Raw genomic sequence first — 225,870 nt, 5'->3', positions numbered from 1 at the left:
TCTCGTAGGCGTCCTCGAGGCCGTCCATCATCATGTGGTCGATGATGCGGTCATGCCCGGCGCGATAGCCACCGCGCGCCTTGGCGAGCAGATAGGGCGCGTTGCTCATGCTCTCCATGCCGCCGGAGACGACGATCTCGGCGGACCCGGCGCGAATGATGTCGTGTGCCAGCATGGTCGCCTTCATGCCGGAGCCGCAGACCTTGTTGACGGTGGTGGCGCCGGTCGCATCAGGCAGACCGGCCGCGCGCGCGGCCTGGCGCGCCGGTGCCTGGCCTTGTCCTGCCGGCAGCACGCAGCCCATGAAGACCTCGTCGACCTTCTCCGGCGCAAGCCTGGCGCGCTCCAGCGCCGCACCGATCACGTGCGATCCGAGCTTATGCGCGGGGAGCGGCGAGAGCTCGCCCATGAAGCGGCCGAGCGGGGTGCGGGCGGCGGAGACGATGACGACGGGATCGGCGGCTTCAGCCATGACGAAAACTCCCTGCGAGGGTGTGTAAGATTATGATCATCATATGAGGCGATGCAAAAAATGCAACCGCGGCTGGGATGAGAAAATGTCGTGGGTCGGATGAGATTTGGTCGTTCGATTGGAGGAGGTGGCGCTCTCGGCACACCGTCGTCGCCCGCCTTGTGCGCAATCGCGCACCGGGGCGGGCGATCCAGTATTCCAGAGGCCGCGCGGCTGGAACCGAGAAGCCGCGGCGTACTGGATGCCCCGCCCCCCGTGCGCAATTGCGCACTAGGCGGGGCATGACACCGTCTTTGAGGGAACGCCTTCGTTCCCAGCGCCTACCGCTTCCTGTTCACGAACGCCTGCATCAGCCGCGTCGGCTCGTCCGTCAGGAATGACTCGCCGAATACCTTGACGCTCAAATTCACCGACTCCGTCAGCGGCAGCTCCTCCCATTGCCGCAGCAGCGCCTTCTGCGACCGCAGTGCCTCGGGGCCGCATTCGAGCAGCGCGGTGACGAGATGTTCGACGGCCGCATCGAGTTCGCCCGCCGGGGCGACCTTGTCGACGAGGCCCCAGGCCAGTGCGGTCGGCGCGTTGATGTTTTCCGCCGTCATCACCAGCCAGCGGGCGCGGGCCCAGCCGATCAGGCGCGGCAGCAGGGCGGCGTGGATCACTGAGGGGATGCCGACGCGCACCTCGGGCATGCCGAAATGCGCATCATGCGCGGCGATGCGGAAGTCGCAGGCCGCCGCGACCTCGAGCCCGCCGCCGAGGCACCAGCCGGGCATGCGCGCGATTACGGGGGCGGGGAACTGGCGCACGGCCTCGCAGAGATCGCGCAGGCGGCTGATGAAGGCTTCGGCCGACTTCTGGTCGAGCTTCGCCATCTCCTTGATGTCGGCACCGCCGATCATGCTCTTCTCGCTCTGGCCGCGCAGCACCACGACGCGAACGCTGCGATCGGACGAGAGCTGCTGCAGGCCTTCGCGCACCGCGTCGGTGACGGGCGAGCCCAGAATATTGAGTGAGCCGGCGTTGCAGATCGCGACATGGACGACGCCGCGCGCATCGCGCGTCACGCCGCAGTGATTGTTGAGCATTTCCATCGTGGCATCTCGAAGGTTTCGTGGACAGGCGCGAGGTGCGCCGGTCGGCATCACTTCCGGGCCGAAACGTCCGTGTTGTCAAGCGGGTGGGGACGAAGTTGCCAGCGCGAAGTCCGCGGCATAGTATGATATCGATCATACAAAGAGGCCGCCATGACCGACACCGATCAACTCGACCTGTTTTTGTCCACGCTTCGGCGCGAGCGCGTGGTGGATTGGCAGGTGCCGGCGCCGGTTGCGAAAGTCGCCATGGGCCTGTCAGGCATGGACGCGATGCTCGGCATCCGCGATGGTCGTCTGCCGCCGCCGCCCTTCGCGAAACTGATCGGATTTACCGTCGGCGTGGTCGAGCCGGGCCGGATCGTGATGGAACTGGAGCCGCGCGAGGATCTCGAAAATACCATCGGCCTCCTGCACGGGGCGACCGCGGCGGCGTTGATCGACACCGCCATGGGCTGCGCCATTTCGACACGGCTGGAGGCCGGACAATCGTCGGTGACCCTTGACCTGAAAATGACCTTCCTGCGCCCGCTGTCGGTTCGCTCCGGATTGATCTCGGCGGAAGGTAAAGTGATCAAGCTGGGGCGCCAGACCAGCTACACCGAGGGGTTCGTGCGCGACGGCAAGGGCGCGCTCGCAGTCCATGCAACTGCAACCTTTTCGATGATCGGCGCAACAACTTAACATGATTTTAATCCACCGGCTGGTCCATTTCTGTGCTATGAGATGATCTCCGACATTCAATGAGACACGCATGCGCTATTCCCGGGAACACAAGCAGGAAACCCACGATCGCATCGTGAAGAAGGCCTCCGTGCGGCTGCGCGAGAAGGGCGCCCACGGTATCGGCGTTGCCGACCTCATGAAGGAGGCGGGCCTGACCCATGGCGGTTTCTACGCGCATTTCGACTCGCGCGAGGCGCTGGTGATCGAGGCGTTTGCCTACGCCATGGACCGCTCGATGGAGCACTGGCGCAAGCAATCCGATCAGATCGCGCCCGAGAAGCAGCTCGCCCAGATCGTCGAGACGTATCTTTCGGCGCTCCACCGCGACAATCCCGGCCATGGCTGCTCGATTCCCGCGCTCGGTGCGGAGATCGCCCGCGAAAGCCTGAAGACGCGCAAAGCGTTTGCCGGCAAGCTGGACGAAATGGTCGAGATGATGACCGATTTCATCCCGAGCGTTCCGCGCAAGGCCGCCCGCAAGCAGGCGATCGCGACGCTGGCGACCATGGCCGGCACCATGCTGCTGGCGCGGATCGCGGGCTCCAGTGAGCTGTCGGACGAGGTGCTGAAGGCGGGCAAGGACAGCGCGCTTGAGGGCACGAAGCGCGAGCCGAAGGTGGTGGCGGCGAAGAAGGCGAAGCAGAGCTAGGCCGAGGTGCCGTTGAATGCGTAGGGCCGGTTAGCGAAGCGTAACCCGCCACTGTCCCTATCTGCGGAGACAGAAGTGGTGGGTTACGCCTTCGGCTAAGCTAACCCACCCTACGAAACTCGCCCCGCAAACAACGCCCGCTCGCGCTCCACGATCTCCCCGATGTAATCCGCCACCGCCCGGATCCGCGCGAGGTCCTTGCTGTCGGCGTGCATCAGCATCCAGAACGTCCGCGTGATCGAGATCTCTTCAGGGAGCACTGCGACAAGCCGCGGATAATCGCTTGCCATGAAATGCGGCAGCACCGCGATGCCGAAGCCTGACAGCGTGGCGTTGAGCTGCGCGATCAGATTGGCGCTGCGGAAGCGCGCGGAAATCCGCGGCGACACCTGCGGCAGATAGTCGAGCTCCGGCGTGAACAGCAGCTCCTCGATGTAGCCGACGAAACGGTGCTGCACCAAGTCCTGCCGCGAAGTGATGTTCGGGAATCGGTCGAGATAGGCGGGGGCGGCATAGAGCCCGAGGCGGTAGTCCAGCAGCTTGCGGCCGACGATGCGGCCTTCCTTCGGCATGGTTAGGCTGATCGCGATGTCGGCCTCGCGCTTGGAGAGACTGAACAGCCGCGCGGTGGCTACAAGTTGCAGATCGAGATCGGGATAGCGGTCGGCGAATGGCGCCAGCCGCGGCGCCAGGAAGGCGGTGCCGAAGCCGTCGGGCGCGCCGATCCGCACCGTGCCGGTCAGCCGCGCCACGGAGCCGCCGACCTGCTCCTGGTTGGCGACGATGGTCGATTCCATCGCCTCGGCGCTGTCGGCCACGCGCTGGCCGGCCTCGGTGAGGAGGTATCCGGTCTTGCGCCGGTCAAACAGCTTTGCCGACAGGTGCTTTTCCAGCCGGTCCACGCGGCGGATCACGGTCGCATGATCGACGCCGAGCTGTTTTGCCGCAGCCGACACCGAGCCGCCCCGCACGATGGCCAGCACGAAGCGAAAGTCGTCCCAGTCGATGTGACCTTGATCCAGCATTTTCGCACATCTATGGTGCAATATCTCAGACTTGAATCCTATAAAATGCAGGTCAATAGGATTTGTCAAAGCGTTCAAGCTCGCCCTCAAGGAGATCATTCCATGCGTTCAGTCGGACATTTCATCGGTGGCAAGGAGGTCAAAGGTACCTCGGGCCGCACCGCCGACGTCTTCGAGCCGATGACCGGTGACGTCCAGGCCAAGGTCGCGCTGGCGTCCAAGGCCGAGGTCCGCGCCGCCGTCGAGAACGCGCGCGCCGCGCAGCCCGAGTGGGCCGCGACCAACCCGCAGCGCCGCGCCCGCGTCATGATGAAATTCGTCGAGCTGGTTCAGCGCGATTACGACAAGCTCGCCGAACTGCTCGCGCGTGAGCACGGCAAGACCGTTCCCGATGCGAAGGGGGACATCCAGCGCGGCCTCGAAGTCGCCGAGTTCGCCTGCGGCATCCCGCATCTGATGAAGGGCGAGTACACCGAAGGCGCCGGTCCCGGCATCGACATCTACTCCATGCGCCAGGCGCTCGGCGTCGTCGCCGGCATCACGCCGTTCAATTTCCCGGCGATGATCCCGATGTGGAAGTTCGCGCCCGCGATCGCCTGCGGCAACGCCTTCATTCTCAAGCCGTCCGAGCGCGATCCCGGCGTGCCGATGCTGCTCGCCGAGCTGATGATCGAGGCGGGTCTGCCGGCCGGCATCCTCAACGTCGTTAACGGCGACAAGGAAGCGGTCGACGCCATCCTCGACGATCCCGATATCAAGGCTGTCGGCTTCGTCGGCTCCACGCCGATCGCGCAGTACATCTATGAGCGCGCAGCCCAGACCGGCAAGCGCTGCCAGTGCTTCGGTGGCGCCAAGAACCACGCCATCATCATGCCGGACGCCGACATGGACCAGGCCGTCGACGCGCTGATCGGCGCCGGCTACGGCTCGGCCGGCGAGCGCTGCATGGCGGTCTCGGTTGCGGTTCCCGTCGGCAAGTCCACCGCGGATCGGCTGATGGAAAAGCTGATCCCGCGCGTCGAGAGCCTCAAGATCGGCACCTCGATCGATCCGTCGGCCGATTACGGTCCGCTGGTGACGCGCGAGGCTGTCGAGAAGGTCAAGAGCTACATCGACATCGGCATCAAGGAAGGCGCGAAGCTGGCCGTCGACGGCCGCGGCTTCAAGATGCAGGGCTACGAGAAGGGCTTCTATCTCGGCGGTTCGCTGTTCGACAACGTCACCAAGGACATGCGGATCTACAAGGAAGAGATCTTCGGCCCGGTGCTCTCGGTGGTGCGCGCGCACGACTATAAGGAAGCGCTGGCGCTGCCGTCCGACCATGACTACGGCAACGGCGTTGCCATCTTCACCCGTGACGGCGATGCCGCGCGCGACTTCGCTGCCAAGGTCAACGTCGGCATGGTCGGCATCAACGTGCCGATCCCGGTGCCGATCGCCTATTACACCTTCGGCGGCTGGAAGAAGTCCGGCTTCGGCGATCTCAACCAGCACGGCCCGGACTCGGTCCGCTTCTATACCAAGACCAAGACGGTGACATCGCGCTGGCCGTCCGGCGTCAAGGAAGGTGCGGAGTTCTCGATCCCGCTGATGAAGTAGGGCTGTTGCCCAGCCCGTCATTGCGAGCGTAGCGAAGCAATCCAGAATCTTCCTGCAGAGACAGTCTGGATTGCTTCGTCGCTTCGCTCCTCGCAATGACGAGGAAGGTGAGGAGCCCAGCATGCAGTTCGCTCTGAACGAGGATCAGGTCGCGGTTCGCGACATGGCGTTGGCGTTTGCGGCGGAGAAGATAGCGCCGCACGCGCTGCGCTGGGACGAGGAGAAGCATTTCCCCGTCGACGTGATGCGCGAGGCCGCGGCGCTCGGCATGGGCGGCATCTACATCCGCGAGGATGTCGGCGGCTCCGCCATGACGCGGTTCGACGCGGCGCTGATCTTCGAGGCGCTGGCGACGGGCTGTCCGACCACCTCGGCCTTCATCTCCATCCACAACATGGCGAGCTGGATGATCGATGCCTTCGGCAGCGACACCCAGCGCCACAAATGGCTGCCGAAGCTCTGCTCGATGGAGCTGATCGCGAGCTACTGCCTGACCGAGCCGGGCGCCGGCTCGGACGCGGCGGCGCTCCGCACCCGCGCGGTGCGCGACGGCGATCATTACGTCCTCAACGGCCAGAAGCAGTTCATCTCCGGCGCCGGCGGCACCGATCTGCTGGTCGCGATGGTGCGCACCGGCGGTGATGGCCCCGGCGGCATCTCGACCCTCGTGATCGACGGCAAGGCGCCGGGCGTCTCGTTCGGCGCCAATGAGCGCAAGATGGGCTGGAACGCGCAGCCGACCCGCGCGGTGATGTTCGAGAACGCCCGCGTGCCGGTCGAGAACCGCCTGAGCGAGGAGGGCGTCGGCTTCAAGATCGCGATGGCCGGCCTCGACGGCGGCCGGCTCAACATCACGGCTTGCTCGCTCGGCGGCGCGCAGACCGCGCTCGACAAGGCGCGCGCCTACATGAAGGAGCGCAAGGCCTTTGGAAAACGCCTCGACGAATTCCAGGCGCTGCAGTTCCGCCTTGCCGACATGGCGATCGAGCTCGAGGCTGCGCGCACCTTCCTGTGGCGCGCTGCGGCAGCGCTCGACCGGAAAGACCCCGACGCCACCATGCTCTGCGCGATGGCAAAGCGCTTCGGCACCGATGTCGGTTTCGAAGTCGCCAACCATGCGCTGCAGCTTCATGGCGGCTACGGTTATCTCAGCGAATACGGCATCGAGAAGATCGTGCGCGATCTGCGCGTGCACCAGATCCTCGAAGGCACCAATGAAATCATGCGGCTCATCGTGGCGCGCAAATTGATCGAGGGCGCACGATGAGTTCAGTGGAAGAGGGCGATCTCATCGTTCGCCGCGAAGGCGCAGCGGGCGTGATCCGCCTCAACCGTCCCAAGGCGATCAACGCCATGACGCTGGAGATGTCCATCGGCATCGACGCGGCGCTGGATCGCTTCGAGACCGATCCTGAGGTCGCGGTGATCATTCTGGAAGGTGCTGGCGAGCGCGGCCTCTGTGCGGGCGGCGACATCCGCGGCCTCTGGGAGAGCTCACGCGAAGGCGGCGATCTCGGCGCGCGGTTCTGGCGCCAGGAATACGTCATGAATGCGCGGATCGCGAAATATCCGAAGCCGTATGTCGCATTCATGGATGGCCTCGTCATGGGCGGCGGCGTCGGCTTGTCCGGCCATGCCAGCCATCGTGTCGTGACCGATCGCACCAAGCTGGCGATGCCCGAGGTCGGGCTCGGCTTCTTCCCCGATGTCGGCGGCACCTGGCTGCTGTCGCGCTCGCCCGGCGAGATCGGCACCTATTTTGGCCTGACCGGCCAGACCATGAACGGACCCGACGCGATCCACGCCAGATTCGCCGATGCCGTGGTGCCCGCCGCAAAGTGGCCGGAGCTGCGCGAGGCGCTGACGAAGGTTCGCTCCGGTGTGAGCGCGGCCGATGTCAGCAAGCTCATCAACGGCTTTGCGACCGGTGAGACCGCGGGACCGGTCGCCGCGAAGGAGCCTGTGATCGACGCGCTGTTCGGCTTCGACCGCATGGAAGACATTTTTGCGGCGCTCAAGCGCGACGGTTCGGAGTTCGCGCTGGCGACCTTGAAGACGCTCAACGAAAAATCGCCGCGCGGCATGGTGGTGACGCTGAAGCTGCTGCGGCTCGCGCGCACCGCGTCGAGCCTGGAGGAGTGCCTGGTCCGCGAATATCGCGCCGCGCTGGAGGTGTTCCGCAGCGACGATTTCCGCGAGGGCGTGCGCGCCGCCGTGATCGACAAGGACCGCAATCCGACCTGGTCGCCGCCGCGCATCGAGGACGTGACACCGCAGATGCTGGCGCCTTATCTCGCCGAGATCGGTGCCGACGAGCTGAAGTTCAACTAACAACGCTATAGCGGAGGAAACGAAGATGGCCACGATCGCATTCATTGGTCTGGGCAACATGGGCGGCCCGATGGCGGCCAACCTCGTCAAGGCGGGCCACAAGGTGGTGGCGTTCGACCTCGTCGAAGCCTCCCGCGCGCAAGCCAAGGCCGACGGCGCCGGCATCGCCGACAGCGCCGCGGGCGCGGTGAAGGGCGCCGATGTCGTCGTCACCATGCTCCCCGCGGGCAAGCACGTGCTCGGCGTCTGGAACGAAGTCGTTCCCGCCATGACGAAGGGCACGCTGATCATCGACAGCTCCACCATCGACGTCGAGAGCGCGCGGCAGGCGCATGCGCTGGCCGCCAGGAGCGGCGTGCTCTCGGTCGATGCGCCGGTCTCCGGCGGCACGGGCGGCGCCAAGGGCGCGACGCTCACCTTCATGTGCGGCGGCGAGGAGGGCGCGTTCGCGGCGGCCAAGCCGGTACTGGAGAAGATGGGCAAGAAGATCGTGCATTGCGGCGGCGCCGGCGCAGGGCAGGCGGCCAAGATCTGCAACAACATGATCCTCGGCATTTCCATGATCGCGGTGAGCGAAGCCTTTGCGCTCGGCGAGAAGCTCGGTCTCTCGCACCAGGCGCTGTTCGACGTCGCCTCGACCTCGTCGGGCCAGTGCTGGTCGCTGACGACCTATTGTCCGGTTCCGGGCCCGGTGCCGACCTCGCCGGCGAACAACGACTACAAGCCGGGTTTTGCCTCGGCGCTGATGGTGAAGGATCTGACGCTGGCGCAGGACGCCGCCAAGGCCGCCGGAGCGGCGACGCCGCTCGGCAAGCATGCGCAGGAGATCTATCAGTCTTTCGACGCGGCCGGCCAGGGCGGGGTGGATTTTTCCGGAATTATCAAGCACGTTCGCGGCCTCGCTGGAAAATAGCGGGGCTTCGTAGCCCGGATGGAGCGAAGCGAAATCCGGGATAGTTCCGTTCGGGGCCCTGGCCGGCCCCGGATTGCGCTTCGCTCCATCCGGGCTACGTTCGAAGATCAATTCGACGGGCTCTGATCATGACGACATTTTTGGAAGCGCGCGCGTTTCTGCTGAAGCACCGCACGGACTACGGGGCGGCGGTCAGAGACTTCCGCTGGCCCGATCCGGTTCCCTTCAACTGGGCGCTCGACTGGTTCGACGCCGAGCTGGCGACGAATGCGGACAGCAAGGACCGGCCCGCGCTCTGGATCGTCGATGCCGCGCAGGACAAGCAGACCAAGCTGTCCTTCGCGGCGCTCTCGCAGCGCTCCAACCAGGTCGCCAACTTCTTGCGCGCGCAGGGCCTGAAGCGCGGCGATCATCTGCTGCTGCTGCTCGGCAATGTGGTTCCGCTGTGGGAGACGATGCTGGCGGCGATGAAGCTCGGCGTCGTCGTAATCCCCGCAACCACGCTGCTCACCGCCGACGAGCTGCGCGACCGGCTCGATCGCGGCAAGGCGAAGGCGGTCATTGCCGCGCAGGATCAGGTCGCAAAGTTTGCGAGCCTCGGTGCCGAGAATGTGGTGCGAATCGTGGTCGGCACCGCCTCCGATGGCTGGCTCGCCTATGACGAGGCGGCGAAAGCGCCGGAACGTTTTGCGCCTGACGATGTGACCAACGCCGACGACCCGATGCTGCTCTATTTCACCTCGGGCACCACCGCAAAACCGAAACTCGTCCGGCACAGCCAGCGCAGCTATCCCGTCGGCCATCTCTCGACCATGTACTGGATCGGGCTGAAGCCCGGCGACGTCCATCTCAACATCTCATCGCCCGGCTGGGCCAAGCACGCCTGGAGCTGCTTCTTTGCGCCGTGGAATGCGGGCGCGACCGTGTTCGTGGTCAACCAGCCGCGCTTCGATGCCAAGGGCCTGCTCGCCACCATCGGCCGCTGCGGCGTCACCACGCTGTGCGCGCCGCCGACGGTGTGGCGGCTGTTCATCCAGGAGAATTTGGCCTCGTTCAAGGTGGCCCTGCGCGAAGTCTGCGGCGCCGGCGAGCCGCTCAATCCCGAAGTGATCGACCAGGTGCAGGCCGCCTGGGGCCTCACCATCCGCGACGGCTATGGCCAGACCGAGACGACCGCGCTTGCCGGCAATTCGCCGGGGCAAAAGATCAAGGTCGGCTCGATGGGCCGGCCGCTGCCGGGCTATCGCGTGCAGGTCAGCGATGCCGACGGCCATCCGGCCAAGGAGGGAGAGGTGGCGCTGGTGCTGGGCGCGGATCGTCCCGCCGGCCTGATGCAGGGCTATCAGGGTGACGACGGCAAGCTCTCGGGCGCGGAAGGCGCGCTCTATCGCAGTGGTGACGTCGTCTTCGAGGACGAGGACGGCTATCTCACCTTCGTCGGCCGCTCCGACGACGTGTTCAAATCCTCGGACTACCGCATCAGCCCGTTCGAGCTGGAGAGCGTGCTGCTCGAGCACGAGCTGGTGGCGGAAGCCGCTGTCGTGCCGAGCCCCGATCCCATCCGGCTCGCGATCCCCAAGGCTTTCGTGCTGCTGACCTCGGGTGCAGAGCGGACGCCGGAGACGGCGCTGTCGATCTTCAAGCACCTGCACACGCGCCTTGCGCCGTTCAAGCGCATCCGCCGGCTCGAGATCGTGACCGAGCTGCCGAAGACGATCTCTGGCAAAATCCGCCGGGTGCAGCTACGACGGCTCGAACGCGACGATGATCGCAACGATCCGCTGCGCGGCCGGGAATTCCGCGAGGAGGATTTTCCAGAGCTGCCGAAAACACGGAGTGAGACCTAAGTGAACGAAGTCTGGAAGAAGCCGCCGATTTCCCTCGAAGCCTATCAGGCCATGGTCGGCAAGGAGATCGGCGTATCGTCGTGGCACCTGATCGACCAGCCCCGCATCGACGCCTATGCCGACGTGATCGAGGATCACCAGTTCATCCACGTCGACCCTGAGAGAGCCAGGAAGGAGACGGCGTTCGGCACCACGATCGCGCACGGGTTCCTGACGATGTCGTTGTTATCAGTGATGTCCTACGAGGTGATGCCGGTGGTAGCGGGCGCCACGATGGGTGTGAACTACGGTTTCGACAAGCTGCGCTTCATTTCCCCGGTTCGCTCGGGCAAGCGCGTCCGCGGCAGGTTCGTGCTGGCCGAAGCCAAGCTGCGCAAGCCCGGCGAATTCCAGACTCGCACCAACGTCACGGTGGAGATCGAAGGCGAAGACAAGCCCGCGCTGGTCGCGGAATGGCTCGGGCTGACCTATTTCGCCTGAGGTGTGGCCGTCATGGCCGGGCTTGACCCGGCCATCCATCGCTGCTCAAAAGCTGTCCAAATCGCGATCTCACCCTCTTCCCCTGCGGGAAAGGGTGGCTTCGCGGAGCGAAGCCGGGTGAGGGGTCTCTCTCCGCGAGCTCCGCTGTTGATAGATACCCCTCATCCGGCGCTTGCGCGCCACCTTCTCCCGCACGGGGAGAAGGAAGAAGAAGCAGGAACTGCATCATGGCAATCAGGTTCGACGGACGCGTCGCCATCGTCACCGGCGCGGGCAATGGCCTCGGCAAGGCGCATGCGCTGGGGCTCGCCAGCCGCGGCGCAAAAGTCGTCGTCAACGATTTCGGCGGCGCGCGCGACGGCACCGGCGGCTCGCTCTCGCCGGCGGAAGCCGTGGTCGAGGAGATCCGCAAAGCCGGCGGCACGGCGATGGCCGACGGTGCCGACGTCTCGAACTTCGAGCAGGTCACCGCCATGGTCGAGCGCGCGACCAAGGAGTGGGGCAGCGTCGATCTGATGTGCGCCAATGCCGGCATCCTGCGCGACAAATCGTTCGGCAAGATGGAAGCGGCCGATTTCCAGAAGGTGCTCGACGTGCATCTCGTCGGCACCTTCTATTGCTGCAAGGCGGCCTGGGCCGGCATGCGCGATCGCAATTACGGCCGCATCGTGCTGACGACCTCGTCCTCCGGCCTCTACGGCAATTTCGGCCAGGCCAATTACGGCGCGGCGAAATCCGGCATGGTCGGCCTGATGAACGTGCTCGCCGAGGAAGGCCGCAAGACCAACATCCGCGTCAACATCATCTCGCCGACGGCGGCAACCCGCATGACCGAGGAGCTGCTGCCGCCGCAGGCGCTGCAGTTGATGAAGCCGAACGCGATCACGCCCGCGGTCGAGTACATGCTGAGCGAGGACGCGCCGACCCGCACCATCATGGGTGCCGGTGCAGGATCGTTCGCGGTCATCAAGATCCTGGAGAGCGAAGGCATCAACCTGCCGGAAGCCGAATGGACCCCGGACGCAATCGCCGCGCATTTCGCCGAGATCAGCGACATGTCGAAGGCCAGGGCGTTGCAGGGTGCGTTCGAGCAGACGCAGAAGTACGTCGCGCAGGCTGCGGCACGGGCGGGGATCAAGCTCTGACTGAGGTCGCCGTCATTGGTGCCGGTCCCGCCGGCTTGATGGCGGCGGAGGTGCTGGCGCAGGGCGGCGCCCGCGTCACCGTCTACGACGCCATGCCGTCCGCAGGCCGAAAATTCCTGATGGCCGGCCGGGGCGGGCTCAATCTCACCCACAGCGAGCAGCTGCCGGATTTCCTCACCCGCTACCGCGAGGCGATGCCGCATCTGCGCGCCGCGGTCGAGGCGTTTTCGCCCGACGCGCTGCGCGACTGGAGCGCAGGCCTGGGACAAATCACCTTCGTCGGCAGCAGCGGGCGGGTGTTTCCAAAGACGTTCAAGGCCTCGCCCTTGCTGCGCGCCTGGCTGCGGCGGCTCGATGCATCAGGCGTGCAATTCGCCCTTCGGCATCGCTGGACCGGCTGGGACGCCGAGGGGCGGCTCCAATTTCAAACCCCTGATGGACCGCTTGCCATCGCCGCCGGCGCAGCCGTGCTCGCGCTGGGTGGCGCGAGCTGGCCGCGGCTCGGCTCGGATGGCGCGTGGGTCGATTGTCTCGCCGCGAAGGGCGTTGCTATCTCGACGCTTCGGCCCGCGAACTCGGGCTTCACAGTCGCCTGGTCCGACGTCTTCCGGGATCGTTTCGAGGGCCAGCCGCTCAAGGGCGTGGCGCTGACGGTTGGCGCACACACGATCCGCGGCGAGGCGATGATCACCCGCAGCGGCATCGAGGGCGGCGCGATCTACGCGCTGTCGGCGGAGCTGCGCGAAGCGGTGCTGGGTTTGGGGCAGGCGACGCTGACCATCGCCTTGCGGCCGGATCTCACCACCGAGGCGCTGACCACGCGCCTGTCGGGCACGCGCGGCAAGCAGTCGCTGGCGAATTTCCTGCGCAAGGCCGCGCAATTGTCGCCGGTCGGCATCGGCCTGATGCAGGAGGCGGCCATCGCATCCGGCCGGTCGCTGGCGGCGCTCTCGCCGGCGGAGCTGGCGCATCTGGTGAATGCGATTCCGGTTCAGCTTACGGGAGTAGCCCCGATCGAGCGCGCGATCTCGACCGCGGGGGGGATCGCCTTCGCCGAGCTCGACGAGAACTTCATGCTGCGCAAATGGCCCGGCGTGTTCGCCGCCGGTGAGATGCTGGACTGGGAAGCGCCGACCGGCGGCTATCTGCTGCAGGCCTCGTTTGCGACGGGCGCTGCCGCGGGCAGGGGCGTGCTGGAGTGGTTGAACTTGTAGGATGGGTAGAGCGAAGCGAAACCCATCGTTCAAGCCCGCGCAAGTTTCGATGGGTTTCGCGAAGCGAAACCCATCCTACGTGGCCCTACCGCAGCTTCCCGCGCGCCGCCACCGGCAGCGTGCCGATGATCTCCTCGCCGCGGACCATCACGACCTCGTCCATCATGTTGACGACGACGCAGACGTGGTTCGGCACGATGCGGACGACGTCGCCGACGTTCGGCCGCGTGTTGCTGCGGGAGAGGTCGAGGAAGCCGTGCTCCTCGGCGAATTTCGCGATCTTGGCTTCGGGATGCTCCAGGATCAGGCCGTGGCCGTCGAGGCCGCCGGTATCCGTCGTCAGCGTCTTCGAGCCGGCATCGAGAATGCCGCGCTCGGGCGCGGCGCGGCTGACCACGGTCGAATAGATGTGCAGTGCGCAATCGTCCCAGGTCGCCGAGCCGGCAGCGACCTGCATGCGGTCGTTGTAGATGTAGGTGCCGAAGCGATGTTCGGTGCCGCCCTTGAGCTTGCCGATATTGACGAGGTTGGGTGTGCCGCCGGTCGAGACGATCTTTGCGTCCAGCCCGTGTGCGCGCACGCCGGCCAGCGCCTCGTCGAAGAACTTCTGCGCATCGCCCCAGCCGGTTTCGGTCGGGTAGAGCATGAAGCCGGCAAACTCCAGCCCCTTGGATCCCGCGATCTCCCGCGCCAGCGCGATCGCTTCCGCCGGCGTCTCGACGCCCGCGCGCTTGCGGCCCGTGTCGCATTCGACGACGACCGCGAGCGGGCGGCCCGACGCCGCGGCGGCCTTTGGCAGGCCGGCAACGACGGTCGAATTGTCGGCGGCGACCGTCATCCTGGTCTTGGCATTCAGCGCGCCGAGACGCGCCATCTTTTCCTCGCCCAGAAGATTGTAGCTGATCAGGATGTCGTCGATGCCGGCATTCGCCATGATCTCGGCCTCGCCGATCTTTTGGCAGGTGATGCCCTTGGCGCCGGCCGCGACCTGCATCTTGGCGATGGTCGGGTTCTTGTGCGTCTTGATGTGCGGGCGATTGGCAACGCCGGCATCATCACAGGCCTTCTGGATGCGCGCGATGTTGCGCTCGACCCTGTCCATGTCGATGACGGCGCAGGGCGTGCCGTATTCACGGGCGATTTTGGCGGCGAGGGGAGTGGTCATTGGCTCTCTCTATTTTTGGCCCCGTAGGATGGGTAGAGCGAAGCGAAACCCATCAGGACCAATTCCCGTTACGCGATGGGTTTCGCTTCGCTCTACCCATCCTGCGATCTATGCTTGTTCTATCTCTTCTCTGAGCATTTCAAGTTCGAGCCAGCGCTCTTCGGCGGCGGACAGGTCTTCATGCGCCTTGGCGATGGCGGCTGACGTGTCGTCGAATGTCTTGCGATCCTTCGCATAGAGATTGGGATCGTCGAGCACGCGCTGCAGCTTGGCAATGTCGGCCTGCAGCGTTTCCATCTTTGTCGGCAGCGTTTCCAGCGCGTGCTTCTCGTTGAAGCTCAGCTTGCGCTTGGGCGCGGAGGCGGGCGCGGCAGCGCGCTCCTCTTTCTTCTCCGCAACCGGTTGTGCCTTCGCGGTCTCGCGCTTCAGGTCCGCACCGCGCTGCGCCAGCATGTCGCTGTAGCCGCCGGCATATTCGATCCACTTGCCGTTGCCCTCAGGCGCGATCACGGAGGTGACGACGCGGTCGAGGAAGTCGCGGTCGTGGCTGATCAGGATGACCGTGCCCTCGTAGTCGCCAAGCATCTCCTCGAGCACGTCGAGCGTTTCCAGGTCGAGGTCGTTGGTCGGCTCGTCCAGCACCAGCAGGTTCGAGGGCTTGGCCAGCGCGCGGGCCAGCATCAGCCGGCCACGCTCGCCGCCCGAGAGCACCTCTACGGGCGTGCCGCGCTGCTCCTGGGCGAACAGGAAGTCCTTCATGTAGCCGACGACATGCTTGGGCTTGCCGCCGACCATGATCTGGTCGCCACGGCCGCCGGTCAGTGCCTCGGCCAGCGTCGACTTGGGATCGAGGCTCTCGCGGTGCTGGTCGAGCGTGGCCGTCTCCAGATTGGCCCCTAACCGCACGATCCCGGAATCCGGCTGCGCGCCGCCGGTGAGCAGATTGACCAGCGTGGTCTTGCCGGCGCCGTTCGGGCCGATGATGCCGAGCCGGTCGCCACGCTGGATCCGGGTCGAAAAGTTCTCGACGATCTTGCGCTCGCCATAGGCCTTGGTGATGCCCTTCGCCTCGATCACCAGCTTGCCGGATTGCTCGGCTTCCGCTGCGGCGAGCGAGGCGCTGCCGGCGGTGCCGCGATAGTTGCGGCGCTGGTCGCGCAGGGTGTGCAGATTGGCGAGCCGCTTGACGTTGCGCTTGCGCCGGCCGGAGACGCCGTGGCGCAGCCAGTGCTCCTCGTCCACGATCTTGCGGTCGAGCTTGTGCTGGTCGCGCTCTTCCTCGGCCAGCACCTCGTCGCGCCAACCCTCGAACGAGGCAAAGCCGCGGTCGATCTGCTTGATCTTGCCGCGGTCGAGCCATGCGGCGGCGCGCGAGAGATTGGTGAGGAAGCGGCGGTCATGGCTGATGATCACCAGCGCGCTGCGGCGGCTGTCGAGTTCCTGTTCCAGCCATTCGATGGTGGCGAGATCGAGATGGTTGGTCGGCTCATCCAGCAGCAAAATGTCGGGCGAGGGCGCGAGCACATAGGCCAGCGCCGCGCGGCGGGCCTCGCCGCCGGAGAGGTTATGCGGGTCCTCATCGCCGGTGAGGCCGAGCTGCTCCAGCAGATAACGGGCCTGATGCTGGTCGTCGCCAGGGGCGAGCCCGGACTCGACGTAAGCGAGCGTGGTCTTGTGGTCGCCGAAATCCGGCTCCTGTGGCAGATAGCGGACGGTGGCGCCGGGCTGCACGAAGCGCGTGCCGCCGTCGGGCTCGACCAGCCCGGCCGCGATCTTCAGCAGCGTCGACTTGCCCGAGCCGTTGCGGCCGATCAGGCAGACGCGCTCGGATGGCGCAACGTTGAGCTCGACACCCGACAGCAGCGGCGTGCCGCCGAAGGTGAGCTTGATGTCTTTCAGTTGGATCAGCGGGGGCGCCATGATCAGCCTTGACTCAAATTCTGGCTCGTAGCGGCCTGGTCGGCGCGGCGGCGCTGGATCCGGCGCAGCGTCTGGTCGAGCGCCGAGAGGAAGGCAGAGCGGTCGCGCGGTGCGAACGAACGTGGGCCACCGGTGACTTCACCCGCCGAGCGCAGATCCGTCATCAGATTCCGGACCGCCAGCGTCATCCCGATGGACTCCTCGGTGAACGGTTTTCCGTTCGGCGCGATCACGTCGGCGCCCGCCTTGACGCAGCGGCTCGCCAGCGGAATGTCGGAGGTGATGACGACGTCGCCCGGCTTGGCCCGTTCGGCAATCCAGTCGTCGGCCGCGTCCATGCCGCTGCCTGCGGCAATGCGCTCGATCAGGGGATCTTGGGGCACGCGGATGAAGTTGCCGGCGACGACGCTCACGGGCACGCCGTGCCGGAGCGCCACACGGTAAATCTCGTCCTTCACCGGGCAGGCGTCGGCGTCGATATAGATGCGGGTGGGGGTGTCAGTCATTCGCCGCGTGGTACCCCATTCGGGCCCCAAAGGCGAGGGGATTGACCGGTGTTCCCGGGGGCCTACGATTACCCCCGAAACGACAAGAATACAGGCAAGAAACTTAGGGAAGATGACCCATGCCGAACCGGCTCGAAACCTGGCGCGTCGAGGCCTACAACACCGCCAAACAGTCCGAAAACAAGATGCATGACGACACGGTGGCGCGCCGCTTCGGCTTTTCCGGCGGGCTGGTCCCGGGCGTCGACGTCTTCGCCTACATGATGCACGTGCCGGTGGCGCGCTGGGGCCGCGATTTCCTGTCGCGCGGGCTGGTCGAGGCCCGCTTCATCAAGCCGGTCTATGACGGCGAGACCGCCGATGTCGACGCGACCGAGCACAACGGCCTGCTGACGATCGAGGTCTTCAGCCGCACCGAGCTTTGCGCCACCGGAACGGCCTCGCTGCCGGCGGCAGTTCCGGCGGTGTCGCTGAGCGACTATGTCGAGGTCGCGGCGGTTGCCGAGCGCAAGCCGGTCAGTCCCGCGACGTTCGAAACGGGCAAATGGCTCGGCACAACGCCGCGCCGCTGGGCCGGGCAGGATGCCACCGATTATCTCGCTGACATCAGGGAGACCGATCCGGTTTTCGCGCGCGAGGGGCTCGGCCACCCCGGGCTGATCCAGCGCGTCATGAACCGCGTGCTGGTGGACAATACGATTCTGGGCCCGTGGATCCATGTCGGCAGCCGCATGCAGCTTTTGTCCGCCGCGCGCGCCGGCGACGAGATCACGGCGCAGGCCAAGGTCACCGCGAATTACGAGAAGAAGGGCCACCGTTTCGTCGAGCTCGACGCACTCGTCGTCGCCAACGGCACGACGCCGATTGCGCACTGCCAGCACACCGCGATCTACCAGCCGCGCGAGCAGGCGGCGGCCTGAATGCCAGTCGAGGTCTCCTTGCGTGCCCTCTTTTGCTTCGGAATAGCGCTCCTTTTGTCGCTCCATGCGCTTTGCGGCGTGCATGCCGCCGCACTGATGCCCGATAGCGTGTCGCTCAGCGAGCAGACGACGACGTGGAGCACCGTCAAGTTCGCCGTCGATGCGGAGAATGGCTTTGTCAGCGGATCGCTCGACAAGAGCATGATCGTCGAACACCGTTTCAAATCCTATGTGCTTGAGAATCGATATCTGAAGGTAACGCTCGTGCCCGAATTCGGAGGGCGTATTCTATCCATGGTCTACAAGCCGACTGGCCACGAGCAGCTTTATCGAACGGAAGTCGGAGTGCCTTACGGCATGAAGACCGGAAATTTCTACTACGACTGGCTGATGGTGTACGGCGGAATCTTCCCAACGTTCCCGGATGCCGAGCATGGCAAGACGTGGCTGAAGCCGTGGGCTCTCCGGGTGGTGAAGGAGGGCGCCGACGAAGTCACGGTCGTGATGTCGTTCCAGGATGACTTCGACTATTCCGCGCGGCCCAGCAAGTTCAGGGCCGCGACCGGCATCGCGGCGAGCTACTACGTTACGCTGAAGGCCGATCGTGCCGCACTCGATGCGCGCGTGGTGCTGAAGAATCCGAACGACGAGGCTGTCCAATACGAGTACTGGACGTGCACGACACTCGCTCCGGGGTCGGAGCCTAGAAATCCCAGGGCAACGGGCGGCGCCGAAATCATCGCGCCGATCCGAACTTATACGACGCCGGCCTGGTCGACCCGTCTGGCAGACGGCGACGAGAGCGCCGGTATGGGCACGCGGCGCTTCGAAAACCTGCGCTACTTCAAGAACTGGCCAACGATGGGCATCGCCTATGCCGCACCGGATATGCAGGGCGGGAATTTCTGGGGCGTCATCAATCATGACAACGCAGAAGGCATTATTCGCATTGCGGACAATACCCTCACGCGGGGCTTGAAAATGTGGACGTGGGGGTTTCCGTCGCTCACCGGCGAAACCGACGCCCGCAAGGATCCAAACGAGTGGCGGCCTTATGTCGAATTATGGGCGGGTGTGTCAGACCAGTTCTTCCACCCTGCCGACTTTCCCGCACGCAGTGAGGTGTCGATTCCGGAAACCTACAGCCCGACCGTCGGCATGAGCAACGTGACCCATGCGAACGAGAAAATCCTGATCAATTTCTCGGCCGAGGCGTCTCGCGCCGTTGTCGAGTTCTTCAGCATCGAACCGGCCATCCCGTTGCTTGTCACGTTGAAACAGGGTGACACAGCTCTGTTCAGCGGGGTCGTGAGCGCCGATCCGAACAACGGAAATCGCATTTCGGCAGCAATTGCCGACGGCCGCAGCGGGGAAAAAATACGGCTAACGATCGCGACAACGGAGGGACAAGAGTTGATCGCCGCCGAAACGGCGATCAAGTGACCCCTGTCGAAACGCCAGTCGAAGCCCCGGCGTTGTCGCGGTCGCGGAACTTCCCTAGGCCGCGTTGCCCTTGGCATCCTGGATGGCGCGCCACACGCGCTCCGGGGTTAAGGGCATGTCGATGTGCTTGATGCCGTAGTCCGACAACGCATCGACCACCGCGTTCACCACCGTCGACAGGCTGCCGGCGCAGCCGGCTTCGCCGCAGCCCTTGCTGCCGAGCGGGTTGGTTGTGGCGGGCACGGGGTGATCGCCGACCTCCATGAAAGGCACGTCGCCGGCGCGGGGCAGGGCGTAGTCCATCAGCGAGCCGGTGATCGGCTGGCCGCTTTCGTCGTAGCGGACGTGCTCCATCAGCGCCTGGCCGATGCCCTGGACGACGCCGCCATGGAGCTGGCCCGCGACCAGCATCGGGTTGATCACCGTGCCGAAATCGTTGACTGCGCTGTAGCGCACGATCTGCACCACGCCGGTGTCGGGATCGATCTCCACTTCAGCGACGTGACAGCCGTTCGGGAAGGCCGAGGCGACCGGTTCGCTGGTGTGATCGACATCGAGGCTGTCGGGCACGCCCTCCGGCATCTTGCCGTCATGCAGCTTCTTGGCCAGCTCCATGATGTCGATGCTGCGATCGGTGCCGGCGATGGTAAAGCTGCCGTCGGCGAACTCGATGTCGGCCTCGGACGCCTCCAGCATGTGCGCGGCGGCGCGCTTGCCCTTTTCGATCACGAGCTTCGAGGCTCCGACGATGGCTTGACCGCTCGCAGTGATTGAGCGCGAGCCGCCGGTGCCGTTGCCGGTGTGGACGATATCGCTGTCGCCCTGAACCAGCTTCACGCTCTCGAAGGGCACACCGAGCTGCTGGCACAGCACCTGCGCGAACGGGGTGGCATGGCCCTGGCCATAATCGAGCGTGCCGGTGATGAGCTGCACGGTGCCGTCAGGATCGAACACGATCTTGCCGAGTTCGACGCTCGGCGGCGCCGTGACCTCGAGATAGGAGCCGACCGCAATGCCGCGCAGCTTGCCGATCTTCTTGCTATCCTTCTTGCGCTTGGCAAAGTTCTCGTGGTCGGAGATTTCGAGCGCTTTGTTGAACACGGCCTGGAAGTCGCCGCTGTCATAGGTGACGCCGGAGGAGGCCGCGAACGGGATCTGGTTCGGCTTGATGAAGTTGCGCTTGCGCAAGGTCAGGCGGTTGATGCCCATCTCGTCGGCGGCGCGGTCGATCAGCCGCTCCATGTAGTAGTTCGCCTCGGGCCGGCCCGCGCCGCGATAGGCGCCCATCAGCGTGGTGTTGGTCAGCACCGTCTTGATGTCCACGCCCATCAGCGGCGTGCGGTAGACGCTGGAAAAGTTCTTGCCGGTGTTGAGCGAGAGCGGCCCCGGCGCAACGCCGGTGATGTAGGCGCCGAGATTGCCGTAGCCGGAGAGCTTCGCCGCGAGGAAGTGCCCCTCGGCGTCGAGCGCGAGCTCGGCATGGATCTTCTGCGCGCGGCCATGGCTGTCGGAGAGGAAGCTGGTCGAGCGCTCGTCCAGCCACTTCACCGGTTTCCCCAATTCCTTCGCCGCGTACAGGATGCACATGTATTCGGGATAGTTGACGTTCTTCATGCCGAAGGAGCCGCCGACATTGCCGGTGAGAATGCGCACCTTCTCGTTCGGCACCTTCAGGTTCTTGGCGAGGTTGGCGCGGTTGCCCGCGACGCCCTGCGTCGGCATCTGGATGGTGTAGCGCTCGGTCTTCTTGTCGTAGGAGGCGAGCCCGACGCGCGGCTCCATCGAGACCACGGCAACGCGGGTGTTCTCGATGTCGATCTTCGTGACATGGGCGGCGCCGGCGAAGGCGGAGTTGACCTTGTCCATGTCGCCGTAATGGTAGTCGAGCGCGACGTTGTTGGGGATGTGGTCGTAGAGCTGCGGCGCGCCGGGCTTGGCGGCTTCCTCGGGATCGGTCACGGCGGGCAGGGGCTCGATGTCGAGCTCGACCGCCTCGGCCGCATCGCGCGCCTGGGCCAGCGTCTCGGCGACCACGAAGGCGACGGGATCGCCGACGAAGCGGACCTTGTCGGTCGCGAGCGGCTGGCGGTTGGTCTGGAGCAGGGGCGAGCCGTCGCGGTTCTTCAGCGGCAGACCGCAGGTGAAGGGGCCGTAGCCGGCAGCATCGAGGTCCTTTCCGGTCCACACCCCCAGCACGCCCGGCATCGCCCTGGCGGCATCGGTGCCGATGCCGCGGATCACGCCATGGGCGTGGGTGGAGCGGACGATCACGGCATAGGCCTGGCCGGGCAGGTTGAAATCGTCGGTATAGCGGCCCTTGCCGCGCACCAGCGTGTCGTCTTCCTTACGGCGGACCGGCTGCCCGACGCCGTATTTTTGCAGTGCAATAGCGTTTTCGAGCGTGGAGGATTTGGTGTGTTCTTGCATGGAAATGACCTGAAAAGCCGGCATTTGCGCATTTTCGCGGCAGCGGGGGACCGGACCCCGTTCAGATAACCCGCCCCCGCGTTCACGACAACGCACGAATGGGCATGGTCCCATGTGATGCGATGTTGCGCATACCCGCCGCGCTGCTAATGTTTCAGGCGAAAAATCCATTCCAGACCGGCCCGACCGGCCGCGGAAAGACAATTTGTATGAATGACCACACGCGGCTCCGCGACGGCCATGCGCCGCACGGCGAGCTGGAGGGGTCGATGGCGGCGGTGGCGTTTGCCCCCGAACCGGCCGTCCCCGCGCAAGCGGGAACCGGCGTCTATGCGGCGCTGGACCTCGGCACCAACAATTGCAGGCTGTTGATCGCCTGTCCGACCAGCGATGGCTTTCGCGTGGTCGATTCCTTCTCGCGCATCATCCGGCTGGGCGAGGGCGTCTCGGCGACGGGGAACATCAGCGAGGCCGCGATCGAGCGCGCCATCGCCGCGCTCAGCATCTGCCGCGACAAGATCAATCTGCGCAAGGCGCGGCGGCTGCGGCTGATCGCGACCGAGGCCTGCCGCGCTGCGTCGAACGCCGAAGGTTTCCGCAGCCGCGTCGCCGCCGAGACCGGGATCGAGCTCGAGGTGATCGACCGCGAGACCGAGGCTTCGCTCGCTGTGCTCGGCTGCTCGCCGCTGGTCGACCCCAGGGGCAGGGGCGCGATCCTGTTCGACATCGGCGGCGGCTCGACCGAATTGGTGCGGATCGAGCGCGATCCGGAAAATCCGGAGCCGCGCATCAAGGCCTGGATGTCGATCCCGTACGGTGTGGTCACGCTCGCCGAGCAGTTCGGCGGCCGCGACGTCACGCCGGAGATCTATGCCGCGATGGAGCAGGAGGTCGCCAGTCATGTCGCGCCGTTCGCGCAGGAGCATGGCCGCGACCTCGCGGACATGCATCTGCTCGGCACGTCAGGCACGGTGACGACGCTCGCCGGCATCCATCTCAATCTGGCGCGCTACGACCGCCGCCGCATCGACAGCATCTGGATGAATGATTCCGACATCACCGCGACCATCAACAAGCTGCTCGGCATGAGCTACGAGGACCGCGCCAACAACAACTGCATCAGCATCGAGCGCGCCGACCTCGTGCTGGCCGGCTGCGCCATCCTCGATGCGATCAGGCGCGCCTTCCCGCTGCCGCGCCTGCGCGTCGCCGACCGGGGCCTGCGCGAGGGCATGCTGGTCGAGATGATGCGCGAGGACGGCGCGCTCAGGAGCTGGTGAGATGGCGAAAGACACCACCGGCCGCTTGCACGTCCAGGTCAAGACCGGCGGCAAGCGCAAGCTGTCGTCGAAGCTGTGGCTGGAGCGGCAGCTCAACGATCCCTATGTCGCCAAGGCCAAGGCGGCGGGCTACCGCTCGCGCGCCGCGTTCAAGCTGCTTGAGATCGACGACAAGTTTCGTCTTTTGAAGCCCGGCATGGCCGTGGTCGACCTTGGCGCCGCCCCCGGCGGCTGGAGCCAGATCGCAGCAAAACGCGTCGGCTCCACGGAAGGCAAGGGCAAGGTGGTCGCGATCGATCTCCTGGAGATGCCTGAAATTCCCGGCGTCGATTTCGCGCAGCTCGACTTCATGGATAACAATGCGCCGGACAAGCTGACCGCGATGCTCGGCGGCGGCGCCGATATCGTGATGTCCGACATGGCCGCCAACACCACCGGCCACCGCAAGACCGACCAACTTCGCATCGTCGGCCTCGTCGAGACCGCGGCCGCGTTTGCCTGCGACGTGCTCAAGCCCGGCGGCACGTTCCTGGCAAAAACGTTCCAGAGCGGCGCCGATGCCGATCTGCTCGCCCAGCTCAAGCGCGACTTCGCAACGGTGCGCCATGTGAAGCCGGCGGCGAGCCGGCAGGATTCGTCGGAGCGCTACGTGCTCGCGACAGGGTTTCGGGGTGGGCAGCCGGACACGAACTGACGTGTCACTCTCGCACTAACATAACATTCACATTGATAACATCTTGAGCTGGTAGATCCTTCACTTGCAATTCAAGCGGGTGAGATCAGTCCATGCAGTGCCTATGTCGTCAGCGCTTGCGCGTTTGCAAGCATCGCCTTGTTTTTGTCTCGGCGTCCTTCCTGGCCTTTGCGTCGCTCGGCCTCGGTTCGGCCACGACGTCGCGTGCAGACACGTCGATCGTTGTCAGCACGCAGACGCCCTACAATATCGGTCTCAGCGGCAACGACGATCTCGGTGATCTCAAGAAGATCTACCAGAGCGCCAACAGCCCGTCCGAACAGGCGTTCGACCAGTTCAACCAGATCATCACCGATACCGGGATGAAGCGGACGCGCCTGCTGCTCAGCGATGTCTATTGCGACGTCGATCAGACCGGGGATGTGTTCGGCTACACTATGGATGGCGTCTTCCATCCGGGCGACTGCCAGCCTCTGGGGTGGCATCTTGACTGGGCCCTGAATCGCGGGCTCTCGCCTCACGTGGCTGTCGGGGCCTTCATGCCGCCGCGCCTGGTGCAATACGGCCCTGGCGAGAGTTGGGCTGCGAACGGACCGGCTCCGGCACTTTTCCAGAAATATGCTGACGCTCTCGTGCGCTATATCGCGAAGAAGTCGTTCGACGGCGGGGCGCCATCCGTCATCTTCGAGGTCAGCAACGAGGTTGATATCGCCGATACGGCCCCGGAGAACTGGAGCGACACCAATCCGTCCGCCTATACGCTCAAGCCGTTGGGATCATGGGGCCGTTGGCTGTGGTGGATGGACCCGGCCAAATATGTCCTCAAACAGTGGCCCCCGCTGCAATCCCACACGATGTCCAATGCCGACGACCCGACCTTGTCTTATCCCTATCAGCTCGATGCGCGCCGTCTGCCCAGGCAGCTCTTGCCGGTTCAGAAGGTCTTCTCACAGGCGATCGTGAACATCAGAAACGAACTCGCCGCCAACCCGAACTATAACGGCAAGACGCTGGAAATGGCCGGGCCGGCCCTGGTTGGACTGAGCTTCAACTATTATCCGGCGGAGAATCTTCCGACCTTGGAGGAAGTCTTTCTCGACCAGACCTTCAATCCGCTGGCAGACACCTACCTGTCAAAATTCAACTCGCGGCTCGATCGCTTCTCGTTCCACTATTATGGCTCGACGGACGGTACCGCGGGTTTCGCGTTCTTCGACAACCTGGTCGACACGGTCAAGGCCAAGCTGAACGCGCTGAAGACGAACAATGCCAACATGCCCGACGTGAAGCTGTTCCTGTCGGAATGGGGCCCTACGGCCTATGAGGCGACTGACGTCAACTACTCGCACAAGGGGGCAGCCTGGACGGCGGCTTTCCTGCTCGAAGCGGTGAAGAAGAAGATCTCGATGGGATCGTACCTCATCATCGGCGACGGCCAGGGCGATCCGAACATCGCGCCCTACACGGGACAGGCCAGCCTGCTGCATAAGGTGCCGCACGGCGATAATCCGGCCGACTACTATCCGAAGCCGGTCGCGAACCTCTTCAAGATGTACAACAAGATGTCCGGCCAGCGCGTGCAGGCTGCTCTGACCGGCGGATCCGGCTCCCACCTCAATGCGTTCGCGACATGGGACAGCAGCAGCTCCACCGCCAACATCATGCTGTACAATTACGATGCGACGCGCGTCTTCGGTACCAACACGACGGCCGAGACGCCGGAGGCGTTCTCGCTCGACGTCGACAATCTGCCTTTCGTCAACGGGTCGGTGACGGTGGAGCGCTACCTGATCGATGCGACGCACAGCAATCTGGCGCTCTTCCTGGTTGATGCGAACCATTCGTCCGAGCTGCAGAAGACCACGCTGGCGGGCACCGTCATCAACGGAAAGCTCACTCTGTCCGACACGCTGGGTCTGGGCGTTTCGCTCTACCGGGTGTTGCCGTCGGTCGTCGGGCCCTAAAGCATGATCCGGAAAAGTGCGCAGCGGTTTTCCGAAAGGATCATGCGCAAACAACAACCTAAAGCGCGATGACGATTCATCCTGATCTCATCGCGCTTTAGCCGAGCCGCTGGTCCCGCACGTCCTGCGTATCCTCGGTCGCCGCCTTCACGGCGGCCTTGGCCGCGCCCTTGCCGGCGCCCTTGCGGCTGGCGATCTCCACCGCCTTGCGGCCGGAAATCTCGTGGCCGGCATCGGCGGGCATCTGCCAGAAGAACCAGCTCGAGGCCGCCGAGGTCAGCGCCACCACGACGAAGGCGGGCATGAACACGGCGGCATTGAGCTCGCTGACATGGCTGAGCCACATCGTCGTTTCCACCGAGGCCGCGCCGACGGCAACGCCGGCCGAGACCGCGAGCTGCTGGTTGACGCTGACGAGCGTGGTGGCGCGGCTCATCTGCGGCGTCTCGACCTCGGCATAGGCGACCGTGTTGATCGCGGTGAACTCGAGCGAGCGGAAGAATCCGCCGACCACCAGGATCACCATGATGATCAGCAGTGGCGTCGTCACCGTGAACAGCGCGCAGACGCCGAGGAAAAACGCGCTGACGATCGCGTTCACCGTCATCAGATTGCGGAAGCCGAAGGCGCGGATCAGGCGCGCGGCCAGCGTCTTCATGCCCATGGCGCCGAGCGAGGAGGCGAAGGTGACGAGGCCGGAATGGAACGGCGACAGGCCGAATCCGATCTGCATCAGGAGCGGCAGCAGGAACGGCAGCGCGCCGATGCCGAGACGGAACAGGAAGCCGCCGAGGATCGCCGCGCGCAGCGTCGGAAGCTGCATGAGCGAAAAGTCCAGCACCGGCGATCCCGTGCGCCGCGCGTGCAGGACGTACAGCGTCATCGAAATCGCGCCGCCGACGACCAGCGCCGCAACCGTGCCCCAGGGCAGCAAATTGAGACCGGCGACCGAAAGGCCGAAAGCGATGCCGGCAAGCCCGATGCCCGCGAGCACCATGCCGTAGAGATCGAACGGCTCCTGCGTCTCGCTCTTGATGGGATCGATGTACTTCAAGGCCATGAAGATGCCGAGCAGCCCGATCGGGATGTTGATCAGGAAGATCCAGTGCCACGACGCGTAAGTTGTGATGAAGCCGCCGAGTGGCGGTCCGATCACCGGTCCTATGAGGGCTGGGATCGTCACCCAGGCCATGGCGTTGACCAGCGCGCTCTTGTCGACCGAGCGGAGCAGCACGAGGCGCCCGACCGGCGTCATCATGGCGCCGCCCATGCCCTGCAGGATGCGCGCGAACACGAAATCGGTCACCGAGGTCGAGAGCGCGCAGCCGACCGATCCGACCATGAACACGCCGACCGCGATCGCGAACACCATTCGCGCGCCGAACCGGTCGGCGGTCCAGCCGCTCGCCGGGATGAACACCGCGAGCGACAGCAGGTAGGAGGTGATCGCGAGCTTCAGCGTCAGCGGGCTGGTACCGATGTCGGCCGCGATCGCCGGCAGCGAGGTGGCGATCACCGTCGAGTCCATGTTCTCCATGAAGAGAGCAGTGGCCACGATCAGCGGAATGACGCGTTGCTTGTCGACCATGACGGATTGGTAATGAAAATCAGAAGGAAGGGTGGACTTGCGGCTTATCACCGTCGCCTTGTGCGGACCATTGCGGATCAACGCATAGCACCTAAATCCTGCGTAACAACGGTGTGACCCTCACTTCAAGGTTGCGCCCAATGGCGGGACACGTCGTTCGGCTCTCTTCTCGGGGGCAAGTCACTTGGCGCGCGCCCCGGAATGACTGTTCGGACGGGCTATCCACGCCGAATTTACTTAAAAAGCCTGTGCATGGCTGGCCAGCGGGCCGAATTGCTTTGATTCGTCACGCGGGCATGCTATCGACCCGCGTCAACCCCACTGATGGGCTCCGATTCGACGGCGATGCCGCAAGGTACGCCGAGGGCGGCGCTCATCCATTGCTATTTGCGGCAGGGCCGCAGGAAGGAGTTGGCACATGGCCACGGTGCAACAAGGCATTCGCGAAGCCTTTACGTTCGACGACGTGCTGTTGAAGCCGGGCCTGTCGGATGTGATGCCGGGCGAGGTCGACATCCGGTCCCGCGTCACCCGCGCCATCCCGCTCAATATCCCGATCATGGCCTCCGCCATGGACACCGTCACCGAAGCCCGCATGGCGATCGCCATGGCGCAGGCCGGCGGTCTCGGCGTCATCCATCGCAATTTCGATCCCGAAGGGCAGGCCGCCCAGGTGCGGCAGGTCAAGCGCTACGAGTCGGGCATGGTGGTGAACCCGCTCACCATCAGCCCTGATGCGACGCTCGATGACGCGCTCAAGCTGATGAGCGACCACGGCATCTCCGGCATTCCCGTCGTCACCGGCGCCGGCAAGAATACGCCCGGCAAGCTGGTCGGTATCCTCACCAACCGCGACGTGCGCTTTGCCACCGACCGCCGGCAAAAAGTCTCCGAGCTGATGACGCATGAAGGTCTCGTCACGGTGCGCGAGAATGTCAGCCAGGACGAAGCGCGGCGCATGCTCCACCAGCATCGCATCGAGAAGCTGCTGGTGGTCGACGACCAATATCGCTGCGTCGGCCTCATCACCGTCAAGGACATGGAGAAGGCGGTCGCCCATCCGCTGGCTTGCAAGGACGCCCAGGGCCGCCTGCGCGTCGCCGCGGCCACCACGGTCGGCGACACCGGCTTCGAGCGCACCGAGCGGCTGATCGATGCCGGCGTCGATCTTGTCGTCGTCGACACCGCGCACGGCCATTCCCGCCACGTGCTGCACGCCGTGAACCGCATTAAGCGTCTGTCCAACTCGGTGCAGGTCGTCGCCGGCAACGTTGCCACCACCGATGGCGCGCAGGCGCTGATCGATGCGGGCGCGGACTGCATCAAGGTCGGCATCGGTCCGGGCTCGATCTGCACCACGCGCATCGTCGCCGGCGTTGGCGTTCCCCAGCTCACCGCGATCATGGATGCGGTGGAAGCCGCGAAGAAGTCCGACATCCCCGTCATCGCCGACGGCGGCATCAAGTTCTCCGGCGACCTCGCCAAGGCGCTGGCCGCCGGTGCCGACATCGCCATGGTCGGCTCACTGCTCGCCGGCACCGACGAGACACCGGGCGAAGTCTTCCTGTGGCAGGGCCGTTCCTACAAGGCCTATCGCGGCATGGGCTCGGTCGGCGCAATGGCGCGCGGATCGGCCGACCGCTACTTCCAGCAGGACATCAAGGACACGCTCAAGCTCGTGCCTGAAGGCATCGAGGGCCAGGTGCCCTATAAGGGCCCGGTCGGCAACGTCATGCACCAGCTCGCCGGTGGCCTCCGCGCCGCGATGGGCTATGTCGGAGCCAAGGATATGAAGGACCTGCACGACAAGGCCCAGTTCGTCCGCATCACCGGCGCCGGCCTGCGCGAAAGCCACGTCCACGACGTGACCATCACGCGCGAAGCCCCGAACTATCCGGGCGGGGGTTAGTCTTCGGTCGCGCCTCTAGCAGCGCTCTCGTGCCCCGGACGCGGCGCAGCACCTCTTCGGTGATGCGCTGCAGAGCCGGGGCCCATCTCGCCGAGCGTGCAAGCCGCGTGGGTCCCGGCTCTGCGCAGCAACGTTTCACGTTGCAGCGCGTCCGGGACACGAGAGGCGCGGCGCGTCCGCGACCATCCACACCACCGCTTTTGTATTGACGCGCCTCGCTCGCTCAGCTTCCGTTCACGCCGAAACAAAATTCGGAGGAAGCCATCATGTCCCAAGCCAAGCGCATCGTGCTCGCCGCGCGTCCCGTCGGCGAACCAAAACCGTCTGATTTTCGCCTGGGCCGACGCCCGGCGCGGGCGAGGTGCTGCTGCGCACGATCTGGCTGTCGCTCGATCCCTACATGCGCGGCCGCATGAGCGACGGGCCGTCCTACGCCGCGCCGGTGCCGATCGACGGCGTGATGGAGGGCGAGGCGGTCAGCGAGATCGTGGCCTCCAACAATCCCGATTTCGCGGTCGGCGACATCGTCCGCGCACGAACCGGCTGGCAGACCAACGCGATCTCGAACGGCAAGGGTCTGATCAAGGTCGATCCCAAGCTCGGTCCGATCTCCACCTCGATCGGCGTGCTCGGCATGCCAGGCATGACCGCCTATACGGGCCTGCTCGACATCGGCAAGCCACAGGAAGGCGAGACCGTCGTCGTCGCCGGCGCTTCCGGTGCGGTCGGCTCGGCCGTCGGCCAGATCGCGAAGATCAAGGGCGCACGTGCCATCGGCATCGCCGGCGGCAAGGACAAGTGCGACTACGTCGTGAAGGAGCTCGGCTTCGATGCCTGCATCGATCACCGCGATCCCGATCTCGCCGCGAAGCTGAAGGATGCCTGCCCGAAGGGGATCGACGTCTATTTCGAGAATGTCGGCGGCGCGGTGTTCGAGGCGGTGTTCCCGCTGCTCAATCCATTCGCGCGCGTGCCGGTCTGCGGCCTGATCGCCCATTACAACGACACCGAGGCCAAGCCGCCGAAGTGGGCGGGCGCCATGATGCGCGCGACGCTGACCAAGCGGCTCACCTTCCGCGGCTTCATCGTCTCCGACTTCGCCAGCCGCCACGGCGACTTCCTGCGCGACATGTCCGCTTGGGTCCGCGACGGCAGGGTGAAGTACAAGGAGTTCGTCACCGAGGGTCTGGAAAGCGCGCCCGGCGCCTTCATGGGCCTGCTGAAAGGGGCCAATTTCGGCAAGCAATTGGTTCGGGTAAGCCCCGACAAGGCGTAGCGGCAAGGCCTGGTTGCAAGGTCTGGATGACCCACCGTTGCACGGGCGTCACAGGCCGGACATCGATGGTTAACAAAGTGTCACCGACGGGCCACACCTGCCCGCAAAAGCCGCAGGTGTGACCCTCGGTTCATTGACGGGCCGGCGAAGGCATTGAATCATCGCGCATATTTTAGGTGTCGTGATGTTAGAGATTGGTATTTTCTGCGTAATTCTCCTGGCCGCCGGCTATTGGGCCACCATGTTCGTCATGGGCCGCCATGACGACGTCATCCATGGCAAGTTCGTGCATAGCGAGGAGGAGGGGGATTTCGCTCAAGGCCCGATGCCGGCGCCACGGCCTCCGTTCCCGAAGCGTCCGGTCAAGGTTGCGCCGCCCGCGAGCGTCCAGGCCGTCAGTGCGCCGAGCGCCAGTGTGCAGCCCGCCAGTGTCCAGCCTGCGTTCCCTGAGGCCAAGCCCTTGAACAGCGCGCCCGTGAACAGCGCGGCGCTGCAGTCGCTGCTGGCGGCGATCCAGCAGGATCTCAAGAGCGTCGCGTAAGCGGCAAACTCAGACGCTGCCGCGCTCGATCAGCGACAATTCGACTGCAAGCTGCTGCGCGGCTGCCGGCGCGCCGGAGAGCCGTGTCAGCAGCAATTCGCCCGCGATGCGTCCCACCGCCGCCGCGTCGAACGAGATGGTGGTGAGGCCGGGCGTGATCTGGTCGGCGACGTCGTTGTCGCCGAAGCCGAGCACGGCGAGGTCGCGCGGCACCGACAGGCCGCGGGCGCGGGCCTCGATCAGCGCGCCGGTCGCGAGCAGATCGTTGGCACAGAACACGGCATCGACGTCGCCGCCGCGCGCGAGCAGGGCGGTGAAGGCGGCGCGGCCGTCGACCAGCCCCGTGATCTCGCCGACGCCGATCTCGTGGACGATCTCGAGGCCGAGCTCGGCGGCCGCCTTGCGAAAGCCGTCGCGGCGCAGCGCGCCACGGCCGCTGCTGCGGCCGACGAAGGCGACGCGGCGATGTCCGGCCTCGGCCAGCCTCCGCGCCGCCATCGCACCGGCATCCGCATTGGGCAGGCCGACCAGCATGTCGATGGGATCGCGCGGAAACGCCCAGGTCTCGATCACGGGAATGCCGAGCTCGGCAAGCGCCGCGCGGTTCTCCTCCAGCTCGATCACGCCGGTGAACAGCACCGCTGCGGGGCGGATGCCGCGCAGCGACTGGATCATCGCGACCTCCTTGGCATAGGAGTAGGAGGTCTGGCCGACCAGCACCTCAAAGCCCTCCGGCTCCAGCGTCGCGGCGAAGCTGCGCACCGCGAGGCCAAACTGCTGGCTGAGGATGTTGGAGACGAAGGCGACGACGACGTTGGACCGGCCCGAGCGCAGCGCGCGCGCATGCGGGTTGGAGGCGTAGCCGGTCGCCTCGATCACTTCGAGGATGCGCTCGCGGGTCTCGCGATTGACCTTCTCGGGGTGACGCAGCACCCGCGACACCGTGATCGGCGCAACGCCGGCGCGTTCCGCCACCTCCTCGATGCGCGGCGGCCGTCCCGTCGCGCTCGCGCGTCCGGGCGGCGCCGGAATCCGCACCACATCGTCATAGCCTGGCTTTGCCGGATCGGTCATCGAATCCTGATCGGTGATGCGAGACGAAGGCTAATCGAACTCAGCCCGTCGTCAAAACCTCCTCGCGCTTCAAGGCACGGCCGACCTGGACCAGGCAATCGCCGCTCTGGCTGTCGGTGTGCAGGCGCTGCGAGATCACGATGCCGTCGGCGGGGAAGCGCAGCACCTCTTCGGCGAGTTCCGGGCGCTCGAAGTCGTGGTACCAGCCGGCGATGTCGCCGGCCGTAACGCGCGCGCCGACCATGACCGCAGGCTCGAACCAGCCGCGCCGCGTCGCGAATACCGCCTGCGCGTGGCTTTGCAATGCCAGCAGCTCGGTGGCGCGCTCGACCGGCGCATGTGGCCCCAGCACGGGCGCCTGGACGATGCCGAGCGCGAGCAGCAGCCGATCGACGGCGCGCGCGGTCAGCGCCATGGTCTGCGGCGTGACGGTGCCGCCGCCGCCGAATTCGCCCGACAGGCCGATGGCACCGGCGCGTGCGGCCGCGGCCATCGAGGTCGGCGCAGTCGCACCGTTCTCGGCGACGAAGGCGAAGGGCATCCCGAGCCCCTCCATCAGGCGCAGCGCGTGGCCGAACATTTCTGGCGGGCCCTGCCGCTCGATCAGCGCGCAGGGCAGATGCGCCATCGAGGTGCCGCCGGAATGTAGGTCGAACACGACGTCGTGCCGCGGAAACAGCTCGTGCTCGAGGAAATGCGCGAGGCGGAACGTCGGCGTGCCCGCGGCATCGCCCGGGAAGGCGCGGTTGAGATTGCCTTCGTCGAGCGGCGAGCGGCGGCGGGCCGCCATCACGGCAGGCAGGTTGGCAAAGGGAAGAATGGTGACCTCGCCCTTGATGGCCCTGGCATCGAGCAGGCGATAGAGCCGCGTCAGCGTGATCTCGCCCTCATATTCGTCGCCGTGATTGCCGGCCATCAGCAGCAGCTTGGGGCCTGCGCCGTTCTTGATCCGGAAGATCGGAATCTTGAGCTGGAAGTAGGGGGAGCGATCGATCGAGAAGGGAATGCCGAGATGGCCGGACCATTTCTGGTCCTTCTCGAAGTCGATGTCGTGAAACAGTCCGGTATGCATGGGAGGCCTCGTGGCCGCGTCGTCGCCGACGCCGGCCGCAGGTTGAAAGAAGGGGGCCGTCAGAGCAATGCGACCGCGGTCATCTCGACGCGCAGATCGGGATCGGCGAGGCGGGCTTCGACGCAGGCGCGCGCCGGCGGATTGGCCGGATCGATCCAGGCGTCGTAGACCGAGTTCATGGTGTCGAAATCGGTGATATGCGGAAGGAAGACGTTGACCGCGATCAGCTTGGAGCGGTCGGAGCCGGCCTCCTTCAGCAGGGCGTCGATCTTGGCGAGCACCTGCTGGGTCTGCGACACGATGCCGGCCTTGCGATCATCGGCCACCTGGCCGGCGATGTGCACCATGCCACCAGCGGCGACAGCCTGGCTCATGCGCGAGCCGACGACGTAACGTTTGATCATCTCGGAATTCTCCTCGTGAGGGCCGGCTCCCGCATGATGCGGGAACCGTGCGCGAGCTTACAGCGTCGGAAGCGTCTGCTCTTCCTTGAACCATTTCAGCTGCAGGGCGCCGAGCTTGCCGTTGAGCTTGTTGGTGAAGATGTCGGTGTTGATCCAGTTGAGCAGGTTCTGCTCGCCCTGGCGGACGCCGACATGGGCCGGCGACTGGCGGATCAGGAATTTCAGCTCGACCTCCTTGGTCGGGTTCTGGTCCTGCACCTTCAGCGCGATGGCGCTGTTCTCGGCGAAGGTGTCGGCTTGACCGGCGAGATAGGCGGCGATGGCGGCCGGCGTGTCCTCGAAACGCACCAGCTTCACCTTTGGCGCGTTGTCGGTGAGCCAGACGTCGAGCGTCGATCCCTTGGCGACCGCAACGCTGCGGCCGTCGAGATTGTCCGGCTTCTTGCCGGTGGCGGCAGGCAGCGATTTTGCGCCGTAGACGCCGAGATTCACCACGGCATAGGGCTGCGAGAACATCACCTGCTGGGCACGCTCGGGCGTAGCGCCGAGGCCCGCGATCAGGATGTCGATCTTGTCCGAGAGCAGGCTTGGGATACGCGCTGCGCCCGTCACCGGCACGAGCTCGAGCTTCACGCCCATGTCGGCGGCGATCAGCCTGGCGAGATCGGCATCCAAGCCGGCGATCTCACCCTTGTCGTCCTTGAAGCCCCACGGCGCGGCATCGGTCAAGAGGCCGACGCGCAGCTTGCCGGAGCCGAGCACGTCCTGCAGCTTGTCGGCTTGCGCGAGGCCGGGGGCGGCGATCACGGCGAGCGCGGTGGCTGCGATCGCAAAGAGGGACTTCAGTGGTCTCATGACTCTCTCCTGGTGGCGGATGGCTGGTTGATCATTTCGCGGAAGCGATGAAGCTTGCGAGCTCGGGAGTTTCAGGATTGGCGAACAGTTTTGCCGGCGGTCCCTGTTCCCAGACGCGGCCCTGGTGCATGAAGACGATGCGGTTGGCGACGTTGCGGGCAAAGCCCATCTCGTGAGTGACCAGGATCATGGTCATGCCTTGCTTCGCCATCGCCTCCATCACCTTCAACACTTCGCCGACGAGCTCGGGATCGAGCGCCGACGTCACCTCGTCGAACAGCATGAGGTGCGGGGCCATGGCGAGACAGCGCGCGATGGCGACGCGCTGCTGCTGGCCGCCGGAGAGCTGCTCCGGCCAGGCGTCGATCTTGTCGGCGAGGCCGACGCGGGTGAGCACGTCCTGTGCAAGTGCTCGCGCCCGGGCTTTCTCGATGCGGCCGGTGAGGAGCGGAGCGAGCGTGATGTTGCGCTCGACCTTCAGATGGGGAAACAGGTTGAAGGCCTGGAACACGATGCCGACGCGCTGACGGAATTTCTTGAGGTCGGCCATCCCGGCGTGGACCTTCTGCCCCTCGACGCGGATCTCGCCGGAATCGACGCTCTCCAGCGCATTGATGCAGCGGAGCAGCGTCGACTTGCCCGAGCCCGAGCGGCCGATGATCGTGACGATCTCGCCTTCCTCGACGTCGAGCGAGACTCCCTTGAGCACCTCGACCTTGCCGAATGTCTTGTGCACGTCGCGGATTTCAACGAGAGCCATCGAGGCGGGCCTCCAAGGAGCGGGACCAGAGCGTGAGCGGCAGGCACAGCGCGAAATAGATCGCCGCGACCAGCGCGTAGGTGAGCAGCGGCTGGAACGTCGCCGCGCTCACCACTTGCCCGGCGCGGGCAAGCTCGACGAAGCCGAGGATTGAGGCGAGCGAGGTGCCCTTGATGAGCTGCACCAGGAAGCCGACGGTCGGCGGCAGCGACAGCCGCAGCGCCTGCGGCGCGATGATGTGGCGGAATTGCTGCCAGCCGGACAGGCCGAGACAGGCGCCGGCCTCCCATTGCGCCTGCTTCACGGCCTCCAGCCCGCCGCGCCAGATCTCGCCGAGGAAGGCGGCGGTGTAGAGCGTGTAGGCGACGGTCACGGCGGCGAGGGCCGGCACCTGGATGCCGAGGAAAACAGGCATGCCGAAATAGAAGAAGAACAGGAGGCCAAGCAGCGGCACGCTCTGGATCACCTGGATGCACGCCGCCATCGCCCAGCGCAGGCCAGCAAAGCGGCTGATGCGGCCCATCGCCAGCCCGAGCGCCAGCGGCGCGCCGAATGCGAGTGCGAGCACGACGAGCGCGACGGTCCAGCGCAGCGCCGCGAACAGCGAGACGAAATCGATCAGGGAGAAGGATCGCATCGCTTTCCCCCTCAGCGCCGCCGCGGCCAGCGGAAGGCCGCCAGACCAATGATGGCGAACAGCGCCTTGAACGACATCGCCATCGCGAAATAGACGGCGCAGATCACCGCATAGACCTCGAAGCTGCGATAGGTGCGGCTCTCGATGAAGCCGGCGACGTGAAACAGCTCGTCGGCCGCGACCTGCGATGCGAGCGAGGTGCCGAGCAGCAGCAGCACGAACTGGCTGGTCACGGCCGGATACGCGTTGCGCAGCGCCGGCGGCAGCACGATGTGGCGAAACACCTGCCAGCCCGACAGCCCGAGGCACTGGCCGGCTTCGACCTGGTTGCGGGGGATGGAGTCGAGGCCGGCGCGGATGATCTCGACCGAATAGGCGCCGAAATAGAGCGAGAGCGCGACGGCGGCGGCTTCGAAGGCCGGCAGCTTCAGCCCGAAGTTCGGCAGCACGAAAAACACGATGAAGATCTGGATCAGTGACGGCGTATTGCGGAACAGCTCAATGTAGCCGCGCACCAGCCAGCGCAACGGCTTGATGTGGCCGTTCAGCGCGACCGCGCCGGCAATGCCGATCACGAGCCCGGCCAGCGCCGAGATCACGGTCAGCTCGAGCGTGGTGATGGCCCCGTCGATGAGCTGGTTCTGATAGCGCCAGAGCGGCAGGAAATTCATCGCCGCGCTCAGCCGAACTGGGTGCGGAGGGCGCGCGTCACGACACCGTCGGCATCGAGGCCGAAGATCACGCGCCAGCGGTCGAGGCAGGTGCAGGGATGCGAGACGCCGAACGCAATGACGTCGCCGACCGCGAGCGCGCTGCCGGGTGCGACGGACAGGAACGCATGCTGGTCATTGAGGCGTGTGACCGATAAGGTCTCTGCGAGCGCCCGCTGTTCGGCACCGTCGCGGAAGACGCGCAAGGGGACGGGCAGGCCCTGGTCGAAGGACGCATCGCGCATGCCGAAGCCGGCGATCGCAAGTCCGGCCTCGGGGCGCGACAGCACCTCGGCCCAGAGCGTCAGCGCCGGACGAAAACTTTCCACTGCGGAGTGGCGCAGCCCGTCGATGAGGAGGCCGCCGCGCCGGTCCAGTTCCGCGAATGCGCGCGCATAGACGCCGTGATCGGCAAAGAACAGCGCGCCCGAGCGCAGGATCACGCTGGTATTGCCGTCAGCCTGGGCCACCGGCGCGAGCCTTTGCGCGACGATGTCGAAATAGGCGGAGCCGCCGGCGCTCATGATCAATGGCCGCTGCGGGGCGGCGGCGCGCAGCAGCGCGAAGGTCTCGATAGTGCGCTCCAGCAGCGCCGCGATCGCGCGCATCGTCGCGTCGGCATCGGCGCTTGCGGCTGCGCCCTCATAGGTCGCAACGCCGCCGAGCACGAGCCGGTCGGCGGCAAGCACGGCAGCGATCGTCGCCTCGATCGCAGCGCGATCGCGCGCGCCGGCGCGGCCTGTGCCGAGCTCGACCAGCACCGACAATTCGTTGCGGTCCGCGATCCGCGCGGCTTCGGCGAGCGCTGCGACGGCGGCCGGTGAATCCGCGAAGGCGTGAAGTTCGACGTCGGGATAGGCGCTGAGTAGCGCGCCGAGCCGACGGCCCGCTGCACGCCCGCCGATCTCATTGGCCAGCAGCAGGCGCCGTTCGCCGCTCGCGAGCAGCACGGCGGCCTGCTGGATGTTCGCGACCGTCGTGCCCCACGCGCCGTTTGCCCGCAGCGAGCGGGCGAGCTCCGGCGACATCGGCGTCTTGGCGTGAGGCGCGACGCTGACGCCGGCGCTCGCACACCAGGCGAGGAAGAGGTCGCGGTTAGCCGCGAAGGAGGTTTCATCGAGGGTGAGGGCGGGCAAAGCGAGATCGCCCTGCGAAGGCGACCAGCGCTGGTTGCCAATGTCCTCAAGGGCCAGGCCATCGACCAGGGGAATGCCCCGTGTCGTGCTCGAAAGGCGTTGGCTATCCCGTTGGCTATCCCTTGGGGACAAGAACTGCATCGTCGCTCCCTCAGCGGCCCTCGACCGCCAAACGAACGATATGTCGTAATGACAACGTTGTCATTAGGCCATTTTAGCCATTCCCCGATCGAATTCGATGTAATTAGGTATTTTAGTAGAGGTAATTGCCCGCCAATTGGGCTAGTGCTCGCCGCCCATCTGGGCGAACAGTTCCTCGATGTCGACATCGATCTGGCCGGCCGCCCTGAGGTGGCGGACCTCAAAGCTGTCAGCCTGGAAGCGGTACTCGACGAGGCCCGTTTCCTTGATCGCGATCCGGTCCTGCCGCTGGTCGTTGATCCTGAAGCCGGCCGAGGGCGCCCAGATGTGGCGCGTGTGGCGGAACGTGAAGTCGCGCCGCTGATGCACGTGACCGCTGGCGATGAGGCGGAGATCGACATGCACGAACATCTCGATCAGCCGCGCGCGCGCCGGCTGCGGCACGTAGCGGATCGAGGTCCCATGCAGTTCGGGATCGTCGGGCAGGTTGAGGAACAGCGGCTTGTGCAGGAACAGCGCGACTGGCTTGCCGTTCACGCGCGCGACTTCCGAGGCCAGCCAGTCGAACTGCTCGGCCTCGAAGGCGAGGGCTGAATTCATCACCAACGTGTTGAGGCCGATGAAGCGCCAACCGGCGGCTTCGAATGACCAATGATCCTCGCCGATGATGTCGCAGAATTGCCGGCGGTGGACTTCCTCGACCGGCGGCTTCGGCGCCGGCCCGATCGCGGTCGGATTGTCGCCGATGTCGTGATTGCCGGGAATGTAGCGGCAGTCGACGGGCAGGGCGCTGTGCAGGCCCTTGGCGAATTCCATGTCGTCGCGGCTGGTCGGCCCGTCGAAGGAGACGTCGCCGGTGTTGATGACGAGATCGGGCCTGTTCGCGTCGATGTGCTCGCTGACGCGGTGGAAGTTTGCGATCAGGCCGGGAAAGCGCCGGCCGAGATGCGTGTCGGAAATCTGCGTGAGGCGAAATTCGGACATGGGCGAATTATCATTCGCGCAAACGTCGGAACGATGACACGCGCGCAAAACCTGTGATGAAACAAAGTTTAAAGCACGCGACGGATGTCGCGCGTCAGCAACGCCTATCCACCGTCAAAGCAGATCCGTCCGACCGATTTGCCGTCACGATCTCCTTCCGGCCATACGGGCACCGCAAACGCTCCAGCAGCCTTGCCGGCATCTTCATTGCCGAGCGCGGCGTGTCGCATGTCGTAGGCGGCAAAGCCGAGCAGGGCGACGGCGGCGAGCGCGGCCAGCCCGTGCCTGACGACGTCGCGCCAAGTGAAATAGATCGTCCGGTAGTTCAGGCGGAAGTAAACCGTCATCGCCAGCGCGACGGCGAGCGCGGCTGCGATGCCTGACAGCGCCGACATCAGGATGCCGAGCTGGCCGTCGGCGGATAAGAAGCTGGACAGGGTGTTCATGGCGCTGGTCGCCTTGGCGCTGGCTCGTCTTGCGGCCCGACGGGGCCAAAATCGCTTTAACGATCGCCCGTTGGTCGCAAGATCTGGAACGCCGGTTCAACTCGTTGATTGTCAGCGGCAGCAGTCGCGGCTAATGACGGTCCGCGGCTATCCGCCTTACGGGAAAGTTCCGATGTCCATCCAAATGGTCCTGCTGCCCGTCTTCGTGCAGGTCGGCCTTACCTTCGCGCTTCTGCTCGGCATGGTGCTCGGACGCCGGAAGGCGCTGGTCTCGGGCGAGACCAAGATCCGCGACATTGCGCTGGGCGAACCGAACTGGCCCAAGGGCGCTACCCAAATCGCCAATTGCTACCGCAACCAGTTCGAGCTGCCGGTGCTGTTCTACGCCCTGATCGCGCTGGCGCTGCCCTTGCGCCATGCCGATCTCTTCATCGTGCTGATGTCCTGGGTGTTCGTGGTGACGCGTTTTGCCCATGCCGGCGTGTTCGTCTCCTCGAACGATCTCGGCCGCCGCTCCACGATCTGGCTCGCCAGCGTGCTGGTGCTGCTCGCGATGTGGATCTACTTCGCGCTGAAGATGCTCTTGCTGATCTGACGGTTAGCCGTCGGACCTTACCTGAAAGATTCAAATGACTCCCGCTGCCCGGCTGTCCGCAGCCATCGAACTCATCGACACCATCGAGAAGGACCGCGTGCCTGCGGCCAAGGCGCTGAAGGAGTGGGGCACTGCGCATCGCTTCGCCGGCTCCGGCGACCGCGCCGCGATCGCCGGCCTCGTCTGGGACGTGCTGCGCCGCTATGCCTCGAGCGCCTTCCTGATGGATTCCGACACCGCGCGGGCGCGGCTGATCGGCATGCTCCGCCTCGAGCGCAACATGGATACGGCGACCATGGCCGCCTTGTTCGACGGCAGCCGGTTTGCACCGGCGCCGCTGACGGAGGCCGAGCAGGCGGCGCTGTCCTCGCGTTCCCTGAAGGACGCGCCGGCTGCGATCGCGGGCGACTATCCCGAATGGCTCGATCCGCATCTGGCAAAAATGTTCGGCGAGGACCGCGCCGCCGAGGCCGCCGCGATGGCGAGCCGCGCGCCGCTGGATTTGCGCGTCAACACGCTAAAGTCCAATCGCGACAAGGTGCTGAAGGCGCTTGCTCATCTTCATGCGAAACCGACGCCGTGGTCCGCAACTGGCCTCCGCATCGAGCTTTCGGCCGATGCGCGCAACCCGGGCATCCAGGCGGAGGAGGATTTCATCAAGGGCGGCGTTGAAGTTCAGGATGAAGGATCGCAGCTTGCGGCCCAGTTCACCGCGGCAAAACCCGGCGAGCAGGTGATCGATCTCTGCGCCGGCGCCGGCGGCAAGACGCTGGCGCTCGCCGCCCTGATGCAGGGCAAGGGCCGCCTGATCGCGACCGACCGCGACAAGCGCCAGCTTGCGCCGATCCACGAGCGCCTGTCGCGCGCCGGCGTCCACAATGCCGATGTCCGCACGCCCAAGGGCGAGGCCGATCCGCTCGCCGACATCAGCGGCACCGCCGATCTCGTCGTGATCGATGCCCCCTGCTCGGGAACCGGAACCTGGCGCCGCAACCCCGATGCCAAATGGCGCATGCGCCCCGGCGCGCTCGAGATCCGCCTGCGCGACCAGGCCGAGGTGCTGGACCGTGCGGTTCCCCTGGTGAAATCAGGCGGCCGCATCGCCTACATCACCTGCTCGGTGCTGTCGGAAGAGAACGGCGAGCAGGTGAGGGCGTTCACGGCCCGCCACCCCGAATTCAAGGTCGTGCCGCCCGAGCAGACCGCGAGCGTGCTCTGGGACAAGGCGGACGATTTTGCGCAAGCCGCGCTGCAGTCGGCCGAAGGCTGGCTGATGACGCCGCGGCGCACGGGGACGGACGGCTTCTTCGTCTCGGTATTGCGGAAATCGTAGCTGATCAACGTTGTCATTCCGGGGCGCCCGCAGGGCGAGCCCGGAATCCATGGCGCGGCGGCCTCTGCGGCTCGATGGATTCCGGGTTCTCGCTTCGCGAGCCCCGGAATGACGACGGTAGAGAGACTGCCCAAAAAGCAAAAGCCCCGCGACCGATCCCGGTCGCGGGGCCTTCTAAGTCTAGCGTTCTGCCGGTACGTCCGTGGTCAGAACGCAGGTGCGCTGGCGATTAGCCGACGCGGAGATTGTCAGCCGACGACTTGCCGCTGCGACGGTCAGCAACGATGTCGAACGAGACCTTCTGACCCTCGTTGAGGGAGGAGAGGCCAGCGCGCTCGACGGCGCTGATGTGGACGAACACGTCCTTCTGGCCGTCATCCGGCTGGATGAAACCATAACCCTTTTGGGTGTTGAACCACTTCACGGTGCCCATAGCCATGGGAAATTTCCTTTAGTTAGTTAGAGACGGTACGCACGCGGACCGGTACGCAGCCTTGCGCCCATAGCCCTGATGAGTCGATGTTTTGGAGAAATCATCTGAAGCGTGCGCGCCTGTCTTAGACGAGGCGAAGCGGCCCAGTCGTTCGGCCAAGTATCGATGATCACAATATAGCGAGAATTTGGGGCCACTTCAAGGCACCACCCGCAGTCCGGCACCTCGCGTAACTTTGCTATTTTGCGGTGCATATAAGTGGCCCGATGGCCCTCAATCGACGATGAAAAGCGTCGCTCCGGTGGCTGTCGAGGACCGGTGCGCGGCGTCGCCAAAGTCCGAGACCTGGTAGCTCATTCCCGCCGTCAGCTTGAACTTGCGCCCATCGCGAAGTTCAGAGTCCAGTTCACCCTTTAGCACATAGAGCACGTGGCCGCGGTCGCACCAATGATCGGCGAGATAGCCCGGCGAATACTCGACCATCCGCACCCGGAGATCGCCGATATTGAGCGTGCGCCAGAGGGCCTGCCCGGTCTCGCCAGGATGCGTGGTGGCCTCGACCTTGCTCCAGTCGGTGACGGTGAAGGGGGAGGTGGGGAGTTTCATGGGGGAGGTCCTGTTTCAGAGCCGGCGGTGCTCTGTTAGCGCAGGCGCTCGCTACAGTCTCCGTCATTGCGAGCGTAGCGAAGCAATCCAGAAATGCATCCGCGGAGACAGTCTGGATTGCTTCGCTGCGCTCGCAATGACGATGCGGAGGCGCGCACTGTCCGTACACGACGCGCGCGCTGCTGCACCGTTCAATGCAACAAATGGTTCGCCGATCCCTGCACGATCAGTCCCGCATCATTCACCCGCAGATATTCGCAGATCCTCTTGCCGCGCTCGTTCTCGTAAAACACCACCACACTGTCCGGGCTGACGAACACGTCGATCAGCGTGAAATGCAGCCTCGGCAGCAGCCCGAGCGCCTTGCCCCAATACGCCCGCAGCGCGTCCTTGCCGCGCACGGTCCCGCTGGCGTCGAACCCCATCACGGGAATGCGGTCCGAAGTCATCACGGTGGCCTCGTCGTAGAGCGTTAGCACGCGTTCGAGGTCGCGCGCGTTCCAGGCCTCGACCCAGGTCCGGCCGAGCGCGGCAAGCATTGCGGGCTGATGGTGCTGTGACATGAGCGGTCTCCCTGATCGGCCCCTGTTTGGCGAGCGAGGCAATTAGGTCAATAATACTTACCTATATGGATTTGTCCATGCCCAAAGAAGCATGTGGGCGCGCTTCGTGCGCGGTTGCGGGCCGGTCGCGGGTCGCGTATCTGCTTGCCATGACAGCAGCACAGAACGACCGCTCCGCGTCGACGCCCTCCGTGGCCTCGGCGCACGACAAGATTCTCATCGTCGACTTCGGCAGCCAGGTGACGCAGCTGATTGCGCGTCGCGTGCGCGAGGACGGCGTCTATTGCGAGATCGTCCCGTTCAACAAGGCCGAAGAGGCCTTCAAGGAGATGAAGCCGAAAGCGGTGATCCTCTCCGGCGGGCCGGAGTCGGTGCATGAAGAAGGCTCGCCCCGCGCGCCACAACTGATCTTCGCCTCCGGCGTGCCCGTGATGGGCATCTGCTACGGCCAGATGACCATGGCGGAGCAACTCGGCGGCACCGTCGAGGGCGGCCATCATCGCGAGTTCGGCCGCGCCGATGTCGAGGTCAAGGCCGACAGCAAGCTGTTCGAGGACGTCTGGTCATCAGGCAGCAAGAACCAGGTCTGGATGAGCCATGGCGACCGCATCACCAAGATGCCGCCGGGCTTCTCCGTCGCCGGCACCTCGCCGAACGCGCCGTTCGCGATCATCCAGGACGAGAAGCGCAAGTACTACGGCCTGATGTTCCACCCCGAAGTGGTGCACACGCCAGACGGCGCAAAACTGATCCGCAACTTCGTGCGCAAGATCGCCGGCCTCACCGGCGATTGGACCATGCGCGCCTTCCGCGAGGAGGAGATCCAGAAGATCCGCCAGCAGGTCGGCAAGGGCAAGGTGATCTGCGGCCTCTCCGGCGGCGTCGATTCAGCCGTCGCGGCCGTGCTGATCCACGAGGCCATCGGCGACCAGCTCACCTGCGTGTTCGTCGATCACGGCATGCTGCGTCTTGATGAGGCCAAGACCGTCGTCGACCTGTTCCGCCACCACTACAACATCCCGCTCGTGCACGTGGACGCGTCCAAGCAGTTCCTCGGCGAGCTCGAAGGCGTCACCGACCCGGAAGTGAAGCGCAAGACCATCGGCCGCCTCTTCATCGAGGTGTTCGAGCAGGAAGCCAAGAAGCTCGGCGGCGCCGACTTCCTCGCGCAGGGCACGCTTTACCCCGACGTGATCGAGAGCGTCTCCTTCACCGGCGGCCCCTCGGTGACGATCAAGTCGCACCACAATGTCGGCGGTCTCCCCGAACGCATGAACATGAAGCTCGTCGAGCCCTTGCGCGAGCTGTTCAAGGACGAGGTGCGCAAGCTCGGCTACGAGCTCGGCCTCCCCGAAATCTTCGTCGGCCGCCACCCGTTCCCGGGCCCCGGCCTCGCCATCCGCTGCCCCGGCGACATCACCCGCGACAAGCTCGACATCCTGCGCAAGGCCGACGCCGTCTACATCGACCAGATCCGCAAGCACGGCCTCTACGACGACATCTGGCAGGCCTTTGCGGTGCTGCTCCCGGTCAAGACAGTCGGCGTCATGGGCGACGGCCGCACCTATGACTACGTCGTGGGCCTGCGCGCCGTCACCTCAACCGACGGCATGACCGCGGACTTCTACCAGTTCGACATGAAGTTTCTGGGCGAGACCGCCACGCGCATCATCAACGAGGTGAAGGGCGTGAACCGGGTGGTGTATGATGTGACGAGCAAGCCGCCGGGGACGATCGAGTGGGAGTAGGGATTTCTCTCCAGGTTCAATATTGCTGAGTTAGGTCGTTATGTCCCGGAGAGGCGACGCGGCGTAGATCATGGGATTTGGGGTATTCGTCCATCGATCGGACTCGATCTACGATGACAGCCCGGCTGAACGATATCAGTTTCCCAGCCAGTATCTTCGTCGTGTCCAAGCCTGCATCGGCGATTGGATTGTCTATTACGAACCGAGCAAGGTCGTCGAGACGCGGGGCTACTTTGCGATTGCCCGGGTTCAGCAGGTTATTCCTGACCCCGGTACTCCGAATATGTATCTCGCTCTGATCGAGCCCGGAAGTTATCTCGATTTCGCCAATCCAGTTCCTTTCAACGGATCGACTGGCCTTGTAGAGCGTGGCGTCCTGAATGAGCAGGGGCGAATTTCGGGACGTGCTCAGTCAGCAGTCCGCCCGATCTCATCCGACGACTTCAATCGAATATTCGAGCTTGGCTTCGCGGAAGGCGCGCCGTTGCTGCCCCGGGTTGACGCCGATGTTCGGTTGTCTCAACTCGATGAAAGAGAGCAGGCGCCGTTTATACTTGAGCAGCAACGAGATCGCGTCAGTCTTACGGTGTCTAGAGTTTTGCGCGATCGCGTTTTTCGCCGGATCGTACTGCGCGCCTACGACGAACGCTGTGCCATTACCGGGCTGAAGCTCATCAATGGGATGGGACGCGCAGAAGTTGCGGCGGCGCACATTCGGCCTGTGGAGGCAAATGGACCAGACGTCGTGAGCAATGGGATCGCTCTGTCTGGTACCGCTCATTGGATGTTTGATCGTGGTTTGATCAGCTTGGCCGACGATCTGGAAATACTGATCTCGCGCCAGACAAACGATCTGGACGGAGTTCGATCGGTCATCAACAAGACCGGTCGTGCGCTTGAGCCAAGAAGACCGTCGGACCGGCCTCATCCACATTTCTTGCAGTGGCACCGCGAACACTGTTTCAAGCAATAAGCGTTCGCAGCTAGGGATTGTGGCGACAGTGCACTTAACTATCGCTCGCCAAAGAAGGCTTGCGAGTAGAATGCACTGTCGCCGCAATTCCGGTGAAGACAGTCGGCGTCATGGGCGACGGCCGCACCTACGACTACGTCGTCGGCCTGCGCGCCGTCACCTCAACCGACGGCATGACCGCGGACTTCTACCAGTTCGACATGAAGTTTCTGGGCGAGACCGCCACGCGCATCATTAACGAGGTGAAGGGCGTGAACCGGGTGGTGTACGACGTGACCAGCAAGCCGCCGGGGACGATTGAGTGGGAGTAGGGCCTCGCCGCCTCGCTGCGGTCTGATGTTAGGACCATCTATGCTGGCAGAAGACCCGCGGCGCGATAGTCGTCGATCGTCGAGTCGTAAAGCGAAATATCGGAGCGGCTTCTGGCGATGAGCTGCGCGCCGGCGATGGCGGCGAAAATGGCGCGGGCCCGCTGTTCGCTCTTTCTCGAACTGACCAGGCCCGCAGCCACCAACAGCTTGCTCAGCCACGCCACGTTGACGTCGGCAAATGTCTGGACCTCCTTCTTTACTGCGCCCGGCAGGTCCTCGACTTCCGCGGACATGAAGCTGCAGAGGCACATGCGATTGTCGCTCTCGAGTGCTTTGCGAAACACATCGGGATATCGACGCAGGCAGCGGACAGGATCGGCGGTTTCTGCCAGCATCGCCTCGAGTTGGGCGGCGGTGTCCTCCCAGTAGCGCCGTGCGACGGCCACGCCGAGATCGGCCTTGCTTGGGAAATGGTGGTAGATGCTGGCGGCCTTGATCCCGACTTCGTCCGCGAGATCGCGGAAATTCAGGCCGCTATAGCCGTGCGCCTGCGCGGTCCGCTTTGCTGCCGCCAAGATGGCCTCCCGAGCGCTTGAACTCACTTCGCCGCCTCACTGCTTCGTTATCTACCAAGTGACAGGTAGGGCTTGACCAGCCGAATTGGAAGTCTTCATATCGGGACTACCAAGTGGCAGGTAGATAAAATAGGTGTCGTGATGAAGATTTACGATTGGCCAACAGGTCCATATCCGGCCCGCGTTCGCATCGCCTTGGCCGAAAAGAACCTGCCGTCGCACGTGCAGTTCGTATTGGTCGATCTCTACAAGGGCGAGCACAAGAAGCCCGAATTCCTCGCCAAGAACTACTCCGGCACCCTGCCGGTGCTCGAACTTGACGACGGGACCTTCATTGGCGAGTGCACGGCAATTACCGAGTACCTTGATGCGCTTGATGGCGCGCCGACGCTGACCGGCCGGACCCCGCGCGAAAAGGGCGTGATTCACATGATGAGCAAGCGCGCCGAACTGGAAGTACTCGATGCCATCAGTGTCTATTTCCACCACGCCACGCCGGGTCTTGGGCCTCATGTCGAGATCTATCAGAACCCCGAATGGGGATTCCGCCAGCGCGACAAGGCACTCAGGGGGATGCACTACTTTGACGGCATTCTGAAAGAACAGCCGTTCGTCGCCGGCGAGGCGTTCACGATGGCCGATATCACCCTTATAGGCGGCTTGATCTTCGCGGGACTCGTGAGTGTGTCGGTGCCGGTCGAGTGCGAGGCTCTTTTGGCATGGTATGCAAGGATGCAGGAGCGTCCTAGCGTCAAGAACCGGATAACAATGTCCGAGCCGACCAAGGCATCTTGCAAGGCATCTTGATTGAGATCGTCTCGCGCAAGGGCGGATCGGCAAGCATAGCCCGGATGGAGCGCAGCGACATCCGGGTGCTTCCGATCAGCACGTCGTGTGGTGTCCCGCATATCGCTGTGCTCATGCGGGCAACTCGCTCCACCGGCCAAATCACACGGACGTAGATCGACTACTGCTCCTTCCTGAACAAATCCTGGAAGATGAGCGGACCCCAGACGCGGCCGCGTGCGTGCACCAGCGCGCCACCCTCGTTGAGCTTTCCCAGCTTGACGGGTGCGAACCCGAGCTGTCTGGCCAAGGCCGCCACGGGAGCGGTCGCGTCCTCGTCGTCACCAGACAGAAAGACGACCCGGTGGCCGCCCTCGACGATCGGATCGGCAGCCAGTTTGGCCGCGACCAGGTGATTGAAGCCTTTCACGAGCTTGGCGCCGGTGAAGGCCTTCGCGACGTAGGCGGAGGACGGCAGACCGTCCAGCTCTTCAGGGACTGGAAACGCGTTCATCGTGTCGATGACCGTCTTGCCTTTCCAGCTCGGCAGGGCCTTCGCGACCTCGCGATGCTCCCCGAACGGGACCGCCAGGATGATTGTGTCGGCCTCGAGTGCATCCCGCAGCGACTTGGCGACGACCGTGGGTCCAATCGCCCGAGCCTGCGGCGCCAACGCCTCTGGCGGCCGGCGGCTCGCGACGGTCACGTTGATGTTTTTACGGGCGAAGGCGTGGGCGAGGGCCTGTCCTATCTTTCCGAATCCTACAATCGCATAGCTCATGATTACTTCTCCGATCCGTGTTTGATGTTGACTGTCCGGTTTTTCAGATGGCCGAGAAGCCGCCGTCGACAGACAACTCCACCCCATTCACGAAGCTCGAATCGTCTGAAGCGAGAAACAGCGCGACCGCCGCAATTTCCTCAGGCTGCCCCATCTTTCCCCGTGGGATCAGGGATTCGAACATCCGCTTCGCCTCTTCGGTGAGAACCTGGTCCTGCATCGGTGTGGCGATCGGCCCCGGGCTCAGCACGTTCACCCGGATATTCCTGCCCTTCAGTTCGTTGAGCCAGGTGCGTGCGAATGAGCGCAACGCCGCCTTGCTCGCCGCATACACGCCGTAACCAGGAAAACCTTTCACCGACGCAACAGACCCGGTCATGAAGATCGATCCGCCATCGCTGAACAGCGGCAACGCCTTCTGAACCGCAAACAGCGTGCCGCGCGTATTCAGGTCGAAGGTCGCATCGAAATGCTGCTCGGTAATCTCGCCCAGTGGGACGGCTTCGCCTGTGCCGGCGCTCGCGTACAGGACGTCGATCCTGCCCTTGTCCCGCTTGACCGTGTCCAACAGACGGTCGAGGTCGTCGAGATTGGCCGCGTCGCCGCGCACGCCGGTCACGTTCCGCCCAATCAGCTTGATGGCCTCGTCGAGCGCCTCCTGCCTCCGGCCCGTGATGAAGACATAGGCGCCTTCTTCGACGAACCGCCTGGCGCTCGCCAGCGCCATGCCGCTCGATCCGCCCGTGATGACTGCAACCTTACCGTCTAGCTTTCCCATAACTTCTCCTGGATTCCGTCTTTGGTCGTTCGGGGAGGGCCCCGAGGACCTCGACATAAGTCCGCCGGCGTCAGGCGTTGAGTGCGGAAGCGCGCACATCGGTGGTGCGAAATCGATCCGGCTGGATGGCTGGCGCCGGCCGCGACGATCGGTGCCCGCCGTTCGTAATTGGGGCGCGCTCGTCGACATAGGCTATGATGACTGCCCGTATTGCCGTTCGATGTGTTAGATGCGGGCTTTGGAAGGCGCACCCCGGCGGTGCCGGATTGCACCATGATCGACTGGGATGACGTTCGCTACTTTCTTGCCGTCGCGCGCGGAGGCTCGGTGCGGGCCGCCGCCGAGCGCCTCGGGGTGAACCACTCGACCGTGCTGCGACGCGTCGCCCAGCTCGAGGAACGGCTCGGGGCGCAGATGTTCGAGAAGCTGCCTTCGGGCTACCGCCTGACGGTTGCGGGCGAGGAGGTGCTCGAGCTCGCGGAGCAGATGGAAGCGTCGTCGCACCAGCTGGAGACGCGCGTTTTCGGCCGCGACCAGAGCGTGCGCGGGCTTCTGCGGGTGACGCTGGCGCCGACCCTCGCGACACACCTGCTCATGCCAGATTTCGCCGATTTCGCGCATCTGCATCCGGACATCGAGATGGAAATCCTGTCGTCCGGCGAGCTGGCAAATCTGACCAACCGAGAGGCCGACGTCGCGATCCGCGTCGTCTACGACCGCAAAACCCTGCCGCACAATCTTCATGGCCTGAAGGGACCGGAGCTGTTCGGAGCCGTCTACATATCCCGCGACCGACTGGCCGCGTGGCGCGCGGGCGAGCCTGATCCCATCCGGTGGATCGTCATAAGCATTCATGGGCTCCCGGACTGGGTCCGCGAGGGTGAGGTTCGCGCCACGGGGGGCCTGTTCAGGGTCACCGACGCTGAGGCGCAGATTGTTGCGGTACGCCAGGGGCTCGGGATGACGACACTGCCGTGCTTCGTCGGAGATGCCGACCCCCTGCTGGTGAGGGTGCCGGGCACCGACCTGCACATGTACGGAACGCTCTGGCTTCTCACACAGGGAGAGACACGCAAGACGAAGCGCGTGCGGCTCTTCACGGAGTTCGTATCCCGCAGGCTCGCCGCGTACGCTTCGCTTCTCGCCGGGCTGTCCGTATCGCGCGACTGACGCGCGGCAAGTCGCCGCCGCCGCTTGCGGCAATCCGGTCGGAAGCCGAGCTGCGATCGCTTGACGCGAAATCGCGGTCAATCCCTCGCGCGGCTGACGGTCGTCTTCGGCTACATCGGAGGTGCGACGTTGCCAGTGGATTCGAGAAAACTGGACCATCAATATTCATGGTCGCTGCAAGCGGAGAGTTTCTGCAGCGATCAAATTCGTCTTTGAATTCAAGAGCCATGCGCATCCGACGGTTCAAGCGACGGCAGTTTTCGAGGTGGACACCGCCTGGATATTGTCAGTCCGAAAAGTTCAAGCCCACCCGCGCGCCTGCCTCAGTCGCCCAACGACGCGCCCAACGCGCTCCTTTATGGCGGCCTGAGAGGCAACGAGTGGCGAGGTGTTGATGGACGTAACCGCTTTGTCAAAGCCGCCCGCGTCGTTGGTCGCAAAGGCCTGCGTGATTGCGTCGAGTTCAGTGTAGACGCTGTCCTCCGCGAGAAATTGCAGCGTAGGCTCGGGGGCGCCGAGAGTCGCTTCGACATCATCTCGGATTTCTTCCAATAGGTCCTTGTCGTCGATGTGAATCAGCGGGTGTTGAAGGCGACTCAGAAGGGGATTAGGCGCCATTCCGCTCGCTTTGCGCTGCCGCTCTGACATTTCGCTAGCGACACAGCTACGCAGCCACGCGCGCGTCAGCTCGTCGCGACCGCAGACACTCAAGCCGCCGAGCCGGGAGATGAGGACGTCCGCGTCTTGCTCCAGCACCGCGACGTCCATCATTGGGGGCGTAGTTACCCTTGCCAAAGCGGATCTTCCTGCATTGCTCTTAAGGTCCAAAACGCTGAGCGAAAGAGGTGATGTCACGTTGGCCATCACATAGCCGGGGCGCAGCCCTTCAGCCCTCGGCCATCGGTAGGCCGGGCTGGCCGCGAATATACGCACCAGCCGCTCGACCGTGTAGGGCTGCTTTGGGGTCCCGGCCAAAGGTCCCATCATTGCGTCGATCAGGCCGGCAGCGAGGTCCGCCTCGACAAGGCTGCGCACGGCCGGGTGGTCGCTCACGATAGCCGAAGCACCGAGCTTATTGCTCAAGCTCCGCCTGAGCTTCCACTCCAGCGCAAAGGCCGGCCAGAGACCGTTTCCGGGGTTGCCGAGGCCGCCCTCAAAGCACGTGGTCTCCTGCATAAAGTGTTCAAGCCTGGCGATCGACGCGTCGAGGGCACTGCCCAGAGCGGCCCGGAATGGTTCTGATTCTCGCACTTCGACGTACTGGCGGAGCAGGTCGTCAACCTCAAGGGTTGCGTGTGCGGGCGGCGGCTGCGGAGAGAGTGCTTCCGGCGCAGGATCCCCGCTGCCCACCACCGCATCCGTGGCCATGGCAACGGGTTCTGTAACGTCGACATGGCCGCCAGGTGCTCGGCTGCGCAGCCATATCTCAACGTCCTCAAGGGGAGCCTTCTCTATCAGCTTTGCGACAATTCCCGCACCCGGCACCCAGATTGCGGCGACTTCGGCAGCCCAAACGGAGTATTTCTTGAAATCTTTTGTGTAGGAAGAATTCGCGGCGTCGTTCATTCCTGGATTCCCTCCGACATTCGTCCCCGGTTCTTTGCCCCAGCGACGGTAACGCATTGGCGCCAGGCAAATCCGCGACGTTCCGCCCCCGATTGGCCATTAGCAGCAGCGCCTCGTTCAAACCCATCATCAGAGCGCTCGTATTGGAGCGGCTGATTGGCCGGGGCAGCGATATGTCCAATTCAGGAGAGCATATCTCGCGGCACGCTAAGAGCGAATATCTCAAATTGCTCGCTCCAATCACGATCGCGTTTGTACGGCGGCATCGCCGTCATTGCGCACGAAACTGCGACGGCAGCATCATGCCGCGTGGCTAGCCGGTCTTACTGTTCCTTCAGGCGCGGAAGCTCAGCCTCGTCGTGCTGACGACGAACGTTGGTGACTTTGACATCCTGCTCCAGCTGGTGCCGCGCGGCCGAGCACTGTTCTATTGACGGATAAGAGGCGGCGGACGGTGGTGACGATCCGATCGTCTCCCGAGCAAACGTCGGCCGCTCCCGACGCCGAAGCGCCGGGAGCAGGTCGTCATTTCGCGAGCGCTGCCTTTTCGATGACCTCAGCAACCTCCTTCGCGTGCACGACGAGCGAGGCATGGCTGCCGGCGACTTCCGTCGTCTGAGCCTTCATCCTGGCTGCGAACAATTTCTGGGCCTCGGGCGCGATCACCTTGTCCTTGGTGCTGATGACGTAGAACGTTGGCTTGTCGTGCCACGCTGCGATGTCGACCGGAGCCTCGAACGCAACGTGATTCAACGGAAGCTGCGAGTTGGCGAGGTGCGCGGCGATCTCCGGAGGAAGGTCAGCCGCGACGGCCGATGGAAACACTTTTGGGTCGATGTACAGATTGCCCTTCGCGTCGGGATGAATCGCATTGCCGCCTTCGGTCGGCGGGCCGGCCTTTGCCAGCGACGCCAGGGATTCACCGACCTCGGGCGCGAAGGCGGAGACATAGACCAGCGCCGAGACCTTGGGATCGTTGCCGGCTTGCGTGATCACCACGCCGCCCCATGAATGGCCGACGAGAACCGTTTTGCCGTCCTGCTTCGCGAGCGCCTGCTTGGTGGCATCGACGTCGGCGGCGAGCGAGGTGAGCGGATTTTCCACCAGCGTGACGCGGTAGCCTTTCTTCGTGAGAATATCGGCAACGGGCTGCCAGCTCGTCTGGTCCACGAAGGCGCCGTGCACGAGCACGATGTTGTGGGCTGCCCCCTTGGGCAGTTCGGCGGATTGGGCGGAGCCGACCAATGTCGATCCGGCCAGGAGTACGGTGGCGGCTGAGAGGAGGATATTTCGCATTGATTGTTCCTGTTGGCATGTCGGACGAAATGAAGTCCGGAGGAATGGACAGGCGTTTCCGGCCAGGTCGCGGTTCTTCCATCCGCCGTCGGCGAAATGGTTGCCGCACGTGACGTCGGCCCGCCGTGACATGACCTAGGGCGCGAATTTTCCGGACGATAGGGATCAATCGTCCGGATGTTGTGTCCGATCGTCCACCCGGCTAACTTCGGCGGCATGGATATCCTCGCCCAAGTGCTCGATCGCGTGCGTCTCGGCGGGACGCTGCTCTTCCACTTCGAGCTCGGCCATCCCTGGAATCTGGCGCTGCCGGCGCGCCCCTATGCCCTGTTTCACTATCTCAGCCGCGGCTCGGCGACCCTCGCGCTGGAGCAGGGACAAGAACTCGAGATGACCGAGGGCGATTTTGTCGTCATCACACGCGGCGAGCCCCATGTGTTTTATTCGGATCGCCGGGCCAAGCCGTTGCAGATCGTGGACCTCGATCGATCGTCGTCACGTTTTGGCGTCGTTCGTCACGGCGGCCGTGCGAAGCCGCTCTCGACCATGATCTGCGGCAATTTCACGGTGTCACGGCCGCTGTTTGGCAACGTGCTGGAGCTGCTTCCGCCCGTGCTCCTGCTGAAGCCGAGTGCGGACGGTGGCTGGCTCGAAGCGATCCTGCGCCGCATGGTCAGCGAGTCCGCGCTCGAGCGTCCCGGCCAGCGCGTCGCGCTCTCGCGGCTGACCGAAGTGCTGTTCGTCGAGGTGCTGCGAAGCTGGATCGCGTCTCTCAGTCCCGGACAAGGCGGCTGGCTCGGGGCCATCTCGGACCCGCATATCGGGCCGGCGCTCAAGTTGATCCACGAGAACCCGGAGCGGCCCTGGACCCTGAGCGACCTCGGCCACCGCGTGGGGCTCGGCCGTTCGGTATTTTCGGCCCGCTTCACCAAGCTCGTCGGCCAGTCCATGCATCGCTATCTGATCGAACGCCGGATGGCGGAAGCGGCGTTCCTGCTCGAAACCAGCGACGAGCCCATCGCACGGATTGCGAGCCGGGTCGGTTACGAGACGGCCGCGGCGTTTTCAAAACTCTTCCATCGGCATCATGGCCTGTCGCCCGGCCGCTACCGGACCGCTCAACGTCTTGATGGAAGCCAAGGTCAACGGCACGGTTCGGAAGAGAGAGTCTCCGATTGAACGTGTGTAAGTCGGTGCCCACGCCCGGCGCCCAATTGTCGCACCTCGCTGTGATCCTTTTCACACGCACGCGCACAGCAATCATGAGACAAAATGCGTGTTGTGATTGAGCGTGGTGAATTGCCGCGACATCAGCTTCAAATGAGCTGCACACGTCAGAATGACATGTTGAAATAGCCATCGACCGGCCTTGCGCCGGGCGATGAAAGCTATGGAGACACTATGGCTGACAAACACGGACAGAGCATGGTTGGGACGTGGACCAAAACCACGGCGGCCGCGTGTGCGGACAAATATCCTGCCACCATCACATTCTCGACCGGCACCTACCGCGGCATGCGCGGAGCAGGGCAGGGCATGGTGTGGTGGGATGCGGGAATCTACCGTCTCGAGGACTCAAGCACACTCGTCGTCGGGACGGCGAACGATGAACTCGTGACCTATCACATCGCACTCGAGGCCGACCGGTTTGAGTTTACGGATTCAGAGGGATGTCTTGTGACCTATCGGCGCGTGTAGGATTGCAAGGACACCCTGGCCGACCAGAATAACGCGGCTGTACCCGCGAATGAGCCCGACGCTCACGTCGATCGCCTCGCCCTTTCAACGAGGAGAAGACGACATGTGCAATTGCTCAGAGCATGAATCGACCAGCCTTTCGAAGATGACGGCGGCTTCGGTCGCGCCGGCCATGAGGCCGCAGGTGCCGCTGTCGCGCCAGATCAGTTTCGGCGATGAGGAGTCCGGCGATCAATCGGCCTCGACCGACCTCCAGCCGATTCCGCCGTTCCGGCTGTGCAAGCTCGACTTCCGCGAAGGCTGCTACCAGATCAACTTCAGGCCGACGGCGAGCCTGGTGTCGTTCGAAGGCACGCTGCGCGTCGATCGCACGGCGCCGGATGGCGGCGCGGACCATCTGATCGTCAGCGGCGATCTCTATTCGCGCCTTCCGGTGATCAAGCCGCCGATTCCGCCGGTGCCGCCTGTGGGCAACAAGGACGCGGATGAAGCCGCAGCGGATTCAAGCCTGACGAGTCTCGCCGCCTCGCTCAGCGCGGTCGACGAGCCGGCTATCCCGTTCCCGATCCGCAGGCCGAGGATCCCCATCTTCCCCCGGGCGCGCTATCACTCCTATCTCAGGGTGACCAGCGTGTCCGCGCCGGTCGCGGTGCCGTTCCCGAAGAAGTGCGAGCTGACGATCGTCGCCGAGCAGTTCAACTACATGCAGCCGCCGGCCGGCCAGTTCAAGGGCACGTTCCCGGCAACGCCCTCGCGGACGGTGACGATGAAGCTGTCGAAGGTGCCGGCGCCGTTCCCGTTCTCTTTGACCGGCGGGCCGTTCTACCAGGGCCGGCTGTTCGAGGGCGGCGTCGACAAGGGCAGCATCACGCTCGCCTGGGTGTCAAAATTCTTCCGCAGGGCCACGCTGGAGATCGACACGCTGGTCGGTGCCGTCAGGCCCGCACCGGTGCCCGATGGCGCCGGCGGCACGGAGTTTTTCGACACCGTCTTCGCCAGGACCGGCTGGCAGCTCACGGTGGTGCAGGACCAGACCAACGTTCCGGTACCGTCGGGCGTGGTGCCGACCAATTGCTGGAGCTCGGCGGATCTGCACGCGCTGATGACCGCCGTGCGCAACCCGGCGACGAACCTCGACACCGAATGGCACGTGCATATGATCGTGGTGCCCGCAAAGCTCGGCTGCTCGCGCGGCATCATGTACGATACGATCGGCGTTCCCCGCGAAGGCTGCGCCAGCTTCTCCGATGACGGCTATCCCGTCTCGGACTCCTCCAACTTCGGGCTCGCCGCCAACAAGAAGCAGCGCGACGTGCCGCGTGCGTTCCTGCGCAGCGCGACCCACGAGCTGACGCATACGCTCAACCAGATCCACCAGGAGCAGGAGACGGCGGCCGACAATTCGATCATGACCACGACGCCGAGCGTCGCGGACGTGCTCGGCGGTCCCGCCACCGGCGAGCCCGGCGTGTTCCCGGACCAGATCAAGCTCGCGCACAACACCAATGTGCGTCATCACCTCAACCACATGCCCGATCCCGTCATTCGTCCGGGCGGATGGCCGTTCGCAAGCTGGTTCCCGACCGGCGCGCCGCAGGCCGCCGATCGCCACGACTTCGAGCCTTCCGAGCTCGGGCTGACGGTGACGGCCGCAACCGACCGCGTCGCGCTCGGCCAGCCGCTGGACCTGACCTGGACGATGACCAACAACAGCGGCGTGTCGCTACGCGCGCCGAACGACGTCAGCATCGAGGCGCTGTTCGCCTCGATCACCGTCACCGACGGCGAGGGGCACGAGCGTCCTGTCAGGCCGTTCGTGATCCTGTGCGAGCATGCCAAGCTCGCCGAGATCGCGCCCGGCCAGAGCGTCACAGCCTCGGCAAAGGTGTTCTGGAGCACCGCGGGCTTTGCCTTCGAGAAGCCGGGCCGCTACCGCGTCGACGTCGCGGTGTCCTGGTCGGCGCAGGGCGTGATGGTCGGCGTGCAGTCGGGCATCGACGTCTTCGTCGACTATCCGACCAGCTCTTCCGACAACCATTCGGCCAACCTCGTGCTGCACCCCGAGGTCGGCAAATGGGTGGCGCTCGGCGGCGAGGCCTATCACCTCGGCGAAGCCTGCCGGCGCCTGCAGGCGCTGAGCCAGACCGCATCGCCCGCCGCGATGGCCGACACCGGCGACGGTGCGCCCGCGCCGCGCGTGATCGACGGCTTTGCCGACCTCATGCCCGACCGCGCCAAGCTCGCAAGGCTCCGTCCCGAGCTGACCGCCGACACCGGAGGCCGCGCCCGCGGCGCACCGTCGCGCGCCGTAGCACCAGGACGCAAGCGCGCAGCGAAAGCGAAGAAGCGCACGGGACGGAAGGGGTGAAGATGGCGCCGACGTCTAGCCCGCGGTGATCGCCGCGCAGCAGCCCAGCATATCGGCAAGATGTGCGTCGCGCGGGCCCATGCTACGACACGAGCTCCACCCTCTGGAGCTCGTGTCAATGTCCGCTACTGCCGCCAATCCACCCGCAACCTCCACCGAAACCGATCCCGAAGCCCTCGGCTGGATGCGTGGCTTTCCGCCGGCACCGGAGCGCACCATCACCTTCCAGAACGGCTCGTTCCGGAGCTTCCCCGAGCTGCGCTGGGCCTGGAGCAATATCCGCCAGCTGGTGCCGACGGTGAATGTCTGGCGCGGGGCGGGGCCGGCGTCGGTGCTGCCGCGGGTGGACCATGACATCGGCGCGGTCGCCTCGACCACGATGGACGGCCGGCCCATGACCTTCGAGAAGATGCTGGAGGAGACGTATAGCGATGGCGTCGCGGTGCTGCATCGGGGCAGGCTGATCTATGAGCGCTACTTCGGCGCGTTGAAGCCGCACAAGCCGCACATCGCGATGTCGGTGACGAAATCGTTCACCGGCACGCTCGCCGGCATGCTGGTCGCCGAGGGCAAGATCGATCCGCAGGCGCCTGTTACCGACTATGTGCCGGAGCTGAAGAGCAGCGCGTTCGGCGATGCGCGCGTGCGCGAGGCGATGGATATGACCACGGGCCTCGTCTACACCGAAGTCTACACCGACAAGAACTCGGACGTATGGGGGCTGCGCCGCGCGAACGGCATGGCGCCGATCCCGCAAGACTATGAGGGCACCACCAACATTTTCGATTTTCTCGTCGCCCAGAAGAAGCAGGGCGAGCACGGCAAGGCCTTTGCCTACAAGACCGTCAATTCCGACGTGCTGGCCTTCATCATCAGGCGCGCCAGCGGCATGACGCTGTCCGATCTTCTCTCCGAGCGCATCTGGGCGCCGATGGGGGCGGAGGAGGATGCGCATTATCATGTCGATCGCATCGGCACCGAGAGCGGGGGCGGCGGTCTCTCCACCACATTGCGCGATCTCGCCCGTTTCGGCGAGATGATCCGCAATCACGGCCGCTTCAACGGCCGCCAGATCGTGCCGTCGTCGGTGGTCGAGGACATCGCGCGCGGCGGCGACCCGGAAAAATTCAAGCCGGCCGGCTACACCACGCTGCCAGGCGCTTCCTATCGCAATCAATGGTGGGTCACGCACAATGCCCACGGCGCCTACATGGCGCGCGGCGTTCACGGCCAGGGCATCTACATCGATCCCAAGGCCGAGATGGTGGTCGCCCGCTACGCATCGCACCCGGTGGCGGGGAACGCGGCCAACGATCCCGTCACGCTGCCGGCGTACATGGCGCTGGCAAAGGCGCTGATGGCGGGCGGGTGAGGCGATTGTAGGATGGGTAGAGCGCAGCGAAACCCATCATCGCTCCTCCGCAACGAGGTCGATGGGTTTCGCTGCGCTCTACCCATCCTGCGTACGTGCGCCAAACCGCAAGATCGGTCGAGCGCATGATCGCCATCATCGCCTAACTCAAGCCGCCACGGAGGAGGGTCGATGACGGCGGCACTGCAAAACTATCAGGACCGGATGCGGCGGGTGCTGGATCATATCGACCGGCATCTTGAGGCGGATCTGGACCTGGACAGCTTAAGCGCTGTCGCGGCGTTCTCGAAATTCCATTTCCACCGGCAGTTCATGGCGACCTTCGGGCTGTCCGTGCATCGCTATGTCCAGTTGGCGCGTATGAAGCGCGCGTCGCATCAACTGGCCTACAATGACGCCCTTGATGTCACCGACATCGCGATGGATGCCGGTTACGATGCACCTGACGCCTTTGCCCGCGCCTTTCGGCAACGGTTCGGGCAATCACCGTCGTCGTTCCGGAAATCGCCGGACTGGGAACCGTGGCTTGCGGCCTTCGGGCCTCTCGACAATGCGAGGAGCAAGCTCATGCAGAACAACTTTACCGCTGACGACGTGACGATCCGCGATGTGACCCCCACGCGGGTGGCGATCATGGAGCATCGGGGCAGCCCCGAGACCCTCGGTGACACGATCCGGCGGTTTATCGCATGGCGTAAGGCCGCCGGCCTGCACCCCAGGACAAGTCCGACCTTCAACGTCTGGCACTCCGAGGGGCGTCCGGCGCAGCAGGACGAATATCACATCGACCTTTGCGTCGGCACCGACCAACCGATCGAGGCGAATGGCGAAGCGATCAAGGCCGGCGAGATTCCCGGTGGACGCTGCGCGGTGCTGCGCGTCGTCGGCTTCACCGACAATCTGGAGCCCGCCGCGCTGTATCTCTATCGCGACTGGCTTCCGGCCAGCGGCGAGGAAGCACGCGATTTCCCGATCTATTGCCAGCGGCTGAGCCTGTTCCCGGAGGTGCCGGAGCATGAGGCCGTCGCGGACGTTTTCCTGCCGTTGAAATAGCGCGCTGCCGCAGGGCGGATTACGCCTCGCGAATCCGCCCTACGAACCGCGCATCCCGGTGAAGAATTCCACCAGGCCGAACGGTGCGCGCTCGCCGAGGCAGAGCTCCAGGATCTCATGCGCGCCGACCGCGGCTGTCTGGCTGCGGGGGAACAGTGCGGCTTCGTAAGCCGCCAGCGCCGCTTCGATGTCGTCGGGGTGCGCGGCGATGGCCTCGCCGAGCTCCGCGCCATCGAGCATCGCGAGGTTCGCGCCGTCACCGGCCGGCCGCATCAGATGCGCGGCGTCGCCCAGCAGCGTCACGCCACGCACGCGGTCCCAGCGATGGTCGTTCGGGAGCGTGTGGAGCATGCGCAGCACCGGCGGCGTATCTGCGTCGGTGATCAGCGCGGTGAGGGCCGGCGCCCAGCCGTCGAACTCGGCTGCGATGCGTGCCGTTGCGGCGGCGGCATCCGTGAAGTCGATCGCGGCGAACCAATCGGCCGGGCGGTTCAGCGCGATGTAGGCGTGAAGCGCGCTGTCCGGCTCGCGGTGCGCGAAGATGCCCTTGCCCGGCACATGCGCGAACAGCGCGCCGCCGCCGACCGCCTCGGCCGCAGCCATGTGCCGCGAGTCCGCCTCGTGCAGATAAGTCTCGAAGAATGACGTTCCGGCGTATTCCGGCGTCGCGTTCGACAGCAGCGGCCGCACCTTCGACCACGCGCCGTCGGCGCCCACGAGGAGATTTGTGCGCGCGTGGGAGCCGTCGGCGAATGTCAGCTCATGCTGTCCATCGCCGCGCGCAACGACGCTGGTGAGTTTCTTGCCCCATCTGATCGTCCCCGCGGGAAGGGAGTCCAGCAGGATGCCCCGCAGGGCGCCGCGGCGCACCTCGGGCCGTCCGCCCGTGCCGTCGTCGGGCTCGTCCAGCAGCACCTTGCCGTGCTGGTCCAGCACGCGCGAGGCCTGGCCGCCTTCGTGGATGAGGTCGCGGAATTCCTCGAACAGACCTGCCGTCTTCAGGGCGAGCTGTCCGCTGTCGTCGTGGATGTCGAGCATCCCGCCTTGCGTCCGCGCCATCGCCGAAGCCTCGGCCTCGAAGACTTCTAAGGGAATGCCGTGCAGGTGGAGCACGCGGGCGAGGGTGAGGCCGCCGAGGCCTGCGCCGACAATCGTGACCGGGGGCGTCATCGGGATCCTTTAGCGAAATCTATGGAACATCGTTCCATAGTATTGGAACGTCGTTCCAATCATGTCAAGATGGGCTATGGCGAAGAAGACTCACCGCATTGAACGGCGCACCGATGCGCTCTCCCGGGAGCGGATCATCGCTGCTGCGATCGGGATCCTCGACGCCGGCGGCGAGGGCGCTCTGACCGTCCGCGCGCTCGCCGCATATCTGGCGACCGGCAGCGGGGCGATCTACTGGCACGTCGCCGACAAGGGCGAGCTGCTGGCTGCCGCAACCGACGACGTCATCGCGCGCGTCATGTCCGAGCTGGAAGGTGGCGCCGGGCCGCGCGAGGCGATCCGCGCGGTGGCCCTCGGGGTGTTCGACGCGATCGATGTCCATCCCTGGGTCGGCGCGCAGCTCTTTCGTGAGCCATGGCGGCCCGCGATGCTGGAGATCATCGAGAGCGTCGGCGGCCGGCTGCAGGCGCTCGGCGTGCCCCGGGCCGCGCAGTTCGATTCCGCATCAGCGCTCGTGCACTACATTCTCGGCGTCGCCGGACAGAACGCCGCCAACGCCCGCGTTCATGCCCCTGATACGGATCGGTCCGCCTTCCTCGCCTCCGTCGCCGCGCAATGGGAAGCGCTCGACCCCGCGAAATATCCATTCGTGCGGCAGATGGCGACAGAGCTGCGCGACCACGACGATCGCGCGCAGTTTCTCGCCGGCATCGATTTGATTTTGGCGGGGATCGCAACGGTTAAGTAGGCGCGGGTGGCTACGGGCGCGACATCTTCTCGAATTTCTTCACCAACCGGTCGCGCTTCAGCCGCGATAGCCGCTGGATCCAGAACATCCCGTCGAGCTGGTCGATCTCGTGCTGGTGGCAGACAGCGCGCAAGCCGTCGGACTCCTCGGTCTGCATGTTGCCGTCGAGGTCCTGATAGCTGATCCGCACCCGCGCGTGGCGCTGCACTTCGTCATTGACCCCGGGCATCGAGACGCTGCCTTCCTTGTGCAGGATCATCTCGGGCGAGGCCCACTCGATCTCCGGATTGACGTAGGTCTGCGGACCCGCCTTGGCGTCGAGCTCGAGCACCACGACGCGCAGGGGCACGCCGATATGCGGCGCGGTGATGCCGATGCCGGGCGCAGCACGCATCGTTTCGAGCAAATCTGCCGCGAGCTCGCGCAAGCCGTCGTCGAAGGCGGTGACGAGGCGGGCCGGCATGGCGAGGCGGCGGTCGGGGTAGCGGACGATCGGGCGAATGGTCATGCAGGGCGCCTTGGTTTGTATATTGCGCATGATCTTTTCGGAAAACCGCTGCGCACTTTGCGCTAACGCGGCCCTCCGGGTCCGGATCATGCGGTACCACTCACGGATGGTTGAAGCACCCCATTCTTGACGCCCTACCTACTAGAAGGTAATTCGAACTCCATGACCAACGTTTCCTCGACCGCCGACGACATCCTGGCCTGCGCGCGCAGCCTGATCATCGCGGGCGGCTATAACGGCTTCAGCTATGCCGACATCGCCGACGTCGTCGGTATCCGCAAGCCGAGCATCCACCACCATTTCGCCAGCAAGGTCGATCTGGTTCGCACGCTCGTGTCGCGCTATCGCGAGGAAGCGGAGGCGGGGCTGGCCGCGCTGGAGCGCAATGTCCCCGATCCGCGCGACCAGCTCAAAAGCTATGTCGGCTATTGGGAGGCATGCATCGCGGACGCGACGGCGCCCTTCTGCGTCTGCGCGCTGCTGGCCAGCGAGCTGCCGATCCTGCCGGAGGAGGTGGCGCTCGAGGTCCGCGCGCACTTTCGCGCGCTCGCGTCCTGGCTGACCTCGGTGATGGAGCGCGGCAAACGGAAGGGGCGGCTTCATCTCTCGAACTCAGCCAAGGTCGAGGCTGAAGGGTTCATGGCAACGATTCACGGCGCGATGCTGTCGGCGCGCGCCTATGGCGATCCAAAAATGTTCGGCGTGATCACCGAGCCGCTGCTGGAGCGGCTGTCGACCAGGCACTGAAGACATCGACGAGGCGATCATAGCCCCCGCAGGCGAGCTGGGGGAGGGCGTCTTGCTGCGTACGAAGGCTACCAACTAGTAGGTAAAGGAGAAGCTGCCATGACGCATCATCAACTCGATCTCGTCCAAGCCGATCGCGAGCGATGGCTGAAGCAATACTATTTCCTGCGAGCGGCGTTCTCGATCGCCTGGGTCGTTGCCGCGGTTGCGGCCGGTCGGTCGTCTGTCGCGGTCGCCGGCGTCCTGCTCGTGCTCTATCCGGCATGGGACGCCGCGGCCAATCTCGTGGATGGCTTGCGCAGCGGTGGGCTCGATCAGAACCGCACGCAGGTGTTGAACGTCGTGGTCAGCCTTGCGACCGCGATAGCTGTCCTTCTCGCGCTACAGGTGAGCATGAATTGGGTGCTCGGTGTGTTCGGCGCCTGGGCGATTCTATCAGGACTGCTTCAGCTCGGGACCGCGGTGCGGCGCTGGAAAAGCTACGGCGCGCAATGGGCGATGGTGCTCAGCGGCGGCCAGTCGGCCCTGGCCGGCGGCTTCTTCATCTTTCAGGCGACGACGCCGATGTCGCCGTCGATCGCGACTGTCACGGGCTATGCCGCGGTCGGCGCGATCTATTTCCTGGTCTCGGCGATCTGGCTCACCGTCAGCGAATGGCGTCAGCGCGCCAGAAACGCTCCGCTCGGATGATGCGATGGCGCTGGCGGGATGATGACATCATCCCGCTGTCTTGCCCGACGAGTCAAATTGCGGTCTGCCAATTGCCCCGCATCGTCGCGTAGCCTAACGTTGCCGCCAACAACAAGAGTCGAAGGCGGAGGAAACTCATGCGCGCAATCGCACTGGCACTGGCGGCAACCATCACCGCGGCAACGCCCGCCGCGGCCGACTATCTGGTCAAGGAGGTCGGCAGCTTCCATGTCGGCGGCCGCACCGAAACCCTGAGCGGGTTGCCGTCGAAGGAGATCGTGTTCTCGCCCGGCGCCCCGCCGATCAAGGTCGATCCGAACGGCGAGTTCGAGGTCGAGCAGATGTATGTCCAGTTCGTCAAGCTCGCGCAGCCGAAGTCGAAGCTGCCGCTGTTGCTCTGGCACGGCGGCGGCCTGTCGGGCGTGACGTGGGAGACCAAGCCCGACGGCAAGCCGGGCTGGCAGCAGTTCTTCCTCAATGCCGGCTACGACGTCTACGTCTCCGATGCGGTCGAGCGCGGCCGCGCCTCTTGGGCGCGCTACCCTGAAATCTTCAAGAGCGAGCCGTTCTTCCGGCCCAAGAAGGAAGCGTGGGAGCTGTTCCGGATCGGGCCGAGCTACGAGGTCGGCGGCAAGCGCGAGGCGTTCGAGGGCGAGCAATTCCCGATCGAGGCATTCGACCAGTTCGCCAGGCAGGGCATTCCGCGCTGGGCGACCAACGATGCAGCCACGCAAAAAGCCTATGACGCGCTGGTGCAGAAGGTGTGTCCCTGCATCATCATCGTCCACAGCCAGGGCGGCAATTTCGGCTTCACGGCGGCGCTGAATGCGCCCGACAAGGTGAAGGCGCTGATCACCGTCGAGCCCTCAGGTGCGCCGGACCCGGCGAAGGCCGATGCCGGCAAGCTCAAGGGCGTGCCGCACCTGATCGTGTGGGGCGATTTTCTCGACAAGGTGCCGGTGTGGTCGAAGCTCGTGGTCAATCCGACCAAATGGGGGCAGGCGATCGCGGCGGCCGGCGGCAAGGTCGATACGTTCGAGCTGCCCAAGATGGGGATCAAGGGCAACACCCACATGCTGATGATGGACCGTAACTCGGACGACGTCGCAAGGCTCGTCAATGACTGGATCGACAAGCAGGACCTCGCCAACTAGGGCGTGGACTGATGACGCGCGGCCAGCCATAGCCGGATAGATGCGAGTTGGACGAAGGCAAGGTGGTTTCCTGTAAGCCTGCCGTAGCACGTCGCCACACGACGACATAATCGGCGAGTTCGTAGCGCATGATTCGATCCCCCAGTTTGGAAGTTTGAATCACAGGGGTCTGGCCGAACGCAATGCGTCGAAAATAGCCCGTTGCGGACCTCCGCCGCTCGGCTAAAGATAGCGGACCCCAATGTCTAACTCGTTCAGCAATGGCGATAGCGATTAACATTCGAGCCGATGACTCCTCTGCGCGAGAGGTCGAACGATTGTGGGACCAAGTTGCGGCATTCGAGGATGAGCCGTCGATGCGGGCTCTCGGCTACCGACCGCATTTTACGTTCGCGATCTACGATTCGCCCGAGATCGAGGGAAAGACTGCATGGGAGGCCATGCTGCGCGCAGTGACCAGCGATGCGCCGTTGCGAGTCGAGTTCAAGCGTATTCGCTGGTTCGTCGGTCCGCCGCTTGTCTTATGGGCAGAGCCCACGACTGACGAGGTGCTCGCGAGGTGGCACGCCTCAATCAGCGAGATCATCGACCCCGCTCACTGTCGACCTCACTATCGGCCCGGAGCTTGGACGCCCCATTGCACCCTTGGCACCCGTATCGTTGATGCGAAGAAGGATGACGCTATGGCTTTTGCGCGGTCGTTCGATCGGAATGTCACTGTATTATTCGACGTAGTTGATTGCGTCGCCTTCCCGCCGGTGCGGGTCATTGCAGAGCAGAGATTGCCGCCGATCCCGCAACAGCGTTAGGCGGTTTCTGTCCCTTCTCGACATGTAGCACCGCGGGCGCTCGGGCACCATCGGGAGCGGACGCGGCATCGTTACGCCGTCAAATTCATGGGTACACACCCTAATCCGGATAGGGCGTGCCGTCCTTGTGCACGAAACGGCCGTCGGAATTCGCGCTCATCATGTCGATGTCCGAGCATGTCGTGAGGTCGTCGGGCGAGCGCGAGCCGATTTCGAGATAGACGGCCACGGCATCCGACCGGTTGATCATGTGATGACCGTTGCCGCTGCCCTTCGGGAAGGCCGCGCAGTCGCCCGCGCGCAGCACGGTCTCGCCGCCGTCCTCAAGCAGCACCACTTCGCCCTCGAGCACATAGACGAATTCGTCCTCATGCGAATGCCAGTGCCGCTGGCTCGACCAGCCCTCCGGCGGCAGCCACATCAGGTTGACGCCGAAATCGGAGAGACCCCCGGCATTGCCGAGCCGCCTGCGGATGCGCTCGGCGCAGGGAGCCGCGAAGGGCGCGGGATAGCCGGAGCCCTTGCGGGCCGGCACCGTGGCGATGTCGATCTTGGGCATGGGAATATTCCACTCGTTAGCAGTCAACGCGAGGGGACATCCTGTTGGCTGGGAGCGGCGACGTCTGGACGACCGACCGCTATTTCCCTGGAACCGACGTGGCGACTTGGTCCGTGCCCAATCTCATGCGGGTCCTTGCAGAAATCTGGGCATTGGCAGTGCGCTGGGATCGGCGGCGTATGCGAAGACTACAATGCTCCAGTCGAAGCGACTATAGTGCATGCCGAAAAGCTGGATCGCGGAATCATTACAAGTGCTCTCGGACGTTCTCAAGCGGAAAGAAATCTATAGTTACTTCAGCCGCTCGGCAATGGAGAAGGCGCACGCCTATCAGGCGCAGGGCCGCGTCTCGGCGGTGGGCGTCAGCGATGACCTGACCCGCGTCACTTCCCAGGTGCGAGGCAACGAGTCCAGGACCTATCGCATCGACATCCAGTTGGAGTTCGACCGCGGCAGGCTCATCGACCTTGAAGGCGATTGCAGTTGTCCGATGGCCTTCAACTGCAAGCATGTGGCGGCGACCCTGCTCGAGGCACTGAGCGACAAGGAGCCTACGGAGTTGGCGTCCGCGCCATTCCCGATTCCTTCCAAGGCGCAAGCGCCGCCGACTCCGCCGGTTCTGGGTTTCGAGGTCAACACCTGGATCGACACTGTCGGCCGCGCGGCACGGAGCAGCGACTATGCCGCGGACGAGAGCCAGCGATTGCTGTATTGCCTGCATCCGTCGGACGACCCGATGCCTTATCTCGCGGTGTCCCTGCGATCGGTCCGGCTCCGCAAGGGTGGAGATTTTGCCGACAGCTACAGCAGTCCCAGCCTGTACGAATTCAAGCCGGACCGGGCGCCGAAATACTTCCGTGATGTCGATGTCGACATTGTAACGGAGGTGAACGGCCGCATCCGCAACTACCACGCCCAAGGGCCGTATCCGGAAGAGCTGTTGCAGCGGATTGTCGCGACGGGCCGCGCATTCTGGGTTGACCACAAGCGGGCGCCGCTGAGCTGGGGCGAGGCGCGCGCGGGCCGGATCGAGTGGCGTCCGGCATCCGCGCGCGGCGTGGCACCACACCTCGTCGTGCCCGGCGCAGTGCCACTCAATGCCGAACCGCCGGTCTATGTCGATGACGCCAGCGGTGTGATCGGGTCCGTACAACTCGGCCTGCCGCCCCGTCTGGCCTGCCAGTTCCTGGCCGCACCCTCCATTCCCCGCGCGCAACTCGAAGAGGTGTCGCGCCGCCTGAGCCAGAGGTTGCCCGAACTTCACCACGGCCTGCTGCCGGTGCCGCCGGCGGCCACGGTGCTCATCGACGAGGATCCGCGTCCCGTGCTGCGGCTGAAGCTCGGACATGTCGGTGCGAGCTATTATTACTATCGCCATAAGAACGAACAGGCAGGTCCCGCCGGCGTGGCCAGCCTCGGCTTTCGCTACGGCGGGTTCGACATCGATCCGAGCCAGCGAGCGAGCCGACTGGAGCTGTTCCAAGGCGGGCAGGTCTATGCGATCGCACGCCGCCAGGCGAAGGAGAGGCAGGCACGCAAGCGCCTCGCCGACGTGGGGCTCACCGAAGCGCGGTCGGCGCTTCCGATGCTCGACTACCGCCATGCCACGGATCTCACGCTGAAAGATCAGCACAGCTGGTTCGATTTTCTCGCGCTGCACGCCGGGCATCTGCGGTCGGAAGGCTTCGAGATCCTGATCGACGACGATTTTCCGTTCCGGCTGGCGGAGTCGTCAGGCGATTTCGATGCCGTGCTAGAGTCCAGCGGGATCGACTGGTTCGAACTGTCCCTCGGCATCGAGATCGAAGGCGAGCGGCGCGATCTCGCACCGCTCCTTGCCGCGCTGGTTTCGGCGCCCGGCTTCAGCCCCGAACTGGTGATGGCGCTCGCAGACAAGGGCGAGCGTTTCCTTCTGCCTCTGGCGGATGGACGGCACATCGCGCTGGCTGCCGACCGCTTCCTGCCGCTCGTTCTGGCGCTGCATGGCTTGCACATGAGCGGTGTTTTCGAAGATGCCTCCGGGCGGATCAGGCTGTCGCGCGCGGACATCGTTCCGCTGCTCGGTGTCGAGAACGAGCGCTTCGCCTTTCGGGGAGCCGACAGTCTTCGCCGCCTCGCAGGCCTGCTCCAGGCGCGAGGGTTGACCGCGCCGGAACTGCCGCCGACCTTTCGCGCCACGCTTCGGCCCTATCAGGCGCAGGGTGTGGCATGGCTTGATCTGCTCCGCGAGAGCGGGTTGGGCGGGATCCTCGCCGACGACATGGGTCTGGGCAAGACCGTCCAGATCCTGGCCATGATCGCGCTGGAGAAAGCGCGAGGTCACCTCGCCAATCCCGTGTTGGTCGTCGCGCCGACCAGCCTGATGACGAATTGGTGCGCCGAAGCGCAGAAGTTCGCTCCAAGCCTCAAGGTCCTCGTGCTGCACGGGGCGGATCGCAAGCACAAATTTCCCGCCGTCGCAGAGCACGATCTGGTTCTGACGACTTATCCACTGATTGCGCGGGACCGCGAAATTCTGCTGACGCGGGAGTGGCATATGGCCGTGCTGGATGAGGCGCAGACGGTCAAGAATCCCGATGCCGCCACCACACGATGGCTGCGCGAGACGAAGGCGCAGCATCGCTTCTGTCTCACGGGCACGCCGATGGAAAATCATCTCGGCGAACTCTGGTCGATCATGAGCTTTGCCAATCCGGGCTATCTAGGCGACAAGGCGGCCTTTTCGCGCCAGTGGCGTACACCAATCGAAAAGCGCGCCGACAAGGCGCGGACCGCGGCATTGGCGCAGCGCGTCAAGCCCTTCTTGTTGCGACGTACCAAGACGGAGGTGGCGACCGAACTGCCTGCCAAGAGCGAAATGGTGGAGAGCATCGCGCTGGAAGGGCCGCAGCGTGATCTCTACGATTCGATACGGCTCGCGATGTCGCGCAAGGTTCGCGAGGCCATTGCAAAGCGTGGCCTTGCCAAGAGCCACATCGTGGTGCTCGAAGCCCTGCTCCGGATGCGGCAGGCCTGTTGCGATCCGGCGTTGCTGAAACTGAACGACGGCGTTGAACGGCCATCGGCCAAGCTCGATCGCTTGATCGACATGGTGGGGGAGCTGCTGAGCGAGGGACGCAAGATCATCATCTTCTCGCAATTCACGTCCATGCTCGATCTTATCCGCAAGCGCCTCGACACGGGAGCCCTGCGCTACAGCGTTCTCACCGGTCAAACCGGCGACCGAAAGACGGCGATTGAGGCCTTTCAGAGCGGTGAGGCCGAAATCTTCCTGGTCAGCCTGAAAGCAGGCGGCGTAGGCCTCAATTTGACCGCCGCCGATACCGTCATCATCTTCGATCCCTGGTGGAATCCCGCGGTCGAGGAACAGGCGATCGATCGGGCCTATCGGATTGGGCAGGACAAGGCCGTCTTCGTTTACAGGCTGGTGGCCACCGGGACCATCGAGGAAAAGATGGACGAGCTCAAATCCAGAAAGCGAGCGCTCGCCGATGGCCTGTTCGCGCGTGACGGTGGCATCGCATCGGCCCTCACGGAGAGCGATGTGAATGCGCTATTCGACGCCTAGCCGCTCGTAAGGGCGGCATGCGCTTCAGATGCGATCGAGTTTCAGCCGATGATGAGATATTGCCGGTGTTTTGCCCGACGAGTCAAATTGCGGCTCGGCAGCGCGAGTCATGCGGCCTCGTAAGTCATTGATCCCGCAGCAGCCGGCTACTGTGCATGGGGTTGTTTTTCGACATTTTTGCTGTGCGAGCCCAAAATTCGCGAGGCGGGAGGGCCTCTCGCAAAAAATCACGCTACTCTGTCGGCCCGCACAGTTCCCATTCGTCTTCCACCCAGACAGACCTGACGGGAGACCAAGATGAACGCTTCCTCCTATCGCTGGGTGATCGTCGCCGCGGGCGGCTTGCTCGGCTGCGTCGCGATCGGCGGCATGTTCTCGCTGCCGGTGTTCCTGCAGCCGATCACGAGGGACACCGGCTGGTCGGTGACCGGCATCTCCAGCGCGATGACGATCGGCTTTCTGGCGATGGCCTTCACCAGCATGGCCTGGGGCACCGCGTCCGACCGGTTCGGGCCGCGGCCGGTGGTGCTGGCGGGATCGACGGTGCTGGCGCTGAGCCTGTTCGCGGCGAGCCATGCCACCTCGCTGATCGTGTTCCAGTTCGTGTTCGGCCTGCTGGTCGGCGCCTCCTGCGCCGCGATCTTCGCGCCGATGATGGCGACCGTCACCGGCTGGTTCGACACGCACCGGAGCCTTGCGGTGTCGCTGGTGTCGGCCGGCATGGGCATGGCGCCGATGACGATGTCGCCGCTGGCGGCCTGGCTCGTTTCCGGCCACGACTGGCGCACCTCGATGCAGATCATCGCGCTGGTGGTCGGCGCCATCATGATCCCGGTCTCGCTGCTGGTGCGCCGTCCGCCCGCGCTGGCGCAGGCCGTGGCCGCGCCCGCGCCCGCGCCGTCGGGCGAGAGCGCCGGGCAATCCGAGATGTCGATGGGCGAGGCGCTGCGCTCGCCGCAATTCCTGATCCTGCTGGCGACGAACTTCTTCTGCTGCGCCACCCATTCCGGCCCGATCATCCACACCGTCAGCTACGCCGTGAGCTGCGGCATTCCGCTGGTCGCGGCGGTGACGATCTACAGCATCGAGGGCTTTGCCGGCCTCGGCGGCCGCATCGCCTTCGGCCTGATGGGCGACCGCTTCGGCGCCAAGCGCGTGCTGGTCTCGGGGCTGCTGCTGCAGGCGTTCGGCGCGCTCGCCTACGTCTTCGCGCATCAGCTTGCGACCTTCTACGCGGTCGGCGCCGTGTTCGGCTTCATCTATGCCGGCACCATGCCGCTCTATGCCGTGCTGATCCGGGAGAACTTTCCGCTTCGGATGATGGGCACGGTGATCGGCGGCACGGCCATGGCCGGCAGTCTCGGCATGGCAACCGGCCCGCTCGCCGGCGGCCTGATCTACGATGCCTTCTCCAGCTACGCCTGGCTCTACATCGCCTCCTGGGCGATGGGCCTCGGTGCGTTCCTGATGGCGATGACGTTCCGCCCGTTCGCGAAGCCGCAAGCGGAAGTAGCGGCGCCCGCTACAGCATGATCCCGTAGCCCGGGTGAGCGAAGCGACACCCGGGACAGCGCTCGTGGAGTCCCGCATGTCGCGGAGCCTGTCATCGGGCGGCGCGTCGCGCCGACCCGTTGGCTCATCCGGGTTACGGCACCTTTAGCTGCGCCTCGATTGCGGCCTTGTCGATGATCGACCACACCTGCCAGATCTTTCGCTCGCGAAATCTGTAGAATACGTTCTCGCAGAACGACACGCGCTTCCCATCGATGGCCAGCCCAAGGAACATCCCGACCGGTGAACAATCGAACTTCAGCCTGGCCGCAATGCTGGGAGGATCGGAGATCAGCAGTTCGACATTGAACTGCAGATCCGGAATCTCGCGAAAGTCCTGCTCCAGCATCCCGCGATAACCTGACAGCCCGAGCGGCCGCGCGTTGTGGGTGACGTCATCATGCACGAACTGCCCGAGCGCCGGCCAATCCTGCCGGTTCAGGCAGGCGATATAGTCGCAGTAGATGCCGGCAAGATCGTCTCTGGTCACGGCATGCTCCTTCGGTCGTGCGCCCGACGCGGACGAGGTGAGGATCAAAGCTGCTTCTCGAAGAACAGGTCCGGGTAGGGATCGTCATTGAAGCGCGGGATCTCGCGCCAGCCGGTGGTGCGGTAGAGCTGGCCGGCCTCGGGCAGCGCGCTGTTGGTGTCGAGCCGCAGCAGCGTGATGCCGAGCTCGCGCGCTGCGGCCTCGGCCGCATCCATCAGGCGGCGGCCGAGGCGCAGCCCGCGCGCGGCGGGCGCGACCCAGAGCCGCTTGATCTCGGCATAACCATGATCGGTGCCCTTCAGGCCGACGCAGCCGATCGGCAGCGTGTCCGACATCGCGACGATGAAGGTGCCGCGCGGGCGGCGCATGTCCTTGGCATCCGGATCGCGCGACAGCGAGACATCAAAACCCTGCTTGAAGCGGCGGCCGAGCTCGGCATAGTACTCGCCGAGGCAATAGCGGGCCTCTTCGCTTTGCGGGTCCATCTCGGTGAGCGCAACGCGCTCGCGCGTCAATGCCGAGGCGATCAGGTCCATTGCCGCGAGCAGCGCCTCGCGCTGCGAGTGCTGGGCGAGGAAGCTTTCGGCCTGCGTGTTCGACAGCGCCTCATACGCCGCGAACTCGCGGCGGCCGCTACGCGTCAGCTTTGCCACGCGGCGGCGCGCATCGTCCGCATGCGCGGTCGTTTCGACGACCCCTTCGTCCTCGAGGCTGCGCAGCAGACGGCTCATCAGGCCGGAATCGAGCCCGAGATAGTCGCGGATTTCGGCGACGTCCGAACGCCCATGCCCGATCGCATTGAGCACGCGCGCCGCGCCAAGCGGCCGGCCGCGCCCGAGGAACGAGGTATCGAGCGCGCCGACGGCGGAGGTGACGGCACGGTTGAAGCGGCGGACGCGGGCGACGGGATTCAGCATAATATCTGACTTTAGTCAGATATTATGTTCTGGTCAACGGCAGCGGCGTTGCGCCGGTCTAGTAAACCGCGCGCGGAATCATCCACGACGCAAAGGTCGTCCAGTTCCCGTCGTCGCTGCGGCGCTGATAGGCCACGAAGTCGGCGCCGTCGTTGTGCACGAATTCATAGCGGTGAGTTTTGGCCGACACGGCCGTGCTGGATTTGCTCATGGAAAACTCCATCTCGAATGGGCTTTCCATTGAGGTAGTTGCGGTGCAGCATGACACCAGTGGGAGGATGACGATCATCCCATCACGTTGTGGAGAGGGCGTTCGTCGTCCGCAGGCTCGCGTTCACTCCAGCCCAGGCTCCTTGCGCAGGCGGGCGACTAGCGCATGAGCAAATCGGCTTTCGATGGTTGCTTTGACTGCGTACTAGGGCGTTTACTCATAAACGCGACGACGTCAGCCTTTGGGGTCTCAGCAGAAATTTTCTGCTCAATCAGAGTATTTCCGATTTTGACCCCAAAGGCGACATGGCTTGTTTTGAAGCAGTCATAAGCGTCAACCGTGCTCACGCTTGACCCATGTCAAACCAGATGACGTTCTGGCCCGGATGCTGGATCGTCCTGGAATGGACGGCTTCTCATCCTCAAGGCTAGGCAAGGGAACGACCAATGAAAATCTGGCAAACAGTACAGCGTAGCCTGCTGGCAGGCGTCGCCGTTGTGACGGTTATGAACATGCCAGCATCCGCACAGGAGCAAAAGCGACCCAACGTCGTCATGCTGATGACTGACGACACCGGCTGGAACGATTTCGGCGCTTATAGCGGGGGCGGCCGGGCGCTTGGCCATCCAACACCGAACATCGACCGGATCGCCAAGGAGGGCGCGACATTCACGAACTGGTATGGCCAGGCAAGCTGCACAGCGGGCCGCGCCTCGTTCATCACCGGGCGTATTCCTATCCGTTCAGCGCTATCAATCGTGGTCGCTCCGGGTGACGAAAACGCTCTAAAGAAGGAGACACCGACAATCGCCGAGTATTTCCGGAAGAGCGGCTACGCGACGTACTTCTCAGGCAAATGGCATCTCGGCGACAAGCCCGAGTCCTATCCAATTGAGCATGGTTTCGATGAGATGAAGGCGTTCGCGGCATATTATCCGGGTGTCTACACCTATGCCGACACCTCGAAATGGTTTCATCCCTGGTTCCCTTCGTACAATCCAGAAATCGCGAAGGCGTATTTTGAAGTCGTGAATATGTACGAGTGGGAGGGAGTTGCAGGACAACCGGCGAAGAGAAACGAGTACATCACTTACGACCGCCTCGCCGACTTCGACGTGCGGCAGGCCGACTACGCAATCGACTACATCAAGAAACACGCCAAGGACACCAAGCCGTTCTTCATGGATGTCAACTTCATGAAGATGCACAACCCTACCAATGCCGCAGCAAAGTTCGCCGGAAAGTCTCGGCTCGGCGATTACTCGGACTCCTTGCTCGAACTCGACGACGACATCGGGCGCGTCATGGACGCAATCCGCGCAGAAGCACCGAACACAATCGTTATTGTGACGGCGGACAACGGTGCTTGGCAGGATGCGTACCCCGATGCGGGCACCACGCCGTTTCGGGGCGAGAAGGGTACGGCATTTGAAGCCGGTTGGCGCGTCCCCGGACTGATGTGGTGGCCGGACCACATCCCGGCTGGCGCGAAGTACGACGAAATGATGTCGCACATCGACTGCTGGGCGACGCTTTCCAAGATGGTCGGCCTGACTCCACCGCCACACGGCGCATGGACCGACAACAATGGCAAGCCCATCTACTTCGATAGCATCGACAACAGTGAGTACATTCTCGGTCGCGCAAACCACTCGGCACGAAGGTCGTGGGTTTATATCGACGGCGAAAACTTCATGGGAGCACGCGCGGATGTCGCCGGTGATCCAACTAACCCCGATCTCAGCATCGCGTGGAAGTACCTATGGACGGCCAAGGATACCTGGCTCGGTCCGGAGCAGAACCTGGGCTCGATCGGCGCGGTGTACAATCTGACAATGGACCCGTTCGAGAAATACGACATGGTGTTCAACGGCGCGATGTCAGCACGAATGACAACACAATCGCCGGGCAAGTATGCCGGACAGGACAATGGCTGGGTACTGGCATTGATCACTCCGGTTGTGTTGGAGTTCAATAAGTCAATCGTTGACTTTCCAAGTATCAAGCGGCTTCCCGGCGGAGCCTCGAACGATTGGAGGCCAGATCTGCAACACCCGGATAATCCGGTTCCCTTGCTCGACATGAAACACCTGCCGAACATCAAGGGCGGTGGCGGGTAGTATTGCTTCTGCTAAGCCAAGGGTTGGCGGCGGCGAGGTGGCTTCATGGAGCAGTTCGCCGCCGCGCCTTTGGTGACTGCGTTTCGATGTCGGCTCGTGGCCGATATTGTTGCAAAAGTCGTTTTTCGCCGATGACCAAAATTCTGCGGGCCGTGGGCGCGACTTTCGCGTACAAGATGCGAGGGACCTCATGGCCTCACGCAAAATTCACAGGCGACTTCGGTAACGCGATTGAGGTCATACGAATCAGCGATCGCTCGCTGCTTAGTGTTTTCGCGAAAAATCTTGAGCCCTGCAACTTTCGACTTTTGCAACACAATCGGCCCTTCTCGGACCTCGTGCCATGTCCGCTACTACGCCGCTGTTTGGGGGATAAGCGGACATCGCGGATTTATGAGTACACGCCCTAATTGTGGAGCGACGACAGGAATTGGCGGAGCTCGGGAGTTTTGGGATTGGCGAAGAGCTCCTCGGGCGGTCCCATCTCATGGACCTTGCCCTGATGCATGAAGACGAGGCGATCGGCGATCTTGCGTGCAAAGCCGATCTCGTGGGTCACCATCATCAGCGTCATGCCATCCCTCGCGAGGCGTTCGACGACACGCAGGACCTCGCCAACCAGTTCTGGATCGAGCGCACTGGTGATCTCGTCGCACAACAGCACGGCCGGTTCCATGGCGAGCGCGCGCGCGATGGCGACGCGCTGTTGCTGGCCGCCCGAGAGGCGGTCGGGCATCGCGTCGAATTTCTCCTCCAGGCCGACGCGCGCGAGCAGGGCGCGCGCCTGCTCTTCGCCCTGTCGCGCTGCGCGCTTCTTGACGAGCCTTGGGGCGAGCATGATGTTGCGCCCGACGCTCAAATGGGGAAACAGGTTGAAGCTCTGAAAAATCATTCCCACCTGTTGACGCAGCTCGCGCATCGCGGCCGCGCGGTCATGATCGATCTGCTTGTCCCTGATCAGGATCGCGCCGCTGTCGAAACGCTCCAGCCCGTTGATGCAGCGCAGGAGGGTCGATTTGCCCGAGCCGCTCCTGCCGATGATGGCGATGACCTCGCCGGGCTCCACGTTCAGGTCGACGCCTTTGAGAACCTGCGTTTCCCCAAAGGACTTGTAGAGCGCGGCGATCTCAACGATGGGCGGCATGGAGGGTCCTCTCGAGCGCGCGGGCGGTAAGGCTGATCGGATAGCACAGGGCAAAATAGATCAGTGCGACCACGGCATAGACCGTGAAAGGCCGGAAGGTTGCGTTGGTGATCATGCCGCCGGCCTTGGTCAGTTCGACGAAGCCGATGACAGAGGCGAGCGCCGTGCCTTTGATGACCTGGACCAGGAACCCAACGGTTGGGGGAATCGCGATGTTCAGCGCCTGAGGCAGGATGACGTGACGCAACTGCTCCCCAAAAGTGAGAGCCAGGCTCCGGGCCGCCTCCCATTGGCCGCGCGGAACGGAGGCGACGCAGCCGAACCAGATCTCACTCAGAAAGGCACTCGTATAGGCGGTCAGCGCCAGCGTCGCGGCCGTCCACGCCGAGGTCTGGATGCCAAAAAGCGCCAGGCCGAAATAGGCGAGGAAGAGCTGGATCAGAAGCGGCGTGCCCTGGAACAGCTGAATGTAGAGGCCGACGAGACGGTGGGCACCTTGGGAAGGCGTCAGGCGGGCAATCAAGAGGGCGAAACCGACGCAGCCCCCGCCGATGAAGGCGATCAGCGACAGGCCCACGGTCCAGCGCGCGGCGAGCAACAGGTTACGCAGAATATCCCATAGCGTGAATTCAACCATACCCTCAGTCTCCGAACAGGAAGCGCGGGCCGAGCCAATTGAGCAATCGCCGCACGACGATCGACAAAGCGAGATAGATCAGGGCGGCGACGATGAAGGCCTCGAAGGCCCGGAAGTTGCGGCTCTGGATCAGATTGGCGGCGAAGCTGAGCTCCTCGGTGGAGATCTGCCCGCAGACCGATGAGCCGAGCATGACGATGATGATCTGGCTGACGAGTGCGGGCCAGATCTTGCGCAGTGCCGGCGGCAGCACGACGTGAAAGAAGGTCTGCACCGGTGACAGCGCCAGGCTCTGCGCGGCCTCGACCTGGCCGCGCGGTGTCGCCTCGATGCCGGCACGGATGATCTCGGTGGCATAGGCGCCGAGATTCACGACCATCGCGAGGATGGACGCGGTTTCCGGCGACAACCGGAAGCCCGCCGCCGGCAGGCCGAAGAAGATGAAGAAGAGCTGCACGATGAAGGGCGTGTTGCGGAACAGTTCGACATAAGCGCCCGTCACGGCCTTCAACCAGACCGGTCCGTGAATGCGTGCCCAGGCGCATCCAATGCCCAGCGCAAGTCCGCCGGTCGCGGAAGCCGTGGTCAATCCGAGCGTCCATGCGACGCCCTTGGCGAGCATGCGCCAGTCAACAAGAATGGTCCCGAAATCGAGATTGACCACGGCCCGGCTTACTCCGGCAAGTCGCCGGTGGATCTGCCGAGCCATTTCCGCGAGAGCGCCTCGAGGGTGCCGTCAGCCTTGGCCGCGAGAATGATTTCGTTGAGCTTGGCGCGCAACGCGTCCTCGCCCTTGCCGACGCCGATGAAGTTCGGACTGTCCTTGAGCAGGAATTTGTATTCGGCGCCGAGTTGCGGATTCTTGGTGATCATCGCCGCGGCGACCTGCGCGCTGGTCGCGACAGTCTGGGTCTGGCCGGCGACGAAGGCGGAAATCGTAGCGTTGTTGTCTTCGAACCGGCGGATCTCGGCGGTCGAAGGCGCGACCTTCGTCAGTTCGGAATCGTCCACCGAGCCGCGCGTCACGGCGATCGATTTCCCGGCCAGCGCTTCGGGGGCCTTCAGCTCCATCGCCTTGGGAGCGAACACGCCGATGAAGAACGGCGAGTAGGCGGCCGTGAAGTCGATGACCTTCTCGCGATCGGGATTTTTGCCGAGCGTCGAGATGACGAGATCGGCTTTCCTGGTCTGGAGATAGGGGATGCGGTTGGAGGTGGTGACCGGGATCAGCTCCACCGTTGCGCCGAGTTTCCCGGCGATCAGTCGCGCCATGTCGATATCGAGTCCCTGCGGCTGCATGTCGGAACCGACGAAGCCATAGGGCGGGAAATCCGTCGGAACGGCAATCCGGACCGCCTTGCTGCGGACGATACCGTCGAGCGCCGTCTGTCCCGAAGCCTCCACGGCGGCGATGACCGAGAGAATGGCGGCGAGGCCGATCGAAAAAACACGCCTTGAAACCCACATCACGATTTCTCCTTGCTGACTGGACGCGACTTGGCGGCGCGCCGAATGGACTGTGCGCCCTTGTTCGGTCTTGTATGCAAGACTTGTTCCACAGGATCGATCGGCGACAGGGCGTGGCGCAACGTCGCCAGCGGATCGCTGCCGGAGGTGAGGCGAAGCTTCTGCTTCCAGGTGCGGAGATGAACGCTCATGCGCCGTTCCGCGAGCGACATGTCGTGCGCTTCCAGGGCCGCAACGATCCCGACATGCTCGTCGTACGATCGCCTGGCTTCGCTTTCGGTCTGATGGTGCGTGGCGATCAGTGCCGTGCGAGCGGTGAGGTCGCGCAGAGTCTGGGCAAGAAGCTCGTTGCCGAGGCAGCGGGCAAGGCAGACATGGAAGTCGCCGAGGACGAAGCTTCTCAGCCCGACGTCGGAACCCCTGATCGCCCGCGATTGTCGCCGCAAATGATCCCGCAGAAGGCGAAGCTCCGCCGTCGCCAGCGGGCCGGCGCCACGCAACAGCCCGGTCTCGATCACGAGGCGCGCCGCGAACGCCTCGGCTGCCTGCTTTTCCGTGGGCTCCAGCAGGTACCAGCCGCGACGGGCGCTTACCGAAACGATGCCTCGTGTTTCGAGCCGCACCAGTGCTTCACGTACGATGGTGCGGCTGCAGCCGAACAGCTCGGCCAGTTGCTGCTCGCCGAGGCGGCTTCCAGGATCCAGCTTCTTTGCCAGGATGGCGTCGAGCAGGCGATCGCTGATGTGCTGGGCTGATGTCATCGCTCGTCTCGATGAGGGCATGTTCGGGCGTTGATGCGTCATACTTGTATACAAGATTTGTCCGATATGCTATCGCCCCGAATGCCTTCCCGAATGCCTTGGAGAACGATAGCCACGCATGACCCATTTCTGGCATCTCGATGTCGCGCAACTGATCCAGGGCTACGCGGAGCGCGCGTTCACGCCGGTCGACGTCATCGCGGATTGCCTGGATCGCGCACGGGCCTGCGATCGATCGCTCAACGCCTTCCTGCACGTCGATGAGGCCGGGGCATTGCGGGCCGCCGAAGCCAGTCGGAGGCGCTGGGCGGAGGCAAGGCCGCTCGGCGCCCTCGATGGGATCCCGGTTTCGGTGAAGGACAATCTGCATGTCGCGGGCATGCCGACCACATGGGGCAGCGAACTGATGCGCGGCTTCGTCGCGACCGAGGACGAGGAGCCGGTGGCCAGGATACGGACGGCGGGCGCGGTGCTTTTCGCAAAGACCAGCCTGCCGGAGTTCGCGATGCAGGGCTATACTGCGAATACGCTGAAGGGCACCACGTTCAACCCCCTCGCTTTGTCGCTGACATCAGGCGGTTCCTCGGGCGGTGCGGCAGCCGCTGTCGCCGCCTTCTGCGGACCGCTGGCGCTGGCAACCGACGGCGGCGGTTCGATACGGCGGCCGGCCTCGCATTGCGGCTTGGTCGGGTTCAAGCCGTCGGCCGGGCTCGTGAAGCGGCTCGGCGGTCTGCCGGAAATATTCTTGGGCCACGAGGTGGCCGGGGGAATCGGGCGAAACGTTGCGGATGTCGCCAGCTTCACCGAGACCCTGGCCGGGCGGCCGCTTTTCGCTGCTCCGAAAAAGGTCAAGATCCTGTATGTGCCGAGCTTCTCGGGGGCGCCCGTCGATCCCGGCATCGTCGATGCCGTCGAGAGGGCGGCGAAGCGTTTCGAAGCGATGGGACATGTCGTCGAGATCCGGGTCTCGTTCGACCTCGCCGAAGAGATCAACGGCCTGTGGCCGCAGCTTTCCGCGATCGGCCTGGCCTGGCTGTTCGAAGATGGCGCACGCTGGCCTGAACTCAGCCTTCGCCGCGGGACGCAACCGGACCAGTCCAGGTGCGGCGATGCGGCTCGCGCCGCGCTGCAAGAGGGACGCTCGGCCCGAGCGATCGGCCTGTTCAATCTCGTCAGTGCCATTGAGCGGCTCAAACGGCAGTTGAATGCGCTGTTCTCGTCCTGCGACGCGATCCTCACGCCCGCCACCGCTTCCTTGCCGTGGCCTGCCGACCGACCTTACCCGGAAGCGATCGCAGGGCAGGCGGTCGGGCCGCGCGGGCACGCCGTCTTCACCGCCATTGCCAACGCCGCCGGCTTGCCCGCGCTGGCGCTACCATGTGGATGGGTGTCGAAGCTGCCGACCGGCTTGCAGTTGCTCGGGCCCGAGGGGGCCGATGCCGCCGTGCTGGCGTTGGGGCGGGAATTCGAGCAGAACTTTCCTCTCGGAGCGCCTGTCGCCGAGACCGGAATACATGAAGGGAGCGCATCGTGAGCAACGCGAGTGAAGCGGCGGACCTGCTGGTCGCAGCCCGAAGCAGCGGCCGGCCAGTCGCGTGGCGCGATGTTCTGCCTTCGGATCGTGCCGGTGCCTACGCGATCCAGGATGCAACGCTTGCCCGGATCGGTCCGCTCGGTGGCTGGAAGGTCGGGGCGTCGAACCCGACGGCCGAGCCCATCTGCGCGCCGCTGCCTGCGTCGTGCCTGCTTGCCTCCGGCGCGCGACTGGGGCCGGGATTGCGGTTGCGCGGTGTGGAAGCGGAAGTCGCGCTTCGGGTCGGGCGCGCGCTCACGGCCGAAGATGCCACATTGCCCGATCACGAATTGGCACGAGCCTTCGATGCCGCGTATCCCGTCATCGAGGTGGTCGAGACGCGCCTTGAGGATTGGACGAACAGCGCTGCCTTGGCCCAGCTTGCGGATTTGCAGAGCCATGGCGCGTTGGTGATCGGACCAGCCTCGACGGTCAGCGTTGCTTCCATCGATCTGAGGGGATTAGAGGCGCACGTCTCCGTCGGCGATGACGTCAGCCGGCAAACCATGGGAGGCAATCCGGCGGGCGACATCTGGCGTCTGCTGCGCTGGCTCATTGCCCATTGTGCGGACCGAGGCGCGCCTCTCTCGCCTGGTCACTTCGTCACGACCGGTTCGTGCACCGGTATGGTCTTTGCGCAAGAGGGCACGGGCGCTCGTGTGCGCCTGGCGGGTTTCGGCGAGGTTGCCGTCGATTTCTGACCAACGAGAACGAAGCTCGATGTTGCCGCGCGCGAGCCGTACGTTTCGCGCGGATGGTCATGCCGGTGGGGCAAGCCCCAGCTCTCTGCGGGTGTTGCGCGTGAGCTTTGCCACGATCAGGGCGTGGGCCTGCGCGAGATAGCCGGTCAGCTCCGCATCCGGCAGCGCGTTGTTGCTCACAAGCTGCACCCATTTGGCGCGCGCCAGATAGGGGGCCGGCCGCGCGACACCATTCTCGATCAGCATCGCATAGGCCATGTCCGAGACCTTGAACATGTAGCCGCCGGAGCTTGCCGTATAGCCGCCGCCGAGCGCGAACATCTTGCCGCCGACCTTGAACACGGAGGTGCCTTCCCACTGCACCACTTTGGTGGCGGCGGGCAGGCGCAGGCAGCGTGCTTCGAATGTCTTGGGTGTCATGCGATTGCGACCGGTACGCGGGACGCGCCGTTATGGCAGCATAAGCGCTCCAACGAGGGATGAATGGCCATGTCGCGCGTTTCGATCAAGACCAGGGACGATCTGCCGGACGCACTGAAGCCGCTGTGGGACAAGATGACGACCTACGGTGCGTTCGAGAACCAGGCCGGTGTCATGGCGCACCGCCTGCCGATCTTCAAGCACATGTGGTCGCTGCTGGTCGATCTCGCCGAAGAGGGCAATCTGTCGAAGCGCCATCTCGAGCTGGCGCTGGTCACGGTCTCCCTGCTCAACAAGTGCGACTATTGCGTCTCCCACCACGCGCCGAAGCTGGCGGTGCAGGGCGTGTCGGAGGCGGGCGCGGCGCGCCTCGTCGATTACAAGGATCATCCCGAGCTCGACGAGGTGGACAAGCTCGTCGTCGAATATTCCTTCGCCGTCACCAACAACTGGAACAAGACCCGCGACGAGATCTTTGCCCGCCTCCGCGCACATTTCTCGGAAGCGCAGGTGGTCGAGCTGACCTGGCGCATCGCGCTGTGCGGTGCCTTCAACCGCTTCAACGACATTCTCCAGCTCGAGGTCGAGCAGGGCGTTCCCCACAGCGAAGCCGCCGAGTGAGCTGGCGCCGGGGCGGGCGTCCCGGGGCCCCGCACCGGTGCCGTAGCCCGATCACGGGTTTGTGGGTTGAAGTCTGATTATCGCAAACTATATCGTAAGATATGTTTTACAAAAGGACGTACGATATGCACCACGGACGAGACCACAAAGACTTCCATTTCGGGCACTTTGCCCATTTCGCGATGGGCCGGCACGGCGGCGGGCGGCGCTTTGGCCGCGGCGGACATGGCTTCTTCGGGCGCGGCCCGGGCGGCGATTTCCCCGGCGCGCGGCGACTGTCCTCGCAGGACCTTCAGCTCGTGATCCTGGCGCTGCTCGCCGAAAACCCGGCGCATGGCTATGAGCTGATCAAGATCATCGAGGAGCGCTCGGACGGGTTCTACACGCCGAGCCCCGGCGTGATTTATCCGGCGCTGACCTATCTCGAAGAGGTCGGCCACGCACGCGTCGAGCAGGACGGCGGCCGCAAGCTCTACAGCATCACGCCGCAGGGCGAGGCGCATCTGGCCGAGAACCGCGCCACGGCAGACGCGATCCTGCAGGCGCTGTCGCGGATCGGCCGCCGCATGGACGAGGTACGCGAGGCCTTTGCCGGCGTCAGCGATCTCGATGCGGATGCTTCCGATGAACTGCACCGCGCTCGCCACAACCTCAAGCGCGCGCTGCGCGCCAAACACGGCAGCGACTCCGCCGAGGCGCGCCGCATCGCCGCGATCCTGGATCGTGCCGCCGCGGAAATTCTCGGCAAGTAACTAGCAAGGAACTGGAAAGCGAGACCGCCCATGAACGATCGGCCCCACAGCCCGATTCAGGATCCGCGGGTCAACGCCGTCATCGCGCGCCTGCAAGGCGCGCGGCAGCGGCCGGCCGGCGGAGGCCCGCGCGGCGGCTTCAGCAGCCGCGATCCCCACGCCTATGCCGAGCAGGGTTTTTCGATCCATCCCGAGCAGGGTGAATTGATCTACCTGCTCTGCCGCGGCCTGCGTGCCTCGCGCGTTGCGGAGTTCGCCACCTCGGTCGGCATGTCCACGCTCTATTTCGCGGCGGCCGTGCGCGACAATGGCGGCGGCACCGTGATCGGCTCCGAGATCGTGCCGGCCAAGGTCGAGACCGCCAGACGCAATCTCGCCGAGGCTGGCCTTGCCGATTACGCCGAGATCCGCGAGGGCGATGCGCGAAAGACGTTGCGCGATCTCGGCGGTCCCGTCGACTTCGTCCTGATCGACGGCTGGCCGGGCGAGGGCGGTCCTTTGCTCGCGCGCGAGGTGATCGAGATCGTCGCGCCGCAATTGCGCGTCGGCGGCTACGTCATGAACGACAACGCCGAGCCCGACCATCTCGATTTCATCCGCGATCCCAACAACGGCTTCGTCTCGATGACGCTGCCGCTCAAGGGCGGAACGGAGCTCAGCTTGAAGGTGAGGTGATGGCATCGTGCGAGGCGCCGCGGCCGTGTCGTTCGAGAATGCACGGTCGCTTCGGCCGGATCATCGCGAAAAGCTTGCCATCATTTGTCGGCTGTGGTGAACGATCACCCATGGATCGATTTGACGCCATGCGCCTGTTCGTTCGCCTCGTCGAACGGAAGAGCTTTACGGCTGCGGCGGCCGATCTCGGCATTCCCCGCTCGACGGCGAGCGAGGTGTTGCGCGGGCTCGAGGCGCATCTCGGCGCGCGCCTGCTCGAACGGACCACGCGGCATGTCACGCCGACGCTCGACGGTGAGGATTATTATCGTCGCTGCGTCGCCATTCTGGCGGAGGTCGAGGAAGCCGAAACCGCGATGCGCGATGCGCGGCCGCGCGGTCTGCTCCGCATCGACGCGCATCCGTTGCTGACCCGCACCTTCATCCTGCCGCACCTGCCGGCCTTTCTGGCGCGCTACCCGCAGCTCGAATTGCAGATCGGGCAGGGCGACCGCCTGGTCGATCTCGTGCGCGAGGGCATAGACTGCGTGATCCGGACGGGCGAGCTCGACGACAGCGGAATGATCCTGCGCCGGCTCGGCACGATCGCGGAGATCACGGTGGCGAGCCCGGCCTATATCGCGAGCCACGGCATGCCTGCGACGCCGGATGCGCTCGACGGCCACCAGATGGTGGCCTTCGTCTCCTCGCGCACCGGTGACGTGCTGCCGCTGGAATTTTCCGTCGCGGGCGAGCTGCGGCACGTCGTGCTGCCGAGCCGGGTGCGCGTCAACAATTCCGACACCATGGCCGATCTTGCGCGGCTCGGCTTCGGCCTCGCGCAGGCGCCCCGCTATCGTTTCGCAGGCGACCTCGCCAGCGGCGCGCTGGTCGAGGTGCTCGCCGGCCATCCGCCGTCGCCGACGCCGCTCTCGGCGCTCTACCCGCAAAACCGCCAGCTCGCGCTGCGCCTGCGCGTCTTCCTCGACTGGATATCCGGCATCTTCGCCGAGGCGAAGCTGTAGGAGGTGGTTCTCGTAGCCCGGGTGAGCGAAGCGATACCCGGGGCAGCTCGTGCCGCGACTCCCGGATGTCGCTTCGCTCATCCGGGCTACAACGCCTTGCGTTGCCCGACGGGCAAAACACCCCATCCATTGGTCGATCCCGATCGCCGAAAATATTCCACTTTACCGAAATTCGGAAACAGCGTATCCATCGCCGCAACCCGGCCCAAGGAAGAGGGGCGCATCGCGATCGTCACGAACGTGGGCCGGGCGGCGGTGGACGCGAGCCACATCGGCGCGAAGAGCTTCGCAGGGCGGGCAACCGTGAGCGAAACATCGCGCACACGACCGGTGTGATCGGCGTACGGCGAAATCGTGTGGTCCTGGCGCCCGGGGTCTGTGCGCCAAGGCTCGTGGTGATGCGGGTGGCTCAACCGGGCCCTCGGATCAGTCATCTGCGAGACGACGGGGGCAATAGTGCATCGCTCCCCGGGGAGAGCGCGACATAAGCCGTCAAACCACTGCGCAGGGAAGGCCGGATGTTTGGCTTCACCTGTATGCCGCTGTGCAGCCTCTTGTAGTGCAGATATCGCACAGTGGACCGCGGGTGCCAGCCGGCACCCGGTCTTCCCTGCGCCCTCTTTCATCTGAGGGTGAGGCGACGGGCAAAGCTCGGGCGGACAAGCCGCGAGGATGCGAAGGTGTGTCTGCGAGGCCGTAGGATGGGTAGAGCACTTGCGAAACCCATCATGTTTCAGCGCGGAGCAAGCGTTGATGGGTTTCGCTTCGCTCTACCCATCCTACGAGTGCATCCAGGAACGCACGGCGCATTATGGACCGCGCCTCTTTGTGAGTTGTGCTCGTGCCACGAGCCGCTACCATGCTCCCGCTCCCGAGGCGCGGGAGCCAGCAGCAAGCGGAGGCGACATGAGCGAGCAGGAACGCAAAGTGAAGGGATCCGACCTGTTCGTCGCGGCGCTGGAGAACGAAGGCGTCGACCGCATTTTCGGCGTGCCCGGCGAAGAGAACCTCGATCTCGTCGAATCGCTGCGGACCTCCAAAATCGAGCTGGTCCTCACCCGCCACGAGCAGGCCGCCGCCTTCATGGCCGCGACGCACGGACGTCTGACCGGCAAGCCCGGCGTGTGCCTCTCAACACTCGGTCCCGGCGCGCTCAACCTGTCGACCGGCGCGGCCTATGCACATCTCGGCGGAATGCCGATGATCCTGATCACCGGCCAGAAGCCGATCATGAGCAGCCGGCAGGCGCGCTTCCAGATCGTGGACGTGGTCGCGACCATGAAGCCGCTGACAAAACTGTCGCGGCAGATCGTCAGCGCCTCGTCGATCCCGACCGTGGTGCGCGACGCCTTCCGCGTGGCGATGGAGGAGCGGCCGGGGCCGGTGCATCTCGAATTGCCCGAGGACATCGCGGGGGATGAAGTGCCCGCTACGCCCGTGATCCCGCTCCATCCGATCGAAATCCCCGTCGCGCATCGCGCCGCGCTCGATCGCGCCGCCGAGATGATATTGTCAGCCAAGCGTCCGCTGGTGATGATGGGCGCTGCGACCAGCCGGCCGCGCTCGACCCACGGCATCGCCAGCTTCGTGCGGCGGACCGGCATTCCCTTCTTCACCACGCAAATGGGCAAGGGCACCGTGCCCGGCGGTACCAATCTCTATATGGGCACGGCCGCGCTGTCCGAGCGCGACTATGTCCATGATGCCATCGACGCCGCCGACCTGATCGTGGCGATCGGCCACGACCCGATCGAGAAGCCGCCCTTCATCATGGGGCCGTCGGGCCCGAAGGTCATTCACGTCAGCTACACCTCGGCGAGCGTCGAGCTGGTGTATTTTCCCGATGCCGAGGTGGTCGGCGACGTCGGCCCGAGCCTGGAGCTTCTGGCCGACCGGCTCGAAGGCAAGCTGCCGCAGGCGGCCGCGCTGTTGCCGTTGCGCGAGGAGATCCTCAAGCACATCGCCGACCGTGCCACCGAGACGCGCTGGCCGCCGACGCCGCAGCGGATCGTGCACGACATCCGCCAGGTCATCCCCGAGAACGGCATCGTCGCGCTCGACAACGGCATGTACAAGATCTGGTTCGCACGCAACTACCGCACCCGCGTCGCCAACACGTTGCTGCTCGACAACGCGCTGGCGACCATGGGCGCCGGCCTGCCGTCGGCGATGATGGCCGCCATGCTCTATCCCGACCGCCGCGTGCTCGCGGTCGCCGGTGACGGCGGCTTCATGATGAACAGCCAGGAGATGGAGACCGCCGTCCGCCTCAAGCTCAACCTCGTCGTGCTGGTGCTGGAGGACAACGCCTACGGCATGATCCGCTGGAAGCAGGCGGTCGATCATTTCGCCGATTACGGCATGACGTTCGGCAATCCCGACTTTGCAATGTACGCCAAGGCTTATGGTGCCAAGGGCCATCGCATCGCGAGCATCGAGAGCTTTGGTCCGACGTTGGACGCGGCCTTCAAGGACGGCGGCGTGCATCTGGTCTCGATCCCGATCGATTATTCGGAGAACGTGCGGGTGCTGGTCGACGAGCTGCGCGCGCATGAGAAGGCGAAGGCGTGATGACTGCGAGCTCGTGCCCCGGACGCAGCGCAGCGCCCCTTGGCGGTGCGCTGCAGAGCCGGGGCCCACGCACCGGCGAACTCCGTGGCTTCCTGGGTCCCGGCTCTGCGCAGCAACGCAAGAGCGTTGCAGCGCGTCCGGGACACGAGAACAACAACTTGTGTCGTGCTCTCCGATCATCGACACTCCCGATCATCCAACGCAACCACAGGAATAAAACATGACTCGCGTTCGTTGTGTCACCGAGATGGGCATGGGCGTCGACGTTCACGGCAGGGACGCCACCAAGGCGGCGAAGCGCGCGGTGTCGGATGCCATCAGGCATTCGAGCCTCGGGTTCTTCCGGATGATCGGCAAGACCGCCAACGACATGTTCGTCGACGTCACCATCGGCGTGCCTAATCCCGAGGCCGTCGACAAGGAAGCCGTTGCGAAGGAGCTTCCCTACGGCACCGTGACCGTCACCGCGGTCAAAGGTGGGCTGGAGATTCCTTCGGCCACGGAAGTGGCCAATGACCCCATCCTCATCGCCAACGCCGCCGTCATCGTCAGCTTCGACAAGGATTAGGCCGGTGTCCGACAGCGATTTTGCGCTGCTGGATCGCCCGATCTGGAGTGCGTTGACGACCAGCCACAAACATCTGGCCGAAGGTGGTGCGCGAGCGTTGCGCTATCCCGTGGACATGACGCCGTTTGCCGACATGATCGACATGTCCGAGGCAAGCTTTGCAGTCCTTGGTGATCTCTTGTCGGGCTCGCAGGTTGCCGCACTGTTCACGCCGGAGCCGGTCGACGTTCCCGCCGGCTACAAGGTCGTGCTCGCCGACACCGGCGAGCAGATGATCGGCTCGCCCACCGACAGCCCGTTGCGCGACGCCGAAATAGTGAGGCTCGGTGACGCCGACGTTCCCGCGATGATTGCGCTGACGGCGCTGACCAAGCCCGGGCCGTTCGCGACGCGGACGCACAAGCTCGGCACGTTCCTCGGCATCCGCATCAATGGCGAGCTGGTCGCCATGACCGGCGAGCGGATGAAGCCGGGCAAGTTTACGGAGATGACCGCGGTCTGCGTGCATCCCGATCACCGCGGCCGCGGCTACGCGCAGGCGCTGCTGGCGGCCGTCGCGCGCCAGATCGAGGCGCGCGGCGAGATTCCGTTCCTGCACGTGTTTTCCAGCAACGCGTCCGCCATCGCGCTCTATCAGCGGCAGGGCATGCGCATCCGCCGCCGCCTGCATGTCACCGCGCTGATGAAGCAGGAGTGACGGCGTCAGGTCTTGTAGTCGACCAGCAACGCGCTCGCCGAGGAGGCGTTGCTGTTGCCGCTGGAGCCGTAGGAGGTCGACTGGCTGGTCGCGCTCTGCAGCATCGCGATCAACTCCTTCATCAGGTCCTCGGCGCTGGCCGAGGACGAGCTGGACGAAGAGGTGGAGTCGGTACTGCCAGTGCTCGACGAGTCGGTGCTGTCGTCCGCCGGCGGAGGCGGGCCACCGGCGCCGCTGGTCCCCGAGAAAGTGTTGGCGAACACGTTCTTCAATTCGCTGGCCTGGTCGCTGGTCAGCTTGCCGCTCGACACCTCGCTCTGGATGAGGTCGTCGATCTTGGACTGCATCTCGTCGGGCGAGGGCGGTGACGAGGAGCTGGAGCTGGACGCGCCGGTCTTGAGTGCGGAATCGATGTCGTCGAGCGCGGAGGAGAGCGCCGATTCGTCGCTCGAGCTGATGGTGCCCGCCGAGACTTCCTTGGTGAGCTCGCTCTTAAGGCGGTCGAGCGGGGAATAGGAACTGGTGGAGGTTGCAGAGATCGAGGTCATTGCCGGTCACCCGTGATGAGGTCAGGAATACGCTGAACATGGATGCGAGGCTAAAGGTCGCGCGCTTAACGAGGTCTTGCCGCAAGGATTGCTGCGGTTTTCGCCGTGTTGCTCGCGCGCTCGTGAACACGGGGCGAAACAAAAATATCGATGTGGCCCGTGCCGATCCGGATCCGGAGAGGCGGGCTTCCCCGCGGCCGATTTCTCGCTATATCCATTGCAACCAATTCAGGGAGGCAGGACTTCATGGACGCCAGGGCAACCGATTTTTCCGCCGTGCGGACGGCGATGCAGCGCTACGTCGACCAGGAGATCATTCCCGGCGCGTCCTGGGCGGTGCTGCGTGGCCACGACGTGATCGACAAGCAATGCGTCGGCTTTGCCGATCGCGAGGCGAAAATGGCGCTCCGGCCCGACCACATCTTTCGCGCGTTTTCCAATACCAAGATCTTCGTCACCTGCGCGATCATGCTGCTGATGGAAGAGGGGCGCATCGGGCTCGATGACCCCGTCGAGACATTCCTGCCGCAGCTCGGCAATCGCAAGGTCCTGAAGCAGGGCGCGGCAAGCCTTGCCGATGTCGAGCCGGCGAACGGCCCGATCACGATCCGTCAGCTCCTCACCCACACCTCCGGCCTCAGCTACGGCATCTTCGATCCGGGCACGGTGCTGTTCAAGGGCTACAACGCGGCAGGCGTGCTCAATCCGCTGACGCCGCTGACCGACATGATCGACAAGCTCGCCGATCTCCCGCTGTCCTATCAGCCCGGCACGGCGTGGGAATATTCGGTCGCGACCGACGTGCTCGGCCGCGTCGTGGAGGTGGTCTCGGGCAAATCCCTCGATGCCTTCTTCAAGGCGCGCATCTTCGATCCGCTCGGCATGACCGATACCGACTTCTCCGTGCCGGAGGCGCAGCAGGGCAGGCTGGTCGCGCTCTACAACGGTGCCGACCTGCTCGACCCCATGAAGCCCGGCCTCACGCGTGCCGACAATCTGCCTTATCCGCAAGCCTACCGGCGGCCGTTCCCGCGGCTCTCGGGTGGCGGCGGCCTGGTGTCGACCCTGCCTGATATGCTCGCGCTCGTACGGGCCTTGGTGCCGGGGTCGAATGCGCTGCTGAAGCCGGAAACGCTGCGGCAGATGATGACGAACCAGCTCCCGGCGGGGCGCACCATCCGTTTCGCCAATCTCGGCCCGATCCCCGGCAAAGGCTTTGGCCTCGGCGGCGCCGTGACCTTCGCGCCGATGCCGTCCGATCCTGCGAATTCCACCGGCGAATTCCAGTGGGGCGGGCTGGCCGGCACCCATTGGTGGATCTGCCCCGAGGCCAACACCGCCGGCGTGTTGATGGCCCAGCGCTATATGGGCTTCTGGAATCCGTACTTCTTCGAGTTCAAGCGCCTGGCCTACCAGGCCGTCGGAGGCTGACAGCAAAAAAATTGCGCGCGGGCGCGAATCCTTTTCGGCCATCGCGCCCTCTCTGTGGTCGAGGCGATCAGCCTCGGCTTATCTCGGAGGATGCGATGGCATTTTACAGGAAGAACATCGGCGGCCTGCACCAGGCGGTGCGGATCGCCTTGGGCGCGGCAGCGGCGGTTGCTGCATTCGTCTATCTCACCGGTAGCGCCGCCTGGCTGGTGGCGCTCGGTGGCGCCGGCTTCGCGCTGACCGGGCTCGTCGGCTACTGCCCGATGTGCGCGATGGCCGGGATCGGACGCGGGGGCTTGTCGTGAGTGCGGCTGCGATTTCACCCAACCTGTTCGAAGCGGCGCGGCTCGGCGATCCCCAGGCGATCGCCTCGCTGCTCGCCACCGCGCAACCGGACATTCGCCGTTATGCCCGCGCGACCTGCCGCAGCTCGGCGGATGCCGAGGATGCGGCGCAGGAGGCGCTGTGGATCCTGTTCCGCCATGTCGGGACGATCCGCTCGCTGCTGGCCTTATCCGCCTGGCTGTTCAGCGTGGTCCGCCGCGAATGCCTGCGGCTCGCGCGCAAGGCGGGCCTCGCGCCGGCCGTTGACGAGAGCGAAGTGGAGACTGCGTTGCTCGCGCGGCCCGAAGCCGAGCTCCGGCTCGACGTCGCTGCCGCCTTCGAGGCGTTGCCGCCGCATTACCGCGATGTCGCGCTGATGCGCGACGTCAAGGAAATGACCATTGAGGAAATCGCCGATGCACTCGGGGCGTCGCGGCAGACCGTCAAGGCCCGCCTGCACCGCGCCCGCGCCCTGATGCGCGAATATCTGACGAGATGAGACATGGCAGATTATCAAAACGCTGACGATCTGAAATCGATTCCGGCCTTCGTCGCGCTGGCGCCGGTCGAGGCCAACGCGTTCCTGGCCAGGAGGCGGGCTAGATGGTGCAGGCGGGAGGCAAAACCTCCCGTCCGCTGTTTGTGTCAATCCTTCCACGGATCGAACTCGCCTTCGCCGGCCATGGCGACGGCAAACGGCCGCAGCGTGTGCAGCACCCGGACGGTGCCGGCATGCTGCGCCAGCACGTCCGGCAGGCGGCGATAGGCCATCGGGCTCTCGTCGAGGTCGGCACCGATCAGGGTGACGCCACGCTCGTTGAGCCAGCGGTCCATCTCCGCGCGCGAAAAGCGCCGCTTCGCTTCCTTTCGTCCGAACATGCGGCCGGCGCCGTGCACGGTCGAGTAGAGCGAAGCCTTCGCTTCCGGACTGTCGACGCCTTCGAGGATGACGGCGTCGTCGCCCATCGAGCCACCGACGAATCCCTTCTGGCCGGGAAACGCCGGTGTCGCGCCCTTGCGAACCACCCACAAATCCTTGCCGCCGTGGGTCTCACGCCAGGCATAGTTGTGGTGGTTGTGCACGCTCTCGGTCACGCTGCCGCCGATGATCTGGCGGACGCGTTCGACGACCCACTCGCGGCCCGCATAGGCATAACGCCCGGCGAGCTGCATCGCCGCGATGTAGCGGCGGCCGAGCTCGGAGTCCTCGTCGACCACGGCGGGCGGGACGTTCATGCCGTCCTTGCCGCCGGCGGCCTTGAGGTAGCGCGTCGCGGAGGTGTGCCCGAGACCGCGGCTTCCGAAATGGACGCCGATCCAGACAAAGCCTTCCTCGTCACGCATGAGGTCGACATAATGGTTGCCCGACCCGACCGTGCCGAGCTGGCTCACCGCCTTCTGGCGGTAGGCCTCCATGTCGCTCTCGCGCCAGGCATCGCCGTCGTCGAACAGCTCGTGCTCCGCCCGCTCGGCGTTGGCGCGGCCGACGCCGAACGAGATCACCTTGGCGACGTCGCGGATGATCGTGGGTGCGATCGCCGCGATGTCGTCGAAGCGGGTGTCGAGCCGTGCGGCCATGTTGCCGCAGCCGATGTCGAAGCCGACGCCGGAGATGCTGATCTGCTTCTCATAGGCGATGACCCCGCCGACCGGCTGGGCGTAACCGAGATGGCCGTCGGCGCAGATCACGCCGGAGACGACGTTGCCGACCGCCATGCAGTTGCGCATCTGCGCGATGGTCGCATCCTCATGTGGGCCGAAAATCTTCAGCGGCGCATTCTGGAAGCGGGCCTCCTGCGGGCGCAGGTTCGCAATCTCGCTCGCGGCCGCATTGGCCTCGCGGGCAAGATGCTCCTTGCGCGCAGCGTCCCGGTACGAGCACCAGGCCGGCTGACCGCGTCCTTCGCCGACGCGCGAGTCGGGATCGACGCCGGCGGCGAGGCAGAGCTCGCGGGCGCGTTCCATGTAGGGATCGGATCGTCGCATGGTCTTGTGTCCTGCTTTGCATTCCCGCGCACCATAGCCGGGGCGGGCGGATCATTTCAGAGAATGTATTTCCCCCCGGGCGCGGTGTTCCGCGTCCGGGGGCGGTCGTCGTTGCGTGTCAGTTCAATGCCGTCTCCGACGCCGCGAGCCACGCGACCACGGCCTCGGAGAAGCCGTTGACGCGGGTCCAGGCGCCGTGGCCGACACCGTGCTGATACGAGGCCACGTTCACCATCGTGCCGCGCGCCTTGGGCTCGGGCACCTGGTCGTGGCTCTGCTCGTCGGTGAAGACGATGAGGCGATCGCCCTTGCGGTCGATCTCCGCCACGGCCTTGCCGAGATAGGTCGCATGGTGCGGCTGCGAGTTGATGATCGCGTCCCGGAGTGCGAAACCGCGGCGGGACGGGACCTTCACGACCTCATTGCTGAAGGTGAAGATCTCGACCTCGTCGCAGATCTCGCGTGCCAGGATGGCAAGACCACACGCAGCTTCCGCGCGCGTCATTTCCGACTGCGCGGAGAGGGCCGTGAACATCGAGCCCGACACGTCGATCAGAAGCCGCGTGCGGCCGGGCAGCCGCACATGGTCCTTGACCGACTTGAGCATCGCAGCTTCGAGCTCGGGCTCGAAGTCCGGGGCATAACGCGCCGCCGTGATGAAGCGATAGGGAAGGATACGATCCGTCCGCATCGCCTCGATCGCGCCTGCGATGGTCTCGCGCGGGACCTCTGCGTTCTGCATCAGCCGCAGGTTCCGCAGCAGCGCCAGGCCGCCGAGCTTGCGCTCGGCGATCAGCCGCTCGAAGGTCTCGCGCTTGCTCTTGCCGGCCGAGAGCGAAACCTCCCAGGTGTCGGGAGAGGCGAGCTCGCCGTCGACGAGCTGCTTCCACACCTTGGCCTGGTCCGCGTCCTTCGGCTTGGCGTGCACCAGGAACAGCACGTCCCGTATGCGCACCGCACCGTCGCGGTCATACTTGGCGAGCTGGTAGGCGTCGAACTTGGTCAGCGCGCGGGCAAGGCCCTTCTTGACCTGCGCCGAGACCGGCTGACGCTTGCGCTGCTGCTGAGGGCCGAGCGCATCCGCCCAGTAGATCGCGAGCAGCTCCGTCATCTCGTCGGGACGCTGGATCACCTGGGCGAGCGTGTCGGCAACGAGGGCACGGTGCTTCTCGCTGCGCGCCATCTCGCGGATGACGAGCAGCGGCGCGTGCCGCAGCTTCATCACCTCGCGCGCCTCGATCGCAAGCTGGGCCACGCGGGCAGGGTCGACCTTCGGCACGAGGGCCTTGATGCGGTCGGCGATCGAGACGCCGTCCTCGTAGAACTGGTTCTCCCACAGGAGGCAGTTCATCACCGCGCGCTTCAGCTCCATCTCGGGAGTGAAGCGCGTTGCACGAGCGCCCTCACGCGTGAAGGCGCGAACGATCTTGTTGAGCCTGACCATGACGGCCTCCTCTGTGGTGATGGTGGAATGAAAACGGGGGCCGGGGAACAAGCGAGGCTGTACTGCCCCTCTCGGAGCTTCGCAGAGCGGGCTCAATCAATCTTCACAGAGAGTCGAGACACCGCCGTTACGATCATGAAGTAACAGCGCTCTTCACCACCGGCGGTGGGGACGGAAGGACACGATCCGGGAACAGGCGATGCTGAGACCCCAGCCTGCAGCTTACCCTGCAGGCCAGGTAGCGCTCTGCCACTGAGCTACCGGTGCAAAGTACACCGGGCGGGATTCGAACCCGCGACCGCTCGATTATCAGTCGAAGTAACAGCTATCTTCACCACGGACCGTGATGGGTTGGCGGGGAACAAGCGATGCTGTTGCTGCCCTTGCGGGCGATCCGCCTTTCGGCGCGCAGGGTTCGAACCTGCTCGGCACGGCTGTGCCTTCACCACGAAGTAACAGGCATCTTCACCACCGCCGGGCAGATGCTCTCGCATCGACCATGGAAGTGTACGCTGGGGAACAGGCGATCTCGGCTCTCAGTGACGACAACACAGTCGCTGTCCTTGCGGATGGCTCCTGCGCCGGGCCGCGTGCATGCCCTTTCCGAGGCCGCATCCCGGTGCGTGTGTCAAAGGCGGGATTCGAACCCGCTTTACCGTGGAGGAAGTATCCGAGATCTTCACCACCAGCGTCGGTTGAGCCGCGATGATCGCGGCAAACCGAATTCAAGAAAATTCTATCGCGGCGTTGTCGACACGCCGCACTTTGCGAACCATTCGGGTTCGCTCTGCCATCGGTGTCCGGCTCGTCGCCTCGTTCCCTCCGGCAGGCCCCGCGCACTTGGGCACGCGCCTCTCCAGCGCGAGCCCCGGGATCCGGGTCTCCCGTTCCGGCCATTGCCGGGATGTTCGAATGGGCCGCGCGGCGGGCAACAAAAAACCCTCCGGAGCGGTAGGCTCGGGAGGGTCCGTGAGAAGCGGACTGTCGATCTTGCGGTCAGGCAAGATCGCTCCCATGAGCCGGGCATGCGCAATCGAATAGCTTGGAGCTATTCGGCATGCGGACAATTCTTTCGTAGCGGTGTGACATTGCTCGGTTCATGGTGTCTGTCGCGAACGGAAGTGTTCGTGAGGGCGCGGGAAATACGCCTGCAACTTGCGGGTGTCAAGCGGCCTGCGTGTGAAATTCTTAAATGACGGACGCGTGACGTGCCCAACTATCTCGGCCTCGATGGATTTCGTTTCGGCTGGGTCGCCGCGTGGATCGACGCGCGCGGCGATCACGGTTTTGATTATTCGCCGGGCCTGACGCGCCTGCTCGCGATGCCGCATGCGCGCGCGATGATCGACATGCCGATCGGATTGAAGCCGGCCGGCTATCGCGTCTGCGACCTGCGCGCGCGCGAATTGGTCGGGCCCGCCGTGTTTCTCGGTGCGCGCCGAGACCTCTGGGCATTCCCGGATATGGCGGCAGCCAATCGCCACTACTGGGAACACGAAGGCAAGGGCAGGGGCGTCTCAGCGCAGCTCTGGAATATCAGGGACAAGATCAAGGAGGTCGACGAGATCATGACGCCGGCGCGACAGGCGACGATCGGCGAAGCGCATCCGGAATTGATCTTCTGGAATCTTGCCGGCCGCGTGCGGCTCGACAGCAAGGCGTCAGCACAAGGCCGCGAACAACGTATCGCGTTGCTGGAGACGCGCGGTTTCACACGCCTGCGCAAATGGCTGACGCTGCGTCACGGCACCGGCATCGGCCGCGACGATCTCATTGATGCCTGCGCCTGTGCGGTCGCGGCGCGCGACAGTTCGCAGCGTGTCGGCGGCGAGGAGATCGATCCGCGCGGATTGCGAATGGAGATCAATTATTGAGCCTTGCGTCATCGTGCACCTCGCCTAGATTAGACGCGCGTCAACCTCAGATCGAAGGTCCCAATGTCCGATCTCTCCGCTTTTCCGATCACCAAGCGCTGGCCTGCGAAGCATCCAGAATTGCTCCAGCTTTATTCGCTTCCGACGCCGAACGGCGTGAAGGTCTCGATCATGCTTGAGGAGATCGGGCTGCCATACGAAGTCCATCTCGTCGATTTCGGCAAGGACGACCAGAAGACGCCGGAATTCCTCTCGCTCAATCCGAACGGCAAGATCCCCGCGATCCTCGATCCCAATGGTCCCGGCGGCAGGCCGCTTGGGCTGTTCGAGTCCGGCGCGATCCTGCAATATCTCGCGGAGAAGACCGGCAAGCTCTTGCCGGAGGACGCGGCGCGCCGTTACCAGACCATCCAGTGGGTGCATTTCCAGATGGGCGGCATCGGGCCGATGTTCGGCCAGGTTGGTTTCTTCCACAAATTCGCCGGCAAGGATTTCGAGGACAAGCGGCCCCGCGATCGTTACGTCCGCGAGGCCAAGCGTCTGCTCGGCGTGATGGAGACGCATCTGGCCGGCCGGCAATGGTTCATGGATGACGATTACACCATCGCCGACATCTCGATGCTCGGCTGGGTGCGCAATCTCATCGGCTTCTATGGCGCCGGCGATCTCGTTGAGTTCAAGCAGTTCAAGTCGGTCGGTGCCTGGCTCGAACGTGGCCTTGCGCGCCCCGCCGTGGAACGCGGACTGAACATTCCGAAGCGGCCGTAAGATCTACGTCAGCGCCTTATGAGTCATATAGAGCGCCATCAGCGCAACGAGGGAGATCATGGCCCGGCGCAGCGTCGATTTGCTGACGCCGTTGGCCAGGCGCGCGCCGAAATCGGTGCCGATCCAGAGGCCGGCAACGATGCCGATGATGGCCGGCCAGCCGACCATGAGGCCCTTGCTCCAGTAGATCCAGGCCGCCGGGATGTTGGTCGGGATGACCGAGAAGATCAGGCTGACGAGCTGGGCCTGATGCTGTGGCACGCGCAGGCCTGCGGCGAGGCCGACGGTGATCGCAAGGCCTCCGCCGATGCCCATGAAGCCGGAGGAGAAACCGGCCAGCATGCCGATGAGGAGGAGGGGCAGCCGGGGCAGGTCGTCCCGGCCTTCGGCCTCGTGGCTTGCCTCGTTGCGGTCGCGCCGCAGGATGAGGAGGGCGATCAGCGCGACGAGGTAGACGACATAGGTCCATTGCAGAACCGCGTCAGAGACCGCGGCCGCGGCATAGCCGCCGCCGATGCCACCGACGAGAAATCCGATGCAGATCCAGATGATCCACGACAGCGGGCTGCGATTGCCGTTTTGCCAATAGCGGCGCACGCCGGCCAGACCCGTCGGCGGAATCTGCGTGATCAGCGAGGTGCCCTGGGCGATATGCTGCTCGGCCCCGAGCAACAGCACGGAGAAGATCACGAGGCCGCCGCCCGGGCTCGTGCCCGTGAAGCCCGATGCCAGCCCTCCGATCAGGCCGACGCCGGCACCGGCGAGGAGTTCAAGAATGAAGGACATCGGTCATGTCCTGGTCCGTCGCTTAACGTCGGGCTTGGTCGTGCGAAAGCCATCGACCACGCCGTCGACGGCTGCCATGCAGGCGCCGACGTCGAAATCCTCGCCCCAGCATCTTTGCAGCACAAAGCCCTGGAAGATCGCGATCAGCACGCGCGCGATCGCATCCGCGCCGATATCGCGCTTGATCAGGCCGTCATGCTGGCCGCGCTCCACCAGCGCCACGATCAGCGCGCGTGGCATGTCGATGCCTTCGACGACGCTGGTGCGGACACGGCGGTTGCGCAGCGCCTCGGCCCAGCCATGGATGCCGACGCGGCGGCGCGCTTCGCCGGCGGGATCGGTGAGCCATTGCGCGTAGACGCGGATCAGCGCGTGAAGACCTTCGATCGGATCGCCCGATCCTTGCGCGACCGAATTGAGCACGGCCTCACGGCGGTGGCGGTCGTCGGCGAGGGCTTCGATCAGATCATCCTTGCTCTGGAAGTAGAGATAGACCGCGCCGTGGCTCAGGCCGGACCGCTTGACGATGTCGGCCATGCCTGTCTGGTGAAAGCCGTCCTCGGCGAAACAGGCGAGGGCGGCTTCGAGGATCTGCTGCCGCCGGCCTTCACGCTGCTTGTCGCTGATCTTGGGCATTTGGGCGGTCCATAAATAACTGACAGGTCGATCGCTTTAGCTGGTCGCTGGGTACAGCTTGGGACAAGTCGGCCAATATAAAAAACGATCAGTCAGTCATTTTTATTGCGAAAGAGGATTTTGGTCAAGTCCGGGCCGTCCGGAGCCGGCAAGAGCGGCTGATTATTGCGTTGTGAATGCGCCGACGCAGCGACCTCGATGGCGTGTCGCTAGAACAGCCGCCCGCCGTTGGGCACGGGCTTGCTCGGCTGCATCAGCACGACCTTGCCGTCCGCGTCGGGGAAGCCGAGCGTCAGCACCTCCGAGACAACAGGGCCGATCTGGCGCGGCGGGAAATTCACGACCGCCGCGACCTGTTGTCCCACCAGCGTTTCGAGCGGATGGTTTTCGGTGATTTGCGCCGAGCTTTTGCGCACGCCGATGGCCGGGCCGAAGTCGATCCACAGCCGCCAGGCCGGCTTGCGCGCCTCCGGGAACGGCTTTGCATCGACGATGGTCCCGACGCGGATGTCGACCGCGAGGAAGGCGTTGAAGTCGATGGTCGGCGAGGCGGCCGCGGCGGGGTCGTGAGTGACGTGCATAATGTGTCCGTTCGGAGAGCTGGCCTGGTTCGCAATATTGTCGCGCGAAGCGGAGTTTCGTACAACGCCGCAGCCGAAGCATCACGCATGCGCGAGGAACTGCTCTTGCCCAACACCATCTACGGCATCAAGAACTGCGACACCATGAAGAAGGCGCGGACCTGGCTCGACAGCCATGGCGTGGCCTACGCGTTTCACGATTACAAGGCTGTGGGCGTCGACAAGGACAAGCTCAAGCAGTGGAGCGACAAGGTCGGTTGGGAGACGCTGCTCAATCGCGCCGGTACGACCTTCAAGAAGCTGCCCGATGCCGACAAGGAAGGCCTCACCGAGAAAAAGGCGCTGGCCCTGATGCTAGCGCAACCATCGATGATCAAGCGGCCGGTGCTGGAAACCGGCGGCAAGCTGCTGGTCGGCTTCAAGCCGGATATCTATGCCAAGGAAGTCAAAGCCAAGTAGAAGGCCAGAATTGGCGTCCGACCGGGCTGAGCGTCAGTTCAGCTCGATGACCTCGGTCGTGCCCCCAGGCTGATCGGCGAACTCGCCCACATCAGCGGCCGCGATGCGGCCGGGAGCGCGGTGAAAGAGATCGCGTTCGATCACCGCGCGCAATTTCGGGCGCGGTAGCGCGTCATTTCCGCGCATCAGATTCCTGATCTCGAAGCCGCCGTCCTCGCAGAAGGTCTTGAGCGAGGCGATGACGTGACAGACCTTGCCGTCGGTCTGGAACGGCAGCAACAGGCGCTCGTAGGCGACGACGCGCCCGTAGATGTCGTCGACATCGGCCACGCTGTAGACCGGCAGCCCGCGCGCGACGCATTCATGATAGATGGGCATCACGAAAGGCACGAGCCGCGGCCCGATATATTCATCCAGCGGAACGCCCTTGCCGGTATGTCCATAGGCGCGCGAGATGCGTGTGCCTTCGCTCTGGATGATGAGGCGTGGCGACTCGGTCGAAAGATCCACCGTATAATAGATGAGATCGGACAGCTCTTCCTCGAGCCGTGCCGGCTGATACTCCCAGATCGCTGGCGCCATCTGCTGGCGCGCATAGAGTCGCAGCCACGTGTTCAGGAGATCACGCTGCCTGATCGACTTGACGACGGAGGGGGCGGCGCTTGCGAAATCCAAAACAATATTCCCGGTAGCTCGAAACCAGCGCATCATGCAGCTTGCGGGAAAATTTTCTATGAAGGCTGGCGTGCGGGACGAAAGACCGTTAACGACGGCTTGATGACCGGTGCTTTCGCGAACCGGGAGGCCGGGCAGGCACGACATCGAAACGCCTCCGACTAAGGGAGCATTTGTATCCCAGCCAAAGGCCTGATCTGCTCAGCTTTCCGCCTTGCCTAACCCCCGTCACCTCCGGCATATTCCGCGCCCGGAGGCGGAGTTCCCGGGCGGCCGCAAGGCCTCGGGAAAGTCGAAGCAACAAGGATAGCCACGCGCGTTTGCGCGGGCAGGGGGAAAACTGTTTGGCCGATGAGTTCATTCTCGAAACGGAAGGCTTGACCAAGGAGTTCGCGGGATTCTTCGCTGTCCGCGACGTTGCGCTCAAGGTCCGCCGTGGAAGCATTCATGCGTTGATCGGCCCGAACGGCGCCGGCAAGACGACGTGCTTCAATCTTCTGACCAAGTTCCTGAAACCGTCCGCCGGAAAAATCCTGTACAAGGGACAGGACATCACCGCGATGGCGCCGGCCGACGTGGCCCGCATGGGCCTTGTTCGCTCCTTCCAGATCTCGGCGGTATTTCCGCATCTCACGGCGCTGGAAAACGTCCGTGTCGCGCTTCAGCGCCAGCACGGCAGCTCGTTCGACTTTTGGCGCTCCAAATCGGTGCTCAACCGCTTCAACGATCGCGCGCGCGAGCTGTTGAACGATGTCGGCCTCAGCGAGTTTGCCAATACGCCCGCGGTCGAGATGCCCTACGGGCGCAAGCGTGCACTCGAGATCGCGACGACGCTGGCGCTCGACCCCGAAATGATGCTGCTGGACGAGCCGATGGCCGGCATGGGCCACGAGGACATCGACAAGATCGCGGCGCTGATCAAGCGGATCTCCGCGAAATACACTATCCTGATGGTCGAGCATAACCTCAGCGTCGTGGCCAATCTCTCCGACATCATCACCGTGCTGACGCGCGGGCAGGTGCTGGCGCAGGGCCATTACAGCGAACTCACCAAGGACGAGCGCGTCAAGGAAGCGTATCTGGGAGCCGGTCATGCCTGACACTGCGATCGCCGAGGCTCCGGCAAAGTCTGCGACCGGCGGAAACATCCTTCAGGTCCGCAACCTCGAAGCATGGTACGGCGAGTCCCACATCCTGCACGGGATCAATTTCGACGTGAATGCGGGCGAGGTCGTCACGCTGCTCGGGCGCAACGGCGCCGGCAAGACCACCACGCTGAAATCGATCATGGGCATCATCGGCAAGCGCGCCGGCTCGATCAAATTCAACAATCAGGAAATCATCCGTGCGACCTCCGACAAGATCGCGCGCATGGGCATCGCGTTCTGCCCGGAAGAGCGGGGGATATTCTCCAGTCTCGACGTGCGGGAGAATTTGCTGCTGCCGCCGGTGGTCCGCGAAGGTGGATTGCCGCTCGAGCAGATCTTCGACCTGTTTCCGAATCTGAAGGAGCGGCTCAACAGCCAGGGCACCAAGCTCTCCGGCGGCGAGCAGCAGATGCTCGCGATCGCGCGCATCCTGCGCACCGGCGCGAGCTTCCTGATGCTGGACGAGCCGACCGAGGGCCTGGCACCTGTCATCATCCAGCAGATCGGCCACACCATCGCGCGGCTCAAGAAGGAGGGATTCACGATCCTCCTGGTCGAGCAGAACTTCCGCTTCGCATCCACCGTCGCCGACCGCTACTACGTGGTCGAACACGGCAAGATCATTGACGGATTTTCCAACGCGGAGCTTGCCGCCAACATGGACAAGCTCCACACCTATCTCGGCGTCTAGAACGGCCAAAGGTCAAAAGACGAAGAGAAATTCACGAGGGAAGTCACATGAAGAAGTCGATTGCATCGTTTCTGCTCGGCACGGCGTTGGCCGTCACCACGGCTGGCGTAGCCTTCGCACAGGACAAGACGGTCAAGATCGGCGCGCTGTCCGATCAGTCCGGCCTCTATGCCGATCTCGGCGGCCCCGGCTCGACGCTCGCCGCGCAGATGGCGGTCGAGGATTCCGGCCTCGCGGCCAAGGGCTGGAAGATCGACATCATCTCCGGCGACCATCAGAACAAGCCCGACATCGGCACCGCGATCGCGCGGCAGTGGTTCGACGTCGACAAGGTCGACGTCATCGTCGACGTGCCGAACTCCGGCGTTGCGCTCGCCGTCAACAACGTCATCAAGGAAAAGAACGGCGTCTATATCAACTCGGGTGCTGCAACCTCCGACCTGACCAACGCGCAGTGCTCGCCCAACACCGTGCACTGGACTTACGACACCTACATGCTGGCCCACACCACGGGGCAGGCGCTGGTGAAAGCCGGCGGCGACAGCTGGTTCTTCCTGACCGCGGACTATGCCTTCGGTGCGGCGCTCGAGCGCGACACCACGGCCGTGGTCACCGCCAATGGCGGCAAGGTGGTCGGCGGCGTCAAGCATCCGCTCAACACGCCGGACTTCTCCTCGTTCCTGCTCCAGGCGCAGGCCTCCAAGGCCAAGATCATCGGCCTTGCCAATGCTGGCGGCGACACCACCAACTCGATCAAGCAGGCGGCCGAGTTCGGCATCGTCAAGGGCGGCCAGAAGCTCGCCGCGCTCCTGCTGTTCCTCACCGACGTCAAGGCGATCGGCCTGGAGACCGCGCAGGGCCTCAACTTCACCGAGACGTTCTACTGGGACATGAACGACCAGACCCGGGCCTTCTCCAAGAGGTTCTCGGAGAAGATCAAGAACGGCGCGATGCCGACCATGGTGCAGGCGGGCGTCTATGCCGGCGTGCGTCACTATCTCAAGGCGCTCGAAGCGATGGGCGGCAATCCTCATGATGGCGTCAAGGTCGTCGAGAAGATGAAGTCGATGCCGACTGAGGACGATCTGTTCGGCAAGGGCGAGATCCAGCCCAACGGCCGCACCATCCACAATGCCTATCTGTTCGAGGTGAAGAAGCCCTCCGAGTCGAAGGGACCGTGGGACTTCTACAAGCTCGTCGGCACGGTGTCGGGCGACCAGGCCTTCACGCCGCTCTCCGAGAGCAAGTGCCCACTGCTCAAGAAGTAAGAACAACAGCCCGCCGGCTTCGAGCCGGCGGGCAGCTATCCAGGGAACGCCGAAGGGACCGGGTGCGGGATCGATGCAGGCTCTATACGCTCAGCTACTGGTGGGACTGATCAACGGCTCGTTCTACGCGCTGCTCAGTCTCGGGCTTGCCGTGATCTTCGGCATGCTCAACATCATCAATTTCGCCCATGGCGCGCTCTACATGATGGGCGCCTTCGTCGCATATTTCCTGCTGAACCTCGGCGGCATCAATTACTGGTGGGCGTTGCTGCTGGCGCCGATCATCGTCGGCATCTTCGGCATGATCCTGGAACGGACCATGCTGAAATTCCTGACCGGGCTCGACCATCTCTACGGCCTGCTGCTGACCTTCGGCATCGCGCTGATCGTGCAGGGCGTGTTCCAGAACTATTTCGGCTCCTCCGGTCTGCCTTACGCCATTCCTGATCAGCTCAAGGGTGGCATGAATCTCGGCTTCATGTTCTTACCCGTCTATCGCGGCTGGGTGGTCATCTTCTCGCTGGTCGTGTGTCTTGCGACCTGGTTCCTGATCGAGAAGACGCGGCTTGGCGCCTACCTGCGCGCCGCCACCGAGAACCCGACGCTGGTGCGCGCCTTCGGCATCAACGTGCCGCGCATGATCACGCTGACCTACGGTCTCGGCGTCGGCCTTGCCGCGCTCGCCGGCGTGCTGTCGGCGCCGATCAACCAGGTGCGGCCGCTGATGGGCGCCGACCTCATCATCGTCGTGTTCGCCGTGGTGGTGATCGGCGGAATGGGATCGATCATGGGCTCCATCATCACGGGCTTTGCGCTCGGTGTGATCGAGGGTCTGACCAAATATTTCTACCCGGAGGCCTCCAACACCGTCGTGTTCGTGCTGATGGTGCTGGTGCTCTTGGTGAAGCCAACGGGATTGACGGGAAGGGCGGCCTGATATGACAGCCTTGACGGACGACACGCTGCCGGTAACCCCGCGCGCGATGCGCGACGAGATGATCGTGTTTGTTGTGATGGCGCTGCTGCTGGCGTCGGTGCCATTCACGGGGGTCTATCCGTTCTTCGTAATGCAGGCGCTGTGCTTTGCGCTGCTCGCCTGCGCCTTCAACCTCCTGATCGGCTATGGCGGCTTGCTGTCCTTCGGACACGCGATGTTCCTCGGCACCGCCGGCTATTGCAGCGCGCATGCGCTGAAAGTGTGGGCGCTGCCGCCGGAGCTCGGCATCCTCGTCGGTATCGTCGCCGCTTTCGGGCTCTCGATCATCACCGGCTACATCTCGATCCGCCGCCAGGGCATCTATTTCTCGATGATCACGCTGGCGCTGTCGCAGCTGTTGTACTTCATCTACCTCCAGGCGCCGTTCACTCATGGCGAGGACGGCATCCAGGGCATTCCGCAGGGACGCATGTTCGGCCTCTTCGATCTGTCCAAGCCGACCGTGCTCTATTACGTCGTGCTGGTTGGCTTCCTCGCCGGCTTCTTGCTGATCTACCGCATCATCAACTCGCCGTTCGGCGAGGTCTTGAAGGCGATCCGCGAGAACGAGCCGCGCGCGATCTCGCTCGGCTACCGGACCGACCAGTACAAGTTCCTGGCGTTCGTTCTGTCGGGAACACTGGCCGGCTTCGCCGGCGCGCTGAAAGTGTTCGTGGCGCAGAACGCCTCGCTCACCGACGTGCACTGGTCGATGTCGGGCGAAGTCGTGCTGATGACGCTGGTCGGCGGTCTCGGTACCATCTTCGGGCCGGTAGTCGGCGCCTTCGTGATCATCGCCATGCAGCAATATCTGGCCAGCTTCGGCCAGTGGGTGACGGTGATCCAGGGCTCGATCTTCGTGATCTGCGTGCTGACCTTCCGGCGCGGCGTGATCGGCGAAATCGCCCATTACTTCCGGAGGTCTCTCTAAATCATTGATATTGCGCTAATTTCATTGGCGCGATAATCCGGTGGATGATCCGGCTCCGCGGGCGTGAGATGTCACGCGCGCGGGGCGGAAATTTTCTATGACAGTTTTGTGACGGCCCTCGGGCCGGGCCATTTCCAACCGGTAGCCTATCCCCATGATGCGATGGTTTCGCGCTTTCCTTCCCAAGGAAGAACGGTTCTTCGACCTGTTCGACCGCCATGCCAAGACCGTGATCCAGGGCGCCATCGCGCTCCAGGGCGTGCTGAACGGAGGCGAGGAGACGCCGGTCTATTGCCAGCGCGTCAGCCAGTTCGAGAACGACGCCGATAACGTCACCCGCGAGGTGCTGACGGCGGTACGCCGTACCTTCATCACGCCGTTCGACCGCGGCGACATCAAGAACCTCATCACCTCGATGGACGACGCCATCGACCAGATGCAGCAGACCGCCAAGGCCGTGATGCTGTTCGAGGTCCGCACCTTCGAGCCGCCGATGCGTGAGATTGGCGCGCTTCTGATCGAATGCGCCAATCTGGTCGGCCGCGCGCTGCCGCTGCTACAGTCGATCGGTCCGAACGTCGCCATGCTGACCGCGATCACGGAAGAGCTGACCAAGCTCGAAGGCCGCGTCGACGACCTCCACGACATCGGGCTGAAGGAACTGTTCCTCAAGCATCGTGACGGCAATGCGATGGATTTCATCGTCGGCGTCGAGATCTACGACCACCTCGAAAAGGTCGCCGATCGCTTCGACGACGTCGCGAACGAGATCAACAGCATCGTCATCGAGCAGGTTTAGCGCATGATCCGGAAAAGTTCGCAGCGGTTTTCCGCTCAGATCATGCGCAAGATCTAAGGCAGGCCGCCGTGGATGCTGCTCTCGGTGTTCCCGTCCTGGTCGGCTTGATCGCCGTCGCGCTGCTGTTCGACTTCCTGAATGGCCTGCACGACGCCGCCAACTCGATCGCAACCATCGTCTCGACCCGCGTGCTGCGGCCGCAATTCGCGGTGTTCTGGGCCGCGTTCTTCAATTTCATCGCCTTCATGGTGTTCGGGCTGCATGTCGCCCAGACCATCGGCACCGGTATCATCGATCCTGCGGTGGTGGATGCGCAGGTGATCTTCGCGGCCCTCATTGGGGCAATCGTCTGGAACCTCGTGACCTGGGGGCTCGGAATCCCGTCCTCGTCCTCGCACGCGCTGATCGGCGGCCTCGTCGGCGGCGGCATGGCGAAAGCGGGGATCTCGGCGGCGGTGTGGAGCGGTCTGTCCAAGGCGGTGCTGGCGATCGTGCTGTCGCCGCTGGTCGGCTTTCTCCTGGCGATGATGCTGGTGGCGATCGTGTCCTGGCTCTCGGTGCGCTCGACGCCCTTCGCGGTCGACCGCGCCTTCCGCATCCTGCAATTCGCCTCCGCATCGCTCTATTCGCTCGGCCATGGCGGCAATGACGCGCAGAAGACCATGGGCATCATCGCCGTGCTGCTCTATTCGCAGGGCCATCTCGGGAGCGAGTTTTCCGTGCCGTTCTGGGTGGTGCTGTCCTGCCAGGCGGCGATGGCGATGGGCACGCTGATGGGCGGCTGGCGCATCGTCCGGACCATGGGCCTGCGCATCACGAAGCTGACGCCGATGCAGGGCTTTTGCGCCGAGACCGGCGGCGCGGCGACCCTGTTCATGGCGACCTTCCTCGGCGTTCCCGTCTCGACCACCCACACCATCACCGGTGCGATCGTCGGCGTCGGCGCGGCCCGCCGGGTCTCGGCGGTGCGCTGGAACGTCGCAAGCTCGATCGTCTACGCCTGGGTGATCACGATCCCGGCCTCGGCCATCGTCGCCGCGCTGACCTGGTGGGCGGTCGAGCTCTTCCTCAGGTAACGAATTTCAGCCCGGCGATGCCGGCGACGATCAGTCCGATGCTGGCGAGGCGGAAGGCTGTCGCCGGTTCGCCGAACAGGATGATGCCGAGCGTCGCGGTCCCGACCGCGCCGATGCCGGTCCAGACCGCATAGGCGGTTCCGACGGGGAGCGATTTGAGGGCAAGTCCGAGCAGGATGACGCTGCCGGCCATGGCCGCGAGCGTGATGATCGAGGGAACAAGCCTGGTAAAGCCCTCGGTGTATTTCAGCCCGATCGCCCACGTGATCTCGAGAAGACCGGCGACGAACAGGATGCTCCAGGCCATGACGACCCTCCATTCAAGGCAGGGTCGTCCCCGCTAGGCAGATAGGCTGATGAGCTGGAAGGCCGTCCTCCCCCAAGGCCAGTATGGCCAAGGCCGATATGGGGCTGGCCGAAGAGCTCCGCAATCACCAAATGAGGCTTGATCCGGCCCATTTTCCCTGCCAAACGCTCCCGCCATGTCCGACATTGCCGCACCCACAGCCGAATCGCCGGCCCGTTCCCCGCTTGCCGCAGAAGTGGCACGGCGGCGTACCTTTGCGATCATCTCGCACCCGGACGCCGGCAAGACCACGCTGACCGAAAAGCTGCTGCTGTTCGGCGGCGCCATCAATCTCGCCGGCCAGGTCAAGGCCAAGGGCGAGCGGCGCAACACGCGCTCGGACTGGATGAAGATCGAGCGCGAGCGCGGCATCTCGGTCGTGACCTCGGTCATGACCTTCGAGTTCGAGGGCCTCGTCTTCAACCTCTTGGACACGCCGGGCCACGAGGACTTTTCGGAAGACACCTATCGCACGCTCACAGCGGTCGATTCCGCCGTCATGGTGATCGACGCCGCCAAAGGCATCGAGGCGCGCACCCGCAAGCTGTTCGAAGTGTGCCGCCTGCGCGACATCCCGATCATCACCTTCATCAACAAGATGGACCGCGAGAGCCGCGACGTGTTCGAGCTGCTCGACGAGATCGAGAAGACGCTGGCGCTCGACACCACGCCGATGACGTGGCCGGTCGGCCGTGGCCGCGATTTCCTCGGCACCTATGACGTCGTCAATGGCGGCGTGCGCCTGCTCGAAGGCGGCGGCGCCAAGACCGGCGCCGCGCAGCAGATCGCGATCGAGGAGCTCGCCAAGCTCAACGCCAATCTCGACGTGTCCGCGGTGAAGGACGAGCTCGAGCTCGTCACCGAGGCCTCAAAGCCGTTCGAGCTTGAGGCGTTCCGCGAGGGCCATCTGACGCCGGTCTATTTCGGCAGCGCGCTGCGCAATTTCGGCGTCGGCGACCTGCTGGAAGGTCTCGGCAAGTTCGCGCCCGAGCCGCGCGCGCAGGACAGCGACCAGCGCAAGGTCGAGGCCACCGATCCGCGCATGAGCGCCTTCGTGTTCAAGATCCAGGCGAACATGGATCCGAACCATCGCGACCGCATCGCCTTTGCGCGCCTCTGCTCCGGCAAGCTCAGCCGCGGCATGAAGGCCAAGCTCGTGCGCACCGGCAAGAGCATGCCGCTGTCGAGCCCGCAATTCTTCTTCGCGCAGGACCGGTCGGTGGCGGACGAAGCCTTTGCCGGCGACGTCGTCGGCATTCCCAATCACGGCACGCTGCGCATCGGCGACACCCTGACCGAGGGTGAGGATTTCACCTTCGTCGGCGTGCCGAGCTTTGCGCCGGAAATCGTCCGCCGCGTCCGTCTCACCGACGCGATGAAGGCCAAGAAGCTCAAGGAAGCGCTTCAGCAGATGTCCGAAGAGGGCGTCGTCCAGGTGTTTCGTCCGCGCGACGGCGCGCCGGCGCTGGTCGGTGTCGTCGGTGCGCTGCAGCTCGACGTGCTGAAGGCGCGGCTGGAAGCTGAATATTCGCTGCCGGTCGAGTTCGAGGTCAGCGAGTTCCAGCTCGCGCGCTGGGTCTCCTCGGAGGATCGCAAGAAGCTCGACACCTTCATCGCCGCCAACACGTCGAGCATCGCCGACGATGTCGACGGTGATCCCGTGTACCTCGCCCGGAACGAGTTCTATCTCGGCTACACCAGGGAACGCGCCGGGGGCATCGAGTTCACCAACGTCAAGGATGTCAAGAAGAAGGGGTAGGGGGGCGGTTTATTCTGCGCTCTGCAGAGCTGCCACACCCTCCGCTGTCATGCCCCGGCTTGACCGGGGCATCCAGTACGCCGCGGCTCCTCGGCTCGATTACAACTGTCTCTGGAATACTGGGTCGCCCGGTCAAGCCGGGCGACGACACTGGAGTTGAACGCGAGCATGTGAACGCGAAGTGGGCTTGACCTTGTCGGGAGCAATGCCACGTTCCACCGTGTGATCTTGCGAGCTCGCATCATGTGGCGCGGCATTCTCGTTTTCATACTGCTGGCGATATCGGCCGTTGCCGCCGACGCGCAGCGCCGGCAGATCAACCCGATCCCGTTTTCGCACGAGCCGTGCAGCGTGCTGGACAATCGTCCTTGCACGCCGTCCTATTGCAGCCCGCTGGAGCCCGGGCCCTGCATTCCCGAGATCTTTTATCCCTACGGGCAAAATCTGCAGCTCACGATCGAGAGCGTCCCGTCCGCGGCCGATCGCGCCAAATACCGGAAGCCGGATCACGACCTCGACACGATCGGCGACCTCTTTGCCGAGTTGCGCACTTGCTGGTCGCCGCCATCCGACGATGCGCGCGCGGGCATGCAGATGTCGGTGCGCTTCAGCTTCAACAAGGCGGGCGGCTTGATTGGTCCGCCGCGCCTGACCTATGCGACCTCCGGCGTTCCCGCCGACATACGAACCAGCTACCTCAACGCGATCAATTCATCGCTGAAGGCCTGCCTGCCGCTGAAATTCACCAGCGGCCTCGGCGGCGCGTTGGCCGGGCGGCCGATCGCGATCCGCTACGTCGACAATCGCGAGCTTGCGAAATAGCACAGCTCCATCCCCTCACCATGAGGGGCAAGAGTTGCGACCGGCGGTCAATCGATGATACCTCAGAGGCGGGGGCTGCTTGAGGGGGAGGATGTCGTGGGTCTGCTGGTCATGATCCTGGGGCTGGTGCTGTTTTTCGCGGCCCATATTTTCACGACGAAACGCGAGGCGCGCGCGCAGGCGATCGCGAAACTGGGCGAGGGGACCTACAAGATCCTCTATTCGGTGGTCTCGCTCGCGGGGCTCGCGCTGATCATCTGGGGCTTTGCCCATTACCGCAGCTCCGGCTGGATCGATGTCTGGTATCCGCCGAAGGCGCTGAAGCACATCACGCTCGCGCTGATGCTGCCCGCGGTCATCCTGGTGGTCGCCTCCTACATGCGCGGCCGCATCTATGCGACGCTGAAGCATCCGATGCTGGCCGGCATCAAGCTGTGGGCGGCGGCGCATCTGCTCGCCAACGGCGATCTCGGCTCTATCATCCTGTTCGGCTCGTTCCTGGGCTGGGCGGTGTATGACCGGATCACGCTGAAGCACCGCACCGATGGCGGCGGCCCGCCGATTCCGGTGGGCGGCGTCACCAATGATCTGATCGCGGTTGCGGTCGGTATCGTCGCCTATCTGGCGCTGGCCTTTGCGTTCCATCCTGTCGTGATCGGCGTTCCCGTGATGGGGGGCTAGCCGATCGGCACAAGACAGGAGCCGCGCGATCATGCGCGGAAGATAAGCGGAAGATAACAAGAGCAACAAGCCGAGGCGTTCCGATGGACTGGTCGCAATCTCAGATCCCGCCGATGCAGCTCGAGGCGCGCTTTGGCGATCGGGTGGTACCGGCTTTCAGCGGTCGGCCGGCGAGCCTGTGGGCGATGATTGCGGACGCGTGCGCCCGCAATCCCGATGGTGAAGCGTTGGTTTGCGGCGATGTCAGGCTGAGCTGGCAGCAGACGGTGGAGCAGGCCGCGCGGATCGCGGCCGGCTTTCGCAAGCTCGGCCTGCAGCGCGGCGATCGCGTTGCGATCCTGCTCGGCAATCGCATCGCGTTTCCGCTGCTGCTGTTCGCCGCCGCGCATGAGGGCCTCGTGACGGTGCTGCTCAGCACGCGCCAGCAGAAGCCGGAGATCGCCTATGTGCTCACCGATTGCGGCGCCAGGATCCTGATCCACGAAGCCGGGCTCGCCGAGCGGCTGCCCGATGCGCAGGACATGCCCGATCTGATCCATCGCATCGCCATCGACGACGATCCGTCGCTGTCACGGTTCGCGGTGCTCGCAGACAACGCACCGGCTCCGGCGCCGGTCGAGGTGAGCGAGGAGGACACCGCGATGATCCTCTACACCTCGGGCACGACGGGCAAGCCGAAAGGCGCGATGCTGGCTCATTGCAACATCGTGCATTCCTCGATGGTGTTCGTGTCCTGCCTCAAACTAACGCAAGCAGACCGCTCGATCGCGGCAGTGCCGCTCGGCCATGTCACCGGCGTCGTCGCCAACATCACGACCATGATCCGCTGTGGCGGTGCGCTGATCATCATGCCCGAGTTCAAGGCGGCCGATTATCTCAAGCTCGCCGCGCGCGAGCGCGTCACCTACACCGTGATGGTGCCGGCGATGTACAATCTCTGCCTGCTCCAGCCGGACTTCGACAGCTATGATCTGTCGAGCTGGCGCATCGGCGGCTTTGGCGGCGCGCCGATGCCGGTCGCCACCATCGAGAAGCTCAAGGCAACGATCCCCGGCCTGAAGCTGGCGAACTGCTACGGCGCGACCGAGACGACGTCGCCCTCGACGATCATGCCGGGCGAGCTGACGGCGAGCCATATCGACAGCGTCGGCCTGCCGTGTCCCGGCGCGCGCATCATCGCGATGGGACCGGATGGGCGCGAGCTGCCGCCCGGCGAGATCGGCGAGCTCTGGATCCAGAGCGCATCCGTCATCAAGGGCTACTGGAACAACCCGAAGGCCACGGCGGAGAGTTTTACTGGCGGATTCTGGCACTCCGGCGATCTGGGCTCGGTCGATGCGGAAGGGTTTGTCCGTGTGTTCGACCGAAGCAAGGACATGATCAACCGCGGCGGGCTGAAGATTTACTCTGCCGAGGTCGAATCCGTGCTGGCCGGCCATCCCGCGGTGGTTGAGAGCGCGATCATCGCCAAGGCGTGCCCGGTGCTGGGCGAGCGTGTTCATGCCGTGGTGGTGACGCGTGCACCCGTTACCGACGCCGCGCTGCGGGCCTGGTGCGCCGAGCGCCTGTCGGACTACAAGGTTCCCGAAACTGTGGCGATCACCACCGAGCCGCTGCCGCGCAATGCCAACGGCAAGGTGCTCAAGCGGCAGCTGCGGGAGCTACTGGGGGCCTGAGCCGGGCAGGCGGCTTGCGGGCCGCCCGGGTGGTTAACGCCTTGATTGGGCTCGCTTTGCCTTGCCACCGCCATATCGTTAGGGTACCTCGCCGCCATGTGGGGGCCGGATTCCTGACGCGAACGCCTTGGCGCGCGCACCCGGACGGGCATGGGATTATCATAAGTGTCTGAATTATTTGACGAAGTCGACGAGGAAGTACGTCGCGATCAGCTCAAGAAGCTGTGGGACAAGTATTCGATCTACTTCATCGCCTTGATGGTGCTGATCGTGGCCGCCGTCGGCGGCTGGCGCGGCTACCAGTACTTTGAGGCCCAGAAGGCCGCCGAGGCCGGTGCGGCCTTCGAGAAGGCCGCCGAGCTGTCCGACCAGGGCAAGCATGCGGAGGCCGAAACGGCCTTCACCGAGCTCGCCGCCAAGGCGCCGTCGGGCTATCGCACCCTGGCGCGGCTGCGCGCTGCGGCCGAGGCCGCCAGCCGCGATCCCAAGGCCGCCGCCAAGATGTATGACGAGATTGCCGCCGATCGCGGCGTGGGTGGCGAGTGGCAGGATCTGGCGAAGATTCGCGCGGCCGGCCTGCTGGTCGACAGCGCCAGCTACGCCGACATGCAGCAGCGGCTCGAGTCGTCCGCTGCGCCCAAATCGACGTTCCGCCACACCGCGCGCGAGATGCTCGCGCTGTCGGCCTGGCGCAACAACGACACCACCGCGGCCCGCAAATGGCTCGACGCGATCGCCGAGGACGGCGAAACGCCGTCCGGCCTGCGCTCGCGCGCCGAGGCGCTCCAGGCCCTGCTGCCGCCCGTCGCCAAAAGCTGACGACGGACCTCTGACGTTAGACGAGACACCAAGATGCGCCGCACGCCACGTTTGATCGCAGCCGCCGTCCTGATCGCCTTCACGGGCCTCCTGGGCGGCTGCTCCAGCGGCGGATTCGATCCGAGCGATATGCTCGACTTCCTCGACACCAAGAAGAAGCTGCCCGGCGACCGCAAGCCTGTCTTCCCGGAGGGCGTGCCCGGCCTCGAGCAGGGCGTCCCGAAGGAAATGTACAAGGGCGCGCAGCAACAGCAGGTGGATCCGAACGCGCCTGCCGTCGCCTCGCTGCCGCCGGAGCCGCAGCCGCCCGAGCCTGCAAAGCCGGCGAAGGGTGCCAAGGCCAAGAAGACGAAGCAGCCGGCCGCGACCGCAGCCGCTCCGGCTGAGGCGCCCGCGGGCGAAGTCGATGGCGAGGCCCAGCCGGAGGCCGCGCCGGCGCAAGCCGCTCCGCCGCCCAAGCAGAAGATCGTCCGCAAGCGCACCACCGCGCCGCCGCCGGACCAGCCGGTCCAGCAGGCGCAACCGACCCAGACCACGCAGCAGCAAACGCAGGGCGGCTTCCCGGCGCCCCTGCCGAGCGGCAGCTTCTCGCGCTAGAGCATGATCCGGAAAAGTGCGAAGCGGTTTTCCGGAAAGATCATGCTCAAACAACGACCTAAAGCGCGATGACGATTCATCCGAATCTCATCGCGCTTTAAATTTTCCAACGCATTGACAGGCGCGGCCTTCGCAGCGCACGAATGACCGATGTCCTTCACGATTGCCATCATCGGCCGGCCCAATGTCGGCAAATCGACGCTGTTCAACCGCCTGGTTGGGCAGAAGCTCGCGCTCGTCGATGACTTGCCGGGCGTCACCCGCGACCGCCGCGAGGGCGATGCAAGGCTTGGAGACCTTGAGTTCACCATCATCGATACCGCCGGCCTTGACGAGGGCGCCAAGGGCTCGCTGACCGCGCGGATGCAGGAGCAGACCGAGGCCGCGATCGCGCAGGCCGATGCGCTGTTCTTCGTCATCGACGCCCGTATCGGCCTCACGCCAAACGATCGCGCCTTCGCGGACTTCGCTCGCAAGGCCGACAAGCCGGTGCTGCTGGTTGCCAACAAGAGCGAGGGCAAACACGGCGATATCGGCGCGATGGAGTCCTTTGCGCTCGGTCTCGGCGATCCCATCCAGATCTCGGCCGAGCACGGCGAGGGCATGGGCGAGCTCTACGATGCGCTCGCCAAGCTGATGCCGGAACCCGTCGAGGAAGACGAGGATGAGGACGACGCGCCGCTGACCGAGGAAGAGGCCGCGACGCGCCCGATCCGGGTCGCCATCGTCGGCCGTCCCAATGCCGGCAAGTCGACGCTGATCAACCATCTGCTCGGCGAGGAGCGTCTGCTCACGAGCCCGGAAGCCGGCACCACGCGCGATTCCATCGCGGTCGAGATCAACTGGAAGGGCCGCGATTTCCGCGTGTTCGACACCGCGGGTCTTCGCCGTCGCTCGCGCATCGAGGAGAAGCTGGAAAAGCTCTCGGTCGCCGACGCTTTGCGCGCGGTGCGTTTTGCCGAGGTCGTCGTGCTGATGATGGACACGCAGAACCGCTTTGAGGAGCAGGACCTGCGCATCGCCGATCTGATCGAGCGCGAGGGCCGGGCGATCGTGCTCGCCGCCAACAAATGGGACCTGATGGAGACCAAGGGCGGCGGCGCCATCTCGAACTTGCGCCGCGATGCCGACCATTGGCTGCCGCAGGTCAAGGGCGTGCCGATTGTCGCCGTGTCGGGCCTGATGGGCGAGGGCATCGACCGCCTGATGCAGGCGATCCAGGACGCCTATGCGGTCTGGAACAGGCGCGTGCCGACGTCAGCGCTCAATCGCTGGTTCGAGCAGGCGGTCCAGGCCAATCCGCCACCGGCCGTGTCGGGTCGCCGCCTGAAGCTGAACTACATCACCCAGAACAAGGCGCGTCCGCCGAGCTTCGTGCTGTTCTGCTCGCGCGCCGACGCTGTGCCGCAGTCGTACTTGCGCTATCTGACCAATTCCATGCGCGAGACGTTCGACCTGCCGGGGACGCCGGTGCGCATCACGCTTCGTGAAAAGGCCAACCCCTTCGCCCACAAGCGCAAGCGGCCGTCGTGAGCAACCACGCCGGCGAGGCGTCGGCGCCAAGCGCAGCGCCGGTCCGGCGCGGTGCGGTCGCCTTCATCTTCGTCACCATCCTGCTCGACATGCTCGCGCTCGGCGTGATCATGCCGATCCTGCCAAAACTCATCGAGAGTTTTGTCGACAACGACACCGCCCATGCGGCCCGCATCTTCGGCCTGTTCGGCACCGCTTGGGCGCTGATGCAGTTCGTGTTCTCGCCGGTGCTCGGCGCGCTGTCGGATCGTTTCGGCCGACGCCCGGTGGTGCTGCTGTCGAATTTCGGGCTCGCGGCCGACTATGTGCTGATGGCGCTTGCGCCGTCGCTGCTCTGGCTGTTCATCGGCCGCGTCATCTCAGGCATCACCTCGGCCAGCATCTCGACCGCCTTCGCCTATATCGCCGACATCACGCCGCCGGAGCGCCGCGCGGCGATCTTCGGCAGGATCGGGGCTGCCTTCGGCGCGGGCTTTGTCCTCGGCCCGGCGCTCGGTGGCCTGCTCGGCGATATCGATCCGCGCCTGCCGTTCTGGGCGTCGGCGGCCCTCAGCTTTGCCAATGCGCTCTACGGGCTGTTCGTCCTGCCGGAATCGCTGGCGCCGGAAAAGCGCGCGCCGTTCCGCTGGATCAGCGCCAATCCGATCGGTGCGCTGCATTTGCTGCGGTCCAATGCGGCGCTTGCCGCCTTGTCCGTCGTCAACTTCATCGCGCAAGTCGCCCACGTCGTGCTGCCCTCGACGTTCGTGCTCTATGCGACCTATCGCTACGGCTGGGATTCGAAGACGGTGGGGCTGACGCTCGCGATGGTTGGCATCTGCGCCATGGTGGTGCAGGGGCTCGCCATCGGCCCGATCGTGCGCCTGCTCGGCGAGGGCAACGCGCTGCTGATGGGCCTGTGCTGTGGCGCGATCGGATTCGTGATCTTCGGTGCTGCGCCGACCGGGCCGCTGTTCTGGATCGGCATTCCCGTGATGTCGCTGTGGGGCATCTCGGGCGCGGCCATGCAATCGTTGATGACGCGGCTGGTTGCGCCCGATCAGCAGGGCCAGTTGCAGGGCGCGACCGCGAGCGTGCAGAGCGTTTCGCAGCTCGTCGGCCCGTTTCTGTTCACGCTGACATTTTCCTATTTCATCGGCGCCGGCGCGCCGCTGCATCTGCCCGGCGCGCCGTTCCTGCTCGCGGCGGTGTTAATGGTGGTGTGCGTGGCGATCGCGATGCGGGCGCTGGCGACCACGAAGACGATCCCGTAGGGCGGATTAGCGAAGCGTAATCCGCCATCTTGCTCCGGGTGAGAGAAGAGGCGGGTTACGCCTTGCGGCTAACCCGCCCTACGAAGTGGACTACGCGCTCTCGGTCACTTCTTCACCAACGGGCACTCGCTGTCCTTGAGCGGCTTGGCGGCATCTTCCGCCGAGATGGTCGCGACCAGCTTGTAATAGTCCCACGGCCCCTTCGACTCCTCCGGCTTCTTCACCTCGAACAGATAGGCCGGAACGATCCGGCGGCCGTCGATGCGGAGCGGGCCCTTGCCGAACAGGGGATCGTCAGTTTCGATCTCCTTCATCTTGGCGACGACCTTGGCGCCGTCATGCGGATTGCCGCCGAGGGCATCGAGCGTCTTGAGGTAATGCAGCACGGCGGCGTAGTTGCCGGCCTGGGTCATCGACGGCATCGCCTTGTTGGTCACCTTCTCCTGGAAGCGCTTCGAGAAGGCGCGGGTGCCTTCGTTGAGGTCCCAGTAGAAGGATTCGGTGAAGGTCAGGCCGTGCGCGGTCTTGAGCCCGAGCGAGTGGACGTCGTTGATGAACAGCAATAGCGCGGCGAGCTTCTGGCCGCCCTCGACGATGCCGAATTCGGCCGCCTGCTTGATCGAGTTGGTGGTGTCGCCGCCGGCATTGGCAAGACCGACGATCTTCGCCTTCGAGTTCTGCGCCTGCAGCAGGAAGGAGGAGAAGTCCGACGTGTTAAGCGGATGCTTGACGCCGCCGAGCACCTTGCCGCCGCTGGCGGTGACGACCGCGCTGGTGTCGCGTTCGAGCGCGGCGCCGAAGGCGTAGTCGGCGGTCAGGAAGAACCAGGTGTCGCCGCCGGCCTTGGTCAGCGCCTTGCCGGTGCCGGTGGCGAGCATGTAGGTGTCGTAGGTGTAGGAGATGGTGTTGGCGTTGCAGGCCTTGCCGGTGAGATCAGCGCTGGCGCCGCCATTGTTGAGCAGGACGACGTTCTTTTCCTTGGCGACGTTGCTGACCGCCAGCGCGACGCCCGAGTTCGGTGTGTCGGCGATCACGTCGACCTTCTGGGTATCGATCCACTGCCGCGCGATGTTGACGCCGACGTCGGGCTTGTTCTGGTGATCGCCGCTGATGACATCGATCTTCCAGCCCTTGGCAAGCAGGCCGGAATCCTCCACGGCCATCTTCACCGCGACGACGGCATTTGGGCCGCCGATGTCGGCATAGAGGCTGGACATGTCGTTGAGCACGCCGATCGTGACGGTTTTGTCCTGGGCGAAGGCGGATGTGGCAAAACCGAAAGCGGCACAGGCAAGAAGGGCCGCGGAGCGGCGCGCGAACGTCGTCGTCATAAAAGGTTTCCTCCATTGTCAAATATGCGGACGGCTCTCTTGCGAAGCCTTGGTCCGGCTGATGGCTCTACCGTGTCCGGTGGTTTGCGGCAATGCGCCTAAAGCCGGATGACGCTGCGTCGTAGCGTCATCCGTCGGTTAACTTTTGGGCAAGATGCGTCAAGACGCTATTTCAGCGCGTCCGAGGTCAGCCTGAACTTCTGGATGCGCTTTCCGGTATCGACCTCGGCGGTATAGACGTTACCCTTGGCGTCGATGGCCATGGCATGGACCCAATGGAATTGGCCGGCGTTGCGGCCGTTGCGACCGAAGCTGCCGACCACGCTGCCGTCGTCACGCTTGATGATCCGGATCTCGTTGTTCTCGCCGTCGGCGCTGAGCAGCCAGGTCTGCTTCGGATCGGGCCAGATCGCGATGTCCCAGACCGCGCCGTTGCCGAGCGTGTTCTTCTCGAAGAAGAACTCCTTCACGAAAGTGCCGTCCTTCCTGAAGACCTGGATCCGGTTGTTGATGCGGTCGCAGACGTAGACCAGCCCGTCGCTGGCGAGCTTCACGCAGTGCACGGGATTGCCGAATTGCTGCGACACCGGCGCCTTGGGATCATAGGCCGCCTGCTTGGCATCATCAGGCTTGTTGCCGTAGGCGCCCCAGTGCCGCTTGTAGGCGAGCGTCGTCGCGTCGAACACGATGACGCGGCGGTTGCCGTAGCCGTCTGCGACGTAGATCTCGTTCGCCTCCTTGTCGAGCGCGGTCTCCGCGGGCTTGCCGAGCTGCGTCGTGTCGTTGCTGCCGAGGCTCGGCGCTATTTTTCCGATCTGGGCGACGAACTTGCCGTCGAGCGAGAATTTCAGGATGGCATTGTCGTTGTCGGCATTGCCGCCGATCCAGACGAAGCCGCGCTCGTCGACCTCGATGCCGTGCTCGCGGCCGACCCATTCATAGCCTTCGCCCGGACCGCCCCAGGACCGCAGCAGATTGCCGTCGCTGTCGAATTCGAGCACGGGCGGTGCTGAGACGCAGCACTTCGAGCGCGGCGGATTGAGGCTCGCGCCTTTCTCGTCGTCGGTGAGCGAGCGCGGGCGATGGATCACCCAGATGTGGCCCTGCCAGTCGACGGTGATGCCGCCGACCTGGCCGAGGATCCAGTTGTTCGGCAGCGGCTTTGGCCAGGAGGGATCCACGGCGAAGGTGGGGACATCGCCTGCGGTCGCCTTGCCCGGAAGCACGAACGCGATGGCTGCAATCAGGATGGAGAAGGCGTGAGCGACACGTACGAGCGCACGGTTGAAGCCTGCGCGATCATGCCATGATGTCATGGCGACCTCCCTTTTTGGCTTGCGGCTTGCTGCCGCTTGAGCGCCGGCAGTCAATCGCGGGGAGGTGCCCAAGTCAATCAGGCAAGACAATTACGCAGGCGCGCGGAAGCTCATCAGGCTGCGGGTCTTGTAATCGTAGAACTTGCCGGTGTCGGTCCAGCCGGGCGCGCACATCGGCACGATGAACTCGGCGACCTGCTCGGGCGTGTCGAGCGTGGCGGGATCCTCGCCCGGCATCAGCGTGGCGCGCATGCGGGTGCGGATCGGGCCGGGGTTGAACAGGTTGACGCGGAGCGGCGTGTTCGCGGTCTCCTGCGCCCAGGCGCGCGCCAGCGTCTCCAGCGCGGCCTTGGAGGCGGCGTAGGGGCTGACATAGGCGGTCGCCTTGTTGGCGGCGCCCGAGGTGATGAATACGGCGCGGCCGGCATCGGATTGCCTGAGCAGCGGCTCCATGCAGCGGATCAGCTGGAAGTTCGCGGAGACGTTGACGGCCATCACGTCGTTGAAGGCCTTCAGCTCGATATGGCCGATCGGCGAGGCGGGGCCGAGCACGCCGGCATTGCCGACGAGGATGTCGAGCTTGCCGTAGCGCTCGTGCAGGCCGGCCCCTAACCGTGCGATGCCGTCGGAATCGGTGAGGTTGAGCGGTACCAGCGTGGCGCTGCCGCCCAGTTTCCGGATCTCATCGTCGAGCTCCTCGAGCCCGCCCTGCGTGCGCGCGGTGGCGACGATATGCGCGCCGGCCTTCGCCAGCGCGAGTGCCGTGGCAAAACCGATGCCGCGCGAGGCGCCGGTGACGAGAGCGATGCGGTTGGCGAGGGCTTTTGTCATGCCGGGGTTTTACAGGCGTGGATGGCCGGGACAAGCCCTCATCACACCGTCATTCCGGGGCGATGCGAAGCATCGAACTATGGTGCGCGATTGCGCACCTGAGAATCTCGAGATCCCGGGCTCGGACCTGCGGACCGCCCCGGGATGACGGCTCCGCCGTCAGCTCGCCTCCGCCAGCAGCGACAGCTGCCGCGGCTGCTGCTCGGTCTGGGTCTGGTCGGTGAGGTGGGTCGGATAGGCCCCGGTGAAGCAGTGGTCCGAGAATTTCGGATTGGCGGGGTCGCGGCCGGGCTCGCCCATGGCGCGGTACATGCCGTCGATCGACAGGAAGGCGAGCGAATCGGCGCCGATGATCTCGCGCATCTCCTCCAGCGAATGCGTCGCGGCCAGGAGGCCGCCGCGGTCGGGCAGGTCGATGCCGTAATAATCAGGATAGAGGATCGGCGGCGAGGCGAGGCGGAAGTGCACTTCCTTCGCGCCGGCATCGCGCATCATGCGCACGATCTTCTTCGAGGTGGTGCCGCGCACCAGCGAGTCGTCGATCAGGATGATGCGCTTGCCTTCGATCGCGGCGCGGTTGGCCGAATGCTTCATGCGCACGCCGGACTCGCGGATCGCCTGCGTCGGCTGGATGAAGGTGCGGCCCACATAGTGATTGCGGATGATGCCGAGCTCGAACGGCACGCCGGAATGCTGGCTGTAGCCGACTGCCGCGGGCACGCCGGAATCCGGCACCGGCACGACGACGTCGATCGGCACATGGCTTTCGCGCGCCAGCTGCGCGCCGAAGGCCTTGCGCACTTCGTAGACCGAGCGGCCGTGAACGATGGAATCCGGACGGGAGAAGTAGATGTACTCGAAGATGCAGGGACGCGGCGCCATCGGCGGGAACGGCTTGTGAATGTCCTGGCCGTTCTCGTCGAACACGATGACTTCGCCGGGCTCGATGTCGCGCACGAAGCGCGCGCCGATGATGTCGAGCGCACAGGTCTCGGAGGTCAGGATCGGGCAGCCGTCGAGCTCGCCGAGCACCAGCGGACGGATGCCGCGCGGGTCGCGCGCGCCGACCAGCTTCTTGTTGGTGAGCGAGACCAGCGCATAGGCGCCCTCGATTTCGCGCAGCGCATCGATATAGCGCTCGATGAAGCGGGCGCGCCTGGAGCGTGCGACCAGGTGCAGGATCACCTCGGTGTCGGTGGTCGACTGCATCATCGCGCCGTGCTTCACGAGCTCGCGGCGCAGCGTCAGGCCGTTGGTGAGATTGCCGTTGTGGGCGACCGCGAGGCCGCCGGCATTGAGCTCGGCGAACAGCGGCTGCACATTGCGCAGGATGGTCGCGCCAGTGGTGGAATAGCGGACATGGCCGACCGCCATGTTGCCGGGCAGGCGATCGATTACCTCGCGGCGGGAGAAAGTGTCGCCGACGAGGCCGAGGCGACGCTCTGAATGGAAACGGCTGCCGTCGTAGGAGACGATGCCGGCGGCTTCCTGGCCGCGGTGCTGAAGGGCGTGGAGGCCGAGCGCCGTGATGGCGGCAGCGTCCGGGTGTCCGTAGATGCCGAACACACCGCACTCCTCGCGCAGCGTATCCCCCTCCAGGTCGTCCTGAACCTCTAGCGCAGCCGGGCTCAAACCGGCCTTGGGATCGAGATCAAGTTGGGCGTCCTGGTCAGGGTGTCGCATCTCGTCCGCGCCTCTCTCTAGGGCTCTATCAACGCGCCGCAGGTTTCTCGATCAGCTTCTTCATGCCGTCACGAGCAGATTTACTGTATCCGTCGCCACTGCCCGAAGGCTGCTGCTCGGAATCAGCTTGATCATCATCTGGTTTGTTTTTCTTGAATCTCTTCAAGATGGTGTTCTCGGGGTCGTCAGGCAAGAGGGACATCAGCCAATCCCCGGTTCCCTGGAGCACCACGCGGGATTTCGCCCCCGTGACCCAGTCCGGGCGCTGCTTGTCCGGCACCAGCCAGGTGAAGAACAGGAACGCGACCACGACGATCAAAAGCCCGCGAGCGAGGCCAAACAGGAAGCCCAGGGTCCGGTCCAGCGCGCCGATGCGCGAATCCAGGATCATGTCGGAGATCCGGACCGTGATCACGGAGACCACGACCAGGGTACCGACGAACACGCCGGCGACCACGACCACGCTCGCGACGGTGTCGTTGTTGAAATAGGTCTTGGCGGTCGGCAGCAGCTTCGAGAAGGAGTAGAGCGTCACGATCGCCGCGGCGCCCCAGGCCGCGATCGAGAGGATTTCGCGCATGAAGCCGCGGACCATGGCAAGCAGGCCCGAGATCAGCATCACACCGAGCAGGATCAGGTCGAGGAGTGTTACTGGCATCGGCTGGTCAGGTCCGCTCGTACTCTCAAAGGTGCTCAGCGAATCGGTGTTTGGCCGTTGCCCTAAAAGAGGGGCAGACGGCGTTCCCGGCAAGGCCGCAACCACGCAATCCCATGCTGCTTTTGTGACGGCTGTATAGCGGTAGGGGCCGGAAACGTCACCTCCAGCTAACCCTCTCCACGGCGGAATCTTGCCGGTGTGGCATTTTTCTCCGCCGGCGGGCTCTGATCGCCGCGGCGGGAGCCCTTGGCGGCGATTTCGGCCACCAATGTCGTGAGGCTGTTCACCGCGTTCAGGGACAGTCCGGCGTCACCGCCGGAATCGCCCCGGGCCGATTCGGGCAGCACGGCGCGCTTGAAGCCGAGCTTGACCGCTTCCTTGAGCCGGGCCGGGGTCTGCGCCACCGGACGGATCACGCCGGAGAGCGAAATCTCGCCGAAATAGACCGCATCGGTGGGTAACTGCGCATTAACCAGGGACGAGACCAGCGCGGCCGCGGCGGCCATGTCGGCGGCGGGTTCGTGGATGCGCAGGCCACCGGCGACGTTCAGATAGACGTCGTGTCCGGACAGCTTGACGCCGCAATGGGCCTCCAGCACCGCCAGCACCATGGAGAGCCGGCTCTGGTCCCAGCCGACCACGGCGCGGCGCGGGGTGCCGAGCGAAGTCGGGGCCACCAGCGCCTGCAATTCGACCAGAACGGGCCGCGTGCCCTCGATGCCCGCAAAGACTGCGGTGCCGGGCGTGCCGAGATCGCGCTCGGACAGGAACAGTTCGGAGGGATTGGTGACCTCGCGCAGGCCAAGCCCGGTCATCTCGAACACGCCGATCTCGTCGGTCGGGCCGAAACGGTTCTTCACGGCGCGCAGGATGCGGAATTGCTGCGAGCCTTCGCCCTCGAACGACAGCACCGCATCGACCATGTGCTCGACCACGCGCGGTCCGGCGATCTGGCCGTCCTTGGTGACGTGGCCGACCAGAATGATGGCCGAGCCGGTCTTCTTGGCGAAGCGGATCAGCGCCTGCGCCGAGGCGCGGACCTGGGTGACCGTGCCGGGGGCCGATTCCACCGTGTCGGTCCACATGGTCTGGATCGAGTCGATCACGATCAGCCGCGGCACCGCGCCTTCCGACAGCGTCGAGACGATGTCCTCGACCGAGGTCTCGGCCGCAAGCTGCACCGGCGCATCCGACAGCCCCAGCCGCTCGGCGCGCAGCCGCACCTGGGCGACCGCCTCTTCGCCGGAGATGTAGACGATGCGATGGCCGGCGCGCGCCATCATGCTGGTGGCCTGGGTCAGCAGCGTCGACTTGCCGATGCCGGGATCGCCGCCGACCAGCAGCACCGAGCCGCGGACGAAGCCGCCGCCGGTGACGCGGTCGAGCTCGGTCATCCCGGACGACAGGCGCGGCGCGTCCGGGCTCTTTCCGGCGAGGCTCTCCAGCGCGAACGTCCGCCCCTTGCGCTTGGAGCGGATCGAGACCGGCACGCTGCCGCTGGTGTCTTCCTCGGCCAGCGTATTCCACTCGCCGCAGGACTCGCACTTGCCCTGCCAGCGGTTATAGGCCGCGCCGCAGTTCTGGCAGACGAAGGAAAGCGTGTTCTTGGCCATGGGATGATCGAGTCGGAGGGCTTGAGGTCTGCTGATAGCACGGAACGGCGGTCCGTGAGGCCGGCTATGTGCGCGCCCAATATCGCAATTCAACGCAAGCCGTACACCCTTTGTTAGCTTTAGGCCGCCGCGCCGCGCCGGACTTTGCCAAATGTTAGCGGACATGGGTCCAGGGTCGGAACCAATACGGGATGGCGAAAAAAAGAATGACGATGTTTCTGCGCATATTGCTCGCAATTGGCGTGGCCTGCGGCGTTGTGGCGCCGGCCGGCCTCGTTGTCGCGGCCGACGCCAAACCCCTCCATATCGTTTTCGTCAACCCCGGCAAGACCGGAGAGGTCTATTGGGACATGGTCGCGCAGACCATGCAGGCCGCGGGCCGCAAGCTCGACGCGCATGTCGAGGTGCTGACCAGCGAGCGCAATTACCGCACCATGCAGGAGCTCGGGTTCGGCGTCGTGGCGCGCCCCGACAAGCCCGATTTTCTCATCCTGTCGAACGAGGAATCCGCCGCCGTTCCGGTCCTGGAGGCGGCCGAGGTTGCCGGCGTCAAGACGCTGCTGCTGTCGAACACGCTGATCGGCGAGGATGCGGTGCGTCTCGGGCCGGCACGCCAGAAGCTCAAGACCTGGCTCGGTGACATCACGACCGATCTCCAGACCGCCGGTGCGCGGATGGCCAACGCGCTGATCAGCGCGGCGCGCGCCGAGAAATGGCAGAGCCCGGACGGCAAGATCCACATTCTCGGCATCGGCGGCGACGAGATCACGCCGGCCTCGATCGCCCGCAACGCCGGTCTTCGGCTCGCCGCGGACGGCGCGCCTGACGTGGTCGTGGACCGGATGCTGTTCGCGAACTGGACGCAGTCGGAGGCCGAGCAGGTCACGGCGAATTATCTGGGCTGGGCCCAGCGCAAGGGAATCCGTCCCGCGGGCGTCTGGGCCGGCAACGATCCGATGGCGCTCGGGGCCATCAAGGCGATCTCGACGGCAGGACTCGTTCCCGGCGAGGACATCCAGGTGGTCGGCCTCAACTGGTCGGAGGATGCGCTGCGCGCGATCAGGGCGGGGCGGCTGCTGCTCACCGATGGCGGCCACTTCCTGCTTGGCGGCTGGTCGATCGTGCTGCTTCGCGACTATGCCGATGGTTGCGATTTCGCGGCGGCTTCGCCCCATGTCGAGGTCAAGACCGCTGCGATCACCCGTGCAAACCTGGCTTCCGTCGGCGACCTCATCAAGAGCCGCTCTTTCGATCGGATCGACTTCACGCGATTCAGGGCGAAGGCGGGACGCTGCGGCCAATACGATTTCTCCATGAATGCGCTCATCTCGTCATTGGCGCCGCTCGAAGGTGCCGCCGACTGATGCGAAACGCTGACGACATGACCGATCCGAAACGCAGCGCGCAGCCGGCGCCGTCGCGTTCGGTGGTCCGCGCGATGATCTGGGCCACCGTGCCGGTGCTGCTGCTGGTGCAACTACTCGCCTCCGCCGGTGTCGAGGTCTCGAGCTTCTGGTCGCAGATCAGGCAGCTCGATGCTCGCATCGCCCGCACGGCCGAGAGCCGCGCCGAGCTGATCGCCGAGCCGCTCTGGAAGATGCGCTACGACCAGGTCACGAACGTGCTCAACGAAATCATGCACGACGAGACCATCGCCGCCGCGGCCGTCTATGACGACACCGGCGTTCCGATCGCGCGCGTCGTGGCGCGTCCGGCTGATCAGTCGGTCTCGGAAGTCTCGCGTCCGATCAGCTACACCAACGGCAACATCGCCGTGCAGGCCGGACGCATCGTGATCGCCTATTCCTATGCGACCGTCTATGCCGATACCGGCAGCCGGCTGATGCTCCTGCTGGTCGTCGGTCTGCTCGCAACGTTCGCCACGCTGATCGCGATGCGGATCTCGGCGAACATCTTCATCGGCAAGCCGCTCGCCGCGATCATGTCGGCGATCCAGCGCAGCAAGCAGGACGGGCGGGCCTATCCGGCCGACATCAAGTCGTTGAACGAGTTCGGCCAGCTCGCGCGGGCCTTCAACGCCATGCAGCACACGACGTCGGGCGCGCTCGACCGGCTTGGCCATATGGCCGCGCACGACCCGCTCACGGGCCTGCCCAATCGCCGCTCGCTGTCCGAGCATCTGGTGACCCTGAGCAACGATGCCGGCTCGCCGGACTCGCTGATCGCGTTCTGCTTCATCGACCTCGACGACTTCAAGGGCATCAACGACACCTTCGGCCATGATGCCGGCGACAAGTTCCTGGTCCACATCTCCGAACGTCTTCGCGACGCGGTCGAGCCGCAGGATTGGGTCGCGCGGCTCGGCGGCGACGAGTTCGTCGTGATCCGCCCCGAGGTCAGCAACCAGGCGACCGCGCAGGCGTTCGCGCGCCACTTGCTGGACGCGATATCCGAGCCGATCCGGCTGCACGACAAGCAGGTCGTGCCGCGCGCCAGCATCGGTCTTGCCGTGCGTCGGGCCGCCGATCCCGAGCTGTCGCACCTCCCGGCGCTCGCCGACATCGCGCTCTACCATGCCAAGAGCAAGGCGCCCGGCACCGTCGCGGTGCTGGACGAAGCGCTGCAGCGCGACTATCGCCGCCGCAGGGATCTGGAGCTCGCCATTCCCACAGGCTTTGCCGAGGGACAGTTCGAGGTCTGGTATCAGAGCCAGGTCGATCTGGAGAGCCAGGCTGTCGTCGGTCTCGAAGCACTGATCCGCTGGCGCCATCCCGAGCATGGCATCATTGGTCCCGGCGAATTCCTGCCGCTGATCGAGCGCAGCGGTAACAACGCGCGGCTGACGCGCTACGTGCTGACCGACGCCTGCCGCGCGCTGCAGCGCCTGGCGGCTGCCGGCCGGCCGGAGATCCGGGTCGCGATCAATCTGCCGCCGTCCGAGCTCGCCGACCATTCGCTCGCCGCCGAGCTGCGCACGACCTGCAGGAATTTCAATGTTGCGGCATCATCGCTGGAGCTCGAGATCACCGAGGGTTCGCTGATCAATAATATCGCCAGCGCATCCGAGACGCTGCACCGCCTGCGGCGCCTCGGTGCCACCATCGCGCTCGACGATTTCGGCACGGGCTACAGCTCGCTCGCGCATCTCAGGCGTTTCCCGCTGGACAAGGTCAAGATCGACAAGGCCTTCATCAGCGAGATTCCCGGCAGCGCGGAAGACAAGGCGATCGTCGGCGTCATTGCCTCGCTCGCCGGCACGCTGGGGCTGACCCTGGTCGCCGAAGGCATCGAGCGGGCCGAGCAGGCCGCGGCCATGCGCGAGATGGGCGTGCGGTTCGGGCAGGGCTATCTCTACCAGCGGCCGCAACCCCTCGAGGCCGTGCTGCAAGGGCTCGAAGGGCAGCCCCGTGAAGCTCGCGTCCGCATCGACAGCCCGCCGATTGCGCCTGAATTCGCGGCCTGAGCGCGGCTAAAGCATGATCCGGAAAAGTGCGCAGCGGTTTTCCGAAAAGATCATGCTCAAACAACGACCTAAAGCGCGATGACGATTCATCCTGATCTCATCGCGCTTTAGGGCTGCGTCGCGTTCCAGAGCATCGAGAGCCCGGCTGCGATCATGATCGCGTCCATCACCAGGCGGAACATGTCCGGCTTCAGATGCAGCACGAAGCGTTTGGCGATGAAAGCACCTGCCATCAGCGAGGATCCTGCGATCAGGCCCTTGATGAACACCTCCTGCGTCAGGGCGCCGAACCGTTCGAACGTCACGGACTTCGCGAAATAGAGGCCGAGCGAGGCGGCGGCCTCGGTCGCGAGGAAGGCACCCCTGGACAGGCCGTAGAACAGGAACAGCGGCACGCTGAGCGGGCCGGTCGAAACCACGATGCCGGTGAGATAGCCGATGACGGCGCCGCCGATTGCGAGGTGCCAGAGCTTGGCCTTGAGGTCGTGCCGGGCCAGCCAGTGCCGGGTCGGCACCATCGCGATCAGGAAGATACCGATGGCGAGATCCACGGCATGCGCGGGCAGCGCCAGCAGGGTGCGCGCGCCGAGCGCCGCCGCCGGAATGCCCGTGACCGAATAGGCAGCGCAGGCGCGCCAGTCGACTTCGCGCCACCAGGCCAGGATCCGCGAAAAATTCGCCATCACGGAAGCAACCGCCATGATCGGCACCGCTTCCTTCGGCCCATAGGCGTAGACCAGCACCGGCATCAGCATGATCGACGAGCCCGTGCCGACGATGCCTGAAATGGTGCCGGCGATCAGGCCGACGATGAGGACGAAGAGGAAGGCCATGGGCAGGGCTCCGGGAATCGGAGCACTGTAACCGCGGACGAGGCTAGGCGAGAGACGGAATCTTCGCCCGCATCGGCATGCCCGCCTGCGCACCCGGCTCGAGGCACTTCCGGGCCGCCGCTTCGCATCCGACCTGCAGTGCGGTTTGCAGCGGAACCTTTTCGTGGATCATCGCTGCGAAGGCGCCGACAAAGGTGTCGCCGGCCCCGGTCGTGTCGACCGGTGTGATGCGCGGGGCGGGCGCGCGCCGGCAGGTCCCGTCGGCTGCGACAGCCAGAGCGCCTTGCGCGCCGGCAGTCACGATGCAGGTGAGGTCGCCAATCCTGGCGAGTTCCGTGGCCGCGGCCGTGTAATCGGGCGGCGCGAGGCCGACCGCTGCGGCCGCATCCAGCGCCTCGTGTTCGTTGACGATGAGATGATCGGTCACGGCGAGAAGCTCCGTCACCATTTCACGCGTCATCTTTTCTGGAACCGGTGCGAGGTTCCATATGACGGTGCCTGAAGCGGAGGCTGTCCGGCGCGCAGCCTCGACTGCCTGCGCGAACGGCACCTCCATCTGGAGCACCAGCGCGGTGTCGGGACCAAACAGCGCCGCGGGAAGGTCACTTGCGCTCGTGGAATTGTTGGCGCCGCTCGCCACCGTGATGGCGTTCTCGCCGGCTTGATCGACCGTGATGAAGGCGCAGCCGGTCGGCTCGCTTGCCCTGATGACGAGGTCGACGTCGACCCCGTTCGCGCGAAGGTTCTCGATCGCGCGGTCGCCAAATCCGTCCGAGCCGACACGACCGGCCATGCGCACGTGCCCGGGTCCCGCCATCCGCGCTGCGGCGACGGCCTGGTTGGCGCCCTTGCCGCCGAAATGCGTCTGGTAGGACGGTGCGAGCACGGTCCTGCCAGGACCAGGAATGACAGGCACTTGCGCGACCAGATCGATGTTGAGCGAGCCGAACACCAGGATCATGGCAGGCCGTCAGCCCTGCTCGTCCATGATGCGCAGCTTCTCCACGCGGCGGCGGAAATCCTCGTCGGTGGAAAATTCGGCGGAAAGATAGGACGATACCAGATCGACGGCGAGCCAGGCGCCGACGATCTGTGCGCCGATGCACATCACGTTGACGTCGTCATGCTCGACGCTCTGATGGGCGGAATGGACGTCGTGGCAGACCGCGGCGCGGATGCCCTTCATCTTGTTGGCGGCGATCGAGGCGCCGACGCCGGTGCCGCACACCATGATGCCGCGGGCGGCTTCACCCGACGTCACCTTCTGCGCCACGGCGCGTGCGATATCGGGGAAATCCACCGGCTTGTCGTCATAGGAGCCGACGTCGACGACGTCGTGGCCGAGGCTGCGGATATGGTCGATGACGGTCTGCTTGAGCGGCCAGCCGGCGTGGTCGGATCCGATGACGAGACGCATTTGATGTCCTTCTAGATTTTGCATGAGGCGTGACAGCCGCCGGCAAGCGGCTGTCACGATCGTTCTGGGGTTAGCTGCGCATGTCGGCCGGCAACTCGACCCCGTGGAATTTCTTGTAGATCGCGTTGAGCTTGCCGTTCTTGACGTTCTCGCCGATCCAGGCGTTGAGCTTGTCCATCAGGCGCTGCTCACCCTTCTTCAGGCCGATGGCGAGATCGAAGGTCGCCAGCGGTATCCGGGATTCGAAGACGCGCGAGGGGTTCTTCACGCCGATCTGGTTGATGATCGTTGCGGACGAGGCGACGCAGTCGACCTGGCCGGAGACGGCGGCCGTCACCATGGTGGCGTCGTCGTCATAGCGCGCGATCTTCAGATCCTTGTCCTTCATGTTGGACAGGGTGGTGTCTTGCGTGGTGCCGCGCGAGACGCCGATCGACTTGTCCTTCAGGTCCGGCCAGTCCTTGACGGTCGAGGACTTGAGGCAGCCGACGTCGGATTGCAGCGTCGCATAGCGCTTGGTGAAATCGATCACCTTGGCGCGCTCGGGCGTTACCGACAGGGTCGAGATGATGATGTCGGCCTTGCCGGTCAGCACGTTTGGGATGCGGGTTGCCCCGGTGGTCTGGACGAATTCGAGCTCGAGCCCCCAATCCTTGGCGAGCAGTTGTGCCACCTCGACGTCGGAGCCCGTCGGCTTCATGTTGGAATCCATCATGCCCGAAGGCGGGATGGCGAGGTCGGTCGAGATGCGGATCTTCTTGGCCTGGGTGATGTCATCGAGCAGGTCGGCCGATGCTGGCGTTGCTGCCATCATGACCAGGCCGCACAGTGCGGCGGCGGTGCCCAGCAGTGTCTTGTTGATCATCCCTAGTTCTCCTCTCCCTGTTATGATTTTAGGTTTCCCGTGCCCACGAATTGCGTGAGTTCGGGGGTCGTCGGCGACGTCAGGATCGAGGCGGGTCCGGTCTCGTGAACCTTGCCGCGATGCATGAACACGATCCGGTCGGCGATACCTTTGGCAAAACCCATCTCGTGGGTGACCATCACCATGGTCATACCGTCAGCCGCCAATTGCTCGATCACCTTCAGCACTTCAGCCGTTAGCTCGGGATCGAGCGCCGAGGTGACCTCGTCGAACAGCATGACCTTCGGCTGCATCGCGAGCGAACGTGCGATCGCAGCGCGCTGCTGCTGGCCGCCGGAAAGCTGCTCGGGATAGGCGTGCAGCTTCTCCTCGAGCCCGACCTGCGCCAGCACTTTTCGTGCGAGGTCCTTGGCTTGCGACGCCGGCATGCCTTTCACGGCGCAGGGTGCGAGCGTGATGTTCTGCTCGATCGTGAGATGCGGAAACAGATTGTAGCTCTGGAACACGATGCCGACGTCTTGGCGCAGCGCGCGCAGGTCGACATCGGGACGATCGACGCGATGCCCGCAGACCACGATCTCGCCGCCGTCGACCTTCTCGAAGCGGTCGATGCAGCGCAGTGCCGTGCTCTTGCCGGAGCCGGAGCGGCCGATCAGGGCCAGCACCTCGCCGCGCTGGACGGCAAAGGAGACGCCGTCGAGCACCCGGAGCGGGCCGAAGCTCTTCTGCACGTCGCGGAGCGACACGATCGGTTCGGAGGCGGAGGAGGTTTGGTGCATGTCAAGCTGGCGCGAGGTTGGACCTGCCACGCCCCATCCGCTTCTCCAGCCTCTGGCTGAACAGGGAGAGGGGATAGCACATGGCGAAATAGGTGACGGCGATGATGGCGTAGATGGCGAACGGCTCGAACAGCGAGTTGTTGACGATCTGGCCCGAGCGCATCAGCTCGACGAAACCGACGACGGAGGCGAGCGAGGTGTTCTTGATGATCTGCACCATGAAGCCGACGGTCGGCGGCGTCGCGATGCGGATCGCCTGCGGCAGGATCACCTTTAGCATGCGCTGGGTTCGGCTCAGCGCGAGGCCTTCGGCGGCTTCCCATTGCGGCTTCGGCACCGACTGGATGCAGCCGCGCCAGATCTCGCCGAGATAGGCGGCAACATAGAGCGTCAGCGAAGCGCCGGCGGCAGCCAGCGGCGAGACCTTGAGGCCGATGGCGGCCAGGCCAAAATAACCGAGGAACAGGATCACGAGCAGCGGCGTGCCCTGGATCAGCTGGACATAGATGGCGCTGGCGATCCGCACCGATTTAAGCGGCGAAATCCGCGCCAGCGCGATCACGAAGCCGACGATGCCGCCGCCGATCAGCGCGATCGCGGACAGGCCAATGGTCCACAGCGCGCCCTGGCCGAGGAACATCAGATGGTTGATGTTGAGATGTCCGCCCATGGTCATCTCACAACGGCGTGCCGAGCCGGCGGCGGCGCGGGAACAGCACCAGGCCGAGGCCCCAGAAGCCCGCACGCATCACCAGCGACAGGAAGACGTAGATCACGGCGACGATGATGTAGGTCTCGAACGCGCGATAGGTGTCCGACTGGATGTAGTTCGCGACCGCCGTGAGCTCTTCCGCCGAGATCTGCGAGCATACCGAAGAGGCCAGCATCAGCAGCACGAACTGGCTGGTCAGCGCCGGATAGACCTTCTCGATCGCCGGCAGCAGGATGATGTGCCAGTAAACCTGCAGGCGCGACAGCGCCAGCCCCTCGGCCGCCTCGATCTGGCCACGCGGGATCGCCTCGAAGCCGGCGCGCATGATCTCGGCGGTGTAGGCGCCGACATTGATCGTCAGCGCGGCCACGGCCACGGTGAACGCGGAGAATTTCAGGCCAAGGCTGGCGAGACCGAAATAGACCAGGAAGATCTGCACCAGCAGCGGTGTGTTGCGGATCGCCTCGACATAGATCTTGCAGGCGCCGGCGATCAGCGCGCTTCGCGAGCCGCGGCCGACTGCTGCGAGCGTGCCGATCAGAGCGCCGAGCACGGTCGCGAAGAACGCCAACTCGAGCGTCAGCGCAGCGCCGGCCAGGAAGCTTGGCCAACGCTCCAGCACTGCGGGAAAGTCGAGTTGGAGGCTCATCGTATCAGGTTCAGCCCGTGGTCTGGTTGGTCATTCGGTCATAGACGCGGAACAGCGCCTGGTTGCCGTTGCTGCCCTCGCCATGCGCGCGCGCATCCACGTATTGGCTGGTGACGAGCGCGGTGCCGGGCAGGGGCACGCTCAGCGCCTGCGCGTGCTCCTGCACCAGGCGGAGGTCCTTGAGCTGCAGGTCGATGCGGAATCCGGCGGAGACGTCGCCTGCGATCATCGCGGGGCCGAGCTTGTCGAGCATCCAGGAGGCGGCGGAGCCACCGAGCAGGACCCGGCGCAGCAAATTGAGATCGATGCCCGAGGCGCGTCCGAGTGCGAGAGCTTCGCAGATGGCCTGGATATTGATGCCGCAGATCAGCTGGTTGCAGAGCTTGACGGTCTGGCCGGCGCCGGACGCGCCGACATGTGTGATGGTCGTGCCCATCGCGCGGAAGAACGGCTCGGCCTTGGCAAACGCGTCCGCATCTCCGCCGGCCATGATCGAGAGTGCGGCGTTCTTGGCGCCCACGGGGCCGCCCGAGACCGGCGCATCGATGAAGCCGACGCCCACCTTCTGCAGGTCGGCATGGATGCGGCGCACGGCGACCGGCGAGATCGTGCTCATGTCGACGATGAGCTTGCCTGATGGCGGCGATTTCAGCAGGCCTTGCTCCCCGTAGATGGTTGCTTCGACATGGGGCGTGTCGGGCAGCATGGTGATGACGATGTCGGCGCCTTGCGCGGCATCGGCCGGGCTCTTGGCGACAACCGCGCCGTCCTTCACGCCGTCGGCCAATGCGGCCTCGTTGAGATCGAAGATGCGAACCGCGTGGCCGGCCACCAGCAGGTTGCGCACCATCTCCCGGCCCATGGTGCCGATGCCGATGAATCCGACGCTGCCCTTGTCATTCCGTCCCATGTTGTCAGTCCGTTTCTTGGTTGATTGTTGGCTTCCCGGTCGACTGGTCTGCGATCAGCCTGAGGCGGTCTTGTCGATGTCGCCGACAATGGCGCGCCTGCGGTATTCGTCGCCGATGGCAAAATGCTTGCGCAACGTCGCGTCAGCGCGCTCGGGATCGCGCGCGATCACCGCTTCGAAGATGCGGCGGTGGTCGTCGATCAGATAGGTCTTCATCGAGGGGAAGGCCTGCACCAGCTCGCGGCGGCTGCGGTGCGAATGCGTCAGTAGACCCGCCAGCGAGCCGTGCAAGACGGTCAGCGTCTCCGAATGCGCGGCGACGACGATGGCGCGGTGGAATTCGAAGTCGGCCATGCCGCCGGCATCGGCCTCGTCGATCGTCTCCCCGATCTTGGCGAGAGCGCGCTGCAGGCGCTCGAAATCGGCGATGTTGGCGCGCTCGCAGGCGAGCCGGATGGCCTGGCATTCGATTGCGACGCGCGCCTGCATCACGTCGTCGAGCATGTCCGCCTGCTGGGCAAGCGCGAAGGTGAAGAAGTCGTTCAGCACTGAAACGTCCGGTCGGGTCACCACGGTGCCGATGCGGTCGCGGATCTCGACGATACCGAGCACGGTGAGGGCGCGTAGCGCCTCGCGGACGATCGGCCGGCTGACGCCAAGCAGGGTCGCCAGCTCACGCTCGGAAATCAGGCGATCGCCAGGCTTGAGCGAGCCCGCGAGCAGGCGCTCGCGCAGGAAGGCGAACACCTTCTCGAACCCTTTTTCGCCTTCGGCGGCCCGCTTGAGCTCCATCCCGGCCTCTTTTGGTCTGATCGTGGTCAGACCAGTATGATAACCAGAGGAGGCGCGTCAAGGGGCTTGGTTAATCGCCGGTGATAACCCCGCCCCCAATCCGACGGGTTCCCCGGCCGGATCCTTAGAATTTGACGCGTATTGATCGGAGCGCTCGCTGAAAGAACGTTCGCTCAAAGAATTTGAGGCCCGCAATGCCCGATCATCACTCCTTCTCCGCCCTCGACCGCCATGCGGTGCTCGGCGGCTCCGACAACGGTTTTCCCTGGTATGCGGGCGCGATGCTCGCGGTTGAAGCCGGCGAGGTCGTGCGGCTGCGCTGCGAGAAGCTCAGCCATGGCGACGCGGCTGCGGGGCAGGAGGCCATCCTGATGGTGAGCGAGAAGATCGCCGCGGCCTTCGAGGCAACTTTCAGCCTGCTCGGCGGCGCCACGCCGGCGGCGATCGTCCAGCGCTATCGCGAGCATGTCGCCGCGAACGCCAGGCGGCTGTCGGCGAACGAGGCTCCCTGACGGGGCGCGCGCTGCTGACAGCATGTTGGCAGCAGGGGCCGGCTACGACCATCTCCTGACAAATCGGGGAGCGGGTCATGCCGATCGAGGCAAGCTGTCATTGCGGTGAGACGGTGTTCGAGGTGACGGAGGCGCCCTCGAACGTGACGCGCTGCACCTGCTCGCTGTGCGCCAAGCGCGGTGCGCTGTGGGCCTATTACACGCCTGCGCAATTTCGGCTGCTGTCACCGGCGGACAACGTCGCGACCTATCTCTGGGGCAGCCGGACCGTCAAACACCATTTCTGTGCAAGCTGTGGCTGCGGCACCTATTCGGAGTCGCCGGACTGGTCGAGCGGCAAGCCGGATTTCGACAATCCCAAGGTTGCCGTGAACGCGCGTCTGTTCGACGATTTCGATCTCGATGCCGTGCCGGTGAACATGATCGACGGCAAGAATCTCTGGTGAGCATCTGTGGTGAGCATGCGAACTCACGCATGCCTGCCCCACCTTCGTGCTCTTGAGGCCATTTTGAAAAGCTGATTTGGTTCCGGCCCGATAAGAACGGGAGGAAGTCATGATGCGTCTTTTTGCGCGAGTGATGCTTGCAATGTGTCTGGCCGTTGTATTCGGCAATGCACAGGCGCAGACCAAGCCGAAGGTCACGACACCGGGACCTGACTTCCCCAAGGCCGCGCTCTTCGTCGGCAACAGCTTCTTCTACTACAACAACGGCATGCCCGGGCATCTCTCCTTCATGGAGCGGGCAGCCGATGCCGAGAACAAGGCGGCGTACCGCAACACCATGGCCACGATCGGCGGCTCCGGCCTCGACTGGCACGACATGGACAATCTGCTGCGGCCGGGCGGCATCGGCGCCTATTCCTTCGACGAGCAGAACGTCGTCGTCTTCAACAAGCCCGGCAGGCAGTTCGACGCCGTGGTGATGATGGATTGCAGCCAATGCCCGATCCATCCGCAATTGAAGGATGCGTTCACGACCTCCGCCAAGAAGGACAGCGACATCGTCCGCGCCCACGGCATGCGGCCGGTGCTGTTCATGTCCTGGGCCTATGCCGACAAGCCGGAGATGACGGAGCAATTGGCCGAGGCCTATACGGTCGCGGGCAACGCCAACGATGCGCTGGTCATTCCCGCAGGCCTCGCGTTCGCGCGCGTGCGCAAGCTGCAGCCCGAGCTCAATCTGTATGCGCCGGACAAGCGGCATCCGAGCCCGGCCGGCACATATCTGGCGACCTGTGTGACACTCGCCGCGCTGACGGGACGCTCGCCGGTCGGCAATTCCTACACGATGGGGCTGGATGCGGAGACGACGCAACTGCTGCAAAAGGCGGCGTGGGACACGGTGCAGGAGTATTACGGGCGCTAACCCACGGCACGTATTCGTGGGGTGGGCAAAGGCGCATTTGCGCCGTGCCCACCATCTGTCTCCGTAAGCGAATTTGGTGGGCACGCTTCCGCCTTCGCTCTTCGAGCTACGGCGGACAAGTCGCTTTGCCCACCCTGCGGCATCTCGTTCATTTCAGCACCACCCACGCCGGCGCGTGATCGCTCGCGCCGTCCTCGCCGCGAACCTTCCTGTCGACACCGGCCTTCGCCAGCCGCGAGACCAGGGCAGGGCTCAGCAGCAGATGATCGAGCCGCAGGCCCGCATCGCGCGGCCAGCGGTTTCGCTTGTAATCCCAGAACGTGTAGATGCGCTTCTCCGGATGCAGTTCGCGGATCGCATCGCACCAGCCTTGCTCGACGAGCGAGCCAAACGCCGCGCGGCTCTTCGGCTGGATCAGCGCGTCCTTGTCCCATGAGCGCGTCGGATAGATGTCGATTTCCGTTGGCGCGACGTTGTAGTCGCCGGCGAGCACCACGGGCAGGTCCTGCTTGATGAAGATCTTCGCGTGACGCTTGAGCCGCGCGAACCAGTCGAGCTTGTAGTCGAATTTCGGCCCCGGCTGCGGATTGCCGTTGGGCAGATAGATGCTGGTGATGATGATTCCGCGCACGGCGGCCTCGATGTAGCGGGCTTCGAGATCGCCGGGCTTTCCCGGCAGGCGGTCGCGGGTGAGAATGGGTTCGGCATTGCGGGCGAGGATGGCGACGCCGTTCCAGGTCTTTTGTCCGCGCCACACCGCGCCATAGCCGGCTTTTTCGATCGCTGCTGCCGGAAATTCGCCATCACTTGCCTTCAACTCCTGAAGCGCGACGACATCGGGCTTCGCCGTCCGCATCCATGCCAACAGATTGGGCAGGCGGCGGTTGATGTTGTTGATGTTGAATGTCGCAATCTTCATGTAGAGCTACCGGCTTCTGCCTTCCGTACCGGAGATACAATGTCCAAAATGAGCTTTGCCGCCATCGTCGTCGCCGTCGCGTTCTCCGGTGTCGCTTCGGCACAATCGTCCGATCCGCGCGGTGCGTGCAAGGCGGACTACGACAAATTCTGCGCCGGCATTGCGCCAGGCGGCGGCAAGATCATCGCCTGCCTCGACGCCAAGCGCGATCAGCTCAGCGCGACCTGCAAGGCGGCGCTGGACAGCCGGAAGAAGAAGTAAGTTTGGTGTGCCGGACGCGGCGCAGCGCCGTGGCGCGTCGAAGACGCGCGTGAACGCGCTCACGGCGCGTCCGACACATGAGAGTGCTGGCTAGGACGGCAGCGGCGGCGGGCCCGCGGGCTGCTCGATCGGCGGCGGGGAGGGCGGCTGCTCGGCCGTCGGCGCGGGCTCCGGCTTGACCAGCGGCTCCACCACATTGCCGCCCTTGTAGACGCGGGCATAGCGGTGGCCGAGGCTGGTCAGCACCTCGTAGCCGATCGTGCCGAAATGATGCGCGAGCTCGTCGACGGTGATGCCTTCGCCGAGCAGCGTCACCATGTGGCCGCGTCGCGCCGCGTTCGGCGGCAGGTCGGTGATGTCGATTGCGATCAAATCCATCGAGATGCGGCCCGCGACCGGGCAGCGCTTGCCGGCGACGATCACCTCGGCGCCGCGGGTGCCGTCATTGGAGCTGGCGGCGCGGAAATAGCCGTCGGCATAGCCGACCGCGATGATCGCCAGTTTCGTCGGCCGCCGCGCGCTCCAGGTGCCGCCATAGCCGACGGTGTCGCCGCGCTCGACATTGCGGATCTGCACGATGCGGGCCTTGAGGTCGACCACCGGCTGCATCGGATTGTCGGCCTCCGGCGTCGGGTTGACGCCGTACAGCGCCGCGCCCGGCCGCACCAGCTCGAACTGGAAGGGCGCGCCGAGGAAGATGCCCGAGGAATTGGCGAGCGCCGCCGGCACGCCGGAGAATTCACTGGCGATGCCGCGGAAGGCCGCGAGCTGCCTGGCGTTGATCTGGCTGTTGAGCTGCTCGGCCGAGACCAGATGGCTCATCACCAGCGTGATGCCGTGATCGCCGGCGTTGATGCGGGGGATGATGGCCTGCGCCTCCGACAGCGTCAGCCCGAGCCGGTTCATGCCGGTGTCGATATGGATCGCGGCACCGCCGTTCCAACCGGTGCGGCGGCAGAACACGTCCCACTCGGCGAGCTCGTTGAGATCGCCGATCACGGGCCGGCAATCGATCTTGGCGTAGTGCTCGCCGCTGTTCTGGAAATAGCCGCCGAGCACGTAGATCGTGGTCTCCGGCACGGCCTCGCGCACCTTGCGCGCTTCCTCGATGGTGGCGACGAAGAAGGTCTTGCAGCCGGCCTTGCTCAGGGCACGCGCGACCTGTGCGGCGCCGCAGCCATAGGCGTCGGCCTTGATCACCGCCGAGCATTCGGCCGGTACCGCCGTCTTCTCGAGCTTGCGCCAGTTGGCGATGATCGCGTCGAGATCGACGGTGAGCACGCCGCCATAGGCAGCGAGCGCGGCAGCCTGATTGGCCTCCGCTGAGAGAAGGCCGGATTGCTGGATCATTTTCGGGTCGGACGCCATTGTCATGGCGCCGTTTTACGCAAGAGGCCCGCGCGGTTCAAGGAACTCAGTAGTCACCGCCGCTGCGAACCGGCAGCTGACTGTCGGGCGCGAGGTCGCCGAACCGCGTGACCGAGGCTTCGAACGCCAAATCGACGGTGCCGGTCGGGCCGTGGCGCTGCTTGCCGATGATGACCTCGGCCTTCCCGTGCGCAAGACTCATGTCAAGCTGCCACTTCTCGTGTTCAGGCGTGCCCGGGCGAGGCTCCTTCATTGCGAGGTAATATTCCTCGCGGTAAACGAACAGCACGACGTCGGCGTCCTGCTCGATCGATCCGGATTCACGCAGGTCGGAGAGCTGCGGCCGTTTGTCGTCGCGGGATTCGACCTGGCGTGAGAGCTGGGACAGCGCGATCACGGGAACGTTGAGCTCCTTGGCGAGCGCCTTCAGGCTGGTCGTGATTTCGGTGATTTCCTGCACGCGGCTGTCACTGGCGCGCTTGCCCGAGCCCGAGAGCAACTGGATGTAGTCGATCACGAGCAGATCGAGGCCCTTCTGGCGCTTCAGCCGGCGCGCGCGCGCCATCAGTTGCGCGATCGACAGGCCGCCGGTCGCGTCGACATAGAACGGCAGCGATTGCAGCTCGATCGAGACTTCCCGGATCTTCTCGAAATCGGCCTCCGAGATGCCGCCGCGGCGGATGTGGGAGGAGGGAACGCCGGTGCGCTCGGCCACGATACGCGTGGCGAGCTGATCGGCGGACATTTCGCAGGAGAAGAAGCCGATCACGCCGCCATTGGCGGCCTTCGTGGTGCCGTCCGCCTGGAGTTCCGGAACGTAGGCCTTGGCGACGTTGTAGGCGATGTTGGTCGCCAGCGACGTCTTGCCCATGCCCGGGCGTCCGGCCACGATGATGAGATCGGAGTGCTGCAGGCCACCCATCTTGGTGTCGAGGTCGCGCATGCCCGTCGAGATGCCGGACAGCTTGCCGTCGCGCTGGAACGCCTTGGCGGCGAGATCGACCGCGACCGCCAGTGCCTGCGAGAATTTCTGGAAGCCGCCGTCATAGCGGCCGGACTCGGCGAGCTCGTAGAGGCGGCGCTCGGCGTCCTCGATCTGCGCCCGCGGCGCGAAATCCACCGGCGCGTCATAGGCGACATTGACCATGTCCTCGCCGATGCCGATCAGGTCGCGGCGCAGCGCGAGGTCGTAGATGGTGCGGCCATAGTCCTGGGCGTTGATGATGGTGGTCGCTTCGGCCGCGAGCCGCGCCAGATATTGGCCGATGGTCATGCCGCCGACGTCGGTATCGGCGGGCAGGAACGTCTTCAGCGTCACGGGTGTGGCGATCTTGCCCATCCGGATCAGGCTGCCGGCGGTCTCGTAGATGGTCTGGTGCAGCGGCTCGAAATAATGCTTCGGCTCCAGGAAGTCGGAGACACGGTAGAAGGCGTCGTTGTTGACCAGGATCGCGCCCAGAAGGCTCTGTTCCGCCTCGATATTATGCGGCGCGCTCCGATAGGCGGGCGTTCCGGGCTCGGGCGCGAGTTTGAGGACGTTCGAATCAGTCAGGGCCATGGTCGAGCGATAGCAATTTTCTTGGGCAGATGCGGGGCCGGGATAAAGCGCCGACGCAGGCCAAAGCGGAAGCAAAAGCTCGCCGCTATCAACCGATCTTAAAAGTGGTGGATGATTAGCAGCCGCAGCATGCCCCGTGCTTGACGGATTTTGCGGAACCACGCCCCCGCCGGGCGGCGGTCGCAGCCGCGTCCCGGAAAAATCCGGATGAGGTGAACCTGAGGGGGGCGGGCGCAGACCTATTCAAACGCGCGCGGAACGAGGCTCGTTGGGAGCTTTCGGCTCGGTCAGACCAGCAGGAGGTAGACCAGCGCAACCAGGGCCGCTCCGACGCCGGTGGCGATCAGGGCGTAGTCGGTTCGAAGGTCGTCCTGCACGTCGAATGAGGATTGGGTCTCTTTGCTCATGGCGACGGTCTAAGCCAGGGCCGTCGAGAGGAATGTGAAACAGATCACATCTCCCCGGATTCTTTCGGGGTAACTCCGGAACAAGCAGGCGGGGTATGGTATTGTCTCCCGCGACCTGCCGACAGGAACGAGGCAAGCGATGCGGCCAGAACGGCAGCACCAGATCAGGCGAAGCGAGGCAGCCAGCAGGGCTTGGCTGACCGGCCTGATCGCAGCCATGCAGCACGCCGAGCAGCCTGAAATCCGCCGCCAGCCGGTCGCGCCCGAGGTTATCGCGGAAGTGCGGGCGCAACTGACGTTAACGGCCTCTTACCCATCGTCCCCGATTTCGACCCTGCGTCATTAGACCTCATTCACCAGCCAGTTTCAGCCTGGGTTTCGCGCCGCCTTCGAGCGCCCGCAGCCGGGCTTCCTCGCGCGCGATGTAGTCGCGGGTGATCGGCACCACGCCTTGGCGCTTGGTGAGCTGGATCTGGAAATTCATCATCGCCTGCTTGCGGAACGTCATCTCGCAGGCGGCGAGATAAAATTCCCACATCAGTGCGAAGCGCTCGTCGTAGAGCTGCACCGCTTCCTCGCGCCGCGCCATGAACCGTTCGCGCCAGGCCTTCAGCGTTTCGGCATAGTGCTGGCGCAGGATCTCGATGTCGCAGACCAGAAGGCCGGCGCGCTCGATCGCCGGCAGCACCTCGGACAGCGCGGGGATGTAGCCGCCGGGGAAGATGTATTTGGCGATCCAGGGATTGGTCGAATCCGGGCCTTGCGAACGTCCGATCGAGTGCAAAACCATGACACCGTCATCGCTCAGCAATTCGGCGCAGCGCTGGAAGTAGGCATCGTAAAACCGCGCGCCGACATGCTCGAACATGCCGACCGAGACGATGCGGTCGAACGGGCCTTCGATGTCGCGATAGTCCTCGAGCAGGAATCTGGCGGATCCGGTCAGGCCTTTGTCGATCGCGCGCGCATTGGCGACCTGCAACTGCTCGGTCGACAACGTGATGCCGGTGACATCGGCGCCGGCGATCTCGGCAAGATATAGCCCGAGCCCGCCCCAGCCGGAGCCGATGTCGAGCACGCGCTGGCCGCGCTTGACGCGCAGCTTTGCGGCGATGTGCCGCTTCTTGGCGAGCTGTGCATCGTCGAGCGTCGCGTCCTGCGTCTCGAAATAGGCGCAGCTGTATTGCTTGTCGGCGTCGAGGAAGAGCGAGTAGAGCCGCGCATCGAGATCGTAATGGTGCGCGACGTTGGCGCGGGAGCGCGAGCGCGGATTGAATTGCATCAGGCGCCGCGTCAGATAGCGCAGGTGCCACCAGGGTTTTGCCCACTGCGGCAATAGGTCGGGTTGATCGAGCAGGATCGCGAGGGCATCAGCAATGCTGCCGCGCTCGACGACGAACTCGCCATCCATATAGGCCTCGCCGAGCCCGAGCTCGGGATTGACGAGGATTTTCCGCTCGGCGTCCGCTGTGACGAAGCGCACCGCGACCGGCTCGCCTGAGCCGTCGCCGACGGTGAACTTCGATCCGTTGGCGCTGGTCACCGTCATCGACCCGCGGCGGATAAATTGAGACAAGAATCTGCGCAACAAGCGGTCCATCGACACCTTCCTCTCGAGCGAACCCGAAGGGATGCGACTAACCCGGCCTTCACATCCGACGCTCAGGTCCTGCTCTGGTTCCTATGCGTTTGCATGTAAATCTGGGGAAGGACTTGGATTCCGCTATTGCGCTGTGATCACAGCCGATATTCCAAAAGCGCTTAATCACATCCTTGCGCGTGGTGGCTGCTTCCATTCGCGGCTCAATCCGCTAAAAGGTGACCCGCTGCTGCGCCTTTTGCCGGCTGCATCCGCGTAAAATTCAATGGAGATGATGGGAATGTCGAGCCGAGCGCTCAGCCTCGCGACGGTATTGCTTCTGATTGGCTTCGGCGCGACCGATACCGTTCTTGCGCAGGCGACGAACCTCGAGGCCGGCAAAAGCCCGTCCCAGCTCTTCGCGCAGACCTGCAATGCATGCCACAAGAGTCCGCGCGGCCTGTTGAAGTCCGTGGCGCCTGGTTCGCTGCCGGGCTTCCTGCGCCAACACTACACCACGAGCTCGGATATGGCGGGCATCCTTGCCTCCTATCTCGTCTCCAACGGCGCGACCGACACGCGCTATCAGGCCAAGGACGGCAAGAAGGACGGCGCCAAGGAAGCCGCCACCGCTCCCGGCCAGACGCCGGATCAGGGCCGCCGTCAGCGTCAGGACGTTGCCAAGCCGGAAGGCGAGGCTGTTGCTCCCGCCGCCGAAGGCGCGCGTCAGAAGCGCGCCGCGCGGCCGGCCGAGGAGGGCGCCAAGGAAGGCGTGAAGGAAGGCGTGAAGCCCGAGGGCCAGCCCGCGCCCGAGGGACGCAAGGGTAAGCGTCGCGCCAAGCCCGGTACCGAGGAGGCACCGAAGGTCGATGCCGCCGCGCCGGCCACTGAAGAGAAGAAGAGCGAGCCGAAAGCCGAGGCCAAGCCCGAGAGCGCCAAGGCCGAGCCCGAAGCCAAACCCGAAGCCAAACCCGAGACCAAACCTGCTCCCGAAAAACCCGCTGAGGCTAAGTCGGACAGCAGCGCCAAGGTCGAGCCGCGCGGCAGCGAAGCTCCCGCGCTGCGGCCCGATCCGGTGCCGCAAGTGACGCCGGCTCCGCCGGCCGCCGCTGCGAAGCCCACCGAACCAGCCGCGCCCAAGCCGGTGGAAGAGGCGGCTCCCAAGCCTGCCGCCCCCGCCGCCAGCTCAGAACCGGCACCTGCGGCCAAGCCTCAGGAAGCGGCGCCGCCCGCAACCGCTGCAGCCCCGGCACCGGCGGAATCCTCGGGCCCGCCCGCGCCGCCGATCTCGCGGTAACAGCCCCCATTTTCCGATCGAGCTGCGGAGGCCGCGCGCATCGCGGCCTCCGCGTCGTCTTGACCGCGCCTAGAGTAGTACTCTAGAGTATTACTCTAGGAGGCGCGATGACCGCGAGCGTGCGTGACGATCTGTTGGCGGCGGGGCTTGCCGTGTTCGACCGCGTCGGCTTCGAAGCTGCGACGGTGGCGGCGATCCGCACCAGGGCGCGCGCGTCGAATGGCAGCTTCTTTCACGTCTTCGGATCGAAGAAGGAGCTGGCCGGGGCGCTGTTCCTGGAGGTGCTCAGGCACTATCACGGCGCAATGCTGGCCGCGCTCGATCCGGCCCCGGATGCCGAGCAGGGGATCGATCGCCTGATCCGGGCGCATCTCGGCTGGGTCGTCACCAGCCGGCGCGAGGCGCGTTATCTCTTCGAGATCTCGCGCAGCGAATGGGGCGAGGATGTTCGCGACGCCCAGCGTGCGCAGAATGCGCGTCTTGCCGAAGGCCTCGAACGCTGGCGCGCGCCGCTCGTCGCCAGTGGCGAGCTGTTGCCGATGACGCCGGTGATGTTCGTCAGCCAGATGATCGGCCCGGCACAGATTTTCTGCCGTGCCTTCCTGTCGGGGCGCGACCGCGCCGACCCGCGCGGTGAGGCCGACACGCTTGTCGCCTGCGCCATCCGCGCGCTGCGGCCACCCGATCGCATCAGGACATAACAAGGAGAGGTCGCATGGGTCACGACGCAGATCCCGAATTCGCCCCCATCGCCGAGCGCATCCACACCAATGTCGGCCGGCAAGGCTTCATGAATCTGGTCGGGGCCGAGCTGTCCGAATTGGCGCGCGGCACCTGCACGATCGCGGTGGAGCGCCGGCCGGAGCTGCTGCAGCAGCACGGCTTCTTTCATGGCGGCGTCACCGCCTTCCTGGTCGACAATGCCACGACGATCGCGGCCGCGACCTCGCGCGGCCAACCCGCGCTGACGGCGGAGTACAAGCTGAACCTGTTGTCGCCCGCTGTTGGAGACAAGCTGATCTGCCGCGCGAGGGTGATCAAGCCGGGCCGCCAGGTCTCGGTGGTTGCCGCCGACGTCTTCTGCGTCAGCGACGGCGTCGAGAAACACACCGCAACGGCGCTCGCCTCGATCGCGATGCTGAGCGAGGACGTCGCCGCCAAAACGAAAAGCCCGGCCGCCTGAGGCGACCGGGCTTTTGATTGCCTTGGTCATTCCGGGATGGCGCGCAAGCGCCAGACCCGGAATCTCGAGCAGATTTGCTTACTGCTCTTCCGCAGCCGGGGCCGGCTCGGCGTCGTCGTGCTGGGCTTCCGGATCGAAGAACTCGCCGGCGGCGGCGATCGCCTCGGCGGCCGCATCGCGGTCCTCGTTGCGGGTCGAGATGTCCTCGCCGCGGTTGATGCGCTCGGCCTCGTCCTGGCTGCGCGCAACCGTGACGGTGATCTCGACCTCGACCTCGGGGTGGACGGCGACGGTGATGCTGTGCTTGCCGATGGTCTTGATCGGCGCGTCGAGCTGGATCTGCGGGCGAGCCAGTGCGACGCCGTCGGCTTCGAACGCGACGACGATGTCACGGACGTTGACCGAGCCGAACAGCTGGCCGGCTTCCGACGCCTGACGGATCACGATGATGTTCTTGCCCTCGATCTTCTCGGCGACCTTGGACGCCTCGGCCTTGGAGGCGAGGTTGCGGGCCTCGAGATCGGCCTTCATGCCGTCGTACTTGGCGCGGTTGTCGGCGGTGGCGCGCAGCGCCTTGCCGCGCTTGAGCAGGAAATTGCGGGCATAGCCGTCGCGAACCTTCACGACTTCGCCCATCTGGCCGAGCTTGTTGACGCGTTCCAGCAAAATGACTTCCATATTCGTTCTCCTTTTGAAGTGTCGAGTGAGTTGGATTTTCGGACTTGAACTTAAGGGGTCGGCAGCGGCGGCGGCTGCCGCGTGCGCATGAAGCGCTCGCGGAAACCGAACACGGCATCCGCCATGCCGAGGATCACCATCGCGATGACGGGCCAGCCGAAAATGACGACGACGATGTAGGTCGAGCCGAGCCAGAAGGTGCGGCTCTTCAGCGCCAGTGTCAGCGTGTGCAGCACGGCGAAGCCGGTGAACGCGTAGCCCATCATCAGCGCCGCCGCGCTGATCTGCGCGACGATCGCGAGCAGTCCGCCGGTGAAGCAGAAGGCGAGCGCGACGCAGAGCCCGACCAGCGTCATCGGCGGCAGTTCCGCGGTCATCATGTCCGGCCAGGGACGGCGCAGCCGGCCCGATGTCGCCGTCACCTTGGCGCTGAGCCACAGATTGAGGGTGAGCGTCATCATGGCGACGAGGGTCGCGGCAGCCGGTGCGATGCGCACCATCGCATCAACGAACTGGCCGGCTTCGCCGGAGGTTTGCGGATCGGCGGAGCGGAGCAGGCGCATCAGGCCACGGCGCAGCGTGCCGATGATGGTGTCGGCGTCGGTGCCGAGCGTGAGCAGGGCAGCGATGGTGGTCAGCGCGGCGAAGCCCGCGATCCACAGCAGCAGGCGGCCGACCGGATACCATTCGAGCTCGGGCTCGGCCGCCGGATCGATCTTGCCATCCGCGGTGACGGGGCCCACGCGCCGGCTGAGCAGGACGAGATGGCCGAGCCACCAGGCCGGCAGCGCGACGGTGACGGCAAAGGCAATGCAGTAGGGCAGGCCGAACAGGGCACCGAGGCCGATCGCGGCGGCGATGCCGCCGACGCTTGCGCAGAGCGGTCCCCAGCCGATCGCGGCGACCATCAGCGGCAGCGGTGCGAGATAAAACAGGACGAGCGAGATCAGCGCGCCCGAGACGATCGAGGCGAACATCAGGGCCGACGCAGCGCCGGCGATCAGGGCTATCAGTCCAAATGCCATCATCAGCTGTCCCGCTCCCTTCGAGCGGTTAGAGGCGTCTCGCCCCAACCATCGGCGACCGGACGACCCGGAAGCCTTATGAAACCAGGTAGAGCGACCGGCGGCGATGACGCCGCCGGCCGAATTCGTCTTAGCGAATGACGTAGGGCAGGAGGCCCAGGAACCGCGCGCGCTTGATGGCGCGGGCGAGCTCACGCTGCTTCTTCGCGGACACCGCGGTGATGCGGCTCGGCACGATCTTGCCGCGCTCGGAGACGTAACGCATCAGCAGCTTGGAGTCCTTGTAGTCGATCTTCGGAGCATTGGCGCCCGTGAACGGGCAGCTCTTGCGACGACGGAAAAACGGACGGCGTGCACCAGCTTCAGCCATTGATCTTACTCCCCATCCGTCGTCGTGGTTTCAGCTTCTTCGCGCGGACGTCGCGGGCCGCGATCTCCGCGGAAGCCACCACCGTCACGATCGCCGCCACGGAAACCGCCTTCGCGGTCGCCACGGAAGCCGCCTTCACGCTCGCCGCGGAAGCCGCCGCCACGATCGTCACGCTCGCGATCGCGATCGGCCTTGCGCATCATCGCGGACGGGCCTTCCTCGAGCTCTTCGACGCGGACGCTGAGATAGCGGATCACGTCCTCGCTGATGCGCTCCTGGCGCTCGATCTCGGCGATCGCCGCGGACGGCGCGTCGATGTTGAGCAGCACGAAGTGCGCCTTGCGGTTCTTGTTCATGCGGTAGGTGAGGGAGCGAACGCCCCAGTTCTCGGTCTTGGTGACCTTGCCGCCGAGACCTTCGACGATACCGGTCATCTGCGCAGTCAGCTCTTCGACCTGCTGCGGGCTCGCGTCCTGACGCGCGAGAAAAACATGCTCATAAAGAGCCATGGTGGTCCTTTCCTCATGTTGGCGCATCGCCCGGCGTCAAGCCCTTAAGAGGCCTTCGGAAAGGACTCTGGGATTAAGCTCAGAAGGCGGAAACACGGGACGACGGGCCGACTGGCCCTGCCACATCAAAATCACGAATGATTTGCTGAGACCGTCCGTTCAGCTCCCGGCCGGGGTCTGCGGATGCGCGCCTTATACGGATTTTGACCGGCTTTGCAAGGTTTGGGGCCGCCCTTTCGGCCCGGATGGTTCCGGTGCGAGGCGGCGGGGGCCGGTCTTCTCATACCACATCCGGCTTGATCTATTTGTTTGTATGTCATACAAATAAATCAACGGAGACGATCCCGATGCCGGAAAAGTCGGTCCCTGAGCCGTTTGAGGCGGCTGGCGATCCCAAAGGCGATCCCAAGCACGCGGCCCGTGCCACGCGCTCGGCGGGCCGCAAAATGCGCTCGCTGCTGCTGGATGCGGCGAGCCCGCTGTTCCGGGAGCGGGGGCTGTCGGGCACGGCGATCACCGACATCGCGGCCGCCGCGGACGCGTTCCCGAGCCAGATCACCTATTACTTCCGCACCAAGGAGGCGCTGTTCGTCGAATGCGCCTGCCGCGATCTCCTGTATCTCGCGCGGGCGACGGAGCAGGCAGCGATGAAGGCCCGTACGCCGCGCGAATATACCCACGCGCTGGCCGAGACGGTGACGGCGAGTGATTCGATCGCCTTCTTCGCCGAGGCGCTGACGCTGACCCGGCGCCGCCAGGATCTCGCGCCGCTGGTCGAGCGCACCATCGAGCGCCTGCACAGCGAAGGCGCGCGGGCCTATGCCGGCCAGGTCGCCCGCCATGGCTGGCGGTCCCTGCGCGCGCCCGACGAAAGCTCGCGGCGGTTCTGGGCCGTCGCGATCGGCGTCATCCTCGAAGGCTACGCTATGGGCCGCTCGCCAGAGGCGCTCTGCGCCGAGATGCTGCGCGTGCTCGGCGAGCAGGCGAAATCCACCGGCGAGGCGGCGCGTCTGCGTCTCGTCGACGAGAGCGACACGTCCAGCAATTCGAACGAGGAGGGCTAGGCCATGACCGCACTTCGCATGCGTGCCCGCGATTTCCTGACCGACGATCAGCTCGCCGAGGTGCGCCAGCGCGTGACCTGGAAGGGCGTCGCGATGATCGCCCACGCCTGGGCGCTGATCGTTGGCGCGATCGCGCTCGTCGCGTGGTGGCCCAATCCGCTGACATACATCTTCGCGGTCGCCATCATCGGCTCGCGCCAGCTTGGCCTTGCGATCCTGATGCATGACGGTGCACATGGTTGTCTCTCCGCCGACGAGAAGACCAATCTGGCGCTCAGCCAGTGGCTCTGCGCCTATCCTCTGTTTGCCGAAACGCGCAGCTATCGCCGCTATCATCTGCAGCATCACGCGCGCACCCAGCAGGAGGACGATCCTGACCTCGTGCTGTCGGCGCCGTTTCCGATCACCAAGCTGAGCTACCGCCGCAAGTTCATCCGCGACATCACCGGACAGACCGGCTACCAGCAGCGCAAGGCGCAATTGCTCAACGCGCTTGGGCCGAAGGACTGGCCGTGGCGGCAACGCGCCGCGCATTTCTGGGACAAGCTCGGTCCGCAATGCCTCGTCAACACCGCGATGTTCGCTGGCCTCGCGGCGGCCGGTGTGTGGTGGGCTTATCCCTTGCTATGGCTGGTGCCGCTCTTGACCTGGATGATGGTCATCACCCGCATCCGCAACATCGCCGAGCATGCCGTCGTCCCCGACAGCAGCGATCCCTTGCGCAACACGCGCACGACGCACGCCAATGTCCTCGAGCGTCTGTTCATCGCGCCGTACTTCGTCAACTATCACCTCGAGCATCATCTGCTGTTCTACGTGCCCTGCTACAATCTGCCGAAGGTGCATCGCCTGCTCAGCGAGAGCCGGCATGCCGGCCGGATGGAAGTGCAGCCGGGTTACGCAGCGGTGCTGCGGCTCGCGACCGCGAAGCCCGATCGGGATGATCGGCCTGGCCAGTTGGTCAACAGTGCGCGCCGCGCGCAGGCAGGGGCGGCGGTCGACGCCAACCAGACCAACGGTGGATTCTAGGGGGCCGCATCCCCAGTTGAATGCCCGCGGAAGTTCCTATCTTGGCTTGACATTCCGGCCCCGGACAGTGTCTACGGCCCCTTTCGGAGCATGGTCGGGAACCAAGGCTCGGGCCGGACGTAATCGGCTGCCGGGTTCTCGAAGCGTAAGGCTCGAGCGATCCAGGGGAGCGCCGATGACGGCAGCATTCACATTTCCGGGGCAGGGTTCCCAGGCGGTTGGCATGGGCAAGGCCTTGGCCGACGCCTTTCCGGTGGCGCGCGCCGTGTTCGACGAGGTCGATGCCGCGCTTGGCGAGAAGCTGACAGCGACGATCTGGGATGGCCCGGCCGAAACCCTCCAGCTCACCGAGAACGCCCAGCCGGCCCTGATGGCCGTGTCTGTAGCCACTCTGCGGGTGCTCGAGGCTGAAGCCGGTTTTTCCGTCGGGCGGGATGCCGCGTTCGTGGCCGGCCACTCGCTCGGTGAATATTCAGCGCTGGCTGCTGCCGGCAGCCTGACGGTATCAGATACCGCGCGGCTGCTTCGCATCCGCGGTCTCGCAATGCAAAAAGCCGTGCCGGTCGGCGCCGGCGCGATGGCCGCGCTGCTCGGCCTCGATTACGACGCGGCAATGGAGGTCGCCAAGGAGGCGGCTCAAGGCCAGGTCTGCCAGGCCGCCAATGACAACGGTGGCGGCCAGGTCGTCGTCTCCGGCGACAAGGCCGCGGTCGATCGCGCCGTCGAGATTGCCAAGACCAAGGGCGCCAAGCGTGCGATGCTGCTGCCGGTCTCCGCACCTTTCCACTGCAAGCTGATGCAGCCCGCCGCCGACGCCATGGCCGAGGCGCTGGCGAAGGTCACGATCAAGGCGCCGGCGGCGCCGCTGGTGTCGAACGTGCTGGCAAGCGCCATCACCGATCCCGACGAGATCCGCCGCCGTCTGGTCGAGCAGGTCACCGGCACGGTGCGCTGGCGCGAGTCGGTTGCCTATATGGCAGGGCAGGGCGTCACGCGCTTCTTCGAGATCGGCGCAGGCAAGGTGCTGTCCGGCCTCGTCAAGCGCATTGCGGACGGTGCCGTCGGCGTTTCGGTCGGCGGTCCCAACGACATTGCCGCCGCCAAGGATGCGTTGGCCGCTGCGAAGCAGGCCTAGAGGAGTTTTTCAATGTTCGATCTGACTGGCAAAAAGGCGCTCGTCACCGGCGCGACCGGTGGTATCGGCGGCGCCATCGCGCAGGCGCTGCATGCGCAGGGCGCCACCGTCTCGATCTCGGGAACGCGCAAGGAAGTGCTGGATGAGCTTGCCGGCAAGCTCGGCGAGCGCACCCATGTGCTGCCCTGCAATCTCTCCAAGGCCGACGAGGTCGAGGCGCTGGTGCCCGCCGCGGAAGCGGCGATGGGCCAGGTCGACATTCTCGTCGCCAATGCCGGCATCACCCGCGACAATCTCTTCGTGCAGCTTCGCGACGAGGATTGGGAGGAGGTCATCAACATCAATCTGACCTCGACCTTCCGCCTCGCGCGCGCTGCCACCAAATTGATGATGCGCAAGCGCTTCGGCCGCATCATCGCCATCACCTCGGTGGTCGGCGTCACCGGCAATCCCGGGCAGGGCAATTACACCGCGTCGAAGGCGGGCCTGATCGGCATGATCAAGACGCTCGGCGCCGAATACGCCAAGCGCGGCGTCACTGCGAACTGCATCGCGCCCGGCTTCATCAAGACGCCAATGACCGATGCGCTGAACGACAAGCAGCGCGAGACCATCCTGACCAAGGTTCCGGCTGCGCGCCTCGGAACGCCGGAGGACATTGCGGCCGCGGCCGTCTACCTGAGTTCGAACGAAGCGGCCTACGTCACCGGCCAGACCATCCACGTCAACGGCGGCATGGCCATGATCTGAAGCCCTCGTTTCGCACTGCCCACAAGCGCAGTGCGGGATGCGGCAAACGGCCGTTTCCGGAGCGAAATGAGGCGTGTAGTCAAGGCAGTTGAAGTATGATAACCGGACGCTCAACGGATGGGCAAAGAACGCCATTGCAGGTTTTTGAAACCCTGTATATTGGCGATGCGGAGCCTTGGCCGTCGTTCGCCGGGTCCTGCATCGGTTAGGGTGGGACCAAATCAAAGTTCGTAAGCGAAGGCAGTCAACGACCACGACGGCTCGTATCGTCCCGGGGGGTCGGGTCTACAGGGAACAACACGAGGTTATGCAATGAGTGACATTGGCGAGCGGGTTAAGAAGATCGTGGTCGAACACCTTGGTGTTGAACCCGAGAAGGTTGTCGACGCAGCGAGCTTCATCGATGACCTCGGCGCCGACAGTCTGGACACCGTCGAACTGGTGATGGCGTTCGAAGAAGAATTCGGTTGCGAGATTCCGGACGACGCCGCGGAGACGATTCTCACCGTCGGCGACGCCACGAAGTTTCTCGAGAAGAACGCGAAGAGCTAAGGCTCTTCTATTTTCGCGGGGACAACATTGAAACCGGACGGGCCGCTTCGCAGCGGTCAGCCGGTTTCTTGTTATTGGCCGTGAATCTTTCGATGCGGAGTTTTCGGATATGAGGCGGGTTGTCGTCACTGGTCTCGGCATGGTGTCGCCACTCGGCTGCGGCGTCGAGCCGACCTGGAAACGCATCCTCAACGGCGAGAGCGGTGCGCGCAAGATCGAGAGCTTCGACGTCTCCGATCTGCAGACCAAATACGCCTGTACTGTCGTGCGCGGCGACGGCAGCAACGACACCTTCAATCCCGACAAGTGGATGGAGCCGAAGGACCAGCGCAAGGTCGACGACTTCATCATCTTCGGCATGGCCGCAGCCGGCCAGGCGCTCGACGATGCCAACTGGCATCCCGAGACCGAAGAGGACAAATGCGCGACCGGCACCATGATCGGTTCCGGCATCGGCGGCCTCACCGGCATTGCCGACACCGCGATCCTCCTCAAGGAGCGCGGACCGCGCCGGGTGTCGCCGTTCTTCATTCCCGGCCGCCTGATCAATCTCGCCTCCGGCTACGTCTCGATCGCGCACGGGCTGAAGGGACCGAACCACTCGGTGGTGACGGCCTGCTCGACCGGCGCACATGCGGTCGGCGACGCGGCCCGCCTGATCGCGCTCGGCGATGCCGACGTCATGGTGGCCGGCGGCGCCGAGTCGCCGATCAGCCGCATCGGCATTGCCGGCTTCAACGCCGCGCGTGCGCTCTCGACCGGCTTCAATGACACGCCCGAGAAGGCCTCGCGTCCCTACGACAAGGACCGCGACGGCTTCGTGATGGGCGAGGGCGCCGGCGTCCTCGTCCTCGAGGAGCTCGAGCACGCCCAGCGCCGCGGCGCCAGGATCTACGCCGAGGTGGTCGGCTACGGTCTGTCGGGTGACGCCTATCACATTACGTCGCCGTCGCCCGATGGCGATGGCGGTTTCCGCAGCATGTCGGCTGCGCTCAAGCGCGCCGGCCTGACGGCATCTGATCTCGACTACATCAACGCGCACGGCACCTCGACGCCGCTCGGCGACGAGATCGAGCTCGGTGCGGTCGAGCGTCTGCTCGGCAACGCCGCCTCCAAGGTCGCGATGTCCTCGACCAAATCGTCGACCGGGCATCTGCTCGGTGCGGCCGGTGCGATCGAGGCGATCTTCGCCATTCTCGCGATTCGCGATAATGTCGTGCCGCCGACGATCAACCTCGACAGTCCGTCGGTCGAGACCGCGATCGATCTCGTGCCTCACACCGCGAAGAAGCGCGAGGTCAATATCGCTTTGTCGAATTCTTTCGGTTTTGGCGGTACCAATGCGTCGGTGATCGTCCGGCGCCTGGTCCATTAGTTTGTGGTTGCGACGAATCCACCGTTTTGCCGTATTCGGCGATAGTCATGGACGTGGGCGGATGCATTTGGCCGGACGAGCGATCGTGCGGCCGCGATTGAACCGGCAGGATTCAGGTTGCTTCGATGAGTGAAAGGCCGCCCATTTCGCCCCGGAGCCCGCGGGCAGCGCTCGAGCCCGAGCAGGTCCCGCCGCCGCCGAAGCGATCGGACCGTGCGCGCAATCCGTTCGTGATCGTCGGCAATGCCATCATCACGCTGCTGCTGATCGCCATGCTCGGCGCCGGCGGCGTCTATTACTACGGCCGGCAGGTGCTCGAGGCGCCGGGGCCGCTGAAGGACGACAAGGTCGTCAACATCCCGCAGCGTGCCGGCAAGCGCGACATCGCCGAGACGCTGAACAAGGAGGGCGTCACCGACGTCAATCCGTGGGTGTTCATCGCCAGCGTGGCGGCGCTGAAGGCGAGCTCGGACCTGAAGCCGGGTGAATATTCATTCCAGAAGAACGCCTCGCTGCGCGACGTCATCGGCACCATCGTCGAGGGCAAGGTGGTGCAGCATTCGGTCACGATCCCGGAGGGCCTGACCTCCGAGCAGATCGTGGCGCGCCTGTCCGACAACGACATCTTCACCGGCAGCGTGCGCGAGCTGCCGCGCGAGGGCACGCTGCTGCCCGAGACCTACAAGTTCCCGCGCGGGACCCCGCGCGATCAGGTGATCCAGCGCATGCAGCAGGCGCACAAGCGCGTGCTCGCCGAGATCTGGGAGCGCCGCAGCCAGGACGTCCCGGTCAAGACGCCCGAGCAGCTGGTGACGCTCGCCTCGATCGTGGAGAAGGAGACCGGCAAGCCTGACGAGCGCAGCCGCGTTGCCGCCGTCTTCACCAACCGCCTGAGGCAGAAGATCAAGCTGCAGTCCGACCCGACCATCATCTACGGTCTCGTCGGCGGCAAGGGCACGCTCGGCCGTCCGATCAAGCGCAGCGAGATCACGCAGCCTTCGCCCTACAACACCTATGTGATCGAGGGCTTGCCGCCGGGCCCGATCTCCAATCCCGGCCGCGCCTCGCTGGAAGCCGCCGCCAACCCCGCCCGTACCCGCGACCTCTATTTCGTCGCCGACGGGACCGGCGGGCATGCCTTCACCGAGACCTACGACGCGCACCAGAAGAACGTCGCCAAGCTGCGCGCGATGGAGAAGCAGATCCAGAACGACACGGTCGAGCCGGCCGACGACGCGCAGGCGCCCGCTGCTGCCCCGCCCGCCGCCGCCGATACGGCGCCGACCGCGACCACGCCGGTGCGGCCGAACCAGCAGAAGAAGCCGCCGGCCGCGCGCCCGGCCAATCCTGCGCCGGCCCGGCAGGGCGCGGTCCAGCCGACGCCGCAGGTGATCCAGCGCTAGGCCAGGGCCCGGCGTCAGCCCCCGCGCAGACCTGCTACGGGACTTTGCGGATTCCACTTTCCTGCAAAATAGTCTTAAGATTCGCGTGGCCTGATGGCCTCGCGAATCCCATGTTTCCGGAGAATTTGACCTGATGGCGCTGTCGTCCATGACCGGCTTTGCCCGAAGCCACGGCGTTAGCGGGCCGTATACGTTCGAATGGGAATTGAAGTCGGTTAACGCCAAGGGCTTTGACCTCAGGGTGCGGCTGCCACAGGGGTTCGACGAGCTCGAGGCCCACGCCAAGAAGCGCGCCGGCGAGCTGCTCTCGCGCGGCACCGTCTACGCCAATCTCAACGTCAAGCGCGCCAATGCGGCCGCGTCCGTCCGCGTCAATGAGGACGTGCTCAACGCCGTGCTCAAGGCCGCCGCCGTGATCGCCGGCAAGGTCGACGCGGTTGCGCCGAGCGTCGACGGCCTGCTCGCCATCAAGGGCGTCGTCGAGGTCGCCGAGCCCGAGGGCGACGAGGAGGAGGACAAGGCCGCGCGCGCTGCTGCAGCCGAAGCCTTCGACAAGGCGCTCGACGAACTCGTCGCGATGCGCAAGCGCGAAGGGACCTCGCTCGGCCAGATCCTGACCCAGCGGGTCGACGAGGTCGAGCAACTCGCGAAGAAGGCCGAAGCCGCGCCCGGCCGTAAGCCGGAGGCGATCAAGGCCAGGCTCGCCGAGCAGATCGCCGCGCTGCTCGACACCTCCGACCGTTTCGATTCCGACCGCCTGATGCAGGAAGCGATCCTGATCGCCACCAAGGCCGACATCCGCGAGGAGCTCGACCGCATCGCCTCGCATATCGCGCAGGCGCGCGAGCTGATCGGCAAGGGCGGCCCGATCGGCCGCAAGCTCGACTTCCTGGCGCAGGAGTTTCACCGCGAGGTCAACACCTGCTGCTCGAAGTCGAACGACATCGAGCTGACCAATACCGGGCTCGCCATGAAAAACGTGGTCGAGCAATTCCGCGAGCAGGTCCAGAATCTGGAGTGATCGATGACGACAAGCGGTCACGGAACTGACGGTGTCGAGCGGCGCGGATTGATGTTCGTGCTGTCCTCGCCCTCGGGCGCGGGCAAGACGACGCTGTCGCGCATGCTGATCGACCGCATGCCGGGCCTGCGCATGTCGGTCTCCGCCACCACGCGCGCGATGCGGCCGGGCGAGGTCGACGGGCGCGACTATCTGTTCGTCGACAAGCCGCGGTTCGACGCGATGGTGAAGGGCGACGAGCTGCTGGAATGGGCGACCGTGTTCGACAACAGCTACGGTACGCCGCGTGCGCCGGTCGAGGCCGCGCTGTCGGCGGGGCAGGACGTCTTGTTCGACATCGACTGGCAGGGCACGCAGCAGCTACGGGAGAAGGCGCGCGCCGATGTCGTCAGCGTCTTCATCCTGCCTCCGTCGGCGGCCGATCTCGAGAAGCGGCTGCATTCGCGCGCGCAGGATTCCGACGAGGTGATCCGCAAGCGCATGAGCCGCGCCAGCCACGAGATGAGCCACTGGGCCGAGTACGACTACATCGTCATCAACCACAATGTCGATGACGCCTTCGCCGAGGTGCAGTCGATTCTGAAGGCCGAACGCCTCAAGCGCGAGCGGCGGACTGGCCTCGTCGGCTTCGTGCGAGGTCTACAAGGACAGCTCCAGGGCTAGAGTCGACGCCCGGCTTGGCCAGCCGGGGCCCTTGCTGCGCCATCTGTTCCAGCATCGCGGTGATGACGTCGATGTCGACGCCGTCGTCGGCTTGCACGGTCTCATCGCGATCGACCGGCTTTGCGTCGACGGGCTCTTCCTGATGCGTGTCGTTGGCCCCGAGCCGAGGCGCCGACGTGTCGATCTCGAACTCTCCCTTGAATATATCGGCATCGTCGAGATCTGCGATCTCGTTGCGAGGGGCGCGGGATTGCGCCGCGATGCGGCTGATCTCGTCGCTGAAGGCGGCGATCTGCGGGGCTTGCGGACGCAGGACTTGCTGACGTGCCGCGTCGAAATCCACCGGGCGCGGCCGCTGCGTCTCCGCCGGCGTTGCGTTGAGCCACGGCGCGCGGCTGTCATCGTGATCGTGCGACCCGATATCATCCCAGTTCACGCGGCGGTGGTCGCCTGCAGCCTGGGCGCGGCGGCGGCCGCCGGCGAAGCGGTAGATGAGGCTGGCGAGGACACCGGCGAGCGCAAGCGCGCCGCTGATCACGAGCAGCAGCGTCGGCAGCGAGCCGGTCGGCTTGTCGGCGGGAACTTCAGCCGTGGCGAGCGCCACGGGAGCTGCGGGCTTGGCCGGCTTCGCGCTCGGCTGCGCGGTTGCTGCGGCAGGAGCAGGCGCGGGAGCCGCAGCGGTCGCGGAGGCATCGGGCCAGCGCGTGGCGACAGCGGGCTGCTGCGTGTCGCTGTTGGTGGGCTGCTGCGCGGCCGGCGACGTCGCCGCTGCGGCCGGCGCAGGCGCGGTCACGTTCGCTGCCGTGCCGGTCTTCGGCGCGATGTATTCGGCGTGCGCATTCTGCACCGACGGCGGCGCGGCTGAATCCGTATTTTGCGTGTCGGCTGTCGCCTGCGCGCTCTGTGTTGCCTTGGCGCCTTCGGCACGCAGGTACCAGCATTGCCGCTTGGTCGCGCGATCGAGGCGATAGAACCAGTGCTGGCCCTGCGGCGCAGCGCCCTTCGGCGAGGCGAGACAGTCGCTCGCGGCATTGGCCGTTGTCGATGCGGCTCCCGTTGTCGATGCAGCCGGTGCGTTCTGCGACACGGCGGCCAGCGGCGCGCCGGCAATGATGCTGCCGACAAGCGCGGATACGAATTTTGCGGTGCGGTTGCCCATCCTGGTCTCCCGATTACGCATGACGCAACTCTTTACCGTTCCTTTGTCATCAAAGACTTGGGTGGCAATGAGCCGCAAATCCGGAGAGGATGTGGCTTGAATCAGGCCTGCGCGGCGTTGGTTCCGCCGCGAATTCAGGCGCTTTCCGACCGCTATTGCTTGGCCGAGGTCCAGGTTCCGCCGCAGCCGTCCGAGCGGCGCCAGGTCCCGGAACCGCTGCGGCCGGAGATCCGGCCCGCGCTAGTGAAGGTCACGCCCTGGCCTTGTCCGTGCGTAGAGACCGAGCCGCTCGGGCTGACGGTTCCGCTGACGCCTTCGCCGATGACCCGGCCCGAGCTGACCACGACGGCGCCGCTGGTCGAGCCGCCGCAGCCGACGCTGGTGACGATCCAGGCGCCGTCGAAGCCACCGACGCCGCCACCTCCGCCACCACTTCGCCGCGACGATGAACGCTCCTCGGCTGCCGGCTTGCTCCGGCGCACGGAGGGGGCGGGATCGGCGGAACGGTCGGACGACCGATCCTGGCGCCAACCTACCAGCTGGGCGCGCGCGAAAAGCGGTGCGACATTCTGTACCCGTGCGTATCGATGGGCGAGGCGCCATGGACACGGGGTCATGGCTTCGCGTTCCCGCGGCAGGTTCTGCCCGAGCCTTGCTGCCGTTCGCCGCCCGATGGAAGCCAAAGGGCGCAGGGAAGGCCGGGCGCCGGCCGGCACCCGAGATCCGTGCGCTACAGAAATGCACACGGGGTGGACCACAGGTGATGCCGGTCGCCCGGCCTTCCCTGCGCGGATGGTTTTAACGGTGTCCTTCGTGCTCTCCCCGGGGAGCGATGCACTATTGCCCCCGTCGCCTTGCAGATATCGATGCGCGCGCCGGTTGGCCGCCACATCACCGCAAGCCTTGACGCACAGACCCCGGGCGTCAGGACCACACGACTTCTCCGTCCGCGGACGGTTTTGCCTGATCGTCGAGAGCTTGCGTGTGCTCACTCCCGACGACCGGCGAACCCGCTGTGACCGCGCCGTGTCGTACCGCGTCGCGTGAGGACTCACGGTTGCCCGCCCTGTCGTCACGCCAGTCGCGCCGGCGCTGCCGCGTCCACCGCAACCCGGCCCGCATCTCGTGACGGTCGCGAACGCCCCTTTGGCAGGGCCGGGATGAATGGTGTATGCCATAAATCCGAAATTCGGGAAAGTGGAATATTTTAGTGAAAAGGGGTTGACGGATGTTTTCGGTGTTTTGCCCGACGGGACGCGCGGCGGTGGCCACGCGCGGTGGGATGGCCCAGGCAGACCCTTAGCCACACCGTCATTGCGAGCGCAGCGAAGCAATCCAGAGTCTTTCCGCAGCGGCAGCCTGGATTGCTTCGTTGCGCTCGCAATGACGAGGAGGAGCCGGCATCGTTGCATCGTCGATGAGCCTGCTGGAACGAAATCCGCGGGATAATGACTACGGAGAACGGCGTGAGCCGGGTGATGGGTTTCGCAAGGGCTTTACCCATCCGACGGACTGAACGCCTACTTCCACAGGCGCGCGAGCATCAGCGCCAGACATCCCAGCGCGCCACTGATGAGGAACACCATCGCATACGACTGCGCGAGCATGCCGGTCTGGATGAAGACCTGGCAGGCGATGGCGAAGCAGATGGCGGCCAGCAACAGACAGGCGCAGCCGATCGCGATCGAGAGATAGCGGACCGCGGTCGCGATCGGCTTTGTGGGTGATGCGGGATCGGTCATGCAGGGTTACAACGGCGCGACCGCCGACGCGTTCCTGCGCCGCGCGAATGCATCAGTTGCGCGCGCAGCAATCGACCAAAGCGCGCCAGATGCGCTGGACTTCAATTGTCCGTTCGAGTTCGAGGACGTGGTTCTCGATCGCACGGGACGGCGTTGCAAGTCGGGGTTCGCGCGGCGCGATCCAGCGCTCGGTTATCGGATCGTACCACTTGCCGGGATGGACCACGCTCGTGTCTCCTCTTTCGATCCCCCTTTGTCTTGGCATCGGGCAAACGCGCATGAGGCGCGCGACGTTCCAACGTCAGGCCAAAGCGATCGGGCGAATTCGAATGCCACGCCGGATTTTCAGCGATCCACGTCACGTCGCTCCGCGTATCCCGTCGCTAGGTGTTATGAACCGGTGAGATAGCGGCTTGCTCGCAACGTCGGCTTGGATGGATTGGGCGACGGCTCGCGGCTGTATTGAGCGACGACGACCGTTGGCGCGCGGCGTGTGCTGGTCCAGGCCCTCAGCGAAACCGCCGCGTCACCATCGCCAGCACGAACACCGGCTCGCTGCCGTCGTAGACGCCGAGCGTCCAGTTGTCGCCGGGGCGGAGCGCGTGCTCGACGTCGCGGGAGAGCCGGACGGCTTCGCGCCAGGCGGCCTCGTCGCTCGCAAGCGTCTCGCCTGTTGTGTCGGTGTAGGGCTGCTGGCCCTCGAAATGGAAGAAGTACCGCGGCATGTCGGGCAATGCGGCGTGCCGAAGAATGTTCCTCGGCGCGAGCGACGCTAGACATCCGCCGATGCCGTCCTGCCCAGCACCTCGCCAAAATGCTTCTTCACTGACTCGTTGCAGGCGCAGGCCCTGGCCTGGAGCGCGGACGCATCGAGGATCAGGATGGCGCCGCGGCGAGTTGCGAGGATGCGCCTTGCCTTGAACATCTGGATGACGCGGCTGGCATAGCTGCGGGAAACACCGAGCATGCCGGCGAGCTGCTCGTGGGTGAGGGGGATCTCGGCGTCGCCGATATGCTCATGCACGGCGAGGATCCATTTGGCGGCGCGCTGCTCGATCGAATGGGCGGCGTTGCAGGCCGCGGTCTGGAGCAATTGCGCGACCTGGCAGTCGGCATAGCGCGACAGGATTTCCGGAAGCGTCACCGACCGCTGCTGCGCCTGCTCGAGCGCGCGCAGCGGCAGCCGGAGAAACGTGCCGCCGAGCTTCACGACGATGCGCGAATAGGCGAGCGTGGGGCTGCGGCGTGCGGCGACGCCGACCGCACCCTCACGGCCGACCAGCAGGCTTTCGACCTCGCGGTCGTCCTCGACCGGCACGGCGAACGACACCAGCGCCGAGCCGCAGGGAAAATGCACCGCCGTCACCGCGTCGCCGGCGTGATGCAGGATGTGGCTCGCCGCAAGGTCGACGGGCTGGAGGTGAGGCGCGAGCAGCTCGACATCGAGGGGGCTGAGCTGACGAAGCAGATCGTTCTGGGGCCGGCCGGTCACTTGTGGTTTCTCTGGCCGGGAATCGGCACCGGCCAGAACCCTACGTTTCCGCGGCGGAACCGACGGTTCCAAAGTGCACACAAGGGATTTTCAGGCGTTGAAAAATCGGCGGCGGATTTACGGAGTTTCGGAAGCGTGGGCGAGCCGCGTCGCAACTTCGCGGGCTCTGTTCAGGAGTGAACATAAGGGGCGGGCGGATCGGCGTAGCGTGCTCCTCGCGGAAGCGGCGTACCCCGTGCGCGTCTGCCTGACGACCGCCGGCCCATACCTTGCTCGAACCGCCGCCGGGCCGGCGGGTCCGAGGGCATCGGCTATCATCCGAAGCGAGCATGCTGCGACGGCTGGCATCTGCCTGCGTGCGCGCGCCAGGCGTCGATCGCCTTGTTGGCGAGCATCAACTGGCGGCGCTCGCCGCGCCTGAGCTGCGCTTCGATGGCGTCGAGCAGAAAGTTCGCGGTCTCGTCCGGCGGGCCGAGCTCGCCGCTGCCCTCCAGAAAACTCCAGGCGATGAAGAATGCGCTCTCGACGGTGCAGCGAATGGACATGCGCTGCCAACGCGGCACTGGTGCCGGCGTTCCGCGTGCCGGCGCGTGCATGCTACGAAGTGCGCACCGCTCTATTTGAGCGAGGTCTGCGGAACCGGGCCTTGCGGCAATGCCGGGTTGATTGCGCCGGAGAAAGTGCGGCGGCGAGAGACGCATCTCGCCGCCGGGCCTTGTCAGATTTGTTGCGCGTCAGTTCTTCAGCACGATGCGGCCGACGACCTTGCCGGCGCGCAGCTCGTCGATCCATTTCTGGACGTCGCCCATCGGCTCTTCGCGCATCGGCGTCGGCTTGATCTTGCCGGCGCGGGCGAGCGCCATCAGCTCCTGGCCTTCCGCGAGCGTGCCGACCATGAAGCCCTCGACGGTGAGGCGCTTGTAGACCCATTGCACCATCGGCAGCGTGAACTGGCCGCCCATCAGGCCCGAGACCACGACCTTGCCGCCGCGCGCGGCGACCGCGACCGCAAAGGCCATCGACTTCTCGTTGCCGGCGAAATCGACGACCTCGTCGAAGCCGCCTTCGGTTTCCTTCAGGATGCGCTTGATCACGTCGGGCTCGGACGGATCGTAGGCGTTGGCGGCACCGTTCTTCAGCGCGGTCTCGCGCGCGGCGGGAGAGAGGTCGGCGACCGTGATCGGCTGCTTGAACATCGCTTGTGCGAACGACAGGCCCATCATGCCGACGCCGCCGAGACCGATCAGCAGCAGATTGCGCTGGCGCGGACGGTCGACCAGGCGCTTGAGCGCGCCATAGGCGGTGACGCCCGAGCACATCAGCGTCGCGGCCTGGTTGACGGGCAGGGGATCGTAGTCGAGCAGATATTTCGCGTCGGGCACCAGCACGTGGGTGGCGAAGCCGCCGTCGATGGAGACGCCGAGGAAGCGCTGCTTGGCGCAGAGGTTCTCATCGCCATTGGCGCAGTCGCGGCACTGGCCGCAGCCGATCCACGGGAAGACGGCCTTCTTGGCGCCGACGAGGCTCGCCGGCACGTCCGCGCCGACTTCGTCGACGACACCGGCGATCTCGTGACCGAGCGTGAAGGGCAGCGTCATGCCGCGCGTGGTGTCGAGCTTCTTGCCGCCGCCGAGATCGGCGTAGCCGTCCTGGATGTGCAGGTCGGAATGGCAGAGGCCGCAGCGCTCGATGCGCACCAGCACCTCGCGTCCCTGCGGCTTCGGTGTGTCGACGATGGTCTCGCACAGAGGCGCATCGAACTTGACCAGGGACTGCCGACGCATCAACGCCATATTCCTTCCTCCGAAATTAGCTCGTTGTTTGAGCATGATCTGTTTCGGAAAACCGCTTCACACTTTTCCGGATCATGCTCCTTCGCTGCGTATATCCGCCAATTCACGCGCCATGGCAACAAAGCCGGAGATGGGAATGGTCTCGGCGCGCCGCGTCGCATCGACGCCGGCTGCGCTCGCGAGCCGCGCGGGATCAACACCGAGTGATTTCAGGCTCTGGCGCAGCATTTTGCGGCGCTGGCCGAAGGCTGCGGCGGCGACCTGTTCGAGCATTTTCCGGTCGCACGGCAACGGCTCCGCGCGCGGCGTGAGGCGCACGACGGAGGAAGTGACCTTCGGCGGCGGCACGAAAGCGGACGGCGAAATGTCGAACAGGATCTTGGTCTCGCAGCGCCAGTTGGCGAGCACGCCGAGCCGGCCATAGGCTTCCTCGTCCTCGCGCGCGACGATGCGCTCGCCGACCTCGCGCTGAAACATCAGGACCATCATGTCGTACCAGGGCGGCCAGGGCTCGGTGGTGAGCCAGTTGATCAGCAGCTGGGTCGCGATGTTGTAGGGCAAATTGGCGACGATCTTGGCGCGTTCGCCTGCGAGGAGCGGACGCGGATCGAAGGTCATGGCATCGCCATGCACGATCTCGAGCCTATCAGGGTAGCGCGCGGAAATATCCTGCAAGGCCGGGATCGCGCGCTCGTCATGCTCGATGGCGATGACGCGCCTGGCGCCGAGCGCGAGCAAGGCGCGGGTCAGTCCGCCCGGGCCCGGGCCGATCTCGACGATGGTGGAGTCTTCCAGCGGTGCCGCCGCACGCGCGATGCGCGCGGTGAGATTGAGGTCGAGCAGGAAATTCTGGCCGAGCGATTTGCGGGCCGACAGCGCGTGCTGGCGAATGACCTCGCGCAGCGGCGGGAGGTCGTCGATCGCGCTCATCAGCTTGTCGCAGCCGCCATGCGGCCCGCGAGTTTCAGCGCAGCGATCAGGCTCGACGGATTCGCCTTGCCGGTGCCGGCGATGTCGAAGGCGGTGCCGTGATCGGGCGAGGTCCGGATGAAGGGCAGGCCGAGCGTGACGTTGACGGCGTCGTCGAACGCGACCGTCTTGATCGGGATCAGCGCCTGGTCGTGATACATGCAGACCGCGCAGTCGTAAGTGTTGCGCGCGGCCTCGTGGAACATGGTGTCGGCGGGCAGCGGGCCCCTGGCCTCGATGCCGTCGTTGCGCAGAACTTTGAGCGCCGGCGCGATCACCGTCTGCTCCTCGTGGCCGAGCGAGCCGTCTTCGCCGGCATGCGGGTTGAGGCCGGAGATCGCGATGCGCGGGCTGGCGATGCCGAAGCGGGACTTCAGCTCGCTCGCGACGATGCGCACCGTCGAGACGATCAATTCGCTGCTGAGCTCGGCCAGCGCATCGCGCAAGGAGACGTGGATGGTCACGGGCACCACGGCAAGCCGCGGCGACCACAGCATCATCACCGGCTGCGGCACGCGGCCGTCGGTGCTCGCGAGCTCGGCGAGGAATTCGGTGTGGCCGGGATGGCGGAAGCCGGCGCGGTAGAGCACGCTCTTGGCGATCGGATTGGTGACGACGGCGCCGGCGCGGCCCGCGCGCACGTCACTGACCGCATGGCGGATCGAGGCGAGCGCGGCCGGCGCGCTGGTGTCATCGGGCTTGCCGGGCCCGGCCGCCGCGCGCTCGCCCGTTGCAACCACGGGCAGGGCGTCGGTGAAGGCGGCTGCGGCTTCGCCCGGGCTCACGGAGGCGATGCGGATATCGGCGCCGAGCGCCTTGGCACGGCGGGCGACGAAGGCCTCGTCAGCGAGCAGATAGAAGGTGGGCAGGTTCAGCTCACGGCGCCGGAGCCAGGCTGCGATCGTGATGTCGGGGCCGATGCCGGCGGGCTCTCCCAGGGTCAGGGCGAGGGGCTTTAGCGCGTCGTTGGCCATCAGCGGTTGCGATATTCGATCATCGCCGCCTTGCGGAGCTCGTCGAGATAGGCCTTCTGGGTCTTCTCGTACTTCTCCTGATACATCTTCTCGCGGACCTCGCGCTTCTTCGGCGTGTCGATCATGGTCGGCTTGCGCGAGCACAGCACCACCATCTCGATGCCCGCCTTGGTCACCTCAGGCGCGGTCAGATGGCCGATCGGCGTGTCGTCCAGGACCTTGCGCAGCCCCTCGGGCAGGTCCGCGGTGGTCTTGGTGACGGTGTCGCGGATGGTGGCGTTCGGCGTCGAACGGAACAGCGAATTGGCTTCCTCGCAGCTTCCGACGCGCGCGCGATACTGCTCGGCTTCCTTGTGCCGCGTTTCCAGGAAAGCCTGGGGCGATCCGCGCGGCACGATCAGCACGATCGGCTGCATCTTGTACTCGGTGCCCTCGATCTGGAGCTTGTCGCCGGTCTGGGCCTGCACGGCCTGCGCGACGTCGCGCTCGCCGACCATCAGCTTTTCCTTGTAGCGGCCGCGGACGAGGCTGGTCCACACCATCTCGGACTTCATGCGGGCCTTCAGCGTCTCGGGACGGACGCCCTTGGACTCGAGCGACTTGGTGAGCTGATCCGGCGTGATGCGCATGCGCTGCGCCATGCCCTCGTAGGACTGGTTGATGTCGGAGACGCCGGGGTCGACCCCGTACTTCTTGCCCTCCTTCATCTTCACCCTGTCGTCGATCAGCTCGTTGATGACCTCCTGCCGGCCGGGGGTCTTCTGCGTCGTCAGCGCGTCGAGCTTGGAGCGCTGGTCGATGTCGAAATCGGTGATCGGGTCGCCGTTGACCATGACGACGATGTTCTGCGCGCGCGCGGGCGTACCGGCCAGAACCAGCACGGAGGCCAGTGCGAGAAGGAGGAGGCGGAACACAGGCAATGGGGTCGTCATGGTTGTCGCTCGCATGTCGGCCGAAATGATCCTGCGATCGGGAACAGGCGGCCGGCAGTTCAAACGGGTGTCACTGGATGCCGGATGAGCTGGCCCCGGTCGAGGTCGCCAGCGTGCGCAGGCCGATCTGGAACATGAACGCGTGGCTCAGCACGGGCGGCGTCGAGCCCGCGGAGTAGCTATACGAAGTTACATAGTTCGCCGCCAGCACGAAGCAATCGTCGACATAGCCGGCGCCGACCACATACTGGTTGATCTTGTTGGCCTCGAGGTCCCAGCGCGCCGAGCCTGTCACCACCCAGTTGGCGGCGACCTTCAGCGAGCCTGACGTCAGGATGCCCTCGCGGCGGGTCAGATAGCCGAGCTCCGGCTGCGCCGCGTAATTGCCGTACATCATGCTGACCGACCAGCGATTGAAGTTGGCGCGGCCTTCCGCCTCGAAGCGCTGGATGTTCCAGGTCTGCTCGTCCATGCGGGAGCGGACGCTGAACGTATAGGTGCTGTTGGGCGAGTAGGCGGCGCTCGCCACGTAATCGGAGCGCGGCTTGTCGAGGCCGGAATTGATGCCGGTATTGATGGTGTCCTGGACCGTGTAGGAGTTCAGGCCGAACAGCTGGTAGGACTGGCCGAACAGCACCTTGACCGCGCCGCCCCGGTCGAACTGGGTGGTGGCCTGTACGCCGACATTGGCGCGGCCGCCGCCCTCGACGCGGTCGTAGCCGGAGAACTTGTCGACGCTGAACAGGTTCGAGGCGTCGAACACCATGCTCTGGGCGTCCTCGTTCGGGAACCTGCCGGCATAGGTCTCGTTCGGCCGGATGATGATCTGCGCGATCGGCTCGACGGTGGTCGAGCCCCAGGGCTGAACGTTGATGAAGGGGTAGCGGTACTCCAGGCCCACGGTCGGCATCAGGCGCAGCGCCTGGGTATCGCCGACGGGCAGGTAGTTCGAGACGCCCGGCTGGTTTGAGATCGAGGCGTTGACCGCGTCGGCGCGCAGGATCGCGAACGGCGTCCAGATCTCGCCGAACGGGTCGGTGAAGGACTTGCGCCACTGCGCTTCCGCGGTCAGGCGGGTGTAGGTGCCGGGGACGCCGCGCAAGAGGCACTGCGACGGCGTGCGGGCGAGCGGATCGGCCGACGTCGTCGTGCACAGACCGGCGGTGTTGGCCTGCGTCGTGATCGGATCGAACACGGCCGCGTCACGCGACAGGTTGGTGAAATTGACCTTGTAGCTGAACTCGCCGCCGAACACCGGATAGTTCAGCACGTTCGAGTAGTCGATCACGGGGTAGACGATCGGCACCTGGCTCTGGTTGCCCGAGTAGCTCAGCCAGTACATCGTGCGCGCGTCGAAGAAGCTGCGATTGCCGACGCCGGTCAGATAGAGCTGCGACAGCGCGTCGGTCGGCAGGTACAGGAACGCGCCGAGCGGATCGCGGTACTGCGACAACCGGTAGTCCGAGAAGAAATAGTAGTCGGACATCAGGACGCCGTCCCAACCCCAGACCCACTTGTCGTTCAGCGCGAACTGGCCCTTGGTGTCGACGGCGCCGCGGAACTGGCGATCGCCGGGCTGACCGGCGAGCGCGCCGGGGTCGAGCTGGTCGATGCCGTAGACACGGATCTGGTAGGCGCCGTCCATCAGGCGCTGGCGGTATTCGGCCTGGAACAGCACGCCCTGCTTGGACGTGATGCGCGGATTGAAGGTCATGTCCATGTCGGGCGCGATCGCCCAATAGAACGGGACTTCGACGCCGTAGCCGAACGGCGTGTTCGAGGTGAAGCCCGGCATCAGGAAGCCGGTCTTGCGCTTCACGGTCGGATCGGGTGTCGAGAAATAGGGCATGTAGGCGAGCGGCACGCCGAAGAATTCGAGCTGCGCCGTCTCGAAATACAGCATCTTCTCCTGCTGGTCGTGGATGATGCGGGCACCCTTGACCTGCCAGAGCGGCGGCTTCTTCGGATCGTCCTTACACGGCGCGCAGGCCGTGTAGACGCCGTTCTCGAACACCGTGTAGTTGCCGCTGGAGCGGTCGGCGCGGCTCGCGGCCATGCGGGTCTGGTCGGCGGTGTCCACGCGCAGCGAATCGACGAAGCCGTCGCGGTAGTCGTCGGACAGATCCAGGATCTCGGCATAGGTGATCTTGCCGTCGGCATCCGTCATGCGGATGTTGCCTTCGGCATGCAGCCGCTTGGTCTTCTGGTCGTAGATGACCCTGTCGGCCTCGACGCTGGTGCCGTTGTAGAACAGCTGGACGTTACCGACCGCGGAGACGCGCGAATTGTTGTAGTCGTAATCGACCTCGGTCGCCTGAACCAGCATCTGGTTGTCGTTGGCGACCTTCGGCGGCTTGGGGCGCGGCGGCAGCGGATTGTAGGTGTAGCCCTGGGCGGAGGCGGGAGCCACGACGATAACATCCATCAGCCCGCTGAGCGATGCCACGGCGGCGGCGGCCAGCAGGAGCCTGCGAATGGACAAGCCGATCCCGTTCGCGCGCACCACGGTACGCCGCGTCAAACGAGACACGAGCCCTCGATGGACGGCAGTCACTAACCGTCCTCCTGGTACAACAAGGCCAAAAAGCCGGTGAGGCCGCCCACCACCACGGGCAACCACGCCGCAGCGATCGGATGCATCAACTCAGCCTTGCTCAAGTCTTCAGTCACTTTCGACAAAACGTAGAGCAGAAAGCCCGCGCCCACGCCACTCAAAACCATCTTCTGCACGCCGCCCATCCGGAAGAAACGCAACGACACCGAGGCCGCGAGCATCACCATTGCGGCCAGCAAAAACGGCTGTGCCAACAGCTTGTGATACTGGAGTCGATAGCCTGCTGTCGCGAAGCCCGAGCTCTCGGACGAGCGGATGTAGCTCGGTAGTTGCCAAAAGGACACAGTCTCGGGTGTGGAAAAGCTGTTGCGGACCTGCGCCTCGGTCAGCGTCGTCGGAATCTCGAGCGTCGCCTGGTCGACCGGCGGCGAGTCCAGCGTGAAGCGGCGGACGGTCTTGAACAGCCAATGGCCGGCCTCGAGCGTCGCCTCGCGCGCCTCGATGCGCTCCTTGAAGTGCTGCTGTGTGTCAAAGCGGAACAGCGTCAGCCCGGTGAGACGAACGCCCTGCTGCTCGCTGCGCGCGGCATTGATGATGGTCTGGCCGTCGCTGGTGACCTGGTTGAGCCAGAAGCCGGAGGCATCCTGGATGCCGCCGCCGGGCGCCGAGCCGAACAGCTCGGCTTCCATGCGCTTGGAGAGCTCGCGCAGGTTCGCCGACATCGGATTGTAGGCGACGGTGGCGATCACCCCGATCAGCAGCGCGCTGCCGAGCGCCGGAGAGATGAACTGCCAGGCCGAGACGCCGGCGGCGCGCGCGACCACGAGCTCCAGCCGGCGGGAGAGGGCGAGATAGCAGGTCATGGCGCCGATCAGCATGCAGAACGGCGTCAGCTTCTCCAGAAGCTGCGGCACCCGGAACAGCGAGGTCTCGGCCACCATGATCGCGGAAGCGGATGCAAGGCCGGAGGTCTTGCGCACCATCTCGATGTAGTCGACCAGCACCAGCAGCAGGAAGATGCTGGCGAACACGCCAAGCGCCGCGACCACGAAGCGGCCGGCGAAATAACGCCCGAGCGTGTTGGTGAGCATGCTCATGCGGTGGCCGGCCGTCCGAACAGCCGCGCGATGCGCGCATTCGACCTGTTGATGGCTTCCATCAGCCCGGGCGGCGGCTCGACCACGACGCCGCCGATGATCATCCACAGCCCGATGGCGATGGCCCCGAAGACCATCACGTACTGGACCAGGACCGGGCCCGTCGATTTCACCGCCATCACCGAGCAGGCAAAGCCCGCCATGCGCAGGCCGAACACCGCGAGAATCGAGGAGCCGATCGAGAAATTGCGGCTCTGGCGGGTGGTGCGCGGCGCGCCGAGGAAGGCGAAGGTCAGCACGGCAAAGGCGAACGGATAGATCGGCGCCAGCAGGCTGTCATGCAGCGCCGAGCGGAACTGTCCGGGAATCTGCTTGTAGACGGGGTCGTCCTCGGACGGCGACAACAGCTCCCAGAGATAGCGCTCGCGGATGCCGAGGGTGACGTCACGGCCCTGGTTGCCGAACTTCGACATGTCGAAGCCGTAGCGGCCGAACGCCACCAGCGCGGGATCGCGCTTGCCGGCCTCGAAGCGCTGGAGGTTGCCGTCCTTCAGCACCAGGAACGAGCCGTTCTCGTTCTTCACGACCTCGCCTTGCTCGGCGACGATCGAGACGCGCTCATTGGGATCGCGGCGGTCGTCGATGAAGATGCCTTCCAGAATGCCGCCGGGCTTGCGCTCGCGGATCCGGATCGTGAGGTTCTTGTCGAGCTGGGCGAAGCGGCCGGGCTGGAGGATGTTGGTGAGCACGTCGGCGGTGATCTCGGCGTCCCACTGCTTGATCCGGCGCATGCCGTCAGGGGCGAGATAGGCCGCGACGAACGCGACCAGCAGCGCCACGACACAGGTGGCGTAGAAGAACGGATAGAACAGCCGGAACGGCGAGAAGCCGGCGGCATTCATCACGATGATCTCGGAATCGGTCGCGAGCTTGTTCAGCGTGTGCGAGATCGCGATCATCAGCGCGATCGGCGAGATGATCAGCACGAGAGCGGGCACAACGAGGCTGGTGATGCCGAGGAAGGTCAGGATGGTCTGACCCTGGCTCGTCATCAGGTCGATGCCGCGCAACGCCTGCGTAATCCAGATCACGCCGGTGAGGCTGACCAGGACCAGCGCAAACGACGCCAGCGTCGTGCGGAAAATATACCTATCGATCGACCCCATGCGCTACCGCACGAATCCCCACCAACACCCCAATGCAGGCCGAAAGCCCGGCCGTCCGACCAATCCCCGCTCAGGGGACCCCCAAGGTCGTCCAACCGCTGTTCTAGCGGCTTACTCTCTCACTACCATCCCTTTGATCCGTCAACAAAATGGCTGCCCCGTGGCACCGTCAATATATGGTTAATATTTCCCTCGTTGTGGCATGGCGGCCACGGGCGGTGCTTGGCATCTGCCGGGCCGCTGGCCCATAGTAGGGGAAGTCTAGTGAATCGCCGTTCAGCTCCGGTCTGTGCCGGAACCGCCGAGCGGCAAAAAGCCACGTGTTTTTGAGGAGTTACCCATGTCCGATGCCATCAAGGTCGGCTTCGTCCCGCTGTCTGCTGCCGCCCGTGGCATTATGGTCGTGTTCTGCGACGACAATCTGAAGGTCGGTCCGGCGACGGCCAAGGCGCTGGGCGGTGCCACGGATCTGGTGAAGCGGGCGGCCTCCGCGGCCGGCTTCAAGGGTAAAAGCGGTGCGGCGCTCGACATCCTGGCGCCGGAAGGCGTGAAGGCCACCCGCCTGGTCGTGATCGGGGCCGGCAAGGCGACGGGCCTGAAGGCGAATGATTTCCTCAAATTCGGCGGCGTGGCGGCCAGCAAGCTCTCCGCCGGCGGTGCCGCCATGACCATCATGGCGGAACTGCCCGGTGGCGCCATGACCAGCGAGCAGGCGGTCGCGATCGCCTCGGGCCTGCGGCTGCGTGCCTACAAGTTCGACCGCTACAAGACCAAGAAGAAGGAGGGCGAGGAGGGCGCCTTGCGGGCCGACATCTTGCTGGCGGTCGGCGATGCCGGCGCTGCCAAGAAGGCGTTTGCCTCGGCCGGTCACGTCGTCGACGGCGTCATCATCGCGCGCGATCTCGTCAACGAGCCGCCGAACGTGCTGTTCCCCGAGGAATTCGCCCGCCGCGCCGGTCAGCTCCGCAAGCTCGGCGTCAAGATCGAAGTGCTCGACGTCAAGGCGATGGACAAGCTCGGCATGGGCGCGCTGCTCGGCGTTGGCCAGGGTTCGGCGCGGCCGAGCCGCACCGTGATCATGCGCTGGGACGGCGGCAAGAAGGGCGATGCACCGGTCGCCTTCGTCGGCAAGGGCGTCTGCTTCGACACCGGCGGCATCTCGATCAAGCCGGCCGGCAGCATGGAGGACATGAAGGGCGACATGGGCGGGGCGGCCTGCGTCGTCGGCCTGATGCATGCGCTCGCGGCACGCAAAGCCAAGGCCAACGTGGTCGGCGCGATCGGCCTCGTCGAGAACATGCCCGACGGCAATGCGCAGCGTCCGGGTGACATCGTCACCTCGATGTCGGGCCAGACCATCGAGATCATCAACACCGACGCAGAAGGCCGCCTCGTCCTCGCCGACGTGCTCTGGTACGTCGCCAAGAAGACCAAGCCGAAATTCATGGTGGATCTGGCGACGCTGACCGGCGCGATCATGGTCGCGCTCGGCACCGAGCATGCCGGCATGTTCTCCAACAATGACGAGCTCGCCGAGCGCCTGCTCGCGGCCGGCATCGAGAGCGGCGAGAAGGTCTGGCGCATGCCGCTCGGCCCCGAATACGACAAGCTGATCGATTCCCAGTTCGCCGACATGAAGAACACCGGCGGACGTCACGGCGGCTCGATCACCGCGGCGCAGTTCCTGCAGCGCTTCGTCGACGGCACGCCCTGGGCGCATCTCGACATCGCCGGCACCGCCATGGGCGCGCCGAAGACCGACATCAACCAGAGCTGGGGCAGCGGCTATGGCGTCCGCCTGCTGGATCGCCTGGTGGCCGATCACTACGAGCGCAAATGACCCGAGATGACTGAAGTCCTCTTCTATCATCTGCAAAACATGACGGTGGAGAACGTGTTGCCGCCGCTTCTCGAGAAATCGCTCGAGCGCGGCTGGCGCGTCGTGGTGCAGTCGACCTCGGAGGAGCGCGCCGATGCGCTCGACGCGCACCTATGGACCTATCGCGACGATTCCTTCCTGCCGCACGCGATATGGCGAGTGAACGACGCCGCCGATCAGCCGATCGTGCTGGCGATCGAGGAGGGCAATCCCAATGCCGCCAATGTCCGCTTTCTGGTCGACAATGCCGCTCTCCCCCAGGACGCCCAAGGCTATGAGCGCATGGTGCTGCTGTTCAACGGTGACGACCCGGACGCCCTTGCGCTCGCCCGCAGCGCCTGGACGGATTGCAAGGCGCGGGGATTTGATGTCACCTATTGGCAGGCCGACGAGCGGGGTCGCTGGCAGCGTCGAAATTAGCGGTCGGTCGTAATTAACGATAATCTTCGCTTTTCGGGCGATGCTGGCTTTGGCCACCTTCGTGCCGCAAAGTGATGTTGGGACAAACGCTTAGAGCTCGTCCTTCATGCGGGGAATTTAGTTTATCGTGCGACATCAAAAGCTTCCCAGCTCGCTCGTAATTGTGTTGGCTGCCGTAGCACCGCTGGTCGCGGGCTGTTCAGGCGGGACCGATCTGCTGGCGTCCGCAAAGGACGCCGAATGGTTCCAACGGCCCGGGCGCCTCTTCATCAAGAACATCTCGATCGAATCGCCGCCGCTGACGCCCGACCAGCCGGTTGCCGCCGCTGATCTGGTCAGCGCCGACGGCGCCTGTCCCGGCATGGCGCCGCCGCCCGGACCGGCCGACGCCAATGCGTCGACGACGGCGCCCGCGCCGACGGGCGGCACGGTCGCGCTCGGCCACACTGAATGCGACGTGGTGCGGGGCATCGGCGCGCCCTCGAACGTCAGTCTCTCCGGTGATGCAGCCGGCCGCCGCGTCGCCGTGGTGACCTGGAACACCGGTCCGCGCGCAGGCATCTACACCTTCACCAATGGCCGCCTGTCCTCGATCGAAGGCACCCCGGAAGCGCCTGTCGCGCCGAAGGCGGCCAAGCCAAAGCCGAAGAAGAAGTCGGCGTAAACGCTGTCGACCGTCCGCTCTGAAGCTGGTTGCGGCTGTCAATGTGATCTGCGGCGCATGCTGGTGCGTTCGTCAGGCGGCTTTGCGCCCCTTGATTGCGGTGGCCCAGGCGTGAAACGTAATCTCTCCCGTCGCGCTTGCCGGCAACCTGTCCTGCAGCCGGCGCTTCAGCTCCGCGCTTTCCGCATCTGACAGCTTCCCCACGATTCCGCTCGGGCTGCTCACGACCATCGACAGCCAATAGTCGTCGAAGTTCGCGAAGGTCCGCTCGACGACAAGCTCACGGGTTTCGACATCGCGGATTCCCAGCTCCGCCCAAAGCGCCTTCAACGCCGCAAAACGCGAGATCTCCGCACTCGGCGGGCGAGCCGCCGGTATGCCCATGGTGTCCAGCTCCTCCCACAAAGGTTGCGTCGGCGGGCCGCCTCGCATGACATCCCAGGTGTAGGACGCGACCATGCCGCCGGGCTTGGTGACGCGGACCATTTCCGAGGCGCCTTTGCGCGGGTCGGGAATGAAGAACAGTACCAGTGCCATCATTGCGACGTCGAAACGGTTGGCGTCGTAGGGAAGGGCCATCGCATCGCCAATCGAAAACTCGACCTGCCTTGCCGAAATCTTTTGGCGCGCAGTCGCGATCTGCGCGTCGGAGGGATCGATCGCGCAAACGGATGAAGGGCCGGACTTCGCAAGCAGAAGCTCGGTGAACGCGCCATTGCCCGCGCCGACATCCACCCAGCTCAGTCCGGCGCGGGGCGCGAGCCAGTCGAGGAAGAGCGTGCCGGCCGATCGGCTCCAGGGAGCCATGAAGCGTTCGTAAGCGACTCCGTCGGTGAATTTAATAGGCTCCGGTGACGACATCTGAAATTTCCCTCAAATATTCTTTGCTGGATATCCATTGGGGTTGAAAAGGCGGGCCGCCACGCAACGAGATCGTCCGCGATGCCCGGACGCCATTCCGCCACCGAGCTTAGTACCAAATGCGCCGAGACCGCAGGGGCAATTTTGCTTCGCGCGCATTTGAAAATCACGCCGCTGTTACGCGTGATCGAGCGATTCGTGATGAGAGCGTGTTCGAGTCCGCTGTCGAAATCGGGCCCGGAGGAAATCTGGAGGAAATCTCCAGAATAATCACGCGTGTCTCAAGCAGCGCTTCAAGAATGTCATGTGCGCGGCTGCTACGCATCGAGGGGAGGGGCTAGATCGATCGAAGGAATATTTGGATGTCCATTACCTCTGTCTTTTCCCCGGTTACGGGGCAGCTCACCATTTTCGGCGACACCGCCAATAACGGCGTCGTGATCAGCCGCGACAAGTCAGGCCGCATCCTGGTCAATAACGGGCACGTGAAGACGGTCGGTGGCGAGCCCACCGTCGACAACACCAGCGGGATCGACATCTTCGGTCAGGGCGGCAACGACACCATCACCGTCAACGAATGCCACGGCCCGATGCCTGCCGTGCACATCTTCGGTGGCGACGGCAATGACAAGATCACCGGCGGCTCGGGCAACGACCTGCTGTTCGGCCAGGCCGGCGACGATACGATCAAGGGCAGCGGCGGCAACGATTTGCTGTTCGGCGGCGCGGGGAACGACACACTGGACGGCGGCAGCGGCGACAACCAGTTGTTCGGCGAGGCCGGCGACGATCTCATGATCTGGAATCCCGGTGGCGGCACCAATCTGTTCGAGGGCGGTGACGGCAACGATACGGCGCAGGTCAACGGCAGCAATGACCCCGAGATGTTCACGATCACCGCGAACGGCACGCGCGTGCGGCTCGACGGCACCGGCGCCGCGCCATTTTCGCTCGACATCGGCACGACGGAGAATCTCGTGGTGCACGCCGGCGGCGGCGACGATGTCATCACCGCGGGCAACGGGCTCGCCAGCCTGATCTCGCTGACGCTCGATGGCGGCGCCGGCAACGACAGAATCACCGGCGGCGACGGCAACGACCTCATCATCGGCGGTAGCGGCGACGACATCGTCAATGGCGGTCGCGGCAACGACACCGCCCTGCTCGGATCCGGCGACGACACCTTCATCTGGAATCCCGGCGACGGCAGCGACATTGTCGAAGGCGGATCGGGCAACGACAAGCTGCTGTTCAACGGCGCCAACATCAACGAGAAGATCGACATCTCCGCCAATGGCGGCCGGGTTCGTTTCACCCGCGACGTTGCCAACATCACGATGGACCTCAACAGCATCGAGCAGATCGAGTTCGATGCGCGCGGCGGCGCCGACGATATCACCGTCGGCGATCTCTCCGGGACCGGCGTCAAGCAGGTGCTGGTCGATCTTGCAGCCGTTCCCGGCAACCCGCAAGGCGACGGCGCGGCCGATACGGTGACCGTCAACGGCACCAATGGCGGCCAGCACATCGAGGTCACGGCCGTGGGGTCGACCGTGACGGTGACCGGCCTGCCTGAGGTCGTGACCATTGCCAACGCAGAGGCGGCCAATGACCGGCTGGTGATCCAGGCGCTCGGCGGCAACGACGTCATCGATGCATCCGCGCTTGCTGCGGTGATCGGATTGACCCTCGACGGCGGCGCGGGCAACGACACCATCACCGGCAGCCAGGGTGCTGACACCCTGATCGGCGGTGACGGCAACGACAAGGTCACCGGCGGCCGCGGCAATGACGTGGCTCTGCTCGGCGCGGGCGACGATCTTTTCACGTGGAATCCCGGCGACGGCAGCGACGTCGTCGAAGGTGGCACGGGAACGGATACGCTGGTGTTCAACGGCGCCAACGTGGCGGAGAACATGTCGATCTCGGCGAACGGAGGCCGTGCGCTTCTCACTCGCGACGTCGGCGCTATCACAATGGACCTCAACGGCGTCGAGCGTGTACAGATCGCCGCCGCCGGCGGTGCAGACAACATCACGGTCGGTGACCTCACCGGAACCGACGTCGCGCAGGTGGCCATCGACCTCAGCGCCAGCCCCGGCGGCCAGAGCGGCGACGGCGCGGTGGATCGCGTGACCGTGAACGGCACCGCTGGTGACGACAACATTTCGGTCGGCACCAGCGGTGGTTCGGTCGTGGTCAATGGTCTGGCGGCGCAGGTCGCGATTGCGCATGCCGACGCCGGTGACGTGCTCAGCGTCAACGGCGGAGGCGGCAACGACGTCATCGATGCATCCGCGATCAAGGCGGGGCAGCTGCTCAGCCTCAATCTCAATGGCGGCGATGGCAACGACACCATCACCGGCAGCGCCGGCAACGACATCGTCAATGGCGGCCGCGGCAACGATGTCGCCAATCTCGGCGCCGGCGACGACACCTTCATCTGGAATCCCGGCGACGGCAGCGACATCGTCGAAGGCGGCAAGGGCACCGACACGCTGGCTTTCAACGGCGCCAATATCAGCGAGAACATCAACATCTTGGCCAATGGCGGCCGGGTGCTGTTCACCCGCGACGTTGCCGCCATCGCGATGGACCTGAATAGCGTCGAGCACATCAACTTCAACGCCCTCGGCGGGGCCGACAACATCACGGTCGGCGACCTCTCCGGCACCGGCGTGAACCAGATCGATCTCGACCTCGGCGCCAATGACGGCGCGGCTGATACGGTGACGATCAACGGAAGCAGCGGCAGCGACGTCATCACCGTGACCGAGCACGACGGCATCATCACGGTGTCGGGGCTCGGCCAGGACATCAACATCACCGATGCCGGCGCGGGCGACAGGCTCGTCATCAACGGTCTCGATGGCGACGACGTCATCACGGCCTCTAACCTGCATGGCGGCATCCAGCTCGTCGCCAATGGCGGCAATGGCGACGACGTCCTGATCGGCAGCCCCGGCAACGACACGCTGACGGGCGGTGCCGGTGACGACGTGCTGCTCGGCGGCGGCGGCCAGGACGTCCTCGACGGCGGCAGCGGCAACAACGTCGTCATCCAGGGCGGCGCTTTTGCCGCGGCGATGCTGCTCAACCAGGCCATGGCCGCGAACCTTGTTCCGGCGGGTGACGGCCACGGCGAGATGCCGCTGCCCGATCCGCACACGGCGCAGACCCAGACGCTCGCTCCGCCGCAGCACGCCTGAACCTGCGGCTTCCGGCCGGGAGAACGCCCATGACGACGAATGTGGTCCCGGCCGACACGGGGCTCGATGCGCTGCTCACCCTGCTGCATCTGCAGGGTGTTGCAGCCGACCGCGACCAGCTCAGGCACCGGCTGGGGGTGGCAAGTTTCGGCGCAGCGGACATCGTCCGCTGCGCCAGGTCGCTCGGGCTGAAGGCTCGAACCTATCGCACGCAGTGGAGCCGCCTGCCGGGCAGCCCGCTGCCAGCGATCGCGATGCTGCGCGACGGCAGTTTCATGGTCATCGCAAAGGCGTCCGCCGAGAAAGTGCTGGTGCAGTCGCCGCAGGCGCAGCGGCCGGTCTTGATGGAACGCGACGAGCTGTGCGCGATCTGGGACGGCGGGTTGATCCTGATGACCCGGCGTGTCGGGCTGTCGGACCTCGGACGCCAGTTCGACATCACCTGGTTCATCGGCGCGATCGGCAAATACCGGCGGCTGTTCGGCGAAGTCGTGGCCGCCTCATTCTTCCTCCAGCTCTTCGCGCTGGTCTCGCCGTTGTTCTTCCAGGTCGTGATCGACAAGGTGCTGGTGCACCGCTCGCTGTCGACGCTCGACGTCCTCGTCATCGGCCTCGTCGTCGTCTCGCTGTTCGATACCGTGCTCGGCATCCTGCGCAACTACCTGTTCGCGCACACCACCAACCGCATCGACGTCGAGCTGGGCGCGCGCCTGTTCCATCATCTGCTGGCATTGCCGATGGCCTGGTTTCAGGCAAGGCGGGTCGGCGATTCCGTGGCGCGGGTCCGCGAGCTCGAGAACATCCGCAATTTCATCACTTCATCGTCGCTGACGCTGCTGATCGACCTGTTCTTCACCTCGGTGTTCCTGGCGGTGATGTTCGCCTATTCGCCGCTGATGACCTGCATCGTGCTGGGCTCGTTCCCGTTCTACATCGTGATCTCGGCGGTGGCGACGCCGCTGTTCCGCCGCCGGCTGGAGGACAAGTTCCGCCGCGGCGCCGAGAACCAGGCGTTTCTGGTCGAGAGCGTCAGCGGCATCGAGACGCTGAAGGCGATGGCGGTCGAGCCGCAGATGCAGCGGCGCTGGGAGGAGCAGCTCGCCGGCTACGTCTCGGCGAGCTTCGGCGTCACCAGCCTCGGCAACACCGCAAGCCAGCTCGTGCAGTTCGTCAGCAAGGTCGTCACCGCCGCCATCCTCTATGTCGGCGCGCGCCTCGTGATCGGCGATGCATTGACCGTCGGCGAACTCGTGGCCTTCAACATCTTCGCCGGGCGCGTCTCGGCGCCGGTGCTGCGGCTGGCCCAGGTCTGGCAGGATTTCCATCAGGCACGGCTCTCGATCGCGCGGCTCGGCGACATCCTCAACAGCGCGGCTGAGCCGGCTTACTCCGCGGGTCGTGCCGGGCTGCCGCCGCTCCGCGGCAACATCCGCTTCGAGCACGTCGCCTTTCGCTATAGGCTCGACGGGCCGGAAATCCTGCACGACGTCTCGTTCGATATTCCCTCGGGACAGACCGTCGGCATCGTCGGCTCCTCGGGCTCGGGCAAGAGCACCTTCGCAAAGCTGGTGCAGCGGCTCTACGTGCCGCAGGGCGGCCGCGTGCTGATCGACGGCATGGACCTCGTCATGACCGACCCGGCCTGGCTGCGCCGGCAGATTGGCGTGGTGCTGCAGGAGAACATGCTGTTCAACCGGTCGGTGCGCGACAACATCGCGCTCGCCGATCCGACCCTGCCGATGGACCGTATCATGGACGCCGCGAAACTTGCAGGCGCGCACGACTTCATTCTGGAGCTCCCCGAAGGCTACGACACCGTCGTCGGCGAGCGCGGCTCGACGCTCTCGGGCGGCCAGCGCCAGCGCATTGCGATTGCCCGCGCGCTGGTAACCAATCCCCGTATCCTGATCTTCGACGAGGCCACCAGCGCGCTCGATTATGAGAGCGAGCGGATCATCCACGACAACATGAAGGAGATCGCGCGGGGCCGCACCGTCCTGATCATCGCGCATCGTCTCTCCACCGTCCGCGGCGCCGACCGCATCTTCACGCTGGAGCGGGGACGTCTGGTCGAGGACGGCACGCATGATGCGCTGATCAAGACCGGCGGGCGCTACGCGGCGCTGCATCGTCTGCAGGGAGGGATCTATGAGGTCGGCTAGCACTGCAGCGGCCGCCCGGCCGGCACCCACCGTCGTTCCCTTCAAGACGCCGATGCCGCGGCGCGCGGAAGAGATCGCCTTCCTGCCGGCGGCGCTGGAGATCACCGAAGCGCCGCCGTCGCCGATCGGCCGCGCCATTGCGATCGCCCTGATGCTGCTGGTCTGCGCCGCGCTCGCATGGGCGGCCTTGGGAACGATCGACATCGTGGCGTCCGCGACCGGCAAGGTGGTGTCGAGCGGACGCAGCAAGGTGGTGCAGCCGTTCGAGACCGGCGTGGTGCGCGCCATCCATGTGCAGGACGGGCAGGCTGTGAAATCCGGCGACGTGCTGATCGAGCTCGATCCGACCGTGAACGCCGCCGAGCGCGACCGGCTGCATGACGATCTCATGGCCGAGCGGCTGAACATCGCGCGTTTGCGCGCCGCACTGATGGCGGGCGAAGATGGCGCCACCGACCTCGTTCCGCCCGCGGACGCCGATCCCTTGCTGGTCGCCACCCAACGGCAGCTTCTGACGAGCCAGGTCGGCGAGCATCGCGCCAAGCTCGCCGCGCTGATGCGCCAGGAGGCGCAGAAGGAGGCGGAGCATCAGACCATCGCGGCGACGATCCACAAGCTGGATGCGTTGCTCCCCGTGACCCAGCAACGCGTCGACATCCGCAAGACGCTGATGGAGAAGGAGATCGGCTCGAAGCTGACCTATTACGAGACCCTCCAGCTCCAGATCGAGCAGCAGGAGGAGCTTGGCGTCCAGCGCAGCCGCCTCAAGGAGGCCGAGTCCGCCGTCGCCGCGATCCGCGAGACGCGTATTCAGGCCGTGGCCGAATATCGCAAGAGCCTGTCCGACGATCTCGCCAAGAGCGAGCAGAAGGCCAACGGCGTCGCACGCGATCTGATCAAGGCGCAGCAGCGGACGAAGCTGCAGCAACTGACCTCGCCGGTCGATGGCGTCGTGCAGCAGCTCGCGGTCCACACCGTCGGCGGCGTCGTCACGCCGGCGCAGTCGCTGCTCGTGATCGTGCCGTCGGATACGCGGCTCGAGGTCGAGGCGATGATCTCCAACCGCGACATCGGCTTCGTCGAGGCCGGGCAGGGCGCCGCGATCAAGATCGACACTTTCAATTTCACCCGCTACGGCCTGCTGGAGGGCCGTGTGCTGAGCGTCGCGCAGGACGCCATCATTCGCGACCGTCCGCCGGAGCGGGGCGATCGCGCACTTGGGCAGCAACGCGACAGCAGCGAGCCGAACGGGCAGGAACTGAGCTACAGCGCCCGCATTTCTCTTGATCGGACGCAAATGCAGGTCGACGACCGCCTCGTCAGCCTGTCTCCGGGCATGGCTGTGACGGTGGAGATCCGCACCGGCTCGCGCACGATCCTGAGCTATTTGCTATCGCCGTTGCAGCGGTACCGGCACGAGATCATGCGGGAACGCTAGGGGCTGCAATCTAGCCCGCGGCTTCGTCGAACTGCGCGCTGGCTTCGAGCCACTGCTCTTCCGCTCGCGCCAGCGCATCCGCGGCGTTGGCACGCGCCTTCGACAGTTGCGCGGCCTGCTTGGGATCGCGCGTGAAAATGTCGGGCAAAGCGAGCGCCGTGTCGATCTTGGCGATGATGTCGGTGACGCGGGCGATTTCGCTTTCGGCTTCCGCGATTCGCTTCTTCAGCGAGCCGCGATTGTCCGACTTCGGGCGCTGCGGCTTTTCGCTCGGCGCGTTGCGTTCGCGCGCGGCGGGTTCCGCATTGCGCGCCGACAGAATGAGGCGACGGTACTCGTCGAGATCGCCGTCGTAGTTGGTGACGGTGCGGTCGGCGACGATCCACAGCCGGTCGGCGCAGGCTTCGATTAGATAGCGATCGTGCGACACCATGATGACCGCGCCGGGGAATTCGTTGATCGCTTCGGCAAGCGCGGCGCGGCTGTCGATGTCGAGATGGTTGGTCGGCTCGTCCAGGATGATCATGTTGGGGCCGAAGAAGGTCGCAAGGCCCAGCAGCAGCCGCGCCTTCTCGCCGCCCGAGAGTTTTCCGACCTTGGTGTCGGCCGCCTTGCCGGAGAAACCGATCGCGCCGGCGCGGCCGCGCACTTTCGCTTCGGGCGCATCGCCCATCAGCTTGCGGACGTGGTCGTAGGCGGAGGCGTCCTCGTTCAGCTCGTCGAGCTGGTGCTGCGCGAAATAGGCGATCGACAGCTTGTCCGCGCGCGTCACCTTGCCGGAGAACGGCGCGAGCCGTCCGGCGAGCAGCTTGACCAGTGTCGACTTGCCGTTGCCGTTGGCTCCGAGGAGGGCGATGCGGTCGTCATTGTCGATGCGAAGCGTCACGCGGCCGAGCACCGGCGTTGCCGGGTCGTAGCCGACGGAGGCGTTGTCCACGGCGATGATCGGCGGCGACAGGATCTTTTCCGGCGCGGGGAAGGTGATCTCGCGCACGTCTTCCGTGACCAGCGCCGTGATCGGCTTCAACCGCTCCAGCATCTTGACGCGCGACTGCGCCTGGCGGGCTTTCGAGGCCTTGGCCTTGAAGCGATCGACGAAGGATTGCAGGCGCGCGCGCTCGGCCTCCTGGCGCTTGACGGCCTTGGCATCGAGCAGCTCGCGCGCGGCGCGCTGCTCCTCGAACGAGGAATAGGTGCCCTTGTAGAGCGTGAGCTTGCCGCGCTCCAGATGCAGGATCTGGTCGACCGAGCTTTCGAGAAGGTCGCGGTCATGGCTGATCACGATCACCGTGCGCGGATAATGCGCGAGGTGATCCTCCAGCCACAGCGTGCCTTCGAGGTCGAGATAGTTGGTGGGCTCGTCGAGCAGCAGGAGGTCCGGGGCTGCGAACAGCGTCGCGGCGAGCGCGACGCGCATGCGCCAGCCGCCGGAGAATTCGGCGCAGGGACGGAGCTGATCGGCGGCGGAGAAGCCGAGGCCGGAGAGGATCGCAGCTGCCCGGCTCGGCGCCGAATGCGCGTCGATGTCCACGAGCCGGGTCTGGATCTCGGCGATCCGGTGCGGATCGGTCGCGCTCTCGGCTTCGTGAAGCAGCGCGTCGCGCTCGAGGTCGGCCTTGAGCACGACGGAGATCAGGCTTTCCGGCCCGTTCGGGGCTTCCTGCGCCAGGCTGCCCACGCGCCAGCGCGGCGGCAGGGTCACCGAGCCGTGCTCAGCCGCGAGCTCACCCCGGATCACCTTGAACAGGGTCGATTTGCCGGTGCCGTTGCGGCCGACCATGCCGACGCGCGAGCCCGGCGTGATCTGCACGGAACTCTGGTCAATCAGAAGGCGTCCGGCGAGGCGGATGGAGAGGTCGGTGATAGCAAGCATGCGGCCTTGTCACCGCAGGCGGGATCAAACGCAACCCGATTCTTCGTCAGTGCGATTCGCGCTCGCGCTGCTTCAGCTCGTTGAGCAGCTGCTCCAGATGCGTCGGGAGGCGGGGCTCGGGGCGCAGGCTCTGCTGGAGCCGTTCGCCCACGGCATCGCAAATCGAGCGGCAGGTGCGCCGGTCGATCGGCTCGCTGTCATTGGCAAAAAGGCCAGCCATTGCAGGGTTCCGTGTTCTCAAAGGAAAGACACGGTACCAAGTCCCTGGCCCCCGAAATGGTTTCGCCGGTTGTTGGGGATGCCGGGGATTCTAGTAAAAATTGTATGAATTCGTCGTATCGGCGGAAATACAAAGCCCCGGCGCAGGGGGGAACGCCGGGGCTTCGCATGGAAGGTACCCTGGGGGAAAGGTACCTTTGGAAAGGTGCTGTCGGGCTCAGTAGCAGCGGTTGATCAGCCGCCAGCGGGGTCCCCAGGGGGTCGGGACCAGCCTGCGCACATAGCAGCCGCCATAACCATAAGAGACGGGGGCGGCGTAGAAGCGCGGTCCGCCCCAGCCGTAGCCGCCGTGGTGCCAGCCGCCACCGCCGCCGTGCCAGCCCCAGCCGCCATGCCAGTGAGCGGAGGCGGAGGTCGGTGCCAGCGCGGCACCCAGCGCGACCGCGGCAACGGCGGCAAGCGAAAGTTTCCTCAACATGGTGATCTCCTCAAAACTGCCGGCGCGGGGCTATCGCGTCGATGGAAAGGCCGCCGAAACGGTCCGCCTCGCCAGGAGGCTTTGGTTTCGATAGGCCCAACCTTACGCCAGCGAGGCTGAACCAAAGCCTGAATGGAGGCTTCAGATTGGGTTCATCTGGGTGAAATCTCGGTAATCCATGACTAGGTACGGCATGGCGGCCTGCGGCGAAGCGCCCGTGGGCGGCGGTGCCGGTCGCTTTGGCGGTCGCTTGCCGTCCGGCGGCAGCGCCGATATAAGCCCCGCAACTCGCGAAACCACCGCTTCTTCTCAAGGACAAGATTATGGCCATCGAACGCACTTTCTCGATCATCAAGCCCGATGCGACCGCGCGTAACCTGACCGGTGCGGTCAACGCCGTGATCGAAAAGGCGGGCCTGCGCATCGTCGCGCAGAAGCGCATCCGCATGACCAAGGAACAGGCCGAGACCTTCTATGCCGTCCACAAGGCCCGCCCGTTCTTCGGCGAGCTGGTCGAGTTCATGACCTCGGGCCCGGTCGTGGTCCAGGTGCTGGAAGCCGAGGGCGCGATCGCCAAGTACCGCGACGCCATGGGCGCGACCGATCCGTCCAAGGCGGCCGACGGCACCATCCGCAAGCTCTACGCAAAGTCGATCGGCGAGAACTCTGCGCACGGTTCGGACGCCCCGGAGACCGCCGCGATCGAGATCGCGCAGTTCTTCTCGGGCAACGAGATCGTCGGCTGATCCGTCAGCCGGTCAGTTGATATCGACGGGGGATAAGGACTCACTGTGAACTGGCTCTTGCAGATCTTCGATCCCGCTACGATCGGGGCATTCTTCACCCAGTTCCGCAACGAGATGGCCGAACCGACCTTCTGGATCGCGGTCGGCAAGATCATCTGGATCAACATCCTCCTCTCCGGCGACAATGCGCTGGTGATCGCGCTCGCCTGCCGCGGCCTCAAGCCGCGGCATCGGCTGTGGGGCATGATCTTCGGTGCCGGCGCGGCCGTGCTGCTGCGGATCATCTTCACCGGCATCGTCGCGAGCCTGATGGAGCTGCCGTATCTCAAGCTCGTCGGTGGTCTCGCGCTGATCGTGATTGCGGCCAAGCTTCTCGTGCCGGAACAGGAAGACGAGGAGGGCGTCGAGTCCGCCTCGCATCTGTGGCAGGCGGTGCAGATCGTCGTCGTCGCCGACATCGTCATGAGCCTCGACAATGTCATCGCGGTCGCGGCTGCCGCCAATGGCAGCGTGCCGCTGCTGATCCTCGGCCTCGCCATCAGCGTTCCGCTGATCGTCGCCGGCGCAGCGCTGATCATGGCGCTGCTCGCAAAGCTTCCGGTCCTGGTGTGGGCCGGTGCTGCGCTGCTCGGCTGGATCGCAGGCGAAGTGATCGCGACCGATCCCGGCATTGCGCCGAAGCTGCACACGCTGTTCGACGGCCCGTTCGGCGCCTCGCTGGACGGCGTGCTCGCCGGCTTGCGCATCCCGCCGCAGTTCGGTCATGGCGGTGGTGGCGGTGAATATCTCTGCGCGGCGCTCGGGGTCGTCGTCGTGCTGGTCGTCGGCTCCATCTGGCGCCGGCGCAGCCTCAGCCAGGCCGCGCTCGAATCCTCCGAGCGCCACGCCAAGGCGTCGGCGGAGTAAACAGCCGTTCTTCTTAGGTAGTTTTCTATCGCCGGACGATCGAGCCGGCGCGGCCGACGAGGCGGGCGAGCTGCTTGAAGCGGCTGCCGACGCGGTCGGCGACGAGATCGCCGAGCCTGTGCTCGAACACCAGCATCAGCTTGCGCCCCTGGCTGCGGAAATGCGTCGCCGGCAACACGCCCGGACGCGCCGCCGAGATCAGATGTGCGACACGGAACGCCGCGCCGAGCAGGCGGGCGCGCTCGAGCTGGGCCGGCGTCAGCAGTTCCTGCATGGTCGCCGGCGGCTGGTTTTCCTCGGAGAGGCCGGCATAGCGGTAGAACACGGAGAGGCCGACGAAGGCGCGCTCGGTGTGGGTGATCGCGCCGAAATTGGCGTTGACGACGAGGCTCAGCGTCTGCTCGCCGCGATGGTCGGGATGCACGCGCCAGCCGATGTCGGAGAGCAGGCACGCGGTGTGGCGCAGGCGGCGGTCTTCCTCGGTCTCGCGCAGCTTCACCACGCGCACCAGGCGATCGGTCCAGGCGATCAGCTCGCGGGCGTGCTTGGCCGAGCGTGACAGCAGCTCGTTGAGCTCCTCGGCGGCGCAGATCAGGCCGTCCTTGTTGCGCTCGGACTCCGACAGCTTCTCGTGCAGCAGGCCCTCGCGCACGCCGAAGGTCGAGAACACGATGGTCTTCGGCTTGGCGACGCGAATGATGTGCTCGAGCACAAGCGCCGCGTAGGTAAGGAGTGGGCGCCTCGCATCGGCGACGATCTCGATGTCGGCGAGCATGTCGGCGGCCGCCAGACGCCGCAGGCGGCGGGAGAAGTCGAGCGCTTCGGCCGCCGAGATCGAATAGCCGTGCATCACCTGCAGCGGATAGCCGCTCTGGATGATGTGGATGCGCGCAAGCGCACGCCACGTGCCGCCGACGGCATAGAAGGTGCGGCCGCGGCCCGCGGTGAGGAGTTCAACCCCGTCGATCTCCTCGCGCACGATGCGGTCGGCGCGCTTGAGCGATTTGTGCGCGAGATCCTGCAGCGCGAGTCCGCCGAGCGGTAGCGTCACGCCGCTGCGCACGGCGTTCCGGCGCACGTCGATCAGTTCGAGCGAGCCGCCGCCGAGATCGCCGACGATGCCGTCGGGATGATGGATGCCGGAGATCACGCCGAGCGCCGACAGCCGCGCCTCGCGCGGGCCCGACAGGATCTCGATCTTCACGGCACAGATGCGCTCGGCTTTCGCAATGAAGTCGGGGCCGTTGGAGGCATCGCGGCAGGCCGCAGTCGCAATCGCGAACACGCGGCCGACCTGCATCACGCGGCACAGCGCGCGAAAGCGCTTCAGCGACGTCAGCGCCTTGTCGACCGCGTCGGGCGCGAGCAGGCCCGTGCTCTGCACCTCGCGCCCGAGGCCGCACAGCGTCTTCTCGTTGAAGATCGGAATGAGGCTCCGCGTCAGCCCTTCGTAGACGACGAGACGGACCGAGTTGGAACCGATGTCGATGACCGCGACGCTCGCGCCACGCTTGCGCGGCCGCTTCACGTCCACGATCCCGGATCAGGAAGGATGACGTTCATTACGGCGCGTGAGACGGCGCGGCGAGGATTCCTTGAGCGACTTTCCACGGCCAGACAGACTCGGATTTGTCATGAAGTAGTTGTGCACGTTGAAAGGCTCCTCGCCCTTCGCGGCTTTCATACGCGTTGAGGACCCGTCCGGCAACAATTGCCAGCTCTGCTCATTGTCCTTGAGATTCGCGACCATGATCTGTTCGAGAACCTGCTGATGCACAGTGGGATTTTGCAGCGGACACAGCACCTCGACGCGGCGGTCGAGGTTGCGTGGCATCATGTCGGCCGAGGAGATATACACAGCCGCTTTCGCGCTCGGCAGGCCCTGGCCCATGCCGAAGCAGTAGATTCGGCCATGTTCCAGGAAACGTCCGATGATCGATTTGACGCGGATATTTTCCGACAGTCCGGGAATACCCGGACGGAGGCAGCAGATACCGCGCACCACGAGCTCAACCTGCACGCCGGCCTGCGAGGCCTCGTAGAGCGCGTCAATGATGTCGGGGTCGACCAGCGCATTCATCTTCATCCAGACCGCGCCGGGACGGCCGTGCCGTGCATGCGCGGTCTCGCCCTGGATGTGCTCGATGATGCGCTTGCGCAAGGTCAGCGGCGACACCGCCATCTTTTCCAGATCGCTCGGCGCGGCATAGCCGGTGATGAAGTTGAACACGCGCGCGGCGTCGCGGCCTATGGTCGGATCCGAGGTGAAGTAGGAGAGGTCGGTGTAGATGCGCGCGGTGACGGGATGATAGTTTCCGGTGCCGGTGTGGACGTAAGTCGTGAGGCTGCCGCCTTCACGACGCACCACCATCGAGAGTTTTGCGTGCGTCTTCAGCTCGAGGAAGCCGTAGACGACCTGCACGCCGGCGCGCTCGAGGTCGCGTGCCCAGCGGATGTTGGCTTCTTCGTCAAAGCGCGCCTTCAGCTCGATCAGCGCGGTGACGGACTTGCCGGCTTCGGCGGCCTCCGCAAGCGTGCGTACGATCGGCGAGTTGTTGGAGGTGCGGTAGAGCGTCTGCTTGATCGCGACGACGTCAGGGTCGCGCGCGGCCTGCTGCAGGAACTGCACGACGACGTCGAAGGATTCGTAAGGATGATGGACGACGAGATCCTTCTGCCGGATCGCAGCAAAAATGTCGCCGCCATGCTCGCGCACGCGCTCGGGATGACGCGGCACGTAAGGGGTGAATTCGAGATCGGGACGGTCGAGGCGGGTGAGCTGCGAGAGCTCGTTCATGGCGAGCACGCCGTCCACGAGGAAGACCTCGTCGTCGGCCGCTGACAGCGCATGCTGCACGAAGCTGCGCAGCTCCTCGGGCATCTTGGCGTCGATCTCGAGCCGGATCACCGACCCGCGGCGACGGCGCTTCAGCGCGGTCTCGAACAGGCGGACGAGGTCTTCGGCCTCTTCCTCGATTTCCAGCTCGGAGTCGCGGATGATGCGGAAGGCGCCCTGGCCCTGGAGGTTGTAGCCGGGGAAGAGACGGTTGATGAACAGGCCGGTGGCCTGCTCCAGCGAGATCAGGCGGACCTTGCCTTCGGCCGGCAGGCGGATGAAGCGGTCGATCTTGCCGGGCATGCGGATCAGCGCGTTCATCTGCTTGCCGTCGGCCTCGCGCGTGAGCTGGAGCGCGATGGTGAAGCCGAGGCTCGGGATGAACGGGAAGGGGTGCGCCGGGTCGATCGCCAGTGGCGTCAGCAGCGGAAACACGTTGTTGAGGAAGTAGTCCTCGATCCAGGTCCGTTCCGCCTTGGTGACGTCCTTGCCGTCCACCAGCACGATGCCGACGCCGGCGAGGCTGCCGCGCAGATCGGCCCAGATCGCCTGCTGGTCGCTGGCGAGCTGCGAGACGGTGCGGTTGATCAGCGCGAGCTGCTCGGACGGCGTCAGGCCATCGGGCGCGCGCTCGGCAATGCCCTCGCGCACCTGGGCCTTGATGCCGGCGACGCGGACCATGAAGAACTCGTCGAGGTTATTCGCCGAAATCGACAGGAATCGCACCCGCTCCAGCAGGGGGTGGCTGGGATTGACCGCTTCCTCGAGGACGCGGCGGTTGAAATGCAGCCAGGAGAGCTCGCGATTGATGAATCGCTCGGGGCTGGACGCGATCGCCGGCAGGCTCTCGGCTTCCGGAGCTTTATCTTTAGTTTCAACGGCTTGCGCGGAATCCATAAGAAGTCGGTCCATCCAGTTCGCCCCAATTTGCGACTTATGCGCAAAACCGGCGGGAGCATGTGTTAGTCCGATGACGTTTCGATGACATTGATGTTCCGCCGCCGCGCCGCGTCAAGCGGGCTTGAGGGGGCATCGGAGCGGGTCAGGCGTCCCGCAGCAGCTCGGCGGCCAGGGCGCGGGTGACGGGGCGGCCGAGCCTGAGGGCCTCGCCGTCGAGCAGCTCCACGGCCTGCCGGGCCGCCGCCGAGGATCGCTCCAGACGGGTGGCGAGGTAGCTGACCACGTTCTCGTCCACGGAGAGCTGGCGATCGGAGCAGAATTTGACGATCAGGCCGCGGAAGAGCTGGTCGTCGGGCGGCAGCAGCGCCACCGTCGGGAGGGCGCGCAGGCGCGAGCGCAGGTCGCGCAGGTTGATCTCGAGCGAGGCCGGGACTTCGCGGCCCGTGAACAGCACGTAGGCGCCGTCCTCCCGGGCGAGGTTCATGAGGTGGAACAGGGCGCGCTCGTCAAAATCCCCGGCCTTGAGATCCTCGACCACCAGCGCGCCGGTGGCGAGGGCGCCCGGAACGCCGGCGGGGTTGAGCGCATTGGCCGTGGTCGAGCGGGCTCCGGCCTCCTCGGCCCAGATCGCGGCGAGATGGCTCTTGCCGCTGCCCTCGGGGCCGGCCAGCCACATGATCCGGTTCGGCCATTCCGGCCAGCCGTCGATCAGGGCGAGGCCGGCGGCATTGGCGGGGCCTTCGAGGAAATTGTCCCGGCTGAGGCTTTCCGCATGCGGAAGCGAGAACGCCAATTGTCGGGGTTGAACGCGGCCTGCCACGCTAGCTCTGCTCCATGCCGGCGCGCGCCGGCTTCGTTGAAAGAGATTCGATCTCATCGAGCGGGACTTGGCCTTTTGCAGGGCCGCATCACCTCTCATTTGGCCTCGATCGTGCTCATGTGCCGTAGCCACTCGACGAGGTAGAGCGACACCGAGGAGAGCGTGAAGACCGTGACAAAGCCGATCAGGACAGTGTCATAGGGCGCCGGCTTGAAGCCGAAGGCAAGGGAGGCCAGTACCAGGGCGGCATAAGCGACCTGGGCGGCTGTGTTTAGCTTGGATACTTTCGACGGCTTCATCTCGACGGGCTTGTCGAACAGCCAGGATACGATCACGGCTGTCACGATCATGATGTCGCGCGATACCACGAGGATCACGATCCAGCGCGGGATGTCGCCCCAGATGCCGAGCGCGAGGTAGATCGACACCAGCAGCGCCTTGTCGGCGAGCGGGTCGAGCAGGGCGCCGAGCTCGCTGGTCATGTTGAAGCGTTTGGCCAGGAAGCCGTCCACGGCATCGCTGATGCCGGCGATCAGGAAGACGGCGAACGCCACCTCCATTTGGCTCGACACGATGGCCCAGACGATGATCGGGACCAGCATGATGCGGCCCAGGGTTATGATATTCGGAATACTCACGCGGCGCTTCCCGGCACCCGGCCTGACCTCGAATCCGGCCCCCTGGGAGGCTGAACCGGTTGATATCTCTACATAGTATAGGGCGGGGCGCCACGCTTGCCATTGCGCGTCCCCGGAATTCGACGTAACCAGCCGCAAACCCACTGGAAATCGGGCATGACCGACCGCAAAAACGGCCTCACTTACGCCGATTCAGGCGTCGATATCGACGCGGGCAACCGCCTCGTCGACCTGATCAAGCCGATGGTGCGCGCCACCGCGCGCCCCGGCGCCGACGCCGAGATCGGCGGCTTCGGCGGCCTGTTCGACCTCAAGGCGGCCGGCTTCAAGGACCCGGTCCTTGTCGCCGCCACCGACGGCGTCGGAACCAAGGTCAAGATCGCGATCGAGACCGGCCTCCACGGCGGGATCGGCATCGACCTCGTCGCCATGAGCGTCAACGACCTCGTCGTGCAGGGCGCCGAGCCGCTGTTCTTCCTGGACTATTTCGCCTGCGGCAAGCTCGATCCGGAGGCCACGGCCTCGATCGTCGCCGGTGTCGCCGAGGGCTGCCGCGAATCCGGCTGCGCCCTGATCGGCGGCGAGACCGCCGAAATGCCCGGCCTCTACAAGGACGGCGATTATGACCTCGGCGGCTTTGCCGTCGGCGCTGCGGAACGCGGCACGCTGCTGCCGCGCAAGGATATCGCGGCGGGCGACGCCGTGATCGGCCTTGCCTCGTCGGGCGTGCACTCCAACGGCTTCTCGCTGGTGCGCAAGATCGTCGAGCAGTCCGGCCTCGGCTTCGAGGCGCCGGCGCCGTTCGCCCCGGTCATGACGCTCGGCGGCGCGCTGCTGACGCCGACGCGGCTCTACGTCAAATCCTGCCTGCGCGCGATCCGCGAGACCGGCGCGGTGAAGGGCCTCGCCCACATCACCGGCGGCGGCTTCACCGACAACATTCCGCGCGTGCTGCCGAGCCATCTCGGTGTCGGCATCGACCTTGCGCGCCTGCCGGTGCTGCCGGTGTTCAAATGGCTGGCCGCACAGGCCGGCATCGCCGAGCTCGAAATGCTGCGCACCTTCAACTGCGGCATCGGCATGATCGCGATCGTCGAGCCCGACAAGGTCGACGAGGTCGTGCGGGTCTTCACCGATGCCGGCGAGACCGTGGCGCAGCTCGGCACCGTGATTCCGGCCGAGGGCGAACACCGCGTCGTCTATAACGGTCACCTCGATCTGGCGCTGTGATGAAGCGCCGCGTCGCCATCCTGATCTCCGGCCGCGGCTCCAACATGGCCGCGCTGATCAAGGCCGCCGCTGCCGCGGATTTCCCGGCCGAGATCGCGCTCGTCATCTCGAACAAGGCCGACGCGCTCGGGCTCGAACGCGCCAAAGCGAGCGGCGTGAACACGCTGGTGATCGAGAGCAAGCCGTTCGGCAAGGACCGCGCCGGTTTCGAGAAAGTGCTGCAGGCAGCCCTCGACCAGCACGGCATCGAGCTGATCTGTCTCGGCGGCTTCATGCGCCTGTTCACGGCCGAGTTCACCAGGGCCTGGTACGGGCGGATGCTCAACATCCATCCCTCGCTGCTGCCGTCGTTCCCCGGCCTCGATCCCCATGGCCAGGCTTTGCGCGCCGGCGTCAAACTGTCTGGCGCGACGGTGCACTTCGTCATCCCCGAGACCGATGCCGGCCCGATCGTGATGCAGGGCGCCGTGCCCGTCGGCGACCACGATACGGTGGATAGCCTGTCCGAGCGCATCCTCGAGGTCGAGCACCGCATCTATCCCGCGGCGTTGAGCCTGCTTGCGACCGGCAAGGTCAAGATCGAGGGCGATGTCTGCAGAACGGCGGGAAGCTCCGCGTCGGAAAATTTTCTGATTGCGCCGGTCGTGAGCTGAGCGCGGCTCTCGTTTCGCCGTCCCAAACAAAATCCCCCGGCAGAGCCGGGGGCAACGTCATGATCTCTCGCGTTTGGTTTTGAGAGAAATCAGGAGACCTTGAGGTTTTCCGCGGACGATTTGCCGCGGTTCTCCACGAGATCGTATTCAACCACCTGGTTCTCATTCAGGGTCGAGAGGCCAGCGCGCTCGACGGCCGAGATATGGACGAAGACGTCCTTATCGCTGCCGTTCGGCTTGATGAACCCGTAACCCTTGGTGGGGTTGAACCATTTGACGGTGCCCTTTTGTGGCATCGCTAGTCTCCTCCGCTAGATACTAAAAAGACGCGGCCGCTATTTCGCGTGCCACGCCACAAACGGGCTTCCGGAAGTCTGTTCGAGTCCCAACGACGCGAAACGCACAGCAGCACGGCCAATTCCGATTGTGGCCAATATTGCAACATGAAAACCGGCCGTTAGCAAGCAGAGCGCGGATTTCAAGACCGGACCGGGCGCGACGGTCCTCAATTTCCGACCTGTGGCCGCGGAACCACAATCGAGCGCAATGCCCTGAGGATGGCGCACCAAACGGTTGACCCTCCGTGGCAGTTCGGCACAAATCGCACAGCGTGCGCCGCAGCTCGTGTTGCATTTTTGCGCGCAGTCACTTTGCTTCGGGATTAGTCATCATGCGCTGCGCCTCGCAGCTCTCCGGGACACGGCAGACGATCGGGCTGGACCGCGTCCGCCGGATCGTGACTTCTGTCATGATGGCATGCGCTCTCGCCGTGCTGATGTCGGCGACACCAGTCCTGGCGCAGACGCCAACGCCAACGCCGACCCCAACGCCAACCGCAACGCCGACCCCGACCCCGACGCCCACGCCATCACCGAGCCCGTCTCCGACCCCGACCTCATCCTCGATCAATTACGACCGGTCGATCGGCAGCACCTCGCTCAATCTCGGCTCGAATTTTCTGGAGCGGCTGGGCGATCAGGCGTCTGGCGGCGTCAATCGCGCGTTCCGCACCAATCCCGGCGGGGGCGGGGCGTCCGCGGCTACGGAAGATCCGCGCTACCGCACCTGGTTCGAGGGCTACGGCATTTCGGTGCGGACCGATCCGCAAGGCGACTTCGTCGGCGACAAGCGCAAGACGTTTGGCGGCGTGGCCGGCTTCGGCGCGCGGGTCGCGCCGGGCGTCAATCTCGGCTTTTCGGTCGACCAGAGCCACACCGACGTCGACGTGCCGCTGGCGCTGCAGTCGGCGACGATGGACCTGACGCAGATCGGCTTCAGCGGCTCGGTCGACAAGGGACCGTGGACCTGGGCCTTCGCGGTGGTGCACGGTTTCGGAAAAGTCCATTCCAGCCGGGATACCGGCTTCGGCCTTGCCACCGCGGGCTATCGCGCCTCCGTCGACGGCGCGCTGACCGAGATCAGCTATTATTGGACCAAGGACCAGATACGCGTCGTGCCCAAGGGCGCGCTCGAATATGTGCGCGCCACCAGCGCGGCGTTCCAGGAATCCGGCGGGCTCGATCCGCTCAATGTCGGCTCGACCGTGCTCTCGCGTGCGCGGGTGATGATCGGGGCCGAGATCGGCCGCTATTTCATCTTCGACCAGAAGATCCTGGACCTGTCGGCCTACGGCAAGTTCGTCGACAATTTCCACCAGGACCTGGGATCGGTGCAGGTCAGCCTCGGGACGCAGAGCATCGTCGTGCCCGGGATCGGCGAGAGCCGTTACGGCATGGATACCGGCGCCTCGGCGTCGCTCAGCCTGACCAACACCGCGCGGCTCTACATCAACTACGACGGCAAGTTCCGCAACGAGCTGACCTCGCACCAGGGCACGGTCGGCTTCGAATACCGATGGTGAGCTGGGCTCGCCTTTGCCTCAAGTCGGCGTCGCCGCGACGTAACCCGTCAATCCAAATCCCTCGCGTGCGGACGTCATCATCGGCACCAGCGCGTTCGGATGGATGAACTCGTCGCGGAAGCAGGGATAGGTCTTGGGATCGAAGATCTTCTTCAGCCAGTCGACCACGATCTTGTGGCGCTCGGAGCCGCGAAACTCGCCGTGATAGGTGAGCCAGAGATCGGCATGGTGGCTGACGCCGAGATCGACTGCAACGAGCGGCGCGCCGAGCGCGATCGACACGGTCGGCAGGAAGCCGATGCCGGCGCCGCGCTCCACCGCATAGAGCACGCCGACCGAGGAGTTGGTCTTGATCCCGACGATGCCCTCGAGCGATTTCAGCCCGAGCACGCGCGCATAGGCGCCGTCGTCGACCTGCGGCGCGCTCTGCTTGATGATGCGGTGGTTCTGCAGATCCGCGAGCGATTTCGGCAGGCCGTAGAGATTCTCGTACTCCTTGGAGACGAAGGGATAGATGTGCAGGCGGCCGAGCTTGGCGACGATCAAATCAGGATTGGTCGGCGGCTCGAGCTGGATTGCGATATCAGACTCCAGACGCGCGACGTCGGACTGCTCCATCGCACAGCGCAGGTCGACGGTGATCTTGCGATAGGTCTTCTGGAAGTCGATCAGCCGCGGCAGGATCCAGAAATTGCCGGGGCCTTCCGTCACCGCGACGCGCACGGTGCCCGACGTGTCGTTCGACGCGCGCGAGGCGCGGCGGAAGACGTTGAAGGCATGACGCTCCATATGCGCAACGTCGGCGATCATTGCGGTGCCTTCATCGCTGAGCGTGAGTCCGCTCTGGTCGCGCAGGAACAGCTTGCAGCCGATGCTCTCTTCGAGCCGGTCGATCCTGCGCATCAACGTGGTGGAGGTGAGCCCGAGCTCTTCGGCCGCGTTGCGGAAACTTTTATATTTTGCGCACGCTAAAAACAGCTTCAAATCGTCCCAGGACGCGCCCAGGGCTTCCTCACGGTGCTGCATCATCGCAGCACCCCGGTGCAATAACTGCTGCATACTCCTGATCCCCAACCGCTAAGCTCATCCTCATAGCGGGGTACGAAAGCCGCGAACGATAGAGGGGCGAGTGGAGTATGGAAAGGGGCTCGTTTGCCGCAAGGCATGATTTCGACGCGTTGCCGCTCAGCCCGGACGTCGATGTCCGCTGCGCGCAATTTTCCGAAATTGCGGCTCTTTCCGAAATGGCGCGGCGGCTGGTGCCGGGCGTGCAGATCGGAGCGGTCGATCTGGCGCGATATTATGCACTCGATCCCGAGAGCATCCTGACCTTCAGCCGGAAGGGCCATCTCGTCGGCGGTATGGCGTTCTTGTTTCTCAACGAGCACGGCCACGACGCGTTGCTGCTCGACGAGATCTGCCTGACGGCCCCGGAGGTGCGCTATCTCGCCTTGGCCGACGAGGACGTCTCCGCAATCTACATATGGGCGATCGCGGCGACGGGGCGCGGGATCGCCGGTCTCGGCAAGGCCTCGGCGCATTTACGTCAGGTAAGGTTTCGTGACGCGGATTGCTATGCGCAGCCGTCAACCGTGGCCGGACGCGAGATCATGAAAGCGACGGGCTTTGCGCCTATCGCGAGCTTCCAGCCCGACCTCTGGTGTTACGAGCGGCCCTGGCATCGGCAGCCGCTGCGAATGCCGGGCGCGATCATCCAAGCAAGGAGTTTTGCAGATGCACGGCACTAGGATTCCTCTCGCCAAGCCCGACTCCCGCGCCATCACCGTCCGCCTCGCGCGCGATCCCAGCGATCTCATGCTGGTGACCGCCATCCGCTCGGCCGTGTATCTCGCCGAGCAGGATTGTCCGTTCGAGGAGGAGTTCGACGGCAACGACATGGTCGCCGCCCATTTCATCGGCTATATCGGCAACGAGCCTGCGGGCTGCCTGCGGGTGCGCTTCTTCGGCGATTTCGCCAAGGTGGAGCGGCTTGCGGTGCGGCACCAGTACCGGCGCTCGCGCGTCTCGTTCAAGCTGGTGCAGGCCAGCGTCGATTATGTGAAGCGCAAGGGCTTTCGCAAGATCTACGGCCAGGCGCAGGACCGGCTGGTGGATTTCTGGGCCCATTTCGGCGCCAAGCCGCTCAGTCATAATCGCAAGATCACCTTCTCGGATTTCTCCTACACGGAGATGCTGCTGGAGATCGAGCCGGGGCCGGACGCCATCACGCTGGACAGCGATCCCTATGTGATCATCCGCCCCGAGGGCGATTGGGACCGGCCCGGCGTGCTCGACGCATCCGCGGGGCGGGCGGTGACCTCGCCGCTGCGGGACCTCGCACTCGCCGATCGCTGAAACTGGTGCAGCTCTGCGCAAGACAATGCTGGCTTCCATCCACGACGACGATCCGCCGATCCTGATCTGCGCGGATCTTCAGGTCGAGTACCTCACTCCCGGGCGCCGCCACGTCATCCGCGACGGCGAGGCCGCCACTGCGCGGTCCCTGGAGCTGCTCACGCTGTGGCGCACCAATCTCTGGCCGGTGATGCATCTGAAGCGCATTGCCCAGGCGGCCTGGTTCAATCCGGCATCCAGGCTGACCGATTGGATCGCGGAGGCGAAGCCGCGGCCGGGCGAAATGACCTTCGAGCACCCGCTGCCGTCGGCCTACAGTTCCGCACGCTTCGTGGACTACATGTCCAATATCCGCAATGTGCGCTGCGTGCTGATCGGCTTTTCCCTCGATGAAACCATTCTGGCCACTGCCGTGGACGGGTTTCATCGCAGCCACCGCTACCAGGTGGTTGCCGATGCCGTGGCCTGCCGGCAGCCGGGCACGGGCGATGCTGCCGCCTACAAGCATGCGGTAGTGAATGTCGCCGGGAATTTTGCTACAATCCTGTCCAGCGCCGAACTGATCAGAACCAGCGGCGCCGTTGCGGTATAGGCGGCCGCGATCGGCGGATGGGGTGGGACATTGTCACGGGGAGACGAGCTCAAGGAGCTGGTGAGCGATTTGTCGCGTGCCGCCGAGACGGCGCGCCGCATCGGCTTGCCCACGACGGTCTACCTGCTCTCGATGGCGCTCGTCGAGGTCCGGGAAGAAGCCGCACGCGTCGCCGACGATGGCGATGACGACGGCGCGGCCTGAGCGCCGCCGGGTTTCCAAGCCATTTCCAGGCTATTTGTGTGCGGCTTTGTGCAACGCTGCTGAGCGCTTGCTGCCGACGAATTGGCGTTGCAAGTTCTGCCTCGTCGCAATAGCCAAGGAGTGACGTTGGCCGCGCCGGCGACGTCACGACTTCAAGGATCCCAAGCAAATGTCCATCCTGCCCAATTCGCAAGAAGCCCGCGATGTGGCCTACCAGCTCCATCCCTATACCAACGCGCGTGCCCATCAGCAGGCAGGTCCGCTGGTGATCGAGCGCGGCGAGGGCCCTTACGTGTTCGACGCGGCGGGCAAGCGCTATTTCGAGGCGATGGCCGGGCTGTGGAGCGTCGGCCTCGGCTTCAACGAGAAGCGGCTGGTCGAGGCCGCGCACAAGCAGATGCTGGCGCTGCCGTTCTACCATACGTTCTCCGCCAAATCGCACGGGCCCTCGATCGATCTCGCCGAGAAGCTGGTCTCGCTGGCGCCGGTGCCGATGAGCAAGGTGTTCTTCACCAATTCCGGCTCGGAAGCGAACGACACCGTCTTGAAGCTGATCGCCTACCGCTCCAATGCGCTCGGCCAGCCGCAGCGCAAGAAGATCATCAGCCGCATGCGCGCCTATCACGGCGTCACCATTGCCTCGGCGAGCCTGACGGGCCTGCCGAACAATCACCGCTCGTTCGACCTGCCGCTGCCGAACATCCTGCACACGGGCTCGCCGCATTTCTACAAGGACGGCGCCCCCGGCGAGACCGAGGAAGCCTTCGCAACGCGCCGGGCCGAGGAGCTCGACGCGCTGATCCAGAAGGAAGGGCCGGACACGATCGCCGCCTTCTTCGGCGAGCCGGTGATGGGGGCGGGCGGCGTCATCGTGCCGCCGGCGACCTATTGGGACAAGATCCAGGCGGTGTTGAAGAAGTACGACATCCTGCTGGTCGCCGACGAGGTGATCTGCGGCTTCGGCCGCACCGGCAACATGTTCGGCTGCGAGACCTATGGCATCAAGCCCGACGCGCTCGTGGTCTCCAAGCAGATCACCTCGAGCTATTTCCCGTTCTCGGCGATCCTGATGAACGACCGCATGTTCGAGCCGATCGCGGACGAGAGCAACAAGATCGGCGTGCTCGGCCACGGCTTCACCGCGGGCGGCCATCCGGTCGGCTCGGCGATCGCGCTGGAAAACCTCAAGATCATCGAGGAGCGCGGCCTGGTCGCGCACGCCGCCGAGCTCGGCGCCTACATGCAGGGCAAGCTGCGCGAGCTCACCAGCCACCCGCTGGTCGGCGAGGTCCGCGGCGTCGGCATGATCGCAGCGATCGAGCTCGTGCTCGACAAGGGGCGCAAGACGGCCGCCAGCACGCCCGGCGCCGTCGGCGGCATCGCCAGCCGCATGCTGCAGGAGCGCGGCGTGATCTCCCGCAACATGCTGGACGCCATCGCCATCTGCCCGCCGCTGATCGTCACCAAGGCGCAGATTGACGACCTGGTGGCGGCGATCACGGGCGTGCTGAACGACATGAAGGCGGAAGTCGCGAAGCTGACGCCGGCGTAAGGTTCTCTCCGCTCGTCATTGCGAGGAGCGCAGCGACGAAGCAATCCAGTCTGTCTCCGCGGAGTCGGGCTGGATTGCTTCCGCCTTCGCCAAAGGCTTCGGCGGACAAGTCGCTACGCTCGCAATGACGATGTGGAAGCAGCGAGGGCTAACGCCTACGCCCGCTGAACCCCGACCACGCGGCCCTTCTCGATCGCGAGCGCCAGCTCGCCGCGCTTCAGCTTCAACGCGGCATCGCCGAACAGCTCGCGGCGCCAGCCGCGCAGGGCGGGGACGTCGGCTTCGTCGTCGGCGGCGATCTCTTCGAGATCGTCGACGGTCGCGATCACCTTGCTGGCGACGGCGTGGCGCTCCGCGGTCATGCGCAGCAGCACCTTCAAAAGCTCCACGATGGCCGCGCCGTTGTTGTTGTTGCGCGGCTTCTCCAGCTTCGGCAGCGTGGAGAAGTCCCGTGCCAGGCCGCGCTCGACCGCGGCGACGATGTCCGCGCCCCATTTGGACTTCTCAAACCCCTTCGGCACCGAGCGCAGATGGGCGAGCTTCTCCAGCGTGTTCGGGGCGTGGGTGGCGATGTCGCTGATGGCTTCGTCGCGCAGCACGCGGCCGCGCGGCACGTCGCGGCTCTGCGCTTCCTGCTCGCGCCAGGCGGCGACCTCCATCAGGACGGCGAGGTCCTTCGGCTTGCGCACGCGCGTCTTCAGCCGCTCCCAGGCCCGCTCGGGGTGGAAGTCGTAGGTGCGGGGCGAGGTCAGGATTTCCATCTCGATCGAGACCCATTCGCTGCGGCGGCGCTTCCTGAGGTCGGCATCGAGCGCGGCGAACACGTCGCGCAGATGCGTGACGTCGGACACCGCGTAATGCATCTGCTCCTTGGTCAGTGGCCGGCGCGACCAGTCGGTGAAGCGGTGGGTCTTGTCCGGACGGTGGCCGGTGACTTTCTCGACCAGTGCGTCATAGGCGATGCTGTCGCCGTAGCCGAGCACCATCGCCGCGACCTGGGTGTCGAACACCGGGTGCGGGATGATGTTGGCCTGGTGCCAGATGATTTCGATGTCCTGGCGGGCGGCGTGAAACACCTTCAGCACGCCCTCGTTGCCCATCAGCTCGAAGAACGGCTTGAGGTCGATGCCCTCGGCCAGGGCGTCGATAACGATCGCTTCCTCGGGGCTGGCCATCTGCACCACGCACAGCAGCGGGTAATAGGTGGTTTCGCGCAGGAACTCGGTATCGACGGTAATAACGGGGTGCTTGGCCAGCCGGCTGCAGGCAGCCGCGAGGTCAGCGGTGGTAGTAATCAAATCCATGAACGGCCCATGACGAGACCATCAGCCGTTCTGCCGAAAGCGCTGTGATGTCAAGGGGCTCTAAGCAAATTCGAGGCCTGCATAGGGCCGAAATCGCCCCTTTCCGCGAAATTCCCTATTCGTAACGGATCCGGTGCGAGGATTTGCGGGCGCAGGGCAGCGCGACCACGATCAGGCACATGCCAACCAGCGCCAATCCCAGGAACTCGAAAACCAGCAAATCCACGGCGGAAATCTCCAGAAACATCGTTAGATTTGTCGGGGGTGCGTTGACGGTCTGTTAATTCCAATGGTTACCGGCGGCGGGGCGGGCCGGATGGTGGACGGGGAGTTAATGGGGCCGCCGGCCCACCGTCACGTCATTAACTTCGGCAGGGCTGCGGCCAAGGCGTCCACGGCGGCGCGAACCTTTGGTGGCGAGCGGGGCCACCATCGCTCAGCAAAGTTGAGACGGACTTGGTGGGCACGGCGCTGTGCGCCTTTGCCCACCCTGGCTAGGAGATCGCGTTCATAGCTCGCAGGGGGATTAGCCGAAGGCGTAATCCACCCTGCGAAGCCACGTAGCCCCTTACGGCAGCTTCAGCGACGTCTCGGCATTGTACGGCTTCAGCGTCTCGTCGGCGGCCTTCTGGGCGGCGACGAGGGCTTCCTTCGGCTGCTTCTTGCCGTTGAGAACCAGCATCACCTCGTCCTCGAGCGTCTTGCGCACCGGCACGGTCTTGTAGGTCGCAAACCACGGCTTGGCGACGTCGAGCTGCTCGACGGCGGTCTTGGCGTCCGGGTTCTTGTTGAGGAAGTCGACCATGTCTGATGTCTTGTAGGCGGCCATGTTGGGCGCGAAATAGCCCGTCGCACGGCTCCACCAGGCACTCTTCTCGGGCGAGGTCATCCACTTGATCAGCGTCCAGGCGGCCTTCTGCTTGTCGGCTTCGAGGCCGGCCGGAATGATCAGCGAGGCGCCGCCGATCGGCACGGCGTTGCGGACGTTGCGCGGGATGAAGGCGACCTTGTAGTTGAACTTGGCGTTGTCGCGCACATAGGTCAGCGAGCCCGTGGACAGCATCATCATCGCGGCATTGCCGGAGATGAAGGAGGTGCTGACGGCAGGACCGGGCGTGGCGCCGGGGGCGTGGACCTTGTGCTTATAGACGAGGTCGTTCCACCAGGTCAGCGCGCCGAGCATCGAGGGCGTGTCGTAATAGACTTCGCCGCCGAACTCCTCGTTGTAGTAGCGCCCGCCATTGGTCATGGTGAGCGTTTCCATCATCCAGCCGCAATAGTCGTAGGCGCAGGGGATCGCGATGCCCCATTGGGTCACCTTGTCGCCTTCGCGCTTGGTGAGCTTCTTGGCCCAGTCGGTCAGCTCGGCCCAGGTCTGCGGTGGCTTGGTTGGGTCAAGCCCGGCTTCCTTGGCCTTGTCGGCGTTGATGTAGAGCAGCGGCGTCGAATTGTGGAACGGCACGCCGTAGACCGAGCGGTTGATCACCGCATTGCCCTGCAGCGCCGGGAAGAACTGGCCCAGGAACTGGTCCTTGGTGGTGCCGTCGGCGGCGATCAGGGGATCGAGATTGGTGAGCTCGTTCTCGATCTGCATGTCGAGCAGGAAGTTCGCCGACATGATCACGGCGGACGGCGGCTTGCCGGCCTTGATCGAGGCGCGGGTCTTGATCAGCGTGTCGTCATAGGAGCCGGTGTAGACGGCGGTCGCCTTGATGTTCGGGTGACCTTCGTTGAACTCCTTGATCAAGGTGCCCATGTCGCGGGCGAGCTTGCCGTCGACGGGGACGGGAAAGAACAGGTCGATCTCGGTCGGGCCTTCGGCCATCGCCGGGACGGCGAGGGCGCCTGCCATAGAGCCTGCCATGGCAAGGCCGAGCATGAGCCTGCGGGTAAACAGCATCGGAAAATCTCCTATTTGATGCCTGAGGTGACGAAAGAGCTGATGAAGCGCTTCTGGAAGATCAGGAAGGTGATGAGCAGCGGCGCGATCACCATCAGCGTGCCGGCGGCGATGGTGCCCCAGGCCTGCGTGCCTTCCGCGGTCGCGGTGAAGACGGACAGGCCCACCGTGAGCGGCCGCTTGTCCGGCGAATTGATCACCATCAGCGGCCACAGGAAGTCGTTCCAATGGCTGGTCACGGAGATGATGGCGAAGGCGGAAAAGCTCGGCATCGACAGCGGCACGTAGATGTGGCGGATGCGCTGGAACAGGCCGGCGCCGTCGATCAGGGCTGCATCTTCCAGCTCGGTCGGGATGGCCTCGAAGGCCTGGCGCATCAGGAAGGTGCCGAAGGCCGAGGCGAAGAACGGCATCATCACGCCGGTGAGCGTGTCGTAGAGGCCGAGCTGCGCGACGAGCTTCAGGTTCGGCACGATCAGCAGTACCGGCACCAGCATCAGCTGCATCAGGAACAGGTAGAAGATCAGCGACTTGCCGGCGAAATCGAGCCGCGCAAAGGCAAAGCCCGCCAGCGTGATCGTGACGAACTGCACCAGCAGGATGCCGGTGCAGATCAGCGTGGTGTTGAGGGCGTAGCGCGGGAAATCGCCGATCTCCCAGGCATCCCTGACATTGTCGAGCGTCGGCTTCAGGCTCGGCATCAGCTCGGCCATGGCGTTGATGCCGTCAGAGGCAGGCCGCAGCGTCGCCACGCCCATCCACAGGAACGGGATCAGCCAGACGATCGCGAGCAGTACCGTCAGCAAAAAGCCGAGTTTCGGCGTGATCTCGCGGCGTGTTGCGAGCGGAGCGTCCTTGAGCAGCCAGTCGATCGGATTCATGGCCCGCCCTCGCGGTTCGCCATGGTGCGGAAGGACAGCGCGGTGAGGCCCATCAGGGCTGCGAGCGTCAGCAGCGTTGCGGCCGAGGCCTTGCCGATGTCGTAATGCTCGACCGCCTGCTGGTAGATGTAGAACAGCACCAGATTGGTCGAGTTGGACGGCCCGCCCTTGGTCATGACGAAGACGTGGTCGACCTGCGTCACCGCGTTCAGCGTGGCGATCACGATGACGAACAGGAAAGTCGGCTTGAGCTCCGGCAGGATGATGTGGCGCAGCCGCTGCCACGGCCCGGCGCCGTCGAGATGGGCCGCCTCCATCACGTCCTCGGGCACCGCCTGCAGGCCGGCGAGGAAGAACAGCATGTAATAGCCGGCGTTCTTCCAGATCGTGATGACCATGATCGCGTAGAGCGCGATGTCGGGGTCGCCGAGCCAGTTCGGCAGCACCGGCAGCAGCCGGCCGAGGTAATAATCGAGCAGGCCGACATTGGGCAGGAAGATGAACAGGAACAGCGCTGACGCCGCGACCATCGGGATCAGCACCGGCAGGAACAAGGCGGCGCGCAGCGCGCTGTTGACGGCATGGGTGCGCGACGAAGCCAGCGCGAACAGCAGCGCCAGCGTGATGCTGGGGATCGCGGTGCCGACGGCGTAAAGGAGATTGTTGACGACCGCACCGGTAAAGGCGGGGTCGGCCAGCACCGCGCTGATGTTCTCAAAGCCGACGTAGCGGACCGGCGCCTTCGGCGTGGCGCGTTGATAGAGCGCATCGATGAACACGCGGCCCATCGCGCCGTAAGTAAACAGCGCGAGGAAGACGAGCGAGGGCAGCAGCAGCAGATAGGCGGGCAGCGAGGATTTGAAGCGGCTGACGAACCGCATCACGACGTGCAGACGCGGTGCCGCCGAAGTCGCGACCGGGAGAGCCGCGGGTTCAGCGAGGCTCATGTCACCGCGCCGGGAAGTTGAGCGCATAGTCGCGGCCGTCCACTCCCGCAGGTGGTTCGAAGGGAAACCGCAGACTGGTGTCGAGGAAGTCGTGGCTGTGCACGACCAGGTTGTCCTGGTCGATCAGCACCACGCCGTAGGCCGGCGGCTCGTGGCTTGCGAGGTGCGGCGCGTCGGCGTCGAGCTCGAACCAGACCTGGTGATTGGTGCCGCGCAGGGTGGAGAACGGGATCTTGCCGTAGCTGCCGAAGATCGGGCGGTGCACATGGCCGAAGAAGAGGTGGCGGATGCGCGAACGATGGGGCGCGATCACCTCGGCGAATTCGGCGCTCTGCTTCAGCGCGATCTCGTCCATGGCGTGGACGCCGACCGGGAAGGGCGGGTGGTGCATGAACACGACGAATGGCTGGTCGGCGGGCGCGGCCGCCAGCGTGCTCGCGAGCCAGCCGAGGCGCTTGGCGCACATCTCGCCGGCGTGGCTGGTCTCGTCCAGCGTGTCCAGGAAGACGAACAGGCCGTGCTCGGTGGTGCGGGTGCCCTGCACGAAGCCGTTGGGATCGCGCGGCGCGGCCTTCAGGCCGTCGAGGCAGGCCACGCGCTTGTCGTGATTGCCGACCATGGCGATGTACGGGATTTTCAGCGCGGCCATCGCCTCGGCGAAATTGGCGTAGGATTCAGGCTCGCCCCAATGGGTGAGATCGCCGGTCACGACCGCGAAGGCGGCATCGGATTGGTGCTTGTTGATGTCGGCGACCGCCGCGTCCAGCCGCGCGCGGGGATCGAGGCCATAGAGCTTCAGCCCGGGGTTCGCGAGATGCGTGTCGGTGAGGTGGACGAATTTGAAGGGCATGGCGCGCTTTGTCGGGACTGTTGGAGGATGGACGCCTCCGGCAAGACGATCCTGACAGGCGGTTAGAGCCCGTGTGTTTCAGTTTGATGACAGTGGTTCCGGCGGGCGCGCGGCGTCCACAGCGCACGCGCACATCGCGTGATCAGCCAAAAGCGTAATCCGCCGTTGGGCCAATTATAGGTAGCGGCGTGCCTGCGCCGCGCTCACGTCCCGCAAAACGTCTGCAGCACCCGCTGGTCCGGTAGCGGCGGATCGGCGTAGGCGGAATAGTCCGGCTGGTCCTCGAATGGCCTCGCCAGCACCTTCACCAATTCCTCGAACGGCGCGTAGTCGTCGTCATTCACCGCGGCCTGGATCACGGCCTCGACGCGGTGGTTGCGCGGGATGAAGATCGGATTGACGGCGTGCATGGCGGCTTGCCGCTCGGCCGCGCTCTGCGGCTCCAGCGCGGTGCGCGCGCGCCAGCGTCCGGCCCATTCGTCGAAGGCGGTCGGCTCCATGAACTGCGCGCGCACGTCAGTGCCGTCATCGCCCGCGGCATCGCCGAGCTTGCGGAAGGTCAGGGTGAAGTCGGCCTGGTTCTTGGCCATGGCATCGAGCAGATCCTGGATCAGCGCCTCGTCGCCGTCGCGCTCCGTGAACAGGCCGACCTTCCTGCGCAGGCCTGCCTGATAGGCATTGCTGAAGGTCTCGCCGAAGGCGCCGAGGATGTCCTGGGCTTCTGCGATCGCCTTCTCCTGGTCGCCTCCGAACAGCGGCAGCAGGCATTCGGCCAGCCGCGTCAGATTCCACAGTGCGATGCGCGGCTGGTTGGCATAGGCGTAGCGGCCCATCTCGTCGATCGAGGAGAACACCTGCGCGGGATTGTAGGCGTCCATGAAGGCGCACGGACCGTAGTCGATGGTCTCGCCGGAGATAGAGGAGTTGTCGGTGTTCATCACGCCGTGGATGAACCCGACCAGCAGCCAGCGCGCGATGAGCTCGGCCTGGCGCGCGACGACGGCGGCGAGCAGGGCGTGATAGGGCCGCTCGGCGTGCAGCAGGTCCGGATAGTGCCTGACGATCACGTGGTCGGCGAGCCGGCGAATGGCGTCGGTGTCGCGGCGGACGGCGAAGAACTGGAAGGTGCCGACGCGGATATGGCTCGCGGCGACGCGCGTCAGCACGGCACCGGGCAGCGCGGTCTCGCGGATGACGTGCTCGCCGGTGACGACGGCGGCGAGCGAGCGGGTGGTCGGAATGCCGAGCGCATACATCGCCTCGCTGACGATGTATTCGCGCAGCACCGGTCCCAGCGCCGCGCGGCCATCGCCCCGGCGGGAGAACGGGGTGGGGCCCGAGCCCTTGAGCTGGATGTCGCGGCGGATGCCGTCCCTGTCGATGACCTCGCCGAGCAGGATGGCGCGGCCGTCGCCGAGCTGGGGCACGAATTGCCCGAACTGGTGGCCGGCATAGGCCATGGCAATGGGATCGGCACCGGCGGGGACCGTCTTGCCGGCCAGGATCTCGGCTCCCTCGGGGGTCTCCAGCAGGTCAGGATCGAGCCCGAGCTGGACCGCCAGCGGCCGGTTCAGCTTGATCAGCCGGGGGGCGGCGACAGGGGTCGGCGCGACGCGGGCAAAGAAGCTGTCCGGCAGGGCCGAATACGAGTTCTGGAACGGGAAATGGACGGTCATGGAGGTAAAGATAGGCGGGGAATGCCTGATGGCAAAGGCTTGGGGCCCGATCGGCCGAAAATGGGCGCTTCCAGCCCAAAACAGGCCGTTGCCGTGGTTGCCGCCTCGGGTTGCCGCTTTGGGCCTCGTCGGGTAAACCCTGCCGCAACTTCGGACCGGCCCTCTTGGGGTCGTCCGATTCGCTTCCTCCGACATTGATTTTGGGACGACCATGCATCGCTACCGGTCACATACATGCGGCGCGCTCCGCGACAGCAACATCGGCGAGACGATCCGCCTCTCGGGCTGGGTCCATCGCGTCCGCGACCATGGCGGCGTGCTGTTCATCGACCTGCGCGACCATTACGGCCTGACCCAGTGCGTGGTCGATCCGGACTCGCCGGCGTTCTCGCTGGCCGAGAAGCTGCGCTCGGAATTCGTGGTCAAGATGGACGGCAAGGTCCGCCGCCGCCCCGAAGGCACCGACAATGACGACCTGCCGACCGGCAAGGTCGAGGTTTACGTCAGCGAGATCGAGGTGCTGGGCCCGGCCGGCGACCTGCCGCTGCCCGTGTTCGGCGACCAGGAATATCCCGAAGACATCCGCCTGAAGTACCGCTTCCTCGACCTGCGCCGCGAGAAGCTGCACCAGAACATCATGACCCGCGTCGAGATCATCAAGTCGATGCGCCGGCGGATGGAGGGGCAGGGCTTCTTCGAGTTCAACACCCCGATCCTGACCGCATCCTCGCCGGAAGGCGCGCGCGACTTCCTGGTGCCGTCGCGCATCCATCCCGGCAAGTTCTACGCGCTGCCGCAGGCGCCGCAGCAGTACAAGCAGCTGCTGATGATGTCGGGCTTCGACCGCTACTTCCAGATCGCGCCGTGTTTCCGCGACGAGGACCCGCGCGCCGACCGTCTGCCGGGCGAGTTCTATCAGCTCGACGTCGAGATGAGCTTCGTCACGCAGGAAGACGTGTTCGCGGCGATGGAGCCCGTCATCACCGGCGTGTTCGAGGAGTTCGCCAAGGGCAAGCCGGTGAGCAAGAACTGGCGCCGGATTCCGTTCGCCGAGGCGCTGCGCAAGTACGGCAGCGACAAGCCTGACCTGCGCAATCCGATCGAGATGCAGGACGTCTCCGAGCACTTCCGTGGCTCCGGCTTCAAGGTGTTTGCGCGCATGCTCGAAGATCCCAAGAACCAGGTCTGGGCGATCCCGGCACCGGGCGGCGGCAGCCGCGCGTTCTGCGACCGCATGAACTCGTGGGCGCAGGGCGAGGGCCAGCCCGGCCTCGGCTACATCATGTGGCGCGAAGGCGGCGAGGGCGCAGGTCCGCTTGCGAACAACATCGGGCCCGAGCGCACCGCTGCGATCCGCGCGCAGATCGGCACCAAGGAAGGCGATGCCGCCTTCTTCGTCGCCGGCGATCCCGACAAGTTCTGGAAGTTTTCAGGGTTGGCCCGCAACAAGGTCGGCGAGGAACTGAACCTCACCGACAAGGAGCGGTTCGAGCTCGCCTGGATCGTCGATTTCCCGATGTACGAGTACAACGAGGACGACAAGAAGGTCGACTTCTCGCACAACCCGTTCTCGATGCCGCAGGGCGGTCTCGATGCGTTGCAGGGCCAGGACCCGCTGACCATCAAGGCGTTCCAGTACGACATCACCTGCAATGGCTACGAGATCGCCTCGGGCGGCATCCGCAACCACGTGCCGGAAGCGATGGTGAAGGCGTTCGAGATCGCAGGTTACGGCGAGCAGGAAGTGGTCGACCGCTTCGGCGGCATGTACCGCGCCTTCCAGTACGGCGCGCCGCCGCATGGCGGTATGGCCGCGGGCGTCGACCGCATCGTGATGCTGCTCTGCGGCACCACGAATTTGCGCGAGATCTCGCTGTTCCCGATGAACCAGCAGGCCATGGACTTGCTGATGGGCGCGCCGTCGGAAGCGACGACAAAACAGCTCCGCGAGCTGCATGTGCGGGTGAACCTGCCGCAGAAGTGAGACGGGCCGGTTTTTTTCGGTCTCGTGTCCCGGACTCGCTGCGGCACGCAGTGACGCTGCGCAGAGCCGGGACCCAGAAGACCGCGGCTCGCCGAGACGTGGGCCCCGGCTCAGCAGCGCATCACTGCGTGCTGCGCTGCGTCCGGGGCACGAGACAGCTCTCTCCTACAACCCCGTCGATGCCTCGATCCTGAACTGCGCCAGCGCGACGATTGGTTCGCTGTTCAGGGCGTCCACGAGCTGAAGCACCGGCACCTTGCCGAGCGGCGTCAGCTTGATGTTCAGCGTTTGCCCCGATGTGGCGACGAAGTCGGCCAACGCGCCCGCGGCCGCCTTGGCATCGAGGTTGGAGGCGCCGACCTTCTCGCCCTGCGCCCTGATCAACTCGACGATGGCGCTGCGCGCGGCGTCGCTCCTGACATTCTGCATACGGGCAAACTGGGCCACGACGAGATCGACCACGCCGCTGTCGCGCAAGGAGAGCTCGATCGCGCCGGCCTCGACCTGCGCCGCTTGGCCCATCGCCTGCACCGGGTCGGTCGTGAACAGGCCGCGCGGCACGTTGGCAAGCGCGAAGCGGGCCTGCGCCCTGGCGAGATTGCCGAGATCGATGGTCGCTGGCGCAAGCGCGAACGCGCCGGACGATTCCGTCCAGGCCGCGCCGAGGTCGAGATCGATCGCGAGCTTGTCGACGCCGGCCATGATCAGCGGCCGCTGCGCCGGATTGGCGGGATCGGTGGGCGTGACCATCTTCACGACCAGATTGGCCTTGCTCGGGATCGATCCGACCAGTTGGCCCCAGTTCAGGCTGATCGTGTCGATGGTGACGAGCTGCCGCGTGGTCTTGTAGGGCGACACCACGCCCTTGATCTCGGCGCCTTCGAGCACCCGGAACAGGCCCAGCACCTGATCCGGCGAGGGCGTCTGTCCGGGATTGCTGAGGCCCGCCGCCCAGCGCATCAGGTTCGCTGCGCTGAACGATTTCAGCGCGAAGCGCTCCATCTTGAACTGTCCCTGCGGAGCCGGCGTATCGACGCCCTCGATTGCGAACTCGCCCTCGCGGTATCGGATCGCATTGACCTTGCCGGTCCCCTGTGGCGTGCCGATCGCAATTTTGCTGACCTCGGCCCTGCCGATGCGAAGGCCCTCATAAACCCCGGCGAGCTTCTCCAGCATCTCGCGCGACTGTGCCGGCGTCGGAATAGCCGATTGATCCTGCGGCAGCGCCGCAAATAGCTCGGCCAGCCGGAATTTCGACGGCTGCACGTCGATGTTCTCCATCACGAAGCCGTCGATATCGAAACGCATCCCCTGGGCCGATTTGAGCGCGTAGGGGCCGGCCGAGACTTGCCGGTAGACGCGATGATAGGTCTCGTCGCTGCTGGTCTTCGGATCGAGCGCGGCGATGATCGCGGTCGCATCGAAATCATTGACGATGACGTTCGCCAGCTCGCCGGTCAGCTTGTCCGGCTTGCCCGGCTGCTTCACGTCGATCGAGATGGCGGCACGATCCGCCTTCATCGCATCGATCTTGCCGCGCTTCAGGTTCTGGATCGCCAATCCGGAATAGGTGATCTCGCCGCTGCCGCCGGGACCGCCGCCGGAATCGAAGCTCATCGTCAGCGTGGGCGCCGTGAGCGAGGACGCCGCGACGCTTGCGTATTGACCGAGCACGTAGCGATAGAGATCGATCAGGGAGCCGTTCGCCGGCGCCGTCCCGGTGTGAAGCGGGCCGGCATAGTCGCGCATCGTCAGTTGCGGGATCTTGTAGGACGCCTTCACCTTGGCCTGACCGACCTGCTCCAGCGCGACGTCGATGCCGGTGATGTCGATGCTGTCGGCCGAAAACCTGCCGTCGTCGATCTGGCGAATGCCGGTGCCCTTGATGCCGGCAATCCTGACCTGCGCTTGCGGCTGGCTGCCGGGCGTGACCGCGATGTCGTCGATCGTCAGCGTCCGGGTCATCAGGTCGAACGCGACCTTGCCGTGGCTCGCCTTGCCGCCACCGGCGCGCATCTGCTCGAACGCCGCCTCGATCTCGGCGGTGGCGCGGTGCTTGGCGTAGAGGTTGAAGCCGAACCATCCGCCCGCGGCGAGCATGGCTGCCACGATCAGGCCGATCAGGATGCGCTTCATTCCCAGCTCCAGTTGCCCGTTTTGCACTGCGCAAGCTGCCATATTCGGGAAACGTCGCGCGGTCTAGGGAAAGCTAACGCTATCAGATATTTGACCAGCCGCCCTGTTGATGGGGCCGCAATCGGATGTTGCCACCGGGGCGCCCGCCGTGCTTCATCCCGTTTCCACGACCCGGAAATACCATCCGCTTGGATGGCCGCTCCGGATGATGCATTTTGAGGCCGGTAACGCGAGGCAAGAGACCGCATGTCGTCCTATTCAGATGATCTCCACCAGGCGGCGCTGGCCTATCACCGACTGCCGCGTCCCGGAAAGCTCGAGATCCAGGCGAGCAAGCCGCTTGCCAACCAGCGCGACCTCGCGCTTGCCTATTCTCCGGGCGTCGCCGCCGCCTGTACCGAGATCGCCAAGAACCCGGCGGAAGCCGCGACCCTGACGACCCGCGCCAATCTGGTCGCCGTGGTCTCCAACGGCACCGCGGTGCTGGGCCTCGGCAATATCGGCCCGTTGGCGTCCAAGCCGGTGATGGAGGGCAAGGCCGTCCTGTTCAAGAAATTCGCCGGCATCGACGTGTTCGACATCGAGATCGCCGCCGACACCATCGACCGCGTGGTCGAGACGGTCGCGGCACTCGAGCCGACCTTCGGCGGCATCAATCTGGAAGACATCCGCGGACCGGAGTGCTTCGAGATCGAGGCGCGCTTGAAAGAGCGCATGAAGATCCCGGTCTTCCATGACGACCAGCACGGCACCGCCATCATCGTCGCCGCCGCCATCACCAATGGCCTCAGGCTGAACGGCAAGAAGCTGTCGGACGTCAAGATCGTGGCGTCGGGGGCAGGGGCCGCGGCGATCGCGACGCTCAATCTCCTGGTGTCGATGGGCGCGCAGCGCAAGAACATCTGGGTCTGCGACATCGACGGCCTCGTGCATGAGGGCCGCAACACTTCGATGGACCGCTGGAAGGCGGTCTATGCGCAGAAGACCGACAAGCGCACGCTCGGCGACGTCATCGGCGGTGCCGACATCTTCATCGGCCTGTCGGCCCCCGGCGTGCTCAAGCCGGAGATGGCCAAGGCGATGGGCGAGAAGCCCCTCATCATGGCGCTTGCCAACCCGACCCCGGAGATCATGCCGGAGGAGGCGCGCAAGGTGCGCCCCGACGCCATGATCTGCACCGGCCGCTCGGACTATCCGAACCAGGTCAACAACGTCCTCTGCTTCCCGTTCATCTTCCGCGGCGCGCTCGATGTCGGCGCCAGCGCCATCAACGAGGAGATGAAGCACGCCGCCGTCGAGGCCATCGCGCAGCTTGCGCGCGAGGCGCCGTCCGATGCGGTCGCGCAGGGCTTTGATACCGGCGAGACGCAAGGCTTCGGTCCGGGCTCGCTGATCCCGAGCCCGTTCGACCCGCGCCTGATCCTGCGCATCGCGCCGGCCGTGGCGAAGGCCGCGATAGAGTCGGGCGTCGCGACGCGCCCCATCACCAATTTCGACGAATACACCGCGCTGCTCGAGCGCTTCGCCTTCCGCTCCGGCCTCGTCATGAAGCCGATGTTCGCCAAGGCCAAGACCCAGCCGGTCCGCGTGATCTACGCCGAAGGCGAGGACGAGCGCGTGCTCCGCGCCACGCAGGTGGTGCTGGAAGAAAAGCTGGCGACGCCGATCCTGGTCGGCCGTCCCTCGGTGGTCGAGGCGCGCATCAAGCGCTTCGGCCTGTCGATCAAGGCGGGCAAGGATTTCGATCTCGTCAATCCCGAGGACGATCCGCGCTACCGCTCCTATGTGCAGTCCTATGTCGAGGTCGCCGGCCGCAGCGGCGTGACGCCGGACGCGGCGCGCACGGTGGTGCGCACCAACAACACGGTCATCGCGGCGCTCGCGGTGACGCGCGGGGAGGCGGATGCGATGCTGTGCGGCGTCGAGGGCCGCTACATGAGCCATCTGCGCCATGTCCGCGAGATCGTCGGCTTCTCGCCCGGCATCAGCGACTACGCCGCGCTGGCGCTGCTGATCACCAGCAAGGGCGCGTTCTTCATCGCCGACACGCAGGTTCGGCCCAATCCGAGCGCGGAAGAGCTCGCCGAGATCGCCTCGCTCGCGGCGGTTCACGTCCAGCGCTTCAACATCAAGCCGAAGATCGCCTTCGTCTCGCATTCCGATTTCGGCAGCTACGACACCGAATCCTCGCGCAAGATGCGGCGGGCGACCCAGCTCCTGAAGGAGAAGCATCCGGAGATCGAGGCCGACGGCGAGATGCAGGGCGACACCGCGCTCTCCGCCGCTGCGCGAAAAATGGTGCTGCCGCACTCCAAGCTGGAGGGCGAGGCCAACATCATGATCATGCCGACGCTGGACACCGCCAACGTCGCCTACCAGATGATCAAGTCGCTGGCGGACGCGTTGCCGGTCGGCCCGATCCTGATCGGCCCGGCGCGTCCGGCCCACATCCTCACTCCCTCGGTGACCGCGCGCGGCATCCTGAACATGACAGCGGTCGCCGTGGTCGAAGCGCAGGAGCGCGCGGCGCGACAGCAGCCGACGTTGTTCACGTAAGTGCGAGTTGGCGCGTCGTCGGTGGTGCAAATCCTTCTCCCCTTGCGGGAGAAGGTGGCATAGGCGGCCTTCGGCCGCCGTTCTAAAAAACGCCGAAGCAAAGCTTCGGCTATGGCGCCGGATGAGGGGTATCTCTCCGCGAGTCGAGACCGCGAGAATTATCCGTGCCGATAGAAACCCCTCACCCGTCTCGCCGCGATTCACCCTGTCCCACAAGGGGTGAGGGGAAGCAGCCGACGCCACCAGTTTTGAATTACTTTCAGTTTCCCATTTCCCCGTTTGTAAACCGGCGCACGACTCTCCATAATCGCGCAATCCTTTCGTCCAAGTTCCGATTTCAAAAAGCCTGAGCCAAGAGGCCGATCATGCCAGCGTTCGTGACTTTCGGGCGAATCCTGTTCGCCGTGCTGTTCATCTACACGGGCGCCACCAAGCTCTTTGCCATCCAGGCGACCGCGGATTACATCGCCACCAAGGTCGTGGTGCCTGATGTGATTGCGCCCTATGCCAAGCAGGTCGAGACGGCCACTGCCATGACCACGCCGCAACTGCTGGCGATCGCGGTCGGGGCGCTCGAGGTCATCGCAGGGGTGATGATCGCGCTGAATTTCGGCGCGCGCTTCTTCGCCATGCTGCTGATCGTCTACGTCGCGGTCGCGACCGTGCTGTTCTACGATTTCTGGAACATGGCAGCGCCCGACAACGCCAAGATGCTGGTCGACGCGCTGAAGAATCTCTCGATCATCGGCGCGCTCTGCATGATCATCGGCTACGGCCGCACCACGCGCCCGGCCGAGTCGGCCTATGGGGACGTCTAGCCCATAGCCCGCAGGTTAGCTTGGCGCCGCGTTAGCCCGCATTCACATGCGCGGAACGTCCAGCCTCGCGCAAGGTCGCTGCCGCAGGATGAGCCGGAGCGAGGTGTGCGGACAATTCGAGGGTTGCTCAGCATTCAAATGCACGAAGGGCCATCTGACGCGCGCCTTGCCTGATCGCATCGGTGAGGGGGCCCATCGGAATGTATGCTGCAGCGTCGTCGGGGTCTGTATCGTTCGAGGCCGGGCTCGTGCATCATCGCGCCGGCCGCTTGCAGCAAGCAGAAGTGATCTATCGGCAGATCCTGGCCTCCGAGCCGGATCGTGCGGACTGTATTCAACTCCTGGGGATTGCCTTGCTTCAGGCAGGGCAGCCCGACAAGGCGCTCGATTTCATCGTCCGTGCCATCGAGCTCCAGCCTTCCAACAGCGTCCATCACAGCAACATGGCCGGCGCTCTGCGCGCGCTCGGACGACGGGACGAGGCCATCGCGAGCTACCGGCAAGCGCTGAAGCTCAAGCCCGACAGTCTGGATGTGCACAATCAGCTCGGGGTCCTGCTGGGCGAATGCGACGACCTCACGGGCGCCGAGGCCCATTATCGGCTCGTGCTGCGACATCCCGCTGGCCTTGATCTCAATCTTGCTCGCGCTCACGTCGATGCCCGTTTCAATCTCGCCAATCTGCTGGCGCGGCGGAAGCAGTTCGACGACGCCATCGTCGAGTTTCGGCACGTGCTGCGGCAGCGGCCGGATTTCGCGGCGGCCCATTGCAACCTTGGAGTGGTGCTGTTCGATCGATCCGCCTTCGAGGAGTGCGAGCGTTGCTATCGTGAGGCCCTGCGCCTCGACCCGACATTTGCCGAGGCCCACACCAATCTCGGCGGCCTTTTCATCAAGTTGGGCCGTCTCGACGAGGCGGAGGTCCATCTTCGCGAAGCCTGCAAGCTCAAGTCAGATTCGCCCGGGACCTTGAACAATCTCGGTGACCTGCTGCGACTCCAGGGGCGGCGGGAAGAGGCGGAAGCCTACTGCAGGGAAGCGTTGCGTCTGGAGCCGGACTATTTTCCCGCGCAACTGACTCTCGGCAATGCCCTTCGCGAGGCCGGTCGTTTCCACGAGGCAGAGCCGTGCTATCGGGTCGTTCTCTCTCACAATCCAGCCTTGCCTGAGGCGCTCAACAATCTCGGTGCCTTGCTGTTCGATCTTGGGCGGCCTGATGAATCGATTCAGAGCTTGCGAACGGCGGTGTCGCAAAGGCCGGATTATGCCGACGCGCATTTCAACCTGGCGGCCTCACTGTTGCTGGCCGGCCAGTTCGACGAAGGCTGGCGGGAATATGAGTGGCGGTGGAAGCAGGCAAAGAAAACGCTGCAGCTGCGCGGCTTCAGCCAACCGCTCTGGAATGGAGAAGATATCGGTGATCGGGTCCTGCTGCTGAATGCGGAGCAGGGCCAGGGCGACACGCTCCAGTTCGTTCGCTTCGTGCCGGCCATTGCGGCGGGGCGGCGGGTCGTTCTCGAGGTTCAGCGGCCGCTATTGCCGCTGCTGGCTGGGCTGCCGGGAATCGAGAGCATCGTCGTCCGCGGCGATCCGCTGCCGCCGTTCGATCTGCATTGTCCGCTGCTGAGCCTGCCGCGGGTCCTTGGCACCACGCTCGAAACCATCCCGCGAGAGATACCCTATCTCCGGGCCGATCCGCAGCGTGCGGCGGCCTGGCGCGAGCGGGTCGGGCAACTCGAGGGCCTGCGGGTGGGGCTCGTCTGGGCAGGCAATCAGGCGATGAGCGGCGACAATCGCCGCTCTGTTCCGCTCGAACGTTTTTCAGAGCTGGCGGACCTGCCGGGCGTGAGTTTCGTCTCGTTGCAGAAGGGACCGGGGACCAGCCAGTCGCCGCCGCCCGGGCTGTCCTGGCACGACTGGACGGACGATCTCCACGACTTCGGCGAGACCGCAGCGCTGATCGAGGCGCTGGACCTGGTCATCGGTGTCGATACCGCCGTGGTGCATCTTGCAGGCGCGCTTGGCCGCCCCGTCTGGCTGCTCAATCGCTTCGATCGGTGCTGGCGGTGGTTGCTGAACCGCGACGACAGCCCATGGTATCCGACGCTGCGGCAATTCCGGCAACCGCAGCCCGGCGATTGGCGCAGCGTGCTCCAGAGCGTGCGCGCTGAACTGCAGAAATCCGGTTTGGCCCCGTCCAGCACCCAGTGATCGTTATGCGTGGCGCGTGAATGTGTTGCACGCAGGTGTCAAAACACCGGTACTGTGCATGGGGTTGTTTTTCGAATTTTAGCTGACGCTCCTGGCCGGCCGCCACGGCGTGACGGTCACCTCATGCGCGGCATCGAGCAGATACGGATCGCCCGGCTTCATCCCGTGTGACGCCAGCACCTCATGCGGCGTCCGCTCCGGCACGCCCACGAAACAGCCTTCGCCGCCGGGCAGCCGCACATGCGGGGCTTCCGACAGCCAGAACGTGTCGTAGCGGTCCATGAACATGTCGAACACGACTGGGCCGCCGATGATCGCAACCGTGCCGGACGAGACATCGGCGAAGGCGCAGGCTTCCTCGAAGCTCGCGTGCTCGGGATTCCATAGCGTCGCGTTCGGCATTTCCGGATCGACGGTGAGCGCCTTGATCTTGCGGGTCAGGATCAGCCGCTTGCGCTTCGGCGAGTTCGGCTGCTGCTCGTGCGAGTGCCCGCCGTGCACGATGATCGCGGCGCGATCGAGCGCCTGCTCGAAAAATCGCTTGTCGCCTTCGAACACCAGGGTGGAGGGCATGATGTGCGACGGATCGGCAAGCATGCCGTCCGCCGAGATGATGACGTAACCTTCGAACCGGAAAGACAATTGCGGTCTATTCCGAGACCGTCGTCACGACGCTGTTGACCGGGCGCTGGCTCACCGTCGGCAGCTTGGCGTCCTTGAGCAGCTCCTGGTCGTATTCCGGCAGCGTCGAGGCCGGGAATTTGGCGCGCATCGCCACCACCTTGTAGCCGCCGGCCTTGAGGCGCTTGAGCAGCTCGGGCAGGGCTTCGGCGGTGTGCTTCTGGAAGTCGTGCATCAGGATGATGCCCTTGCCCCTGCTGTCGAGCTTCTTCATCACGGTCTCGATCACCTTCTCGGGCTTGGAGGCCTTGAAGTCGAAGGAGTCGATGTCGCAGGAGAAGATCGCCGTGTTGCGGTTGCCGAGATAGGTGACCATCTCCGGCGGGTGCTGCAGCGCCGGGAAGCGGAAGAACGGCGAGGGCGAGATGCCGCCGAGCGCCCATTTCACGGCGGACAGGCCCTTCTCGATCTCTTCCTTGCGCTGCGCTTCGTTCAGCTTCTTGTTGTTGAGATTGGCGTGCGACCAGGTGTGGGTGCCCACCGTGTGGCCGGCCGCATAGACCTGCTTGAGGATCTCGGGCTCATAGGTCGCGTGCTTGCCGATCGAGAAGAAGATGCCGGTGGTGCATTCGTCGGCGAGCGCCTTCAGCACCGCGGGCGTGTTCTTCGGCCAGGGGCCGTCGTCGAAGGTCAGCACGACCTCCTTGTCGCGCAGGAAGTCGAGCTCCTTGAAATGCTCGAACCCGAAGCCGGGACCGCCTGTGGTGTCGATCTCGACGGTGCGGGCGACGCCGAGCGCACCGGGCGTGTTGCAGGCCGCGCGCGCGGGCTGCGGCGCCTGTTGCGGCGGGGGCGGATTGACGAAGCCGGCCGGCGCCGGGGCTGCGGCCGCCGGTGCGGGAGCCGCCGCTGCAGCGGGCGCTGCCGCCGGTGCAGCCTGGGTCGCGGCAGCGGGCTTCGCGGCCGGGGTCTGCGACCACGCCGCGCCTGCCATCGCAACAGACATCGCGCTTGCCAAAATCAGTCCTGCCGCCACACGCATGGTGTTGTCCTCGAGATTGATCCCGTTGTTCCACCGTCGCTTTTCGCTCCGGCAAAACCTTCCCGCCCCAGATGGTCCTAGCCTAGATGGTGGGCCCTCGTCATTGCAACGGCTGTTTGGCACCCCGCCACAATTGTGCCCAACCGGATGGAGCGCGACGGCGTCTCAGCTATCGGCCAGCGTCCTGGCGATGGCCGTCTTGACCCGCGTATCGGCCGGCTCGACTGCCGACGGAAAGACCTCGGCAATGTAGCCGTCGCGGCCGATCAGGTATTTGTGGAAGTTCCAGCGCGGAACCTCCCTGGGCCGTGCCTCGGCCGCCCATTTGTAGAACGGGTGCGCCTTGGCACCGACCACGACGGCCTTGGCCGCGATCGGGAAGGTAACCCCATATTGATGGTGCGCAGTCTCGGTGATCTCGCTGGCACCGCCGGGCTCCTGACCGCCGAAATCGTTGGAGGGCACGCCGATCACGGTCAGCCCGCGCGCGCGAAACTCGGTCCAGATTTCCTGCAGGCCGGCATATTGCGGCGTGTAGCCGCAAAGCGAGGCGGTGTTGACCACCAGCAGCGGCTTGCCGGTGAACGCGGCAAGGCGGATGTCGTCGCCTGACAATGCAGGAAATGAGAAGGCGTAGGCCGGAATCCGGCTCATGCCGCCATCGGCGAACGCGCGGGTCGTCGGCACGATGGCGCCGGCGAGCGTCGCAACGAGCATGGTCCTGCGGTTCATCATGACGGCGTCCCCCGAAATGATCCGCGCGGAGCTTAACGCTGCCGGCGCGAGTCGGGCGCTCAACACCGCGTTATCGGGAACTGTGCGGCCTAGTACAGGCGGACGATGAAGTCGGTGCCTTCGCCGGTCTCGCCCTGGTTGATGCCCTGGTCGGAGACGATGATCGATCCGCCTGACGTCAGCATCTCGTTGATCTTCGCCATGGTGTCTGCAGGGACGGAGATACGGTCGAGTGCTTCGGCCGGACTATCCGGCGTCACCACCGGCTTCGCGGCAACGGGGATCACGGCGGTGCCACCCTTGCGGCGCGTCATGCGGCTGTCATCCTCGCGCGCGGCGGAGCGAGCGGTGACGGGCAGGGACACCACCGACCAACGCAGTGCGTTGGAATCGGCCTTGTCGACTTCGGCGGTGAACACATGGGTGCCGAGCGGCCGGTCGCTCGGGGCGATCGTGACCGGCGCTTCGAACAGCGGCGCAAAATTCTGCCGCACGTAGATCTTGGAATCCTTGCGGCTGATGAAGACCGCGATCTGGCCGGCCCGCTTCGGCGCTTCCGGCTTTGCCGCCGGCGCGGGATCGGCGACGCGGGTCTCGTCCTTCTTGGCATCGGCTGCGGGCACCGTGGCTGTCAGGGTCGCGTCGGGCTTCTTCGCAGTGTCGGCTGCCTCGACCTTGGTAGGCTCCGCCTTGGCGGGTTCAGGCGCAGTCTTCGCAGCCTGGGCCTGGTCAGCGGCGTTGTCGCCGGTGGTTGCGGCTGCCTTCGGCACTTCCGCGGCATCGGCCGGCTTCGCTTCCGTGCTCGCAGGTTTTGCTAAGTCGTCCGACCGTGGCTTGGATGTATCAGACGCCTCGGCGGTCTTCGTCTCGGGCTTGTCGGCCGGCTTGGCGGCGTCGTCATGGGCGGGTGCATTGCCCGTGGTCATGTCCGACATCACGGCATGGCCGACCGAGGAGCGCAGCTCGAGCACGCTGTCGGCGCTGGCGGTCCTGGTCTCCTGCGGTTTGGTCTCCTGCGGTTTGGCCTCGGTGACCTTGGCTTGTTCAGCGCCCTTGTCGGCCTTGTCGCCGACATTGGTTTGCGGCTCGAGGCTCGCAGCAGGCTGCGGCGGCACGCGCACCGAGGCGAGCATCTGGTGCTGGAAGCTGTGCGGCGTCATCTCGCCGGGCGTGACGATGACGCGTGCGCCCATCTTGGTCCAGTTCCACATCTTCACCGCGAACGCCATCGGCATGCGGATACAACCGTGCGACGCCGGATAGCCCGGCAGCACGCCGGCATGCATGGCGACGCCGGACCAGGTGATCCGCTGCATGTACGGCATCGGCGCGCCGCTATAGATGTTGGAGTGGTGGAATTTGTGCTTCTGGATGACGCTGAACACACCCATCGGCGTCGAATGGCCCTTCATGCCGGTCGACACCGGAGACTCCGCGAACACGCCGTTGGTGTCGTAGATCGTCACCTTCTGCCGGTCGATCGAGACAACGATGACGAGCGGACCTTGCGGCTTGGTGCCGGCTTCCTTCTCGACGACGGCTTCTTTTTTCTTGCTGGAGGCGCCGTGCTTTTGCGGCTTCTGGCGCGGCATCTCGGGATGCCGTTCCTGCCGGCCATAGGAGCCGTCCGAATAATCCGTCCAATAGTAAAATGCTGCGTCTGCCTGGCTTGCAGTGCCAATCGCACCGGCCGCCGTCAAAATGGCGATCTGCCAGAGCCGCGCCGGCTTGGTAGAAAAACCGGACCCGTTCACGCTATTCATCCTCGAATCCATAATTCCAAATCAGACATTAGTCTCGCAGAGGGGATACGCGTTCACCAGCAGAGCAGTTCTGCCATCATCTACTTTTGTCCACGACGTAGCAAAAAAGCCTCACGGAGCGGTAAACGGCGGCCGCGCCAGGCCTCCCGTCATCTTCCTGAGCGGCCGCCTCATGCCTACATTGCCGGGACTTGTTACCGGAGAACTTCATGTCATCTCGTTTCCCCGGTCTTTCTGGCATCCGCTTGAAAGGCCTCGCTTTATTCCTCCTTTCTATGGCCGTGCCACTGGCTTCCGCATCCGCCGCCGATGAGCCCGATCTGATCTTCCGCCGCTCTACCGTGTTCAAATGGATGAGCCCGAACGACAAGCTCGCGACCTATGGTCTCGACGACCCCGAAGTCGAGGGCGTCGCCTGTCATTTCACGGTGCCTGAGAAGGGCGGCTTCAAGGGCTGGCTCGGCCTTGCCGAGGAGGTCTCGGACATCTCGCTGGCCTGCCGCCAGGTCGGCCCGATCAAGTTCAAGGGCAAGATGGAGCAGGGCGACGACATGTTCCGTCAGCGTCGCTCACTGTTCTTCAAGAAGATGCAGATCGTGCGCGGCTGCGACGCCAAGCGCAACGTGCTGGTCTACATGGTCTACTCGGACAAGCTGATCGAGGGCTCGCCGAAGAACTCGACCTCGACCGTGCCGATCATGCCGTGGGGACCGGCGGACGCGAACGTGCAGAAGTGCGGTGAATTCTTCACACAGTGATGCACGCGCGTTCACAGTAACGCTTGTGTTCACTCAGTGACGCGCTTGCGTTCACTCAGTGATGAGCGTGCGGCTGGCTTGCGGCTTGACGAGGTGCGAGCCGGTCAGCCGCACGAATGCTTGCGGCGCGGCCTCATAGCCGCGGCCCGACTGCAGCGACATCGCGCCGACTGACGCGAAGCGATTGGAGTGTTGGTCGGCGCGGCCCGTGTCCGCGTCGCGCGCCTTTGCGCGATCTTGCGCCGTCATGATGGCCATCCCTCGACTGAACGCGCCCGGTGGTTCCGGGCTTTGCGGTTTCGATGGCTTGGGTCGCAGCCGAAGCGCCCCCGGTTCGATCCGACCCAGCCTTCGTTCGGGCTTCTCTTAAGCAGAAAAGCGTAAAATGCATGTGAAGCGCATAAGTCGCGGGCGTGACGGCGCGCTGCGCGGGCATGCCTTCAAGCGCGAAATGAGCCTGCAACGCCGCTTTGAAACGCTGTGCGACCCATCTGAAATGATTGGGATTTTTCGCTGAATGTTTCGTCGCATGGGGCGCGACGAAACAATTCTCACAAAGACGAAACCATTTTCCGCTTTTGGCGCATCACGCGCGAAACGACGCATGGTTATCAGGCTCACAACGAGGACGGCGGAACCGCCGGTGACCGAATGGGACACAAGATCATGCGCGCGCTCAGCTTCATCCTTGCCTTCGGTTTCGTGCTTGCCGGTTCCTCGTTCGCCGGCACGCCCGACGGTAACCTTCCCGGGATCGGCACCTTCCAGTATAGTGGAACGCCAGTGACTACCCCTGCGCCGCAGCACCCGATTGTCGTCGCTACCCGCTTCTGATCGCCAACAACAATAATCAGCCGATAAAGGCCATCATGATTGTTCGTTTCGGCGTCGCCGCGTTTGTATCGTTTCTGGCGATTAGTGCCGCCCAGGCACAGGTGCGCACGCCCTCGCGGCTGCCGGATCCCCGCAGCGAGTTCGTGCGTCAATGTGCGCCGCACATGCTCGGGCGCTGGGAACATCCCGAAGCGGTTTGCAGCTGTCTGCATGACCACGCCGCCGCCGCCGTCGAGGATCGCGATCTGCGCGAGGCGCTGCTGCGCGGCATCAGCGAGACCGGCGTGCCGACCATCGAGACCGATTGGGTGCCGGCATCAAAGCAGAGCGAGATCGGCCCGACCTTTACCAAGATCGCCAAGCCGACCTTGCAGTGCATGTTCGATCCGGCGAAGTCCTGAGCCTTCACTTCGTCTTCGGACCGTAGCGCGGCACGCAGGCGCTGGTCCTTGCCACACCCTTATCGGTCATCTTTGCGCCGCGCACCTCCTTGACCTGTCCGGCGGGGCAGGTTCCGTCATCGACCTGCACGCGCTGACCGAGCTTGAGATCGGTGATGTCCTGCTCGCGTCCGACGGTGGCGGCATATGCCGTCGTCGCGAGCGCGGCGGAGATCAGGAGCGAGAGGCAGATTGCACGGCGGAGAAGCATGGTCAGAGGTCCCGGCATCGATGCCGCAATGTAGGGACCGTCCACCGATTCTGATAGTGAGCCTTCGTCAGGCGCGCCGGGCCGGTTTGCTCCTCGCGCGCAAGCCGGCACGCGCTTCCCGCGCGAGCCTTTCCGCCGATGCCACGAGCTTGGGAACCGCGTGTCCCGAAAATCCCAGCACGAAGCCGGGCAGGGGACGTGCCCGCGAATAGGTGTCGGCGAGCAGCCAGCCTTCCGCGCCGGCGGCTTGCTTCGCGTGCGCTGCGACCGACAGATCGACCGACGGATCGAACCGGGCGACAAGATGCAGCCCCTGCGAGGGCACCGGCACGGATAGCGCGCCGTCGGAGGCCGCCTCCAGCGTTTCGGCCAGCGCATCGCGGGCCTCGCGATAGAGCTTTCGTACCCGTTTCAGGTTCGCGGCAAACGCGCCGGAATTGAGCATGTCGGCCACCGCGCCTTCCATCAGCGTGCCGGGAAAGCGGTCGAGCGCGGCGCGGGCAGCGGTCACGTCGGAGATCAGGCGCTCTGGCAGGGCGCAATAGCCGATGCGCAGGCCGGGAAACAGCGTCTTGGCGAACGTGCCCATGTAGATCACGCGCTGGAGGTGATCGATACCGGCGAGCGACATCAGCGGCGCGCCGTCATAGCGGAACTCGCTGTCGTAATCGTCCTCCAGCACGAAGGCGCCAGCCTGCTTCGCCCAGTCCAGCAGTTCGAGCCGTCGCGGCATCGACATCTGCACGCCCAGGGGAAACTGGTGCGAGGGCGTGACATAGGCCGCGCGTGCGTTGGGACCGGCAGTTCGTCCCTTGGCGACGCGCATGCCGTGCTCGTCGACGGGAACGGGCACGGCGCGATAGCCGCAATGCGCGATGGTTTTTCTCGCGGCGGGGTAACCCGGGTCCTCGCACCAGACCTGGTCATTGGGCTTGAGGATCGCGCTCAGCACGATGCGCAGCGCATGCAGCGTGCCCGACGTCAGCATGATCTGGTCGGGATCGCAGCGCAGCCCGCGCGCCGACAGCAGGTGATCCGCGATCGCCGCGCGCAGCTCGCGGCTGCCGCGGGGATCGCCATAATGCAGATGCTCCGACCCGAAGGCGCGCATGCGCCGGCCGACGAAGGCGCGAAAGCGCTGCACCGCGCGCTCGTCGATATGGGTGCAGCCGAGCGCGAACGCGCCCTGCCGGGGCGCTTCGACCACGACCTTCGGCTTCTTCGCTTCCGTCGTGCGCGCCGGGATGCGTGCGGCGACGAAAGTGCCGGAGCCGACGGTTGCGTCGGCAAAGCCGTCGGCGATCAGCCGCTCATAGGCGGTGACGACGGCGTTGCGCCGGAAACCCGTCTGCTTCGCCAGCGTCCGCGACGGCGGCAGCGGCTCGCCGGGCTTGACGAGGCCGGAGACGATCATCTCGCACAGCGCCTGGTACAGCCGGTGCGCGGCGGACGCGCCCGCCGTGATGTGCGCCCCGGTGAGGTCGAGCGGCAGCTCGGCCTTTGCCGCTGAAGGGGGCTTGGCGGGAGAATTGGTCGGAATTTTTTGCATGGAATTGGCACTATCGCAGACCAAATCGGCCGCTACAACTCTCCTGGAATTGTTCCAATCCCGACAGGAGCGGCCGTGAGCCAGACCGAGAGCCCAAATTCCTATCCGACGTCAGCGCGCAACCAGGTGAAGCGCCGTCACGACCGCGGCTTCTACGATCACGAGACGGTTCATCGCATCCTGGACTCCTCGATGCTCTGCCATGTCTCCTATGTCATCGACGGCCAGCCCTATTGCACGCCGACTTTCTTCTGGCGCGAGGGCACAAAACTCTATTGGCACGGCTCGAGCGCCAGCCGCATGCTGCGCAACCAGACCAAGGGCGAGCGCGTCTGCCTGACGGTCGCCCATCTCGACAGCCTCGTGCTGGCGCGCTGCGGCTTCAACCACTCCGCCGACTACCGCGCGGTGATGGCGTTCGGCACCGCCTATCTCGTCACCGATCCCGAGGAGAAGGAGCGGGCGGTGATCGCCATGGTGGATCGCTTCTTTCCGGACCGCACCGCGAGCCTGCGGGCCAGCAACACCCAGGAGATCAAGGCGACCTCCTTCATCGCGATGGAGATCGAGGAGGCCTCGGCCAAAGTCCGCGCCAAGGGTGTCGCGGATGACGACGAGGACTACGAATTGCCGATCTATGCCGAGCGCATCCCGGTGCGCACGGTGCTGGGTGCGCCCGAGCCGTGTCCGCGCCTGCTCGACGGCGTCACGCGCCCTGCGACGCTGGATGGCTATTCAGAAGGCCGACTGCTCGAAGATGCATTGCGGGATGCTTATTTTGTGGAGTACCCGAACGGCTGAAATCGGCTAGCTTGCGCGCTCTTCGATTTGTTTGAACGCCCGGAGCAGCCTGATGAATGCCGAAACGCAGCAGAGGATTCTTGACGCCGTCGACGCCGGTTTCGAAGCCCAGCTTGCGACCACAAGAGACTTCGTCGCGATCCCCTCGACCCGCGGGGCGGAGGGACCGTGCCAGGACATGATCGGCGATCTCCTGCGCGCGCGCGGCTATGAGGTCGATGACTGGCACATCAACGTCGACGATCTCAAGGATCTGCGCGGCTTCGGCCCGATCGAGCACGATTTCTCCAAGGCACGCACGGTGGTCGGCACCTATCGTCCGACGACCGAGGCCGGCAAGTCGCTGATCCTCCAGGGCCATTGCGACGTGGTGCCGGCGGGGCCGCTGGAATTGTGGGACACACCGCCGTTCTCGCCCGTCATCAAGGACGGCAAGATGTTCGGCCGCGGTGCCTGCGACATGAAGTCGGGCACCATCGGCGCGCTTTATGCGCTCGATGCGATCAAGGCCGCGGGCTTGAAGCCGACGGCGCGCATCCACTTCCAGTCGGTGATCGAGGAAGAGAGCACCGGCGTCGGCGCGCTCTCGACGCTGCAGCGCGGCTATCGCGCCGATGCCTGCTTCATTCCGGAGCCCACCGCCGGCAAGATGGTGCGCTCGCAGGTCGGCGTGATCTGGTTCCGCCTGCGCGTGAAGGGGCATCCGACCCACGTCGCCTTTGCCGGCTCCGGCTCCAATGCGATCATGGCGGCCTATCATCTCGTCCACGCCCTGCAGAAGCTCGAGATCGAATGGAACGAGCGGGCCAAGGCCGACCGCCATTTCAAGACGCTGAACCATCCCATCAACTTCAATCCTGGCATCATCAAGGGCGGTGACTGGGCCTCCAGCGTGCCGGCCTGGTGCGACGTCGATTGCCGCATCGCCATCCTGCCGGGCTGGTCGGTCGCCGATCACCAGAAGGAGATTTTGGCCTGCGTCGCCGCCGCTTCGCGCAACCACCGCTTCCTCGCCAACAATCCGCCGGAGGTCGAATGGTCCGGCTTCCTCTCGGAAGGCTATGAGCTGACCGACTCCGCCGCGCCGGAAGCCGCATTCGGCAAGGCCTTCAGCAAGGTCTATGGCCGTGCGGTCGAGGACCTCGTCTTCACCGCGCTCACCGACACCCGCTTCTATGGCCTCAATTACGGCATCCCAAGCCTCTGCTTCGGCGCCAGCGGCGGCGAGATGCACGGCTTCAACGAATTCGTCGATCTGGAGTCGCTGAAGAAGACGACCAAGGCGACGGCGCTGTTCATCGCGGAATGGTGCGGGGTGGAGAAGGCATAGGTCTTTCCGTCGGTCACTACGAGCGAGATCTCGTAGATTCCATGGGGCGGTGAGCGTGGCCTTTCCGGTAGGTTTGGGTTTCCACACTCGAACCCACGGAGGGTCAGATGCAAGCATCGACTGTAGGCACGCTCACCAGCGACCATAATGGCACAATTTTCCTTGCGATCGAACTCAGTCAGAAGACGTGGCTGGTGACGCTGCACAGCCCGGATCGTGATCGGATCTCGCGCCACAAGCTC

At 64.9% G+C, this 225,870-nt stretch carries 217 protein-coding genes and 5 pseudogenes (1 of these 222 only partly in view); 113 read left to right on the top strand and 109 right to left on the bottom strand.

What is annotated here, in order from left to right; all coding sequences use genetic code 11:
• Positions 1–472, bottom strand: partial view of an acetyl-CoA C-acyltransferase gene (locus tag VGR99_RS23875; RefSeq protein WP_326901883.1) — the start only. Its footprint begins 725 nt before the window's first position; only the first 472 of its 1,197 coding nucleotides appear in the window; the start codon lies at positions 470–472; its stop codon lies beyond the left edge, outside the window.
• Positions 473–792: 320 nt separating this feature from the next.
• Positions 793–1,563 (bottom strand): enoyl-CoA hydratase, encoded by a 771-nt coding sequence (locus VGR99_RS23870; protein ID WP_326901882.1) that lies wholly within the window; start codon positions 1,561–1,563, stop codon positions 793–795.
• A 153-nt stretch (positions 1,564–1,716) separates the two neighbouring features.
• Between VGR99_RS23870 and VGR99_RS23865 the strand changes: the two genes are divergently transcribed.
• Entirely contained in the window at positions 1,717–2,247 is a 531-nt protein-coding gene (locus VGR99_RS23865; RefSeq protein WP_326901880.1) for a PaaI family thioesterase, read from the top strand.
• Positions 2,248–2,317: 70 nt separating this feature from the next.
• Positions 2,318–2,938: a TetR/AcrR family transcriptional regulator gene (locus VGR99_RS23860; RefSeq protein ID WP_326901879.1), complete on the top strand. Its 621-nt coding sequence runs from the start codon at positions 2,318–2,320 to the stop codon at positions 2,936–2,938.
• A gap of 110 nt (positions 2,939–3,048) precedes the next feature.
• Here the strand turns inward: VGR99_RS23860 and VGR99_RS23855 are convergent, their stop codons facing one another.
• On the bottom strand, positions 3,049–3,963 hold the full coding sequence (locus VGR99_RS23855) for a LysR family transcriptional regulator (RefSeq protein WP_326901877.1): 915 nt from the start codon (positions 3,961–3,963) through the stop codon (positions 3,049–3,051).
• 102 nt (positions 3,964–4,065) lie between these two features.
• On the opposite strand from VGR99_RS23855, the gene VGR99_RS23850 reads away from it, so the two are divergent.
• The 8 genes from VGR99_RS23850 (at position 4,066) to VGR99_RS23815 (ending at position 13,492) form a co-directional block, all read left to right on the top strand.
• On the top strand, positions 4,066–5,562 hold the full coding sequence (locus VGR99_RS23850) for a CoA-acylating methylmalonate-semialdehyde dehydrogenase (RefSeq protein WP_326901875.1): 1,497 nt from the start codon (positions 4,066–4,068) through the stop codon (positions 5,560–5,562).
• 121 nt (positions 5,563–5,683) lie between these two features.
• Positions 5,684–6,829 (top strand): isobutyryl-CoA dehydrogenase, encoded by a 1,146-nt coding sequence (locus VGR99_RS23845; RefSeq protein ID WP_326901873.1) that lies wholly within the window; start codon positions 5,684–5,686, stop codon positions 6,827–6,829.
• Positions 6,826–7,893 carry an enoyl-CoA hydratase/isomerase family protein gene (locus tag VGR99_RS23840; RefSeq protein ID WP_326901871.1) on the top strand — a complete coding sequence of 356 codons (1,068 nt, stop codon included), beginning with the start codon at positions 6,826–6,828 and terminating at the stop codon, positions 7,891–7,893. The genes VGR99_RS23845 and VGR99_RS23840 overlap by 4 nt, the downstream gene beginning before the upstream one ends.
• Before the next feature lie 7 nt (positions 7,894–7,900).
• On the top strand, positions 7,901–8,806 hold the full coding sequence (mmsB, locus tag VGR99_RS23835; protein WP_326902429.1) for a 3-hydroxyisobutyrate dehydrogenase: 906 nt from the start codon (positions 7,901–7,903) through the stop codon (positions 8,804–8,806).
• Positions 8,807–8,934: 128 nt separating this feature from the next.
• Positions 8,935–10,653 (top strand): AMP-binding protein, encoded by a 1,719-nt coding sequence (locus VGR99_RS23830; protein WP_326901870.1) that lies wholly within the window; start codon positions 8,935–8,937, stop codon positions 10,651–10,653.
• On the top strand, positions 10,654–11,133 hold the full coding sequence (locus tag VGR99_RS23825) for a MaoC family dehydratase (RefSeq protein ID WP_326901869.1): 480 nt from the start codon (positions 10,654–10,656) through the stop codon (positions 11,131–11,133).
• Positions 11,134–11,360: 227 nt separating this feature from the next.
• The gene (locus tag VGR99_RS23820; protein ID WP_326901868.1) at positions 11,361–12,278 is read left to right on the top strand and encodes an SDR family NAD(P)-dependent oxidoreductase; all 918 of its coding nucleotides are present in this window, start codon (positions 11,361–11,363) and stop codon (positions 12,276–12,278) included.
• On the top strand, positions 12,275–13,492 hold the full coding sequence (locus VGR99_RS23815) for a TIGR03862 family flavoprotein (protein WP_326902428.1): 1,218 nt from the start codon (positions 12,275–12,277) through the stop codon (positions 13,490–13,492). Before VGR99_RS23820 ends, VGR99_RS23815 begins: the two co-directional genes overlap by 4 nt.
• A gap of 85 nt (positions 13,493–13,577) precedes the next feature.
• Here the strand turns inward: VGR99_RS23815 and VGR99_RS23810 are convergent, their stop codons facing one another.
• The 3 genes from VGR99_RS23810 to VGR99_RS23800 form a co-directional block, all read right to left on the bottom strand.
• Positions 13,578–14,657, bottom strand: coding sequence for a D-TA family PLP-dependent enzyme (locus tag VGR99_RS23810; RefSeq protein WP_326901867.1), 1,080 nt, complete (start codon positions 14,655–14,657; stop codon positions 13,578–13,580).
• 108 nt (positions 14,658–14,765) lie between these two features.
• Positions 14,766–16,577 (bottom strand): ABC-F family ATP-binding cassette domain-containing protein, encoded by a 1,812-nt coding sequence (locus VGR99_RS23805; protein WP_326901866.1) that lies wholly within the window; start codon positions 16,575–16,577, stop codon positions 14,766–14,768.
• 2 nt (positions 16,578–16,579) lie between these two features.
• Complete coding sequence (locus VGR99_RS23800; protein WP_326901865.1) at positions 16,580–17,083, bottom strand: YaiI/YqxD family protein; 504 nt, start codon at positions 17,081–17,083, stop codon at positions 16,580–16,582.
• 119 nt (positions 17,084–17,202) lie between these two features.
• On the opposite strand from VGR99_RS23800, the gene VGR99_RS23795 reads away from it, so the two are divergent.
• Positions 17,203–18,003, top strand: a complete 801-nt coding sequence (locus tag VGR99_RS23795; protein WP_326901864.1) for a hypothetical protein — start codon at positions 17,203–17,205, stop codon at positions 18,001–18,003.
• The gene (locus VGR99_RS23790; RefSeq protein ID WP_326901863.1) at positions 18,004–19,446 is read left to right on the top strand and encodes a DUF5107 domain-containing protein; all 1,443 of its coding nucleotides are present in this window, start codon (positions 18,004–18,006) and stop codon (positions 19,444–19,446) included. It abuts the gene before it with no gap.
• Between the two features lie 54 nt (positions 19,447–19,500).
• Here the strand turns inward: VGR99_RS23790 and VGR99_RS23785 are convergent, their stop codons facing one another.
• Positions 19,501–21,873: a xanthine dehydrogenase family protein molybdopterin-binding subunit gene (locus VGR99_RS23785; RefSeq protein ID WP_326901861.1), complete on the bottom strand. Its 2,373-nt coding sequence runs from the start codon at positions 21,871–21,873 to the stop codon at positions 19,501–19,503.
• Positions 21,874–22,082: 209 nt separating this feature from the next.
• On the opposite strand from VGR99_RS23785, the gene VGR99_RS23780 reads away from it, so the two are divergent.
• From VGR99_RS23780 to VGR99_RS23770, 3 genes are all read left to right on the top strand, one after another.
• A complete protein-coding gene (locus tag VGR99_RS23780; RefSeq protein WP_326901860.1) occupies positions 22,083–23,153 on the top strand; it encodes a Ppx/GppA phosphatase family protein in 1,071 nt (356 codons plus the stop codon).
• Position 23,154: 1 nt separating this feature from the next.
• Positions 23,155–23,847, top strand: coding sequence for an RlmE family RNA methyltransferase (locus tag VGR99_RS23775; RefSeq protein ID WP_326901859.1), 693 nt, complete (start codon positions 23,155–23,157; stop codon positions 23,845–23,847).
• 116 nt (positions 23,848–23,963) lie between these two features.
• Positions 23,964–25,811, top strand: coding sequence for a hypothetical protein (locus VGR99_RS23770; protein WP_326901858.1), 1,848 nt, complete (start codon positions 23,964–23,966; stop codon positions 25,809–25,811).
• Positions 25,812–25,908: 97 nt separating this feature from the next.
• Here the strand turns inward: VGR99_RS23770 and VGR99_RS23765 are convergent, their stop codons facing one another.
• The gene (locus tag VGR99_RS23765; protein WP_326901856.1) at positions 25,909–27,399 is read right to left on the bottom strand and encodes an MFS transporter; all 1,491 of its coding nucleotides are present in this window, start codon (positions 27,397–27,399) and stop codon (positions 25,909–25,911) included.
• A gap of 418 nt (positions 27,400–27,817) precedes the next feature.
• On the opposite strand from VGR99_RS23765, the gene guaB reads away from it, so the two are divergent.
• The 3 genes and pseudogenes from guaB (at position 27,818) to VGR99_RS23750 (ending at position 31,125) form a co-directional block, all read left to right on the top strand.
• The gene (guaB, locus tag VGR99_RS23760) at positions 27,818–29,308 is read left to right on the top strand and encodes an IMP dehydrogenase (RefSeq protein WP_326901855.1); all 1,491 of its coding nucleotides are present in this window, start codon (positions 27,818–27,820) and stop codon (positions 29,306–29,308) included.
• Between the two features lie 266 nt (positions 29,309–29,574).
• Positions 29,575–30,584 (top strand): annotated as a pseudogene (locus VGR99_RS23755) (NADP-dependent oxidoreductase).
• A gap of 184 nt (positions 30,585–30,768) precedes the next feature.
• Positions 30,769–31,125, top strand: a complete 357-nt coding sequence (locus tag VGR99_RS23750) for a hypothetical protein (RefSeq protein ID WP_326901854.1) — start codon at positions 30,769–30,771, stop codon at positions 31,123–31,125.
• 9 nt (positions 31,126–31,134) lie between these two features.
• Here VGR99_RS23750 and VGR99_RS23745 read toward each other — a convergent pair whose 3' ends face one another.
• The 10 genes and pseudogenes from VGR99_RS23745 to VGR99_RS23700 all read right to left on the bottom strand — a co-directional run.
• Positions 31,135–32,199, bottom strand: coding sequence for a LacI family DNA-binding transcriptional regulator (locus VGR99_RS23745; RefSeq protein WP_326901853.1), 1,065 nt, complete (start codon positions 32,197–32,199; stop codon positions 31,135–31,137).
• 40 nt (positions 32,200–32,239) lie between these two features.
• Positions 32,240–33,271: a succinylglutamate desuccinylase/aspartoacylase family protein gene (locus VGR99_RS23740; RefSeq protein WP_326901852.1), complete on the bottom strand. Its 1,032-nt coding sequence runs from the start codon at positions 33,269–33,271 to the stop codon at positions 32,240–32,242.
• Between the two features lie 59 nt (positions 33,272–33,330).
• A complete protein-coding gene (locus VGR99_RS23735; protein WP_018645782.1) occupies positions 33,331–33,675 on the bottom strand; it encodes a RidA family protein in 345 nt (114 codons plus the stop codon).
• A 57-nt stretch (positions 33,676–33,732) separates the two neighbouring features.
• On the bottom strand, positions 33,733–34,530 hold the full coding sequence (locus VGR99_RS23730) for a transporter substrate-binding domain-containing protein (protein ID WP_326901849.1): 798 nt from the start codon (positions 34,528–34,530) through the stop codon (positions 33,733–33,735).
• Positions 34,531–34,561: 31 nt separating this feature from the next.
• Positions 34,562–35,290 carry an amino acid ABC transporter ATP-binding protein gene (locus tag VGR99_RS23725; RefSeq protein ID WP_326901848.1) on the bottom strand — a complete coding sequence of 243 codons (729 nt, stop codon included), beginning with the start codon at positions 35,288–35,290 and terminating at the stop codon, positions 34,562–34,564.
• Positions 35,277–35,927, bottom strand: a complete 651-nt coding sequence (locus VGR99_RS23720) for an amino acid ABC transporter permease (protein ID WP_326901847.1) — start codon at positions 35,925–35,927, stop codon at positions 35,277–35,279. Before VGR99_RS23720 ends, VGR99_RS23725 begins: the two co-directional genes overlap by 14 nt.
• A gap of 11 nt (positions 35,928–35,938) precedes the next feature.
• The gene (locus tag VGR99_RS23715) at positions 35,939–36,598 is read right to left on the bottom strand and encodes an amino acid ABC transporter permease (protein WP_326901844.1); all 660 of its coding nucleotides are present in this window, start codon (positions 36,596–36,598) and stop codon (positions 35,939–35,941) included.
• An 8-nt stretch (positions 36,599–36,606) separates the two neighbouring features.
• Positions 36,607–37,914: an alanine racemase gene (locus VGR99_RS23710; protein WP_414645160.1), complete on the bottom strand. Its 1,308-nt coding sequence runs from the start codon at positions 37,912–37,914 to the stop codon at positions 36,607–36,609.
• Between the two features lie 141 nt (positions 37,915–38,055).
• The gene (locus tag VGR99_RS23705) at positions 38,056–38,898 is read right to left on the bottom strand and encodes a metallophosphoesterase (protein ID WP_326901841.1); all 843 of its coding nucleotides are present in this window, start codon (positions 38,896–38,898) and stop codon (positions 38,056–38,058) included.
• A 212-nt stretch (positions 38,899–39,110) separates the two neighbouring features.
• Positions 39,111–39,344: pseudogene (locus tag VGR99_RS23700) on the bottom strand (acriflavin resistance protein); the annotation flags it as partial.
• Positions 39,345–39,516: 172 nt separating this feature from the next.
• Between VGR99_RS23700 and VGR99_RS23695 the strand changes: the two are divergent.
• Both VGR99_RS23695 and VGR99_RS23690 read left to right on the top strand, forming a co-directional pair.
• Complete coding sequence (locus VGR99_RS23695; RefSeq protein WP_326901839.1) at positions 39,517–39,939, top strand: MAPEG family protein; 423 nt, start codon at positions 39,517–39,519, stop codon at positions 39,937–39,939.
• 34 nt (positions 39,940–39,973) lie between these two features.
• Positions 39,974–41,272: an RsmB/NOP family class I SAM-dependent RNA methyltransferase gene (locus VGR99_RS23690; RefSeq protein WP_326901837.1), complete on the top strand. Its 1,299-nt coding sequence runs from the start codon at positions 39,974–39,976 to the stop codon at positions 41,270–41,272.
• A 229-nt stretch (positions 41,273–41,501) separates the two neighbouring features.
• Here VGR99_RS23690 and VGR99_RS23685 read toward each other — a convergent pair whose 3' ends face one another.
• From VGR99_RS23685 to VGR99_RS23675, 3 genes are all read right to left on the bottom strand, one after another.
• Complete coding sequence (locus VGR99_RS23685; protein WP_008141931.1) at positions 41,502–41,711, bottom strand: cold-shock protein; 210 nt, start codon at positions 41,709–41,711, stop codon at positions 41,502–41,504.
• A gap of 267 nt (positions 41,712–41,978) precedes the next feature.
• Positions 41,979–42,311, bottom strand: coding sequence for a DHCW motif cupin fold protein (locus tag VGR99_RS23680; RefSeq protein ID WP_235546915.1), 333 nt, complete (start codon positions 42,309–42,311; stop codon positions 41,979–41,981).
• 191 nt (positions 42,312–42,502) lie between these two features.
• Positions 42,503–42,874 (bottom strand): nuclear transport factor 2 family protein, encoded by a 372-nt coding sequence (locus tag VGR99_RS23675; protein WP_326901820.1) that lies wholly within the window; start codon positions 42,872–42,874, stop codon positions 42,503–42,505.
• Between the two features lie 149 nt (positions 42,875–43,023).
• Here VGR99_RS23675 and guaA point away from each other — a divergent pair, with 149 nt between their 5' ends.
• From guaA to VGR99_RS23660, 3 genes and pseudogenes are all read left to right on the top strand, one after another.
• A complete protein-coding gene (gene guaA / locus VGR99_RS23670; protein ID WP_326901819.1) occupies positions 43,024–44,622 on the top strand; it encodes a glutamine-hydrolyzing GMP synthase in 1,599 nt (532 codons plus the stop codon).
• A gap of 70 nt (positions 44,623–44,692) precedes the next feature.
• Positions 44,693–45,595 carry an HNH endonuclease gene (locus VGR99_RS23665; protein WP_326901818.1) on the top strand — a complete coding sequence of 301 codons (903 nt, stop codon included), beginning with the start codon at positions 44,693–44,695 and terminating at the stop codon, positions 45,593–45,595.
• A gap of 86 nt (positions 45,596–45,681) precedes the next feature.
• Positions 45,682–45,906 (top strand): annotated as a pseudogene (locus tag VGR99_RS23660) (GMP synthase (glutamine-hydrolyzing)); the annotation flags it as partial.
• A 38-nt stretch (positions 45,907–45,944) separates the two neighbouring features.
• Here VGR99_RS23660 and VGR99_RS23655 read toward each other — a convergent pair.
• On the bottom strand, positions 45,945–46,508 hold the full coding sequence (locus tag VGR99_RS23655) for a TetR/AcrR family transcriptional regulator (RefSeq protein ID WP_326901817.1): 564 nt from the start codon (positions 46,506–46,508) through the stop codon (positions 45,945–45,947).
• 114 nt (positions 46,509–46,622) lie between these two features.
• On the opposite strand from VGR99_RS23655, the gene VGR99_RS23650 reads away from it, so the two are divergent.
• A complete protein-coding gene (locus tag VGR99_RS23650; protein WP_326901816.1) occupies positions 46,623–47,288 on the top strand; it encodes a glutathione S-transferase in 666 nt (221 codons plus the stop codon).
• Positions 47,289–47,448: 160 nt separating this feature from the next.
• Here the strand turns inward: VGR99_RS23650 and VGR99_RS23645 are convergent, their stop codons facing one another.
• Together VGR99_RS23645 and VGR99_RS23640 are read right to left on the bottom strand one after the other, a co-directional pair.
• On the bottom strand, positions 47,449–48,048 hold the full coding sequence (locus tag VGR99_RS23645) for an NADPH-dependent F420 reductase (RefSeq protein WP_326901815.1): 600 nt from the start codon (positions 48,046–48,048) through the stop codon (positions 47,449–47,451).
• A gap of 43 nt (positions 48,049–48,091) precedes the next feature.
• On the bottom strand, positions 48,092–48,826 hold the full coding sequence (locus VGR99_RS23640; RefSeq protein ID WP_326901814.1) for an SDR family NAD(P)-dependent oxidoreductase: 735 nt from the start codon (positions 48,824–48,826) through the stop codon (positions 48,092–48,094).
• Between the two features lie 273 nt (positions 48,827–49,099).
• Here VGR99_RS23640 and VGR99_RS23635 point away from each other — a divergent pair, with 273 nt between their 5' ends.
• Positions 49,100–49,996, top strand: a complete 897-nt coding sequence (locus tag VGR99_RS23635; RefSeq protein WP_326901813.1) for a LysR family transcriptional regulator — start codon at positions 49,100–49,102, stop codon at positions 49,994–49,996.
• 300 nt (positions 49,997–50,296) lie between these two features.
• Here VGR99_RS23635 and VGR99_RS23630 read toward each other — a convergent pair whose 3' ends face one another.
• Together VGR99_RS23630 and VGR99_RS23620 are read right to left on the bottom strand one after the other, a co-directional pair.
• On the bottom strand, positions 50,297–51,562 hold the full coding sequence (locus tag VGR99_RS23630) for a hypothetical protein (RefSeq protein WP_326901812.1): 1,266 nt from the start codon (positions 51,560–51,562) through the stop codon (positions 50,297–50,299).
• Positions 51,563–52,087: 525 nt separating this feature from the next.
• Positions 52,088–52,858, bottom strand: a complete 771-nt coding sequence (locus VGR99_RS23620) for an alpha/beta hydrolase (protein ID WP_326901811.1) — start codon at positions 52,856–52,858, stop codon at positions 52,088–52,090.
• Positions 52,859–53,074: 216 nt separating this feature from the next.
• Between VGR99_RS23620 and VGR99_RS23615 the strand changes: the two genes are divergently transcribed.
• The 5 genes from VGR99_RS23615 to VGR99_RS23595 all read left to right on the top strand — a co-directional run bounded on the left by VGR99_RS23615 (position 53,075) and on the right by VGR99_RS23595 (position 59,349).
• Positions 53,075–54,037, top strand: a complete 963-nt coding sequence (locus VGR99_RS23615; RefSeq protein WP_326902427.1) for an AraC family transcriptional regulator — start codon at positions 53,075–53,077, stop codon at positions 54,035–54,037.
• 222 nt (positions 54,038–54,259) lie between these two features.
• Positions 54,260–54,556 carry a hypothetical protein gene (locus VGR99_RS23610; RefSeq protein WP_326901810.1) on the top strand — a complete coding sequence of 99 codons (297 nt, stop codon included), beginning with the start codon at positions 54,260–54,262 and terminating at the stop codon, positions 54,554–54,556.
• A gap of 103 nt (positions 54,557–54,659) precedes the next feature.
• A complete protein-coding gene (locus tag VGR99_RS23605; protein WP_326901809.1) occupies positions 54,660–56,924 on the top strand; it encodes a hypothetical protein in 2,265 nt (754 codons plus the stop codon).
• A 118-nt stretch (positions 56,925–57,042) separates the two neighbouring features.
• Positions 57,043–58,296, top strand: a complete 1,254-nt coding sequence (locus VGR99_RS23600) for a serine hydrolase (protein ID WP_326901808.1) — start codon at positions 57,043–57,045, stop codon at positions 58,294–58,296.
• 171 nt (positions 58,297–58,467) lie between these two features.
• Positions 58,468–59,349, top strand: a complete 882-nt coding sequence (locus tag VGR99_RS23595; protein WP_326901807.1) for an AraC family transcriptional regulator — start codon at positions 58,468–58,470, stop codon at positions 59,347–59,349.
• Positions 59,350–59,388: 39 nt separating this feature from the next.
• Here VGR99_RS23595 and VGR99_RS23590 read toward each other — a convergent pair whose 3' ends face one another.
• Positions 59,389–60,519 carry an NAD(P)/FAD-dependent oxidoreductase gene (locus VGR99_RS23590; RefSeq protein WP_326901806.1) on the bottom strand — a complete coding sequence of 377 codons (1,131 nt, stop codon included), beginning with the start codon at positions 60,517–60,519 and terminating at the stop codon, positions 59,389–59,391.
• A 76-nt stretch (positions 60,520–60,595) separates the two neighbouring features.
• Here VGR99_RS23590 and VGR99_RS23585 point away from each other — a divergent pair, with 76 nt between their 5' ends.
• Positions 60,596–61,267, top strand: coding sequence for a TetR/AcrR family transcriptional regulator (locus tag VGR99_RS23585; protein ID WP_326901804.1), 672 nt, complete (start codon positions 60,596–60,598; stop codon positions 61,265–61,267).
• A gap of 10 nt (positions 61,268–61,277) precedes the next feature.
• Here the strand turns inward: VGR99_RS23585 and VGR99_RS23580 are convergent, their stop codons facing one another.
• Positions 61,278–61,775, bottom strand: coding sequence for a peptide deformylase (locus VGR99_RS23580; protein WP_326901802.1), 498 nt, complete (start codon positions 61,773–61,775; stop codon positions 61,278–61,280).
• Positions 61,776–61,937: 162 nt separating this feature from the next.
• Between VGR99_RS23580 and VGR99_RS23575 the strand changes: the two genes are divergently transcribed.
• The 3 genes from VGR99_RS23575 to VGR99_RS23565 all read left to right on the top strand — a co-directional run bounded on the left by VGR99_RS23575 (position 61,938) and on the right by VGR99_RS23565 (position 64,366).
• Entirely contained in the window at positions 61,938–62,522 is a 585-nt protein-coding gene (locus VGR99_RS23575; RefSeq protein WP_326901800.1) for a TetR/AcrR family transcriptional regulator, read from the top strand.
• A gap of 99 nt (positions 62,523–62,621) precedes the next feature.
• On the top strand, positions 62,622–63,212 hold the full coding sequence (locus tag VGR99_RS23570; protein ID WP_326901798.1) for a DUF308 domain-containing protein: 591 nt from the start codon (positions 62,622–62,624) through the stop codon (positions 63,210–63,212).
• 137 nt (positions 63,213–63,349) lie between these two features.
• Positions 63,350–64,366, top strand: a complete 1,017-nt coding sequence (locus tag VGR99_RS23565) for an esterase (RefSeq protein WP_326901797.1) — start codon at positions 63,350–63,352, stop codon at positions 64,364–64,366.
• On the opposite strand, the pseudogene VGR99_RS23560 reads toward VGR99_RS23565, so the two are convergent.
• Positions 64,363–64,473, bottom strand: a pseudogene (locus VGR99_RS23560) (IS5/IS1182 family transposase); the annotation flags it as partial. The gene VGR99_RS23565 and the pseudogene VGR99_RS23560 overlap by 4 nt on opposite strands.
• A 153-nt stretch (positions 64,474–64,626) precedes the next feature.
• Between VGR99_RS23560 and VGR99_RS23555 the strand changes: the two are divergent.
• Positions 64,627–65,175, top strand: coding sequence for a 2'-5' RNA ligase family protein (locus tag VGR99_RS23555; RefSeq protein WP_326901795.1), 549 nt, complete (start codon positions 64,627–64,629; stop codon positions 65,173–65,175).
• A gap of 100 nt (positions 65,176–65,275) precedes the next feature.
• Here VGR99_RS23555 and VGR99_RS23550 read toward each other — a convergent pair whose 3' ends face one another.
• The gene (locus tag VGR99_RS23550; protein WP_326901794.1) at positions 65,276–65,734 is read right to left on the bottom strand and encodes a cupin domain-containing protein; all 459 of its coding nucleotides are present in this window, start codon (positions 65,732–65,734) and stop codon (positions 65,276–65,278) included.
• 220 nt (positions 65,735–65,954) lie between these two features.
• Here VGR99_RS23550 and VGR99_RS23545 point away from each other — a divergent pair, with 220 nt between their 5' ends.
• On the top strand, positions 65,955–69,302 hold the full coding sequence (locus tag VGR99_RS23545) for a DEAD/DEAH box helicase (protein ID WP_326901792.1): 3,348 nt from the start codon (positions 65,955–65,957) through the stop codon (positions 69,300–69,302).
• Between the two features lie 297 nt (positions 69,303–69,599).
• Entirely contained in the window at positions 69,600–70,835 is a 1,236-nt protein-coding gene (locus VGR99_RS23540; RefSeq protein WP_326901791.1) for an MFS transporter, read from the top strand.
• Between the two features lie 112 nt (positions 70,836–70,947).
• Here the strand turns inward: VGR99_RS23540 and VGR99_RS23535 are convergent, their stop codons facing one another.
• From VGR99_RS23535 to VGR99_RS23525, 3 genes are read right to left on the bottom strand one after another with little or no spacing between them, the layout of a single operon-like run.
• Positions 70,948–71,343, bottom strand: coding sequence for an ester cyclase (locus tag VGR99_RS23535; protein ID WP_326901790.1), 396 nt, complete (start codon positions 71,341–71,343; stop codon positions 70,948–70,950).
• 44 nt (positions 71,344–71,387) lie between these two features.
• Entirely contained in the window at positions 71,388–72,260 is an 873-nt protein-coding gene (locus VGR99_RS23530) for a bifunctional helix-turn-helix transcriptional regulator/GNAT family N-acetyltransferase (protein ID WP_326901788.1), read from the bottom strand.
• 58 nt (positions 72,261–72,318) lie between these two features.
• Entirely contained in the window at positions 72,319–72,471 is a 153-nt protein-coding gene (locus VGR99_RS23525; protein ID WP_326901787.1) for a hypothetical protein, read from the bottom strand.
• Positions 72,472–72,917: 446 nt separating this feature from the next.
• Between VGR99_RS23525 and VGR99_RS23520 the strand changes: the two genes are divergently transcribed.
• A complete protein-coding gene (locus VGR99_RS23520) occupies positions 72,918–74,591 on the top strand; it encodes an arylsulfatase (protein ID WP_326901786.1) in 1,674 nt (557 codons plus the stop codon).
• Positions 74,592–74,997: 406 nt separating this feature from the next.
• On the opposite strand, the gene VGR99_RS23515 is transcribed toward VGR99_RS23520, so the two are convergent.
• Genes VGR99_RS23515 through VGR99_RS23495 form a run of 5 tightly spaced genes read right to left on the bottom strand, consistent with a single transcriptional unit; the run spans position 74,998 to position 78,642 of the window.
• The gene (locus VGR99_RS23515) at positions 74,998–75,735 is read right to left on the bottom strand and encodes an amino acid ABC transporter ATP-binding protein (RefSeq protein ID WP_326901785.1); all 738 of its coding nucleotides are present in this window, start codon (positions 75,733–75,735) and stop codon (positions 74,998–75,000) included.
• Positions 75,719–76,372 carry an amino acid ABC transporter permease gene (locus tag VGR99_RS23510; protein ID WP_326901783.1) on the bottom strand — a complete coding sequence of 218 codons (654 nt, stop codon included), beginning with the start codon at positions 76,370–76,372 and terminating at the stop codon, positions 75,719–75,721. Before VGR99_RS23510 ends, VGR99_RS23515 begins: the two co-directional genes overlap by 17 nt.
• 4 nt (positions 76,373–76,376) lie before the next feature.
• Positions 76,377–76,994, bottom strand: coding sequence for an amino acid ABC transporter permease (locus tag VGR99_RS23505; RefSeq protein WP_326902426.1), 618 nt, complete (start codon positions 76,992–76,994; stop codon positions 76,377–76,379).
• A 50-nt stretch (positions 76,995–77,044) separates the two neighbouring features.
• The gene (locus VGR99_RS23500) at positions 77,045–77,839 is read right to left on the bottom strand and encodes a transporter substrate-binding domain-containing protein (RefSeq protein ID WP_326901781.1); all 795 of its coding nucleotides are present in this window, start codon (positions 77,837–77,839) and stop codon (positions 77,045–77,047) included.
• Entirely contained in the window at positions 77,839–78,642 is an 804-nt protein-coding gene (locus tag VGR99_RS23495; protein WP_326901780.1) for a GntR family transcriptional regulator, read from the bottom strand. Before VGR99_RS23495 ends, VGR99_RS23500 begins: the two co-directional genes overlap by 1 nt.
• 76 nt (positions 78,643–78,718) lie before the next feature.
• Between VGR99_RS23495 and VGR99_RS23490 the strand changes: the two genes are divergently transcribed.
• Both VGR99_RS23490 and VGR99_RS23485 read left to right on the top strand, forming a co-directional pair.
• Positions 78,719–80,134, top strand: coding sequence for an amidase (locus VGR99_RS23490; RefSeq protein WP_326901779.1), 1,416 nt, complete (start codon positions 78,719–78,721; stop codon positions 80,132–80,134).
• On the top strand, positions 80,131–80,874 hold the full coding sequence (locus VGR99_RS23485; protein ID WP_326901778.1) for a 2-keto-4-pentenoate hydratase: 744 nt from the start codon (positions 80,131–80,133) through the stop codon (positions 80,872–80,874). Before VGR99_RS23490 ends, VGR99_RS23485 begins: the two co-directional genes overlap by 4 nt.
• A 57-nt stretch (positions 80,875–80,931) precedes the next feature.
• On the opposite strand, the gene VGR99_RS23480 is transcribed toward VGR99_RS23485, so the two are convergent.
• On the bottom strand, positions 80,932–81,294 hold the full coding sequence (locus VGR99_RS23480) for an MmcQ/YjbR family DNA-binding protein (protein WP_326901777.1): 363 nt from the start codon (positions 81,292–81,294) through the stop codon (positions 80,932–80,934).
• Between the two features lie 69 nt (positions 81,295–81,363).
• Here VGR99_RS23480 and VGR99_RS23475 point away from each other — a divergent pair, with 69 nt between their 5' ends.
• The 4 genes from VGR99_RS23475 (at position 81,364) to VGR99_RS23460 (ending at position 84,346) form a co-directional block, all read left to right on the top strand.
• Positions 81,364–81,915 (top strand): carboxymuconolactone decarboxylase family protein, encoded by a 552-nt coding sequence (locus tag VGR99_RS23475; protein ID WP_326901776.1) that lies wholly within the window; start codon positions 81,364–81,366, stop codon positions 81,913–81,915.
• 125 nt (positions 81,916–82,040) lie between these two features.
• A complete protein-coding gene (locus VGR99_RS23470; RefSeq protein WP_326901774.1) occupies positions 82,041–82,667 on the top strand; it encodes a PadR family transcriptional regulator in 627 nt (208 codons plus the stop codon).
• Between the two features lie 30 nt (positions 82,668–82,697).
• Positions 82,698–83,342 carry an O-methyltransferase gene (locus tag VGR99_RS23465; protein WP_326901773.1) on the top strand — a complete coding sequence of 215 codons (645 nt, stop codon included), beginning with the start codon at positions 82,698–82,700 and terminating at the stop codon, positions 83,340–83,342.
• 110 nt (positions 83,343–83,452) lie between these two features.
• Positions 83,453–84,346 (top strand): LysR family transcriptional regulator, encoded by an 894-nt coding sequence (locus tag VGR99_RS23460; protein ID WP_326901772.1) that lies wholly within the window; start codon positions 83,453–83,455, stop codon positions 84,344–84,346.
• 86 nt (positions 84,347–84,432) lie between these two features.
• On the opposite strand, the gene VGR99_RS23455 is transcribed toward VGR99_RS23460, so the two are convergent.
• Positions 84,433–84,759 carry a hypothetical protein gene (locus VGR99_RS23455; protein WP_326901770.1) on the bottom strand — a complete coding sequence of 109 codons (327 nt, stop codon included), beginning with the start codon at positions 84,757–84,759 and terminating at the stop codon, positions 84,433–84,435.
• A gap of 493 nt (positions 84,760–85,252) precedes the next feature.
• Between VGR99_RS23455 and VGR99_RS23450 the strand changes: the two genes are divergently transcribed.
• The 3 genes from VGR99_RS23450 (at position 85,253) to VGR99_RS23440 (ending at position 88,182) form a co-directional block, all read left to right on the top strand.
• Positions 85,253–86,917: an acetolactate synthase large subunit gene (locus VGR99_RS23450; RefSeq protein ID WP_326901769.1), complete on the top strand. Its 1,665-nt coding sequence runs from the start codon at positions 85,253–85,255 to the stop codon at positions 86,915–86,917.
• A 220-nt stretch (positions 86,918–87,137) separates the two neighbouring features.
• Complete coding sequence (locus tag VGR99_RS23445; RefSeq protein ID WP_018646107.1) at positions 87,138–87,485, top strand: Lin0512 family protein; 348 nt, start codon at positions 87,138–87,140, stop codon at positions 87,483–87,485.
• 4 nt (positions 87,486–87,489) lie between these two features.
• Positions 87,490–88,182, top strand: coding sequence for a GNAT family N-acetyltransferase (locus VGR99_RS23440; protein WP_326901767.1), 693 nt, complete (start codon positions 87,490–87,492; stop codon positions 88,180–88,182).
• A 5-nt stretch (positions 88,183–88,187) separates the two neighbouring features.
• On the opposite strand, the gene VGR99_RS23435 is transcribed toward VGR99_RS23440, so the two are convergent.
• Positions 88,188–88,730, bottom strand: coding sequence for a hypothetical protein (locus tag VGR99_RS23435; protein ID WP_326901766.1), 543 nt, complete (start codon positions 88,728–88,730; stop codon positions 88,188–88,190).
• Positions 88,731–88,976: 246 nt separating this feature from the next.
• Between VGR99_RS23435 and VGR99_RS23430 the strand changes: the two genes are divergently transcribed.
• The 4 genes and pseudogenes from VGR99_RS23430 to VGR99_RS23415 form a co-directional block, all read left to right on the top strand.
• Entirely contained in the window at positions 88,977–90,161 is a 1,185-nt protein-coding gene (locus VGR99_RS23430) for a serine hydrolase domain-containing protein (RefSeq protein ID WP_326901765.1), read from the top strand.
• 95 nt (positions 90,162–90,256) lie between these two features.
• On the top strand, positions 90,257–90,466 hold the full coding sequence (locus VGR99_RS23425; RefSeq protein ID WP_326901764.1) for a DUF2892 domain-containing protein: 210 nt from the start codon (positions 90,257–90,259) through the stop codon (positions 90,464–90,466).
• On the top strand, positions 90,463–90,984 hold the full coding sequence (locus tag VGR99_RS23420) for a sigma-70 family RNA polymerase sigma factor (RefSeq protein ID WP_326901762.1): 522 nt from the start codon (positions 90,463–90,465) through the stop codon (positions 90,982–90,984). The genes VGR99_RS23425 and VGR99_RS23420 overlap by 4 nt, the downstream gene beginning before the upstream one ends.
• A 3-nt stretch (positions 90,985–90,987) precedes the next feature.
• Positions 90,988–91,086, top strand: a pseudogene (locus tag VGR99_RS23415) (carboxymuconolactone decarboxylase family protein); the annotation flags it as partial.
• Positions 91,087–91,130: 44 nt separating this feature from the next.
• Here the strand turns inward: VGR99_RS23415 and VGR99_RS23410 are convergent.
• Both VGR99_RS23410 and VGR99_RS23405 read right to left on the bottom strand, forming a co-directional pair.
• Positions 91,131–92,471, bottom strand: coding sequence for an RtcB family protein (locus VGR99_RS23410; protein ID WP_326901761.1), 1,341 nt, complete (start codon positions 92,469–92,471; stop codon positions 91,131–91,133).
• A gap of 118 nt (positions 92,472–92,589) precedes the next feature.
• Entirely contained in the window at positions 92,590–93,915 is a 1,326-nt protein-coding gene (locus tag VGR99_RS23405) for a TROVE domain-containing protein (RefSeq protein ID WP_326901760.1), read from the bottom strand.
• Between the two features lie 1,208 nt (positions 93,916–95,123).
• On the opposite strand from VGR99_RS23405, the gene VGR99_RS23400 reads away from it, so the two are divergent.
• Together VGR99_RS23400 and VGR99_RS23395 are read left to right on the top strand one after the other, a co-directional pair.
• Positions 95,124–95,789, top strand: coding sequence for a DUF429 domain-containing protein (locus VGR99_RS23400; protein ID WP_326901758.1), 666 nt, complete (start codon positions 95,124–95,126; stop codon positions 95,787–95,789).
• A gap of 63 nt (positions 95,790–95,852) precedes the next feature.
• Entirely contained in the window at positions 95,853–96,557 is a 705-nt protein-coding gene (locus tag VGR99_RS23395; protein WP_326901757.1) for a glutathione S-transferase family protein, read from the top strand.
• A gap of 3 nt (positions 96,558–96,560) precedes the next feature.
• On the opposite strand, the gene VGR99_RS23390 is transcribed toward VGR99_RS23395, so the two are convergent.
• From VGR99_RS23390 to VGR99_RS23380, 3 genes are all read right to left on the bottom strand, one after another.
• Complete coding sequence (locus tag VGR99_RS23390; RefSeq protein WP_326901756.1) at positions 96,561–97,343, bottom strand: sulfite exporter TauE/SafE family protein; 783 nt, start codon at positions 97,341–97,343, stop codon at positions 96,561–96,563.
• A 3-nt stretch (positions 97,344–97,346) separates the two neighbouring features.
• Positions 97,347–97,979, bottom strand: coding sequence for a TetR/AcrR family transcriptional regulator (locus tag VGR99_RS23385; RefSeq protein WP_326901755.1), 633 nt, complete (start codon positions 97,977–97,979; stop codon positions 97,347–97,349).
• Positions 97,980–98,188: 209 nt separating this feature from the next.
• Entirely contained in the window at positions 98,189–98,560 is a 372-nt protein-coding gene (locus tag VGR99_RS23380) for a tRNA-binding protein (RefSeq protein ID WP_326901754.1), read from the bottom strand.
• Positions 98,561–98,665: 105 nt separating this feature from the next.
• Here VGR99_RS23380 and VGR99_RS23375 point away from each other — a divergent pair, with 105 nt between their 5' ends.
• Entirely contained in the window at positions 98,666–99,019 is a 354-nt protein-coding gene (locus tag VGR99_RS23375) for an ArsC family reductase (protein ID WP_326902424.1), read from the top strand.
• A 33-nt stretch (positions 99,020–99,052) separates the two neighbouring features.
• Here VGR99_RS23375 and VGR99_RS23370 read toward each other — a convergent pair whose 3' ends face one another.
• Positions 99,053–99,727, bottom strand: a complete 675-nt coding sequence (locus VGR99_RS23370; RefSeq protein ID WP_326902423.1) for a hypothetical protein — start codon at positions 99,725–99,727, stop codon at positions 99,053–99,055.
• A gap of 311 nt (positions 99,728–100,038) precedes the next feature.
• Here VGR99_RS23370 and VGR99_RS23365 point away from each other — a divergent pair, with 311 nt between their 5' ends.
• The 7 genes from VGR99_RS23365 (at position 100,039) to VGR99_RS23335 (ending at position 106,583) form a co-directional block, all read left to right on the top strand.
• Positions 100,039–100,794 carry an ABC transporter ATP-binding protein gene (locus tag VGR99_RS23365; protein WP_008551999.1) on the top strand — a complete coding sequence of 252 codons (756 nt, stop codon included), beginning with the start codon at positions 100,039–100,041 and terminating at the stop codon, positions 100,792–100,794.
• The gene (locus VGR99_RS23360; RefSeq protein WP_326901751.1) at positions 100,787–101,533 is read left to right on the top strand and encodes an ABC transporter ATP-binding protein; all 747 of its coding nucleotides are present in this window, start codon (positions 100,787–100,789) and stop codon (positions 101,531–101,533) included. The genes VGR99_RS23365 and VGR99_RS23360 overlap by 8 nt, the downstream gene beginning before the upstream one ends.
• 47 nt (positions 101,534–101,580) lie before the next feature.
• A complete protein-coding gene (locus tag VGR99_RS23355; protein WP_326901750.1) occupies positions 101,581–102,801 on the top strand; it encodes an ABC transporter substrate-binding protein in 1,221 nt (406 codons plus the stop codon).
• Positions 102,802–102,874: 73 nt separating this feature from the next.
• Positions 102,875–103,738, top strand: coding sequence for a branched-chain amino acid ABC transporter permease (locus VGR99_RS23350; RefSeq protein WP_212233237.1), 864 nt, complete (start codon positions 102,875–102,877; stop codon positions 103,736–103,738).
• 1 nt (position 103,739) lies between these two features.
• Positions 103,740–104,708: a branched-chain amino acid ABC transporter permease gene (locus VGR99_RS23345; protein ID WP_326901747.1), complete on the top strand. Its 969-nt coding sequence runs from the start codon at positions 103,740–103,742 to the stop codon at positions 104,706–104,708.
• A 154-nt stretch (positions 104,709–104,862) separates the two neighbouring features.
• Positions 104,863–105,507 carry a DUF47 domain-containing protein gene (locus VGR99_RS23340; protein WP_326901746.1) on the top strand — a complete coding sequence of 215 codons (645 nt, stop codon included), beginning with the start codon at positions 104,863–104,865 and terminating at the stop codon, positions 105,505–105,507.
• A gap of 68 nt (positions 105,508–105,575) precedes the next feature.
• On the top strand, positions 105,576–106,583 hold the full coding sequence (locus VGR99_RS23335; RefSeq protein WP_326901745.1) for an inorganic phosphate transporter: 1,008 nt from the start codon (positions 105,576–105,578) through the stop codon (positions 106,581–106,583).
• Here VGR99_RS23335 and sugE read toward each other — a convergent pair.
• Positions 106,576–106,890 (bottom strand): quaternary ammonium compound efflux SMR transporter SugE, encoded by a 315-nt coding sequence (gene sugE, locus VGR99_RS23330; protein WP_326901743.1) that lies wholly within the window; start codon positions 106,888–106,890, stop codon positions 106,576–106,578. The genes VGR99_RS23335 and sugE overlap by 8 nt on opposite strands.
• A 175-nt stretch (positions 106,891–107,065) precedes the next feature.
• Here sugE and VGR99_RS23325 point away from each other — a divergent pair, with 175 nt between their 5' ends.
• From VGR99_RS23325 to VGR99_RS23290, 8 genes are all read left to right on the top strand, one after another.
• Positions 107,066–108,688 carry a peptide chain release factor 3 gene (locus VGR99_RS23325; protein WP_326901741.1) on the top strand — a complete coding sequence of 541 codons (1,623 nt, stop codon included), beginning with the start codon at positions 107,066–107,068 and terminating at the stop codon, positions 108,686–108,688.
• Positions 108,689–108,931: 243 nt separating this feature from the next.
• Entirely contained in the window at positions 108,932–109,510 is a 579-nt protein-coding gene (locus tag VGR99_RS23320) for a hypothetical protein (RefSeq protein ID WP_326901740.1), read from the top strand.
• Between the two features lie 96 nt (positions 109,511–109,606).
• Positions 109,607–110,191: an NnrU family protein gene (locus VGR99_RS23315; RefSeq protein ID WP_326901739.1), complete on the top strand. Its 585-nt coding sequence runs from the start codon at positions 109,607–109,609 to the stop codon at positions 110,189–110,191.
• Positions 110,192–110,274: 83 nt separating this feature from the next.
• On the top strand, positions 110,275–111,867 hold the full coding sequence (locus tag VGR99_RS23310; RefSeq protein ID WP_326901737.1) for a class I adenylate-forming enzyme family protein: 1,593 nt from the start codon (positions 110,275–110,277) through the stop codon (positions 111,865–111,867).
• Positions 111,868–112,032: 165 nt separating this feature from the next.
• Positions 112,033–112,686 carry a tetratricopeptide repeat protein gene (locus VGR99_RS23305; RefSeq protein ID WP_326901735.1) on the top strand — a complete coding sequence of 218 codons (654 nt, stop codon included), beginning with the start codon at positions 112,033–112,035 and terminating at the stop codon, positions 112,684–112,686.
• 33 nt (positions 112,687–112,719) lie between these two features.
• The gene (locus VGR99_RS23300; protein WP_326901734.1) at positions 112,720–113,283 is read left to right on the top strand and encodes a hypothetical protein; all 564 of its coding nucleotides are present in this window, start codon (positions 112,720–112,722) and stop codon (positions 113,281–113,283) included.
• A gap of 150 nt (positions 113,284–113,433) precedes the next feature.
• Entirely contained in the window at positions 113,434–114,816 is a 1,383-nt protein-coding gene (gene der, locus VGR99_RS23295; protein WP_326901732.1) for a ribosome biogenesis GTPase Der, read from the top strand.
• On the top strand, positions 114,813–116,069 hold the full coding sequence (locus tag VGR99_RS23290; protein ID WP_326901730.1) for a TCR/Tet family MFS transporter: 1,257 nt from the start codon (positions 114,813–114,815) through the stop codon (positions 116,067–116,069). The genes der and VGR99_RS23290 overlap by 4 nt, the downstream gene beginning before the upstream one ends.
• Positions 116,070–116,173: 104 nt before the next feature.
• On the opposite strand, the gene VGR99_RS23285 is transcribed toward VGR99_RS23290, so the two are convergent.
• The 6 genes from VGR99_RS23285 to radA all read right to left on the bottom strand — a co-directional run bounded on the left by VGR99_RS23285 (position 116,174) and on the right by radA (position 123,501).
• Positions 116,174–117,400, bottom strand: coding sequence for an ABC transporter substrate-binding protein (locus tag VGR99_RS23285; protein ID WP_326901728.1), 1,227 nt, complete (start codon positions 117,398–117,400; stop codon positions 116,174–116,176).
• Between the two features lie 167 nt (positions 117,401–117,567).
• On the bottom strand, positions 117,568–118,716 hold the full coding sequence (locus tag VGR99_RS23280) for a hypothetical protein (RefSeq protein WP_326901727.1): 1,149 nt from the start codon (positions 118,714–118,716) through the stop codon (positions 117,568–117,570).
• A 90-nt stretch (positions 118,717–118,806) separates the two neighbouring features.
• Complete coding sequence (locus VGR99_RS23275) at positions 118,807–119,547, bottom strand: SDR family NAD(P)-dependent oxidoreductase (RefSeq protein WP_326901726.1); 741 nt, start codon at positions 119,545–119,547, stop codon at positions 118,807–118,809.
• Positions 119,548–119,706: 159 nt separating this feature from the next.
• Entirely contained in the window at positions 119,707–121,230 is a 1,524-nt protein-coding gene (gene purF, locus VGR99_RS23270; protein WP_326901725.1) for an amidophosphoribosyltransferase, read from the bottom strand.
• A 28-nt stretch (positions 121,231–121,258) separates the two neighbouring features.
• Positions 121,259–121,888, bottom strand: a complete 630-nt coding sequence (locus tag VGR99_RS23265; RefSeq protein WP_326902422.1) for a CvpA family protein — start codon at positions 121,886–121,888, stop codon at positions 121,259–121,261.
• A gap of 167 nt (positions 121,889–122,055) precedes the next feature.
• On the bottom strand, positions 122,056–123,501 hold the full coding sequence (gene radA / locus VGR99_RS23260; protein ID WP_326901723.1) for a DNA repair protein RadA: 1,446 nt from the start codon (positions 123,499–123,501) through the stop codon (positions 122,056–122,058).
• A gap of 206 nt (positions 123,502–123,707) precedes the next feature.
• Here radA and VGR99_RS23255 point away from each other — a divergent pair, with 206 nt between their 5' ends.
• Both VGR99_RS23255 and VGR99_RS23250 read left to right on the top strand, forming a co-directional pair.
• Positions 123,708–124,865 carry an ABC transporter substrate-binding protein gene (locus tag VGR99_RS23255; protein WP_326901722.1) on the top strand — a complete coding sequence of 386 codons (1,158 nt, stop codon included), beginning with the start codon at positions 123,708–123,710 and terminating at the stop codon, positions 124,863–124,865.
• Positions 124,865–126,925 (top strand): sensor domain-containing phosphodiesterase, encoded by a 2,061-nt coding sequence (locus VGR99_RS23250; RefSeq protein WP_326901721.1) that lies wholly within the window; start codon positions 124,865–124,867, stop codon positions 126,923–126,925. Before VGR99_RS23255 ends, VGR99_RS23250 begins: the two co-directional genes overlap by 1 nt.
• A 107-nt stretch (positions 126,926–127,032) precedes the next feature.
• Here VGR99_RS23250 and VGR99_RS23245 read toward each other — a convergent pair whose 3' ends face one another.
• The 9 genes from VGR99_RS23245 to VGR99_RS23205 all read right to left on the bottom strand — a co-directional run bounded on the left by VGR99_RS23245 (position 127,033) and on the right by VGR99_RS23205 (position 133,882).
• A complete protein-coding gene (locus VGR99_RS23245; protein ID WP_326901720.1) occupies positions 127,033–127,758 on the bottom strand; it encodes a sulfite exporter TauE/SafE family protein in 726 nt (241 codons plus the stop codon).
• 43 nt (positions 127,759–127,801) lie between these two features.
• On the bottom strand, positions 127,802–128,719 hold the full coding sequence (locus tag VGR99_RS23240) for a ribokinase (RefSeq protein ID WP_326901719.1): 918 nt from the start codon (positions 128,717–128,719) through the stop codon (positions 127,802–127,804).
• 9 nt (positions 128,720–128,728) lie between these two features.
• Positions 128,729–129,175: a ribose 5-phosphate isomerase B gene (gene rpiB, locus VGR99_RS23235; RefSeq protein ID WP_063983716.1), complete on the bottom strand. Its 447-nt coding sequence runs from the start codon at positions 129,173–129,175 to the stop codon at positions 128,729–128,731.
• Between the two features lie 70 nt (positions 129,176–129,245).
• Positions 129,246–130,040, bottom strand: coding sequence for a transporter substrate-binding domain-containing protein (locus VGR99_RS23230; RefSeq protein ID WP_326901713.1), 795 nt, complete (start codon positions 130,038–130,040; stop codon positions 129,246–129,248).
• A 20-nt stretch (positions 130,041–130,060) separates the two neighbouring features.
• Complete coding sequence (locus VGR99_RS23225) at positions 130,061–130,819, bottom strand: amino acid ABC transporter ATP-binding protein (protein ID WP_326901712.1); 759 nt, start codon at positions 130,817–130,819, stop codon at positions 130,061–130,063.
• Between the two features lies 1 nt (position 130,820).
• Positions 130,821–131,489: an amino acid ABC transporter permease gene (locus VGR99_RS23220; protein ID WP_326901711.1), complete on the bottom strand. Its 669-nt coding sequence runs from the start codon at positions 131,487–131,489 to the stop codon at positions 130,821–130,823.
• 7 nt (positions 131,490–131,496) lie between these two features.
• The gene (locus VGR99_RS23215) at positions 131,497–132,180 is read right to left on the bottom strand and encodes an amino acid ABC transporter permease (protein ID WP_326901710.1); all 684 of its coding nucleotides are present in this window, start codon (positions 132,178–132,180) and stop codon (positions 131,497–131,499) included.
• 10 nt (positions 132,181–132,190) lie between these two features.
• Positions 132,191–133,090: an NAD(P)-dependent oxidoreductase gene (locus tag VGR99_RS23210; RefSeq protein WP_326901709.1), complete on the bottom strand. Its 900-nt coding sequence runs from the start codon at positions 133,088–133,090 to the stop codon at positions 132,191–132,193.
• Between the two features lie 54 nt (positions 133,091–133,144).
• The gene (locus tag VGR99_RS23205; protein WP_326901708.1) at positions 133,145–133,882 is read right to left on the bottom strand and encodes a FadR/GntR family transcriptional regulator; all 738 of its coding nucleotides are present in this window, start codon (positions 133,880–133,882) and stop codon (positions 133,145–133,147) included.
• 194 nt (positions 133,883–134,076) lie between these two features.
• On the opposite strand from VGR99_RS23205, the gene VGR99_RS23200 reads away from it, so the two are divergent.
• The 3 genes from VGR99_RS23200 (at position 134,077) to VGR99_RS23190 (ending at position 135,762) form a co-directional block, all read left to right on the top strand.
• On the top strand, positions 134,077–134,394 hold the full coding sequence (locus VGR99_RS23200) for a hypothetical protein (protein ID WP_326901707.1): 318 nt from the start codon (positions 134,077–134,079) through the stop codon (positions 134,392–134,394).
• Between the two features lie 77 nt (positions 134,395–134,471).
• Positions 134,472–134,840 carry a GFA family protein gene (locus VGR99_RS23195; protein WP_326901705.1) on the top strand — a complete coding sequence of 123 codons (369 nt, stop codon included), beginning with the start codon at positions 134,472–134,474 and terminating at the stop codon, positions 134,838–134,840.
• Positions 134,841–134,949: 109 nt separating this feature from the next.
• Complete coding sequence (locus VGR99_RS23190; RefSeq protein WP_326901703.1) at positions 134,950–135,762, top strand: DUF4886 domain-containing protein; 813 nt, start codon at positions 134,950–134,952, stop codon at positions 135,760–135,762.
• Between the two features lie 148 nt (positions 135,763–135,910).
• On the opposite strand, the gene VGR99_RS23185 is transcribed toward VGR99_RS23190, so the two are convergent.
• On the bottom strand, positions 135,911–136,681 hold the full coding sequence (locus VGR99_RS23185) for an exodeoxyribonuclease III (RefSeq protein WP_326901701.1): 771 nt from the start codon (positions 136,679–136,681) through the stop codon (positions 135,911–135,913).
• A 39-nt stretch (positions 136,682–136,720) separates the two neighbouring features.
• Here VGR99_RS23185 and VGR99_RS23180 point away from each other — a divergent pair, with 39 nt between their 5' ends.
• On the top strand, positions 136,721–136,942 hold the full coding sequence (locus VGR99_RS23180) for a cysteine rich repeat-containing protein (RefSeq protein ID WP_326901700.1): 222 nt from the start codon (positions 136,721–136,723) through the stop codon (positions 136,940–136,942).
• 90 nt (positions 136,943–137,032) lie between these two features.
• Here the strand turns inward: VGR99_RS23180 and alr are convergent, their stop codons facing one another.
• The 3 genes from alr to VGR99_RS23165 form a co-directional block, all read right to left on the bottom strand.
• Complete coding sequence (gene alr, locus VGR99_RS23175; RefSeq protein WP_414645156.1) at positions 137,033–138,292, bottom strand: alanine racemase; 1,260 nt, start codon at positions 138,290–138,292, stop codon at positions 137,033–137,035.
• 64 nt (positions 138,293–138,356) lie between these two features.
• Positions 138,357–139,868, bottom strand: a complete 1,512-nt coding sequence (locus VGR99_RS23170) for a replicative DNA helicase (RefSeq protein WP_326901698.1) — start codon at positions 139,866–139,868, stop codon at positions 138,357–138,359.
• Positions 139,869–140,624: 756 nt separating this feature from the next.
• Positions 140,625–141,875: a cyclopropane-fatty-acyl-phospholipid synthase family protein gene (locus tag VGR99_RS23165; RefSeq protein WP_326901696.1), complete on the bottom strand. Its 1,251-nt coding sequence runs from the start codon at positions 141,873–141,875 to the stop codon at positions 140,625–140,627.
• A 280-nt stretch (positions 141,876–142,155) separates the two neighbouring features.
• Here VGR99_RS23165 and VGR99_RS23160 point away from each other — a divergent pair, with 280 nt between their 5' ends.
• The 3 genes from VGR99_RS23160 to VGR99_RS23150 all read left to right on the top strand — a co-directional run bounded on the left by VGR99_RS23160 (position 142,156) and on the right by VGR99_RS23150 (position 144,334).
• Positions 142,156–143,151, top strand: coding sequence for a hypothetical protein (locus VGR99_RS23160; protein ID WP_326901694.1), 996 nt, complete (start codon positions 142,156–142,158; stop codon positions 143,149–143,151).
• A gap of 107 nt (positions 143,152–143,258) precedes the next feature.
• Complete coding sequence (locus tag VGR99_RS23155) at positions 143,259–143,852, top strand: TetR/AcrR family transcriptional regulator (RefSeq protein ID WP_326901692.1); 594 nt, start codon at positions 143,259–143,261, stop codon at positions 143,850–143,852.
• Positions 143,853–143,866: 14 nt separating this feature from the next.
• Entirely contained in the window at positions 143,867–144,334 is a 468-nt protein-coding gene (locus tag VGR99_RS23150; RefSeq protein ID WP_326901690.1) for a PaaI family thioesterase, read from the top strand.
• Between the two features lie 78 nt (positions 144,335–144,412).
• Here the strand turns inward: VGR99_RS23150 and rplI are convergent, their stop codons facing one another.
• From rplI to rpsF, 4 genes are all read right to left on the bottom strand, one after another.
• Complete coding sequence (rplI, locus tag VGR99_RS23145) at positions 144,413–145,012, bottom strand: 50S ribosomal protein L9 (protein WP_326901689.1); 600 nt, start codon at positions 145,010–145,012, stop codon at positions 144,413–144,415.
• Between the two features lie 50 nt (positions 145,013–145,062).
• A complete protein-coding gene (locus VGR99_RS23140) occupies positions 145,063–146,040 on the bottom strand; it encodes a hypothetical protein (protein WP_326901687.1) in 978 nt (325 codons plus the stop codon).
• Between the two features lie 127 nt (positions 146,041–146,167).
• Positions 146,168–146,407, bottom strand: coding sequence for a 30S ribosomal protein S18 (gene rpsR, locus VGR99_RS23135; protein ID WP_007592020.1), 240 nt, complete (start codon positions 146,405–146,407; stop codon positions 146,168–146,170).
• Positions 146,408–146,412: 5 nt separating this feature from the next.
• Complete coding sequence (gene rpsF / locus VGR99_RS23130; RefSeq protein WP_326901663.1) at positions 146,413–146,916, bottom strand: 30S ribosomal protein S6; 504 nt, start codon at positions 146,914–146,916, stop codon at positions 146,413–146,415.
• A 347-nt stretch (positions 146,917–147,263) separates the two neighbouring features.
• Between rpsF and VGR99_RS23125 the strand changes: the two genes are divergently transcribed.
• The 9 genes from VGR99_RS23125 (at position 147,264) to gmk (ending at position 155,908) form a co-directional block, all read left to right on the top strand.
• Complete coding sequence (locus tag VGR99_RS23125) at positions 147,264–147,980, top strand: TetR/AcrR family transcriptional regulator C-terminal domain-containing protein (protein ID WP_326901662.1); 717 nt, start codon at positions 147,264–147,266, stop codon at positions 147,978–147,980.
• Positions 147,981–147,983: 3 nt separating this feature from the next.
• Positions 147,984–149,009, top strand: a complete 1,026-nt coding sequence (locus tag VGR99_RS23120) for a fatty acid desaturase family protein (RefSeq protein ID WP_326901660.1) — start codon at positions 147,984–147,986, stop codon at positions 149,007–149,009.
• 175 nt (positions 149,010–149,184) lie between these two features.
• Positions 149,185–150,144, top strand: a complete 960-nt coding sequence (fabD, locus tag VGR99_RS23115; protein WP_326901659.1) for an ACP S-malonyltransferase — start codon at positions 149,185–149,187, stop codon at positions 150,142–150,144.
• A 12-nt stretch (positions 150,145–150,156) separates the two neighbouring features.
• Entirely contained in the window at positions 150,157–150,894 is a 738-nt protein-coding gene (gene fabG / locus VGR99_RS23110) for a 3-oxoacyl-[acyl-carrier-protein] reductase (protein WP_063684083.1), read from the top strand.
• A 312-nt stretch (positions 150,895–151,206) separates the two neighbouring features.
• Positions 151,207–151,446, top strand: coding sequence for an acyl carrier protein (locus VGR99_RS23105; protein ID WP_008130699.1), 240 nt, complete (start codon positions 151,207–151,209; stop codon positions 151,444–151,446).
• A 109-nt stretch (positions 151,447–151,555) separates the two neighbouring features.
• Positions 151,556–152,821, top strand: a complete 1,266-nt coding sequence (fabF, locus tag VGR99_RS23100) for a beta-ketoacyl-ACP synthase II (RefSeq protein WP_326901639.1) — start codon at positions 151,556–151,558, stop codon at positions 152,819–152,821.
• Positions 152,822–152,946: 125 nt separating this feature from the next.
• Positions 152,947–154,224 carry an endolytic transglycosylase MltG gene (gene mltG, locus VGR99_RS23095; RefSeq protein WP_326901638.1) on the top strand — a complete coding sequence of 426 codons (1,278 nt, stop codon included), beginning with the start codon at positions 152,947–152,949 and terminating at the stop codon, positions 154,222–154,224.
• A gap of 133 nt (positions 154,225–154,357) precedes the next feature.
• Positions 154,358–155,245 (top strand): YicC/YloC family endoribonuclease, encoded by an 888-nt coding sequence (locus tag VGR99_RS23090; RefSeq protein ID WP_326901636.1) that lies wholly within the window; start codon positions 154,358–154,360, stop codon positions 155,243–155,245.
• A gap of 3 nt (positions 155,246–155,248) precedes the next feature.
• Positions 155,249–155,908 (top strand): guanylate kinase, encoded by a 660-nt coding sequence (gene gmk, locus VGR99_RS23085; protein WP_326901634.1) that lies wholly within the window; start codon positions 155,249–155,251, stop codon positions 155,906–155,908.
• Here gmk and VGR99_RS23080 read toward each other — a convergent pair.
• The 14 genes from VGR99_RS23080 to lptF all read right to left on the bottom strand — a co-directional run bounded on the left by VGR99_RS23080 (position 155,841) and on the right by lptF (position 169,786).
• A complete protein-coding gene (locus VGR99_RS23080; RefSeq protein ID WP_326901632.1) occupies positions 155,841–157,088 on the bottom strand; it encodes a hypothetical protein in 1,248 nt (415 codons plus the stop codon). The genes gmk and VGR99_RS23080 overlap by 68 nt on opposite strands.
• A gap of 131 nt (positions 157,089–157,219) precedes the next feature.
• Positions 157,220–157,549, bottom strand: a complete 330-nt coding sequence (locus tag VGR99_RS23075; protein WP_414645155.1) for a hypothetical protein — start codon at positions 157,547–157,549, stop codon at positions 157,220–157,222.
• 1,038 nt (positions 157,550–158,587) lie between these two features.
• A complete protein-coding gene (locus VGR99_RS23070) occupies positions 158,588–158,809 on the bottom strand; it encodes a hypothetical protein (RefSeq protein WP_326901631.1) in 222 nt (73 codons plus the stop codon).
• A gap of 52 nt (positions 158,810–158,861) precedes the next feature.
• Positions 158,862–159,035 carry a hypothetical protein gene (locus VGR99_RS23065; RefSeq protein WP_326901630.1) on the bottom strand — a complete coding sequence of 58 codons (174 nt, stop codon included), beginning with the start codon at positions 159,033–159,035 and terminating at the stop codon, positions 158,862–158,864.
• 283 nt (positions 159,036–159,318) lie between these two features.
• A complete protein-coding gene (locus tag VGR99_RS23060; RefSeq protein ID WP_326901628.1) occupies positions 159,319–159,534 on the bottom strand; it encodes a DUF6894 family protein in 216 nt (71 codons plus the stop codon).
• A gap of 47 nt (positions 159,535–159,581) precedes the next feature.
• On the bottom strand, positions 159,582–160,301 hold the full coding sequence (locus tag VGR99_RS23055; protein WP_326901626.1) for a Crp/Fnr family transcriptional regulator: 720 nt from the start codon (positions 160,299–160,301) through the stop codon (positions 159,582–159,584).
• 314 nt (positions 160,302–160,615) lie between these two features.
• On the bottom strand, positions 160,616–160,846 hold the full coding sequence (locus VGR99_RS23050) for a hypothetical protein (protein WP_326901624.1): 231 nt from the start codon (positions 160,844–160,846) through the stop codon (positions 160,616–160,618).
• Positions 160,847–161,035: 189 nt separating this feature from the next.
• On the bottom strand, positions 161,036–162,094 hold the full coding sequence (locus VGR99_RS23045) for an alcohol dehydrogenase (protein ID WP_326901623.1): 1,059 nt from the start codon (positions 162,092–162,094) through the stop codon (positions 161,036–161,038).
• A 72-nt stretch (positions 162,095–162,166) separates the two neighbouring features.
• Positions 162,167–163,024 carry a 16S rRNA (adenine(1518)-N(6)/adenine(1519)-N(6))-dimethyltransferase RsmA gene (gene rsmA, locus VGR99_RS23040; protein ID WP_326901622.1) on the bottom strand — a complete coding sequence of 286 codons (858 nt, stop codon included), beginning with the start codon at positions 163,022–163,024 and terminating at the stop codon, positions 162,167–162,169.
• Positions 163,024–164,037: a 4-hydroxythreonine-4-phosphate dehydrogenase PdxA gene (pdxA, locus tag VGR99_RS23035; protein WP_326901621.1), complete on the bottom strand. Its 1,014-nt coding sequence runs from the start codon at positions 164,035–164,037 to the stop codon at positions 163,024–163,026. The genes rsmA and pdxA overlap by 1 nt, the downstream gene beginning before the upstream one ends.
• On the bottom strand, positions 164,037–164,969 hold the full coding sequence (locus VGR99_RS23030) for a peptidylprolyl isomerase (RefSeq protein WP_326901619.1): 933 nt from the start codon (positions 164,967–164,969) through the stop codon (positions 164,037–164,039). The genes pdxA and VGR99_RS23030 overlap by 1 nt, the downstream gene beginning before the upstream one ends.
• 70 nt (positions 164,970–165,039) lie before the next feature.
• Complete coding sequence (locus VGR99_RS23025) at positions 165,040–167,523, bottom strand: LPS-assembly protein LptD (RefSeq protein ID WP_326901616.1); 2,484 nt, start codon at positions 167,521–167,523, stop codon at positions 165,040–165,042.
• Entirely contained in the window at positions 167,523–168,620 is a 1,098-nt protein-coding gene (gene lptG, locus VGR99_RS23020; protein ID WP_326901614.1) for an LPS export ABC transporter permease LptG, read from the bottom strand. The genes VGR99_RS23025 and lptG overlap by 1 nt, the downstream gene beginning before the upstream one ends.
• Positions 168,617–169,786 carry an LPS export ABC transporter permease LptF gene (gene lptF, locus VGR99_RS23015; protein ID WP_326901613.1) on the bottom strand — a complete coding sequence of 390 codons (1,170 nt, stop codon included), beginning with the start codon at positions 169,784–169,786 and terminating at the stop codon, positions 168,617–168,619. Before lptF ends, lptG begins: the two co-directional genes overlap by 4 nt.
• A gap of 340 nt (positions 169,787–170,126) precedes the next feature.
• Between lptF and VGR99_RS23010 the strand changes: the two genes are divergently transcribed.
• The 3 genes from VGR99_RS23010 to VGR99_RS23000 all read left to right on the top strand — a co-directional run bounded on the left by VGR99_RS23010 (position 170,127) and on the right by VGR99_RS23000 (position 172,749).
• Entirely contained in the window at positions 170,127–171,626 is a 1,500-nt protein-coding gene (locus VGR99_RS23010) for a leucyl aminopeptidase (RefSeq protein WP_326901612.1), read from the top strand.
• A gap of 6 nt (positions 171,627–171,632) precedes the next feature.
• A complete protein-coding gene (locus VGR99_RS23005) occupies positions 171,633–172,085 on the top strand; it encodes a DNA polymerase III subunit chi (protein ID WP_326901610.1) in 453 nt (150 codons plus the stop codon).
• A 166-nt stretch (positions 172,086–172,251) separates the two neighbouring features.
• Positions 172,252–172,749 carry a hypothetical protein gene (locus VGR99_RS23000; protein ID WP_326901609.1) on the top strand — a complete coding sequence of 166 codons (498 nt, stop codon included), beginning with the start codon at positions 172,252–172,254 and terminating at the stop codon, positions 172,747–172,749.
• Between the two features lie 72 nt (positions 172,750–172,821).
• Here the strand turns inward: VGR99_RS23000 and VGR99_RS22995 are convergent, their stop codons facing one another.
• A complete protein-coding gene (locus VGR99_RS22995) occupies positions 172,822–173,610 on the bottom strand; it encodes a class I SAM-dependent methyltransferase (RefSeq protein WP_326901608.1) in 789 nt (262 codons plus the stop codon).
• Positions 173,611–173,972: 362 nt separating this feature from the next.
• On the opposite strand from VGR99_RS22995, the gene VGR99_RS22990 reads away from it, so the two are divergent.
• The 3 genes from VGR99_RS22990 to VGR99_RS22980 are packed head-to-tail and all read left to right on the top strand — an operon-like array spanning position 173,973 to position 180,419.
• A complete protein-coding gene (locus VGR99_RS22990; RefSeq protein ID WP_326901607.1) occupies positions 173,973–176,819 on the top strand; it encodes a calcium-binding protein in 2,847 nt (948 codons plus the stop codon).
• A gap of 29 nt (positions 176,820–176,848) precedes the next feature.
• Positions 176,849–178,981 carry a type I secretion system permease/ATPase gene (locus tag VGR99_RS22985; protein WP_326901606.1) on the top strand — a complete coding sequence of 711 codons (2,133 nt, stop codon included), beginning with the start codon at positions 176,849–176,851 and terminating at the stop codon, positions 178,979–178,981.
• The gene (locus VGR99_RS22980; RefSeq protein WP_326901605.1) at positions 178,968–180,419 is read left to right on the top strand and encodes an HlyD family type I secretion periplasmic adaptor subunit; all 1,452 of its coding nucleotides are present in this window, start codon (positions 178,968–178,970) and stop codon (positions 180,417–180,419) included. The genes VGR99_RS22985 and VGR99_RS22980 overlap by 14 nt, the downstream gene beginning before the upstream one ends.
• A gap of 10 nt (positions 180,420–180,429) precedes the next feature.
• On the opposite strand, the gene VGR99_RS22975 is transcribed toward VGR99_RS22980, so the two are convergent.
• The 3 genes from VGR99_RS22975 to VGR99_RS22965 form a co-directional block, all read right to left on the bottom strand.
• On the bottom strand, positions 180,430–182,292 hold the full coding sequence (locus VGR99_RS22975) for an ABC-F family ATP-binding cassette domain-containing protein (protein WP_326901603.1): 1,863 nt from the start codon (positions 182,290–182,292) through the stop codon (positions 180,430–180,432).
• Between the two features lie 46 nt (positions 182,293–182,338).
• Positions 182,339–182,512 carry a hypothetical protein gene (locus VGR99_RS22970; protein WP_326901602.1) on the bottom strand — a complete coding sequence of 58 codons (174 nt, stop codon included), beginning with the start codon at positions 182,510–182,512 and terminating at the stop codon, positions 182,339–182,341.
• A gap of 216 nt (positions 182,513–182,728) precedes the next feature.
• Entirely contained in the window at positions 182,729–182,989 is a 261-nt protein-coding gene (locus VGR99_RS22965; RefSeq protein WP_326901600.1) for a sulfur globule protein precursor, read from the bottom strand.
• 323 nt (positions 182,990–183,312) lie between these two features.
• Here VGR99_RS22965 and ndk point away from each other — a divergent pair, with 323 nt between their 5' ends.
• Both ndk and VGR99_RS22955 read left to right on the top strand, forming a co-directional pair.
• Positions 183,313–183,735, top strand: a complete 423-nt coding sequence (gene ndk / locus VGR99_RS22960; protein WP_027535388.1) for a nucleoside-diphosphate kinase — start codon at positions 183,313–183,315, stop codon at positions 183,733–183,735.
• 45 nt (positions 183,736–183,780) lie between these two features.
• Positions 183,781–184,641 (top strand): TerC family protein, encoded by an 861-nt coding sequence (locus VGR99_RS22955; RefSeq protein WP_326901597.1) that lies wholly within the window; start codon positions 183,781–183,783, stop codon positions 184,639–184,641.
• Positions 184,642–184,666: 25 nt separating this feature from the next.
• On the opposite strand, the gene ppx is transcribed toward VGR99_RS22955, so the two are convergent.
• The 4 genes from ppx to VGR99_RS22935 form a co-directional block, all read right to left on the bottom strand.
• Positions 184,667–186,169, bottom strand: a complete 1,503-nt coding sequence (gene ppx, locus VGR99_RS22950) for an exopolyphosphatase (protein WP_326901595.1) — start codon at positions 186,167–186,169, stop codon at positions 184,667–184,669.
• 15 nt (positions 186,170–186,184) lie between these two features.
• Positions 186,185–188,374: an RNA degradosome polyphosphate kinase gene (locus VGR99_RS22945; RefSeq protein ID WP_326902420.1), complete on the bottom strand. Its 2,190-nt coding sequence runs from the start codon at positions 188,372–188,374 to the stop codon at positions 186,185–186,187.
• A gap of 145 nt (positions 188,375–188,519) precedes the next feature.
• Positions 188,520–189,197 carry a DnaA ATPase domain-containing protein gene (locus VGR99_RS22940; protein WP_326901594.1) on the bottom strand — a complete coding sequence of 226 codons (678 nt, stop codon included), beginning with the start codon at positions 189,195–189,197 and terminating at the stop codon, positions 188,520–188,522.
• 95 nt (positions 189,198–189,292) lie between these two features.
• Positions 189,293–189,835: a CDP-alcohol phosphatidyltransferase family protein gene (locus VGR99_RS22935; protein WP_326901592.1), complete on the bottom strand. Its 543-nt coding sequence runs from the start codon at positions 189,833–189,835 to the stop codon at positions 189,293–189,295.
• A gap of 156 nt (positions 189,836–189,991) precedes the next feature.
• On the opposite strand from VGR99_RS22935, the gene purM reads away from it, so the two are divergent.
• Both purM and purN read left to right on the top strand, forming a co-directional pair.
• The gene (purM, locus tag VGR99_RS22930) at positions 189,992–191,065 is read left to right on the top strand and encodes a phosphoribosylformylglycinamidine cyclo-ligase (protein ID WP_326901591.1); all 1,074 of its coding nucleotides are present in this window, start codon (positions 189,992–189,994) and stop codon (positions 191,063–191,065) included.
• Positions 191,065–191,718, top strand: coding sequence for a phosphoribosylglycinamide formyltransferase (gene purN, locus VGR99_RS22925; protein ID WP_326901589.1), 654 nt, complete (start codon positions 191,065–191,067; stop codon positions 191,716–191,718). The genes purM and purN overlap by 1 nt, the downstream gene beginning before the upstream one ends.
• Positions 191,719–191,807: 89 nt before the next feature.
• On the opposite strand, the gene VGR99_RS22920 is transcribed toward purN, so the two are convergent.
• Positions 191,808–192,014: a cold-shock protein gene (locus VGR99_RS22920; RefSeq protein WP_008129967.1), complete on the bottom strand. Its 207-nt coding sequence runs from the start codon at positions 192,012–192,014 to the stop codon at positions 191,808–191,810.
• A 374-nt stretch (positions 192,015–192,388) separates the two neighbouring features.
• On the opposite strand from VGR99_RS22920, the gene VGR99_RS22915 reads away from it, so the two are divergent.
• Positions 192,389–193,579: an autotransporter outer membrane beta-barrel domain-containing protein gene (locus VGR99_RS22915; RefSeq protein WP_326901580.1), complete on the top strand. Its 1,191-nt coding sequence runs from the start codon at positions 192,389–192,391 to the stop codon at positions 193,577–193,579.
• Between the two features lie 18 nt (positions 193,580–193,597).
• Here VGR99_RS22915 and VGR99_RS22910 read toward each other — a convergent pair whose 3' ends face one another.
• Entirely contained in the window at positions 193,598–194,638 is a 1,041-nt protein-coding gene (locus VGR99_RS22910; RefSeq protein WP_326901579.1) for a LysR family transcriptional regulator, read from the bottom strand.
• 77 nt (positions 194,639–194,715) lie between these two features.
• On the opposite strand from VGR99_RS22910, the gene VGR99_RS22905 reads away from it, so the two are divergent.
• From VGR99_RS22905 to VGR99_RS22885, 5 genes are all read left to right on the top strand, one after another.
• Positions 194,716–195,327: a hypothetical protein gene (locus VGR99_RS22905; RefSeq protein ID WP_326901578.1), complete on the top strand. Its 612-nt coding sequence runs from the start codon at positions 194,716–194,718 to the stop codon at positions 195,325–195,327.
• The gene (locus VGR99_RS22900; RefSeq protein ID WP_326901576.1) at positions 195,314–195,934 is read left to right on the top strand and encodes a GNAT family N-acetyltransferase; all 621 of its coding nucleotides are present in this window, start codon (positions 195,314–195,316) and stop codon (positions 195,932–195,934) included. The genes VGR99_RS22905 and VGR99_RS22900 overlap by 14 nt, the downstream gene beginning before the upstream one ends.
• Positions 195,935–195,959: 25 nt before the next feature.
• Positions 195,960–196,526 (top strand): isochorismatase family protein, encoded by a 567-nt coding sequence (locus tag VGR99_RS22895; protein ID WP_326901574.1) that lies wholly within the window; start codon positions 195,960–195,962, stop codon positions 196,524–196,526.
• 30 nt (positions 196,527–196,556) lie between these two features.
• Entirely contained in the window at positions 196,557–196,730 is a 174-nt protein-coding gene (locus VGR99_RS22890; protein ID WP_326901573.1) for a hypothetical protein, read from the top strand.
• Between the two features lie 169 nt (positions 196,731–196,899).
• Positions 196,900–198,282, top strand: coding sequence for an aspartate aminotransferase family protein (locus VGR99_RS22885; protein WP_326901572.1), 1,383 nt, complete (start codon positions 196,900–196,902; stop codon positions 198,280–198,282).
• 155 nt (positions 198,283–198,437) lie between these two features.
• Here VGR99_RS22885 and rnd read toward each other — a convergent pair whose 3' ends face one another.
• From rnd to VGR99_RS22855, 6 genes are all read right to left on the bottom strand, one after another.
• A complete protein-coding gene (gene rnd / locus VGR99_RS22880) occupies positions 198,438–199,586 on the bottom strand; it encodes a ribonuclease D (RefSeq protein ID WP_326901571.1) in 1,149 nt (382 codons plus the stop codon).
• A 568-nt stretch (positions 199,587–200,154) separates the two neighbouring features.
• The gene (locus VGR99_RS22875) at positions 200,155–201,486 is read right to left on the bottom strand and encodes an ABC transporter substrate-binding protein (protein WP_326901570.1); all 1,332 of its coding nucleotides are present in this window, start codon (positions 201,484–201,486) and stop codon (positions 200,155–200,157) included.
• Positions 201,487–201,497: 11 nt separating this feature from the next.
• Positions 201,498–202,367: a carbohydrate ABC transporter permease gene (locus VGR99_RS22870; protein ID WP_326901569.1), complete on the bottom strand. Its 870-nt coding sequence runs from the start codon at positions 202,365–202,367 to the stop codon at positions 201,498–201,500.
• A complete protein-coding gene (locus tag VGR99_RS22865) occupies positions 202,364–203,314 on the bottom strand; it encodes a sugar ABC transporter permease (RefSeq protein WP_326901568.1) in 951 nt (316 codons plus the stop codon). Before VGR99_RS22865 ends, VGR99_RS22870 begins: the two co-directional genes overlap by 4 nt.
• A gap of 1 nt (position 203,315) precedes the next feature.
• Positions 203,316–204,164: a phosphodiesterase gene (locus VGR99_RS22860; RefSeq protein WP_326901566.1), complete on the bottom strand. Its 849-nt coding sequence runs from the start codon at positions 204,162–204,164 to the stop codon at positions 203,316–203,318.
• 203 nt (positions 204,165–204,367) lie between these two features.
• A complete protein-coding gene (locus VGR99_RS22855; protein WP_326901565.1) occupies positions 204,368–205,840 on the bottom strand; it encodes a protein adenylyltransferase SelO in 1,473 nt (490 codons plus the stop codon).
• Between the two features lie 211 nt (positions 205,841–206,051).
• On the opposite strand from VGR99_RS22855, the gene aspS reads away from it, so the two are divergent.
• Complete coding sequence (gene aspS / locus VGR99_RS22850; protein WP_326901563.1) at positions 206,052–207,824, top strand: aspartate--tRNA ligase; 1,773 nt, start codon at positions 206,052–206,054, stop codon at positions 207,822–207,824.
• 165 nt (positions 207,825–207,989) lie between these two features.
• Here the strand turns inward: aspS and VGR99_RS22845 are convergent, their stop codons facing one another.
• Complete coding sequence (locus tag VGR99_RS22845; protein ID WP_326901561.1) at positions 207,990–209,960, bottom strand: hypothetical protein; 1,971 nt, start codon at positions 209,958–209,960, stop codon at positions 207,990–207,992.
• 246 nt (positions 209,961–210,206) lie between these two features.
• On the opposite strand from VGR99_RS22845, the gene VGR99_RS22840 reads away from it, so the two are divergent.
• The 3 genes from VGR99_RS22840 to VGR99_RS22830 all read left to right on the top strand — a co-directional run bounded on the left by VGR99_RS22840 (position 210,207) and on the right by VGR99_RS22830 (position 215,544).
• Entirely contained in the window at positions 210,207–212,516 is a 2,310-nt protein-coding gene (locus tag VGR99_RS22840; protein ID WP_326901560.1) for an NADP-dependent malic enzyme, read from the top strand.
• Positions 212,517–212,881: 365 nt separating this feature from the next.
• Positions 212,882–213,334, top strand: a complete 453-nt coding sequence (locus VGR99_RS22835) for a DoxX family protein (protein ID WP_326901559.1) — start codon at positions 212,882–212,884, stop codon at positions 213,332–213,334.
• Between the two features lie 200 nt (positions 213,335–213,534).
• Complete coding sequence (locus VGR99_RS22830; protein ID WP_326901557.1) at positions 213,535–215,544, top strand: tetratricopeptide repeat protein; 2,010 nt, start codon at positions 213,535–213,537, stop codon at positions 215,542–215,544.
• Positions 215,545–215,622: 78 nt separating this feature from the next.
• Here VGR99_RS22830 and VGR99_RS22825 read toward each other — a convergent pair whose 3' ends face one another.
• From VGR99_RS22825 to VGR99_RS22810, 4 genes are all read right to left on the bottom strand, one after another.
• Complete coding sequence (locus VGR99_RS22825; protein ID WP_326901555.1) at positions 215,623–216,186, bottom strand: dihydrofolate reductase; 564 nt, start codon at positions 216,184–216,186, stop codon at positions 215,623–215,625.
• Between the two features lie 7 nt (positions 216,187–216,193).
• Complete coding sequence (locus tag VGR99_RS22820) at positions 216,194–217,207, bottom strand: polysaccharide deacetylase family protein (protein WP_326901553.1); 1,014 nt, start codon at positions 217,205–217,207, stop codon at positions 216,194–216,196.
• A gap of 165 nt (positions 217,208–217,372) precedes the next feature.
• On the bottom strand, positions 217,373–217,942 hold the full coding sequence (locus VGR99_RS22815) for a glutathione peroxidase (RefSeq protein WP_326901551.1): 570 nt from the start codon (positions 217,940–217,942) through the stop codon (positions 217,373–217,375).
• An 89-nt stretch (positions 217,943–218,031) separates the two neighbouring features.
• Positions 218,032–219,705, bottom strand: a complete 1,674-nt coding sequence (locus VGR99_RS22810; RefSeq protein WP_326901550.1) for a L,D-transpeptidase — start codon at positions 219,703–219,705, stop codon at positions 218,032–218,034.
• 209 nt (positions 219,706–219,914) lie between these two features.
• On the opposite strand from VGR99_RS22810, the gene VGR99_RS22805 reads away from it, so the two are divergent.
• On the top strand, positions 219,915–220,463 hold the full coding sequence (locus VGR99_RS22805) for a CreA family protein (protein ID WP_326901549.1): 549 nt from the start codon (positions 219,915–219,917) through the stop codon (positions 220,461–220,463).
• A 51-nt stretch (positions 220,464–220,514) separates the two neighbouring features.
• On the opposite strand, the gene VGR99_RS22800 is transcribed toward VGR99_RS22805, so the two are convergent.
• A complete protein-coding gene (locus tag VGR99_RS22800; protein WP_326901548.1) occupies positions 220,515–220,712 on the bottom strand; it encodes a hypothetical protein in 198 nt (65 codons plus the stop codon).
• Between the two features lie 136 nt (positions 220,713–220,848).
• Between VGR99_RS22800 and VGR99_RS22795 the strand changes: the two genes are divergently transcribed.
• The 3 genes from VGR99_RS22795 (at position 220,849) to VGR99_RS22785 (ending at position 221,698) form a co-directional block, all read left to right on the top strand.
• The gene (locus tag VGR99_RS22795) at positions 220,849–220,980 is read left to right on the top strand and encodes a hypothetical protein (RefSeq protein WP_326901546.1); all 132 of its coding nucleotides are present in this window, start codon (positions 220,849–220,851) and stop codon (positions 220,978–220,980) included.
• Positions 220,981–221,114: 134 nt separating this feature from the next.
• The gene (locus tag VGR99_RS22790; protein ID WP_326902462.1) at positions 221,115–221,297 is read left to right on the top strand and encodes a hypothetical protein; all 183 of its coding nucleotides are present in this window, start codon (positions 221,115–221,117) and stop codon (positions 221,295–221,297) included.
• 35 nt (positions 221,298–221,332) lie between these two features.
• Positions 221,333–221,698, top strand: a complete 366-nt coding sequence (locus tag VGR99_RS22785) for a hypothetical protein (RefSeq protein ID WP_326901545.1) — start codon at positions 221,333–221,335, stop codon at positions 221,696–221,698.
• Between the two features lie 4 nt (positions 221,699–221,702).
• Here VGR99_RS22785 and VGR99_RS22780 read toward each other — a convergent pair whose 3' ends face one another.
• Positions 221,703–221,948 (bottom strand): DUF6719 family protein, encoded by a 246-nt coding sequence (locus tag VGR99_RS22780; RefSeq protein WP_326901544.1) that lies wholly within the window; start codon positions 221,946–221,948, stop codon positions 221,703–221,705.
• A 67-nt stretch (positions 221,949–222,015) separates the two neighbouring features.
• The gene (locus VGR99_RS22775) at positions 222,016–223,497 is read right to left on the bottom strand and encodes a PLP-dependent aminotransferase family protein (protein ID WP_326901542.1); all 1,482 of its coding nucleotides are present in this window, start codon (positions 223,495–223,497) and stop codon (positions 222,016–222,018) included.
• A gap of 75 nt (positions 223,498–223,572) precedes the next feature.
• On the opposite strand from VGR99_RS22775, the gene VGR99_RS22770 reads away from it, so the two are divergent.
• Together VGR99_RS22770 and VGR99_RS22765 are read left to right on the top strand one after the other, a co-directional pair.
• The gene (locus tag VGR99_RS22770) at positions 223,573–224,298 is read left to right on the top strand and encodes a pyridoxamine 5'-phosphate oxidase family protein (protein WP_326901541.1); all 726 of its coding nucleotides are present in this window, start codon (positions 223,573–223,575) and stop codon (positions 224,296–224,298) included.
• A 52-nt stretch (positions 224,299–224,350) separates the two neighbouring features.
• Positions 224,351–225,628 carry an ArgE/DapE family deacylase gene (locus VGR99_RS22765; RefSeq protein WP_326901540.1) on the top strand — a complete coding sequence of 426 codons (1,278 nt, stop codon included), beginning with the start codon at positions 224,351–224,353 and terminating at the stop codon, positions 225,626–225,628.
• Positions 225,629–225,870 lie beyond the last annotated feature (242 nt).

It is taken from the genome of Bradyrhizobium sp., assembly GCF_035935975.1.
Taxonomy (GTDB): Bacteria; Pseudomonadota; Alphaproteobacteria; order Rhizobiales; family Xanthobacteraceae; genus Bradyrhizobium.
The sequence above is the reverse complement of the archived record's forward strand: the minus strand, read 5'-3'. Positions and strand labels throughout refer to the sequence as shown.

Bases quoted from the DNA above. Each gene is read 5' to 3' on its own strand.
- VGR99_RS23275 (WP_326901726.1), bottom strand. From the start codon at position 119,547: ATGACAAAAGCCCTCGCCAACCGCATCGCTCTCGTCACCGGCGCCTCG.
- VGR99_RS22985 (WP_326901606.1), top strand. From the start codon at position 176,849: ATGACGACGAATGTGGTCCCGGCCGACACGGGGCTCGATGCGCTGCTC.
- alr (WP_414645156.1), bottom strand. From the start codon at position 138,292: ATGATCCAGCAATCCGGCCTTCTCTCAGCGGAGGCCAATCAGGCTGCC.
- aspS (WP_326901563.1), top strand. From the start codon at position 206,052: ATGCATCGCTACCGGTCACATACATGCGGCGCGCTCCGCGACAGCAAC.
- VGR99_RS23705 (WP_326901841.1), bottom strand. From the start codon at position 38,898: ATGTCCGAATTTCGCCTCACGCAGATTTCCGACACGCATCTCGGCCGG.
- VGR99_RS23160 (WP_326901694.1), top strand. From the start codon at position 142,156: ATGTCGAGCCGAGCGCTCAGCCTCGCGACGGTATTGCTTCTGATTGGC.
- VGR99_RS23265 (WP_326902422.1), bottom strand. From the start codon at position 121,888: ATGCCAGTAACACTCCTCGACCTGATCCTGCTCGGTGTGATGCTGATC.
- VGR99_RS23665 (WP_326901818.1), top strand. From the start codon at position 44,693: ATGGGATTTGGGGTATTCGTCCATCGATCGGACTCGATCTACGATGAC.
- VGR99_RS23645 (WP_326901815.1), bottom strand. From the start codon at position 48,048: ATGAGCTATGCGATTGTAGGATTCGGAAAGATAGGACAGGCCCTCGCC.
- lptF (WP_326901613.1), bottom strand. From the start codon at position 169,786: ATGGGGTCGATCGATAGGTATATTTTCCGCACGACGCTGGCGTCGTTT.
- VGR99_RS23210 (WP_326901709.1), bottom strand. From the start codon at position 133,090: ATGGGACGGAATGACAAGGGCAGCGTCGGATTCATCGGCATCGGCACC.
- VGR99_RS23245 (WP_326901720.1), bottom strand. From the start codon at position 127,758: ATGGCCTTCCTCTTCGTCCTCATCGTCGGCCTGATCGCCGGCACCATT.
- VGR99_RS23520 (WP_326901786.1), top strand. From the start codon at position 72,918: ATGAAAATCTGGCAAACAGTACAGCGTAGCCTGCTGGCAGGCGTCGCC.
- VGR99_RS23390 (WP_326901756.1), bottom strand. From the start codon at position 97,343: ATGTCCTTCATTCTTGAACTCCTCGCCGGTGCCGGCGTCGGCCTGATC.
- VGR99_RS22855 (WP_326901565.1), bottom strand. From the start codon at position 205,840: ATGACCGTCCATTTCCCGTTCCAGAACTCGTATTCGGCCCTGCCGGAC.
- VGR99_RS23090 (WP_326901636.1), top strand. From the start codon at position 154,358: ATGGCGCTGTCGTCCATGACCGGCTTTGCCCGAAGCCACGGCGTTAGC.
- VGR99_RS22990 (WP_326901607.1), top strand. From the start codon at position 173,973: ATGTCCATTACCTCTGTCTTTTCCCCGGTTACGGGGCAGCTCACCATT.
- VGR99_RS23345 (WP_326901747.1), top strand. From the start codon at position 103,740: ATGACAGCCTTGACGGACGACACGCTGCCGGTAACCCCGCGCGCGATG.
- VGR99_RS23650 (WP_326901816.1), top strand. From the start codon at position 46,623: ATGAAGATTTACGATTGGCCAACAGGTCCATATCCGGCCCGCGTTCGC.
- VGR99_RS23850 (WP_326901875.1), top strand. From the start codon at position 4,066: ATGCGTTCAGTCGGACATTTCATCGGTGGCAAGGAGGTCAAAGGTACC.
- VGR99_RS23855 (WP_326901877.1), bottom strand. From the start codon at position 3,963: ATGCTGGATCAAGGTCACATCGACTGGGACGACTTTCGCTTCGTGCTG.
- VGR99_RS22800 (WP_326901548.1), bottom strand. From the start codon at position 220,712: ATGACGGCGCAAGATCGCGCAAAGGCGCGCGACGCGGACACGGGCCGC.
- VGR99_RS23845 (WP_326901873.1), top strand. From the start codon at position 5,684: ATGCAGTTCGCTCTGAACGAGGATCAGGTCGCGGTTCGCGACATGGCG.
- VGR99_RS23310 (WP_326901737.1), top strand. From the start codon at position 110,275: ATGGACTGGTCGCAATCTCAGATCCCGCCGATGCAGCTCGAGGCGCGC.
- VGR99_RS23765 (WP_326901856.1), bottom strand. From the start codon at position 27,399: ATGGTCGACAAGCAACGCGTCATTCCGCTGATCGTGGCCACTGCTCTC.
- VGR99_RS23615 (WP_326902427.1), top strand. From the start codon at position 53,075: ATGGATATCCTCGCCCAAGTGCTCGATCGCGTGCGTCTCGGCGGGACG.
- VGR99_RS23280 (WP_326901727.1), bottom strand. From the start codon at position 118,716: ATGACATCATGGCATGATCGCGCAGGCTTCAACCGTGCGCTCGTACGT.
- VGR99_RS22805 (WP_326901549.1), top strand. From the start codon at position 219,915: ATGTCATCTCGTTTCCCCGGTCTTTCTGGCATCCGCTTGAAAGGCCTC.
- VGR99_RS23140 (WP_326901687.1), bottom strand. From the start codon at position 146,040: ATGATGGCATTTGGACTGATAGCCCTGATCGCCGGCGCTGCGTCGGCC.
- rpsF (WP_326901663.1), bottom strand. From the start codon at position 146,916: ATGGCTCTTTATGAGCATGTTTTTCTCGCGCGTCAGGACGCGAGCCCG.
- VGR99_RS23525 (WP_326901787.1), bottom strand. From the start codon at position 72,471: ATGAGCAAATCCAGCACGGCCGTGTCGGCCAAAACTCACCGCTATGAA.
- VGR99_RS23200 (WP_326901707.1), top strand. From the start codon at position 134,077: ATGCCCGATCATCACTCCTTCTCCGCCCTCGACCGCCATGCGGTGCTC.
- VGR99_RS23725 (WP_326901848.1), bottom strand. From the start codon at position 35,290: ATGGCTCTCGTTGAAATCCGCGACGTGCACAAGACATTCGGCAAGGTC.
- VGR99_RS22810 (WP_326901550.1), bottom strand. From the start codon at position 219,705: ATGAATAGCGTGAACGGGTCCGGTTTTTCTACCAAGCCGGCGCGGCTC.
- VGR99_RS23870 (WP_326901882.1), bottom strand. From the start codon at position 1,563: ATGGAAATGCTCAACAATCACTGCGGCGTGACGCGCGATGCGCGCGGC.
- purN (WP_326901589.1), top strand. From the start codon at position 191,065: ATGAAGCGCCGCGTCGCCATCCTGATCTCCGGCCGCGGCTCCAACATG.
- VGR99_RS23170 (WP_326901698.1), bottom strand. From the start codon at position 139,868: ATGGCCCTGACTGATTCGAACGTCCTCAAACTCGCGCCCGAGCCCGGA.
- VGR99_RS23790 (WP_326901863.1), top strand. From the start codon at position 18,004: ATGCCAGTCGAGGTCTCCTTGCGTGCCCTCTTTTGCTTCGGAATAGCG.
- VGR99_RS23555 (WP_326901795.1), top strand. From the start codon at position 64,627: ATGGCGATAGCGATTAACATTCGAGCCGATGACTCCTCTGCGCGAGAG.
- VGR99_RS23695 (WP_326901839.1), top strand. From the start codon at position 39,517: ATGTCCATCCAAATGGTCCTGCTGCCCGTCTTCGTGCAGGTCGGCCTT.
- VGR99_RS22795 (WP_326901546.1), top strand. From the start codon at position 220,849: ATGCATGTGAAGCGCATAAGTCGCGGGCGTGACGGCGCGCTGCGCGGG.
- der (WP_326901732.1), top strand. From the start codon at position 113,434: ATGTCCTTCACGATTGCCATCATCGGCCGGCCCAATGTCGGCAAATCG.
- VGR99_RS23050 (WP_326901624.1), bottom strand. From the start codon at position 160,846: ATGTCCATTCGCTGCACCGTCGAGAGCGCATTCTTCATCGCCTGGAGT.
- VGR99_RS22860 (WP_326901566.1), bottom strand. From the start codon at position 204,164: ATGCCCTTCAAATTCGTCCACCTCACCGACACGCATCTCGCGAACCCC.
- VGR99_RS23800 (WP_326901865.1), bottom strand. From the start codon at position 17,083: ATGACTGACACCCCCACCCGCATCTATATCGACGCCGACGCCTGCCCG.
- VGR99_RS23125 (WP_326901662.1), top strand. From the start codon at position 147,264: ATGCCGGAAAAGTCGGTCCCTGAGCCGTTTGAGGCGGCTGGCGATCCC.
- VGR99_RS23500 (WP_326901781.1), bottom strand. From the start codon at position 77,839: ATGTGGGTTTCAAGGCGTGTTTTTTCGATCGGCCTCGCCGCCATTCTC.
- VGR99_RS23300 (WP_326901734.1), top strand. From the start codon at position 112,720: ATGCGCCGCACGCCACGTTTGATCGCAGCCGCCGTCCTGATCGCCTTC.
- VGR99_RS23745 (WP_326901853.1), bottom strand. From the start codon at position 32,199: ATGACCGATCCGGCAAAGCCAGGCTATGACGATGTGGTGCGGATTCCG.
- VGR99_RS22905 (WP_326901578.1), top strand. From the start codon at position 194,716: ATGGAAAGGGGCTCGTTTGCCGCAAGGCATGATTTCGACGCGTTGCCG.
- VGR99_RS23340 (WP_326901746.1), top strand. From the start codon at position 104,863: ATGATGCGATGGTTTCGCGCTTTCCTTCCCAAGGAAGAACGGTTCTTC.
- VGR99_RS23460 (WP_326901772.1), top strand. From the start codon at position 83,453: ATGGATCGATTTGACGCCATGCGCCTGTTCGTTCGCCTCGTCGAACGG.
- VGR99_RS23595 (WP_326901807.1), top strand. From the start codon at position 58,468: ATGACGGCGGCACTGCAAAACTATCAGGACCGGATGCGGCGGGTGCTG.
- VGR99_RS23795 (WP_326901864.1), top strand. From the start codon at position 17,203: ATGCCGAACCGGCTCGAAACCTGGCGCGTCGAGGCCTACAACACCGCC.
- VGR99_RS23045 (WP_326901623.1), bottom strand. From the start codon at position 162,094: ATGGCGTTGATGCGTCGGCAGTCCCTGGTCAAGTTCGATGCGCCTCTG.
- VGR99_RS23325 (WP_326901741.1), top strand. From the start codon at position 107,066: ATGTCCGACATTGCCGCACCCACAGCCGAATCGCCGGCCCGTTCCCCG.
- VGR99_RS22870 (WP_326901569.1), bottom strand. From the start codon at position 202,367: ATGAATCCGATCGACTGGCTGCTCAAGGACGCTCCGCTCGCAACACGC.
- VGR99_RS23590 (WP_326901806.1), bottom strand. From the start codon at position 60,519: ATGACGCCCCCGGTCACGATTGTCGGCGCAGGCCTCGGCGGCCTCACC.
- radA (WP_326901723.1), bottom strand. From the start codon at position 123,501: ATGGCCAAGAACACGCTTTCCTTCGTCTGCCAGAACTGCGGCGCGGCC.
- VGR99_RS22945 (WP_326902420.1), bottom strand. From the start codon at position 188,374: ATGGATTCCGCGCAAGCCGTTGAAACTAAAGATAAAGCTCCGGAAGCC.
- guaA (WP_326901819.1), top strand. From the start codon at position 43,024: ATGACAGCAGCACAGAACGACCGCTCCGCGTCGACGCCCTCCGTGGCC.
- VGR99_RS22970 (WP_326901602.1), bottom strand. From the start codon at position 182,512: ATGGCTGGCCTTTTTGCCAATGACAGCGAGCCGATCGACCGGCGCACC.
- VGR99_RS23150 (WP_326901690.1), top strand. From the start codon at position 143,867: ATGGGTCACGACGCAGATCCCGAATTCGCCCCCATCGCCGAGCGCATC.
- pdxA (WP_326901621.1), bottom strand. From the start codon at position 164,037: ATGGCCAACGACGCGCTAAAGCCCCTCGCCCTGACCCTGGGAGAGCCC.
- VGR99_RS23680 (WP_235546915.1), bottom strand. From the start codon at position 42,311: ATGAAACTCCCCACCTCCCCCTTCACCGTCACCGACTGGAGCAAGGTC.
- VGR99_RS23610 (WP_326901810.1), top strand. From the start codon at position 54,260: ATGGCTGACAAACACGGACAGAGCATGGTTGGGACGTGGACCAAAACC.
- VGR99_RS23600 (WP_326901808.1), top strand. From the start codon at position 57,043: ATGTCCGCTACTGCCGCCAATCCACCCGCAACCTCCACCGAAACCGAT.
- VGR99_RS23195 (WP_326901705.1), top strand. From the start codon at position 134,472: ATGCCGATCGAGGCAAGCTGTCATTGCGGTGAGACGGTGTTCGAGGTG.
- VGR99_RS23510 (WP_326901783.1), bottom strand. From the start codon at position 76,372: ATGGTTGAATTCACGCTATGGGATATTCTGCGTAACCTGTTGCTCGCC.
- VGR99_RS23630 (WP_326901812.1), bottom strand. From the start codon at position 51,562: ATGAACGACGCCGCGAATTCTTCCTACACAAAAGATTTCAAGAAATAC.
- VGR99_RS23480 (WP_326901777.1), bottom strand. From the start codon at position 81,294: ATGACACCCAAGACATTCGAAGCACGCTGCCTGCGCCTGCCCGCCGCC.
- VGR99_RS23165 (WP_326901696.1), bottom strand. From the start codon at position 141,875: ATGGACCGCTTGTTGCGCAGATTCTTGTCTCAATTTATCCGCCGCGGG.
- VGR99_RS23250 (WP_326901721.1), top strand. From the start codon at position 124,865: ATGCGAAACGCTGACGACATGACCGATCCGAAACGCAGCGCGCAGCCG.
- VGR99_RS23570 (WP_326901798.1), top strand. From the start codon at position 62,622: ATGACGCATCATCAACTCGATCTCGTCCAAGCCGATCGCGAGCGATGG.
- VGR99_RS23190 (WP_326901703.1), top strand. From the start codon at position 134,950: ATGATGCGTCTTTTTGCGCGAGTGATGCTTGCAATGTGTCTGGCCGTT.
- VGR99_RS23435 (WP_326901766.1), bottom strand. From the start codon at position 88,730: ATGACCTCGATCTCTGCAACCTCCACCAGTTCCTATTCCCCGCTCGAC.
- VGR99_RS23370 (WP_326902423.1), bottom strand. From the start codon at position 99,727: ATGCGCTGGTTTCGAGCTACCGGGAATATTGTTTTGGATTTCGCAAGC.
- VGR99_RS23225 (WP_326901712.1), bottom strand. From the start codon at position 130,819: ATGCACCAAACCTCCTCCGCCTCCGAACCGATCGTGTCGCTCCGCGAC.
- VGR99_RS23805 (WP_326901866.1), bottom strand. From the start codon at position 16,577: ATGGCGCCCCCGCTGATCCAACTGAAAGACATCAAGCTCACCTTCGGC.
- guaB (WP_326901855.1), top strand. From the start codon at position 27,818: ATGGCCACGGTGCAACAAGGCATTCGCGAAGCCTTTACGTTCGACGAC.
- VGR99_RS23380 (WP_326901754.1), bottom strand. From the start codon at position 98,560: ATGCACGTCACTCACGACCCCGCCGCGGCCGCCTCGCCGACCATCGAC.
- VGR99_RS23240 (WP_326901719.1), bottom strand. From the start codon at position 128,719: ATGATCCTGGTGTTCGGCTCGCTCAACATCGATCTGGTCGCGCAAGTG.
- VGR99_RS23220 (WP_326901711.1), bottom strand. From the start codon at position 131,489: ATGGGCGGACATCTCAACATCAACCATCTGATGTTCCTCGGCCAGGGC.
- VGR99_RS22915 (WP_326901580.1), top strand. From the start codon at position 192,389: ATGCGCTGCGCCTCGCAGCTCTCCGGGACACGGCAGACGATCGGGCTG.
- VGR99_RS23810 (WP_326901867.1), bottom strand. From the start codon at position 14,657: ATGACCACTCCCCTCGCCGCCAAAATCGCCCGTGAATACGGCACGCCC.
- VGR99_RS23385 (WP_326901755.1), bottom strand. From the start codon at position 97,979: ATGCCCAAGATCAGCGACAAGCAGCGTGAAGGCCGGCGGCAGCAGATC.
- VGR99_RS22975 (WP_326901603.1), bottom strand. From the start codon at position 182,292: ATGCTTGCTATCACCGACCTCTCCATCCGCCTCGCCGGACGCCTTCTG.
- VGR99_RS22845 (WP_326901561.1), bottom strand. From the start codon at position 209,960: ATGAAGCGCATCCTGATCGGCCTGATCGTGGCAGCCATGCTCGCCGCG.
- VGR99_RS23675 (WP_326901820.1), bottom strand. From the start codon at position 42,874: ATGTCACAGCACCATCAGCCCGCAATGCTTGCCGCGCTCGGCCGGACC.
- VGR99_RS23080 (WP_326901632.1), bottom strand. From the start codon at position 157,088: ATGCGTAATCGGGAGACCAGGATGGGCAACCGCACCGCAAAATTCGTA.
- VGR99_RS22920 (WP_008129967.1), bottom strand. From the start codon at position 192,014: ATGCCACAAAAGGGCACCGTCAAATGGTTCAACCCCACCAAGGGTTAC.
- VGR99_RS23010 (WP_326901612.1), top strand. From the start codon at position 170,127: ATGTCCGATGCCATCAAGGTCGGCTTCGTCCCGCTGTCTGCTGCCGCC.
- VGR99_RS23395 (WP_326901757.1), top strand. From the start codon at position 95,853: ATGTCCGATCTCTCCGCTTTTCCGATCACCAAGCGCTGGCCTGCGAAG.
- VGR99_RS23820 (WP_326901868.1), top strand. From the start codon at position 11,361: ATGGCAATCAGGTTCGACGGACGCGTCGCCATCGTCACCGGCGCGGGC.
- VGR99_RS22790 (WP_326902462.1), top strand. From the start codon at position 221,115: ATGGGACACAAGATCATGCGCGCGCTCAGCTTCATCCTTGCCTTCGGT.
- fabD (WP_326901659.1), top strand. From the start codon at position 149,185: ATGACGGCAGCATTCACATTTCCGGGGCAGGGTTCCCAGGCGGTTGGC.
- VGR99_RS23830 (WP_326901870.1), top strand. From the start codon at position 8,935: ATGACGACATTTTTGGAAGCGCGCGCGTTTCTGCTGAAGCACCGCACG.
- VGR99_RS22910 (WP_326901579.1), bottom strand. From the start codon at position 194,638: ATGCAGCAGTTATTGCACCGGGGTGCTGCGATGATGCAGCACCGTGAG.
- VGR99_RS22785 (WP_326901545.1), top strand. From the start codon at position 221,333: ATGATTGTTCGTTTCGGCGTCGCCGCGTTTGTATCGTTTCTGGCGATT.
- VGR99_RS23105 (WP_008130699.1), top strand. From the start codon at position 151,207: ATGAGTGACATTGGCGAGCGGGTTAAGAAGATCGTGGTCGAACACCTT.
- VGR99_RS23640 (WP_326901814.1), bottom strand. From the start codon at position 48,826: ATGGGAAAGCTAGACGGTAAGGTTGCAGTCATCACGGGCGGATCGAGC.
- rnd (WP_326901571.1), bottom strand. From the start codon at position 199,586: ATGGATTTGATTACTACCACCGCTGACCTCGCGGCTGCCTGCAGCCGG.
- VGR99_RS22815 (WP_326901551.1), bottom strand. From the start codon at position 217,942: ATGATGAACCGCAGGACCATGCTCGTTGCGACGCTCGCCGGCGCCATC.
- VGR99_RS23060 (WP_326901628.1), bottom strand. From the start codon at position 159,534: ATGCCGCGGTACTTCTTCCATTTCGAGGGCCAGCAGCCCTACACCGAC.
- VGR99_RS22830 (WP_326901557.1), top strand. From the start codon at position 213,535: ATGTATGCTGCAGCGTCGTCGGGGTCTGTATCGTTCGAGGCCGGGCTC.
- VGR99_RS23205 (WP_326901708.1), bottom strand. From the start codon at position 133,882: ATGGAGCTCAAGCGGGCCGCCGAAGGCGAAAAAGGGTTCGAGAAGGTG.
- VGR99_RS23490 (WP_326901779.1), top strand. From the start codon at position 78,719: ATGACCCATTTCTGGCATCTCGATGTCGCGCAACTGATCCAGGGCTAC.
- VGR99_RS23320 (WP_326901740.1), top strand. From the start codon at position 108,932: ATGTGGCGCGGCATTCTCGTTTTCATACTGCTGGCGATATCGGCCGTT.
- VGR99_RS23580 (WP_326901802.1), bottom strand. From the start codon at position 61,775: ATGACCATTCGCCCGATCGTCCGCTACCCCGACCGCCGCCTCGCCATG.
- rpiB (WP_063983716.1), bottom strand. From the start codon at position 129,175: ATGCGTCTCGTCATCGGATCCGACCACGCCGGCTGGCCGCTCAAGCAG.
- VGR99_RS22995 (WP_326901608.1), bottom strand. From the start codon at position 173,610: ATGTCGTCACCGGAGCCTATTAAATTCACCGACGGAGTCGCTTACGAA.
- sugE (WP_326901743.1), bottom strand. From the start codon at position 106,890: ATGGCCTGGAGCATCCTGTTCGTCGCCGGTCTTCTCGAGATCACGTGG.
- VGR99_RS23350 (WP_212233237.1), top strand. From the start codon at position 102,875: ATGCAGGCTCTATACGCTCAGCTACTGGTGGGACTGATCAACGGCTCG.
- VGR99_RS23730 (WP_326901849.1), bottom strand. From the start codon at position 34,530: ATGAGACCACTGAAGTCCCTCTTTGCGATCGCAGCCACCGCGCTCGCC.
- VGR99_RS23360 (WP_326901751.1), top strand. From the start codon at position 100,787: ATGCCTGACACTGCGATCGCCGAGGCTCCGGCAAAGTCTGCGACCGGC.
- VGR99_RS23620 (WP_326901811.1), bottom strand. From the start codon at position 52,858: ATGCGAAATATCCTCCTCTCAGCCGCCACCGTACTCCTGGCCGGATCG.
- VGR99_RS23465 (WP_326901773.1), top strand. From the start codon at position 82,698: ATGAACGATCGGCCCCACAGCCCGATTCAGGATCCGCGGGTCAACGCC.
- VGR99_RS22780 (WP_326901544.1), bottom strand. From the start codon at position 221,948: ATGCTTCTCCGCCGTGCAATCTGCCTCTCGCTCCTGATCTCCGCCGCG.
- VGR99_RS22885 (WP_326901572.1), top strand. From the start codon at position 196,900: ATGTCCATCCTGCCCAATTCGCAAGAAGCCCGCGATGTGGCCTACCAG.
- VGR99_RS23775 (WP_326901859.1), top strand. From the start codon at position 23,155: ATGGCGAAAGACACCACCGGCCGCTTGCACGTCCAGGTCAAGACCGGC.
- VGR99_RS23445 (WP_018646107.1), top strand. From the start codon at position 87,138: ATGACTCGCGTTCGTTGTGTCACCGAGATGGGCATGGGCGTCGACGTT.
- VGR99_RS23355 (WP_326901750.1), top strand. From the start codon at position 101,581: ATGAAGAAGTCGATTGCATCGTTTCTGCTCGGCACGGCGTTGGCCGTC.
- VGR99_RS22820 (WP_326901553.1), bottom strand. From the start codon at position 217,207: ATGCGTGTGGCGGCAGGACTGATTTTGGCAAGCGCGATGTCTGTTGCG.
- VGR99_RS22900 (WP_326901576.1), top strand. From the start codon at position 195,314: ATGCACGGCACTAGGATTCCTCTCGCCAAGCCCGACTCCCGCGCCATC.
- purF (WP_326901725.1), bottom strand. From the start codon at position 121,230: ATGCGACACCCTGACCAGGACGCCCAACTTGATCTCGATCCCAAGGCC.
- VGR99_RS23120 (WP_326901660.1), top strand. From the start codon at position 147,984: ATGACCGCACTTCGCATGCGTGCCCGCGATTTCCTGACCGACGATCAG.
- VGR99_RS23410 (WP_326901761.1), bottom strand. From the start codon at position 92,471: ATGCGACGATCCGATCCCTACATGGAACGCGCCCGCGAGCTCTGCCTC.
- fabG (WP_063684083.1), top strand. From the start codon at position 150,157: ATGTTCGATCTGACTGGCAAAAAGGCGCTCGTCACCGGCGCGACCGGT.
- VGR99_RS23865 (WP_326901880.1), top strand. From the start codon at position 1,717: ATGACCGACACCGATCAACTCGACCTGTTTTTGTCCACGCTTCGGCGC.
- VGR99_RS23255 (WP_326901722.1), top strand. From the start codon at position 123,708: ATGACGATGTTTCTGCGCATATTGCTCGCAATTGGCGTGGCCTGCGGC.
- VGR99_RS23450 (WP_326901769.1), top strand. From the start codon at position 85,253: ATGAGCGAGCAGGAACGCAAAGTGAAGGGATCCGACCTGTTCGTCGCG.
- VGR99_RS22765 (WP_326901540.1), top strand. From the start codon at position 224,351: ATGAATGCCGAAACGCAGCAGAGGATTCTTGACGCCGTCGACGCCGGT.
- VGR99_RS23545 (WP_326901792.1), top strand. From the start codon at position 65,955: ATGCCGAAAAGCTGGATCGCGGAATCATTACAAGTGCTCTCGGACGTT.
- VGR99_RS23005 (WP_326901610.1), top strand. From the start codon at position 171,633: ATGACTGAAGTCCTCTTCTATCATCTGCAAAACATGACGGTGGAGAAC.
- VGR99_RS23685 (WP_008141931.1), bottom strand. From the start codon at position 41,711: ATGGCTATGGGCACCGTGAAGTGGTTCAACACCCAAAAGGGTTATGGT.
- VGR99_RS23715 (WP_326901844.1), bottom strand. From the start codon at position 36,598: ATGAATTTCCTGCCGCTCTGGCGCTATCAGAACCAGCTCATCGACGGG.
- VGR99_RS23565 (WP_326901797.1), top strand. From the start codon at position 63,350: ATGCGCGCAATCGCACTGGCACTGGCGGCAACCATCACCGCGGCAACG.
- VGR99_RS23780 (WP_326901860.1), top strand. From the start codon at position 22,083: ATGAATGACCACACGCGGCTCCGCGACGGCCATGCGCCGCACGGCGAG.
- VGR99_RS23425 (WP_326901764.1), top strand. From the start codon at position 90,257: ATGGCATTTTACAGGAAGAACATCGGCGGCCTGCACCAGGCGGTGCGG.
- VGR99_RS23185 (WP_326901701.1), bottom strand. From the start codon at position 136,681: ATGAAGATTGCGACATTCAACATCAACAACATCAACCGCCGCCTGCCC.
- VGR99_RS23740 (WP_326901852.1), bottom strand. From the start codon at position 33,271: ATGCATACCGGACTGTTTCACGACATCGACTTCGAGAAGGACCAGAAA.
- VGR99_RS23405 (WP_326901760.1), bottom strand. From the start codon at position 93,915: ATGGTCAGGCTCAACAAGATCGTTCGCGCCTTCACGCGTGAGGGCGCT.
- VGR99_RS23470 (WP_326901774.1), top strand. From the start codon at position 82,041: ATGCACCACGGACGAGACCACAAAGACTTCCATTTCGGGCACTTTGCC.
- VGR99_RS23540 (WP_326901791.1), top strand. From the start codon at position 69,600: ATGAACGCTTCCTCCTATCGCTGGGTGATCGTCGCCGCGGGCGGCTTG.
- VGR99_RS23575 (WP_326901800.1), top strand. From the start codon at position 61,938: ATGACCAACGTTTCCTCGACCGCCGACGACATCCTGGCCTGCGCGCGC.
- VGR99_RS23285 (WP_326901728.1), bottom strand. From the start codon at position 117,400: ATGACGACGACGTTCGCGCGCCGCTCCGCGGCCCTTCTTGCCTGTGCC.
- VGR99_RS23475 (WP_326901776.1), top strand. From the start codon at position 81,364: ATGTCGCGCGTTTCGATCAAGACCAGGGACGATCTGCCGGACGCACTG.
- VGR99_RS23735 (WP_018645782.1), bottom strand. From the start codon at position 33,675: ATGATCAAACGTTACGTCGTCGGCTCGCGCATGAGCCAGGCTGTCGCC.
- VGR99_RS23720 (WP_326901847.1), bottom strand. From the start codon at position 35,927: ATGCGATCCTTCTCCCTGATCGATTTCGTCTCGCTGTTCGCGGCGCTG.
- ndk (WP_027535388.1), top strand. From the start codon at position 183,313: ATGGCCATCGAACGCACTTTCTCGATCATCAAGCCCGATGCGACCGCG.
- VGR99_RS23230 (WP_326901713.1), bottom strand. From the start codon at position 130,040: ATGATCAACAAGACACTGCTGGGCACCGCCGCCGCACTGTGCGGCCTG.
- VGR99_RS23585 (WP_326901804.1), top strand. From the start codon at position 60,596: ATGGCGAAGAAGACTCACCGCATTGAACGGCGCACCGATGCGCTCTCC.
- VGR99_RS23155 (WP_326901692.1), top strand. From the start codon at position 143,259: ATGACCGCGAGCGTGCGTGACGATCTGTTGGCGGCGGGGCTTGCCGTG.
- VGR99_RS22895 (WP_326901574.1), top strand. From the start codon at position 195,960: ATGCTGGCTTCCATCCACGACGACGATCCGCCGATCCTGATCTGCGCG.
- VGR99_RS23215 (WP_326901710.1), bottom strand. From the start codon at position 132,180: ATGAGCCTCCAACTCGACTTTCCCGCAGTGCTGGAGCGTTGGCCAAGC.
- VGR99_RS22840 (WP_326901560.1), top strand. From the start codon at position 210,207: ATGTCGTCCTATTCAGATGATCTCCACCAGGCGGCGCTGGCCTATCAC.
- VGR99_RS23550 (WP_326901794.1), bottom strand. From the start codon at position 65,734: ATGCCCAAGATCGACATCGCCACGGTGCCGGCCCGCAAGGGCTCCGGC.
- VGR99_RS23505 (WP_326902426.1), bottom strand. From the start codon at position 76,994: ATGCTCGCCAAGGGCGTCGCATGGACGCTCGGATTGACCACGGCTTCC.
- VGR99_RS23635 (WP_326901813.1), top strand. From the start codon at position 49,100: ATGATCGACTGGGATGACGTTCGCTACTTTCTTGCCGTCGCGCGCGGA.
- VGR99_RS22835 (WP_326901559.1), top strand. From the start codon at position 212,882: ATGCCAGCGTTCGTGACTTTCGGGCGAATCCTGTTCGCCGTGCTGTTC.
- VGR99_RS22865 (WP_326901568.1), bottom strand. From the start codon at position 203,314: ATGAGCCTCGCTGAACCCGCGGCTCTCCCGGTCGCGACTTCGGCGGCA.
- VGR99_RS23495 (WP_326901780.1), bottom strand. From the start codon at position 78,642: ATGACGCATCAACGCCCGAACATGCCCTCATCGAGACGAGCGATGACA.
- VGR99_RS23515 (WP_326901785.1), bottom strand. From the start codon at position 75,735: ATGCCGCCCATCGTTGAGATCGCCGCGCTCTACAAGTCCTTTGGGGAA.
- VGR99_RS23840 (WP_326901871.1), top strand. From the start codon at position 6,826: ATGAGTTCAGTGGAAGAGGGCGATCTCATCGTTCGCCGCGAAGGCGCA.
- VGR99_RS22980 (WP_326901605.1), top strand. From the start codon at position 178,968: ATGAGGTCGGCTAGCACTGCAGCGGCCGCCCGGCCGGCACCCACCGTC.
- VGR99_RS22775 (WP_326901542.1), bottom strand. From the start codon at position 223,497: ATGCAAAAAATTCCGACCAATTCTCCCGCCAAGCCCCCTTCAGCGGCA.
- VGR99_RS23690 (WP_326901837.1), top strand. From the start codon at position 39,974: ATGACTCCCGCTGCCCGGCTGTCCGCAGCCATCGAACTCATCGACACC.
- rplI (WP_326901689.1), bottom strand. From the start codon at position 145,012: ATGGAAGTCATTTTGCTGGAACGCGTCAACAAGCTCGGCCAGATGGGC.
- VGR99_RS23530 (WP_326901788.1), bottom strand. From the start codon at position 72,260: ATGCTGAATCCCGTCGCCCGCGTCCGCCGCTTCAACCGTGCCGTCACC.
- VGR99_RS23605 (WP_326901809.1), top strand. From the start codon at position 54,660: ATGTGCAATTGCTCAGAGCATGAATCGACCAGCCTTTCGAAGATGACG.
- gmk (WP_326901634.1), top strand. From the start codon at position 155,249: ATGACGACAAGCGGTCACGGAACTGACGGTGTCGAGCGGCGCGGATTG.
- rsmA (WP_326901622.1), bottom strand. From the start codon at position 163,024: ATGAGCGCGATCGACGACCTCCCGCCGCTGCGCGAGGTCATTCGCCAG.
- VGR99_RS22965 (WP_326901600.1), bottom strand. From the start codon at position 182,989: ATGTTGAGGAAACTTTCGCTTGCCGCCGTTGCCGCGGTCGCGCTGGGT.
- VGR99_RS23860 (WP_326901879.1), top strand. From the start codon at position 2,318: ATGCGCTATTCCCGGGAACACAAGCAGGAAACCCACGATCGCATCGTG.
- lptG (WP_326901614.1), bottom strand. From the start codon at position 168,620: ATGAGCATGCTCACCAACACGCTCGGGCGTTATTTCGCCGGCCGCTTC.
- VGR99_RS23030 (WP_326901619.1), bottom strand. From the start codon at position 164,969: ATGACGACCCCATTGCCTGTGTTCCGCCTCCTCCTTCTCGCACTGGCC.
- fabF (WP_326901639.1), top strand. From the start codon at position 151,556: ATGAGGCGGGTTGTCGTCACTGGTCTCGGCATGGTGTCGCCACTCGGC.
- VGR99_RS23750 (WP_326901854.1), top strand. From the start codon at position 30,769: ATGTTAGAGATTGGTATTTTCTGCGTAATTCTCCTGGCCGCCGGCTAT.
- VGR99_RS23180 (WP_326901700.1), top strand. From the start codon at position 136,721: ATGTCCAAAATGAGCTTTGCCGCCATCGTCGTCGCCGTCGCGTTCTCC.
- VGR99_RS23070 (WP_326901631.1), bottom strand. From the start codon at position 158,809: ATGACCGATCCCGCATCACCCACAAAGCCGATCGCGACCGCGGTCCGC.
- mltG (WP_326901638.1), top strand. From the start codon at position 152,947: ATGAGTGAAAGGCCGCCCATTTCGCCCCGGAGCCCGCGGGCAGCGCTC.
- VGR99_RS23785 (WP_326901861.1), bottom strand. From the start codon at position 21,873: ATGCAAGAACACACCAAATCCTCCACGCTCGAAAACGCTATTGCACTG.
- VGR99_RS23430 (WP_326901765.1), top strand. From the start codon at position 88,977: ATGGACGCCAGGGCAACCGATTTTTCCGCCGTGCGGACGGCGATGCAG.
- rpsR (WP_007592020.1), bottom strand. From the start codon at position 146,407: ATGGCTGAAGCTGGTGCACGCCGTCCGTTTTTCCGTCGTCGCAAGAGC.
- VGR99_RS23710 (WP_414645160.1), bottom strand. From the start codon at position 37,914: ATGCAGTTCTTGTCCCCAAGGGATAGCCAACGGGATAGCCAACGCCTT.
- purM (WP_326901591.1), top strand. From the start codon at position 189,992: ATGACCGACCGCAAAAACGGCCTCACTTACGCCGATTCAGGCGTCGAT.
- VGR99_RS22875 (WP_326901570.1), bottom strand. From the start codon at position 201,486: ATGCTGTTTACCCGCAGGCTCATGCTCGGCCTTGCCATGGCAGGCTCT.